Source organism: Frondihabitans sp. GW821-FHT04F02 (genome assembly GCF_059420045.1).
Map to the genome: position 1 here is coordinate 168050 of NZ_JBWKSZ010000004.1, position 224638 is coordinate 392687.

General features: G+C 69.9%; 227 protein-coding genes, 4 tRNA genes and 1 pseudogene (2 of these 232 cut by a window edge). 165 read left to right on the plus strand and 67 right to left on the minus strand.

Annotation, left to right across the window (positions count from 1 at the left end; translation table 11 throughout):
- Positions 1–841, minus strand: partial view of a uracil-xanthine permease family protein gene (locus tag AC07TY_RS12335; protein ID WP_494785545.1) — the 5' portion only. The gene continues 425 nt to the left of window position 1, outside the view; only the first 841 of its 1266 coding nucleotides appear in the window; the start codon lies at positions 839–841; the stop codon falls past the left edge of the window.
- A 59-nt stretch (positions 842–900) separates the two neighbouring features.
- On the opposite strand from AC07TY_RS12335, the gene AC07TY_RS12340 reads away from it, so the two are divergent.
- Both AC07TY_RS12340 and AC07TY_RS12345 read left to right on the plus strand, forming a co-directional pair.
- Positions 901–2865 carry a M13 family metallopeptidase gene (locus tag AC07TY_RS12340; protein ID WP_494785546.1) on the plus strand — a complete coding sequence of 655 codons (1965 nt, stop codon included), beginning with the start codon at positions 901–903 and terminating at the stop codon, positions 2863–2865.
- Between the two features lie 8 nt (positions 2866–2873).
- A complete protein-coding gene (locus tag AC07TY_RS12345) occupies positions 2874–3818 on the plus strand; it encodes a serine hydrolase (protein WP_488625241.1) in 945 nt (314 codons plus the stop codon).
- A 76-nt stretch (positions 3819–3894) separates the two neighbouring features.
- Here AC07TY_RS12345 and AC07TY_RS12350 read toward each other — a convergent pair whose 3' ends face one another.
- Positions 3895–4545, minus strand: a complete 651-nt coding sequence (locus AC07TY_RS12350; RefSeq protein WP_494785547.1) for a DUF4232 domain-containing protein — start codon at positions 4543–4545, stop codon at positions 3895–3897.
- A 26-nt stretch (positions 4546–4571) separates the two neighbouring features.
- Entirely contained in the window at positions 4572–4970 is a 399-nt protein-coding gene (locus AC07TY_RS12355; RefSeq protein WP_494785548.1) for an NUDIX hydrolase, read from the minus strand.
- Between the two features lie 106 nt (positions 4971–5076).
- On the opposite strand from AC07TY_RS12355, the gene AC07TY_RS12360 reads away from it, so the two are divergent.
- On the plus strand, positions 5077–5730 hold the full coding sequence (locus tag AC07TY_RS12360; protein WP_494785549.1) for a hypothetical protein: 654 nt from the start codon (positions 5077–5079) through the stop codon (positions 5728–5730).
- A 135-nt stretch (positions 5731–5865) separates the two neighbouring features.
- On the opposite strand, the gene AC07TY_RS12365 is transcribed toward AC07TY_RS12360, so the two are convergent.
- On the minus strand, positions 5866–7143 hold the full coding sequence (locus AC07TY_RS12365) for a glutamyl-tRNA reductase (RefSeq protein ID WP_488625244.1): 1278 nt from the start codon (positions 7141–7143) through the stop codon (positions 5866–5868).
- Between the two features lie 80 nt (positions 7144–7223).
- Between AC07TY_RS12365 and AC07TY_RS12370 the strand changes: the two genes are divergently transcribed.
- The 12 genes from AC07TY_RS12370 to hemL all read left to right on the plus strand — a co-directional run bounded on the left by AC07TY_RS12370 (position 7224) and on the right by hemL (position 17403).
- Positions 7224–7745: a GNAT family N-acetyltransferase gene (locus AC07TY_RS12370; protein WP_494785550.1), complete on the plus strand. Its 522-nt coding sequence runs from the start codon at positions 7224–7226 to the stop codon at positions 7743–7745.
- 37 nt (positions 7746–7782) lie between these two features.
- Complete coding sequence (hemE, locus tag AC07TY_RS12375) at positions 7783–8847, plus strand: uroporphyrinogen decarboxylase (RefSeq protein WP_488625246.1); 1065 nt, start codon at positions 7783–7785, stop codon at positions 8845–8847.
- Positions 8844–10157, plus strand: coding sequence for a protoporphyrinogen/coproporphyrinogen oxidase (locus tag AC07TY_RS12380; protein WP_494785551.1), 1314 nt, complete (start codon positions 8844–8846; stop codon positions 10155–10157). The genes hemE and AC07TY_RS12380 overlap by 4 nt, the downstream gene beginning before the upstream one ends.
- A 103-nt stretch (positions 10158–10260) precedes the next feature.
- The gene (locus AC07TY_RS12385; protein WP_123506726.1) at positions 10261–10521 is read left to right on the plus strand and encodes a hypothetical protein; all 261 of its coding nucleotides are present in this window, start codon (positions 10261–10263) and stop codon (positions 10519–10521) included.
- A 46-nt stretch (positions 10522–10567) separates the two neighbouring features.
- Positions 10568–11020: a phage holin family protein gene (locus AC07TY_RS12390; RefSeq protein WP_494785552.1), complete on the plus strand. Its 453-nt coding sequence runs from the start codon at positions 10568–10570 to the stop codon at positions 11018–11020.
- Positions 11020–11247 (plus strand): DUF3618 domain-containing protein, encoded by a 228-nt coding sequence (locus tag AC07TY_RS12395; RefSeq protein ID WP_123506728.1) that lies wholly within the window; start codon positions 11020–11022, stop codon positions 11245–11247. The genes AC07TY_RS12390 and AC07TY_RS12395 overlap by 1 nt, the downstream gene beginning before the upstream one ends.
- Positions 11248–11340: 93 nt before the next feature.
- Positions 11341–12099, plus strand: a complete 759-nt coding sequence (hemQ, locus tag AC07TY_RS12400; RefSeq protein ID WP_494785553.1) for a hydrogen peroxide-dependent heme synthase — start codon at positions 11341–11343, stop codon at positions 12097–12099.
- Positions 12096–13298 carry a ferrochelatase gene (locus AC07TY_RS12405; protein ID WP_494785554.1) on the plus strand — a complete coding sequence of 401 codons (1203 nt, stop codon included), beginning with the start codon at positions 12096–12098 and terminating at the stop codon, positions 13296–13298. The genes hemQ and AC07TY_RS12405 overlap by 4 nt, the downstream gene beginning before the upstream one ends.
- Before the next feature lie 7 nt (positions 13299–13305).
- Positions 13306–14253 carry a hydroxymethylbilane synthase gene (hemC, locus tag AC07TY_RS12410; protein WP_488625250.1) on the plus strand — a complete coding sequence of 316 codons (948 nt, stop codon included), beginning with the start codon at positions 13306–13308 and terminating at the stop codon, positions 14251–14253.
- Complete coding sequence (locus AC07TY_RS12415) at positions 14250–15056, plus strand: uroporphyrinogen-III synthase (RefSeq protein WP_123506732.1); 807 nt, start codon at positions 14250–14252, stop codon at positions 15054–15056. Before hemC ends, AC07TY_RS12415 begins: the two co-directional genes overlap by 4 nt.
- On the plus strand, positions 15056–16069 hold the full coding sequence (gene hemB / locus AC07TY_RS12420; protein WP_494785555.1) for a porphobilinogen synthase: 1014 nt from the start codon (positions 15056–15058) through the stop codon (positions 16067–16069). Before AC07TY_RS12415 ends, hemB begins: the two co-directional genes overlap by 1 nt.
- Positions 16066–17403: a glutamate-1-semialdehyde 2,1-aminomutase gene (hemL, locus tag AC07TY_RS12425; protein ID WP_488625252.1), complete on the plus strand. Its 1338-nt coding sequence runs from the start codon at positions 16066–16068 to the stop codon at positions 17401–17403. The genes hemB and hemL overlap by 4 nt, the downstream gene beginning before the upstream one ends.
- A gap of 123 nt (positions 17404–17526) precedes the next feature.
- On the opposite strand, the gene AC07TY_RS12430 is transcribed toward hemL, so the two are convergent.
- From AC07TY_RS12430 to AC07TY_RS12455, 6 genes are all read right to left on the minus strand, one after another.
- Entirely contained in the window at positions 17527–18384 is an 858-nt protein-coding gene (locus AC07TY_RS12430) for an ABC transporter ATP-binding protein (RefSeq protein ID WP_494785556.1), read from the minus strand.
- Between the two features lie 8 nt (positions 18385–18392).
- On the minus strand, positions 18393–19094 hold the full coding sequence (locus AC07TY_RS12435; RefSeq protein ID WP_488625254.1) for a GntR family transcriptional regulator: 702 nt from the start codon (positions 19092–19094) through the stop codon (positions 18393–18395).
- 54 nt (positions 19095–19148) lie between these two features.
- Positions 19149–19838 (minus strand): GntR family transcriptional regulator, encoded by a 690-nt coding sequence (locus AC07TY_RS12440; RefSeq protein WP_123506736.1) that lies wholly within the window; start codon positions 19836–19838, stop codon positions 19149–19151.
- A 61-nt stretch (positions 19839–19899) separates the two neighbouring features.
- Complete coding sequence (locus AC07TY_RS12445; protein ID WP_494785557.1) at positions 19900–20580, minus strand: GntR family transcriptional regulator; 681 nt, start codon at positions 20578–20580, stop codon at positions 19900–19902.
- Between the two features lie 108 nt (positions 20581–20688).
- Positions 20689–21678: an MDR family oxidoreductase gene (locus tag AC07TY_RS12450; RefSeq protein ID WP_494785558.1), complete on the minus strand. Its 990-nt coding sequence runs from the start codon at positions 21676–21678 to the stop codon at positions 20689–20691.
- A gap of 51 nt (positions 21679–21729) precedes the next feature.
- Positions 21730–22755 (minus strand): 6-phosphofructokinase, encoded by a 1026-nt coding sequence (locus tag AC07TY_RS12455; protein ID WP_123507103.1) that lies wholly within the window; start codon positions 22753–22755, stop codon positions 21730–21732.
- A gap of 102 nt (positions 22756–22857) precedes the next feature.
- Here AC07TY_RS12455 and AC07TY_RS12460 point away from each other — a divergent pair, with 102 nt between their 5' ends.
- Complete coding sequence (locus tag AC07TY_RS12460) at positions 22858–23472, plus strand: hypothetical protein (RefSeq protein WP_494785559.1); 615 nt, start codon at positions 22858–22860, stop codon at positions 23470–23472.
- Here AC07TY_RS12460 and AC07TY_RS12465 read toward each other — a convergent pair.
- Positions 23469–23957, minus strand: coding sequence for a pyridoxamine 5'-phosphate oxidase family protein (locus AC07TY_RS12465; protein ID WP_123506740.1), 489 nt, complete (start codon positions 23955–23957; stop codon positions 23469–23471). The genes AC07TY_RS12460 and AC07TY_RS12465 overlap by 4 nt on opposite strands.
- A 10-nt stretch (positions 23958–23967) precedes the next feature.
- Positions 23968–24843: an oxygen-dependent tRNA uridine(34) hydroxylase TrhO gene (gene trhO, locus AC07TY_RS12470; protein WP_494785560.1), complete on the minus strand. Its 876-nt coding sequence runs from the start codon at positions 24841–24843 to the stop codon at positions 23968–23970.
- Between the two features lie 39 nt (positions 24844–24882).
- Here trhO and AC07TY_RS12475 point away from each other — a divergent pair, with 39 nt between their 5' ends.
- On the plus strand, positions 24883–25860 hold the full coding sequence (locus AC07TY_RS12475) for a DNA-3-methyladenine glycosylase family protein (RefSeq protein ID WP_494785561.1): 978 nt from the start codon (positions 24883–24885) through the stop codon (positions 25858–25860).
- A 6-nt stretch (positions 25861–25866) separates the two neighbouring features.
- Here AC07TY_RS12475 and AC07TY_RS12480 read toward each other — a convergent pair whose 3' ends face one another.
- Positions 25867–26325 carry a MarR family winged helix-turn-helix transcriptional regulator gene (locus AC07TY_RS12480; RefSeq protein ID WP_158614247.1) on the minus strand — a complete coding sequence of 153 codons (459 nt, stop codon included), beginning with the start codon at positions 26323–26325 and terminating at the stop codon, positions 25867–25869.
- Positions 26326–26366: 41 nt separating this feature from the next.
- Between AC07TY_RS12480 and AC07TY_RS12485 the strand changes: the two genes are divergently transcribed.
- Positions 26367–29993 carry a bifunctional proline dehydrogenase/L-glutamate gamma-semialdehyde dehydrogenase gene (locus AC07TY_RS12485; protein WP_494785562.1) on the plus strand — a complete coding sequence of 1209 codons (3627 nt, stop codon included), beginning with the start codon at positions 26367–26369 and terminating at the stop codon, positions 29991–29993.
- Between the two features lie 79 nt (positions 29994–30072).
- Here AC07TY_RS12485 and AC07TY_RS12490 read toward each other — a convergent pair whose 3' ends face one another.
- Complete coding sequence (locus AC07TY_RS12490; RefSeq protein ID WP_123506745.1) at positions 30073–30510, minus strand: Lrp/AsnC family transcriptional regulator; 438 nt, start codon at positions 30508–30510, stop codon at positions 30073–30075.
- Positions 30511–30697: 187 nt separating this feature from the next.
- On the opposite strand from AC07TY_RS12490, the gene ddaH reads away from it, so the two are divergent.
- Complete coding sequence (gene ddaH, locus AC07TY_RS12495; RefSeq protein ID WP_123507104.1) at positions 30698–31489, plus strand: dimethylargininase; 792 nt, start codon at positions 30698–30700, stop codon at positions 31487–31489.
- Positions 31486–32700, plus strand: a complete 1215-nt coding sequence (rocD, locus tag AC07TY_RS12500) for an ornithine--oxo-acid transaminase (protein WP_494785563.1) — start codon at positions 31486–31488, stop codon at positions 32698–32700. The genes ddaH and rocD overlap by 4 nt, the downstream gene beginning before the upstream one ends.
- A gap of 358 nt (positions 32701–33058) precedes the next feature.
- Here rocD and AC07TY_RS12505 read toward each other — a convergent pair.
- The 3 genes from AC07TY_RS12505 to AC07TY_RS12515 form a co-directional block, all read right to left on the minus strand.
- Positions 33059–33134 (minus strand) — tRNA-Phe (locus tag AC07TY_RS12505).
- Position 33135: 1 nt separating this feature from the next.
- Positions 33136–33212, minus strand: a tRNA-Asp gene (locus AC07TY_RS12510).
- A gap of 61 nt (positions 33213–33273) precedes the next feature.
- Positions 33274–33346: transfer RNA gene (locus tag AC07TY_RS12515), tRNA-Glu, on the minus strand.
- Positions 33347–33697: 351 nt separating this feature from the next.
- On the opposite strand from AC07TY_RS12515, the gene AC07TY_RS12520 reads away from it, so the two are divergent.
- Together AC07TY_RS12520 and AC07TY_RS12525 are read left to right on the plus strand one after the other, a co-directional pair.
- Positions 33698–35011 (plus strand): M23 family metallopeptidase, encoded by a 1314-nt coding sequence (locus tag AC07TY_RS12520; RefSeq protein ID WP_123506747.1) that lies wholly within the window; start codon positions 33698–33700, stop codon positions 35009–35011.
- A gap of 58 nt (positions 35012–35069) precedes the next feature.
- Entirely contained in the window at positions 35070–36428 is a 1359-nt protein-coding gene (locus AC07TY_RS12525; protein WP_494785564.1) for a C40 family peptidase, read from the plus strand.
- Positions 36429–36588: 160 nt separating this feature from the next.
- Here AC07TY_RS12525 and AC07TY_RS12530 read toward each other — a convergent pair whose 3' ends face one another.
- Positions 36589–37083: an inorganic diphosphatase gene (locus AC07TY_RS12530; protein WP_123506751.1), complete on the minus strand. Its 495-nt coding sequence runs from the start codon at positions 37081–37083 to the stop codon at positions 36589–36591.
- A 55-nt stretch (positions 37084–37138) separates the two neighbouring features.
- Here AC07TY_RS12530 and tilS point away from each other — a divergent pair, with 55 nt between their 5' ends.
- The 15 genes from tilS to AC07TY_RS12605 all read left to right on the plus strand — a co-directional run bounded on the left by tilS (position 37139) and on the right by AC07TY_RS12605 (position 51820).
- The gene (gene tilS, locus AC07TY_RS12535) at positions 37139–38227 is read left to right on the plus strand and encodes a tRNA lysidine(34) synthetase TilS (protein ID WP_494785565.1); all 1089 of its coding nucleotides are present in this window, start codon (positions 37139–37141) and stop codon (positions 38225–38227) included.
- Positions 38228–38292: 65 nt separating this feature from the next.
- Entirely contained in the window at positions 38293–38844 is a 552-nt protein-coding gene (gene hpt / locus AC07TY_RS12540; protein ID WP_123506753.1) for a hypoxanthine phosphoribosyltransferase, read from the plus strand.
- Positions 38845–38970: 126 nt separating this feature from the next.
- A complete protein-coding gene (gene ftsH, locus AC07TY_RS12545; RefSeq protein ID WP_123506754.1) occupies positions 38971–40977 on the plus strand; it encodes an ATP-dependent zinc metalloprotease FtsH in 2007 nt (668 codons plus the stop codon).
- A 3-nt stretch (positions 40978–40980) separates the two neighbouring features.
- Positions 40981–42612: a dihydropteroate synthase gene (folP, locus tag AC07TY_RS12550; RefSeq protein ID WP_494785566.1), complete on the plus strand. Its 1632-nt coding sequence runs from the start codon at positions 40981–40983 to the stop codon at positions 42610–42612.
- Positions 42605–42967, plus strand: coding sequence for a dihydroneopterin aldolase (gene folB, locus AC07TY_RS12555; RefSeq protein WP_123506755.1), 363 nt, complete (start codon positions 42605–42607; stop codon positions 42965–42967). The genes folP and folB overlap by 8 nt, the downstream gene beginning before the upstream one ends.
- Complete coding sequence (gene folK, locus AC07TY_RS12560) at positions 42964–43515, plus strand: 2-amino-4-hydroxy-6-hydroxymethyldihydropteridine diphosphokinase (RefSeq protein WP_123506756.1); 552 nt, start codon at positions 42964–42966, stop codon at positions 43513–43515. Before folB ends, folK begins: the two co-directional genes overlap by 4 nt.
- Positions 43512–43991, plus strand: coding sequence for a DUF3180 domain-containing protein (locus AC07TY_RS12565; protein WP_123506757.1), 480 nt, complete (start codon positions 43512–43514; stop codon positions 43989–43991). The genes folK and AC07TY_RS12565 overlap by 4 nt, the downstream gene beginning before the upstream one ends.
- Positions 43992–44118: 127 nt before the next feature.
- The gene (locus tag AC07TY_RS12570; protein ID WP_123506758.1) at positions 44119–44316 is read left to right on the plus strand and encodes a hypothetical protein; all 198 of its coding nucleotides are present in this window, start codon (positions 44119–44121) and stop codon (positions 44314–44316) included.
- 124 nt (positions 44317–44440) lie between these two features.
- Complete coding sequence (locus AC07TY_RS12575; RefSeq protein ID WP_123506759.1) at positions 44441–44923, plus strand: PH domain-containing protein; 483 nt, start codon at positions 44441–44443, stop codon at positions 44921–44923.
- Positions 44920–46698 (plus strand): PH domain-containing protein, encoded by a 1779-nt coding sequence (locus AC07TY_RS12580; protein ID WP_494785567.1) that lies wholly within the window; start codon positions 44920–44922, stop codon positions 46696–46698. Before AC07TY_RS12575 ends, AC07TY_RS12580 begins: the two co-directional genes overlap by 4 nt.
- A complete protein-coding gene (locus tag AC07TY_RS12585) occupies positions 46695–47447 on the plus strand; it encodes a Rossmann-like and DUF2520 domain-containing protein (RefSeq protein ID WP_123506761.1) in 753 nt (250 codons plus the stop codon). Before AC07TY_RS12580 ends, AC07TY_RS12585 begins: the two co-directional genes overlap by 4 nt.
- Positions 47448–47462: 15 nt before the next feature.
- A complete protein-coding gene (gene lysS / locus AC07TY_RS12590; RefSeq protein ID WP_123506762.1) occupies positions 47463–48962 on the plus strand; it encodes a lysine--tRNA ligase in 1500 nt (499 codons plus the stop codon).
- 60 nt (positions 48963–49022) lie between these two features.
- On the plus strand, positions 49023–49208 hold the full coding sequence (locus AC07TY_RS12595; RefSeq protein WP_123506763.1) for a hypothetical protein: 186 nt from the start codon (positions 49023–49025) through the stop codon (positions 49206–49208).
- A 435-nt stretch (positions 49209–49643) separates the two neighbouring features.
- Positions 49644–50687 (plus strand): sigma-70 family RNA polymerase sigma factor, encoded by a 1044-nt coding sequence (locus tag AC07TY_RS12600; protein ID WP_123506764.1) that lies wholly within the window; start codon positions 49644–49646, stop codon positions 50685–50687.
- A 290-nt stretch (positions 50688–50977) separates the two neighbouring features.
- Positions 50978–51820, plus strand: a complete 843-nt coding sequence (locus AC07TY_RS12605; protein ID WP_494785568.1) for a serine protein kinase RIO — start codon at positions 50978–50980, stop codon at positions 51818–51820.
- Positions 51821–51869: 49 nt separating this feature from the next.
- On the opposite strand, the gene AC07TY_RS12610 is transcribed toward AC07TY_RS12605, so the two are convergent.
- Complete coding sequence (locus AC07TY_RS12610) at positions 51870–52796, minus strand: NAD(+)/NADH kinase (protein WP_488625271.1); 927 nt, start codon at positions 52794–52796, stop codon at positions 51870–51872.
- Between the two features lie 167 nt (positions 52797–52963).
- Here AC07TY_RS12610 and AC07TY_RS12615 point away from each other — a divergent pair, with 167 nt between their 5' ends.
- From AC07TY_RS12615 to AC07TY_RS12630, 4 genes are all read left to right on the plus strand, one after another.
- Positions 52964–55447, plus strand: coding sequence for an ATP-dependent Clp protease ATP-binding subunit (locus AC07TY_RS12615; RefSeq protein WP_123506767.1), 2484 nt, complete (start codon positions 52964–52966; stop codon positions 55445–55447).
- 62 nt (positions 55448–55509) lie between these two features.
- Positions 55510–56028: an amino-acid N-acetyltransferase gene (locus AC07TY_RS12620; RefSeq protein ID WP_123506768.1), complete on the plus strand. Its 519-nt coding sequence runs from the start codon at positions 55510–55512 to the stop codon at positions 56026–56028.
- Positions 56029–56110: 82 nt separating this feature from the next.
- Complete coding sequence (locus AC07TY_RS12625; protein ID WP_494785569.1) at positions 56111–56815, plus strand: hypothetical protein; 705 nt, start codon at positions 56111–56113, stop codon at positions 56813–56815.
- A 6-nt stretch (positions 56816–56821) separates the two neighbouring features.
- Complete coding sequence (locus AC07TY_RS12630) at positions 56822–57202, plus strand: SseB family protein (protein WP_494785570.1); 381 nt, start codon at positions 56822–56824, stop codon at positions 57200–57202.
- Between the two features lie 405 nt (positions 57203–57607).
- Here the strand turns inward: AC07TY_RS12630 and radA are convergent, their stop codons facing one another.
- Positions 57608–58969, minus strand: a complete 1362-nt coding sequence (radA, locus tag AC07TY_RS12635; protein ID WP_488625275.1) for a DNA repair protein RadA — start codon at positions 58967–58969, stop codon at positions 57608–57610.
- A gap of 222 nt (positions 58970–59191) precedes the next feature.
- The gene (locus AC07TY_RS12640; RefSeq protein WP_494785571.1) at positions 59192–60052 is read right to left on the minus strand and encodes an SGNH/GDSL hydrolase family protein; all 861 of its coding nucleotides are present in this window, start codon (positions 60050–60052) and stop codon (positions 59192–59194) included.
- A 102-nt stretch (positions 60053–60154) separates the two neighbouring features.
- On the opposite strand from AC07TY_RS12640, the gene AC07TY_RS12645 reads away from it, so the two are divergent.
- Positions 60155–60245 (plus strand) — tRNA-Ser (locus AC07TY_RS12645).
- 383 nt (positions 60246–60628) lie between these two features.
- Here the strand turns inward: AC07TY_RS12645 and AC07TY_RS12650 are convergent.
- The 3 genes and pseudogenes from AC07TY_RS12650 to AC07TY_RS12660 form a co-directional block, all read right to left on the minus strand.
- Positions 60629–61237: pseudogene (locus AC07TY_RS12650) on the minus strand (recombinase family protein); the annotation flags it as partial.
- Positions 61238–61472: 235 nt separating this feature from the next.
- A complete protein-coding gene (locus tag AC07TY_RS12655; RefSeq protein ID WP_494785572.1) occupies positions 61473–62657 on the minus strand; it encodes an SNIPE associated domain-containing protein in 1185 nt (394 codons plus the stop codon).
- 194 nt (positions 62658–62851) lie between these two features.
- A complete protein-coding gene (locus tag AC07TY_RS12660; protein WP_494785573.1) occupies positions 62852–64111 on the minus strand; it encodes a hypothetical protein in 1260 nt (419 codons plus the stop codon).
- A gap of 89 nt (positions 64112–64200) precedes the next feature.
- Here AC07TY_RS12660 and AC07TY_RS12665 point away from each other — a divergent pair, with 89 nt between their 5' ends.
- Positions 64201–64704, plus strand: a complete 504-nt coding sequence (locus tag AC07TY_RS12665) for a Rossmann-fold NAD(P)-binding domain-containing protein (protein WP_494785574.1) — start codon at positions 64201–64203, stop codon at positions 64702–64704.
- A 173-nt stretch (positions 64705–64877) separates the two neighbouring features.
- Here the strand turns inward: AC07TY_RS12665 and AC07TY_RS12670 are convergent, their stop codons facing one another.
- The 3 genes from AC07TY_RS12670 to AC07TY_RS12680 form a co-directional block, all read right to left on the minus strand.
- Positions 64878–65315 (minus strand): DUF1810 domain-containing protein, encoded by a 438-nt coding sequence (locus AC07TY_RS12670; RefSeq protein WP_494785575.1) that lies wholly within the window; start codon positions 65313–65315, stop codon positions 64878–64880.
- A 14-nt stretch (positions 65316–65329) separates the two neighbouring features.
- The gene (locus AC07TY_RS12675; protein WP_494785576.1) at positions 65330–65998 is read right to left on the minus strand and encodes an HAD family hydrolase; all 669 of its coding nucleotides are present in this window, start codon (positions 65996–65998) and stop codon (positions 65330–65332) included.
- Between the two features lie 247 nt (positions 65999–66245).
- Positions 66246–67019 (minus strand): SDR family oxidoreductase, encoded by a 774-nt coding sequence (locus AC07TY_RS12680; RefSeq protein ID WP_494785577.1) that lies wholly within the window; start codon positions 67017–67019, stop codon positions 66246–66248.
- A 93-nt stretch (positions 67020–67112) separates the two neighbouring features.
- Here AC07TY_RS12680 and AC07TY_RS12685 point away from each other — a divergent pair, with 93 nt between their 5' ends.
- Entirely contained in the window at positions 67113–67985 is an 873-nt protein-coding gene (locus tag AC07TY_RS12685; protein WP_494785578.1) for a LysR family transcriptional regulator, read from the plus strand.
- A 71-nt stretch (positions 67986–68056) separates the two neighbouring features.
- Here AC07TY_RS12685 and AC07TY_RS12690 read toward each other — a convergent pair whose 3' ends face one another.
- On the minus strand, positions 68057–68332 hold the full coding sequence (locus AC07TY_RS12690) for a GlsB/YeaQ/YmgE family stress response membrane protein (protein WP_123506802.1): 276 nt from the start codon (positions 68330–68332) through the stop codon (positions 68057–68059).
- 117 nt (positions 68333–68449) lie between these two features.
- Here AC07TY_RS12690 and AC07TY_RS12695 point away from each other — a divergent pair, with 117 nt between their 5' ends.
- The 3 genes from AC07TY_RS12695 (at position 68450) to AC07TY_RS12705 (ending at position 70891) form a co-directional block, all read left to right on the plus strand.
- Entirely contained in the window at positions 68450–69121 is a 672-nt protein-coding gene (locus AC07TY_RS12695; protein ID WP_488625299.1) for a response regulator transcription factor, read from the plus strand.
- Positions 69122–69182: 61 nt separating this feature from the next.
- A complete protein-coding gene (locus AC07TY_RS12700) occupies positions 69183–70109 on the plus strand; it encodes a helix-turn-helix transcriptional regulator (RefSeq protein ID WP_494785579.1) in 927 nt (308 codons plus the stop codon).
- 272 nt (positions 70110–70381) lie between these two features.
- The gene (locus AC07TY_RS12705; RefSeq protein ID WP_123506805.1) at positions 70382–70891 is read left to right on the plus strand and encodes a DUF3592 domain-containing protein; all 510 of its coding nucleotides are present in this window, start codon (positions 70382–70384) and stop codon (positions 70889–70891) included.
- Positions 70892–70900: 9 nt separating this feature from the next.
- On the opposite strand, the gene AC07TY_RS12710 is transcribed toward AC07TY_RS12705, so the two are convergent.
- A complete protein-coding gene (locus tag AC07TY_RS12710) occupies positions 70901–71878 on the minus strand; it encodes a zinc-binding dehydrogenase (protein ID WP_494785580.1) in 978 nt (325 codons plus the stop codon).
- A gap of 125 nt (positions 71879–72003) precedes the next feature.
- Here AC07TY_RS12710 and AC07TY_RS12715 point away from each other — a divergent pair, with 125 nt between their 5' ends.
- On the plus strand, positions 72004–73020 hold the full coding sequence (locus tag AC07TY_RS12715; protein WP_494785581.1) for a class I mannose-6-phosphate isomerase: 1017 nt from the start codon (positions 72004–72006) through the stop codon (positions 73018–73020).
- A gap of 69 nt (positions 73021–73089) precedes the next feature.
- On the opposite strand, the gene AC07TY_RS12720 is transcribed toward AC07TY_RS12715, so the two are convergent.
- Genes AC07TY_RS12720 through AC07TY_RS12730 form a run of 3 tightly spaced genes read right to left on the minus strand, consistent with a single transcriptional unit; the run spans position 73090 to position 74258 of the window.
- A complete protein-coding gene (locus AC07TY_RS12720; RefSeq protein WP_488625304.1) occupies positions 73090–73425 on the minus strand; it encodes a YciI family protein in 336 nt (111 codons plus the stop codon).
- A 33-nt stretch (positions 73426–73458) separates the two neighbouring features.
- Positions 73459–73698, minus strand: a complete 240-nt coding sequence (locus AC07TY_RS12725; RefSeq protein ID WP_494785582.1) for a YciI family protein — start codon at positions 73696–73698, stop codon at positions 73459–73461.
- Positions 73695–74258 (minus strand): DUF6596 domain-containing protein, encoded by a 564-nt coding sequence (locus AC07TY_RS12730; RefSeq protein WP_494785583.1) that lies wholly within the window; start codon positions 74256–74258, stop codon positions 73695–73697. The genes AC07TY_RS12725 and AC07TY_RS12730 overlap by 4 nt, the downstream gene beginning before the upstream one ends.
- Positions 74259–74350: 92 nt before the next feature.
- Between AC07TY_RS12730 and AC07TY_RS12735 the strand changes: the two genes are divergently transcribed.
- Complete coding sequence (locus AC07TY_RS12735; RefSeq protein WP_494785584.1) at positions 74351–74848, plus strand: hypothetical protein; 498 nt, start codon at positions 74351–74353, stop codon at positions 74846–74848.
- Here AC07TY_RS12735 and AC07TY_RS12740 read toward each other — a convergent pair.
- The gene (locus tag AC07TY_RS12740; protein WP_494785585.1) at positions 74845–75321 is read right to left on the minus strand and encodes an SRPBCC family protein; all 477 of its coding nucleotides are present in this window, start codon (positions 75319–75321) and stop codon (positions 74845–74847) included. The two genes, AC07TY_RS12735 and AC07TY_RS12740, sit on opposite strands and share 4 nt — an antisense overlap.
- Positions 75322–75402: 81 nt before the next feature.
- Here AC07TY_RS12740 and AC07TY_RS12745 point away from each other — a divergent pair, with 81 nt between their 5' ends.
- The 3 genes from AC07TY_RS12745 to AC07TY_RS12755 all read left to right on the plus strand — a co-directional run bounded on the left by AC07TY_RS12745 (position 75403) and on the right by AC07TY_RS12755 (position 77797).
- Complete coding sequence (locus tag AC07TY_RS12745; RefSeq protein WP_123506810.1) at positions 75403–75588, plus strand: PspC domain-containing protein; 186 nt, start codon at positions 75403–75405, stop codon at positions 75586–75588.
- Between the two features lie 33 nt (positions 75589–75621).
- Positions 75622–76485, plus strand: coding sequence for a GH25 family lysozyme (locus AC07TY_RS12750; RefSeq protein ID WP_494785586.1), 864 nt, complete (start codon positions 75622–75624; stop codon positions 76483–76485).
- 94 nt (positions 76486–76579) lie between these two features.
- Positions 76580–77797, plus strand: coding sequence for a GAF domain-containing protein (locus AC07TY_RS12755; protein ID WP_494785587.1), 1218 nt, complete (start codon positions 76580–76582; stop codon positions 77795–77797).
- Here the strand turns inward: AC07TY_RS12755 and AC07TY_RS12760 are convergent.
- Positions 77794–78822: an MBL fold metallo-hydrolase gene (locus AC07TY_RS12760; protein WP_494785588.1), complete on the minus strand. Its 1029-nt coding sequence runs from the start codon at positions 78820–78822 to the stop codon at positions 77794–77796. The two genes, AC07TY_RS12755 and AC07TY_RS12760, sit on opposite strands and share 4 nt — an antisense overlap.
- A 60-nt stretch (positions 78823–78882) precedes the next feature.
- Here AC07TY_RS12760 and AC07TY_RS12765 point away from each other — a divergent pair, with 60 nt between their 5' ends.
- Positions 78883–79965: an alkene reductase gene (locus AC07TY_RS12765; protein ID WP_123506812.1), complete on the plus strand. Its 1083-nt coding sequence runs from the start codon at positions 78883–78885 to the stop codon at positions 79963–79965.
- 20 nt (positions 79966–79985) lie between these two features.
- Here AC07TY_RS12765 and AC07TY_RS12770 read toward each other — a convergent pair whose 3' ends face one another.
- Complete coding sequence (locus AC07TY_RS12770; protein WP_494785589.1) at positions 79986–81080, minus strand: glycerate kinase; 1095 nt, start codon at positions 81078–81080, stop codon at positions 79986–79988.
- A 186-nt stretch (positions 81081–81266) separates the two neighbouring features.
- On the opposite strand from AC07TY_RS12770, the gene AC07TY_RS12775 reads away from it, so the two are divergent.
- Positions 81267–81974: a ScbR family autoregulator-binding transcription factor gene (locus tag AC07TY_RS12775; protein ID WP_494785590.1), complete on the plus strand. Its 708-nt coding sequence runs from the start codon at positions 81267–81269 to the stop codon at positions 81972–81974.
- Between the two features lie 251 nt (positions 81975–82225).
- On the plus strand, positions 82226–82831 hold the full coding sequence (locus AC07TY_RS12780) for a GNAT family N-acetyltransferase (protein ID WP_123506815.1): 606 nt from the start codon (positions 82226–82228) through the stop codon (positions 82829–82831).
- A gap of 62 nt (positions 82832–82893) precedes the next feature.
- Here AC07TY_RS12780 and AC07TY_RS12785 read toward each other — a convergent pair whose 3' ends face one another.
- Together AC07TY_RS12785 and AC07TY_RS12790 are read right to left on the minus strand one after the other, a co-directional pair.
- The gene (locus AC07TY_RS12785; protein WP_370454108.1) at positions 82894–83211 is read right to left on the minus strand and encodes a DUF6504 family protein; all 318 of its coding nucleotides are present in this window, start codon (positions 83209–83211) and stop codon (positions 82894–82896) included.
- Between the two features lie 95 nt (positions 83212–83306).
- Positions 83307–84335 (minus strand): glycosyl hydrolase family 18 protein, encoded by a 1029-nt coding sequence (locus AC07TY_RS12790; protein WP_494785591.1) that lies wholly within the window; start codon positions 84333–84335, stop codon positions 83307–83309.
- An 836-nt stretch (positions 84336–85171) separates the two neighbouring features.
- Here AC07TY_RS12790 and AC07TY_RS12795 point away from each other — a divergent pair.
- The 12 genes from AC07TY_RS12795 to AC07TY_RS12850 all read left to right on the plus strand — a co-directional run bounded on the left by AC07TY_RS12795 (position 85172) and on the right by AC07TY_RS12850 (position 97908).
- Entirely contained in the window at positions 85172–86017 is an 846-nt protein-coding gene (locus AC07TY_RS12795; protein ID WP_123506817.1) for a glycosyltransferase family 2 protein, read from the plus strand.
- On the plus strand, positions 86014–86991 hold the full coding sequence (locus AC07TY_RS12800; RefSeq protein ID WP_123506818.1) for a glycosyltransferase family 2 protein: 978 nt from the start codon (positions 86014–86016) through the stop codon (positions 86989–86991). Before AC07TY_RS12795 ends, AC07TY_RS12800 begins: the two co-directional genes overlap by 4 nt.
- Positions 86992–87014: 23 nt before the next feature.
- Complete coding sequence (locus AC07TY_RS12805; protein WP_494785592.1) at positions 87015–88349, plus strand: glycosyltransferase family 2 protein; 1335 nt, start codon at positions 87015–87017, stop codon at positions 88347–88349.
- Between the two features lie 122 nt (positions 88350–88471).
- Positions 88472–89314 (plus strand): helix-turn-helix transcriptional regulator, encoded by an 843-nt coding sequence (locus AC07TY_RS12810; protein ID WP_494785737.1) that lies wholly within the window; start codon positions 88472–88474, stop codon positions 89312–89314.
- Positions 89315–89494: 180 nt separating this feature from the next.
- Positions 89495–90559, plus strand: coding sequence for a DUF2510 domain-containing protein (locus tag AC07TY_RS12815; RefSeq protein ID WP_494785593.1), 1065 nt, complete (start codon positions 89495–89497; stop codon positions 90557–90559).
- A gap of 70 nt (positions 90560–90629) precedes the next feature.
- Positions 90630–90953, plus strand: coding sequence for a hypothetical protein (locus AC07TY_RS12820; protein ID WP_123506820.1), 324 nt, complete (start codon positions 90630–90632; stop codon positions 90951–90953).
- A 121-nt stretch (positions 90954–91074) separates the two neighbouring features.
- Positions 91075–91470, plus strand: coding sequence for a DUF1304 domain-containing protein (locus AC07TY_RS12825; protein ID WP_494785594.1), 396 nt, complete (start codon positions 91075–91077; stop codon positions 91468–91470).
- A gap of 96 nt (positions 91471–91566) precedes the next feature.
- Positions 91567–91857, plus strand: a complete 291-nt coding sequence (locus AC07TY_RS12830; RefSeq protein ID WP_123506822.1) for a TnpV protein — start codon at positions 91567–91569, stop codon at positions 91855–91857.
- 21 nt (positions 91858–91878) lie between these two features.
- Positions 91879–92763, plus strand: a complete 885-nt coding sequence (locus tag AC07TY_RS12835; RefSeq protein ID WP_494785595.1) for a hypothetical protein — start codon at positions 91879–91881, stop codon at positions 92761–92763.
- Positions 92764–93128: 365 nt separating this feature from the next.
- Complete coding sequence (locus AC07TY_RS12840) at positions 93129–95096, plus strand: glycosyltransferase family 2 protein (protein ID WP_494785596.1); 1968 nt, start codon at positions 93129–93131, stop codon at positions 95094–95096.
- Positions 95093–95824 (plus strand): HlyD family secretion protein, encoded by a 732-nt coding sequence (locus AC07TY_RS12845; protein ID WP_494785597.1) that lies wholly within the window; start codon positions 95093–95095, stop codon positions 95822–95824. The genes AC07TY_RS12840 and AC07TY_RS12845 overlap by 4 nt, the downstream gene beginning before the upstream one ends.
- A gap of 65 nt (positions 95825–95889) precedes the next feature.
- Positions 95890–97908, plus strand: coding sequence for a glycosyl hydrolase (locus AC07TY_RS12850; RefSeq protein WP_494785598.1), 2019 nt, complete (start codon positions 95890–95892; stop codon positions 97906–97908).
- A 218-nt stretch (positions 97909–98126) separates the two neighbouring features.
- Here the strand turns inward: AC07TY_RS12850 and AC07TY_RS12855 are convergent, their stop codons facing one another.
- The 3 genes from AC07TY_RS12855 to AC07TY_RS12865 form a co-directional block, all read right to left on the minus strand.
- Positions 98127–98810, minus strand: coding sequence for a peroxiredoxin-like family protein (locus AC07TY_RS12855; protein WP_494785599.1), 684 nt, complete (start codon positions 98808–98810; stop codon positions 98127–98129).
- 206 nt (positions 98811–99016) lie between these two features.
- Complete coding sequence (locus tag AC07TY_RS12860) at positions 99017–99793, minus strand: Fpg/Nei family DNA glycosylase (protein ID WP_123506827.1); 777 nt, start codon at positions 99791–99793, stop codon at positions 99017–99019.
- A gap of 9 nt (positions 99794–99802) precedes the next feature.
- Complete coding sequence (locus tag AC07TY_RS12865) at positions 99803–104458, minus strand: ATP-dependent helicase (protein WP_494785600.1); 4656 nt, start codon at positions 104456–104458, stop codon at positions 99803–99805.
- A gap of 94 nt (positions 104459–104552) precedes the next feature.
- Here AC07TY_RS12865 and AC07TY_RS12870 point away from each other — a divergent pair, with 94 nt between their 5' ends.
- From AC07TY_RS12870 to AC07TY_RS12895, 6 genes are all read left to right on the plus strand, one after another.
- Positions 104553–105197 carry an FMN-dependent NADH-azoreductase gene (locus tag AC07TY_RS12870; protein ID WP_494785601.1) on the plus strand — a complete coding sequence of 215 codons (645 nt, stop codon included), beginning with the start codon at positions 104553–104555 and terminating at the stop codon, positions 105195–105197.
- A gap of 50 nt (positions 105198–105247) precedes the next feature.
- Positions 105248–106231, plus strand: coding sequence for an aldo/keto reductase (locus tag AC07TY_RS12875; RefSeq protein ID WP_494785602.1), 984 nt, complete (start codon positions 105248–105250; stop codon positions 106229–106231).
- A gap of 38 nt (positions 106232–106269) precedes the next feature.
- Positions 106270–107406, plus strand: a complete 1137-nt coding sequence (locus AC07TY_RS12880) for a helix-turn-helix domain-containing protein (protein WP_123506831.1) — start codon at positions 106270–106272, stop codon at positions 107404–107406.
- A 9-nt stretch (positions 107407–107415) separates the two neighbouring features.
- Positions 107416–107955: a hypothetical protein gene (locus AC07TY_RS12885; RefSeq protein WP_488625331.1), complete on the plus strand. Its 540-nt coding sequence runs from the start codon at positions 107416–107418 to the stop codon at positions 107953–107955.
- 61 nt (positions 107956–108016) lie between these two features.
- Positions 108017–109243: an MFS transporter gene (locus AC07TY_RS12890; RefSeq protein ID WP_123506833.1), complete on the plus strand. Its 1227-nt coding sequence runs from the start codon at positions 108017–108019 to the stop codon at positions 109241–109243.
- Positions 109244–109345: 102 nt separating this feature from the next.
- Positions 109346–110239 (plus strand): SDR family oxidoreductase, encoded by an 894-nt coding sequence (locus tag AC07TY_RS12895; protein WP_488625333.1) that lies wholly within the window; start codon positions 109346–109348, stop codon positions 110237–110239.
- 60 nt (positions 110240–110299) lie between these two features.
- Here AC07TY_RS12895 and AC07TY_RS12900 read toward each other — a convergent pair whose 3' ends face one another.
- Positions 110300–111025 carry a FadR/GntR family transcriptional regulator gene (locus AC07TY_RS12900; RefSeq protein WP_494785603.1) on the minus strand — a complete coding sequence of 242 codons (726 nt, stop codon included), beginning with the start codon at positions 111023–111025 and terminating at the stop codon, positions 110300–110302.
- Positions 111026–111178: 153 nt separating this feature from the next.
- Here AC07TY_RS12900 and AC07TY_RS12905 point away from each other — a divergent pair, with 153 nt between their 5' ends.
- The 3 genes from AC07TY_RS12905 to AC07TY_RS12915 are packed head-to-tail and all read left to right on the plus strand — an operon-like array spanning position 111179 to position 114086.
- Positions 111179–112576 (plus strand): GntP family permease, encoded by a 1398-nt coding sequence (locus AC07TY_RS12905; RefSeq protein WP_494785604.1) that lies wholly within the window; start codon positions 111179–111181, stop codon positions 112574–112576.
- A gap of 1 nt (position 112577) precedes the next feature.
- Positions 112578–113108: a gluconokinase gene (locus AC07TY_RS12910; protein WP_494785605.1), complete on the plus strand. Its 531-nt coding sequence runs from the start codon at positions 112578–112580 to the stop codon at positions 113106–113108.
- A gap of 42 nt (positions 113109–113150) precedes the next feature.
- Positions 113151–114086: an NADP-dependent oxidoreductase gene (locus tag AC07TY_RS12915; RefSeq protein ID WP_494785606.1), complete on the plus strand. Its 936-nt coding sequence runs from the start codon at positions 113151–113153 to the stop codon at positions 114084–114086.
- A gap of 93 nt (positions 114087–114179) precedes the next feature.
- On the opposite strand, the gene AC07TY_RS12920 is transcribed toward AC07TY_RS12915, so the two are convergent.
- Positions 114180–114839 (minus strand): SIMPL domain-containing protein, encoded by a 660-nt coding sequence (locus AC07TY_RS12920; protein ID WP_494785607.1) that lies wholly within the window; start codon positions 114837–114839, stop codon positions 114180–114182.
- A gap of 43 nt (positions 114840–114882) precedes the next feature.
- Positions 114883–115521, minus strand: a complete 639-nt coding sequence (locus AC07TY_RS12925; RefSeq protein ID WP_494785608.1) for an alpha/beta hydrolase — start codon at positions 115519–115521, stop codon at positions 114883–114885.
- Between the two features lie 64 nt (positions 115522–115585).
- On the opposite strand from AC07TY_RS12925, the gene AC07TY_RS12930 reads away from it, so the two are divergent.
- The 3 genes from AC07TY_RS12930 to AC07TY_RS12940 all read left to right on the plus strand — a co-directional run bounded on the left by AC07TY_RS12930 (position 115586) and on the right by AC07TY_RS12940 (position 119128).
- The gene (locus tag AC07TY_RS12930; RefSeq protein ID WP_123506841.1) at positions 115586–116128 is read left to right on the plus strand and encodes an NUDIX hydrolase family protein; all 543 of its coding nucleotides are present in this window, start codon (positions 115586–115588) and stop codon (positions 116126–116128) included.
- Positions 116129–116207: 79 nt separating this feature from the next.
- Positions 116208–117587 carry an alpha/beta hydrolase gene (locus tag AC07TY_RS12935; protein ID WP_494785609.1) on the plus strand — a complete coding sequence of 460 codons (1380 nt, stop codon included), beginning with the start codon at positions 116208–116210 and terminating at the stop codon, positions 117585–117587.
- Positions 117584–119128, plus strand: coding sequence for a GMC family oxidoreductase (locus tag AC07TY_RS12940; RefSeq protein WP_494785610.1), 1545 nt, complete (start codon positions 117584–117586; stop codon positions 119126–119128). Before AC07TY_RS12935 ends, AC07TY_RS12940 begins: the two co-directional genes overlap by 4 nt.
- Positions 119129–119392: 264 nt before the next feature.
- On the opposite strand, the gene AC07TY_RS12945 is transcribed toward AC07TY_RS12940, so the two are convergent.
- The 5 genes from AC07TY_RS12945 to AC07TY_RS12965 all read right to left on the minus strand — a co-directional run bounded on the left by AC07TY_RS12945 (position 119393) and on the right by AC07TY_RS12965 (position 124230).
- On the minus strand, positions 119393–120403 hold the full coding sequence (locus AC07TY_RS12945; RefSeq protein WP_494785611.1) for an adenosine deaminase: 1011 nt from the start codon (positions 120401–120403) through the stop codon (positions 119393–119395).
- Positions 120404–120412: 9 nt separating this feature from the next.
- Entirely contained in the window at positions 120413–121681 is a 1269-nt protein-coding gene (locus AC07TY_RS12950; protein WP_494785612.1) for a Fic family protein, read from the minus strand.
- A 91-nt stretch (positions 121682–121772) separates the two neighbouring features.
- Entirely contained in the window at positions 121773–122498 is a 726-nt protein-coding gene (locus AC07TY_RS12955; protein ID WP_233580058.1) for an amino acid ABC transporter ATP-binding protein, read from the minus strand.
- A gap of 59 nt (positions 122499–122557) precedes the next feature.
- Complete coding sequence (locus AC07TY_RS12960) at positions 122558–123412, minus strand: amino acid ABC transporter permease (RefSeq protein WP_488625343.1); 855 nt, start codon at positions 123410–123412, stop codon at positions 122558–122560.
- The gene (locus AC07TY_RS12965; RefSeq protein ID WP_494785613.1) at positions 123409–124230 is read right to left on the minus strand and encodes an ABC transporter substrate-binding protein; all 822 of its coding nucleotides are present in this window, start codon (positions 124228–124230) and stop codon (positions 123409–123411) included. Before AC07TY_RS12965 ends, AC07TY_RS12960 begins: the two co-directional genes overlap by 4 nt.
- 118 nt (positions 124231–124348) lie before the next feature.
- Between AC07TY_RS12965 and AC07TY_RS12970 the strand changes: the two genes are divergently transcribed.
- The 6 genes from AC07TY_RS12970 (at position 124349) to AC07TY_RS12995 (ending at position 131513) form a co-directional block, all read left to right on the plus strand.
- On the plus strand, positions 124349–125935 hold the full coding sequence (locus AC07TY_RS12970; protein WP_494785614.1) for an adenosylhomocysteinase: 1587 nt from the start codon (positions 124349–124351) through the stop codon (positions 125933–125935).
- Positions 125932–127272 carry an amidohydrolase family protein gene (locus AC07TY_RS12975; protein ID WP_494785615.1) on the plus strand — a complete coding sequence of 447 codons (1341 nt, stop codon included), beginning with the start codon at positions 125932–125934 and terminating at the stop codon, positions 127270–127272. Before AC07TY_RS12970 ends, AC07TY_RS12975 begins: the two co-directional genes overlap by 4 nt.
- Complete coding sequence (locus tag AC07TY_RS12980) at positions 127265–127741, plus strand: cupin domain-containing protein (RefSeq protein ID WP_488625347.1); 477 nt, start codon at positions 127265–127267, stop codon at positions 127739–127741. The genes AC07TY_RS12975 and AC07TY_RS12980 overlap by 8 nt, the downstream gene beginning before the upstream one ends.
- Positions 127742–127767: 26 nt before the next feature.
- Complete coding sequence (locus AC07TY_RS12985; RefSeq protein ID WP_494785616.1) at positions 127768–129213, plus strand: MFS transporter; 1446 nt, start codon at positions 127768–127770, stop codon at positions 129211–129213.
- Between the two features lie 52 nt (positions 129214–129265).
- Positions 129266–130726, plus strand: a complete 1461-nt coding sequence (locus AC07TY_RS12990; RefSeq protein ID WP_494785617.1) for an AAA family ATPase — start codon at positions 129266–129268, stop codon at positions 130724–130726.
- A gap of 127 nt (positions 130727–130853) precedes the next feature.
- A complete protein-coding gene (locus AC07TY_RS12995) occupies positions 130854–131513 on the plus strand; it encodes a TetR/AcrR family transcriptional regulator (RefSeq protein ID WP_494785618.1) in 660 nt (219 codons plus the stop codon).
- A 94-nt stretch (positions 131514–131607) separates the two neighbouring features.
- On the opposite strand, the gene AC07TY_RS13000 is transcribed toward AC07TY_RS12995, so the two are convergent.
- Entirely contained in the window at positions 131608–132093 is a 486-nt protein-coding gene (locus AC07TY_RS13000; protein ID WP_123506855.1) for a glutathione peroxidase, read from the minus strand.
- A gap of 341 nt (positions 132094–132434) precedes the next feature.
- Positions 132435–133187, minus strand: a complete 753-nt coding sequence (locus tag AC07TY_RS13005; protein ID WP_494785619.1) for a carbohydrate ABC transporter permease — start codon at positions 133185–133187, stop codon at positions 132435–132437.
- Between the two features lie 160 nt (positions 133188–133347).
- Here AC07TY_RS13005 and AC07TY_RS13010 point away from each other — a divergent pair, with 160 nt between their 5' ends.
- Positions 133348–134061: a GDSL-type esterase/lipase family protein gene (locus AC07TY_RS13010; RefSeq protein WP_494785620.1), complete on the plus strand. Its 714-nt coding sequence runs from the start codon at positions 133348–133350 to the stop codon at positions 134059–134061.
- A 6-nt stretch (positions 134062–134067) separates the two neighbouring features.
- Here AC07TY_RS13010 and AC07TY_RS13015 read toward each other — a convergent pair whose 3' ends face one another.
- Both AC07TY_RS13015 and AC07TY_RS13020 read right to left on the minus strand, forming a co-directional pair.
- Positions 134068–135054 carry an SDR family oxidoreductase gene (locus AC07TY_RS13015; protein WP_494785621.1) on the minus strand — a complete coding sequence of 329 codons (987 nt, stop codon included), beginning with the start codon at positions 135052–135054 and terminating at the stop codon, positions 134068–134070.
- A 43-nt stretch (positions 135055–135097) separates the two neighbouring features.
- On the minus strand, positions 135098–136333 hold the full coding sequence (locus tag AC07TY_RS13020) for an MFS transporter (RefSeq protein WP_494785622.1): 1236 nt from the start codon (positions 136331–136333) through the stop codon (positions 135098–135100).
- A 56-nt stretch (positions 136334–136389) separates the two neighbouring features.
- On the opposite strand from AC07TY_RS13020, the gene AC07TY_RS13025 reads away from it, so the two are divergent.
- Positions 136390–137343 (plus strand): ArsR/SmtB family transcription factor, encoded by a 954-nt coding sequence (locus AC07TY_RS13025; RefSeq protein WP_123506862.1) that lies wholly within the window; start codon positions 136390–136392, stop codon positions 137341–137343.
- A gap of 10 nt (positions 137344–137353) precedes the next feature.
- Here the strand turns inward: AC07TY_RS13025 and AC07TY_RS13030 are convergent, their stop codons facing one another.
- Together AC07TY_RS13030 and AC07TY_RS13035 are read right to left on the minus strand one after the other, a co-directional pair.
- Positions 137354–138241, minus strand: coding sequence for an alpha/beta fold hydrolase (locus tag AC07TY_RS13030; protein ID WP_158614258.1), 888 nt, complete (start codon positions 138239–138241; stop codon positions 137354–137356).
- Positions 138242–138421: 180 nt separating this feature from the next.
- Positions 138422–140221 carry a DEAD/DEAH box helicase gene (locus AC07TY_RS13035; protein WP_494785623.1) on the minus strand — a complete coding sequence of 600 codons (1800 nt, stop codon included), beginning with the start codon at positions 140219–140221 and terminating at the stop codon, positions 138422–138424.
- A 617-nt stretch (positions 140222–140838) separates the two neighbouring features.
- Here AC07TY_RS13035 and AC07TY_RS13040 point away from each other — a divergent pair.
- The gene (locus AC07TY_RS13040; protein WP_494785624.1) at positions 140839–141381 is read left to right on the plus strand and encodes a hypothetical protein; all 543 of its coding nucleotides are present in this window, start codon (positions 140839–140841) and stop codon (positions 141379–141381) included.
- A gap of 72 nt (positions 141382–141453) precedes the next feature.
- On the opposite strand, the gene AC07TY_RS13045 is transcribed toward AC07TY_RS13040, so the two are convergent.
- On the minus strand, positions 141454–142083 hold the full coding sequence (locus AC07TY_RS13045) for a DUF1684 domain-containing protein (RefSeq protein ID WP_494785625.1): 630 nt from the start codon (positions 142081–142083) through the stop codon (positions 141454–141456).
- A 109-nt stretch (positions 142084–142192) separates the two neighbouring features.
- Positions 142193–142678: a hypothetical protein gene (locus AC07TY_RS13050; protein ID WP_123506867.1), complete on the minus strand. Its 486-nt coding sequence runs from the start codon at positions 142676–142678 to the stop codon at positions 142193–142195.
- Between the two features lie 85 nt (positions 142679–142763).
- On the opposite strand from AC07TY_RS13050, the gene AC07TY_RS13055 reads away from it, so the two are divergent.
- Both AC07TY_RS13055 and AC07TY_RS13060 read left to right on the plus strand, forming a co-directional pair.
- Positions 142764–143303, plus strand: coding sequence for a 2-phosphosulfolactate phosphatase (locus AC07TY_RS13055; protein WP_494785626.1), 540 nt, complete (start codon positions 142764–142766; stop codon positions 143301–143303).
- A gap of 21 nt (positions 143304–143324) precedes the next feature.
- Positions 143325–143627, plus strand: a complete 303-nt coding sequence (locus AC07TY_RS13060) for a DUF427 domain-containing protein (RefSeq protein ID WP_494785627.1) — start codon at positions 143325–143327, stop codon at positions 143625–143627.
- Positions 143628–143702: 75 nt separating this feature from the next.
- Here the strand turns inward: AC07TY_RS13060 and AC07TY_RS13065 are convergent, their stop codons facing one another.
- From AC07TY_RS13065 to AC07TY_RS13095, 7 genes are all read right to left on the minus strand, one after another.
- Positions 143703–144359, minus strand: coding sequence for a CGNR zinc finger domain-containing protein (locus AC07TY_RS13065; RefSeq protein WP_488625361.1), 657 nt, complete (start codon positions 144357–144359; stop codon positions 143703–143705).
- Positions 144360–144454: 95 nt separating this feature from the next.
- A complete protein-coding gene (locus tag AC07TY_RS13070) occupies positions 144455–144907 on the minus strand; it encodes a SprT-like domain-containing protein (protein WP_123506871.1) in 453 nt (150 codons plus the stop codon).
- Positions 144908–144912: 5 nt separating this feature from the next.
- Complete coding sequence (locus tag AC07TY_RS13075) at positions 144913–146067, minus strand: tetratricopeptide repeat protein (protein WP_494785628.1); 1155 nt, start codon at positions 146065–146067, stop codon at positions 144913–144915.
- Between the two features lie 102 nt (positions 146068–146169).
- Entirely contained in the window at positions 146170–146625 is a 456-nt protein-coding gene (locus tag AC07TY_RS13080) for a flagellar assembly protein FliW (protein ID WP_123506873.1), read from the minus strand.
- Positions 146622–147551 (minus strand): flagellar hook-associated protein FlgL, encoded by a 930-nt coding sequence (gene flgL / locus AC07TY_RS13085; protein ID WP_494785629.1) that lies wholly within the window; start codon positions 147549–147551, stop codon positions 146622–146624. The genes AC07TY_RS13080 and flgL overlap by 4 nt, the downstream gene beginning before the upstream one ends.
- Positions 147551–148972 carry a flagellar hook-associated protein FlgK gene (flgK, locus tag AC07TY_RS13090; RefSeq protein WP_494785630.1) on the minus strand — a complete coding sequence of 474 codons (1422 nt, stop codon included), beginning with the start codon at positions 148970–148972 and terminating at the stop codon, positions 147551–147553. Before flgK ends, flgL begins: the two co-directional genes overlap by 1 nt.
- A 2-nt stretch (positions 148973–148974) precedes the next feature.
- Positions 148975–149463, minus strand: a complete 489-nt coding sequence (locus AC07TY_RS13095; RefSeq protein ID WP_494785631.1) for a flagellar protein FlgN — start codon at positions 149461–149463, stop codon at positions 148975–148977.
- 454 nt (positions 149464–149917) lie between these two features.
- Between AC07TY_RS13095 and AC07TY_RS13100 the strand changes: the two genes are divergently transcribed.
- The 5 genes from AC07TY_RS13100 to AC07TY_RS13120 all read left to right on the plus strand — a co-directional run bounded on the left by AC07TY_RS13100 (position 149918) and on the right by AC07TY_RS13120 (position 154294).
- Positions 149918–150739: a sigma-70 family RNA polymerase sigma factor gene (locus AC07TY_RS13100; RefSeq protein WP_494785632.1), complete on the plus strand. Its 822-nt coding sequence runs from the start codon at positions 149918–149920 to the stop codon at positions 150737–150739.
- 112 nt (positions 150740–150851) lie between these two features.
- Positions 150852–152006, plus strand: a complete 1155-nt coding sequence (locus tag AC07TY_RS13105; RefSeq protein WP_494785633.1) for a flagellin N-terminal helical domain-containing protein — start codon at positions 150852–150854, stop codon at positions 152004–152006.
- A 146-nt stretch (positions 152007–152152) separates the two neighbouring features.
- Positions 152153–153553, plus strand: a complete 1401-nt coding sequence (fliD, locus tag AC07TY_RS13110) for a flagellar filament capping protein FliD (protein WP_494785634.1) — start codon at positions 152153–152155, stop codon at positions 153551–153553.
- Between the two features lie 2 nt (positions 153554–153555).
- Entirely contained in the window at positions 153556–154002 is a 447-nt protein-coding gene (gene fliS, locus AC07TY_RS13115; RefSeq protein WP_494785635.1) for a flagellar export chaperone FliS, read from the plus strand.
- The gene (locus AC07TY_RS13120) at positions 153995–154294 is read left to right on the plus strand and encodes a hypothetical protein (RefSeq protein ID WP_148061220.1); all 300 of its coding nucleotides are present in this window, start codon (positions 153995–153997) and stop codon (positions 154292–154294) included. The genes fliS and AC07TY_RS13120 overlap by 8 nt, the downstream gene beginning before the upstream one ends.
- 151 nt (positions 154295–154445) lie before the next feature.
- Here AC07TY_RS13120 and AC07TY_RS13125 read toward each other — a convergent pair whose 3' ends face one another.
- Complete coding sequence (locus tag AC07TY_RS13125; RefSeq protein ID WP_494785636.1) at positions 154446–154832, minus strand: DoxX family protein; 387 nt, start codon at positions 154830–154832, stop codon at positions 154446–154448.
- 158 nt (positions 154833–154990) lie between these two features.
- Between AC07TY_RS13125 and AC07TY_RS13130 the strand changes: the two genes are divergently transcribed.
- The 25 genes from AC07TY_RS13130 (at position 154991) to AC07TY_RS13250 (ending at position 176599) form a co-directional block, all read left to right on the plus strand.
- On the plus strand, positions 154991–155332 hold the full coding sequence (locus tag AC07TY_RS13130) for a flagellar basal body rod protein FlgB (protein WP_123506883.1): 342 nt from the start codon (positions 154991–154993) through the stop codon (positions 155330–155332).
- Positions 155332–155727 (plus strand): flagellar basal body rod protein FlgC, encoded by a 396-nt coding sequence (locus AC07TY_RS13135; RefSeq protein WP_494785637.1) that lies wholly within the window; start codon positions 155332–155334, stop codon positions 155725–155727. Before AC07TY_RS13130 ends, AC07TY_RS13135 begins: the two co-directional genes overlap by 1 nt.
- Positions 155727–156065, plus strand: a complete 339-nt coding sequence (gene fliE / locus AC07TY_RS13140; protein ID WP_123506885.1) for a flagellar hook-basal body complex protein FliE — start codon at positions 155727–155729, stop codon at positions 156063–156065. Before AC07TY_RS13135 ends, fliE begins: the two co-directional genes overlap by 1 nt.
- The gene (fliF, locus tag AC07TY_RS13145) at positions 156065–157747 is read left to right on the plus strand and encodes a flagellar basal-body MS-ring/collar protein FliF (RefSeq protein WP_494785638.1); all 1683 of its coding nucleotides are present in this window, start codon (positions 156065–156067) and stop codon (positions 157745–157747) included. The genes fliE and fliF overlap by 1 nt, the downstream gene beginning before the upstream one ends.
- On the plus strand, positions 157744–158769 hold the full coding sequence (gene fliG / locus AC07TY_RS13150; RefSeq protein WP_123506887.1) for a flagellar motor switch protein FliG: 1026 nt from the start codon (positions 157744–157746) through the stop codon (positions 158767–158769). The genes fliF and fliG overlap by 4 nt, the downstream gene beginning before the upstream one ends.
- Entirely contained in the window at positions 158762–159379 is a 618-nt protein-coding gene (locus AC07TY_RS13155) for a FliH/SctL family protein (RefSeq protein WP_123506888.1), read from the plus strand. The genes fliG and AC07TY_RS13155 overlap by 8 nt, the downstream gene beginning before the upstream one ends.
- A gap of 2 nt (positions 159380–159381) precedes the next feature.
- Complete coding sequence (locus tag AC07TY_RS13160) at positions 159382–160728, plus strand: FliI/YscN family ATPase (protein ID WP_494785738.1); 1347 nt, start codon at positions 159382–159384, stop codon at positions 160726–160728.
- Complete coding sequence (locus AC07TY_RS13165; protein WP_494785639.1) at positions 160725–161165, plus strand: flagellar FliJ family protein; 441 nt, start codon at positions 160725–160727, stop codon at positions 161163–161165. The genes AC07TY_RS13160 and AC07TY_RS13165 overlap by 4 nt, the downstream gene beginning before the upstream one ends.
- Positions 161162–161875, plus strand: a complete 714-nt coding sequence (locus AC07TY_RS13170; RefSeq protein ID WP_123506891.1) for a C40 family peptidase — start codon at positions 161162–161164, stop codon at positions 161873–161875. The genes AC07TY_RS13165 and AC07TY_RS13170 overlap by 4 nt, the downstream gene beginning before the upstream one ends.
- On the plus strand, positions 161872–163677 hold the full coding sequence (locus tag AC07TY_RS13175; protein WP_494785640.1) for a flagellar hook-length control protein FliK: 1806 nt from the start codon (positions 161872–161874) through the stop codon (positions 163675–163677). The genes AC07TY_RS13170 and AC07TY_RS13175 overlap by 4 nt, the downstream gene beginning before the upstream one ends.
- A gap of 12 nt (positions 163678–163689) precedes the next feature.
- Complete coding sequence (locus tag AC07TY_RS13180; RefSeq protein WP_123506893.1) at positions 163690–164139, plus strand: flagellar hook assembly protein FlgD; 450 nt, start codon at positions 163690–163692, stop codon at positions 164137–164139.
- 113 nt (positions 164140–164252) lie between these two features.
- Complete coding sequence (locus tag AC07TY_RS13185) at positions 164253–165425, plus strand: flagellar hook protein FlgE (RefSeq protein WP_494785641.1); 1173 nt, start codon at positions 164253–164255, stop codon at positions 165423–165425.
- A 201-nt stretch (positions 165426–165626) separates the two neighbouring features.
- Positions 165627–165896: a flagellar FlbD family protein gene (locus AC07TY_RS13190; protein WP_123506895.1), complete on the plus strand. Its 270-nt coding sequence runs from the start codon at positions 165627–165629 to the stop codon at positions 165894–165896.
- On the plus strand, positions 165896–166708 hold the full coding sequence (locus tag AC07TY_RS13195; RefSeq protein WP_488625371.1) for a motility protein A: 813 nt from the start codon (positions 165896–165898) through the stop codon (positions 166706–166708). The genes AC07TY_RS13190 and AC07TY_RS13195 overlap by 1 nt, the downstream gene beginning before the upstream one ends.
- Positions 166709–166761: 53 nt before the next feature.
- Positions 166762–167664, plus strand: a complete 903-nt coding sequence (locus tag AC07TY_RS13200) for an OmpA/MotB family protein (RefSeq protein ID WP_123507114.1) — start codon at positions 166762–166764, stop codon at positions 167662–167664.
- 71 nt (positions 167665–167735) lie between these two features.
- On the plus strand, positions 167736–168647 hold the full coding sequence (locus AC07TY_RS13205; RefSeq protein WP_123506897.1) for a flagellar motor switch protein FliM: 912 nt from the start codon (positions 167736–167738) through the stop codon (positions 168645–168647).
- Positions 168644–169324, plus strand: a complete 681-nt coding sequence (fliN, locus tag AC07TY_RS13210; RefSeq protein WP_123506898.1) for a flagellar motor switch protein FliN — start codon at positions 168644–168646, stop codon at positions 169322–169324. Before AC07TY_RS13205 ends, fliN begins: the two co-directional genes overlap by 4 nt.
- 2 nt (positions 169325–169326) lie before the next feature.
- Positions 169327–169818 carry a FliO/MopB family protein gene (locus AC07TY_RS13215; protein WP_494785642.1) on the plus strand — a complete coding sequence of 164 codons (492 nt, stop codon included), beginning with the start codon at positions 169327–169329 and terminating at the stop codon, positions 169816–169818.
- A 287-nt stretch (positions 169819–170105) separates the two neighbouring features.
- A complete protein-coding gene (gene fliP, locus AC07TY_RS13220; RefSeq protein ID WP_370454120.1) occupies positions 170106–170933 on the plus strand; it encodes a flagellar type III secretion system pore protein FliP in 828 nt (275 codons plus the stop codon).
- On the plus strand, positions 170933–171208 hold the full coding sequence (gene fliQ, locus AC07TY_RS13225) for a flagellar biosynthesis protein FliQ (protein WP_123506901.1): 276 nt from the start codon (positions 170933–170935) through the stop codon (positions 171206–171208). Before fliP ends, fliQ begins: the two co-directional genes overlap by 1 nt.
- Positions 171208–171969 (plus strand): flagellar biosynthetic protein FliR, encoded by a 762-nt coding sequence (locus tag AC07TY_RS13230; protein WP_488625374.1) that lies wholly within the window; start codon positions 171208–171210, stop codon positions 171967–171969. The genes fliQ and AC07TY_RS13230 overlap by 1 nt, the downstream gene beginning before the upstream one ends.
- Positions 171969–173120: an EscU/YscU/HrcU family type III secretion system export apparatus switch protein gene (locus AC07TY_RS13235; RefSeq protein WP_494785643.1), complete on the plus strand. Its 1152-nt coding sequence runs from the start codon at positions 171969–171971 to the stop codon at positions 173118–173120. Before AC07TY_RS13230 ends, AC07TY_RS13235 begins: the two co-directional genes overlap by 1 nt.
- Entirely contained in the window at positions 173117–175180 is a 2064-nt protein-coding gene (locus AC07TY_RS13240; protein WP_123506904.1) for a flagellar biosynthesis protein FlhA, read from the plus strand. Before AC07TY_RS13235 ends, AC07TY_RS13240 begins: the two co-directional genes overlap by 4 nt.
- Positions 175181–175195: 15 nt before the next feature.
- Positions 175196–176197, plus strand: a complete 1002-nt coding sequence (locus AC07TY_RS13245; protein WP_494785644.1) for a hypothetical protein — start codon at positions 175196–175198, stop codon at positions 176195–176197.
- A gap of 147 nt (positions 176198–176344) precedes the next feature.
- Entirely contained in the window at positions 176345–176599 is a 255-nt protein-coding gene (locus tag AC07TY_RS13250; RefSeq protein ID WP_494785645.1) for a carbon storage regulator, read from the plus strand.
- A 156-nt stretch (positions 176600–176755) separates the two neighbouring features.
- On the opposite strand, the gene AC07TY_RS13255 is transcribed toward AC07TY_RS13250, so the two are convergent.
- A complete protein-coding gene (locus AC07TY_RS13255) occupies positions 176756–177607 on the minus strand; it encodes a spermidine synthase (protein ID WP_488625379.1) in 852 nt (283 codons plus the stop codon).
- A gap of 120 nt (positions 177608–177727) precedes the next feature.
- Between AC07TY_RS13255 and AC07TY_RS13260 the strand changes: the two genes are divergently transcribed.
- The 6 genes from AC07TY_RS13260 to AC07TY_RS13285 all read left to right on the plus strand — a co-directional run bounded on the left by AC07TY_RS13260 (position 177728) and on the right by AC07TY_RS13285 (position 184210).
- Positions 177728–178228, plus strand: a complete 501-nt coding sequence (locus tag AC07TY_RS13260; protein WP_488625380.1) for a hypothetical protein — start codon at positions 177728–177730, stop codon at positions 178226–178228.
- A gap of 8 nt (positions 178229–178236) precedes the next feature.
- Positions 178237–179409, plus strand: a complete 1173-nt coding sequence (locus tag AC07TY_RS13265) for a sensor histidine kinase (RefSeq protein ID WP_494785646.1) — start codon at positions 178237–178239, stop codon at positions 179407–179409.
- Positions 179406–180065 (plus strand): response regulator transcription factor, encoded by a 660-nt coding sequence (locus AC07TY_RS13270; RefSeq protein ID WP_494785647.1) that lies wholly within the window; start codon positions 179406–179408, stop codon positions 180063–180065. Before AC07TY_RS13265 ends, AC07TY_RS13270 begins: the two co-directional genes overlap by 4 nt.
- A gap of 201 nt (positions 180066–180266) precedes the next feature.
- Positions 180267–182006, plus strand: coding sequence for an Ig-like domain-containing protein (locus tag AC07TY_RS13275; protein WP_494785648.1), 1740 nt, complete (start codon positions 180267–180269; stop codon positions 182004–182006).
- Positions 182007–182165: 159 nt separating this feature from the next.
- Positions 182166–183416 carry a sensor histidine kinase gene (locus AC07TY_RS13280; RefSeq protein WP_123506912.1) on the plus strand — a complete coding sequence of 417 codons (1251 nt, stop codon included), beginning with the start codon at positions 182166–182168 and terminating at the stop codon, positions 183414–183416.
- Positions 183417–183439: 23 nt separating this feature from the next.
- Positions 183440–184210 (plus strand): SDR family NAD(P)-dependent oxidoreductase, encoded by a 771-nt coding sequence (locus AC07TY_RS13285; protein WP_488625384.1) that lies wholly within the window; start codon positions 183440–183442, stop codon positions 184208–184210.
- On the opposite strand, the gene AC07TY_RS13290 is transcribed toward AC07TY_RS13285, so the two are convergent.
- On the minus strand, positions 184197–185078 hold the full coding sequence (locus AC07TY_RS13290) for a LysR family transcriptional regulator ArgP (protein ID WP_494785649.1): 882 nt from the start codon (positions 185076–185078) through the stop codon (positions 184197–184199). The genes AC07TY_RS13285 and AC07TY_RS13290 overlap by 14 nt on opposite strands.
- A gap of 68 nt (positions 185079–185146) precedes the next feature.
- On the opposite strand from AC07TY_RS13290, the gene AC07TY_RS13295 reads away from it, so the two are divergent.
- A complete protein-coding gene (locus AC07TY_RS13295) occupies positions 185147–185770 on the plus strand; it encodes a LysE/ArgO family amino acid transporter (protein WP_494785650.1) in 624 nt (207 codons plus the stop codon).
- Between the two features lie 146 nt (positions 185771–185916).
- Here AC07TY_RS13295 and AC07TY_RS13300 read toward each other — a convergent pair whose 3' ends face one another.
- Positions 185917–186660 (minus strand): endonuclease domain-containing protein, encoded by a 744-nt coding sequence (locus AC07TY_RS13300; RefSeq protein WP_494785651.1) that lies wholly within the window; start codon positions 186658–186660, stop codon positions 185917–185919.
- Positions 186661–187297: 637 nt separating this feature from the next.
- Here AC07TY_RS13300 and rpoB point away from each other — a divergent pair.
- The 38 genes from rpoB to rpsH form a co-directional block, all read left to right on the plus strand.
- Positions 187298–190789, plus strand: coding sequence for a DNA-directed RNA polymerase subunit beta (gene rpoB, locus AC07TY_RS13305; protein ID WP_123506917.1), 3492 nt, complete (start codon positions 187298–187300; stop codon positions 190787–190789).
- A 45-nt stretch (positions 190790–190834) separates the two neighbouring features.
- A complete protein-coding gene (locus tag AC07TY_RS13310) occupies positions 190835–194716 on the plus strand; it encodes a DNA-directed RNA polymerase subunit beta' (protein ID WP_494785652.1) in 3882 nt (1293 codons plus the stop codon).
- Positions 194717–195415: 699 nt separating this feature from the next.
- Complete coding sequence (locus tag AC07TY_RS13315; protein WP_123506921.1) at positions 195416–197080, plus strand: GspE/PulE family protein; 1665 nt, start codon at positions 195416–195418, stop codon at positions 197078–197080.
- Between the two features lie 48 nt (positions 197081–197128).
- Entirely contained in the window at positions 197129–198757 is a 1629-nt protein-coding gene (locus AC07TY_RS13320) for a type IV pilus twitching motility protein PilT (RefSeq protein WP_488625391.1), read from the plus strand.
- Positions 198757–199983, plus strand: coding sequence for a type II secretion system F family protein (locus tag AC07TY_RS13325; RefSeq protein ID WP_494785653.1), 1227 nt, complete (start codon positions 198757–198759; stop codon positions 199981–199983). Before AC07TY_RS13320 ends, AC07TY_RS13325 begins: the two co-directional genes overlap by 1 nt.
- 29 nt (positions 199984–200012) lie before the next feature.
- Positions 200013–200489: a type II secretion system protein gene (locus AC07TY_RS13330; protein ID WP_488625393.1), complete on the plus strand. Its 477-nt coding sequence runs from the start codon at positions 200013–200015 to the stop codon at positions 200487–200489.
- 171 nt (positions 200490–200660) lie between these two features.
- A complete protein-coding gene (locus tag AC07TY_RS13335) occupies positions 200661–201125 on the plus strand; it encodes a type II secretion system protein (RefSeq protein ID WP_488625394.1) in 465 nt (154 codons plus the stop codon).
- Between the two features lie 222 nt (positions 201126–201347).
- Positions 201348–201809: a type II secretion system protein gene (locus tag AC07TY_RS13340; protein WP_488625395.1), complete on the plus strand. Its 462-nt coding sequence runs from the start codon at positions 201348–201350 to the stop codon at positions 201807–201809.
- 108 nt (positions 201810–201917) lie between these two features.
- Complete coding sequence (locus tag AC07TY_RS13345; RefSeq protein ID WP_488625396.1) at positions 201918–203291, plus strand: type IV pilus modification PilV family protein; 1374 nt, start codon at positions 201918–201920, stop codon at positions 203289–203291.
- Positions 203288–203998, plus strand: coding sequence for a PulJ/GspJ family protein (locus AC07TY_RS13350; protein ID WP_488625397.1), 711 nt, complete (start codon positions 203288–203290; stop codon positions 203996–203998). Before AC07TY_RS13345 ends, AC07TY_RS13350 begins: the two co-directional genes overlap by 4 nt.
- Entirely contained in the window at positions 203998–205788 is a 1791-nt protein-coding gene (locus AC07TY_RS13355) for a hypothetical protein (protein WP_494785654.1), read from the plus strand. Before AC07TY_RS13350 ends, AC07TY_RS13355 begins: the two co-directional genes overlap by 1 nt.
- Positions 205785–206612, plus strand: coding sequence for a prepilin peptidase (locus AC07TY_RS13360; RefSeq protein WP_488625399.1), 828 nt, complete (start codon positions 205785–205787; stop codon positions 206610–206612). The genes AC07TY_RS13355 and AC07TY_RS13360 overlap by 4 nt, the downstream gene beginning before the upstream one ends.
- Before the next feature lie 34 nt (positions 206613–206646).
- On the plus strand, positions 206647–207696 hold the full coding sequence (gene pilM, locus AC07TY_RS13365) for a type IV pilus assembly protein PilM (RefSeq protein ID WP_494785655.1): 1050 nt from the start codon (positions 206647–206649) through the stop codon (positions 207694–207696).
- A complete protein-coding gene (locus AC07TY_RS13370; RefSeq protein ID WP_494785656.1) occupies positions 207693–208664 on the plus strand; it encodes a hypothetical protein in 972 nt (323 codons plus the stop codon). Before pilM ends, AC07TY_RS13370 begins: the two co-directional genes overlap by 4 nt.
- On the plus strand, positions 208661–209473 hold the full coding sequence (locus tag AC07TY_RS13375) for a hypothetical protein (RefSeq protein ID WP_494785657.1): 813 nt from the start codon (positions 208661–208663) through the stop codon (positions 209471–209473). The genes AC07TY_RS13370 and AC07TY_RS13375 overlap by 4 nt, the downstream gene beginning before the upstream one ends.
- Positions 209474–209644: 171 nt before the next feature.
- Positions 209645–210085, plus strand: coding sequence for a DUF6121 family protein (locus AC07TY_RS13380; protein WP_123506931.1), 441 nt, complete (start codon positions 209645–209647; stop codon positions 210083–210085).
- A gap of 311 nt (positions 210086–210396) precedes the next feature.
- Positions 210397–210771 carry a 30S ribosomal protein S12 gene (gene rpsL, locus AC07TY_RS13385; protein WP_055964941.1) on the plus strand — a complete coding sequence of 125 codons (375 nt, stop codon included), beginning with the start codon at positions 210397–210399 and terminating at the stop codon, positions 210769–210771.
- Entirely contained in the window at positions 210771–211241 is a 471-nt protein-coding gene (gene rpsG / locus AC07TY_RS13390) for a 30S ribosomal protein S7 (RefSeq protein ID WP_123506932.1), read from the plus strand. The genes rpsL and rpsG overlap by 1 nt, the downstream gene beginning before the upstream one ends.
- A gap of 90 nt (positions 211242–211331) precedes the next feature.
- Positions 211332–213446 (plus strand): elongation factor G, encoded by a 2115-nt coding sequence (fusA, locus tag AC07TY_RS13395; RefSeq protein ID WP_123506933.1) that lies wholly within the window; start codon positions 211332–211334, stop codon positions 213444–213446.
- A 184-nt stretch (positions 213447–213630) separates the two neighbouring features.
- Positions 213631–214821, plus strand: coding sequence for an elongation factor Tu (gene tuf, locus AC07TY_RS13400; protein WP_123506934.1), 1191 nt, complete (start codon positions 213631–213633; stop codon positions 214819–214821).
- Between the two features lie 159 nt (positions 214822–214980).
- Positions 214981–215241, plus strand: coding sequence for an antitoxin (locus AC07TY_RS13405; RefSeq protein WP_123506935.1), 261 nt, complete (start codon positions 214981–214983; stop codon positions 215239–215241).
- Positions 215242–215329: 88 nt separating this feature from the next.
- Complete coding sequence (locus AC07TY_RS13410) at positions 215330–216313, plus strand: DNA topoisomerase IB (RefSeq protein WP_494785658.1); 984 nt, start codon at positions 215330–215332, stop codon at positions 216311–216313.
- Positions 216314–216373: 60 nt separating this feature from the next.
- Positions 216374–217165, plus strand: coding sequence for a DarT ssDNA thymidine ADP-ribosyltransferase family protein (locus AC07TY_RS13415; protein WP_494785659.1), 792 nt, complete (start codon positions 216374–216376; stop codon positions 217163–217165).
- A gap of 416 nt (positions 217166–217581) precedes the next feature.
- Complete coding sequence (gene rpsJ, locus AC07TY_RS13420; protein ID WP_055964962.1) at positions 217582–217890, plus strand: 30S ribosomal protein S10; 309 nt, start codon at positions 217582–217584, stop codon at positions 217888–217890.
- A gap of 14 nt (positions 217891–217904) precedes the next feature.
- The gene (rplC, locus tag AC07TY_RS13425; RefSeq protein ID WP_123506938.1) at positions 217905–218558 is read left to right on the plus strand and encodes a 50S ribosomal protein L3; all 654 of its coding nucleotides are present in this window, start codon (positions 217905–217907) and stop codon (positions 218556–218558) included.
- Between the two features lie 3 nt (positions 218559–218561).
- On the plus strand, positions 218562–219224 hold the full coding sequence (rplD, locus tag AC07TY_RS13430) for a 50S ribosomal protein L4 (protein ID WP_123506939.1): 663 nt from the start codon (positions 218562–218564) through the stop codon (positions 219222–219224).
- Positions 219221–219520, plus strand: coding sequence for a 50S ribosomal protein L23 (rplW, locus tag AC07TY_RS13435; protein ID WP_123506940.1), 300 nt, complete (start codon positions 219221–219223; stop codon positions 219518–219520). Before rplD ends, rplW begins: the two co-directional genes overlap by 4 nt.
- A 19-nt stretch (positions 219521–219539) precedes the next feature.
- Positions 219540–220379, plus strand: a complete 840-nt coding sequence (rplB, locus tag AC07TY_RS13440) for a 50S ribosomal protein L2 (protein WP_123506941.1) — start codon at positions 219540–219542, stop codon at positions 220377–220379.
- Between the two features lie 12 nt (positions 220380–220391).
- Positions 220392–220673, plus strand: a complete 282-nt coding sequence (rpsS, locus tag AC07TY_RS13445) for a 30S ribosomal protein S19 (RefSeq protein ID WP_123506942.1) — start codon at positions 220392–220394, stop codon at positions 220671–220673.
- Between the two features lie 25 nt (positions 220674–220698).
- A complete protein-coding gene (rplV, locus tag AC07TY_RS13450; RefSeq protein WP_123506943.1) occupies positions 220699–221091 on the plus strand; it encodes a 50S ribosomal protein L22 in 393 nt (130 codons plus the stop codon).
- Entirely contained in the window at positions 221091–221876 is a 786-nt protein-coding gene (gene rpsC / locus AC07TY_RS13455) for a 30S ribosomal protein S3 (RefSeq protein ID WP_123506944.1), read from the plus strand. The genes rplV and rpsC overlap by 1 nt, the downstream gene beginning before the upstream one ends.
- A 2-nt stretch (positions 221877–221878) precedes the next feature.
- The gene (gene rplP, locus AC07TY_RS13460) at positions 221879–222298 is read left to right on the plus strand and encodes a 50S ribosomal protein L16 (protein ID WP_123506945.1); all 420 of its coding nucleotides are present in this window, start codon (positions 221879–221881) and stop codon (positions 222296–222298) included.
- Entirely contained in the window at positions 222298–222642 is a 345-nt protein-coding gene (rpmC, locus tag AC07TY_RS13465; protein ID WP_123506946.1) for a 50S ribosomal protein L29, read from the plus strand. Before rplP ends, rpmC begins: the two co-directional genes overlap by 1 nt.
- Complete coding sequence (rpsQ, locus tag AC07TY_RS13470; RefSeq protein WP_123506947.1) at positions 222642–222953, plus strand: 30S ribosomal protein S17; 312 nt, start codon at positions 222642–222644, stop codon at positions 222951–222953. Before rpmC ends, rpsQ begins: the two co-directional genes overlap by 1 nt.
- Positions 222954–222981: 28 nt before the next feature.
- Positions 222982–223350: a 50S ribosomal protein L14 gene (rplN, locus tag AC07TY_RS13475; RefSeq protein ID WP_055964996.1), complete on the plus strand. Its 369-nt coding sequence runs from the start codon at positions 222982–222984 to the stop codon at positions 223348–223350.
- A 3-nt stretch (positions 223351–223353) separates the two neighbouring features.
- Positions 223354–223713: a 50S ribosomal protein L24 gene (rplX, locus tag AC07TY_RS13480; protein ID WP_123506948.1), complete on the plus strand. Its 360-nt coding sequence runs from the start codon at positions 223354–223356 to the stop codon at positions 223711–223713.
- Positions 223713–224300 (plus strand): 50S ribosomal protein L5, encoded by a 588-nt coding sequence (gene rplE / locus AC07TY_RS13485; protein ID WP_494785660.1) that lies wholly within the window; start codon positions 223713–223715, stop codon positions 224298–224300. The genes rplX and rplE overlap by 1 nt, the downstream gene beginning before the upstream one ends.
- Before the next feature lie 140 nt (positions 224301–224440).
- On the plus strand, positions 224441–224638 hold the beginning of the coding sequence (rpsH, locus tag AC07TY_RS13490) for a 30S ribosomal protein S8 (RefSeq protein ID WP_123507117.1). 201 nt of this gene lie beyond the right edge of the window; the window shows 198 of its 399 coding nt (coding positions 1–198); its start codon is at positions 224441–224443; its stop codon lies beyond the right edge, outside the window.

Genomic DNA, 224638 nt, shown 5'->3' on the forward strand with positions numbered 1-224638 from the left:
TCACGGTGCTGAGGCCGTCGGCGAAGAGCGCTCGGCCGGTGAGGTCGTCGAGGTTGCGGCCGGTGAGCTGGCCGACCCCCTTCACATGGCCGACGTTCTCGGCGACGAGGGCGAGCACGACCGGCAGGAAGCCCACGTAGACGGCGATGTGCGTCGCCTCGAACGACGGCACCGTGAACTGGGGGAGGCCGAGCCACGCCGCGTCGTCGACCTTGCTGAAGTCGACGGCCCCGCTGATGACGGCGGCGACATAGCCCACGACGACGCCGACGACGATCGAGAGCCGCCCGAGGATGCCGCGGAACACGACCGCCGCGAGGACGACCGCGGCCAGGGTGATGACGGCGATCACCGGCGCCTTCTGGAAGTTCGCCCCCGCCGTCGGGGCCAGGTTGAAGCCGATGAGGGCGACGATCGAGCCCGACACGACGGGCGGCAGCAGCGCGTCGATCCACTTCGTGCCGAGCACGTGGACGATGAGGCCGACGATCGCCAGCAGCGCGCCGACGACGATGATGCCGCTGAGCGCGAGCGGGATCCCGCCGATCTTGGTGGCGGCGCCGATCGGGGCGATGAAGGCGAACGACGAGCCGAGGTAGCTGGGCAGGCGGTTCTTCGTGATGACCAGGAAGAGCAAGGTGCCGATGCCCGAGAAGAGGAGCGTCGTGGTGGGCGGGAAGCCGGTGATGATGGGAACCAGGAACGTGGCGCCGAACATGGCGACCACGTGCTGTGCGCCCAGCCCCACCGTGCGCGGCCACGACAGCCGCTCCTCCGGGAGCACGATCGCGGTCTGGTCGACCGCCTTGCCGTCGGCGTGGAGCTTCCAGGGGAGGGCCATGCAGTGACTGTACTGGGAGCCGATCGCGGCTGTCGGACCACACGCCTAGGCTTGCCCCCATGACCGATGTCTCCTCGAAGTCCGGAATCGCCACCGACGCCCTCGACCCCGCCACCCGGCCCCAAGACGACCTCTTCCGCCACGTCAACGGCACCTGGATCCGCGAGACCGAGATCCCCGAAGACAAGGCTCGCTGGGGCTCGTTCTACCTGCTGGCCGAGGCCGCCGAGCAGGCCGTGCGCGACATCATCGACGAGTCGCAGGAGGCCGAGCCGGGCAGCGAGGCCCGCAAGGTCGGCGACCTGTTCGCGAGCTTCCTCGACGAAGACCGCGCCGAAGAGCTCGGCGCGACGCCGATCCAGCCGCTGCTGGCGACCGTCGACGACGTGACGGACGTCGCCGCGCTGCTGCAGGCCGTCGGCCGGTTCGAGCTGCAGGGCGTCTCGGGCTTCGCGCAGCTCTTCGTCGACAACGACCCGGGCAACCCGGAGCGCTACATGGTGTTCCTCGAGCAGGCCGGCCTCGGCCTCCCCGACGAGTCCTACTACCGCGACGACAAGTTCGCGGCGATCCGCACCGCCTACGAGGCGTTCGTCGCCTCGCAGCTCGAGCGCGCCGGCTTCGACCAGGCGGCCGAGCGCGCCGCTCGCGTCGTCGCGCTCGAGACCGCCATCGCCTCGCACCACTGGGACAACGTGGCGACCCGCGAGTCCGAGAAGACCTACAACCTCCTGCCGTGGTCCGATGCGGCGGCGCTCGCCGAGGGCGTCGACCTCTCGATCTGGCGCGACGCGGTCGGCGCTCCCGCCGGCGTCTTCGACGAGATCGTCGTGCGCCAGCCCTCGTTCGTCACCGGCCTCGCCACGCTGCTCGTCGACGACCAGCTCGACGCGTGGCGCGACTGGCTGCGCTGGCAGATCGTCCGCTCGTTCGCCGCGTACCTCTCGAGCGGCTTCGTGAAGGCGAACTTCGAGTTCTACGGCAAGACCCTCACCGGCACCCCCGTGCAGCGCGCCCGCTGGAAGCGCGGCGTCTCGCTGGTCGAGGGCGCCATGGGCGAGGCCGTCGGCCGCATCTACGTCGAGCGGAACTTCCAGCCCGAGGCGAAGGTCGCGATGGACGTCCTGGTCGCGAACCTCGTCGAGGCCTACCGCCAGAGCATCACGGGCCTCGCGTGGATGACCGACGAGACGCGCACCCGCGCCCTCGACAAGCTCGACAAGTTCACGCCCAAGATCGGCTTCCCGGTGAAGTGGCGCGACTACTCGAAGCTCGAGATCGATGCGACCGACCTCGTCGGCAACATCCGCGCCACCGCCGTCTTCGGCTTCGACCGCGAGCTCGGCAAGATCGGCAAGCCGATCGACCGCGACGAGTGGTTCATGACCCCGCAGACGATCAACGCGTACTACAACCCGGGCTTCAACGAGATCGTGTTCCCGGCGGCGATCCTGCAGTTCCCGTTCTTCGACGAGAACCGCGACGCGGCCGCCAACTACGGTGCGATCGGAGCGGTGATCGGCCACGAGATCGGCCACGGCTTCGACGACCAGGGCTCGAAGTACGACGGCGATGGCAAGCTCACCGACTGGTGGACCCCGGCCGACCGCGAGGCGTTCGAGAAGCTCACCTCATCGCTCATCGCCCAGTACGACGCGCTCGAGCCGGCGCAGACCCCCGGTCACCATGTCAACGGCGCGCTCACCATCGGCGAGAACATCGGCGACCTCGGCGGCCTCTCGATCGCGTGGAAGGCGTACCTGATCTCGCTCGACGGCCAGGAGCCGCCGGTGATCGACGGACTGACCGGCGCGCAGCGCTTCTTCCTGAGCTGGGCGCAGGCCTGGCAGATGAAGATCCGCGACGAGGAGGCCATCCGTCTCATGTCGATCGACCCGCACTCGCCCAACGAGTTCCGGTGCAACCAGATCGTCCGCAACATCGACGAGTTCTACGTCGCCTTCGCGGTGTCCGACGCCGACGCGCTCTGGCTGCCGGAAGATGAGCGCGTCACGATCTGGTAGCCGCTCCGATGGCTGACCCCGGTATCGACAGTCGACGCGGCCGCCGGTCGCGCGACGTGCCGCGCGATCCGGGCCGGCACCGCGGCGAGCGGGCGGCCGAGCCGTTCGAGCGCAGCTTCACGGCGCTCGGCACCCTGGCTTTCGCCGAGGCACGGGTGTCGGCGTCGGCCGCCGATCTCGACACCGGCGAGGTCGTGCTGGCGATCGACGAGAAGATCGCCCTGCCGACCGCCGAGGTCGGCGGGCTGCTGCTGCTCGTCGAGGTCGCCGCGCGCCTTGCGGACGGTCGTCTGGGGCCGGTCGACGAGGTGTCGCGCGAGTCGGCCACGGGTGACGGCGCGGGCGAGACGCGCGTCGACGACCCCCGTGTCGGCGGGCTCTGGTCGTCGATGCTGGTGCCGTCGCTTCGGGTGCTCGATGCCGCGACCCTCGTGGGGGCCTTCCGCGACCCTGTCGCCACGAACGCCCTGATCCGGCTCGTCGGCCTCGATGCCGTCCATGCCCGCGCCGAAGAGCTCGGCCTCAACCGCACGGCGCTGCTCGACTACGCCCGGGCCACCCGCGGGCCCGACGACGCACCGCAGTTCTCGATCGGATCAGCCCTCGAGCTGCAGGGCCTCTTCGGCGACCTCGTCGGCGGCCGCTGCGTCGACACCGCCGTCAGCAACCGCGTGCTGGGCTGGCTCTCCACCGGCAGCGACCTGAGCATGGTCGCCGCCGCCTTCGGGCTCGACCCCGTCGCCCATCGGGCGCGCGACCACGGCCTCCAGCTCGTGAACCTCACCGGGGCCGACCAGGGTGTTCGCTCTGAAGCCGGGGCGCTGCGCGGTCGCCGCCGGGGCGTCTCGTACGCGGCCACCGTGGCGTTCGACGATGCCGACCTGCCGACGCGGCTGCGGGTGCTCGACGTGCTCCGGACCGTCGGGCTGGATCTGCTCGAGTACGTGAGCTAGTTCCTGCGCCCGGTGAGTGCCGCTGGCCTGCGCCCGGTGCGTGCCGCTGGCCTGTGCTCGACGCGTGCGCCGCGGGCTACTGCAACGCGCCGACGGTGAGCAGCTGCACCGACGTCGACTTGCAGCCGGTCACGCCCTTGTAGGCGGCGAAGACCGAGGCCTTCTGCCCGGGAGGGTAGACGCGGAACCCGTCGGTCGCGGTCGGCTTGCACTTGGCCCTGTCGAAGTTGCCGGCCTGCAGGTAGCGGAGGTCGGCCTTCGCGGTCGAGCCCGACGCGAGAGTGACTGTGCCGTGGGGGGTCGTGCGATCGAACTTCGCCGCGGCGCCGATCTGCGTGCCGGTGCCACCGCCCACGAGCGAGACGCCGGGCCAGCCCTGCAGGGTGCACGAGGCCGACCCCTTGTTGGTGAGCACGAGGGTGATCCCGATCGTGCCGGCGGCGCCTCCGTCGCCCTCGGCGATGCTCGCGGCGAGGTTCGACGAGGTGCACGAGGAGACCGTCGTGCCGCCGCCGCCGCTGCCGCCCGCCGGCGTCGTCTTCGTCGGCGTGGCGGAGACGGATTCGCTCGGCGTCGGAGTCGTCGCCGGGGTGGTCGGCTCGGCCGTCGTCGTCACCGTCTCGGTCGCGGTGGGCTCGGCGGCGTCGTTCGACGAGGAGCACCCGGCGAGACCGGCGACCGTGAGGGCGCTGAGGGCGAGGACGGTGAGAGTGGTTCTGGTGCGCATGGCTCCACTGTGCCACGCAGACCGGGTCAGTCGATCAGTCCGAGGGATGACAATCGCCGGAGCGTCTCCCGTCCTGCAGGCGGACACCGCCAGGCATCGGCCGTCGTGGTCCAGGTGATCGCGCCGACCTCGGCTGAGGGGACGGGCTCGTCGGGCGTGTCGGCTGTGAAGAGGGTCATCTCGACCAGGCGGCCGTCGGGCTCGCCGTGAGCCTGCTCGCTCACGGTGAAGAGCTCCACGATCGATGCCGGATCGAGGGCCAGCGACACTTCTTCGAGCGACTCGCGCACGACGGCCTCCGAGCCGGACTCACCCGGCTCGACCTTGCCGCCCGGCAGGTAGAGCACGTCGCGGCCCCGGGCGGTGACCATGAGCAGCCTCCGCTCGCGGACGAGGGCCAGCGCGGAGACGACGATCGGGTGCATGGGAGACATTCTCCCGAGTTCCTGCGCCCTCTGCTATTGACGAGCGGATATAACTGTGAAATATTGCATTCATCACCCGTTCACCCCGATGAGATCAGGACCCCCCATGACCGCAGGGACCACCGCCACCGCTACCGCCCTTCTGCCCGCCATCGTCATCGACCCCGTCGACTACCTGCTCGTCGACATCGCCACCGGGCGGCACCTTCCCGGCGACGGCGTCCACGTCGAGCAGCTCGCCCATGAGCACGGACTGTCGCTGGCCGAGGCCGGCGCCGCGCTCGACGAGGCCTGGTGCCTCGGGCTTGTCTCGCGTCGGGCGACGACGACGGGCGGCATCGTCTGCTGGACCCCGGAGGCCACTCAGGTGATGCTGCACCGGCTCGCTCGGGCCATGGTCTCTGCGGTGACCGCCGGCCCTCGGTGTGACGCGAAGCGCGGACTCATCGACGGCGACGCGCGGCGGTTCACCGTCGTCGAGCTGTTCGGGCTGACGGCGCCCTGCGACGTCGCGCTCTTCCTCGAGGTAGCCCGCGCGCTGCTCGGCGCGTGGGCGCCCGATCTCCTCGACGAGCTGATCATGCCCATCGCCGTGCTGTTCTCGCAGTCGGCCCAGCGCGTGCACGGCTTCGAGCCTGCGGCCGAGGCCGACGTGCGCTGCGAGATGGTGCGCGAGCTGGTGTCGAGCCTCATCGACGGCCGCACCGCCGACTTCGAGTCGACCGTGGCCGACTACGTGCTGGCGCTCTCGACGCACTGAGTCCTGCCGTCGGGCGTCGTGCCCGCCGTTTCGGTTCGAGCCCTCCACCTTTGGGGAGGGACCGTGCCGGCTCGGCGGGATCGTGCCGTCCGGTGCGTCCGGTGCGGGCCGGGCCCGACGGCTACGGTCGCAGGATCAGCCCGCCGCCGCCTCGCCAGCCGAGCGGGGCAGCGCCGAGAGCGTCGCGGCCCGCGTCTCCGTCAGCCCGAAGAGCGCTTCGAGTCCGTCGCGGAACTCCTCGCCGCGACCCTCGCGGGCAAGCTCGCGAGCGCGGACCGACGGCGTGTGGAGCAGGACTCCGGCGAGGTGCCGCAGCGCCTGCTCGGTGCGCTCGCTGGAATCGCCGCGCGAGCGAGCGCGCTCGATCTCGCCGTCGAGGAGGTCGAAGACGTGCTTGCGGAGGGCTACCACGGCGGGCGACAGAGACTGCTCGGCGGCCACGGCCTGGAACTCGGCGGCGGCCGTGGACACGAGCGCGCGGGCATCGTCGGCGGCGGTCAGCTCGGCGAGCGGGGCGTGGAGGCTGATGGTCTCGAGGTCGAGCATCTCGACGCCCTCGACTCGGGCGACCAGCGGGTCGACGTTGCGGGGAAGGCCGAGGTCGATGACGAGGCGGCGCGGGCCCGCCTCGACGACGTCGGGCGTGACGAGCGGGGTGGCCGTCGACGTGCAGGTGATGAGGATGTCGCTCCAGGCGATCGCCTCGGCGAGGTCGGCGTGCGCCGCGACCTCGTGCTTCGCGGCGAACCACGGGGCGCGGCCGGAGGCGGAGTAGACGCCGATGTCGCCGGCACCGCGGTCGCGCAGGGCGGCGACGGTTGTCGCGGCGTACTGGCCGGTGCCGACGAGGAGGATGCGCGCCTGGGCCCAGTCGGTGACCCGGCTCGACGCGAGCTCGAGGGCCAGGCGGACGAGCGAGCGGCCGGCGCCGCCCACGTTGGTGCGGTTCTTGACGCCGCGCGAGGTGTGCGAGGCCTGCTGGAAGAGTCGCTCCAGATCGGACGACGTCGTGCCGTCCTGCCGGGCCCGCTCGAGCGCGCGGCGCACCTGGCCGGAGATCTCGTCTTCGCCGACGACGACCGACTCGAGGCCGGAGCTGACGGCGAAGAGGTGCTCGACGACCCCGTCGCCGGTGATGACGTCGACGCTGGTGCGGAGCGCGACGGGGTCGACGCCCGAGGCCTCGCTCATCGTCTGGATGGTGGCCTCGACGGCCACGGCGCTCGCCGCGGTGAGGGGCTCGTCGACGTCGAGGTACGCCTCGAAGCGGTTGCACGTCGCGAGCACGACGGCGCCCGAGACGAAATCGCTCGATTCGACCAGGGTGCCCGCCGCCAGGGGTGCGCCGACGCTCAACTTCTCGAGGAGGTCGAAGCTGGCGTTCTGATGAGACGCCGTCAGGCAGATGAGCACGACAGATATGGTAACTCTCCCGTTTCACCTGTGCATGGGCTGAACTCGGCGTCGAGTGATCCCCTCGGTAGGGTCGGGGCGTGATCCTCTTCCGTACCGCGACCCCCGTCGACTCCGCGGCGATCGTCGAGCTCGTCACGTCGGCCTACCGGGGCGACGCCAGCCGCGCCGGCTGGACGACCGAGGCCGACCTGCTCGAGGGGCCGCGTATCGACGCCGACATCCTCGCGGTCGACCTCGCGAACCCGGAAGGCCGAGTGATCGTCGCCGTCGAGGACGACCGGATCGTGGCGTGCTGCAACGTCGTGCGCCGGCCGGACGGCATCGGCTACTTCGGCATGTTCGCGGTCACGCCGCCCGGGCAGGGCGGCGGCCTGGGATCACGGGTGCTGGCCGAGGCCGAGCGCATCGCGCGCGACGAGTGGCACCTGACCGAGATCGAGATGACGGTCATCGAGCAGCGCGCCGAGCTCATCGCCTTCTACGAGCGTCGGGCCTTCGTGCGCACGGGCGGGTTCGTCCCCTTCCCCTACGGCGACGAGCGCTTCGGGGTGCCGCTCCGCGACGACCTCCGCATGGCGGTTCTGCGCAAGGCGCTCTGAGCCCGACCGCCCAGCGCGGGATGCGACAATTCACGACGTGATCACGACCGCCCTCCCCGCCACGCACCCGCTCGCCTCCGGCCTGACCGCGGGGTCGAGCCTGGTGCGCGCCCTCCGCGGCGACCGCCCCGAGACGCTCCCCGTGTGGTTCATGCGGCAGGCCGGCCGGTCGCTGCCCGAGTACCGCGAGCTGCGCGTGGGCACGAAGATGCTCGACGCCTGCCTCGACCCCGAGCTCTCGAGCGAGATCACCCTGCAGCCGGTCCGTCGCCACGGCGTCGACGCCGGCATCTTCTTCAGCGACATCGTCGTGCCGGTCAAGCTCGCGGGCGTCGGCGTCGAGATCGTCCCCGGTCGCGGCCCCGTCCTCGACGAGCCGATCCGCACCGCCGCCGACGTGGCGAAGCTGCGCCCGATCGACCCCGACTCGCTGGCGCCGGTCGCCGAGGGCGTCGCGCGCACGGTCGCCGAGCTCGGCGCGACCCCGCTGATCGGCTTCGCCGGGGCGCCCTTCACCCTGGCGGCGTACCTCGTCGAGGGCGGGCCGTCGAAAGACCACATCCGCGCACGGACGCTGATGCACGCGGAGCCCGAGACGTGGCGCGCCCTGATGGAGTGGGCCGCGGACACGACGGGCGAGTTCCTGCGCGCGCAGATCATGGCCGGGGCGAGCGCCGGTCAGCTGTTCGACTCGTGGGTGGGCTCGCTGTCGCTGGCCGACTACGTCGAGCACGTCGCGCCCTGGTCGGCCCGCGCGCTGTCGCACATCGACGACCTCGGGGTGCCCCGCATCCACTTCGGCGTCGGCTCGGGCGAGCTGCTCGCGGCGATGCGCGACGTGGGCACCGACGCGGTGGGAGTCGACTGGCGGATCCCGCTCGACGAGGCCTCGCGTCGTCTCGGCGGGCGCACCGTCGTGCAGGGCAACATCAACCCCGCGCTGCTGCAGGCGCCGTGGCCGGTGCTGGAGGCGCACGTCCGCGATGTGGTCGAGCGCGGCAGGGCGGCGCCGGCGCACGTGCTGAACCTGGGGCACGGCGTGAGCCCCGACACCGACCCGGCGGTCCTGACCCGGATCGTCGAGCTGGCCCACGAACTGTGAGCGGATCTCTGGACGCGATCGTCGTCGGCGGCGGCATCGCCGGCCTCGTCGTCGCGCGCGACCTGGGCAAGGCCGGTCGCCGCGTCGTGCTCCTGGAGGCCTCCGAGCGGCTGGGCGGCGAGGTGATGCGCCACACGGTCGCGGGGATCGACCTCGATGCCGGAGCCGAGAGCTTCGCGACGAAGACCGACTCCGTCGCGACCCTGGCGACGCAGATCGGCCTGGGCAGTGAGATCGTGGCGCCCGACCCGCGCGGCGCCTGGATCATCCAGGCCGACGGCGCGCCCTTCCCGTTGCCGAAGACGGGACTGCTGGGCATCCCGGGCACGGCCATGGCGAAAGACGTGATCGACGTGATCGGCACGGGCGCGGCTCTCCGCGCCGAGCTCGACTCGCTCCTGCCCGGCCCGATCGGGGCGAAGGAGCAGAAGCTCGGACCCCTCGTGCGCCGCCGCATGGGCCGCGCAGTGCTCGACAAGCTGGTGACGCCCGTGGTCATGGGCGTGCACTCGGCGCACCCCGACACCCTCGACGTCGACCGGGTCGCCCCCGGTCTGCGGGCGGCGCTGCTGCACCAGAACTCGCTCGCCCGTGCCGTGCGCGAGCTGCGGGAGTCGTCGGCCGCGGGGTCAGCCGTCGGCGGCATCCGCGGCGGAGTCGTCCGCCTCGTCGACGAGCTCGTCGCCGACCTCGAGACGTACGGGGTCGAGGTCCGGCTCGGCGCGTCCGTCCGCTCCGTCGACGGCACCGGCGTCGTCCTCGACGGCGGCGAGGCCCTGTCGGCGAGGGTCGTCGTCGTCGCGCTGGGCGGCCGCGACAGCGCCCTCCTCTCGGGCGGACGGGCCGACACGGGCGTCATCACGCTCGCGACCCTCGTGATCCGGGCGCAGGAACTCGACACCGCGCCCCGCGGCACAGGCGTCCTGGTCACACCCGGCGCCCCCGGCATCCGCGCGAAGGCCCTCACGCACGCCAGCATCAAGTGGGCGTGGGTGGCCGAGCGCGCCGAGGGCCGGCACGTGCTGCGCCTCAGCTACGACTCGCCCGTGGTGGACCCCGCGACGACCGACGCCGATCTGAGGCAGGTCGCGCTCGCCGACGCGTCGGCGATCCTCGGCGCGGGGCTCGACCCGGCCGCCGTCGACGGCTTCGCCCGAGTCGAGTGGGCGTCGCCCGTGCGGGGCGCCGCACCTGCCGACGGGAGCGGGGTCGTCCGCGTCGGGGGTGCCGTGGCAGGCCGTGGCCTCGCCGGAGTGATCGCCGACGCCCGGGCCAAGGCCGCCGGCCTGCTCGAGGGCGCGCTGCGCTGAGCACGTCGCTCACCGCCCCTGTCGGACGGCACCCGCGAGACCGGACTAACCTAAGAACGTGCTGCGGCCGCGGGGCCGCACAGCAGAGACTTCTGGAGGCTTCATGCGAGGCAAGCTGATCTTCGTCGCGGGAGCGGCCATCGGGTACGTGCTCGGTTCACGTGCGGGCCATCAGCGCTACGAGCAGATCGCGGCCGGTGCATCGAAGGTGTGGAGCAGCGCTCCCGTCCAGAAGCAGGTCGTCAAGGCCGAGCGCGCCGCCGGTGCCGTGCTTCCCGCGATCGTGACCGGTCTCTTCCACGCGGCCGTCTGGGCCGTGAAGAAGGTCCTCGGGATCCAGTCGAAGCCCGCAGCCACCCGCTGACGGCTCCATTGCTCCGCCCAGCACCCACCGTCCTGAGAGGCACTCCATGACCGAGTCGACGCGCGCCGACAGCATCCACCACGCGAAGAAGAACCGCTCGCTGTTCGGGCTCCTGAGCGACATCCCCACGCTCGTCACCGACCTCGTCAAGGGCGAGATCGCCCTGCTGAAGGCCGAGCTCATCGCCAAGGCGAAGGTGTTCGGAATCGGCGCGGGCCTCGTCGTGGGCGCTCTGCTCTTCCTCTTCCTGATGCTGCTGTGCCTCATCGGCGCCGGCATCGCCGCCCTGTCGCTCGTCATGCCGCTCTGGCTGGCCGCGCTGCTGGTTGCGGCTCTGTTCCTGGTGATTGCGGCCATCCTCGGGTTCCTGGGCTACAGGCAGATTAAGAAGGGCCTGCCACCGCTGCCGAAGAAGACGATCGACAGCGTCAAGAGCGACATCAAGGCAGTGAAGGGCGTCGGGCGCATCCCGCGCTCCGACGTGGGAGGACGTTTCTGATGAGTGGCACCGAAGACATCCAGGCGGCCATCGACCGCACCCGCGCCGACCTGGCCGCGACGCTGAACGAGCTCGAAGAGAAGCTCAACGTGCCGAAGCAGCTCGGCATCAAGGCGCACCAGGCGAAGGTGTCGTTCTCGAAAGACCCCAAGCCGTTCCTGGCTGCTGCGGCTGCCGTGGCCGCCGCAGTCGGCGGTCTCACGCTGATCGCCCTGCGTCGTCGCTGACGCTTTCCCTCGCCCCATCGCGGGCCACTGAGGGTCTCTCGATCCTGAGCCAGACGGTTCGCCGTTCCCAGAATGACAAGGGATGATGGACGCATGAATTCCAGCGCCGACGCGCACTCGCAGCACGCACCCTCGCCTGAATCCGACGCGGCGGCGACCGACGCACCCGTCGAGGTCCTCGGCTACACGCTGTGGGCAGTCCTTCGCCGAGACACGCTCCGGCCCTACGTGGCCGAGGGCGAGCGCACCTCGATCGGCGACGACATCGCCGAGCTCGACGCGGCTGTCGCCCGTCTCGCCGAGAACGGCGTCGTCGTCCGGGGCTTCTACGACGTCAGCGCCGTGAAGGCCGACAGCGACGTGATGATCTGGCTGCACGGCCCGATCCCGGAAGACATCCAGGCCGGCTACCGCGACCTGCTCCGCACGCACCTGCTCAAGAACCTCCTGCCGACGTGGAACGCGCTCGGCATGCACCGCGAAGCCGAGTTCGCGAAAGACCACAGCCCCGCGTTCATGCGCGGCAAGGAGCCCGAGACCTGGCTCACGGTCTACCCGTTCGTCCGCAGCTACGAGTGGTACCTCCTGCCTGACGCCGAGCGCAACCAGATGCTCCGCGATCACGGCATGAAGGGCTCGGCGCACCGCTCCGTCCTGACCAACACCGTCGCCAGCTTCAGCCTGGGCGACTACGAGTGGATCCTGGCGCTCGAGGCCCCCGAGCTGGTCCAGCTCGTCGACCTCATGCGCGAGCTCCGCTACACCGAGGCGCGCATGCACGTGCGCGAAGAGGTGCCCTTCTACACGGGTCGGCGCATCCCGACCACCGCGATCCCCGAGGTTCTCTCTTGACCAACATCACCAACGGCCAGCTCGTCCCCAACGCCACCGACGCGGCGGCGGAGGGTCCGGAGTGGGTCACGCAGGGCACGGACTACGACGCGATCCTCCTGGCCGGCTTCGGCGGGCCCGAGGGGCAGGACGACGTGATCCCGTTCCTGCGCAACGTCACCCGCGGCCGCGGGATCCCCGAGGAGCGCCTCGAGGAGGTCGCGCACCACTACCGCCACTTCGGCGGCATCAGCCCGATCAACCAGCACAACCGCGAGCTCAAGGCCGCACTCGAGGCCGAGCTCGCGCGCCGCGAGATCGACCTGCCCGTGCTGTGGGGCAACCGCAACTGGGAGCCCTACATGGCCGACGCCGTCCGCGAGGCGGCTGACCAGGGCTACACGAAGCTGATCGCCATCGCGACCAGCGCCTACAGCTCGTACTCGTCGTGCCGGCAGTACCGCGAGGACTTCGCGATGGCCCTCGACGACACCGAGCTGCGCGACCGCGTGCAGATCGACAAGGTGCGTCAGTTCTTCGACCACCCCGGCTTCGTGCAGCCGTTCATCGACGGTGTCCGCGACGCGCTCGTGAAGGCTCGCGCCGAGATCGACGGCATCGACCTCACGACCGAGGTGCAGGTGCTGTTCTCGACCCACTCGATCCCGTCGACCGACGCCGCCAAGAGCGGTCCCGAGGCGCGCGGCTTCGACGCCGACGGCGCCTACGCCGCTCAGCACAGGGCCGTCGCCGAGGTCGTCATGGCCGCAGCGGAGGCCGCTCTCGAGCTCGGCTCGGACGCGACCGTGCCGTGGCAGCTCGTCTTCCAGTCGCGCTCCGGCCCTCCGTCGATGCCCTGGCTCGAGCCCGACATCAACGACGCGATCCACGCCCTGAAGGGCGGCCCGACCAAGGCCGTCGTCATCGTGCCGCTCGGCTTCGTCAGCGACCACATGGAGGTCATGTGGGACCTCGACAACGAGGCGCTCGAGTCGTGCGAGGAGGAGGGCTTCTGGGCCGTCCGCACGCCGACCCCCGGCATCGACTCGAACTACGTCACCGGCCTCGTCGACCTGGTGCTGGAGCGCCGCGACGGCGTCGCCGCGGCCGACCGCCCGCACCTGACCGACCTCGGGCCCTGGTACGACGTCTGCCGTCCGGGATGCTGCGAGAACGTCCGCCTCGGCTTCAAGCCGATCGTCGCCGGCCTGGTTCCGTAGGGCACCCGTGACAGCACTTCGAATCGGAACCCGGGCGTCGACCCTCGCCGTCGCCCAGTCCACTCTCATGCGCGACCGCCTCGCCAAGACGACCGGCCGCGAGGTCGAGCTCGTCGAGATCACGAGCCACGGCGACACGACGTCCGAGTCCCTCGCCTCACTCGGCGGCACCGGCGTCTTCGCGACGGCACTGCGCGACTCCCTGCTCGCCGGCAAGTGCGACCTCCTGGTCCACTCGCTGAAAGACCTCCCCACCGACCCGTTCCCGGGTCTCACGATCGGCGCGACCCCGGCCCGCGCCGATGCGCGCGACGCCCTGTGCGCGCGCGACGGGCTCACGCTCGACGCCCTGCCCGAGGGCGCTCGAGTCGGCACCGGCTCGCCCCGCCGGGTCGCCCAGCTGCTCGCCCGCCGGCCCGACCTCGAGGTCGTCGACATCCGCGGCAACGTAGACACGCGACTCTCGCGCGTCGGCGACGACCTCGACGCCGTCCTCCTCTCGGCGGCCGGCCTCGGCCGCATCGGCCGGCTCGCCGAGGCGACCGATCTCCTGTCGCTGGGCTTCTGGCCGAGCGCGCCCGGTCAGGGCGCCCTCGCGATCGAGGTCCGCGACACCGAGCTCGAGCCCGACCTGCAGAAGGGCCTCCGCGCTCTCGACCACCGCGAGACGCGCCTGACGGTCACGGCAGAGCGCTCGGTCCTCGCCGGTCTCGAGGCCGGCTGCGCGGCTCCCATCGGTGCGACTGCCGTCATCGACGCCGGGCTGCTCCTCCTGAGCGCGACGGTCTACAAGCCCGACGGCTCGCAACGGCTGACCGCGTCCCACGGCGTGACGCTCGAACCGGGCTCGCTCGCGACGCAGCTGATCGAGGTCGACGACGCCGCCGGGCGCACCGTCGCCGAGCTGCTCGACAACGGCGCGGCCGACCTGGCGCCGCTGGGCTCCGCATCATGAGCGAGCGGGGCTCCGCCGAGAAGCCGCTGCGCGGCGTCCGCGTGCTGGTGCCTCGCGGGGGCAAGTGGGGCGACAATGTCTCTGCGCGGCTGCGCGGCTTCGGGGCGTCCCCGGTGATCGCTCCGCTCATCAACTTCGCACCGACCGAGAACCGCCACGAGCTGATGGTGGCCCTGCTGCGGCTCGAGGCCGGCGACTACGACTGGCTCGTCGTCACGAGCGCCACGACCGTCGACGTGCTCATGGGCAACAGCATCCGCCCGGCGCCGACGACCCGGGTGGCCGCCGTGGGCGAGACGACGGCCGCCGCGCTGAGCCTCGCCGGCATCCGCGTCGACTTCATCCCCGAGGGCGACAACTCGGCCCGGGGCCTCGTCAAGGAATGGCCGTCGGCCCACATCAGCGGCCGGGTGCTGGTGCCGCAGTCCGAGATCGCCGAGCCGACCCTGGTCAAGGGGCTGGCCGAACGCGGACTCGAGCCCGAGTTCGTGGCCGCGTACCGGACGGTCGGAGTTCCTGCGACCCCCGAGGTCAAGGCCGCGGTCGCCGACGGCAGCATCTCGGTGATCCTCGTCACCTCGGGCAGCGTCGCCCGTCAGATCCACGAGCAGTTCGTCCCGCTGCCCGCCGGCACCCTCGTCGCCTGCATCGGCCCGCGCACCGCCTTCGACGCCCGCGCCGCCGGACTCCCGGTGCACCTCATCGCCGAGACCCGCTCCGCCGACTCGCTCGTCGAAGCCGTCGTCGACAACGCCCTGGCCGGCTGGCCGGAGCACCCCGATCCGCACACTGAGAGCAACTGATGTCGTCCTTCCCCGCCGTTCGCGGCCGCCGCCTCCGCACCACCCCGGCGCTCCGTCGCCTGGTCGCCGAGACCCGCCTCCACCCCGCCGATCTGGTGCTGCCCGTGTTCGTTCGGGAGGGCATCTCGGACGAGGCGCCGATCGCCTCGATGCCGGGCGTCTCGCACCACTCGCTCGAGAGCCTCAAGCCCGCCCTGGTCCGTGCAGCCGAGGCCGGCATCGGCGGCGTCATGCTGTTCGGGGTGCCGCTCGACGAGAAGAAAGACGGCGCAGGAACGAGCGCCACCGACCCCGAGGGCATCCTCAATGCCGCAACACGGGCTGCTGTCGCCGAGGTCGGCGACGCGCTCGTCGTGCAGACCGACCTGTGCCTCGACGAGTTCACCGACCACGGCCACTGCGGCGTGCTCGGCGCAGGCGGCGAGGTCGACAACGACGCCACCCTCGAGCGCTACCGCGACATGGCCGTCGTGCAGGCCGAGGCGGGCTCGCAGCTCATCGCGCCCAGCGGCATGATGGACGGCCAGGTCGCCGCCATCCGCGACGCCCTCGACTCGCACGGGTTCGCCGACCGCGCCATCCTCGCCTACGCCGCCAAGTACGCCAGCGCCTTTTACGGGCCGTTCCGCGAGGCCGTCCAGTCGTCGCTCTCGGGCGACCGCCGCACGTACCAGATGGACAACGGCAACCGACGCGAGGGCCTTCGCGAGGTCGGGCTCGACCTCGAGGAGGGCGCCGACATCGTCATGGTGAAGCCGGCGATGAGCTACCTCGACGTGCTCGCCGACGTCGCCGCGACGAGCGACGTGCCGGTGTGGGCCTACCAGATCTCGGGGGAGTACTCGATGATGCAGGCCGCCGCCGCGAACGGCTGGATCGACCTCGACGCCGCCAGCTACGAAAGCGTGCTCGGCATCAAGCGCGCCGGCGCGGACGCGATCCTGACCTACTGGGCCGTCGACCTGGCCGAGCGCCTGACCGGCCGCAGCGCTCCCGAGCGGAGCATCCGATGACCGCCAACGAGCAGGCCTTCGCGCGCGCTCGCGCGTCCATCCCCGGCGGCGTGAACTCGCCGGTCCGGGCGTACGGCTCGGTCGGGGGCACCCCGCGCTTCCTCGTCAAGGCGCAGGGCGCGTACGTCACCGACGCCGACGGCCGCGAGTACGTCGACCTCGTCGCGTCGTGGGGGCCCGCCATCCTCGGGCACGCCCACCCCGCCGTGGTCGACGCCGTCCAGTCGGCGGCGGCCCGCGGCCTCTCCTTCGGCGCATCGACGCCGGGCGAGACCGAGCTGGCCGAGATCGTGCGCGAGCGCGTCAGCGTCGGCGAGCAGCGGCCCATCGGCAAGATCCGCATGGTGTCCACCGGCACCGAGGCCACCATGACGGCCATCCGCCTGGCGCGCGGCTACACCGGCCGCGACCTGCTGGTGAAGTTCGCCGGCCACTACCACGGCCACTCCGACTCGCTGCTGGCCGAGGCCGGCTCCGGCGTCGCCACGCTAGCCCTGCCCGGATCGGCCGGCATCACGGCCGAGACAGCGGCGCAGACGCTCGTGCTGCCGTACAACGACCTCGACGCCGTGCGCCGGGCGTTCGACGAGCACTCGGAGCGCATCGCCGCTGTGATCGTCGAGGCAGCCGCCGCCAACATGGGCGTCCTGGCGCCCGACCGCGGCTTCAACCGGTCGCTCTCGGAGATCACGCGGCGCCACGGCGCGCTGCTGATCGTCGACGAGGTGCTGACCGGGTTCCGCGTCGGCCGCGCCGGCTGGTGGGGGCTCGAGGCCTCGCGCGTCGTGCCCGACGGAGCCGGCTGGGAGCCCGACCTCATCACGTTCGGCAAGGTCATCGGCGGAGGCATGCCGCTCGCCGCGCTCGGCGGCCGCGCCGAGATCATGGACTTCCTCGCGCCCCTCGGGCCGGTGTACCAGGCCGGAACCCTCAGCGGCAATCCCGTCGCCGTCGCCGCCGGAATCACGACCCTCCGCCTCGCCGACGCCGACGTGTACCGTGCGATCGACTCGGCTGCCGATGTGGTCGCCCGCGAGACCTCGGCCGCTCTCTCGCGCGAGGGCGTCGAGCACACCGTGCAGCGCGCCGGCAACCTGTTCTCGTTCGCGTTCACCGCGACCCCGCCGCGCAACTACGACGACGTGCGGGCTCAGCAGGCATTCCGCTACCCGCCGTTCTTCCATGCGATGCTCGACGCCGGAGTCAACCTGCCCCCATCGGTGTTCGAGGCGTGGTTCCTGACGGCTGCGCACGACGATGCGGCGCTCGGGCGGATCGTCGACGCGCTGCCCGCGGCGGCGAGGGCTGCGGCCGCGGCGGTCGAGCCGCGCTAGCGGTGGTGGGCGGGCTGCGTCGGGCTGGCGGCGTCGAACCCGCCGATTCGGCTCGGCCCCGCCGGGGTTCGCGCGGGGGTGCGCCGATCCGGCGGGCCTAGCCCGCGCGTCGGGACGGCGGGGTCACGCGCCGACGACACCAGCGCGCCGTGCCGCCCACCGCCCAGCCGTCCGCGTGATCTCGAGCGGAAAGTCGAACGCCGCCGACACCAGCTCGCTCGTCAGGACGTCGTCGGCCGGCCCGCTGGCGGCGATGCGCCCGTCGCGAAGGAGCATGGCATGCGTGGTCGACGCCGGAAGGTCTTCGAGGTGGTGCGTCACGGTGACGCTCGCGATCGACGGGTGGGCCTCGCGCAGGGCGTCCACGGTCTCGAGCAGCTGCTCGCGGGCGGCGACGTCGAGGCCCGTGGCGGGCTCATCGAGAAGGAGGAGCGCCGGAACCGCGATGAGAGCCCGCGCGATGAGGGCGCGTCCGCGTTCGCCCTGCGAGAGGGTGCTCCAGCGGGCGTCGAGGCGGCGGGCGAGGCCGACGCCGGTGGCGAGTTCCTGCGCCCGGAGAAGGTCGGCCGGCTCGGCCTCCCACCGCGGGACCGGGTCGCTCGAACCGGTGAGGCCGGTCAGGACGACCTCGGTCACGGAGTTGTCGCCGAGCATGCGGTGCCTCGGGTCGACGTGGCCGATGTGGGTGCGGAGCTCGCGGAGCTCGACTCTGCCGAGGCGCCTGCCGAGCACGGTGACCGTGCCCGAGGAGGGATGGCCGAGGGCGCCGCACATCGTCAGCATCGTCGTCTTGCCGGCGCCGTTCGGGCCGATCAGGGCCCAGTGCTCTCCGGCGCGGACCTCGAGGTCGATGTGCTCGACGAGGTTGCGCCCGGCGCGGGTGACCCGGACGTCGTCGAGTGCCAGGACGACGGGCGCGGTGTCGGCCGCAACGTCACCCACCGGGCCGGCGAGCCCGCCGGCGTCGTCGCCGCCACCCACCGTGCCGCTCAGCGGACCGGCGCGGCCTCGGGGAACACGCCCGCGGCCGACGTGGCTCCGACGTAGTCGCCCAGGCCGTCGAACGCCGTCTCGAACGCCGCCGCCGCTGCCACGCCGTCGCGCTTCTCGACGCCCGAGCGGAGACGGGCGAGGAGGTCGCCCGAGATGTGGAACTCCACGGAGCGGCTGACGATGCTGAGGAGGAGGGCGGCGCGGTCCCCGACGGTCTCGAGGAGTCGGAACAGGCTCTTGCTCTGCGCGGCCGTCGCGATGATCTCGATGGCGCGGGCGAAGCTCGGGAGGCTCTCGGCTGCCAGCTTGCCCTTCGCGTCGCGGCCGACCGACGCGAGGAGGCTCACGACCTCGCGCGCCTCGGCGTCGCTCAGCTTCGGGACGCCGCGCCGGACGACGATCGCCCAGACGGCGAAGGCGGTCTCGGTGGTGTCGGCGAAGTCGGCCATGGTCGGCGAGATGACGCGCGTGTAGCGGTTCGCCTCGATGTCGACGAGGCCGTAGTCGGCCAGCTTGGCGATGGCCTCGCGCACCGGCGTGCGAGAGACTCCGAGCCAGCGGACCAGCTCGTCGTCGTTCAGTCGCTCGCCGAGCTCGAGGGTGCCGTCGCCGATGGCGGCGAGCATCTTGTCGAAGACGACGTCGCGCAGGAGGCGGCGGGGTGCGGGGGCTTCTGTGTTCGGAACGGGAACAGGCATGCGTATGCGGCTTTCGGGTTCGGGTGCGTATCGGGTGGGCGCCGGAGCGCGGGGTCAGGCGGGGTAGATGCCGCTCTCGCGCACGGCGGCGTAGTAGTCGCCGAAGCGGTCGGGCTGGCCCGAGACGAGGTCGTGGGCCGTACGAGCATCGGAGGCCTCGACGGCGTCGCGGAGTCGGCGGCTCATCTCGATCGAGGCGTCCCACGGGAAGTGCCCCTGGGCGGCGGCGCGGCGGATGAGCAGGACGGTCATCGGCGCCGTCACGGAGTACAGGCGCGCCAGCATGGGGCTCTTCGCCGCCTCGAGCACCGTGACCGTGAATGCGTCGAGGTCGATGACGCTCTCGGCGGAGTGGGCCTCGAATGCCTTCACGCGCGCATCGAGGGCGGCCACGACGGACTTGCGGCTCGCGGCGTCCAGCTCGCCGACGCCGCGCAGCATGATGAGGGCCCAGACGTCGTAGCAGGCGCGCAGCGTGTCGACGAACTCGGCGAAGGTCGGAGCGATGACGCGCGTGTAGCGGTTGGCCTCGATGTCGACGAGGCCCTGCTCGGCCAGCTTGGCGATGGCCTCGCGCACCGGCGTGCGGGAGACGCCGAGCCAGCGGACCAGCTCCTCGTCGTTGAGGCGCTCGCCGAGCTCGAGGGTTCCGTCGAGGATGGCGAAGAACATCTTGTCGTAGACGACGTCGCGCAGCAGGCGGCGCGGCTCCTGGTTCTCGGGGGTGGGGACGGGGACTGGCACTGGGACTCCCTGAGGTCGTGCGGATGGGGGGTTGTACTGGCGGGTTGGTGCGAGGGCGGGCTCAGACCGGGATCGCACCCGATCGCTGGACCGCCTGGAGGTGCGCCGTCGTGAGCTGCTGGTAGGTCTCGAAGGCGGCGATGACGGCCTCTCTGTCACGGGCCGTCGCGGCCGCGCGCAGCTGCTCGACGTAGTCGGCCGTGGCCTCCCACTGGAACTCGTCGAGGGCCGCCTGGATCATGAAGACGACGCGGGCGTTCAGCGTGGCCTCGAGCTGCGGCAGCAGAGGGTTGCCCGTGCGCGCGAGCGTGAAGCTCGTCATCGCGCCGATCCGGCTGACGGCCTCCGTGTCGTGCGCCGCCAGGTACGCGAGCGTCTGGTCGCACATCGCCGAGAACTCGCGGACGTCGTCGTCGGTGAACCGCGGGAACGCCCAGCGGGCGCTGAGCTCGTGGAAGCCGCCGAGCATCTGCACCGCGTGCTCGTACATCTCGAAGGTGGGGCGCACGATCCGCGTGTAGCGGTTCGCCTCCATCTCGACGAGGCCGTAGTCGACGAGCTTCGCGATCGCCTCGCGGATCGGCGTGCGCGAGACGCCGAGCCAGGAGACCAGCTCGTCGTCGTTGAGCCGCTCGCCCGCCTGAAGGGTGCCGTCCTGGATCGCCGCGATCATCTTCTCGAAGACGACGTCTCGGAGCAGACGCCGGGGCGCCGGGTTGTCGGGTCCGTTCGGGACAGGCATTCCTCACCTTCCATGCGGCTGAATGTATCGAGTATCTCAGACTCTAGGATACGCCGTACGGATTTGTCGAGCGGTCGGCGGCCTGGTCGATGACGTATCAGCGACCCGTCAGCGTCGCACGTCGACGACGGTCCGCCCGCGGACCCGTCCGCGCAGGATCTCGCCCGCCAGGCCCGGCACCTCGCCCAGAGCGACCTCGTCGGTCAGCGAGTCGAGCAGGTCGAGGTCGAGGTCGACCGCGAGGCGCTCCCAGGCGGTCCGTCGGAGCGCCGCGGGTGCATCGACCGAGTTGATGCCGTGCAGGGAGACCCCGCGGAGGATGAACGGCAGCACCGTCGTCGGCAGGTCGCTGCCCTGGGCCAGGCCGCACGCGGTGACAGCGCCGCCCCACTTCGTCTGCGCGAGAGCGTTCGCCAGAGTCGCGCTGCCGACGGAGTCGACGGCCCCGGCCCAGCGCGGCTTCTGCAGGGGCTTGCCGGCGTCCGAGAGCTCGGCGCGGTCGATCACGTCGGCGGCGCCGAGCGACCGGAGGAAGTCCGCCTGCTCGGGGCGCCCGGTCGAGGCGACGACGCGGTACCCGAGGCGGGCGAGGAGTGCGATGGACACGGATCCGACGCCGCCCGCGGATCCGGTGACGAGCACGTCGCCGTCGTCGGGCGCGACGTCGCGCTCGAGGCGCAGCACGCTGAGCATGGCGGTGAAGCCGGCCGTGCCGATGGCGGCGGCCCGGCGCGGGGTGATGTCCTCGGGCAGCTCGACCAGCGAGGCCGCGCTCACGTACGCCGTCTCGGCGTAGCCGCCGTGCCGGGTCTCGCCGAGACCCGCGCCGTTCACGACCACGCTGTCGCCGGGGGAGAACCGCCCGGCCGCGTCGCCCTCGGCGACTGTCCCGACCACGTCGATCCCCGGCACGAGCGGCAGCCGTCGGGCCACGCCGCGATCGCCTGTGAGCGCCATCCCGTCTTTGAAGTTGAGGCTCGACCACTCGACGTCGACGGTCACCCCGTCGGCGTCCGGGGATCCAGGGCGCAGGAACTCGGAGCCGACGTCCTGCACGGACGCCGACGCGGACTCGGTCACGACGACAGCTCGGGTCATGCCGCCACCGTACGCCCGGCCCCGTGGCGCTCCCCGGAGCGACCGCCCGCGCTACCCGAAGAGGATCGCCGCTTCGTCGTACCGGTTCTGCGGCACGACCTTGAGGGTGCCGAGCGCCTCCTCGAACGACACGTGCACGATGTCGGTGCCGCGGAGGGCCACCATCCGGCCCCACCGGCCCTCGACGACCGAGTCGCTGGCGGCCATGCCGAGGCGCGTCGCGAGCACGCGGTCGTAGGCGGACGGCGTGCCGCCGCGCTGGATGTGGCCCAGCGTCGTGGCGCGGGTCTCGATGCCGGTGAGCTCCTCGATGAGCGGAGCGAGGCGCTCGCCGATGCCGCCGAGGCGGGGTCGCCCGAAGGCGTCGAGGCCGCGCTCGGAGTGCGCGTCGTCGGACTCGTCGGGGACGAACCCCTCGGCCACCACGACGAGCGGCGCGCGGCCGCGATCGTAGGCGGACCGGACCCATTCGGCGAGCTGCTCGACGCTCGTCTTCTGCTCGGGGATGAGGATCGCGTGCGCGCCGGCGGCCATGCCCGAGTGAAGGGCGATCCAGCCGACGTGGCGGCCCATGACCTCGGCGACCATGCAGCGGCTGTGCGACTCGCCGGTCGTGCGGAGGCGGTCCATCGCGTCGACGGCGATCTGGACGGCGGTGTCGAAGCCGAAGGTGTAGTCGGTGGCGCCGAGGTCGTTGTCGACCGTCTTGGGCACGCCGACGATCTTGAGGCCGGCGTCGGTGAGGCGCTTGGCGGCGGCCAGGGTGCCCTCGCCGCCGATCGCGATCACGGCGTCGATGCCGCGGCGCTCGAGGTTCTCGGTGATGCGGTCGACGCCGCCGTTGCCCTCGAAGGGGTTCGTGCGGCTGGTGCCGAGGATCGTGCCGCCCTGCTTGGCGATGCCCTGGATCTCCTTGCGGCCGAGCGGGACCATGTCGCCCTCGACGACGCCGCGCCAGCCGTCGCGGAAGCCCACGAACTCCTGGCCGTGGATCTGCATGCCCTTGAGGACGGCGCCGCGGATGACCGCGTTCAGGCCGGGGCAGTCGCCGCCGCTCGTGAGGATTCCGATTCGCATCATTGCTCTCCGTGCTCGCGCGGTCGGGAGTGGGGGCCGCGGTGGCTCCATCATGGCGCACACACGCTCATCGTGGAGCCGGGGCGTATTAGGGTCGAGTCGATGTCAACTCCCAGTGGCGACGACCCGCGGTACGCGCGCTTCCGGCGCGGCGCGAGCACCCCGTCGGCGTCCGCCGCGCCCCCTCCCGCCCCGCCGCAGTACGCCGGGCCCGAGGCCGGGTCGCCGTACGCGCCGCCGCCGCTCGCGAAGCCCGACGCGGCCGCGGGAGCGGCGGGTGCCCCGGCGACGCTGTGGGGGCCTCCCGGCGAGCCGGAGACGACGGTGGCCGGCCGAGTTCCTGCGCCCGATCAGCTCTTCGCCGCCGAATTCGGCGGCGCGCAGGCCCAGCCCCTCTACGAGACGCCGTCGTACGACTGGCTCCCGGTCGACGCCGATCCCGGCCGCGGCTCGGGCATCGCGTCGATCGCCGTGGGCATCTTCGTCGGCATCGTCGGGCTCTTCATCGGCATCCACTCGCTGCGCAAGTCGCGCTCCGTCGGCCTCGCCGGCACGGTCGGCATCGTCGGGATCGTGGTCTCGTCGCTGAGCATGATCCTGTTCGGGGCCTACGTCGGCTCGTGGATCAAATACGAGGCCGACCTCGCGTCGCAGTGCGCGCAGGTCGGCCCCGGTCAGTACTTCACGTCGTCGGGCGACGTCGTCACCTGCAGCTAGAGCTGGATGGTGGCGTTCTCGCCGACGTTCTCGGGGTGGCCGCCGGTCGCCGCCGCCTTCGCGTACTTCAGCAGCGTGATCGCCTTGGGCTCGGTGCTGGTCCACGACTCGACCGTGTGGGCCTCGACCTCGAGCAGGGCGACCTGAGGGTCATCGCGGCCCTGGTCGAACCAGGCCTCAGCGCCGGTGTTCCAGAGCTCGTCGATCTTCGCGGCGTCGGTGGTGAGCGACGCCGTACCCGAGATCGACAGCCAGCCCTTCGAGGTGTCGACGCCGACGTTGACCTGCGGGTTCGACTCGATGTCGTGGACCTTGTGGCTGTCCTTCTGCACGAAGAACCAGACGGAGCCGGCGAAGTCCTGGTCGACGAGCGCCAGCGGGCGGCAGACGAGGTGGCCCGCCTCGTCGACGGTGGTCAGCAGGCCGATCCGCGCCTTGTCGAGCACATCGGCGACGGTCTTGATCTCTTCAGCTGTAGCAGTCATGGATCGCACGCTACGCCGCGGACGCGTGCTCCTCGCACAGGGGATTCCGAGGCGTGCACGCGTCGCAGGCGACCAGCCGCTGCCGGCACGACGGGACGGCGCAGTTCTGCAGGTGCGACGTCGTCTCGCCGCAGACGGCGCAGGTGCTCAGGATCGCCGTGTGGTCAGAGAACCGCACCTCTTCGCGGCCGTCGAAGACGTACAGCGGCCCCTCCCACAGTCCGTCGTCGCCGAAGCGCTCGCCGTAGCGGACGATGCCTCCGTCGAGCTGGTACACCTCCTGGAAGCCGCGGTCGACCATCAGCGAGGAGAGGACCTCGCAGCGGACGCCGCCGGTGCAGTAGGTGACGACGGGCTTGTCTTTGAGGTGGTCGTAGCGGCCCGACTCGAGCTCGGCGACGAACTCGCGGGTGTTCTGCACGTCGGGCACGACCGCGCCCTTGAAGCGGCCGATCCTCGCCTCGAACTCGTTGCGGCCGTCGAAGAACGTCACGTCTCTGCGCGCCACCAGCTCGTGCAGCGCCTCGGGGTCGAGACGCGTGCCGCCGCCGACGACCCCGTGCTCGTCGACCCGGAGCTCGCCGGGCGCGCCGAAGCTGACGATCTCGTCGCGCACCTTGACGCTGAGCTTCGGGAAGTCGGAGCCTCGGCCCTCGCTCCACTTGACGTCCATGTCGCGGAAGGCCGGGTACTCGCGGGTCGTGCGGAGGTAGCGCTTCACATCGGGCAGGTCGCCGCCGACGGTGCCGTTGAGGCCGTCCTTCGAGATGACGATGCGGCCGGTCAGCCCCAGCGACTCGCAGAGGTCGCGCTGCCACAGCCGGATCGCGTCGGGGTCGGGCAGCGGCGTGAACACGTAGTAGAGCAGGATCTTGGGGGTCGCCACCCGAGCATGGTAGTCGGTGGCTGCGGTTAGCCTTCTGGCATGTCGATCGCAGCTCAGCCCGCCTCCTCGGACGCAGCGGTGCCGCTGACGTCTGTGGCGGCCGGCCCGGCGATCTCGACCGTGTACCGTCCCCAGTCGGTCGTGTCGGTGCTGCCGACTCTGCGCCCGCTGATGCGCGGCATCGGCGACCCGGCGTTCCGCGTCGTGGGCGATTCCGTGTGGAGGGGCGTCCGCACCCCCGTGGGCCCCGCCACCGTGTGCCTGTCGGGCGGCCGAGACGGCGTGCGCGCGACGGCCTGGGGGCCGGGCGCCGAGTGGGCGATCGACGGCATCCCCGAGCTGATGGGCCGCGGCGACGACTGGTCGGGCCTCGACGTGTCGGGCACCGAGCTGCTGCGCGAGGCGCGGAGGCGCAACCCCGGGCTGAGGCTCACCCGCACCAACCAGGTCGTGCAGATGCTCGTGCCCGCCGTGCTCGAGCAGAAGGTGACGAGCCGCGAGGCGTGGCGCGCCTGGCGCACACTGGTCCGCGCCCACGGGACGACCGCACCCGGTCCGGCGCCCGAGGGGCTCGTCGTGCCGCCCGACGCCGCCACCTGGGCGCGCATCCCGAGCTGGGAGTGGCACCGGGCCGGCGTCGGGCCGCAGCGGTCGGCCACCGTCATGCGCGTGTGCGCCGTGGCGGCCGGCCTCGAGCGCACCCTCGCGCTCGGCCGGGGCGGCGACGAGATCCAGCGCCGCCTGCGCTCGGTCGTCGGGGTCGGCGTGTGGACCGCCGCCGAGACCAGCCAGCGCGCGCACGGCGACGCCGACTCGCCCAGCGTGGGCGACTACCACCTGCCGGCGCTCGTCGGCTGGGCCCTGATCGGCAAGCCCGTCGACGACGACGGGATGCTCGAGCTGCTGGAGCAGTGGCGCGGCAATCGGGAGCGCGTCATGCGCCTGATCGGTGTCAGCGGCTTCAGCAAGCCGAAGTTCGGACCCAGAATGACGATCCAGGACCACCGAGACCACTGACGCGCGTCAGGGGCGGGCGTCTTCGCCGATCGCCTCGACGACGCGCTTCGAGAACTCCTGCAGCAGCGGCGCCGAGTCGCCGAGCACGTCGACGAAGTACGTCCGGATCGCCTCGTTGTGCCCGCGGCTCGCCTCGAGCATCGCGCGCCGGCCGTCCGGCGTCAGCTCCACCCAGGTGCCGCGGCCGTCCTGATCGCAGTCGCTGCGGCGCACGAGGCCGCGCTTCTCCATGCGCGTCACCTGGTGGCTGACGCGACTCTTCTCCCAGCCGATCTGCTCGGCGATGTCGCGCACGCGGAGACGTCGATCGCTCGATCGGCCGAGCCCCGCGAGGATCTCGTACTCCGGCGCCGACACGCCCGAGCCCTCGTGCAGACGGAGCTCGAGGGCGCGGTCGAGCCGTCGGCGCATCACGTAGAAGGCATCCCAGACGGCCCAGTCGTCTTCCGTCAGCTCGTCGGCCATTCGCCCAGTGTAGGGAGGGGTGCGCGGCATATCCTCGAAGCATGTCCGACCCCCTCCCCGCAGACCTCGCCACCGAGACTGTCGAGACGGTGCGCCGGTGGCTCGACGAGTCGGCCGGGGCCAAGGTCTCGCCGGCGGCGGCCCGCCTGGCCGGGGTCCTGCGCGACCCCGAGGGCCTCGCCTTCACGCTCGGCTTCGTCGACCGCGTGGTGCGGCCGGAGGACATCCGGGTGGCGGGGCGCAGCCTGGAGGAGCTCAGTCACGGGATCCCCAAGTTCCTGCCCTGGTATCTGCGATCGGCCATCGCGGCGGGCGGGAGCCTCGCGCCGGGAGCGCCGTGGCCGACGGTGCCGATGGCGCGCCGGGCGCTGCGCCGCATGGTCGAGCACCTGATCGTCGACGCGACCCCCGCCAAGCTCGGCGCGAGCCTGGCGAAGCTGCGGGCCGACGGGTCGCGCCTCAACCTGAACCTGCTCGGGGAGGCGGTGCTGGGCGACGCCGAGTCGGATCGCCGTCTCGCCGGCACCCGCGAGCTGCTGTCGCGCGACGACGTCGACTACGTGTCGATCAAGGTCAGCGCCGTGGCCAGCCAGCTCTCGCTCTGGGGCTTCGAGGAGACGAGCGACCGTCTGGTCGAGCGCCTGCGTCCGCTGTACGAGCTGGCGGCGTCGAGCGCCGGGACGAAGTTCATCAACCTCGACATGGAGGAGTACCACGACCTCGATCTGACCATCGACGTGTTCACGAGGATCCTCGACGACCCCGAGATGCTCGAGCTCGAGGCGGGGATCGTGCTGCAGGCCTACCTGCCCGACTCGATGGGGGCGCTCCAGCTGCTGACCGAGTGGTCGCGGGCGCGAGTGCTGCGCGGTGGTGCGCCGATCAAGATCCGCATCGTCAAGGGCGCCAACCTCGCGATGGAACGCGTCGACGCCGCCCTGCACGGCTGGCCGCTGGCGACCTGGGGGTCGAAGGTCGAGACCGACACGAACTACAAGCGGCTGCTGGGCTGGGCGCTGACGCCCGACAACGCCTCCGTCGTCAAGATCGGCATCGCCGGCCACAACCTCTTCGACGTCGCCTACGCGTGGAACCTCGCGAAGCGACGCATGATCACCAACCGCGTCGACTTCGAGATGCTGCTCGGCATGGCCACCGCGCAGGCGGCCGTCGTGCGCGCCGACGTCGGCCAGCTCCTGCTCTACACGCCTGTCGTGCACCCCCGCGAGTTCGACTCCGCGATCAGCTACCTCGTGCGCCGTCTCGAGGAGAACTCGTCGAGCGAGAACTTCCTGTCGGGCGCCTTCGAGCTCGCCGACGACCCCGAGGTGTTCGACCGCGAGAAGGAGCGGTTCCTCGCCTCGGTCGCCGCGCTCGACGACCGCACGCCGCGGCCCAACCGCCGGCAGGACAGATCGCGCCGCCTGTCGTCGGCCCCGGTCACCAGCGACTTCGGCAACGAGCCCGACACCGACCCGGCCATCGAGGCCAACCGGGCGTGGGGCCGCAAGATCCTGACGCGCGCCGCGACCAGCCATCTCGGCGTCGAGACGATCGATGAGGCCCTCGTCGACGATGCCGGTGCCCTCGAGGGCACCGTGGCCGCCGTCGTCCAGGCGGGCGTGAAGTGGGGCCGCGAGGACCCCGCCACCCGCGCCGAGCTTCTCGACCTCGTCGGCATCGCGCTCGCCGTGCACCGCGGCGAGCTGATCGAGGTGATGGCGTCCGAGACCGGCAAGACCATCGCCGAGGGCGACCCCGAGGTCAGCGAGGCGATCGACTTCGCCCACTACTACGCCGACCAGGCGCGCGAGCTGGCCCGCGTGGAGGGCGCCGAGCCGGTGCCCCCGCGCCTGACGGTCGTCGCCCCGCCGTGGAACTTCCCCGTCTCCATCCCCGTCGGGGGAGTGCTCGGCGCGCTCGCGGCGGGCAGCGGCGTCATCCTGAAGCCGGCGCCCCAGGCACGCCGCACGGCTGCGGTCGTCGCCGAGATCCTCTGGAAGGCGGGTGTGCCGAAGTCGCTGCTCGCCCTCGTCGACCTCGACGAGCAGCACCTCGGCCGGTCGCTCATCGCCCACCCGGCCGTCGACCGCGTCGTGCTGACCGGCGCGTTCGAGACGGCCCGGGCCTTCCGCTCCTGGCGCCCCGACCTCCCGCTCTTCGCCGAGACGAGCGGCAAGAACGCCATCGTCGTCACGCCGAGCGCCGACCTCGACCTGGCCGTCGCCGACGTCGTCGCCAGCGCCTTCGGGCATGCCGGGCAGAAGTGCTCGGCGGCGTCGCTCGTCATCGCCGTCGGCTCGGTGGGCGAGAGCGAGCGGTTCACGCGCCAGCTCGTCGACGCCGCGGCCAGCATGAAGGTCGGCTACCCCGACGTGCCGACGACGCGCATGGGCCCGCTCATCGACCCGCCCGGGGGCAGGCTCGAGCGCGGCCTCCGCTCGCTGGGCGACGGCGAGAGCTGGCTGCTGAAGCCCGAGCCGGCCGACGACACCGACGTTCTCTGGAAGCCCGGCATCCGCGCGGGCGTGCAGCCCGGCTCCGAGTTCCACCTCACCGAGTACTTCGGCCCGGTGCTCGGCATCATGCACGCCGAGACGCTCGAGCAGGCCATCGAGTGGCAGAACGCGGTCGACTACGGCCTGACGGCCGGCCTCCACTCGCTCGACCCCGACGAGATCGCCCTGTGGTCGTCGCGGGTCGAGGCCGGCAACCTCTACGTGAACCGCACGACGACGGGTGCGGTCGTGCGGCGCCAGCCGTTCGGCGGCTGGAAGCGCTCGACCGTCGGCACCGGCACCAAGGCCGGCGGCCCGAACTACGTCACGGCGCTCTCGGGCTGGCGCCGCTCCACCCGCGAGCCCGTCGCGTCGCTCAGCCTCGAAGGGGTTCCCGAGGTCGGGGTCCGCCTGATCGAGGCGACCCGAGGCGTGCTGTCGTTCGAGGAGTTCGACTTCGTCCGTGCCGGCAGCGCCTCCGATCTGCGCGCCTGGCTCGACCTCTACGCGCGGTCGACCGACGTCTCGGGCCTCGGAGTCGAGCGCAACGAGTTCCGCTACCTGCCCGTGCCGGTGATCCTGCGCCTGTCGACCGACGGCCGCATGGCCGACCTGATCCGCCTGATCTGCGCCGCGGCCCTGGCCGGCGCCCCGCTCTCGATCAGCTCGGCCGCACCCCTGCCGTCGACCCTGGTGCAGCTCCTCCGTGCCGAGGGCGCGCCCGTCCGGGTCGACGACATCACCGTCGAGAACGAGGGGCTCTGGCTGGCCCGCGCCGCTGCGGGTCTTCTCCAGGGAGCGCAGGAACTCCCCGTCGTCGACGACCTCGCCCTCATCGAGCGAGCGACCCAAGACACGAGCCACCTCCAGCTCGGTCTGCAGAACACCGTCGCGCTCGACCGTGCCGCCCTGCTCCTGGCGGATCCCACGACCCGTCTCGACGGCCCCGGCCCCGAGACGTACCGGGCTCTGCGGATTCGAACGGTCGGCGGCGACCCCGTCGCGCTCGCCCGAGCCGTCGGAGGCAGCCCCGACGTGGCGATCCACGCCCGCGAGGTCACCGAGTCGGGGCGCTTGGAGCTCCTGCCCTTCTTGAAGGAGCAGGCCGTCTCCCTCACCGCCCACCGATTCGGCAACCCGGTGCCGGAGCTCGCGCGGCTGCGGTTCTGAGCCGCTGCTCGGGCGGGTCGTGGTCGGCTCGGGCGCGTCTCCCGGGACGCGCCCGAACCGACCATCGCCCGCCGATCGGCTAGGCCGGCTGGCGGTTGATCAGCTTGCTGAGCACGATCGCGCTTCGCGTGTGATCGACGTTGGGCGCGTTGCGGACGCGCTCCAGCGCGCCCTCGAGGCTCGGGATGTCGCGCGAGCGCATGTGCACGATCGCGTCGGCGCTTCCCGTGACGGTCCCGGCGTCGACGACCTCGGGCACCGTGCTCAGGATGCGCTGGAGCTCGGCGGGCGAGACTGTTCCCCTGCAGAAGAGCTCGACGTATGCCTCGGTCGCAAGACCGTCGACTGCGGGGTCGACCTGCACCGTGAATCCGCGGATGACTCCTTCGCCGACCATCCTGTCGACGCGCCGCTTCACGGCGGAGGCGCTCAGGCCGACGACGGCGCCGATGTCGCCGTAGCCTGCGCGGGCGTTCTGGCGGAGGAGGTCGATGATGCTGAAGTCGAGGTTGTCCACGCCAGGCACTGTAGCGGTCTTTTCTTGCGCCGTTTTTCGCAGAGTGCAAGAAAAGAGCGTGCAATGCCTGCCCAATGCGCGATCGTCGTGTGAAACTGGCTCCGTGAGCATCGCTGAGTCGTCAAACGACACCGACCCCAACCAGGCCTCCTTCCCCACGCGCGTCGCGTCCCACCGCACGATCCTCATGTGCCGGCCGTCGCACTTCACGGTCAGCTACCGGATCAACCCGTGGATGCACCCCGAGGACCCCACCGACACCTCGAAGGCCGTCGCCCAGTGGCAGACGCTCTACGACACCTACGTCGGCCTCGGCTTCGACGTGCAGCTCATCGACCCGATCGACGGACTGCCCGACATGGTGTACTCGGCCAACGGCGGCTTCGTGCTCGACGGCAAGGCCTACGGCGCGAGCTTCACCTACCCCGAGCGCCAGCCCGAGGGGCCCGCCTACATGGACTGGTTCGCCGACAACGGCTTCGACGTGAAGGTGCCCGAGCAGATCAACGAGGGCGAGGGCGACTTCCTCCTCGTCGGCGACGTGATCCTCGCCGGCACCGGCTTCCGCAGCGACTCCACCTCGCACGAGGAGATCGCCGGCATCTTCGGCCGCGAGGTCATCACCCTCAAGCTCATCAACCCGAGCTTCTACCACCTCGACACCGCCATCGCCGTGCTCGACCCGGTGCCGGTCGACGGCCACAGCAACATCGCCTACCTCGAGAGCGCCTTCGATGAGCCCTCGCTGGAGATCCTGCGCGCGCGCTACCCCGACGCGATCATCGTGTCGGAGGAGGACGCCGCCATCCTCGGCCTCAACTCGTACAGCGACGGCTACAACGTCGTCATCGCCGCTCGCGCCACCGGCTTCGAGAAGCAGCTGCGCGAGCGCGGCTACAACCCCATCGGCGTCGATCTCTCCGAGCTCCTGCTCGGCGGCGGCGGCGTGAAGTGCTGCACGCTCGAGCTGCGACGATGACCACGACCTCGGCGACCACGGCCGCGATCGCCGTCGAGGAGCACGCGCTCGCCCACAACTACCACCCGCTGTCCGTCGTGGTCGCGACCGCCGAGGGCGCCTGGGTCACCGACGTCGACGGCAAGCGCTACCTCGACTGCCTCGCCGCCTACTCGGCGGTCAACTTCGGCCACTCGAACCCGCGCCTGATCGCTGCCGCCAAGGCGCAGCTCGACCGGGTCACCCTGACCAGCCGCGCGTTCCACAACGACCAGCTCGGTCCGTTCGCCGACGCCCTGGCGACCCTGCTCGGCAAGGAGATGGTCCTCCCGATGAACACCGGGGCCGAGGCCGTCGAGTCGGCCATCAAGGTGGCCCGCGCCTGGGGCTACCGCGTCAAGGGCGTGCCGGAGGGCCGTGCGAAGATCATCGTGATGGACGGCAACTTCCACGGCCGGACGACGACGATCATCAGCTTCTCGAACGACCCCGAGGCACGGGCCGACTTCGGCCCCTACACGCCCGGCTTCACGTCGGTGCCCTACGGCGACATCGACGCCGTCGCAGCAGCGATCGACGACGACACGGTCGCCGTGCTCGTCGAGCCCATCCAGGGCGAGGCCGGAGTCGTCGTGCCGCCGGCCGAGTTCCTGCCCGCTCTCCGTGCGCTCGCGACGGACCGCGGCGTGCTCATGATCGCCGACGAGATCCAGTCGGGGCTGGGGCGGACCGGGTCGACGGTCAGCTGCGATCTGGTGGGCGTAGTTCCTGATCTCTATCTTCTGGGCAAGGCGCTCGGCGGCGGCATCGTGCCCGTCAGCGCCGTGGTCGGCGACGCCTCGGTGCTCGGCGTGCTGCGCCCCGGCGAGCACGGCTCGACGTTCGGCGGCAACCCGCTCGCCGCGGCTGTGGGCCTCGAGGTCGTCTCGATGCTGTCGACGGGGGAGTTCCAGGAGCGCGCGTCGGTGCTCGGGGCGCACCTGCGGTCGTCGCTCGAGGCCCTGATCGGGTCGGGCGTCGTCGAGGTGCGCGGCGCGGGGCTGTGGGCCGGCATCGACATCGACCCCGCTCTCGCGTCGGGTCGCGCCGTGTGCGAGGCGCTCATGGAGCGCGGCGTGCTGGGCAAGGACACCCACGGGTCGACGATCCGTCTGGCGCCGCCGCTCGTCGTCACGGCCGAAGAGCTCGACTGGGCTGTCGAGCAGCTGCGGGCGGTGCTCGCCTCGTTCTGAGGCGCGTGTCGTGCGCGGCCTTCGGGTGCGGCCGTAGAGCGTGGCTTCGTGTCTGAGAAGCGAGGGGCCAGCCGTACCCAGCCCCTCGCTCTGACATACAGCATACACACCTGAGGCATGAACGCCTCATCTGCACGCGCTCTGCGTGTCCTTGTGAAATCTGCGTGTCCTTGTGGAAGGAGGCGGCGTCGCCTCGCAAGGACAAGCGACACGACGTGCGCGCGCGACAAGGAACCCGGGTCCGATTGCGTCCTCTGCGAAGGACGCGTCGCCGAAAGCTCCTTGCGAATCTCACCGCAGACGCGAAAAAGGGCCCCACCTCGCGGTGGGGCCCTTCTCACGTTGGCTGAATGTGTTCTGGTGGCTGGACGCGGCATCGATCCGCGGACCTTTCGATTTTCAGTCGAACGCTCTACCAACTGAGCTACCCAGCCATGGCGACCCTGACCGGACTTGAACCGGCGACCTCCGCCGTGACAGGGCGGCGCGCTAACCAACTGCGCTACAGGGCCAAACTTTTTACTTGTTGTGCCATCTTACTTGCCTTGCGACTGTCGTGAGACAAACACAGGGTGACCCCAACGGGATTCGAACCCGTGCTGCCGCCGTGAAAGGGCGGTGTCCTAGGCCACTAAACGATGGGGCCGTGAAAAGCGTGAAGGCGTTCCAGCAACCGAGGGACAAGCATACGGATGACCGGGCGGATTGCAAAATCGGCGCCGTGGGGCTGAGAAAACGCCCTCTTCCTCTCCCCAGTTGAGGGGTCACCACGTTATCCCCAGATCCGCCACTCCGCCTCGGTGAATCCCCGGAAACCCTTGTCATTATTACGTTCAAGCTGTTCTTGAGGCTTTTCGACGGGAAGCCTCTGGCCGGACTGTCACGCCGCCGAGGGTTTCTCGACCCTTGGGGGCGAGGCGGCGCGTTGCTACTGTTACTCGTGTTAACGGTGTGACCAAGCCATCCGGCCGCAACCGTGACGACGATTCGGGATCTCATGCACCTCTTTTTCCGCTCCGGCAGCGCCGCGCCCTCGACCAGGGCCGCAGGCGCCCCTCGGTCGCGCGCCCGCGCACTCCGTCGCTCCCGGGTGGCCGTCGCGATGACCCTGGCCGGCGCCGTGATGACGGCGGGGGTCGTCCTCGGCACCCCGCTCGAGGCCAGCGCCGCGTCGAAGTACCCGACCTGGCACGACGTCCAGGTCGCCGCGAACAACCAGACCGTGAAGGCCCGTGAGGTCACGGCGATCCAGAAGCTGCTCGTCTCGCTCGAGGCCGACGTCAAGTCGAAGAACGAGATCGCCGCGAAGAAGGGCACCGAGCTGCAGGAGGCCCAGCTCGCCTACGACAAGCAGGAGAACGAGAAGGCCAAGCTCCAGGCCAAGGCCGACCAGGCCGACCGTGTCGCCAAGGCGAGCGAGACCCGCGCCGGCCAGCTCGCCGCGCAGCTCGGCCGCTCGGGATCGAACAACATCTCCTCCGACCTGATCGCGAACCCGGGGTCGGCGAGCAACCTGCTCTACAAGCTCGGCGCGATGAGCAAGCTGACCGAGCAGGCGAACGGCATCTACGCCCAGGCAGTCCAAGACCGAAACGCCGCGCAGGGCCTCACCGATCAGGCGGCCGTCGCCGCCAAGGCGCTGAACGCCCTGAAGGTGAAAGCCGCGTCCGCCCTCGAGGACGCCACGTCGGCCGCCGCCGCAGCGCAGGCGGCCCAGCAGGAGCAGGCCGGCAACGCCACTCGTCTCCAGGCGCAGCTCACGGCCATCAAGGCCAAGCGCGTGCTCACCCAGGCGAAGTACAACAAGGGCGAGAAGATCCGCAAGGAGCGCGCCGCAGCCGCGTTGCGCCGCCAGCAGGAGGCCGCCGCCAAGGCGAGCGGCGCCACGGGAGTCGCCAACAACCAGGGCTGGACCAGGCCCGCCGGCGGCTACATCACCAGCGGCTTCGGCATGCGCGTCGACCCGGTCACCGGCGTCTACACGCTGCACGCCGGCACCGACCTCGGCGCCGCCTGCGGCTCCAACATCTACGCCGCGCACTCGGGCACCGTCGTCTACGCCGGCCCCTACGGCGGCTACGGCAACTTCGTCCTGATCGACAACGGCTCCGGCATCTCGACCGGCTACGGCCACATCGTCGACGGCGGCATCCACGTGGCTGTCGGCCAGACGGTCACCGTCGGCCAGATCGTCGCGCAGGTCGGCTCGACCGGCTGGTCGACCGGCTGCCACCTCCACTTCGAGACGCGCGTCGGCGGCGTCGCGCAAGACGCAGTCCCCTTCATGTCGGCACGAGGAGTGACCCTGTAATGAGTACCCGCACACCCCAGGTCTCCGCTCTGTGACGCCCCGGCGCCGCACACTGGGTGTGCTTCTCGTTCTCTGCGTCTCCACGGGCGTGATCGCGTCGTCCGCGATCGGTCTCGCCGCGCCCGCCTCAGCCTCCCCGTACCCGTCGTGGTCAGAGGTGCAGGCCGCCAAGAAGAACCAGGCGAAGGCCGCCAAGGCCATCTCCGAGCTCGACGACGCGATCACCACGTTGCAGCAGCGCGCAGGATCAGCCAACGACAGCGCGTCCGGCGCAGGCGAGCGCTATCAGGTCGCCGTGCTCGCCGAGCAGGACGCCCAGTCGACGCTCGCCGGCCTCCAGAAGAAGAAGGCCAAGGCGGCGGCCAGCGCCGAGAAGTCGCGCCAGGAGGTCGGCCAGCTCGTCGCGGAGCTCTCCCACACCGGCGGCGGCCAGCTCACGGTGACGATGCTCACCGAGTCCGACAAGGCGTCCGACCTGCTCTACCAGCTCGGCACGATGTCGAACCTGACGTCGCGCACCAGCGGCCTGCTCGATCAGGCCCGCCAGGACGAGAAGGTCGCGTCGTCGCTCGCCGACCAGGCGTCGGCCGCCAAGAAGGCGCTCGCGGCGAAGACCAAGGCCGCGTCCGACGCGCTGGCCACGGCGAACGACCTCGCGGCCACAGCCGCGGCGGCCGTGGCGACGCAGCAGAAGAGCCAAGACCAGCTGATCAAGCAGGTCGCGTACCTCAAGGGCACGACCGCCGCCGTCGAGAAGAAGTACTACGAGGGGCAGGCCGTCGGAACGATCGCTGACATCTCGCCGTCGGCACCGGCGGCCAGCACTGGTTCGGGCAGCACCGGTTCGGGCGCTACGGGTTCAGGCAGCGGCGGCTCGTCGTCGGGCGGCTCCTCGAGCCCCGCCCCGTCGCCGTCGAAGTCGACCAGCCCGGCGCCCGCCCCCTCGCCGAGCAGATCGACCGCGCCGGCACCCGCCCCGAGCAAGTCGCCGACTCCGGCGCCTGCTCCCGCGCCGGCCCCGGCCCCCTCGACCGGAACCCCGGCGGCCGTCACGACGGCGATGAACTTCGCCAAGGCGCAGCTCGGCAAGACCTACGTGTGGGGCGGTGCCGGCCCGAACGTGTGGGACTGCTCGGGCCTGATGATGGGCTCCTACAACGCGGCCGGCGTCTACATCGGCGGCCACTCGGTGCGCTGGCAGTACGACTACCTGAACGGCCAGGGTCGGCTCGTGTCGATCTCGTCGATGAAGCTCGGCGACATCCTCTTCTACTACAACGGCACCGACGGGATGTACCACGACGCCATGTACGTCGGCAACGGCCAGATGCTCGAGGCGCCGAACCCGAACGCCAAGGTCAGGATCGTCGCGGTGCGCTACTTCCAGCTGTACGCCGTGGGCCGCCCCGTCGGCTGAGCCCCCTGGTCGCGATGCCCGTCCTGGCACCGGGCATTCGTACGAGCCTCGGCCGCCCGCCAGTGCGACGGCGATCGCGAGATCCTGCCCCGAAGACAGCTCTGGCGGTGCGGCCCCGAGGGGTGCACCGCCAGAGCGGGTGGCATCTCAGCCAGGAGGGTCAGTGCCCGCCCTCTTCGTCGAACTTCACGAAGCCGGCCTGCACGATGGCCTCGGCCTCGGCAGCGTCGCCCCAGCCGTCGGCCTTGACCCACTTGTTGGGCTCGAGGTCTTTGTAGCGCTCGAAGAAGTGGCCGATCTCGGCCTTGGTCTGGTCGTCGACGTCGTCGATGTCCTGGATGTGCGCCCAGCGCGGGTCTTTCGCCGGCACGACGAGGACCTTGGCGTCCGAGCCCGCCTCGTCGCTCATGTTGAAGACGCCGACCGGGCGCACCGAGACGCCGACGCCCGGGTAGACGGGGTACTCGAGCAGCACGAGAGCGTCGACGGGGTCGCCGTCGAGGCCGAGCGTGTTCTCGAAGTAGCCGTAGTCGGTCGGGTAGACGAACGAGGTGAAGAGCACGCGGTCGAGGTACACGCGGCCGGTCTCGTGGTCGACCTCGTACTTGTTGCGGCTTCCTTTGGGGATTTCTACGACGACGTCATACGAGGCCATGTGTGCTCCTTGGTAAGTGTGAAAGGCGAAGGCACGCCTTCGATAACGTTACAAGGTGCCGCCGAGACCTCGCCTGACCCCCGCCATCGCCGACGTGCGCCGTGCCGTCCGCGACGTCCTCGCCTCCCTCGAGATCACTGCGGCGCCGGAACTGCGGTCCCCCGCCGAAGCCGACGTCCTCGTCGCGCTCAGCGGCGGCCCCGACTCCCTCGCCCTGGCCGCGGCGACCGCGTTCGAGGCTCCCCGCGTCGGGTCGTCGAGCCGGGAGCGCGGCGCGGCCGGCAGCGACTTCGACCTCGGCGGAGGCCTCCGGGCCGGCGCGGTCGTCGTCGACCACGGCCTGCAGCCGGGGTCGGCCGACGTCGCCGCTGCCGCCGCCGCACAGGCCGAGGCGCTGGGTCTGGCACCGGTGATCGTGGTCCGCGTCGAGGTCGGCACCGAGGGCGGCCCCGAGGCGGCTGCCCGAGCAGCTCGCTACGCGGCACTGGAGCAAGCCGCCCGTGACACCGGTGCTCGCGGCGTGCTGCTCGGCCACACCCTCGACGACCAGGCCGAGACCGTCCTGCTCGGCCTCGCCCGCGGATCCGGCCCGTCGAGCCTCTCCGGCATGGAGTCCCGCAGCGGACTCTGGCTGCGCCCCCTCCTCGGCCTGCGCCGCAGCGCCACCGAGGGGTTCTGCGCCGACTCGGGCCTCGCACCGTGGCACGACCCGCAGAACGACGACCCGGCCTTCACCCGGGTGCGCGTGCGCCGCACCCTCCTCCCGCTTCTCGAGCAGGAACTCGGCCCCGGCGTCGTCGAGGCCCTCGGCCGCACGGCCGACCAGCTCCGTGAGGACTCCGCCGCCCTCGACCACTTCGCCGAGGAGCAGGCCGAAGACCTCGCCGACCACGCCGAGGCCGGTATCTCGCTCATCGTCTCGGGGCTCGCCGCGAACCCGCCCGCCCTGCGCCAGCGGCTCATCCGGCTCGCCGTCGAGGGGGAGTTCGCGATCTCGCTCAGCCGCTCGCAGACGCTCGAGGTGGCCCGCCTCGTGACCGATTGGCACGGGCAGGGCGCCGTCCACCTGCCGGGCGTTACAGTGGTGAGGCGCGGCGGGGTCCTCCATTTCGAGGCCGCTGCGGGCGGCGCCACAAGCGACTGACCGACCCGCACCCGCGCTTTTCGACCGTCTGACCCCCCACGACGAAAGCACGACGAGAACACGCCATGGACACCAGCGACATCGAGGGCGACCTCTCCTCCATCCTCCTCACCGAGGAGCAGATCCACGCCAAGATCGCGGAGGTGGCGAGACAGGTCGAGATCGACTACGCCGGCCGCGAGCCCCTGCTGGTCGGCGTGCTGAAGGGAGCGGTCATGGTCATGGCCGACTTCGCGCGCGAGCTGCGCATCGCCGCCCCCATGGACTGGATGGCCGTCTCGTCGTACGGGTCGGGCACCAAGTCGTCGGGCGTCGTCCGCATCCTCAAAGACCTCGACGCCGATCTGCACGGGCGCGACGTGATCATCGTCGAGGACATCATCGACTCGGGTCTGACCCTCTCCTGGCTCCTCGCCAACCTCCGCGGCCGCGGTGCCGCGTCGGTCGAGATCTTCGCGCTGCTCCGCAAGCCGGAGGCCGCCGCCGTCGAGGTCGACGTCAAGTACGCGGGCTTCGACATCCCGAACGAGTTCGTCGTCGGCTACGGCCTCGACTACGCCGAGAAGTACCGCAACCTGAGGGCCATCGGGATCCTCGCACCGCACGTCTACTCGTAGCGGCGGGGGTCGGCAAGACCCCGAGTGCGCGCACGGCGAACACCCATACGCCTGCAAGGTGAGGCGATGTAACCTTCAACTCACGTTCTTTCCTGCAGAAAGGTGTCGGGCGCCGCCCGGATCTCTATGGACTTCAAGCGCTTGCTCCGCGGCCCTTACCTCTACGTGCTCCTCGCACTCATCGGTATCGCTGTCGCCTGGAGCCTCATCAACGCATCCGGCACGACCAAGATCACCACTCAGCAGGGGCTCGAAGACCTCTCTAGCGGCAAGGTGGCGGCCGCCCAGATCTACAGCAACGAGCAGCGCGTCGACCTCACGCTGAACGACAAGTCGACGGCGCAGTTCTACTACGCCACAGACCGAGGCGACGCCGTGGTGTCCGCAGTCACGGATGCCAAGCTCGCCTCGGGCGACAACGGCGGCTACAACGACGTCGTCACGCAGTCGAACTTCTTCGTCTCGCTCCTCGGCGTGCTCCTGCCCTTCCTCATCATCGGAGCGCTGTTCTGGTTCCTGCTGTCGAGCATGCAGGGCGGCGGCAGCAAGGTCATGCAGTTCGGCAAGTCCCGCGCGAAGCTGAACAACAAGGAGACCCCGCAGGTCTCGTTCAGCGACGTCGCCGGTGCCGACGAGGCCATCGAGGAGCTCGAAGAGATCAAGGACTTCCTCAAGGAGCCCGCCAAGTTCCAGGCCGTCGGCGCCCGCATCCCGAAGGGCGTGCTGCTGTACGGCCCTCCTGGCACCGGCAAGACCCTGCTGGCCCGCGCCGTCGCTGGCGAGGCCGGAGTGCCCTTCTTCTCGATCTCGGGTTCCGACTTCGTCGAGATGTTCGTCGGCGTGGGCGCGAGCCGCGTCCGCGACCTCTTCGAGCAGGCCAAGCAGAACAGCCCGGCCATCATCTTCATCGACGAGATCGATGCCGTCGGCCGCCACCGCGGCGCCGGCATCGGCGGCGGCAACGACGAGCGCGAGCAGACCCTCAACCAGCTCCTGGTCGAGATGGACGGCTTCGACGTCAAGACCAACGTCATCCTCATCGCGGCGACCAACCGCCCCGACGTGCTCGACCCCGCACTCCTGCGTCCCGGTCGCTTCGACCGTCAGATCGGCGTCGACGCTCCCGGTCTCGAGGGCCGCAAGCAGATCCTCGAGGTGCACGGCAAGGGCAAGCCGCTCTCGGCCAACGTCAACCTCGAGGTCCTCGCCCGCAAGACGCCTGGCTTCACCGGTGCCGACCTGGCGAACGTCCTCAACGAGGCCGCGCTCCTCACGGCCCGCAGCAACGCGCAGCTCATCGACAACCGCGCTCTCGACGAGGCGGTGGACCGCGTCATGGCCGGTCCGCAGCGTCGCAGCCGCGTGATGAACGACTCCGAGAAGCTCATCACCGCCTACCACGAGGGCGGCCACGCCCTGGCCGCGGCCGCTATGCGCCACACCGATCCGGTCACCAAGATCACGATCCTCCCGCGCGGTCGCGCTCTCGGCTACACGATGGTGCTTCCTCTCGAAGACAAGTACTCGGTCACCCGCAACGAGCTTCTCGACCAGCTCTCGTACGCCATGGGTGGCCGCGTCGCCGAGGAGATCGTGTTCCACGACCCGACCACCGGCGCCTCGAACGACATCGAGAAGGCCACGGCGACCGCTCGCAAGATGGTCACCGAGTACGGCATGAGCACCAAGGTCGGCTCGGTCAAGCTCGGCACCGTCGGCGGCGAGATGATGATGGGCCGCGACGGCGGAGATCGCGACTACTCAGAGAAGATCGCCGAGACGGTCGATGCCGAGGTGCGGATCCTGCTCGAGCAGGCGCACGACGAGGCGTGGGCGGTCATCAACGACAACCGCGACATCCTCGACAGGCTCGCCACGCTGCTCCTCGAGAAAGAGACCCTCGACCACGACGAGCTCGCCGAGATCTTCAAGGACGTCAAGAAGCTCCCGGAGCGCCCCGAGTGGCTCTCGAGCTCGAAGCGCCCCTCGTCGAATCTCCCCGCGGTCAAGATCCCTTCGCGCATCCCCGTCGACGCCGGCGCCGTCGACGGCGGAGTCGACTCCGAGCCCACCTCGAAGCCTTCGCTCCGCAAGCGTCCTCCGCGTACCACTCCCGGCATCGCTCCCGCCTAGGCCGTGAGCGACCTCACTCCCAGGGAGGCCGCTCGAGCTGCGCATCGCGCGCCCGCAGAGCCCGACCAGGCGTCAGCCACGTCGCTCGACCTCGATCCCGAGGTCGAGCAGACGTGGCTGCGCCCGCGTGGGCGCGACCGGTACCCCGGTGCGACCCCCTGGACCCCGTCGCCTCCCCCCGGCTCAGGCGATCCCGCTGATGCCACCGACACGGCGACCCGCGTGGAGCCCGTCGCGTCGCCCCGCGCGGCGTCGTCGGCGGTGTCTCGCCGGTCGTCCGAGCCCTTCGCTCCCGACGCGCCCCGCTCCCGTGGTCGTCGCGCCAGCCCGAACCTCGACCCCGAGGCTCTAGCCGCAGAGCGCCTCGCCTCCGATCGCGCCACCGTCGCGGCCCAGGGCGAGGCGCTTCGCCGCGTCGCCCAGTCGCGGATAGAGCAGCACCGGGCGGCGCACACGGCCAGTGCGCCGAGCCCCGCTGCGTCTGCCGCGCCGAGCCCCGAGTCGGAGGCAGTGCGCCCGCGGGCCTCGTTCAACGGCGAGGTGCAGCACGTGCCGCAGCCCACGGCACACGGAGAGCCGGTGGCCGAGTCGGCCACGACCACTGCCGCCCGAGCGGCTGCGGCCCCCGAGCGGCGGCTGATCGCGGGCGGCGTGTACTCCGAGCCGCTTCGGGCGCCCGAGGCGGCGGCCGGTCTCGCCGGGGGAGTCGGGGTGCGGATCGAGCCCGGAGTTCCTGCGCCCGAGAGCGACTCGTCGTACATCGATGTCGCCACCCGCGCCATCACCGTGGTCCGCGAGGCCGCGCCGACGCCGACCCCCGCGGCGCCTGCCCGCACGCTGATCATGGGGATCCTCAACGTCACGCTCGACTCGTTCAGCGACGGCGGCCGGTACGCCCGCTTCGACGACGCCATCGCCCACGCGCGCTCGCTGGTCGCCGACGGAGCCGACATCATCGACGTCGGCGGCGAGTCGACCCGGCCCGGCGCACCTCGCGTGGATGTCCACGAGGAGCAGCGTCGCGTCGTCCCGGTGATCCGCGAGCTGGTAGCGCTCGGCTACCGCGTCAGTGTCGACACGATGAACGCCGCCACCGCCTTCGCTGCTGCCTCGGCCGGAGCCGACATCATCAACGACGTCTCGGGCGGGCTCGCCGACCCCAACATGGCGCAGGTCGTCGCCGACACCGACCGCACCTACGTAGCCATGCACTGGCGCGGGCACTCCGACGTGATGAACTCCCGCGCCACCTACTCGAACGCGGTCGCCGAGGTGAAGGCCGAGCTGTTCCAGCGCGTCGCCGAGCTCGTCGTGCAGGGCGTGGAGCCCGACCGCCTCGTCATCGACCCGGGCCTCGGCTTCGCCAAGCTCGCGGAGCACAACTGGCAGCTGCTCGGGCACCTGCACGAGCTCTCCGAGATCGGACTCCCGATCCTCGTCGCCGCGTCGCGCAAGCGCTTCCTCGGCGGGCTGCTGCCCGAAGAGGCCGGCGTTCGCGAGCGCGACCCCGCGACCGCCGTCATCTCGGCCCTCAGCGCCCAGGCCGGCGCCTGGGGCGTTCGAGTGCACGACGTCGCATCCACCCGCGCCTCCCTCGACGTCTGGGAAGCGTGGCAGAAAGGCAGCCGTGGTTGACCAGCTCACATTGACCGGCGTGAAGGCGACGGGCCATCACGGAGTCTTCGACTTCGAGCGCGAGAACGGCCAGGAGTTCGTGGTCGACGTGATCGTCGACATTGACGCCGTGCGTTCCGCGACCTCGGGGGATCTCGACGCGACCGTGCACTACGGCGTGCTCGCCGAAGAGATCGTCCGCGACATCGAGACCGACCCGGTCGACCTCATCGAGACGCTCGCCGAGCGCATCGCGGCCACCGTGCTGTCGCACCCGGCGGCCCTCCGCACCAGCGTCACGGTCCACAAGCCGCAGGCGCCGATCACCGTGCCGTTCACCGACGTGTCGATCACGATCGACCGGGGTCGCTCGTGACCCGGGCCGTGATCGCGCTCGGCTCGAACCTCGGGCACAGCGACGCGATCCTGCGTGCCGCCGTCAAGGAGATCGGCTTCGTCGACGGCACCCGGGTCGTCGCGGCCTCGGCCCCGGTCGAGTCCGTGGCGCTGACGATCGACGGGCTTGACGAGTCGAAGCCCCTCTATCTGAACGGCGCCGCGATCGTCGAGACGTCGCTCGAGCCCCTCGCGCTGCTCGACGAGCTCAACCGGATCGAAGACGAGCTCGGGCGAGTCCGCCTCGAGCGCTGGGGCGACCGCACCCTCGATCTCGACCTCGTCGTCTTCGGCGACGTGGAGCTCGACACCCCGCGGCTGACTCTGCCGCATCCGCGCGCTCACGAGAGGTCGTTCGTGCTGGAGCCCTGGGCGCAGATCCAGCCCGACGCCGTGCTTCCGGGTCACGGTCCGATCGCGTCGCTGCTGGCGCGGCTCGAGGATGCAGTCGCGCACGTCGACGGCGCCACCGTGCTGACGGCGCCGCCAGCCCCTGTCGCGCTCTCCTCGCACGGGGGCACAGCATGAAGCGCACCCGCGTCTCGACCATCGTGTCGTTCCTCGTCGTCGCGGTCGTGGCAGGCTTCGCGTTCGACGCGGCCCTTGCCGCGACGCTGCACCCCGTCGCCGTGCCGTCGATCACACTCGGTCTGGCGCTGCTCGCCATCGCCGCCATCGTCATCTCGCTCGCCGTGCCGGTCTTCCGCGTCGCCCGTGGCCGCACGCACGAGCCGATCGACGCCTACTACGCGACCCGGGTCGTACTGATCGCGAAGGCGTCGAGCCTGGCCGGCGCCCTGTTCGGCGGATTCGTCGGCGGCATGCTCGTCTACATGCTCACTCGCGGCGTCAGCGTCGCCGCCGGCTCGCTGGTGCCCATGGTGGTCTCGGTCGTGGGCGGCGTCGTGCTTCTGGCGGCGGGACTGGTCGGGGAGTACATGTGCACTGTCCCGCCCGACGATGACGACAAGAACCGCGGCGGCGGTCTGCAGCAGCGCATCTGACCCTCTGCGCGCCAGCTGCGGGTCCAGACGCGGTTGCCAGACGCCCGGGAGGAGACACTCACCTGCCCCTACACTGGATGTTCTCGCGCTCCAAGGGGTGTGGGCGACGGTGAAGGGGTAGAGCGCCATGAACACGAAGACGCGCACTTCGCGCCGGGCCTACGGCGTTCTCGCGGTGGCCGTGCTGGCCGGGCTCATCCTGCTCGTCGTGGGGGTGGCGACCGACGCCGCTTTCACGAGAACGCTCGGCTACCTGCTCGCCGTCTGCTCGGCTGGCACCGGGGTCTTCACCTTCCTCCGCGAGCGACGTCGGCCTCGAGGCTGAGCGTCGGGAACGGGTTGCGCGGCACCCCGTCAGGCGACCCGAAGGGGACGATCACCCGGCGACGGTCGGCGGCAGGCGGTAGCGTTCCGAGGTGAACCGCCGTCCGACCAGCTCAGGAGCCCCCGTGACCGACCGCCTCGACCTCGACGGTGCCTCGTGGACCGGCATCAGCCCCAAGTACAAGTGGCCCGAGATGGTCAGCTACGCGCTGAGCGGCCTCGTCGTCGCCGCGCTCAGCGCTCTCACCTGGCTCGCGGGCGAGTGGTGGGGCTACGCCCTGACCGCCGTGATCGTCGTCGTCACGATCCTCGTCGTCGCGTTCACGCCCCGCCGCGTCCGCGCCATCGGCTACCAGCTGCGCGACGACGACCTCCTGGTGCGCCGCGGCATCCTCTTCTTGCGCTTCGTCGCCGTCCCGTACGGCCGCATGCAGCTCATCGACGTCAACCGCGGCCCGGTCGTCCGCGCTCTGGGCCTGAGCGACCTCAAGTTCGTCACGGCGGCAGCCGCGTCGGCGGTCACGATCCCGGGTGTCCCGGCCGACGATGCCGAGCGCCTCCGCGACCGCCTGGTCGAGCTGGCCGAATCGCGGCGGGCCGGCCTGTGAGCTGGACTCCCGGCGGCGACTTCACGCCCCCCAAAGACTTCCGCGCGCAGGAACCCGCCCCGCCGTCGTCGACCGACTTCACCGACGGCGAGTGGCACCGACTCCACCCCGCCACCCCGCTGCTCAAGGGCGGCATCGTCTTCGTGGTGATCCTGGGCATCTTCATCAACAACGCCCGCGAGCAGCTGATCGGCTTCTTCATCCCGGGCCCCGACGGCAACCGCGGAGGCCGGGGCGATGACGGCGACCCCGTGGGCTACGCCGTCGGCCACGGCCTGATCGGGTTCGTGGTGCTCGGCATCGTCGCCCTGCTGGTGATCATCATCGCCATCTTCTACGTCTCCTGGCGGGTCAACACCTTCCGCGTCACCGCCGACACGGTCGAGGTGCGCAGCGGCATCCTGTTCCGCACGAACCGCCGCGCCCGCCTCGACCGGATCCAGGGCATCAACATCGAACGCCGGCTGCTGGCGCGGATCTTCGGCGCCGCGAAGCTCGAGATCAGCCAGGCCGGTCACGATGCGAACGTGCCGCTGGCCTATCTCCGCTCGGCATCGGCCGACGCCGTGCGGTCCGAGATCCTGCGCCGGGCAAGCGGAACGCGCGAGGCCGAGAAGGGCGAGCCCGGCCAGCACCAGGGCACCGGCGTCATCGAGAAGCGGCTCAACGAGTTCCTCGCCGAGCCGCTGGGGGAGGGGCAGACCGAGCCGCAGTCCGTCGTCAAGATGCATCCTGGGCGTCTCGTCGGGTCGGCGATCCTGAGCCCGTTCACGCTCTTCCTCGCCGCCGTGATCGCGGCCGTGATCATCAGCATCGCGACGACCGGCCAATACGTGCTGCTGGTCGTGTTCTTCCCGACGATCCTCGGCTCGTTCAGCTACTACTCGCGCCGCGTCGTGAAGTCGCTCCGCTACTCGATCGCCTCGACTCGCGACGGCATCCGCATCGGCTGGGGCCTCCTGTCGACGAGCAACGAGACTCTGCCACCGGGCCGGATCCACTCCATCCGCCTCAGTCAGCCGCTCGCCTGGCGGCCCTTCGGCTGGTGGGAGGTCAAGATCAACGTCGCCTCGCACTCGTCGGCCAAGGGCGCCGACAACCAGGCGAACACGACGATCCTGCCGGTCGGCTCGGCTGACGACGTGACGCGCGTGCTCGGGCTCGTGCTGCCGGAGCTCGTCGGGCTCACCGCCGCCGACGTGGCCGCTGAGGACGCCCTCGCTCGCGGCGAGACCACGGCCGACGAGGTCGCCGCCGGGTCGCCGCAGCGGGCCGTCGAGGAGAGCACGCGCACCCTGTCGCTGATCGAGGCCGGCATGACGTCGTCGGGCACGGAGGGCGGCTTCACCGTGTCGCCCCGGCGCGCGGCCGTGCTGCGCTGGTTCTCCTGGCGGCGCAACGGCTTCCGTGAAGCACCGGGAGCCGTCCTGCTGCGCAAGGGCGCGATCTGGAGGGAGCTGATCGTGGTGCCCCTGCCCCGACTGCAGAGCGTCGGCGTGCGTCAGGGGCCGATCCTGCGTCGCCTTCGCCTCGCCTCGCTCGAGTTCCACACCGTCCAGGGCCCCATCACGGCGAACGTCGGAGCGCTCGACCAAGGCGACGCACGCGACTTCTTCAGCAAGGCCGCCGCCGATGCCGTCTCGGCCGCCAAGGCCGACCGCACGCACCGGTGGCTCGAGACGCAGGTGGCGCCGGGTGCCGGTGAGCCGCAGGCGGACGACGCGACGGCGTTCCCTGCTCCTGACGCCTCGACGCGCCTCGGAGACGGCCGATGAGCCCCGCCCAGCGGCCCAGCGGCCGCCTCGGCGTCGGGATCATCGGCGCCGGTCACGTGGGGCCCGTCCTGGGCGCGGCCCTCGCCGCGGCGGGCCACGCCGTCGTGGGCATCTCGGCGGTCTCGGAGCGCAGCCGCGACCGCGCCGACGCGATCCTGCCGGGCGTTCCGATCCTGCCGGTGCACGAGATCGTCGAGCGCAGCGAGCTCGTCCTGATCGCCGTGCCCGACGACCAGCTCGAGGGCCTCGTCACCGGGCTCGCCTCGACGAACGCCTGGCAGGCCGGCCAGCTCGTCGTGCACACCTCGCCGGTGCACGGCCTGTCGGTGCTCGATCCTGCCCGGGCTGCCGGCGCGATCCCGCTGGCGATCCACCCCGCGCTGCAGTTCACCGGCACCACGATCGACCTGGTGCGCCTCCGCGACGCCTACTGCGCCGTCACCGCGCCCGGCCCCGTGCTGCCCATCGGCCAGGCCCTCGTCGTCGAGATGGGCGCCGAGCCCGTCGTGATCGACGACGCCGACCGCCCGCGGTACGCCGAGGCCGTCGAGACCGCGACGACCTTCTCGGCCGCCATCGTGTCGCAGTCCGTCGGCATCCTGAAAGAGCTCGGCCTCGAAGAGCCCGGCCGCGTCATCGCGCCCCTCGTCCGCTCGGCGATGGACCGCGCCCTGGGGACGGCAGACGCCACCGTCGGCCCCGGTACCATCGAGATGCCGTCGTTCGACGACGACGACCCCCTCGCCTGACACCTGGAGCACCAATTGACTGACGCCCCCATCGAGCCCGAGCTGACCGACGAAGAGGTCTTCGAGCAGAAGGCGGTCCGCCTCGAGAAGCGACTGCGGCTCATCGAGTCGGGCGACGAGGCGTACCCGGTCGGCGTCCCGATCACCACGACGATCGCCGCGACCCGCGAGAGGTACGAGTCGATCGAGACCGACACCGCGACCGGCGACGTCGTCGGCCTCGCCGGACGCGTCGTGCACTTCCGCATCGGCGGCAAGCTCTGCTTCGCCGCGCTCCAGTCGGGCGACGGCTCGCGCATCCAGGTGATGGTCTCGCTGGCCGAGGTCGGCGACGAGTCGCTGGCGCGCTGGAAGTCGATGGTCGACCTGGGCGACCACGTGTTCGTGTCGGGCGAGGTCATCTCGTCGCGCCGCGGGGAGCTCTCGATCCTCGTGAAGGAGTGGAAGATCGCGGCCAAGGCGATCCTGCCCCTGCCTAACCTCCACTCCGAGCTGAGCGAAGAGACCCGGGTGCGCAGCCGCTACCTCGACCTGATCGTGCGCGAGCAGGCCCGCACGACGGTGCGCACGCGCGCGGCCGTCATGAAGTCGCTGCGATCGACGTTCGACGGCCACGAGTTCCTCGAGGTCGAGACCCCGATGCTCCAGACGATGCACGGCGGCGCGTCGGCCCGACCGTTCGAGACGCACTCCAACGCCTTCGACACCGAGCTCTACCTGCGCATCGCGCCCGAGCTGTACCTCAAGCGCGCGGCCGTCGGCGGCATCGAGCGGGTGTTCGAGATCAACAGGAACTTCCGGAACGAGGGTGCCGACTCGACTCACTCGCCGGAGTTCGCCATGGTCGAGGCCTACCAGGCCTACGGCGACTACAACCAGATCGCCGACCTGACGCAGGAGCTCATCCAGAACGCCGCGCTCGCCGTCGCCGGGTCGCACGTCGTGACCTGGGCCGACGGCACCGAGTTCGATCTCGGCGGCGACTGGGATCGCATCTCGATGTACGAGTCTCTCAGCGAGGCTGCCGGTACGCGGATCACCGTCGACACCCCGTTCGGCGAGCTGCAGGCCATGGCCTCCGACCTCGGCATCACTGTCGCGCAGGAGACCCACGGGAAGCTCGTCGAAGAGCTCTGGGAGCACTTCGTCAAGGGCGGCCTCGACAGGCCGACGTTCGTGATGGACTTCCCGCTCGACACGTCGCCGCTCGTCCGCGCGCACCGCAGCAAGCCGGGCGTCGTTGAGAAGTGGGACCTCTACGTCCGCGGCTTCGAGCTGGCCACGGGCTACTCGGAGCTCGTCGACCCGGTCGTGCAGCGCGAGCGGTTCGTCGAGCAGGCCAAGCTGGCCGCGCTCGGCGACGTCGAGGCCATGCGCCTCGACGAGGACTTCCTGAAGGCGCTCGAGCACGGGATGCCGCCGACCGGTGGCATGGGCATGGGCGTCGACCGCCTGCTCATGGCGATCACGGGCCTGGGCATCCGCGAGACCATCCTGTTCCCCCTCGTCAAGTAGGCCTCGCGCTCGTCGAGCGATGCCAGCTCGCGGGCGTCACGAGTGACGTACCCTTGGAGGGTGCCTCACTCTCTGATCGGCGGGATCGTCTTCTCCGTCACCCCGACCATCCTCGTCGGGCTGATCTTCTGGTTCGCCATGCGCGCGATCTTCCGTGCCGACAAGTCGGAGCGTGCCGTGTACTCCGAGATCGAGGCCGAGGAGCGCGCACGCGCCGAAGCCGAAGAGGCTGCCGGCCGCGCCTGATCCGCTGACTCTCGAACGCCCCCGCCCTCGTGCGGGGGCGTTTTCGCATCTGTTCGTCCCCCGTGGTGAGGTCCGTCGTACGCGTCTCGGAAACGGTTCGTTAAGACTGGACGTACCCCGTTACGTGAAATCGGGGTGCAGAAACCCTCAATGATCAAGGGATCTGCTGGTAGAACCGTACCCCGGGCTAGAGTCGCGCCGCCTACACCCGCCGATGCTCCTCTGTCAAAAGATCGGCCCCCGCGTACCCCGTAACGCCCTTTTTCCTGTGAGCGCACTCCGAGGTTACTTGGGAAGACCCTGAACGGTTTCTCTCAGGACGTACCCGATCGGAAGACTCGTAGTGCGGCGAAAGACCTCCGAGAACGTGGGGCTTCACCGTCGGATCGACTCCTGAACAACAGGACCGACCTCGCTAGGGATGGAGAAGAAGACATGTCGACTGCAATTGATCACGTCCGCGAGAACAGCGCCACCAGCACCCGCGCCACGAGCGCCAGCACCACGACCACCGCTCCGGACGACGACGTCGAAGTCGAAGTCCTCGGTCAGGTTCGCGGTGCGTCCACCGACCAGGTCGGCGACTACCTCCGCCACATCGGCCGCATGCCCCTCCTCGACGCCCAGGAGGAGACCGAGATCGCCCGCCGCATCGAGGTCGGCCTCTTCGCCGAGGAGAAGCTCGCCGAGATGCAGGCCGCCGGCAAGGTCAGCGCCTCCGACCGCAGCGACTACCGCTGGCTCATCCACGACGGCGAGCGTGCGAAGGACCGCATGATCACCGCCAACCTCCGCCTGGTCGTCTCGATCGCCAAGCGCTACACGCAGCGCGGCCTTCCCTTCATGGACGTCATCCAGGAGGGCAACCTCGGCCTCGTGCGTGCCGTCGAGAAGTTCGACTACACGCAGGGCTACAAGTTCTCGACCTACGCCACCTGGTGGATCCGCCAGGCGATCGCCCGCGGCCTTGCCGACAAGGCGCGCGCCATCCGCATCCCGGTGCACACCGTCGAGCGCATCAACCGCATCTCGCGCGCCGAGCGCGACCTCACCGTCGACCTGGGCCGTGCGCCCACCGTCGACGAGGTGGCCGCCGAGGTCGCCATGGAGGTCGCCGACCTGGTCGACCTGAAGTCGCGCTCGCACGAGCCCGTCTCCATCCACACCGTCGTCGGCGATGCCGAAGACAGCGAGCTCGGCGACTTCATCGAAGACGAAGAGACGCCGTCTCCCGGCGAGGCCACCGAGACGAGCATGCTCAACCGCGACATCCACTCGCTCGTCGAGGCGCTGCCCGAAGACGAGGCCCGTGTGATCCGCATGCGCTTCGGCCTCGACGACGACCAGCCGATGACGCTCGACGAGATCTCCAAGCGCGTGCACTCGAGCCGCCAGGCGGTCTCGCGTGTCGAGTCGCGTGCCCGTCTGCGCATGTTCGCCAAGGCCGTCTCGCAGGACCTCCAGCTCTACCTGCAGTAAGCACCCTCCCGAAAGCCCGCCTCCCATTCCGGGAGGCGGGCTTTCGTCGTCTGGTGCCGAGTGCGTGGACTCCGCGGCCCGAGGCATCCCGGTCGATGCCGGGGCGGATCTCTCGACACCCGGCCGTCAGGGCGCTACGGTGAAGTCCCGACAGCGAGACCAGGCCATTCGAGGATCGAGAAGAGGTGAAGACCATGACTGCATCGATGACGCGCGCCATGAACCCCTTCATCCCCGAGGTCGCCGTCCGCTAGCAACGCTGCTGGTGACCTCTCTTCTGGAGATCACCAGTGACCTTTTCCGACGATTTCGTCGTTCCCACCTTCTCCGTCGCCGAGATCGGCGACGAGCAGCGCTGGTCCACGTGGCCGGCCACCCAGCCGCTCGAACGCGGCCCGCAGCCCCGGCCCGACTGGCTCGTCACGAGCGCGGCGGCCATCGACACCGAGCTCGGCATCGTCAAGACGGGCAAGGAGGCCGACGTGTTCCTGCTGGAGCGCGCGGTTCCTGACGACGTGACGCTCGCCGACGGCAGCTCGCGCACCAGCGTGCTCGCCGCGAAGCGCTACCGGAGCGCCGAGAACAGCGACTTCCACCGCGGTGCCCAGTACCGCGAGGGGCGCCGCACCCGCAACACCCGCGACGGCCGGGCGATGGCGCGGGGCTCCTCGCACGGCCGGGCCGTCCAGGCCGGGCTGTGGGCCTGGGCCGAGTTCGAGGCGCTCTCGCGCATGTTCGAGCGGGGCGTGCCGGTTCCGTACCCGGTGCAGATCTCGGGCACGGAGATCCTGATGGAGTTCATCGGAGACGGCCGCACGGCCGCGCCCCGGCTCGCTCAGGTGAAGGAGGACGGCGCCGCGCTCTGGCCGCTGTTCGAGCAGGTGAGCGAGATCCTGCTCGGGTTTGCCCGGGCCGGCTTCGCCCACGGAGACCTGTCGCCGTACAACCTGCTGGTCCACGACGGACGAGTGGTCGTGATCGACGTGCCGCAGCTCGTCGACGTGGTCAGCAACCCGAACGGCGTGGCCCTGCTCGAGCGCGACTGCCGCAACGTCGCCGACTGGTTCGCACGACGCGGCTTCGAGCGCGATCCCGAGCAGATCTTCGCCGAGTGCCTGGGCGAGGTGTTCTGAGTCGCAGCACGATCGCGGCAGGAACTGGCACGCCGCCGCCGCGCCCCGACTAGTGCTGCCGTGCGAACCGCGCGCGCACCTCCGGGGGCACCAGCTCGAGCAGCTGGTCCGGCCGCAGCGGGAGGTCCATCAGGCTGAGCTTGAGGCGCCCCTTGCGGCCGTGCCGCCCGGCATCGACGCGGGCCACCACGCCGGCGTCCTCGCGGAGCTTCACCTTGATGATGGCGCCCTCGCCGACGTCCGAGACCACGCGGCCGTCGAGCTCGAGCGCCGCCGAGCGGGTGCCGGCCCCGATCGTGAACTTGAGGAGCTCCTTGGGGCCGAGCACGACGGTCCGGTCGATGCCGGCCATCGGGGCGACGGGGGTGACCACGACGGCGGCGACGGCGGGGCTGACGACCGGGCCGCCGGCGGCGTAGTTGTAGGCGGTCGAGCCGGCAGGAGTGGAGACGACGATCGAGTCGGCCTTGAAGTAGCCGTACGGGGTGCCCTCGACCGCGAGGTCTGCGGTGACCACGCCCTGGCCGGGCCGACGCGTGACGGAGAGGTCGTTGAAGGCGAGGAAGGACGCCTCGAACCCCGTCGACGAGACGGTGACCTCGACGGCGTGGTGCGGCTCGAGGGAGAAGTCGCCCGATCGGAGGGACTCGAGGGCGTCGGCGAGTTCCTGCGGCTCAGTCTCGACCAGGAAGCCGACGTTGCCGTAGTTGACGCCCAGCACCGGGACCGGACGGGGCGCGACGAGCCGCATCGCACCGAGCATGGTGCCGTCCCCGCCCAGCGAGACGACCGCGTCGACCCGCTCGACGAAGGTCGGCTCGTCGACCAGCTCGATGTCGGCGCCGACCCGTGCGGCGTCGTCGTGGAGGGCGATCAGGTGCGCTTCGTCCGAGCCCTGCCACGTGCGCAGGACGTCGATCGACGCGGTGACCGACTTCGTGGGGTGGGGGATCAAGCCGACCGTGTAGTTCGCCATATGCCGAACCTACCGACCGAGCATGGGAGGACCTCCGTCACGCCGCCAGCGAACAGGGGCAGACGGAGGGCATCGCGCTGGCTACTCTCGACGTATTGGACGCCCACCCCCTGCGGGGCGTCCGTCATATGGGTGGCGTCCCAGCCCGTCACCAAGGGAGTTAGAAGATGTTCGAGAGATTCACCGACCGTGCCCGTCGCGTTGTCGTCCTCGCTCAAGAAGAAGCGAAGATGCTCAACCACAACTACATCGGCACCGAGCACATCCTGCTCGGCCTCATCCACGAGGGCGAGGGCGTCGCCGCCAAGGCGCTCGAGTCGCTGGGAATCTCGCTCGACGCCGTGCGCGAGCAGGTCCAGGACATCATCGGCCAGGGTCAGCAGCAGCCGACCGGCCACATCCCCTTCACGCCTCGCGCGAAGAAGGTCCTCGAGCTGTCCCTGCGCGAAGCGCTCCAGCTCGGACACAACTACATCGGCACCGAGCACATCCTCCTCGGCCTCATTCGCGAAGGCGAAGGTGTGGCCGCCCAGGTCCTCGTCAAGCTCGGCGCTGACCTCAACCGAGTGCGCCAGCAGGTCATCCAGCTGCTCTCGGGTTACCAGGGCAAGGAGGCAGTGGCAGTGGGCGGAGAAACGCAGGCTGGCCCGCAGGGTGGATCTCAGGTGCTCGACCAGTTCGGTCGCAACCTGACCCAGGCTGCGCGCGACAACAAGCTCGACCCGGTGATCGGGCGCGAGAAGGAGATGGAGCGGGTCATGCAGATCCTCTCCCGTCGCTCCAAGAACAACCCCGTGCTGATCGGCGAGCCGGGCGTCGGCAAGACGGCCGTCGTCGAGGGCCTCGCCCAGGCGATCGTCAAGGGCGACGTCCCCGAGACGCTGAAAGACAAGCAGCTCTACTCGCTCGACCTCGGCTCGCTCATCGCCGGCAGCCGCTACCGCGGTGACTTCGAAGAGCGCCTCAAGAAGGTCACCAAGGAGATCCGCACGCGCGGCGACATCATCGTCTTCATCGACGAGATCCACACCCTCGTCGGTGCGGGTGCCGCCGAGGGCGCGATCGACGCGGCCTCGATCCTCAAGCCGCTCCTCGCTCGCGGCGAGCTTCAGACCATCGGCGCCACGACGCTCGACGAGTACCGCAAGCACTTCGAGAAGGACGCCGCTCTCGAGCGCCGCTTCCAGCCCGTCCAGGTGCACGAGCCCTCGTTGCCCCACGCGATCAACATCCTCAAGGGTCTCCGCGACAAGTACGAGGCCTTCCACAAGGTGTCCATCACCGACGGCGCGATCGTCGCGGCGGCCAACCTGGCCGACCGCTACGTCGCCGACCGCTTCCTCCCCGACAAGGCGATCGACCTGATCGACGAGGCCGGCGCCCGCTTGCGCCTTTCGATCCTGTCCGCCCCGCCGGAGCTCCGCGAGTTCGACGAGAAGATCGCCGTGGTCCGCGGACAGAAGGAGGCCGCGATCGAAGACCAGGACTTCGAGAAGGCCGCCAGCCTCCGTGACGAGGAGAAGAAGCTGCTCGGCGAGCGTCTCCGCCTCGAGAAGCAGTGGCGCTCGGGCGACGTCGGAGCCTCCGGCACCGTCGACGAGGGCGTCATCGCCGAGGTCCTGGCCCAGGCGACCGGCATCCCGGTCTTCAAGCTCACCGAAGAGGAGACCTCGCGTCTCGTCTTCATGGAGAAGGCGCTGCACCAGCGCGTCATCGGCCAGGAGCAGGCGATCGCCGCACTGTCGAAGACCATCCGCCGCACGCGTGCCGGCCTCAAAGACCCGAAGCGTCCGTCGGGCTCGTTCATCTTCGCCGGCCCCACGGGCGTCGGAAAGACCGAGCTCGCCAAGGCGCTCGCCGAGTTCCTGTTCGATGATGAGAACGCTCTGATCAGCCTCGACATGTCCGAGTACGGCGAGAAGCACACCGTCTCGCGCCTGTTCGGTGCCCCTCCCGGGTTCGTCGGCTTCGAAGAGGGCGGCCAGCTGACCGAGAAGGTCCGCCGCAAGCCGTTCTCGGTGGTGCTGTTCGACGAGATCGAGAAGGCTCACCCCGACATCTTCAACTCGCTGCTGCAGGTGCTCGAAGAGGGCCGCCTGACGGACGGTCAGGGTCGGGTCGTCGACTTCAAGAACACGGTCATCATCATGACGACCAACCTCGGCACGAAAGACATCACGGGCGGCCCCGTCGGCTTCCAGATCGAGGGCGACACCGCCACCTCCTACGAGCGCATGCGCTCCAAGGTGTCGGAGGAGCTCAAGAAGCACTTCAAGCCCGAGTTCCTGAACCGCGTCGACGAGACCATCGTGTTCCCGCAGCTCACGCAGCCGGAGCTCCTGCAGATCGTCGACCTGTTCGTCAAGCGCCTGTCGGACCGCCTGCTCGACCGCGACATGACCGCCGAGCTCTCGCTCGCGGCCAAGGAGCAGCTCATCAAGGTCGGCTTCGACCCGTCGCTCGGTGCTCGTCCGCTGCGTCGTGCGATCCAGCACGAGGTCGAGGACCAGCTGTCAGAGCACATCCTCCAGGGTGAGCTCAACGCCGGCGACCACGTGAAGGTCGACTACGTCGACGGCAAGTTCACGTTCGAGACCGGGCGTCAGCCGGGCCGCGAAGACGTGCTGGTGCTCGACAAGGGCGAAGCGTAAGAATCGCGTCACCGCAAGGGCGGCTCTCCTCCGGGAGGGCCGCCCTTCGCTACGCTGGGGGAATGTCCACTGGCGAGATCACCGTCCGCAAAGCCCTCGCCTCCGACGTCCCGCACATCCAGCGCCTGATCGAGCCGTACGTCGCCCGCCGCATCCTGCTCGGCAAAGACAACGTCACCCTGTACGGCAGCATCCAGCAGTTCCAGATCGCCCTCGGCCCCGATGGCGTGCCGATCGGCTGCGGCGCCCTCAACGTCTTCTGGGACGACCTCGCCGAAGTCCGGACCCTCGCGCTCGATCCCGACTGGATTCGCCACGGAGTGGGCCACAAGCTCCTCGACGGGCTCGAGGGCGACGCACGCGCTCTCGGCGTCGGGCGCATCTTCTGCCTCACGTTCGAGGTCGACTTCTTCGTCAAGCACGGATACCTCGAGATCGGCGAGTCGGTCGTGTCGCCCGAGGTCTACGCCGAGCTCGTCCGCTCGTCTGACGAGGGCGTCGCCGAGTTCCTCGACCTCGCGCGCGTGAAGCCCAACACGCTCGGCAACACGCGGATGCTCAAGGTGCTGCCGGCGGCGTAGCGCCCGCGCGCGGCGGTGGTCTGCGGTGGGGCGGGGCGACGTTCCTGCGCATTTGCCGTGGTGACTGCAACGCGCCGACTGCATGCCCGACGAGGCACGCAACGACACCTACCCTGTGCGCATGTCGTCGTTCAAGCATCCGGTCGGCTCGAAGCCGCCGTCGGTGTACTGGCGGCGCCGCGCGCTCGTGCTGGGTGCTCTCGTGGTGCTGCTGCTCGTCATCGTGCTCATCGCGGTGAGACCGGGCGCAGGAACGTCGGCCTCCCCGACGCCCAGCCCCAGTGCGTCGGCCGCGGCCTCCCCCCGGGCGTCCTCCGCCCCGGCCGCGTCGTCGAAGCCGTCGGCCGCCGCCGCCCCCAAGCCGTCGGCCACCGCCGCCGCCTCAGGAACCTGCGACACCGCCCAGATCAGCCTCAAGCCGATCGCCGACGCCAGCTCGTACTCGTCGCTCGAGCAGCCCAAGATCTCGATGAGCATTACCAACACGTCGACGACGGCCTGCACGCTGGATCTCGGCTCGGCCGAGCAGGTGCTCAGCATCACCTCCGGAGCCGAGACGTACTGGTCGTCGAAGGACTGCCAGGTCGCCGGAACCCACCAGAAGATCACGATCACTGCGGGCCAGACGCTGAAGACGCCAGCGATCACCTGGGACCGCACCCGCTCGTCGACGAAGACATGCGACTCGTCGCGCAGCTCGGTTCCGGCCGAAGGCGCGAGCTACCACCTGTCCGTCTCGGTGGGGGCGATCGACTCGTCGACCACTGCGCTCATGATCCTGAACTGAGTACCCATGGCCCAGCCCGAATTCCGCTCCGCCCAGCTCGAAGAGGCGCTCGCCGCGCAGGATGTCGCCGCCGTCGCGTTCGCGCTGCGCAACGACGTCGTCGTGGTGCCCAAGCTGGCGACGGGCAAGAAGGGCGACGACCGGGTGCGCGTCTTCGGGCGCGAGAACACCGACAAGCGGATCCTGCTGCTGTTCTCGTCGGCCGAGACGTACAAGGCGATGGTGCCCAACGAGAAGATCCGCCTGGTGATGCTCTACGACGCCGCGAAGCTGCGCGACTTCATCGAGGCGCACCTCGACGTGCTGGAACAGGTCTTCTTCGACATCGCGGGGCCGCACACGATGGCGGCGAACCCGGAGGATCTGCTGAAGGCGCTGCGGGCGTGAGGTCTGTGGGCGTCCTTCGGTAAGGACTTCTGGGGTAGCTGTCCTTGTGGGCGGTGCACGCGGGCGGGGTTTTCCTTGTGGGGCGTGCGCTGCGGCGCGGCCTTCCTTGTGGGCGCGCGCGTCGTCCTTGTGGAAGGACGGCGGCGGAGCAGCAGCAGCAGGGGGCGCGGGTCGGCTCCGCGATGCGTGGTGCTCGACGTGGGGCTCGGTTCGTTGCGCGATCGCTTTCGCTAGGCAAGGACTTCTGGGGTAGGCGTCCTTGTGGGCGGTGCACGCAGGCGGGGTTTTCCTTGTGAGACGTGCGCTGCGGCGCGGTCTTCCTTGTGGGCGCGCGCGGCATCCTCAGGTAAGGACGGCGGCTTGGGCGGCACGCGGTTCGGAGCAGGGCGGTACTCGCCCTCGACGTCAGAACGCGGCGTCGAGCTCCCGCTCGCGATCGCTGGACGCGGCGGAGAACGCGCGGCGCAGCGCCTCGCGCAGGTGCTCGGACGACGAGTCGACGATCTCCGTGAAGCCGAGACGGCGGGCCTCGGACGCGCGCTGCTTCGAGGACGACACGGGTCGGATCTCGCCGGCGAGGCTGATCTCGCCGACGGCTGCGAGCGTGTGCGGGAACGACTTCTCGCGACTGGCTGAGGCGAGGGCCAGGGCGATGGCGAGGTCGGCGCCGGGCTCGGTGATCTTGATGCCGCCGACGGTGGAGACGTAGACGTCGGCGTCGCTGAGGCGGATTCCGGCGCGGCGTTCGAGCACCGCCAGCAGCATCGCCACGCGCGACGAGTCGACGCCGTTGACGACGCGGCGGGGCTGCGGCGCCGTGCTCGCTACGATCAGCGCCTGGATCTCGACGGGCAGTGCGCGGCGGCCCTCCATGGCGATGGTGATGCAGGTGCCGCTGACCGGAGTGCTGGTGCGCGACATGAACAGCCCGGAGGGATCGGCGACCTCGGCGATGCCGTCGCCCGTCATCTCGAAGCAGCCGACCTCGTCGGTGGGGCCGAAGCGGTTCTTGTGGGCACGGACGAACCGCAACGAGGTCTGTCGGTCGCCCTCGAACTGGCAGACGACGTCGACGAGGTGCTCAAGCAGTCGTGGCCCGGCGATCGAGCCGTCTTTCGTGACGTGGCCGACGAGGAGGATCGGCACGTTGCGGTCTTTCGAGACGCGCACGAGCGTCGACGCGACCTCGCGCACCTGCGACGGGCCGCCGGCCATGCCCTCGCTGGCCGACGACGACACCGTCTGCACGGAGTCGACGATCACGAGCGACGGGTTGACCTGCTCGATCTGGCCGAGGATGACGCCGAGGTCGACCTCGGCGGCGAGGTACAGGTTGGGGTTGAGGGCGCCGGTGCGGGCGGCACGAAGGCGAACCTGCTGCGCGGACTCCTCGGCGGTGACGTACAGGACCCGGGCACCCTGCTGGGCGGCGCGCGACGCGACCTCGAGCAGCAGCGTCGACTTGCCGACCCCTGGTTCACCCGACAGCAGGATCGCGGCGCCGGGCACGATCCCGCCCCCGAGCACGCGGTCGAACTCGTCGATCCCGCTCGGCCAGTGCGAGACGCGGTCGGCCGCCACCTCGGTGATCGGCCGGGCGACGCGGTCGGCGGGGACAGCGACAGCCGCGACGCCGCGGGTGGAGGCGACTGCGGCGGTGGCGTCGACGACGGTGCCCCACGACTGGCATTCGGCGCAGCGGCCGACCCACTTGATGCTCGACCAGCCGCACTCGGTGCAGCGGAAGGTCGACGTGGGGCGAGGCATGCGGCAACTCTAGGCGGAGCCTCCGACAAAGGGCGGGAGGCGTCCACAGGCCCCGCTCCGGCTCCGCAATTTCAAGGAGTTTTTTTTGCGCCAGCGGGCCGAGATCGGCACGAGCAGGCCCACGCCGGCGAGTTTCTCCTTGAACTTCTGGGTGGGGGCGGGAGGCGTCGGCGCGGGGCCTCTCGCGAGCGTGGGGGAGGGCGGCGGCCGGGAGTTCCTGCGCTAGGGAGCCGGGGTGGAGGAGGCGGCTGAGGCGCCCTGCGCCCGCTCGGCGACGGCGGCCGCGACGGAGGTCACACGGCGTGAGGCGGTCACGTCGGCGGCGGCGCGCTCCGCCGCGATGCGGGCCAGCCGGGCGTCGATGGCCGGGTAGAACGCCGACGCCCACACGCGGTAGCCGTCGTCGTTGGGGTGGAAGAGGTCGGCGGCCGAGTTGCGGAGCGTGCGCACGTAGCCCTGCTTGCGCGTCGTCGCGTACAGGGGAGCGACGGCGAGGCCGAGCTCGTCGGCGACCCGGCGGACGATGACGTTGGCCTCGGCGACCTTGCGCTCGAGGTCGGGCAGCACCATGAAGGGCATGTCGGCGACGATCGCGTGCGACGGGAGCGCACCGTAGATCGCGCGGATGTTCTTCTCGAACTTCTTGGGGGTGAAGTCGGCGATGTCGTTCGCTCCGATCGAGACGGTCACGACGTCGGCGGGCAGGTCGACCAGCCGCGGCAGCTGGTTCAGCCTGCACAGGTGCGTGGTCGCTCCGGCGACGCTGAGGTTCTTGACTCCGACGGTGCCGTGCGTGGTGCGGCGCATGTGCGCGGCGATCCGCCCGACGTAGCTGCGCCACGGCTTCGACGCCCCGATGCCCTGCGCCGCGGAGTCGCCCAGCGCCACGTAGTTCAGGGCCCCCTCGCGGGCGAACCGCTCGCGCCACCACTTGGAGTTGACGGGCAGCGTGCTGTTCAGGACGTCGGCGGCGCCCTGCCGGCGCTTCATGAAGCGGCGGTACGCGTATGTTCCTGCAGCCGTCGCGGCGGCGCTCCCGCCGACGGCCCCGAGCACCCGAACCACCACAGCAGACTTGGTCATGACGGCACGATACGCCCGAACCCCAGCGATCAGATGCGCAGGAACTCCCCGCCCCACCCAGCCGATTCGGCCCGGCTTCGAAAATGTACTAAACTCTCTCCCGGTACCGTGTCCGAGCGGCCGAAGGATCATGTCTCGAAAACATGTGTGGGGGTTAACTCCACCGTGGGTTCAAATCCCACCGGTACCGCCACAGAAAACCCTCGTTCAGGCGGGGGTTTTCTTCTTTTTGCAGATGGTTCTGGTGCACTGATGTTGCTGATTCCGAGCCGCAGCGATCGCACCCCCTGCGAGAGACGCCTTCGCGCTGACGCAGATACTGAGTTTCGAAGGCCGAGACATAGCCCGTCAGGCGTTTGAGCCCAGAGCCAACAGCACGACCCCTCGCCGCCGGTCAGCGCTGAACCTTCGAGGCGGGCGGCTGGTGTCTGAAGCCGGGGTTCGGATGCTTGTCACGCAACCCATCGGTTCTAATCCATCCCACCGACCGACATTCCGACCGCGCTACATCAGGGCCTACCGTGTCCCGCGAGCATGCGCCGAAAGCAATCGCCCGAATCTCGTCGCGGTCGACGGTTATGAGACTGTCGATTCGGCCGTGCTCGCGTTCCGAGCGGCGTGCCTGGCTTGGTGCCGATAGAGGGTCGGCCGACTCCAGCCGACAAGGCTGGCAGCCTTCTCGGCGGTCTTTCCCTCCGCTCGAGCTGCGGCCACGATCGCCAGCTTTTCCGCAATGACGGCCGGATCGCCCTTGGGCCGGCCAAACTGCGTGCCGGCCTCCTGGGCGACGGCCACGCCTGCTCGGACTCGTTCGACGATGAGCTCGCGTTCGTACTCGGCAAGGGTTGCGAGCATGTTCAGCATCAACCGTCCCGTGGTGGTGGCCGGGTCGATCCCGTCCGAGATTGACCGCACCTAGATACCTCGTTCACGGAGCCCCGAGACGGTGTTGAGGACATCGAGCAGCGATTGGCCAAGGCGGTCGATGCGCCAGACAACGAAAGTGTCGCCGTCAGTGGCGTGCTCGACAAGCTTTTGCATTCCGGGGCGGTCGGCCGCGTTCTTCCGACCGGACGTGACATCGGAAAAGATGTCCCGTTTCTCGACCCCTATGGAGAGGAGCGAGTCGATCTGGAGTTGCGAGTCCTCGTTGGTGGTGCTGAGGCGGGTGTAGCCGAGAAGCCTCGTCTAGCCATCACGTCTCAGAAAACCATAGAAGCGGCTCGACACGACTAAATGCCGCGAGACAACATTCCGAGACAACAGCGTGGTTGGACGAGTCTGGTCATATGCGGTGGAGTGGCGTCAATCGTCGTTGATCATCGATGGGCTGGTGAGACGTCTCGTAAATCTTTAGTTTTTCAAGACATCGGATCTGCGTGGGTGGGTCCGGCCGGCCTGCTGGTGAGTGGAGGGTTGTTTACGAAGTCGCGCGCTGCGGACCTGCCGGCCACAGGTTGACCGATTGGTAGTACTCGGTGGCATCGGCTGTCTCGGTGAATTCGAGGAGATTGCCGACCTTGCTCGCGAGGACTTCACGTACTTCGGCTGGTGTGGCGAAGAAAAACTCCTTGCGTGAGTTGGCCTGGTTTAGAGCTCGCGTTGAGAAGTGTCGGTGGAGTTCGGTTTCGAGGGTGACGGCGTCTTCGGAGAAGTAGATCGTGTGAATGTCAAAGCGGAAGGGGACGGAAGCGCCGCCGAGTTCATTGACTCGGTCCGTTGGTTCGAGTCTGCGGGTTAGCCCAATTTTGACGACGCCTTCACCAAAGGCGCCGCGGTTGGAGATGACGTAGACGTAGCCGGCACGAATATTCGCGGCCCGGTAATCGTTGTCGGTGATGGCCTGGTCAATGTCGGCGAGTCGCCGTATCAAGTCGGGATCAGTGGTGCCGGCACCCTCCAATGTCTGGAGTGTTTGCAGCAGCAGGGAGCGTTCTTTGTCGAGTTGAGCGCGCTGTTCGGCGAGTTCCTTTTCTACGCGGCGTTCTTCGCGCAGTCGGGCGCGTTCTTCCCGTTCTCGTTCTTTCTCTTCCTGTTTCATCATCAGCCAGTCCGCGGTCAGTTCGATCTCTTCGAGGCGGAGCGCGTGGTAGCTGTCGCTGATGCGCATTTGCATCATCGTGCCAAGGCGGGCGATGGCTTCTCGGGATGATTCGAGGCGTCGCTTCGCGGTCTGGACGTTGCCGACTTTGAGGGTGCGAATGCTGTTTTCGGATTCAGCGTTGTAGGCCCGGAGCATAAGTTTTGAGAGGTCGTCGCTCATTTTCCGGCCGCGGGCAAGGGAATTGTCGAAGGAGAACATGTTCGACTTTTCGATCGCGTGCCCATCCCGCACGAGCGCAGCGGCCCGGGCTTCGACGTCTCGTAGCCGGGGCAAGTATGCGGCCGCGTTCTCGAGGGGGTGGTGGTAACGGTAGATGCCGACTTCCTGCAGAACCACCTGGTCGTTTAACTGGACGAGCTCGGGTGGGGTGCTAGCGCGCTCTTGGAGTTGCTGGCGAAGAATCGCGTTCTCCGCCTCCAACTCTGCGATCCTTCCGTCCGGGATGGGTGCCGGTCGTGGCGCGATTCGGGGCGGGCGGGTCAAGTCAATGGGTTTGTTCATCCGGGGAGGGTCCACCGTCGGAACGGGCGAAGGCTCAACCGGACTGGTTATGTTTTCGGGCTGGGTATCGATCCATAGCTGCCAACCTGCGGGTGGCTCAGCCCAATCGGCAGGCGGCGTCCACCCCGCAGGGGGTTTCCATCCTGCCGGGACAGGGGGCCAACCGGGTGGTGGGTTGAAGCGCCGGTTGTCCGTCACGAGCGGCGAATACCTGACGTGTCGACGGTTGTGAGAGCTGAAGGGTTCTTTGAGACAGCAGCTCCGAGATGTTGCAGCGTCGCTGACGGGACCACGCCGGCGAGGTCGAAACTCATGAAGAGATCCCGAGGAGCCGTGACCGCGACGAGGGGCAGAAATGTGTCTCGGCCGGTAGCGGGGTCCTTTGTTCGGGGACCCACTTGGAGGGAGATGGCTTGAATGATTCCGCGGCGGTCCGCTTCGAAAATCTCGTGCATCGATCGAAGCGCCACCTGGTGCAGGGCGCTGGAGTACCGGTTATTAGCGTCCGTCTTTGACAACGCCGTTTCCGCGATTTCATCGCTGGCTTTGACGTACCGGTAGGTCTTGACCGTGGCGAGAGCATCGGGCGCCGGCACGATAACCGTGAGTTTCAGCTCTGCCGTCTCCGGTTCGAACTCCGCCTCGTGGACTACCTCGAAACTCGGTGGGTAGACCGAGTTCGCCAGGACAATACCTACATACTCCTGGACGGCGTCGACAACTCCGTAGCCCAGCCCAGCGATGAGTGTGTCGATCGCGGAATTGTGCTCGACGGCCTCTTGCTCCCGAAGGCGGCATTCAGCGTCGTACTGCGCCGTCGCCGCTTCAAGCATGTCGAGCCTTGTTCGCTCGAGAGCGGCGTGCTGATTTGCGAGCTGCTCTTGACGTCCTGGCACGGACGCTTTGAACGCTTCCCACTGCTGCAAGGCTTCCTGGTATTCATTCCACGCCTGCTGGCGCACTTCTTCATGCTTTTTCTTCTTACCGAACAGCCCCTTGGGGACCTCGGGTTCCGTGAATACCGGAGGTTCCGAGATGTTGATCGGTTCGGGCTGAGGCCGAGGGGTCTGTAGTTCCGGCCGCGGAAATGGCGGATGCGACACCTGCTTCTTCAGCGCCTCTAAATCGACGAAGTCGTCGACGGCGAGGGTGGCTTTCAGTAGCCCGTCGATTTCCTCGTACTGGTAGGCAAGCTCATCGTTCAGTTCCTGAACCTCGGCCTGCCGAGATTCGACATATGCAGCCTGAGCTTCTTTCTCCGCCCGCTTGCGCTCCGCCTCGGACGTGCGAATGGCCGCGGCCGTCGCGCGGGCTTGCGATGCTTGCGCGCGCTGAGCTTGCGCGCGAGCCGCAGCCTGCGCGCGTACTGCTTGATTAGCCCGCGTCTGCGCCAACCGCTGCTGATGTTGAAACTCTGCCAGGAACCCCCGCCGGTGAGCCATTCCTACCTCCATGTAGAACCCAAGTGATCTAAGCTCACTGTACCGACCACCAGTCGGCCGCATCGATTTGGAGCCTCAAGCTGGGCAAACGTGCGAAAGTCATGCAGCAGGCCGCGGCCAGCGAGATCCTCGGATTGTTCGCGGGTTCCTGGGTTCCGACCCGGTGGCTGAAGACCATCAGGATCCCGTTTCTGCCGCTGTCACCGCGCTTCGTCGCGCAGGTCGTGCACGCGTCGGATCTCGCGGACGCGTTCTGGCGTGCGATCGACCGTCGCGCCGGCGGCGCGTTCAACATCGCGACGGAGCCCGTCGTCACACCGAACCTTGTCGCGTCCGTGCTGGGCACGCGGGCAGTCCCCTTCCCGTATCGGGTGATCCGTGCCGCCGTGACGGTCGCGTGGCGGCTGCGGATTCTGCCGGTGGATGCCGGCTGGGTCGACATCGCCGCAAAGGTCCCGGTCATGAATACCGACCGAGCCCGCACCGTTCTGGGGTGGGAACCGAAAGTGTCAGCCGATACGGCGCTTGCCGCTCTCATTACAGGTCTTGCCGAGAGGTCCAACGTGCCCGCATCCGACCCCCTTCGAGGCCGGCCCTCCCGCTGAGACCACAACACTGCAGACCATGATCACTCCTTCGAGATCCGATGCGCTGAGACTGGCCGCCGGATCGCCCATGTCCACGAGAAGAACGGCGACCCCGTCGATGACATTGAGATGTCATTCAAAACATTCTCGCGTCGGGCACAGCCAATCCGGGCCCGCTTGGGCACCGACCGTCAGCTCCTCCGGAGAAGTGTGACTGTCGCTTCGTCCGGCACGCCGTGGAACCATCGATCGAGCACCTGGGTAAAGACGGCGTCGTCGGTGGCCGCCGCGAATAAGGTCATCGACGATCGCAGCTTGACCGCATCGGTGCCACCCAAGACGGCGTCCGCCGAAGCGCCGGGGGCGGTGAGCATGGTCTTCGCGCTCTCTCGCAGCCGAGCTCCGAGGACAGGATGCGCGGCGTATGCGCGCGCCTCTTCAAGGGAGCGGATCGCGAAACGTCGCGCGGTGGCGCTGCGGCCAAGCCCAGCGACCTGCGGGAAGACGAACCACATCCAGTGGGAGACCTTCCGGCCCCGGGAGATCTCTCCGAGCGCGACCGAGTAGGTCTGCCCATCGTTTTGAGCGTCGACGAACCGAGCAAGGTCGAACGGGTCAGCATCGGCCACGGAACTGTTCGCTGTCATTCGGGGGCGTCGTCGTGCCAGAGCGTGGCCAGGATGCTGGTCTCCAGTGCGGCGAGTAGCGACGCGGCGTCATCGAACACCTCGATGGCCCCGGCCTGCCGCAAGAGGGCTTCGCCAGTGCCCCCGGACAGGAGGCCGACACCGCGGACGCCCGCCTTGGTGGCAGACCTCATGTCCCAGACGGAGTCGCCGACCATGATCGCGCCTGCCGCCTCCACCCCGCCCTTCTGCAGCGCCACCGAGATGATGTCCGGTTCCGGCTTGGCCTTCTCGACGTCCTCGGACGAGGCGACGGCGTACGTGTTCTCCTCGATATGGAGGATGTCCAAGATCCGGTCGAGCTCGTTCTGCGGGGCTGAGGTCGCCAGCACCACCCGGGTGCCGTGCGCGGCAATCGCCGCGACCAACGCCTCCGACTGATCAAGGACCTGCAACCTCGGAGCAAGCTCTCCGAGCCGTTCATCGTGAAGCTTCTTCGCCGCGTCCTGCACGGCTTCCGGCGCAGTCCCCGCCAGGGTATCCATCAAGACGCTGGAGTCCGCACCGATGACCTGTTGGATCCGCCAGGACGGCACGGTCAGCCCCGTCGATGTGAACGCATGGTCCCACGCCTCGACGTGGAGGAAGTTGGAGTCGACGAGGGTGCCGTCGAGATCGAATAGCACTGCAGTAGGACGAGTCACGACGGGACACCAATCAGAGACAGGAACACGGCAAGGGCTGGCACACGCCACCCTCGGGGATCCGTCCATGAAACGCCCCTTGGCATTTTCCGGCCGGGATGCAACAGGGGTTCTGCGCCGGTGTCCGGCACATCACCAGCGCCGCGAGAATCTGGTCCCAGATAAGAAATGCCTCACGGTGTCGAGCCGCTTGGTCGTTCTTCAGGGAACGCCAGCCGCGAGCTCGCCGTCACCAGGGGACGACGCCCTCGTCATCGAAGAAGCCGCCGCGGGGTCCGTCGTCGGGCAGGGTCGCGAGACGGATCGCTGTCGCTGCACCCTGCTCGGGCGTGCGGTCGCCGGCGAAGCCGTTGAAATCGGTGGCGACGAGGCCCGGGCACGCGGCGTTGATGATGATCGGCGTCTCCGCGAAAGCGCGGGCGTACTGCACGGTGATCCCGTTGAGGAACGTCTTCGACGGCGAGTACGCCGCCATGATCGGGCCCGGCTGTCGCCCGAGCGAGCCCATGCTGCTCGAGGCGTTCACGATGCGCGGCGATGCCGCCTTCTCGAGCAGGGGGAGCAGCGCGTTCGTGACCCGGATGACCCCGTACACGTTCACGTCGACGACGGAGCGGACCGTGTCGAGATCGAGGGTCGTGGGATCCTGCGCCCAGGTGACCGGGTCGAACGGGCCGGAGACGCCCGCGTTGTTCACCAGAACGTCGAGCGTGCCGAAGCGCTCCGCGAGGTCGGCGGCTGCGGCCGCGACGCTCTCGTCGCTGGTCACATCGAGCTCCACGCCCTCGGCGTCGATGCCCTCCGCGCGCAGAGTGGCGACTGCCTCGTCGAGCGACTGCGCGTTCCGGGCGCCCAGGATCACGCGGAGCCCCTTCTCGCCGAGGCCCTTCGCGATGGCATAGCCGATGCCCTTGTTCGCCCCGGTGACCAGGGCGGTCGTCTTCGTGGCTGCGGTGTCGTGAGCTGTCGTGTCGGGGGCTGTCTGTGCGTGGGTGTCGGTCATGTCGTCCATCGTCGGTCGTCCGGGCTGTCGGCGTCCAAGGCCGATCCGGCACCCTGTGATGCCGCACGGGCATCACAGACGTAGACTCGCGGCGTGGACGACCTCGAGACCCGTGAACTGCGCTACTTCGTGGCGGTCGCGGAGCGCCTGCACTTCGGGCGAGCCGCCTCCGATCTCGGGATCGCGCAACCGGCCCTGTCGCGGGCGATCCAGCAGATCGAGCAGCGGGTCGGGGTGCCGCTTCTCGATCGCGATCGACGCGGTGTCCGTCTGACCGCTGCGGGAGAGATACTCCTGCGGGAGGCGCGGACCGCGCTCGACGGGGTGTCGGCAGCCGTGCGGCGGGCACGTCGGGCCGGGGCTCCGGTCCGAAAGGTGGTGCTGGCGACGAAGGCCGGGTCGTCGCACGAGTTCCTGCAGGCGCTGCTCGATGCGAACGCGGCCGACAAGAGCGCCGCGCCGATCGAGGTGATGCTCTGCGAGATCGGCGAGCAGCAGGGGCTTCTGCTCGACGGAAGCGCCGACGCCGCGATCCTGCACCGGCCGTTCGACGACTTCGCCGGGATCGAGGGCGACGACCTCGACACCGAGGCGCAGGTCGCCATCGTGCCGGCGTCGCACCCGCTCGCTTCGCGGCTGTCGCTGACCATGGCCGAGGTGACGCATGTTCCCGGGCTGCCGATGGCGCGGTGGCCGCTGGTCGGCGGCGGCTACGCGGACGGACCAGGCCCCGAGGTGCACTCGCAATCCCAGCTGGCGCAGCTCGTGGCCCTCGGGCAGACGCTGCTCGTGATTCCCCGCTCGAGCCGCGCATGGCAGTGGCCTGAGCACGTCGCCGTCCCCGTGCTCGACGCGCCGCTCGCCACGACGGTGTTCGGCTGGCCGACCGGCCGTCTGACACCGGACGTCGCGCGGCTGCGGGCGACCGCCCTGCGAGTGCACGAGTCGGCGGCTCTGACGGCGTAGGCGCGGCAGCCAGCCGACGCGAAAAGCCTCCGGAGGGCTCCGGAGGCTTTTTCGTTTCTGGCGGCGCTGGGTCAGCGGGCGACGCTGCGACCCACGACACGGGTGTAGATGAACAGGACGATGATGGCGCCGATGATCGAGCCGATGATGCCGGCGGGCTGGAAGAAGCCGTCCATCGGGTCGTGCTGGAAGATCAGGAAGCCGAGGAATCCGCCGACGAACGAGCCGATGATGCCCAGGATGATGGTCTTCAGGATTCCGAGGCTCTGACGGCCGGGGATGACGGCGCGGGCGATGAAGCCGGCGATGAGGCCGACGATGATGAGGCTGATGAGGAGGCCGATCATGAGATTCTCGATTCTCTTGTGCGGGTCGGAATCGACCCGTCTGGCCTTTCGGCGTGGACTCAATCAACCACCCCTCGGGGTGTGCCGACACACCCCTGGGGGTGGAATAGTGAAGTCATGCCAGCCCAGGTAGCAACCCGACCCATCACCGTCGCTCTCATCGACGACTACGACGTGGTGCTCAAGGGCCTGGCCCACTTCTTCGACGACTTCCGGGATCGGGTGATCGTGGCGGAGATCGACGCGAACGCCTCCCTCTCTGACACGATCGACATCGTCCTCTACGACTCGTTCGCCCAGCCGGAGTCCGATCAGGTCGAGATCCGCGCCCTGCTGGCCAACCCGAGGGCGCACCGGGTGGTCGTCTACACCTGGAACTTCCAGCCCGAGCTCATCGAGACGGCACAGCAGCTCGGCGTCCACGGGTACCTGTCGAAGACCATGACGCCCGCCCAGCTCGTGGAGGCCCTCGAGGCCGTCCACGCGGGCGAGACGGTGATCAGCCCGCCCACGAGGCGTGCGCCGAGCGCGCCGGGCCTCGACTGGCCGGGCCGCCTCCAGGGCATCACCGATCGGGAGTCCGAGATCCTGGCCCTGATCACCCAGGGCAAGAGCAATGCCGAGGTGGCGCAGCTCACCTACCTCAGCCCGAACACCGTCAAGTCGTACATCCGCTCGGCCTACCGGAAGATCGGCGCGACGACGCGGACCCAGGCGGTGCTCTACGGGGTGGCGAACGGCTTCGCTCCCGATCACCACCGCATCGACCACTGGCTGGGTGGCCCGTGAGTCGGTACCGCTGAGAGCCGAAGGGCTATTCTGGCGCTGAGTCGGGAGATCGGAGGTCGCCGTGCTCATCGATGCCGGACATCAGACCGACGACATCTCGGAGGCGGAGGACGCGGTCAATCGCGTGTACCGGAAGGCCCAGCTGCGGTCGCCTCAGGCGCCGTTCCTGTTTCGCCAGCGGGTGGTCGGAGACGAGCGGGCCACGATCGCGAAGTTCGTCGTGAACGCGCCCTCCGATTTCACTGTCGACATCGAAGGCGTCCTCGCCGTGGGCATGTGCGCCGGGGGCGACTACCGGGCGACGACGAACGGCAGGCCTGTCGATGTCGCGCGGCCGTTCGTCCTGGAGCCGGGTGTCGCGCGGTCGTCGTCGGAGTACCACCGACTGGCCATGGTGAATCTCGATGCCGCGGCTCTGGCGGCCTACGCCGGGGGAGAGGCCGGGGCGGCTCTCCGGGTCGGATCTCCGAGGCCCTTGACTGCAGACAGCGGCCTTCATTGGAAGCGCCTGGTGGCGCACACTCTCGACGTGTTCGCGAGTCCGGAGCTCCTCGGCAGCGACCTCGTCCGCCGTGCCTCCGTCGATCTGCTCTTCGCATCGGCCATCACCACCTTCGGCATCACCGTCGCTGATGCGGCACCGGGATCGCGGGAGCACTCGACTCGACCGAGCGCCGTCGACCGTGCGATGCGCTACATGGACGACAACACGGCCGCCGCCATCGGGGTGCAGGAGATCGCCGAGCACGCCCGCATGAGCGTTCGGGGCCTTCAGGCCGCGTTCCGGCGCACAGCGGGCATCACGCCGCTGGAGTACCTGCGAGGCGTGCGACTCGCCGAGGCGCACCGGGAACTTCTCGCCTCGGACCCGCGCGACGCGACGGTCACGCAGATCGCGCAGCGCTGGGGCTTCACGAACATCAGCCGGTTCAGCAGCCTTCACACGCGAACGTACGACGAGTCTCCCCGCGAAGCTCTGACTCGCTGAGCCCGTCGGTCGAGACTCGCGCCCGCACAGGGAGTGGACGCGAGACGATGCCGCTGGACACCAGACGCACATCTTCGTCGCCCTTGCCGACTAAGGGGGGGCGTGCGGGCGCGAGGAGGCGTCGCCGATCGCCATGATGAGAGTCCCCCGGCTCTTCGAATCAGGGATCCGGGAAGAGGGGCGAGGGACTCACCAGCCCTCGCCCCTGTCTCGCGCAGTATCCACGCGGCGCAATGGCGGACCCCGACCGATGCGTCCGGCAGACTGATCCCGTGGGGAACAACAGCACGAAGAAGCGACGCGGCAAGGTCGCCGGCAGCAGCCCGTCGGCGAGCATCATCTTCTTGTCGGCGGTGATGCTCTTCGTGAGCCTGATCGGCGTCGCGTCGCAGGGTCCGGCCTACTTCCACGATCGCGACGTGCGCTCCGAGGGGGCCGGCGCCACGGGTGTCGTCACGGAGGTCGTGCACTACACGACGCACTCGCGGCACGGCACCCACGAGCACTACTACCCGGTCATCGCGACGACGATCCGAGGCGTCGACGCGACGACGAGGACGAAGGCGTACAACGTCAGCAACTCGTCGGAGTTCTTCGTCGGCCAACGCCTCGACGTCGTCTACGACACCCGCGACCCATCGAGGGTCGTACCCGACTGGCCGGGCGCCAAGCGCGACATCGTCGTCAGCTTCTGGTTGCTCTCAGGGCTCGGGATCGCCGCCGTCCTGGCGATCGCCGTGACGCTCGTGGTCCGCCGCGTCCGGCGGACCACGAAGCGGTAGCCGCCGGGGTCAGGGGCGCAGCAGGATCTTGCCCGCGCGCCCCGGCTCGAAGTTGGCCGCGCTGGCGGCGCGGGCCTCGTCGAACGAGTAGGTGGCCTCGACGGGCAGGGTGATGGTGGAGTCCTGGATCCTGCGCACCAGTTCGCCGAGGAGCTCGCCGCGCTTGGCGGGGGCCATGCTCGAGCTGACGGTGCTGCCCCAGAAGCCCTTGACGGTGGCCTGCTTGAAGATGACGTCGCCCGACGAGATCTCCATGACGGGCGACTGCATCGCGCCGAAGACGACGAGGGTGCCGTTCACGCTGAGGAGCGAGAGCACCTCGCCGCTGGCTGGGCCGCCGACGGAGTCGACTCCGGCGAGCACGGGAGCGCCGCCGACGATGGCCGCCACCCGGTCGCGCCAGCCGTCCGAGTCGGTGGCGACGACGTTGCCGATGCCCTGCGCCTCGAGCTCGTCGACGCCCGCTGCTCGGCGGACGAGACCCACGACGTTGATGCCGCGCGCCACCGCCAGCTGGGCGACCATGCGCCCGACGGCGCCGTTGGCGGCGTTCTGCACGAGCCAGTCGCCCTCGGCGAGATCGAGCGAGTCGAGCAGGGTGATCGCACTGAAGGGCATCGAGACGAGCTGCGATGCGACCTCGTCGGCGATGCCGTCGGGCACCGGGATGAGCGCTGCTGCCTTGGCCACGAAGAACTCGGCCCAGACGCCGAACGTCCCGCCCGTCGCGACGCGCTGGCCGACCTCGACGCCGGTGACGCCGTCGCCGAGCGCTTCGATGGTGCCGACGGCCTCGGTACCGGCGCGGGCGGGCAGGTCGGGCTTGAAGCCGTAGGTGCCCCGGATGGTCCAGAGGTCGTGGTTGTGGATCGGCGACAGGACCGTGCGCACGAGCACCTCGCCCGGGCCGGGGGTCGGCGTCTCGACATCGTCGACGGTGAGGACTTCGGACGGCTCTCCGAAACGGGTGTGCACGACTGCGCGCATGGTGATCTCGACTCTCTGTTCGGTGTTCGGCCTCGAGTCTGTCACCGCAGGCTGGGGCGCAAGCTGAAGGTGCGGGGCCCCGCGCTAGGGTGGCGCTGACGACGACGTTCCAGGAGGCAGCACCCGTGATCGGTCCCATCCGCCTCGCCCCGAACCAGCCGGCCGCCCGGCCGTACAAGGGCGGCGCCGGGATCCTCGCCCTCCGCGGAACGGGCTCGACCGACGACCACGCCCCGGAGGACTTCGTCGCGTCGGTCACGACGACGCACGGCAGCGACACGGTGGGCCTGACCGTGCTCGACGACGGCCGCACCCTGCGCGACGCGATCGCCGCCGATCCGGTGGCCTACCTCGGCCGGGAGCACGTCGACGCGCACAGCGCCGACACCGGCCTGCTGGTCAAGCTGCTGAGCACGGGCGAGCGGCTCTTCAACCACGTCCACCCCGGCGGCGCGTTCGCGGCGGAGCACCTCGGCTCGCCGCGGGGCAAGACGGAGGCCTGGTTCATCGTCGACGCGGGCCCGACCGGCGAGGCGACCGTGTGGCTCGGGTTCAGGAATCGCGTCGACCCCGCCCAGGTGCGGCGGTGGGTCGACGCACAAGACGGTGCAGCCCTCCTGAGCCAGCTGCACGAGATCACCGTCCGGCCCGGCGATTGGCTCTACGTGCCCGCCGGGATGCCGCACTCGATCGGCCCCGGGGTCACCCTCGTCGAGCTTCAGGAGCCGAGCGACCTGTCGATCATCCTCGAGTACGCCCCGTACCCGCTGCTCGATCCGGCGGACGCCTTCCTCGGCCTCGACGTCGACACGGCGCTGCAGGCCGTCGACCTCGAGCCGCTGCCGGCCGACCGGCTCGGCGACGTGCACGGCCGGCCCGACGACGGCGCACGGTCGCGCCTCTTCCCGCCGGCGGCCGACGCCTACTTCCGTGCCGAGATCATCGCGCCGACGGAGCCCGTCGCGGTCGATCCGGGCTTCGCGGTGCTGGTCGTGCTCGACGGAGACGGCCGACTCGACTTCGGCGACGCCGACACGATGCCGCTGACCCGCGGCGACGTGCTGCTCGTGCCGCACTCCGCCCGGGTCACGACGATCGACGGGGGCGTGCGGGTCGTGCGCTGCTCGCCGGCGGCAGCCTAGGGGCAGCGGGCGCAGGAACGGGCGGCCCGCCGACGGGCCGCGAGTTCCTGCGCCCTCAGGCCCCGGCGCTCACCCCTCGAACGGCCACACCGCGCGCACCTCGACCCGCCCGAACCGCGCCATCGGGTGCCGGGCCGCCACGTCGAGGGCCTCTGCGAGCGAGCCGCACTCGAGCAGGTCGAAGCCGGCGATCGTCTCGCGGGTCTCGGCGAAGGGTCCGTCGGTGATGAGTGTCTCGTCGCCGCGGACCCGGACGGTCTTCGCGTCGGCCGGCGGGCGGAGCCGGTTGCCGGTGATGGTGCGGCCGTTCGCGTCGTTATCGGCGACCCAGTCGCCGATGGTGTCCTGGGCCGGGTCGTACGTCTCGGCCTCGGGGTCGTCGCAGATCAGGAGGAGGTACTGCATGGGTGAGTCCTTTCGGTGGGGATGGCTGGGGAGTCAGTGCAGGAGCTGCCGCACCTCGACCGGGCTGTAGCGGGCCTCGGCCAGGCGGGCGGCGATGGCCGTCGCACGATCCAGGTCGGCGACGTCGAGCTCGTTCGTGTCGATGAACTCGCCCGACGCCATCAGGTCCCCGATCAGCGCGCCGTGGGCGGCTGTGTATGCCGCCTCGCGCTCGGGCGGGAGCCCGGCCACGAGTTCGGCGTGATCGTTGTGGATGAGGAGGAGGAACTTCATCGGGACTCCTGATTCTGTGCGGGATCCACGGGTTTACGACCTGTGGATAACCCTGTGGGGGAATGTGTGGAACTCGCCGCAGCGCCTGTGGAAAGGCCTGTGGAAGGGCCTGTGGACAACTCGGTGGACAACTCGTCGGCGAGGCGACGGAGCGTCTCGCGCTCGCGGTCATTCCTCGTCAGCTCGGCGGCGATCCCATAGGAGGCGACCGCGGTGGTATGGACCTCGGCGATGGCGGCCTGGAGGGCGATCGTGCCGCGGCCACGGCGGAGGGCATCCGAGCGGGCGAGCGCGGTGGCCCCCTCGGTGATGAGTCGGTGATCCCAGAGTGCGCGGTCCTGATCGTCGAGCAGGATCGCGTCACCTCCCGCCGACACTCGGGCCGCGAACCGCGACGTCTGGAACGCCATCAGAGCGACCAGGCCGTGGACCTCCGGCTCGCGCGTGAACCGCACCAGCGCACCGACCACCCGGGCCGACTCGGCGCGCCACACGTCGACCACCGCTGCCCTCGCGTCCTCGCCCATGTCGGCCTCCCGTCGTCGAGCGGCGGTGCTCACACCGAACCGTCTCACGAAGGCGTCGAACGACATGGTCGCAGATCGACACCGTCGGCGAAATGGTGCGTCACGCGCCCGCCTAGGCTTGACGAGTGACCGACACGACTGCCGAAGACCGCGCCGAGAGCCTCAAAGAGCGCATCTACGTCACCTTCACGAGCCTCGCCGTCGTCGTGGCGCTCCAGTCGCACGCCGACGAGACCTCGCCGGGCACCGCGGCGACGACCCTCCTGATCGCCGTCGTCGGCACGCTGCTCGCCGTGTTCGTCGCCGACCTCATCAGCCACATCACCGTGCACGCGCTCATGCCGACGGCCTCAGAGCTCCGTCACATGGTGTCGGTCAGCATCGGTTCCATCGGCGTCGTCGTCCTGCCGCTGATCTTCCTCGGGCTGGCGGCGCTCGGCGTCCTGAGCACGCCGACCGCGCTGACGGCGGCCATGGTCGTGCTCATCGCGACCCTGGCCCTGGTCGGGTTCCTGGCCGTGCGGCGCGTGCGCCTGCCCGCGTGGCAGAAGCTGATCGTGCTGCTCGCGGAGGTCGTGCTCGGTGTCGTCGTGGTCGGGCTGGAGCTGCTGGCGCACGGCTAGCGGCGCCGCTCGACCTCCGCCACGATCCCGCGCAGCACGGTCCGCATGTACGGCGCCCAGAAGAACCGCACGATGCCGCGCAGCATGAGGCCCGCGCCGGGCTTCGCGAAGAACGTGTACGTCCAGTCGATGCGCGTGCCGCCGCCGTCGGGCGTGTAGAACCACTCGGCCCGAGCGCCCGACACGAGGTGCCCGAACAGCTTCTGGAACTCGCTCAGCTCGTACACGAACGCGCTCGGCCGGTCGACGCGCACGGTCGTCTCGACGACGCTGCCGCCGTCCGACAGCATCAGCTGCCGCGTCTGCCCGACGCCGTCCCACGGCCCGGTCTGATCGCGGACCTCGACCACCGCGGGCAGAGGCCCCGACTTCGGGTAGAAGCCGACGGGGGTCAGTGGCGTCGCGACTCCCCAGGTGTGCTCGAGGGGCGCGGCGGCCGTGGCATGTGCGCTCGCGGTGGCGGATGTGGACATGCAGGGGGTTCGGAGCCGATGCACAGACCGGCAGGCGAGCCGTTCCGGGCGACGGTCAGCCGATGCGTGCAGACTCGATGCATGAGCGCGACCCTCGTCCGACCGAAGCGCGGCACCGTCATCGCCGGTGTGTGCGCCGCCATCGCCGACCGGTTCCGGTGGAGTCGCTTCCTGGTCCGGCTTCTCTTCGTCGTCTCGATCATCCTGCCGGGGCCGCAGTTCCTGCTCTACATCGTCCTGTGGATCCTGATCCCGAAGGCCAAGTGATCGGTGCGAGGTCGTGTCGCCGTCGCGCTGAGCGTGGCGATCGTTCTGGGCGCGACCGGGTCCACCCAGTTCCTGCCCCCTTCTCCCTCCGCGCCGCCCTCGAGAGCCGCGGGCGCAGGAACTGATCCCTCCGCCGCCGGCCCCACCGTCCCGGGCCTCGACGTCAGCGCCTACCAGCACGGCGTCGACTTCGAGGAGGCCTACGCCAAGGGGGCCCGCTTCGCCTACATCAAGGCCACCGAGGGCGTGCACTACACCAGCGCCCGGTTCGCGACGCAGTACACGAAGGCGAAGAAGGCGGGCGTGATCCGCGGGGCGTTCCACTTCGCGAAGCCGAACGTGTCGACCGCGGTCGCGCAGGCGGAGTACTTCGTCGCCGCGCTCGACGGCCTCGGCGGCGGTCGCGTCGACGGCGACACCACCCTGCCGCCGCTGCTCGACCTCGAGTACAACCCGTACGCGGCGGCCGACGGCACGGACTCCTGCTGGGGGCTGAGCCCGAAGCAGATGGTGCTGTGGGTGCGGCAGTTCACCGACACGGTGACGGGGCTGACGGGCCGTGTGCCGCTCCTCTACACGACGACCGACTGGTGGAAGCGCTGCACGGCCGACAGCGGGGTCTTCGACGGCACGCAGCTCTTCCTCGCCCGGTACGTCTCCGACGTCGCGGGCGGCGCCGGCGACCTGCCCGCGAGCTGGCCGTCGTGGACCATCTGGCAGTACACCAGCACCGGCAGCCGGTACGCCGGGATCACGACCGGCAAGAAGGACGACACCCCCGCCTCGGACGAGGACCTCTTCGCGGGCACCCTCGACGAGCTCCGCGCGCTCGCCCGCCTGCAGTTCGACACCACTTCGGGGCTGGTGCCCGGGCCGGGTCCGCTCACCCACGGGTGAAACGACTCTTTCACCCCCGGCACGGGGGTGTTGTGCTCGCCTCGCCCGCGGGTGATAGTCGAGGAGTCGTATTCCACTCAGATCGGACCCCGTCGTGCTGTCTCTGCTCCACTCTCTCGCTCTCCCCTTCTTCCGGGGGCGTTTCGCGGGTGTGGGGGGCCGGCTCACGCTGCCGCGCCCGGACGACGCCCCGTGGGCGCACGCGCCCGGCGTCGACCCCGACCGCATCCTGATCTTCGGCAACGGTGCAGCCGTCGGCTGGGGAGTCCGCAGCCACGACCTCGCTCTTCCGGGTCAGCTCGCGCGCCAGGTCTCGAACCTCACCGGCCGCGGCAGCGACGTCGACCTCGTCGCCGATCCGACGATGATCACGGCGACCGCCACCCGTGCGGTGCCCGTGGCGCGCCTCGTGTCGTACGACGCGATGGTCGTCGCCCTCGGCCTGAGCGATGCGCTCCGCATGACCTCGCCGGCCCGGTACGAGAGGGACCTCCGCGGACTCCTCTCTCTCCTGATCGCGCACCGCCACGAGGGAGCCGAGATCGCCCTGGTCGCGATCCACCGCCCCTCGTCGCTCGGCCTGTTCTCGCTCAAGAAGGGCAGCGCTCTCGACCGCCACGCCGATCGTCTCAACGCGATCGGCGCGTCCGTCTGCGAGAGCCTCCCCGGCGTCCGCTTCGTCACGATGTCCGATCACGCCGGCGACGCGACCGGAGACGCCCTTCGCAGCACCAGCGCCACCGACCTCTTCCGCGGCATGGCCTCGACCCTCGCGGCCCACCTCGTCGAGCCGCTCGACGCGCAGTTCCAGACGGGTCGCGAGGCCTGTCCCCTTCGCACGTCGCCGCAGAGCGACGAGGACCGCCTGCGCGCCATCCACCGCCTCGGGATCCTCGACTCGCCGGCCGAGAAGCGCTTCGACGACATCGTCGAGCGCGCCCGCATCCTCCTGGCCGCCTCGGGCGCCGCATTCTCGGTGGTCGACGACGACCGGGTGTGGAACAAGTCGATCTCGGGCGACGGCGTCGTCGAGTTCCCGCTCCGCGGTGCCATGTGCGCCGAGACCATCCGAGGGACCGGCCCGTTCATCGTGCCCGACGTCTGGTCGGACGACCGCTTCGTCACGCACCCGTCCGTGCGCTTCTACGCCGGCTACCCGATCGAGGGCCCTGGCGGGCTCCGCATCGGCGCTCTCTGCGTCACCGATCCCCAGCCTCGCCTCGCCGACAGCGTCGACCTGGTGCTCCTCCGCGAGCTGGCCCTGGCAGTGCAGCGGGAGCTGGCGCAGAGCGTGGTCCCCCTCCACGCCTAGCCGCTCGCCTCCCCAGACGCATCGAGCCCGGCCGCGACGTAGTCGCGATGCATCTCGGCCTGCTGCAGCGCCGACCACAGCGTGAACCCGTCGAGGCTCGCGAAGCCGCCGGTCCAGGTGAGACGCGATGCGAGCTCCCAGGTGCTGAGGCCCGGCGACGCGGCCTCGAGCCCGGCGACCTCGCGCGTACGGCGGAGGTGGTGCTCGGCGCAGGCCCGGGCACGCGGGCCCAGGCCCGTGAAGCGGTAGCCGTGGCCGGGGAGGGCCTCGAGTTCCTGCGCCGCCTGCTCATCGAGCGACTCCACCCGGTCGATGCTCGCGAGGAAGTCGGCGAGCGGGTTCGTGCTCGAGGGCCCGCCGAGCCCCAGGCCCGAGACGGTGATCGGCAGCACGTGGTCGCCGGTGAGCACGAGGCGGCGGTCGGGCTCGTAGAGGCAGAGGTGTCCGGGAGTGTGCCCCGGCGTGTGGACCACCCGCAGGTCGAACCCGGCGATCTCGAGGCGGTCTCCGTCGGCGAGCAGCCGGTCGACCTCCGGAGCGACGACTGCGGGCGCGGCTTCGGCCACCGCTTCGAGCGCAGGAACTCGCGCCTCCGGCACGCCCCACCCCGCCGCCCGCGACCGCGCGTCCGCCGGGGTCGGCCTCCCGTCGGCGAGCCTGCGCACCGCGGCCGCCTCGGCCCCGTGCAGCTGCACCGCCGCTCCCGTCTCGGCTCGGAGGCGCTCGGCCATGCCGAGGTGGTCGGCGTGCAGGTGCGTCGCGGTCACCGTGGCCACGTCGGCGGGAACGGCGCCGATCCGCGTCAGCGCGTCGACGAAGCGGACCCAGTTGTCGTCGGTGCCGGTACCCGGGTCGATCACGTGGAGTCCGCGCTGCGCATCGCGGACGATGTAGAGGAGGGAGGCGGGGAGGCGCTCGCCGGGCATCGGCTGGCCGAGGGCCCAGACGTCGTCGCGGACGGCCTCCAGCTCGGGGGCGCCGCCGCGCTCGAAGGCGTCGAACTGCGCGGTACTGGTGGGCTGCACGTCGCCAGAGTACGAGCACGCGGACGACAGGTGTCAGGAGCCTCGCCTAAACTCGGCGGAATGGACTTGTTCACGCCCGCCGCCTTCGGCGATCTTCAGCTCGCAAACCGCGTCGTCATGGCTCCGCTCACGCGTCTCCGCTCCAGCGAGAGCGGCGTTCCCGGCCCCCTGGTCGTCGAGTACTACGCGCAGCGCGCCGGCTTCGGCCTCATCGTGAGCGAGGGCGTCTGGCCCGTGCAGGAGGGCAAGGCCTACCCGGGCCAGCCCGGCATCGAGACCGACGAGCAGGTCGAGGCCTGGCAGCTCGTCACCGCCGCCGTCCACGCGCGGGGCGGGCAGATCGTGCTCCAGCTGATGCACGGCGGTCGCGTCTCGCACACCGAGATCACCGGCACGGACCGCATCGTCGGCCCGAGCGCCGTCGCCATCGACGGCGAGGCGCACACACCCGTCGGCAAGAAGGCGTTCCCGGTTCCGCACGCGCTCTCGACCGACGAGCTGTCGGAGGTCCGCGACCAGCTCGTGCTGGCCGCCCGCAACGCCATCCGCGCCGGCTTCGACGGCGTCGAGGTGCACTCGGCCAACGGCTACCTGCTGCACGAGTTCCTGTCGCCGGTGTCGAACGCGCGCGACGACCAGTACGGCGGCAGCCCCGAGAACCGCGCCCGGTTCGTCATCGAGGTGACGAAGGCGATCCGCGAGGCGATCGGCGCGGGCCGCACCGGCATCCGCATCTCGCCGGCGCACAACATCCAGGGCATCGCGGAGGTCGACGAGGCCGACGTGCACGCCACCTACGGCGTCCTCATGGACGCCCTCGAGCCGCTCGGCCTCGCCTACGTGTCGATCCTGCGCGCCGACCTCGACAGCGAGCTCGTCCGCGACCTGCACGAGCGCTTCGGCGGTGCGTACATCGTGAACTCCGGCTTCTCCGAGATCACGACGCGCGACGAGGCGATCCACCTCGTCGAGGCGACGCACGCCGACGCAGTCGCGATCGGCCGGCTCGCGATCGCCAACCCCGACCTCGTCGAGCGCTGGGAGTCCGAGGCCGAGGTCAACGAGCCCAACCCCGCGACGTTCTACGGCGCGGGCGCCGAGGGCTACACCGACTACCCCGTGCTGGAGTCGTCGCGCGCGTAGTGCGATAGGACGCAGGAAGGTCAGGCGGCCCCGTCGAACCCCGCCGCCAGGGCTGCGCCCGCGCGCTCGAGCGCGGCCTCGCCGTGCGCGATCGCGGCCTCGACGGATCCCTCGAGCTCGGCGAGGGCCACCGCGGCGACGAACTCGTCCGTCCGCGCGTCGATCGATCCGGCGACCAGGGCTACGGGCACCCCTCGCGCGTGCGCGAGCCCGGCCACGTGCGAGGGCAGCTTTCCCTGTGCCGACTGGGCGTCGTACCTGCCCTCGCCCGTGATGATCAGGTCGGCGCCGTCGAGGGCGGCCTCGAGGCCGACGGCGTCGGCCACGACGCCCGCGCCCGGCTCGAGCGTCGCCCCCCACGCGAGCAGGCCGAACGACGTGCCGCCCGCCGCGCCCGCACCGGCCGCCTCCGCCGACGCCGGGAGCAGCCCCGCGTAGTGGGCGAGCCCCGCGTCCATCGCCTCGACGTCGTCGGCCGTCGCTCCCTTCTGCGGTCCGAACACCGCTGCAGCGCCGTCCGGCCCGAGCAGCGGGTTCGCGACGTCCGACACCACGATCGCACCCCGCGTCGGCACCGCCAGCATCGCGGTCAGATCGACGGACGCGAGGTCGGCGAGCCCTCGCGCGCCCGGTCGGATCGGGTTCCCGTGGGCGTCGTCGAGCCGGGCGCCGAGCGCCTGCAGGGCTCCGGCACCGCCGTCGGTCGAGCAGCTGGAGCCCACGGCGAGCAGGAGGCGGCTTGCGCCGGCGGCCAGCGCGTCGGCGATGGCCTCGCCGAAGCCGCGTCCCGTGGCGTCGAGGGGGAGGAGGCCGCCCTCGCTGAGCAGGGTGATGCCGCTCGTCGTCGCCAGCTCGACGACGGCCGTCCCGTCGGGGAGCATCAGCCACGATGCGTCGACGGGGGCTCCGTCGGGACCGGTCACGGTCACTCGGTGCCGGATGCTCCCGGCGACGGACGACTCGAATGCGGCGAGCGTTCCCTCGCCGCCGTCCGCGAGCGGGAGCAGCACGAGCTCGTCATCGCGGCGGCTCCGCCAGCCGCGCGCGATCGCCTCGGCGACCTCTCGCGCCGTCGCGCTGCCCTTGAACGAGTCCGGAGCCACGACGATCTTCATGGTTCGACACTGCCCTATCCGAAGGCTCCACGGTCTCGTGTTCAGCACGGACATCCGTTTGCGCCCGTTCGGACACTCGACCAGGCAGAAACGGCGGCGTACAGGTTCGTCCGCGGTTAACATGAAAAGCGCGCAGCCGAGCCTGCGGGCGGGGGCTGCTGCAAGAGAAAGACGACGGCGATCACCGTGCCGAAAGACTCCACCCCCTCTCCAGAGACGCCGGCCGAGCGCGAGCTCCTCACGTCGCCGCCGCCCCTCGAGAAGCCTCGCCAGGAGCGCGCCCAGGCCACGCAGGCGGCCATCGTCCTGGCCGCGGCGACGATCTTCGCCGAGCGCGGGTACGCCCGCACGACTCTCGACGTCGTCGCGGTCGAGGCCGGCGTGACGAAGGGGGCCCTGTACTTCCACTTCGCGTCGAAGCGCGACCTGGCCAACGCCGTCATCGCCGAAGAGCTCCGGATGACGACAGAGAGCGCCAGGGAGATCCTCGACGCAGGAGCTCCGCCCGTCGAGACGCTCATCCGCCTCAACCGCAACCTGGTGCAGCAGATCGTGAGCGATGTGGTCGTCGCGGCCGGGGTCAAGCTCACGACCGAGGAGCTCGTGGCGCAGCTCGAGATCCAGGCGCCGTACGCGACCTGGACCGACCTCTACGTCCACCTCTTCCAGCGCGCGATCGACGACGGCGAGCTGAGGGCCGACCTCGACGCCCTCAAGCTGGCGCGCTTCGTCGTCGGCGCCTTCACCGGCGTGCAGCTCGTCTCGAACTCGCTGAACGGGCGAGTCGACCTGTTCGACCGCGTGCGCGAGATGTGGGAGCTCCTGCTACCGGGCATCTCGTCGCCGGACTGCCTCGAGGAGTGCGCAGCGCTGCCCGCACTCATCCGGCACTGACCCCATCTGACCCCGAGCCCATCCGGCGAGCCCCCCGAACGGGTGTCCTCCATTCGGCGGTCTGGAAAAGTACCAGACGGTATGGTTTGATCGTTGAATCGGCACGGAGGGGCCGGCTGGTGTCGGCTCGCGAGGTCGATACCGTGGGGATCAGGCTGCACCGGCTGCGAAGTCGGTGCAGGCCTGGCTCGCGGCGGCGAACTCGCTCTCTCCCCACTGCGGGTCGGCGCGTCGTCCTCTAGGGTCGTCGCATGGACTTCACGGCCCGCCCCACTCTGACCGGCGACCTGGTCACCCTCGCGCCGCTGTCGCCGGAGCACGCCGCGGATCTGGCCGAAGCGGTGGCCGCGGGCGAGCTCTGGACGACCTGGTACGCCACGCACATCGCCGCTCCCGAGACCATGGCAGACGACATCGACGCTCGGCTGGCCCTCCACGCCGCCGGACAGTCGGTGCCGTGGGCGATCGTCGACAACCGCACCGGCCATGCTGTCGGCATCACGACGGTGCTGAACCTCGAGCCGGCCAATCGCCGCCTCGAGATCGGCTCCACCTGGATCGGGCGCGAGTTCCAGCGCACCGGGATCAACACGGAGGCGAAGCTGCTGCTGCTGCGGCACGCGTTCGAATCGCTCGGCTGCATCGCCGTTGAATTTCGGGTGCACTGGCACAACCAGCAGTCGCGGGCCGCGGTCGCCCGCCTCGGCGCCAAGCAGGACGGCGTCCTCCGCAACCACAAGGTCTGGCCCGACGGCACGATCCGCGACACGGTCGTCTTCTCGATCATCGACGGCGAGTGGCCCACCGTCCGGCAGTCGCTGATCCAGCGCTTGGCCGCCGCCCGCTCGCCCCGCTGACTCTCCGCCCGAGGTCGCCGCCGGCCAGCCGAGGCGGCCGGAACCGGACGCTGAAATGCGGTTCAGAGGTAGGTGCGGAGCAGGCGCCAGCGCGCGGCATAGCGATCCAGGGCCACGTCGAACACGAGGCTCTCGCCGGTCTCGGCCGTGGCCTGGAATCGCCACGACTCGCGGGGCTCGGGCGGGTGCGTGATCGCGGGGTCGAATGCGGCCTCGTTCTGCCAGCCGGCCTCGCCGTGCCAGCCGGGCTGCGTCGGGGCCAGCCGAGTGGGGGTGTCGCTCACGCGGAATCGGCGCGCTCGCCACACGATCCGCTCGGGAAGGCCGGTGTCAGAGACCCACACCGTCACCGGTTCGTCGACCCGCGTCATGACGTCCACCCTGCTCCTCTCGTCGAGAAAATCGAACGTATGTTCGATAGGAGGAGAGCGTACGTCGAATTGGTGCGACGCGCCAAACGGGTTTCGAGACGGCGTCAGGAGGCCCGCGTGATCCGGTCGCCGGTCGAGATCTGCCAGAGGGCGACCCCGTGCAGGCCGATCGACTTCGCGTAGTTGGCCCGTGTCGTGAGCGACCGTCCGTCCGACCACCACAGCACGGTCCCGTCGGCGAGCTTGGCGGTCCACTCGCCCTGCGCCGCCACCCAGCTGGCGCGGGTGCCGGCCTTTGATCGCGCCTGCGCCGGCGTGACGACTCCGCCCGATCCGCTCGTCTTCCAGGTGTAGCCGTAGCCGGCGACGCCGAGGTCGACCTTCTTCGCCGGCACCAGGCTCGTGAGCGCGGCGACCGCCTCCTTCATCCAGGGGAGCCCGCCGACGGGGCCGGCCTCGCTGAAACCCGAGCCGTGCTCGTCGTAGGCCATCAGCACGAAGCGGTCGACGTCGGCCGTGAGCGACGGCAGGTCGTAACCCGCCGCTGCATAGGCGTCCGGCGACGTGGACGCCATGAGCGCCATCGAGATGGTCGCCTTCGCCGGCAGGGCGGCGCGCAGCTCGGACACGAACGACACCAGGTCGTCCGAGTTCGCCGCCGACAGGTACTCGAGGTCGAGCTGGACGCCGTCGTAGCCGCCGTGCTCGACCTCGCCTGCGAGGCCCGAGATGACGAACTCGCGGTTCGCCTCGCTCGACAGCATCTTCGTCGCGATCTCGGCGCTGAAGTCGCCCTTGGCCTGGTCGATGTTGTTCATCAGCAGCTCGGCCTTCTTGCCGTCGGCGTGCGCCTTCTTCAGGATCGCCAGCGCCTCCTCGGACGACGCGGCGACCCCGCCCCCCTCCGCGGTGAGGCTGACGCCCGAGATGCCCACGGTGTCGATCGCGGCCGTGTCGCGCGCGAGCGCCTTCAACGTCGCCGCGCTCGCCGTGCCGTAGCCCTCGACGGCCAGGCCGGCCGGGATGCTGGCGGCGTGCGAGTCGGCCGAGCTGCTCGAGCAGCCCGCCGTTAGGAGCAGGGCCACTGCCGCCACCCCGGCGAGCACGACCCTGGAACGCGAGCGATGGTTCATGCGACGAGGGTACTGGCACTACCTCGCGAGCCGCCCCCAGAGCGTCCAGAGCCTCCGAGCCGCCTGCCACTACCCCCAGTTCGGGTGACCGAGGGGGGCGAGAGGGGGCGCAGGAACTCGGGGCGGCCGCCCCCGATTCGGGGTCAGACGCCGTGGATCGACGGACGCCGCCCGCAGTTCCTGCGCTTCGGCTATCCACAGGGCCAGGGGTACACAGCGCGTTTCAGTCGGCAGAAAGGAGGACACGACGGGGGACCGTGTCCGCACTGCGGGAGACCGCGCCTACCGCGCCGGCCGGTAGCGCTTGCAGTCGCACAGGCTGCAGTCGGAGCCTCGCCGATAGTGCTCGTGGGCTTCTCCGACGTGCCCGCACAGGCAGACGGGCGGGTGGCTCGAGTCGGCGGTCGGCATTGATCCTGATTTCGATGATGAGGGCGGGCGGGGCACGGTGATCTCCTCGCTCGTCGAGTGTGCCGGAAAACCGCGTTCGACACCACGGGCGGCCGAGATGTGCCCGGGGTACAGCTGTGTCCTCCATGGGGACCACCGGTGTCCTCCCTGTTGCCCACGAACCGGGTGACAAACGGGGGACCGAAACGGCCCGCAGATGGCGAGAACCCTGTGAAGGACCCCCCGTACGCGGGGGTTCTCGCTTCGATCCGGACGAGGCTAGTTTGGCAACACCCGAAGACGAACGGAGCCTCCCGAAAGGCTTCGCCCGTCACAGGGGCGGTCGACCCGAAAGGCCGCCCCGACATCTGCCGGTCGAATCACCCAGACTCCTCACCGGCGGATGAGTCACCCCCCTGATCCGCCTACCCGAATGGCAGTTCCCCATGATCGTCCGCACGCCCCTGCGCCCCGCAAACCCGACCATCTCGATCATCGTTCCGACTCGCAACGAGGCGAAGAACCTCGAGGTGATCCTCCCCCAGCTCCCCGACGTGCACGAGGTCATCCTGGTCGACGGCAACTCGGTCGACGGCACCGTGGAGGCGGCCCGGCGCGTGCTGCCCGGCATCAAGATCGTCCAGCAGACCCGCACGGGCAAGGGCAACGCCCTGGCCTGCGGCTTCGAGGCGGCCACCGGCGACATCATCGTCATGTTCGACGCCGACGGCTCCGCCGACCCGGCCGAGATCCCCGCGTTCGTCGAGACCCTGGTCAGGGGCGCCGACGTCGCCAAGGGCTCGCGCTTCCGCAGGGGCGGCGGCTCGGAAGACCTGACGCTCTTCCGCTCCGGCGGAAACCTCGGCCTCAACCTGATCTGCAACATCCTGCTCGGAACCAAGTACTCCGACCTCTGCTACGGCTACAACGCGTTCTGGCGCGACGTGCTCCCCGCGATCGACCTGCTCGACTCGTCGCTGCCGGCGCCCGTGGGCGGCGGCATGCTGTGGGGCGACGGCTTCGAGATCGAGACCATCCTGACCTGCCGCTTCGCCCAGGCGGAGCTCCGCGTCGTCGAGGTGCCCTCGTTCGAGAAGAACCGCATCCACGGCGAGTCGAACCTCAACGCCATCAGCGACGGCATCCGCGTGCTCAAGACCATCTTCGACGAGAAGCGCCGCGACAACTCCGCCTACGCCGCCGCGACCGCGTCGGCCTCCGCCCCCGAGCGCGAGCTCATCGGCGCCGTCACCGCTCCGATCCGCATCCAGTCCGACCGCGAACTCGCGTGAGCGCCCCCCTCACCGTCACCGTCGTCGTCTGCGCCTACACTCAGCGCCGCTGGCACGATCTCCAGGACTCCGTCGAGTCGGCCCGCCTGCAGAGCGGCACGACCGAGGTCGTCGTCGTCATCGACCACGAGCCCGAGCTGCTCCGCATGGCGCAGGACCGCTGGCCGACCCTGACCGTCCTCGAGAACACCGAGGCCCGGGGTCTCTCGGGCGCTCGCAACACCGGCGTCCGTGCCGCGACCGGCGAGGTCGTCGCGTTCCTCGACGACGATGCCATCGCCGACGCCGACTGGCTCACCTGGCTGATGGACGCCTTCGACGACGTTCACGTCGTCGGCGTCGGCGGCCACGCGCAGCCCGTGTGGCCCGACGAGCGCGGTCCGAGGCTCTACCCGGACGAGCTTCTCTGGATCGTCGGCTGCAGCTACACCGGCCTCCCCACCGAGACGGCCGACGTCCGCAACGTGATCGGCTGCTCCATGGCGTTCCGCCGTGCGGCGATCCTCACCGCCGGCGGCTTCTCGTCGGCCGTCGGCCGGGTCGGCAACGTCCCGCTCGGCGGCGAGGAGACCGAGCTGTGCATCAGGATCCGCCAGGCGGATCCTGCTGCCCGGGTCGTCTACGAACCCATGTCGCTCGTGCACCACCGCGTGTCGGCCGACCGGGGCACCTGGCGCTATCTGCGTCGCCGCTCGTTCTACGAGGGAGTCTCGAAGGCCGTGCTCAGCCGGTCGCTCGGACGGACCGATTCCCTCTCGAGCGAGTCGGCGTACCTGACGCGCGTGCTGCCCAAGGCGTTCTTCCGAGAGCTCGGCGAGTTCCGCGACGGGGGCATCCGGCGCGCCGCGGCCATCGCGCTGACCGTCTCGGCGACGATCGCCGGCTACGCCGTCGGCGTGGTCTCGGGTGCCACGGCAGCGGACTCCCCCTCCCTCTCGAAGCAGATCCGGCGGCACGCGGTCGTCGCACGATGATCGCGCTGCGCTTGGAGCGCCCGATGGACAGCCCGATCGCCCCCGACTGGTCGGGGGCGATCTGGATCGGCGCAGTCGACGTGGCCTCTCTCGAGGGCGTGCACGGCGACACCGTCGTGCTCGGCGACAGCACCGGCTACAGGCGGGCGCGGCTCCTGATTCGCCGCGGACGCGCCGTGCTGGGCTTCGTCGAGCTCCCCGTGGTCGACCTCCCGCAGATCGGCGGAAGCGTCTCGTTCGACGACCTCGTGTCGAAGATCGCGAAGCTCGGCCCCGTCGCGGGCTCGATCGATCCGATCCACCTCCCGACGGTCACCGTCATCGTCTGCACGCGCGACCGCGCCGACCAGCTCCGCGGCGCGCTCACCTCGGTTCTGGCGCTCGACTACCCGGCCTTCGACGTCATCGTGGTCGACAACGCTCCGGCGACCGACGCCACGCGCGTGCTCGTCGAGACCGAGTTCGCCGACCCGCGCGTCCGCCTCATCCGCGAGCCCGTCGCCGGCCTCTCGCGAGCCCGCAACACCGGTCTCATCGCCTCGACAGGCGAGTTCGTCGCCTTCACAGACGACGACGTCGTGGTCGACAGCCACTGGCTGCGCGCCCTCGTCGCCGGCTTCGCCCGCGGCGCCGACGTCGACTGCGTCACCGGCCTCGTGCCGAGCGGCGAGCTGCGCACCCCCGTGCAGCGCTTCTTCGACGACCGCGTGAGCTGGTCGGGCAACCTGGTGCCTCGCGAGTTCCGGCTCTCGGCGCCTCCGGCCGACCTGCCCATGTTCCCGTTCTCGGTCGGCGAGTTCGGCACCGGCGCCAACTTCGCGCTGCGCCGCACCCGCGCCATCGAGCTCGGCGGCTTCGACACCGCGTTCGGAGTCGGCACCCGCACCGGCGGCGGCGAGGACCTCGACATCTTCACCCGCGTCCTGTTCGCAGGATCGGCCCTCGTGGTCGAGCCCTCGGCCCTCGTCTGGCACCGCCACCGCGCCGACCTCGGCGCGCTCCGGTCTCAGGCGGTGGGCTACGGCACCGGGCTCGGCGCCTGGCTGACCAAGGTCGCGCTCGACCCGACCATGATGAAGGTCGCCGTCCGCCGCGCCCCGTCGGCCCTGCGCCGCCTCGCGGCCAAGGGCGGCGGAACCCTCGAGAGCGGCGAGCCGGTCTCGGACGAGTCGGCTCGACTCGGCGTCACCGCGGCTCCGGCCGAGGGCGGCACCGACTGGGCCAAGGCCGTGTCGAAGGTCGGCTGGACCGAGCTGGTGTCGGTCGCCAAGGGGCCGGGCCGCTACCTGCGGCAGCGCTGGAACGGCACGGGACTGATTGATCCTCAGATCCGGACGGCGGCACTCGCGCGTCGATGACCGCCCCTGCCCGACAGCCGCGACTGTCGCCACGAATCTCCTCGAGATTGCGGGGCGGGGCGGGCGGGGAGCGGCGGTCCCTGGCTCGCCGGCGGCGCCGGGCGGAGGATGGACGCATGGACATGGACCGCGCCCAGCTCGCCGACTTCCTGCGGCGCCGCCGCGAGGCGCTGACCCCGGCCGACGTCGGACTCGCCGCCGGCAGCCGCCGTCGCACCCCGGGCCTGCGCCGCGAGGAGGTCGCCCTGCTCGCCGGCATGAGCGTCGACTACGTCGGCCGTCTCGAGCAGCAGCGCGCCACGCAGCCGTCCGAGCAGATGCTCGGCGCCATCACGCGGGCCCTGCGCCTGACGCTCGACGAGCGAGACCACCTCTTCCGCCTCGCCGGCCACAACCCGCCGCAGCGGCTCGGGTCGGGCGACCACGTGAACGCGACGATCCTGCGGATCCTCGACCGCCTGCACGACACCCCGGCGCAGGTCGTCGACGACCTCGGGCGCACGCTCGTGCAGAACCCCCTCGCCGTCGCGCTCATGGGAGACGACGAACGGTTCAGCGGACTCGACCGCAGCCTCGTGCACCGCTGGTTCACGCGGCCCGACGGGCGCGACGTCTACCCGGAGCAGGACCACGCCTTCCAGTCGCGCTTCCAGGTCGCCGAGCTCCGGGCCGCCGTCGGCCGCTACGGCGCGAACGATCCCCGGGTCGCGCCGATCCTCGCCAGCCTCCTGGCCGGCAGCGCCGAGTTCGTCGAGCTCTGGAAGAGGCACGAGGTCGCCTCGCGGGTCAGCAACGAGAAGCGGATCTGGCACGCAGAGCTCGGCGTCATCGAGGTGCGGTGCGAGATCCTCACCGTCAGCGACGCGTCTCAGCGCCTGCTCGTGTTCACGGCCGAGCCCGGCAGCGAGTCGGCGGCGAAGCTCGACCTGCTCGGCGTGGTGGGGCGGCAGACCTTCGCCGAGTGAGGCTCTTCGCGTGAGATGGCCCTCCCGGTCGCCCCGGGGCGGGTTGGATGACGTCGAGGGCCATCTCGCGACGTTCCCTGGTCTCTGCAAGGAAGCCGGACCTAGGCTGGGCGTGCACGAACCCCGAGAACGTCCGCGGGCGCAGGAACTGCGCCCGGCGTCTAGAACGAATGGAACTCCGTGAGCGACTCGACCGGCGCATCGCCGCAGCCCGGCTGGTACCCCAACCCGTCCGGAGACCCCGGCTACCGCTGGTGGGACGGCCGCGCCTGGACGGAGCACGTGCGCGCACCGGAGCCGCAGGCTCCGCTGCACCAGCACGACGCGGCGCCCGCCGCCCCCGCTCCGGCGGCCCCGGCGGCGGCCGTGGGAGTTCCTGCGCCCTCGTCGGCCGTCGAGCCCGAGGCGGCCGCACCCGCGCTCGACCTCGGCAAGCGCGATGACGACAAGCCCGCGTACGGCGAGCGGATCCCGGGCTACCAGACGCCGGGCTCGGCCCGGCCCGAGCAGCAGCAGCCGGCCCAGCCGTACGGCCAGCAGAGCGGCTACGGCCAGCAGACCGGCTACGGCCAGCAGCAGACCGGCTACGGCCAGCAGAGCGGCTACGGGCAGCAGCAGCCGCACGGCCAGCAGTCGCCTTACGGCACGCAGCAGGGCTACGGCCAGCAGCAGCCGGTCGGGACGCAGCCCTACGGCGCTCAGCAGCAGCCCTACGGCGGCTACGGCGGCCAGCAGTACGGCTACGGCCAGCCGATCCCGAAGGCGCCCGAGGGTGCCAAGGTCACGAACATCTTCATCTGGCTGATCGTGCTCCTGCCGATCATCTCGCTGATCTTCAGCCTGGCCTCGATCGCCAGCCTCCAAGGGGTCGTCGAAGACGTCATCAAGTCGGCGCAGACCGACCCGACGGGGTCGACCGTGCCCACGACGCCAACCACACCGCTCGAGATCGTCGGCAACGTGGTGGGCATCCTGATCGCGGCGGCCACCATCGTCCTCGCCTACTTCGACTGGAAGGCGCTCAAGGCCGCCGGGGTCGTGCGCCCCTTCCACTGGGCCTTCGCGTTCTTCGCTCTGATCACGCCGCTCGTCTACATCATCGGCCGCAGCGTCGTCGTGCGCCGCCGGTCGGGTCGTGGTCTCCTGCCCCTCTGGGTATCCATCGCGATCGCCGTGATCGGACTCGTCCTCGGCATCACCGCGTTCGTCGGGATCATCTCGGGCGTGATGGGCTCGATCAACTAGTCCGCTCTCTCGCACCGCGCCCTGGGCGTTGCCTCCGCAACCCGGGTCGCGGCGGCGTACCGTGCAGGCCATGGACGGGTTGACCGAAAGCGAGGCGGCGTCTCTGGCGCTCGCCCTCGTCGCGGTGGCGACGGCCTCCGTCGACGGCGGGGAAGACGCCATGCGCGCCAGCGACCACGGACTCGTCGAGCTCGTCGACGGCCTCTCGGACGTGCCCCTCACCGACCGCCAGGCCGAAGTCGTCGAGATGATCGGGTCGGCCAGCGCGGCCATTACCGCCGGCATCAGCAGCGCGCTCGCCGAGCAGCGAGACCTCGACGTGCACGTCGTGCTCCGCCTCGCGGCCCGCGCAGTGGTCGAGCACTCGCACGGCGCCGGCGGCCGCGCGGCCTGAGTCCGCGACCAGAGCCGCGGGCGGCGCGACACGCCTTCGCCTCCGCGGTTCCGGTCCGTCGCTGGACCATGCTGAGAGCAGGGCGCAACCGGCCCGCCGTCGCACTGACAGGGGTTCGCGCATGCTCATCGCCGCAATGGTGGTCGCGGGGCTCGCCGCCCTCCTCCACATCGTGTTCTTCGTGCTCGAGAGCGTGCTCTGGAGGCGGCCCGCCGTGTTCGGCCGGTTCGGCATCGCCACGCAGGCGGAGGCCGACACCATCCGGCCGATGGCGTACAACCAGGGGTTCTACAACCTCGCCCTCGCGATCGGCGTCATCGTCGGCATCGTCCTGCTGGGAGGCGCCGACGGCGCGTTCGTCGCGGGCAAGACGCTGGTGATCTTCGGCACGGCCTGCATGGCCGTCGCCGGCATCGTGCTCTCCACCACGGGTCGTGCCTACTTCCGGCCGGCGCTCATCCAGTTCGTGCCCGCTGTGGTGGCACTCATATTGACCGCAATGGCACCTGCGTCCTGATTCGAAGGGCTGAGGATCAGTCTCGGGATGGATGCACTGCAGGCGTCCGTGCTGTGGAGTGGAACCCACGGACCAAGGGTGGGGGCGGGAGCTGACGTGAACGCGTACGGAGAACTGGCACAGGACCTGTGGAGGGCCGCCGACGAGCGGCGCTTCGCGCAGATGCAGCACCGTGACGACTTCTTCGCCGAGCTCGGATCGCGCGTCGCCCGTCGCGTCGACGAGCTCGTGCCGGTGTTCGCCGGCGATGCCCCGACCCGCGAGCCTGGTCGCCTCCGCGACCTCCGGCTCCGCAAGGCGAAGAAGCAGGCCGAGGAGGTCGCCTTCCAGGAGCTCATCTTCTCGCAGACGGTGGCGCCCCCGGCTGAGGTGTTCGCCGACGCCTGAGCCTGCTGGGAGGATTGAGGCGTGACCTCGACGCCTCCCGCCCTCGGCCTCCTCCTCGACGTGGACGGCCCCATCGCCAGCCCGATCACCCGCAGCATCAACCTGCCCGAGATCACCCGCGACCTCGTCGGCCTCGCGCACGCGGGCGTCCCGCTCGTCTTCAACACCGGCCGATCCGACGCGTTCATCCGCGAGGAGGTCGTGAGGCCGCTGCTCGCCGCGGGGCTCCGCGCTGACAGCCGCGTGCACGGCATCTGCGAGAAGGGCGCCGTCTGGTTCTCGATCGGCCCGCAGTACGGCCCTGCCGGCACGAGCGAGATCCACGTCGACGAGTCCCTAGCGATGCCGATCGACTTCGCCGCCGAGATGGACGAGCTCGTGCAGGCGCGCTTCGCCGACAGCGTCTTCTTCGACCACACCAAGCGCGCGATGGTGTCGGTCGAGCAGCTCACGTCGATCGATACCGAGGCCTACCTGGCGATCCAGCCCGTCTTCGATGACCTGGCCATGGCCTCGCTCCAGCGGCGCGGCTTCGGCGTGCGGCGGGTGGACGACGAGCGCCCCGACGCCGACGGCGCTGTGCAGTGGCGCATCGACCCGACCATCATCTCGACCGACATCGAGTCGGTCGTCCTCGGCAAAGACCTGGGTGCGAAGCGGGCTCTCGAGCTGCTCGCCCTCGACGGCGCTCTGCCCCTCTCGTGGCGCACGGTCGGCGACTCGCGGAGCGACTACGCCATGGCCGACTGGCTGGACGCCGAAGGCTACGAGGTCGAGCACGTCGACGTGCGGCCGTCCGACGGGGTGCCCGAGAAGGGGTATCCGATCCGGGTGAGCGCCAGCGGGGCCATCCACGACGAGGCGGGGGCCGAGTTCCTGCGCTCGTGGCTGGAGCAGGTGGCCTGACGGCTTCGCGCGCCTGAGAAACCCCTGGCAGCTATGGCGTCATCGACACGGCACCCGCCGGGTGGGTAAGCGTTGTCATCGGGTGGTCTGTGCGGGTGAGAGGCCCGTTATGCGGGGGACAAAGGCACAAGTGCCCCCCTTTTGCACCCCAAACGGGGGTCGGTCAAAAGAGGGACCTCAGGATAATCTGACCAGACCAACTCGGACGGCCGCCCAACCGTCTGCAGAGCACGATGGCAACTCCGTTCATCCCAGTCCATTCGTCGTCGCCGTAGCCGACACCCCGCCTTCGCGAGGGCTCGCCCACCCAGCTGCGCCCTCCTGTCGGCATCTCCCCTGACCCGAATCCAGGAGACCTGTCCCGCATGTCCCGAACCATGCCCGGCGAGCGCACGTCCGCCCGCAGATCCACCCACGTGAGCCGCGCTGAGACGCGCCTCGAAGCCGAGCGGATGCGCCTCGAGGAGGCCGCTGCCGTCAAGAAGGCCGTCCGAGCTCCTAAGGTCCACACGACCGCGCACATCACGGCGGGCGGTCGTCCCGAGGGGCGCACGCACTCGCCGGTGATGGTGCTGCTCGTGCTCGTCGCGACCCTCGGCATCCTGCTGTACGGCCAGTTCCTGCTCAACCCTGCGAACCGTGGCGACCTGCTGCCGTACTGCATGGTGATCGTGGCGGAGGCCGTGGTCGTCGTCCAGGCGCTGCTGTCGATGTGGACGATCCTCTCGGGCGGCGCCGACCCCCGCGACTTCGACTTCCACCAGACGCAGGAGACGCTGTACGACGAGGACGAGATCGAGCGTCTCGGCCTCGCCGACCAGCCGCACCTGTGGCCCATGTACATCAACGGCAAGCGTCAGCTGATCGACGTGTTCATCACGGTCTACGGCGAGGACGTCGCTAAGATCGAGGCCACGCTCGTCGCTGCCCTCGCCCTGCAGGGCGAGCACCGCACCTGGATCCTCGACGACGGCAAGAGCGACGAGGTCCGCGACCTGGCCGCGCGCCATGCCGCCCGCTATGTGCGTCGACTGACGAACCACGGCGCGAAGGCCGGCAACGTCAACCACGCGCTCTCGCTCGCCAAGGGCGAGTACTACGCCATCTTCGACGCCGACTTCGTGCCGAAGCCCGAGTTCCTCTTCGAGACCGTGCCGTTCTTCGTCGACGACAAGGTCGCCTTCGTGCAGACCCCGCAGGCGTACGGCAACCTGTCGTCGCTCGTGTCGCGTGGCGCCGGCTACATGCAGGCCGTCTTCTACAAGTTCATCCAGCCGGGCCGCAACCGCTTCAACGCGGCGTTCTGCGTCGGCACGAACGTGATCTTCCGTCGCGCCGCGATCGACTCGATCGGCGGAATGGACACCGCGTCGAAGTCGGAGGACGTCTGGACCTCGCTGCACCTCCACGAAGCCGGCTGGCGCTCGATCTACATCCCGCTGACGCTCGCCGTCGGCGACGCCCCCGAGACCATCGAGGCGTACTCGAAGCAGCAGCTCCGCTGGGCCTCGGGCGGATTCGAGATCCTGATGCAGCACAACCCGATGTCGCCGAAGCGCACGCTGACGATGGACCAGAAGCTGCAGTACATGGTCACCGCGACCAACTACCTGACCGGCATCGCGCCGCTCCTCCTGCTCCTGGTGCCGCCGCTCGAGATCTTCTTCGACCTGCGCCCCATGAACCTGACCATCTCGCTCTGGCAGTGGATCCTCTACTACTGCAGCTTCTACCTGATGCAGATCCTGCTGGCGTTCTACACGCTGGGGTCGTTCCGGTACGAGGTGCTGATGCTGGCGACCGTGTCGTTCCCGATCTACGTCAAGGCGCTCTGGAACGTCATCACCGGCAAGGACGAGGGCTGGCACGTCACCGGAGCGAAGAACCTGCAGAAGTCGCCGTTCAACTTCATCATCCCGCAGGTGCTGTTCTTCGTCTTCCTGGCGCTGACCAGCTGCGTGGCCATCTACCGCGACATGCAGAACGGCGTCGCGACGCTCGCCACCTTCTGGAACCTGCTGAACACCTTCATCCTGCTGTCGTTCATCATCGTCGCCTTCCGCGAGGCCAAGCAGATCCGCAAGGCCAACAAGGCCACCCTGCGCGGCGAGGTCGTGACCGACGTCTACGAGCCGGTCGCTGCCGCCGCCAAGGCCACCCGCACGCGGATCTCCCGACCCGCGCCTCGCAGCCCCGAGGAGATCGCTCTTCTCGAGACGTCGATCGAGGACACCCTGCCTCGTTCGCGCCGAATCCAGCCGCCGGTCGTCACCCCGCCCGCGTCGCTCACCACCAGTCCTTCTTCCGCCACCGACCAGAGGGTTGCTTCATGACCTGGGCCAGCCGTTTCAAGCTCTTCGCGGGCATCGTCGTCGTGATCATCCTCGTCGCCGCATTCACCGTGATCTTCACCAAGAGGCAGTCGCAGGTCATCTCGACCAGCGCCAGCATCCAGGCCGAGGAGTACAAGATCGGCACCGACTACTCGGGCTCGATCACCAAGCAGTACGTCGTCGACGGCGACACGGTCACGAAGGGCGACCCGCTCTTCACGATCAAGAGCCTGTCGGTGCTGCAGGACGTCTCGTCGAACCTCCTCAGCTACAACAGCGCCGCGTACTCGGTCACGGCCGACGGGACCATGACCTTCAAGGCCACGGTCACCGGCACGGTCACCGACATCGCGACCAAGGAGGGCGGCTTCGTCCAGGCCGGCGCCGACCTCGCCACCATCGATGCGGCCGACAGCCTCTTCGTGATGGGCGACTACAACCTGACGCCGCGCGACTACGAGCGCATCCAGTCCGGCGGCACCGTCGACCTGACCCTGCCGAACCAGACCGTGCTCGCCGGCACCGTCAAGAAGGTCTCCGTGCAGACGACCGACGGCAACGCCCAGACGTCCGTCCAGGTCTCCAGCAAGTACCTGGTGCAGGGCTCGGCCTCCGGGCTCGTCGCGCCGGGCACCCCGGTGACGGCGACGCTGCACCTTCGTCAGGACGGCATGTTCGCCGGCGTCCAGGACGCCATGCTCGCCTTCGTCCAGAAGATCGGCCTGTAGTCATCGGTGTATTACTCCGCGGCCGCCTGGCCGCCGCCGCCCTCGTGGCGGCCTCGGCGCTCCTGTTGAGCGCCTGCACCTCGGAGGGAAGCCAGACGACCCAGACGCCGTCGCGGCCGAGCACCGCCTCGACCGTGCTCGGCGACTCGACGGTCGCTCCGCTCGTCAAGGCACTGCCGCAGAAGTCCATCGCTCCGGCGACGACGACGAAGCTGGCGAAGGGCCTCATCCCGCCGACCAACAAGTGGTACTCCGGGCTGGCCTTCGGCGCCGAGTCGTTCGCGGTGTTCCCCTTCCCGATCTCGTTCCAGGAGACCGCGACCGGCTTCTCGGCAGGGCTCCCGCCCGTCACGGCGACCGAGAACACGCTGTTCGGTGAGAACGTTCCGCAGGTCACCCTCGACGTGGGCGCCTCGACTGCGGTCGTCAGCCGCTACGACGACGTCTCTGTCACCGTCGAGCACCGCAAGGGCTCGACCGTGATCGGCCACACCACCATCGCCGAGGGCTCGCCCCTCGTCTCGTACGTCGCCGCGAGCTCGCAGACGACCACTCTCGACGGCCAGGTCGCGTCGACCGGCGACGGCCGCGGGACCCTCATCGTCTCGGGCCAGGAGTGGGCTGTCGTCACGACCGGGGGGTCGATCGACGGCGCCTCCGTGAAGCTCGACAAGGGCGGCAGCGTCGTGCTGTTCCCCGTGCCGTCGGGCGCCTCCTCATCCCAGCTGACGAAGCTCATGACCGCCGCAAAGGCTCCGCTGACCGGTGTCACGACGGCCTACAAGTCGGTCTCGAAGGGCGAGCAGACGTCGCTCGGGTACACGACCGCGTCCGGTTCGAAGGCGCAGTCGACGATCGTCGTCCCTCTACCGCACCAGGGCTCCGACGCCGCCAGCACGGGCTGCACCGGCCTCACCTACACGACCATCTACGGCACGGTGCCGGTCTGCATCTCGTCGGGGCTGACCTTCACGACCGCCGCGGTCGAGGCCACCGGCGAGCTCGACCTGTCGAAGCTCTCGTCGTCGCAGAAGGCCACCCTGAAGTCGCAGCTCGAAGTCGACGTGTCGTCGCTCCCGACCTTCAACACCGACACCTACTACGGCGGCAAGTCGCTGTACCGCGCCGCGATGCTCCTGCAGATCGCGCGGCAGCTCGGCGACTCGGCATCCGAGAAGACGCTCACGACGAAGCTCACCACCGAGATCTCCCTGTGGATGGAGCCCGACGGCTGCACCACACGCGGCCAGGAGTGCTTCGTCTACGACCCGAAGCTCAAGACGATCGTCGGCCTCGTGAACTCGTTCGGCTCCGAGCTCGCCAACGACCACCACTTCCACTACGGGTACTTCCTCTATGCGGCGGGCGTCGTCGCGCAGAACGACCCCGCGCTGGCGAAGAAGTGGGCGCCGGTGATGAACCTGCTGGCCGCCGACATCGCGACCAACACGGGCGACCAGTCGGGCACGTACTTCCCCGACACGCGCGCGTACGACCCGTACTTCTCGCACGCCTGGGCCTCGGGCTACTCGGAGTTCAACGACGGCAACAACCAGGAGTCGTCGTCCGAGGCCGTGAACGCCTGGAACGGACTCGCCCTCTGGGCCAAGGCCTCCGGCGACTCGGGGCTCGAGGCCGAGGCGAACTGGATGCTCAGCGGCGAGACCGCGTCGGCGCTGGCCTACTACGTCAACCCCGACCTCACGGGCTCGGAGTTCGACGGCTTCTCGCACGAGCTCGTCTCGCTCAACTGGGGCGGCAAGCGCGACTACGCCACCTGGTTCTCGGCGGCGCCGAGTGCCATCATCGGCATCCAGCTGATCCCGATGAGCCCCGTGTCGACCTATCTCGGCACCGAGGCGGGCGGCGGTTCGAAGCACATCATCTCGCTCGTCGACACGGCGCTCTCGGCGGGGACCAACGTCACGCTCGCCGACTACGTGCTCATGTACGAGTCGCTTGCCGGCACCTCATCGGCTGACGCGGCGCTGGCGGCGGCGAAGAAGTTCCCGAGCGCCTCCATCGACAACGGCAACTCGCGCACCTACATGCTCGCGTTCATCATGGCGCAGCAGACGAAGTAGGGCCCACTGCCGGCGGGGCCGGCGTCGCGCTCCCGCGGGGGCCCGGCGGCGGCCGGCCCCCGTCGAGTCGGCGGGGTCGGCGGCCGCCGGGAGTTCCTGCGCCCGGGCCTTGCCCCGAATTTCAAGGAGATTTTCGGGCCGACTGTGGCCCGATCCGCCTCACTTTCGTGCTGGCGCGGAAATCTCCTTGAAATTGCGGCGGCGCAGGCAGGCGGCGGCTAGCTCGGAAGCAGCGCCAGCGCCTCGACGATCGTCGGGACCTCGGTGCGGGTCGTGTAGTCGACGTGGACGTCGGCGAAGACGACAGTGCCGTCGCCCGCGACTACGAGCACCGTCGGGAACGGGATGTCGCCCGTCGCGTCGGCATTGCTGTCGGCGACGTCGAAGCCCAGGTCGGTGTGGGCGGCGCGGGCGTCGGACGTCGGCTCGGTCAGGATGCCGAGGGAGCGGACCAGCGTGTTGCCCGGGTCGGAGAGCACGGTGAACTCGAGCGATCCGTTCGTGATGGCGAGCTCGGAGGCCTCCGGGGTCTGGGGGCTGATCGCCAGGAGCTCGATGCCGCGCTCGCGCAGCTGGGGGAGGAGCGCCTCCTGGTAGTGCTTGAGCGTGAGGTTGCAGTAGGGGCACCACGAGCCCCGGTAGAAGACGACGACCGTGCCGTCGGCGCCAAGGGCGTCGGCCAGCCGCACGGGTTCGCCGGTGGTGCTGACGAGCTCGGCGTCCGGCAGCGCGTCGCCCGCCTCGACCGCCCCGTCGGGCGTGCCCGACGCGGTCAACGCCGCCTGCTCGTCGTCGAAGACCGCCGTGAGGCGCGGGCCGATCTGGGCGGTGAAGCCCTCGTTGAAGGTGGCTACCTGATCGGCGATGGTCGTGGTCTCGGCGGGTCGGGTGTCGCTGGGCATGGTGCTCCTCGGGTGGGGTCGGGATGGTTGGCTCAGGGTATGCGTCCGGGCGTCGCCGGGGCTGGGCTGCGTAACACGCGGTCACAGCCCGGCCTGGTGCCGGGGCCAATGACGGGGATTCTCGCGACCCGGCCCGTTTCGCCGCCTCATTTCTCGCCGCTGCGGCAGATCTCCGTCGTTGTCGACGGCGGCCCGCGCCGGCGGGGTCAGCTCTGGCAGCGCGGGCACCAGTAGGTGTCGCGCAGCTCCAGCTCGGACTCGCCCAGCATGCCGCGCTCGATCTTCGTGCCGCAGCGCAGGCAGGGCCGCCCGGCACGGCCGTACACCCAGTCGGTGTCGCCGCGGAGGCGCCCGGTCGTGGTGCGGTCGACCCGGTCTTTGTTGGCGTCGATGAGGCGGTGCGCCAGCTCGATGACCTTCGCGCGCTGAGGCACCTCGCCGACGGGCCGCGTGGGGAGGACGCCGCGCAGGAAGCAGAGCTCGTTGCGGTAGACGTTGCCGACTCCGGCGAGCACGCGCTGGTCGAGCAGCGCGAGGCCGATCGGCCGCTCGGGGTCGCGCTCGAGGTTGGCGAGAGCGACGTCGGGGTTCCAGTCCGGGCCGAGCAGGTCGGGGCCGAGGTGGCCCACGACCGAGTCGTCGTCGTCGCGCGGGACCAGCTCGACGATTCCGAGGTCGAAGCCGACGGCGACCCAGTCGGCCGTCTCGAGCACGACGCGCGCCTGGTAGGCGGGCCGCTTCCATTTCGTGCCGTGGCGGTAGAGGTGCCACGACCCCTCCATCTTGAGATGCGTGTGCAGCGTCACGTCGCCGAGGTGATGGAGCAGGTGCTTGCCGCGGCTGACGACATCGTCGATGACGGTGCCCGCCAGATCGACGGTGGCGAACTCGGGCACGCGGAAGTCGCTCTTCGTCAGCACCGCGCCGTGGAGCACCGCGTCGAGGTTCTTGGCGGCGCGGTAGACGGTATCGCCCTCAGGCATGGGCCGGCCTCACCCGCGCAGCCGCAGGCCGCTGGGCGTCGTCGCGAAGCCGGCCTCGCGGAGCGCCTCGCCAAGGGTCGTGCTCAGCACGAACTCGCCGTCGACGCGCTCGACCGAGAGGCGGCCGAGCCGCGTGCGCACCACGGTGGCGAGGGAGGTCGCGGCTGCGACGAGGTCGTCCGGGCCGGGGGCGCCGAACGTCAGCAGCGTCTTGCCGCCCCGTTCGACGTAGACGACCAGTCGGCCGTCGACGAGCACGACGAGCGAGCCCGCCTTGCGCCCGGGGCGGTGTCCGCGTGGCGCGGCAGAGCCGTCGGCGGGCTCGGGCAGTGCCGGCCACGGCAGGGCGGCGCCGTAGGGATTGGCAGGGTCGGTCGCCGCCAGGGTGACGACGGGCGCGGGCGAGGTGTCTCCGTCGTCGCGCAGGAACGAGCGGAGCCGGTCGACGGTCGGCCCCGTGGCGAACTGGGCGGCGCCGAGCCCTTCCACGAAGTAGCCGCGGCGGGCGCGTCCGGTCTCTTCGAAGCCCGAGAGCACCTTGTAGACGGTCGAGAAGCCGCCGCGGACGCCCTCGTTGGCGACGGCGCCGCGCGTCACGATGCCGTGCCGCTCGAGCAGCATCTCGGCCTGCGCGGCGGCGCGGATCGTCGAGTCGCCTTCGGCGAGCGGCAGCAGCGACCAGCGGCCGCCGACGGTCGGCGGACCGGCCTGGCGCACGCGGTCGGCGCGGGGGACGCGGCCGCGGTACGACGAGCGCATGCGCGTCGGAGCCCGGGGGCGAGGCGGCTTGCCTCCGACCTGGGTGCGCAACGGGGCGAAGGTGTCGTTGGTGATCTGGCCCTGCCAGACGAGGTCCCAGATCGCGGTGGCCAGCGACTCGTCGTCTTTCGAGCCGACCGCGTCGGAGAGCTGCCGGAAGAAGTACGCGCCGCCGCCGGCGAGGGCGGCCAGCACCTCGCGCTGCAGCTCGGTCGTCTCGTCGCCCGATGGCTCGGAGAGCGTGACGCCGGCTCCGTCGGCCAGATGCAGGCTCACCCAGCCGTCATTGCCCTGCAGGGTGCCCGAGCCCGACCAGATGACCTCGCCGGTCGCGGTCAGCTCGTCGAGCATGGCGGGGGAGTAGTCGGTGACGCGGGCGGGGAGGATCAGGGTCTCCCACGCACTGGCGGGCAGGGCCACGCCGCTGAGCTGGTCGATCACCTGCACGACGCCGTCGATGCCCCGCAGGCCCGAGCCCTTGGCGCCGGTCGCGACGTGCTGCCACGCGGGCAGGAACCGGCCGAGCGTCTCGTGCGAGACCGGCTCGACCTCGTGGCGGAGTGCCGCCAGCGAGCGGCTGCGCAGTCGTCGCAGGACCTCGGCGTCGCACCACTCCGACCCCTGGCGATCGGGCCGGAACTCGCCCTCCACCACGCGGCGATCGGTAGCGAGGCGCCGCAGCGTGTCGTGCACCACCGCCGTGCCCAGGCCGAGGCGCTGGGCGACCTCGGCGGGGGCGAACGGACCGTGCGTGCGGGCGTAGCGGCCGACGAGGTCGCCGAGCGGATCGTCGACGGGCTCGATGAACGCCGACGGGACGCCGATGGGCAGGTTCACTCCGAGCGCATCGCGGAGGCGGGAGGCGTCTTCGATGCCGGCCCAGCGCTCCGTGCCGGAATGGGTGAAGCGAAGGACGCGCGCCGCCCGGACCAGCTCGTCGAGGGCACCCTCGAGCTGGGTGGCGGCGTCGTCGGTGTCGGCCAGCCAGCTGCGCTCGACGATCTCGGACGTCGTCAGCGGGCCCAGGAGGCGGAGCAGGTCGACGACTCCCTCGATGTCGCGGGCGCGCCGCTCGGGCGTGAGCTTCTGCAGCTCGCGCTCGTGCAGGTCGATGACGTCGGCGTCGAGGAGCTCGCGCAGCTCGGCACGGCCGAGCAGCTCGGCGAGCAGCGACGAGTCGAGCGACAGCGCGGCGGCCCGGCGCTCGGCGAGGGGGGAGTCGCCCTCGTAGAGGAAGGCCGCGACGTAGCCGAACAGGAGCGACCGCGCGAACGGCGAGGGCTGGGCCGTCTCGGTCTCGACGACTCGCACCTCGCGGCGGGCGAGAGCGTCGGTCAGCTCCATCAGGGCCGGCAGGTCGTAGACGTCTTGAAGCACCTCGCGGACCGCCTCGAGCACGATCGGGAACTGCGGGTACTTGCGGGCGACGTCGAGCAGCTGGGACGCTCGCTGTCGCTGCTGCCAGAGCGGCGACCGCTTGCCGGGGTTGTAGCGGGGCAGGAGCAGGGCCCGCGCCGCGCACTCGCGGAAGCGCGACGAGAACAGCGCCGAGCCGCCGACCTCCTCGGTCACGATGGCGTCGAGCTCGTCGCGCTCGAACGTGAACAGGTCGGCGCCGGGCGGCTCGGCGTCGGTGTCGGGGATGCGGACGACGATGCCGTCGTCGGCGGCCATCGCCGAGCCGTCGATGCCGAGCCGGTCGCGGATGCGCCCGGAGACGGCCAGCGCCCAGGGAGCGTGCACGCGCATGCCGTAGGGCGAGTGGAGGATCAGGCGCCAGTCGCCGAGCTCGTCGCGGAACCGCTCGACGACGAGCGTCTGGTCGGTCGGCACGTGGCCGGCGACCTCCCGCTGCTCGGCGATGAAGGCGAGGAGGTTGCGCGCGGCCCGCTCGTCGAGGCCGCCCGCGGCCACTCGGGCGACGGCCTCGGCCTCGCTCGACGTGGCGAGCTCGCGCGTGTAGGCGCCGATGGCGCGGCCGAGCTCGGCGGGGCGGCCGATGCCGTCGCCCTTCCAGAACGGCACGCGTCCGGGCTGCCCGTAGGCGGGCGAGACCAGCACGCGGTCGTGGGTGATGTCTTCGATGCGCCAGCTCGTCGCGCCGAGGGCGAAGACGTCGCCGACGCGGGACTCGTAGACCATCTCCTCGTCGAGCTCGCCGACGCGAGCCGCCTTCTCGCCGACCATGAACACGCCGAAGAGGCCGCGGTCGGGGATGGTGCCGCCGCTCGTGACGGCCAGGCGCTGGGCGCCGGGACGGCCGGCGAGGGTGCCGTGCACGCGGTCCCACACGATTCGCGGCCGCAGCTCGGCGAACTCGTCAGACGGGTACTTGCCGCTCAGCAGGTCGAGCGTGGCGTCGTAGGCGCTCCGCGGCAGGGTCGCGAACGGGGCGCTGCGGCGCACCAGGTCGTACCACTCGTCGACATTGATCTCATCGAGCGCGACGGCCGCGACGGTCTGCTGCGCGAGCACGTCGAGCGGGTTGGCCGGCACCTGCAGCTGCTCGATCAGGCCGGCGACCATGCGCTCGGCTGCGACCGCCGAATGGATCAGGTCGGCCCGGTGCTTCGGGAAGAGCACGCCCCGCGACACCTCGCCGACCTGGTGGCCCGCGCGGCCGACCCGCTGCAGGCCGCTGGCGACCGACGGCGGCGACTCGACCTGCACGACGAGGTCGACCGCGCCCATGTCGATGCCGAGCTCGAGCGAGCTCGTCGCGACGACGCAGCGCAGGCGGCCGCTCTTCAGGTCGTCTTCGATGATCGCGCGCTGGTCTTTGCTCACGGAGCCGTGGTGGGCGCGGGCCAGCAGAGGCTGGGAGCCCTGGGTCTGGCCCGAGCCGCCCATGAGCTGAGCGGGCACCGCCTGAGCGGGCACCGCCTGAGCGGGCACCGCCTGCGCCGGCGGCGAGCCGATCGCGCCGGTGGCTGAGCCGTCGGCCGCGGCGCCGACCAGCGCCTCCTCCGCCGGGACGAACTGCCGCTCCAGGTAGATGTCGTTGAGCCGAGCGGTCAGCCGCTCGGCCAGGCGCCGCGAGTTGGCGAACACGATGGTCGACCGGTGCTCGAGGATCAGGTCGACGATCCCCTCTTCGACGTGCGGCCAGATCGACCCCTGCGGGGCCGCGCCGGCGGCCGAGCCCTCGAGGGGAGCCGCAGTGCCGAGCTCGGTCATGTCGTCGACCGGCACCACGACCCGCAGGTCGAACTTCTTCTCGGACGCGGGCGCCACGATCGTCACCGGCGCCGTGCCGCCGAGGAACCGCGCGACCTCCTCCGGCGGGCGGACGGTCGCCGACAGCCCGATGCGCTGGGCGGGCTTCTCGAGCAGGTCGTCGAGGCGCTCGAGCGACAGCGCGAGGTGGGCGCCGCGCTTCGACGCGGCGACGGCGTGGACCTCGTCGATGATGACGGTCTCGATGCCGCGCAGGTTCTCTCGCGCGGCGGACGTCAGCATCAGGTAGAGCGACTCGGGCGTCGTGATCAGGATGTCGGGCGGCGTGCGGTGCAGCAGCCGACGGTCGGACGACGAGGTGTCGCCCGATCGCACGCCGACGCTGATGTCGGGCGGGGTGGAGCCCAGCCGCCGGGCCGTCTGGGTGATTCCGACGAGCGGCGACCGGAGGTTGCGCTCGACGTCGACGCCCAGCGCCTTGAGCGGCGAGATGTAGAGCACACGAGTGCGGTGCTCCTTGGCCTCGGGAGGAGGCGACGACGCCAGCCGGTCGATCGACCAGAGGAAGGAGGCCAGCGTCTTGCCCGAGCCCGTCGGCGCGATCACGAGTGCGTTGCGGCCGCCCGAGATGGCCTCCCACGCCCCCTCCTGCGCGTGCGTGGGCCGCGCGAAGGCGCCGCGGAACCACTCTGCGGTCGCAGGGGAGAAACGGTCGAGAACGTCGGTCATCGTCAGGCCATCCTGCCCGCAGCCACTGACATTCGACCGGGACGGCATTCGACCGGGCCGATCGCCGCCGCGGTCCTCCGGATAGCGTGGAGCCATGCCCACTCTGCTGCACCTCGACTCCTCCGCCGACCTCGACGGCTCCCGCTCGCGCGCCGTCACGAAGACCTTCGCCGACGCCTGGGCCGCCCAGGGCGACGACCACGTCGTCGTCTACCGCGACCTCCATGTCGACGCGCTCCCGCACCTGAGCGACGCGTCGCTGCACTTCCCGCCCCTCCTGCGCCCGGCCGGTGCCGCGCCGAGCCCCGAGCAGGAGGCGCTGCAGGCCGAGATCATCGCTCAGCTCCTCGCCGCCGACGTGCTGCTGATCGGCGTGCCGCTCTACAACTACTCGATGCCGTCGACGCTCAAGGCCTGGATCGACTACATCCACGTGCCGTCCGTCACGGCCCCGTTCGGCGCGGACACGACGCAGCCCATGGCGGGCCGCCCGGCCGTCCTGGTGTCCACCCGCGGTGGTGTCTACGACGCAGGAACTCCGACAGCCTTCGACGACCACGCGCTTCCGGCGCTCCAGCTCATCCTCGGCACCGCCCTCGGCATGCGCGTCGAGACCATCGTCGCGACGCGGACCCTGACGGAGCGGTTCGGGGGGCCCGCCGACGAGGTGGCGAAGCAGCACGCGGAGCTCGACGGCGCTCACGAGGCAGCGGCGGCGGCGGCGGCCCGCCTGGCGTAGGCCGAGTTCCTGCGCCTGCGAGAGTCGGCGGCGGCCTCTAGGGTGAAGGCATGGAACAACGACGTCTCGGACGCACCTCTCGCGAAGTCTCGGTCATCGGCCTCGGCACCTGGCAGCTCGGCGGCGACTGGGGCGACGTGCCCGAGCGCGACGCCTTCGCCGTGCTCGACGCCTCGGTGCAGGGCGGCGTCACGTTCTTCGACACCGCCGACGTCTACGGCGACGGGCGCAGCGAGCAGCTGATCGGCAAGTGGCGGCGCAGCAACGCGGACGCCTCGCTCACGATCGCGACGAAGATGGGCCGCCGCGAGCCGCAGGAGCTCAAGAACTACACCCGCGCGAACTTCATCGAGTGGATCGACCGGTCGCGCCGCAACCTGCAGATGGACACTCTCGACCTCGTGCAGCTGCACTGCCCGCCGACCTCGGTGTTCCGCAGCGGCGACGTGTACGACGCCCTCGACGAGATGGTCGAGCGGCAGATGATCGCGGCGTACGGCGTGAGCGTCGAGGAGGCCGGGCAGGCGCTGACCGCGATGGAGCGGCCGAATCTCGCGACGGTCCAGATCATCCTCAACGCGTTCCGCATGAAGCCTCTCGACGAGGTGCTCCCCGCGGCGGTGGAGTCGGGCGTCGGCATCATCGCCCGCGTGCCGCTGGCGAGCGGTCTGCTGAGCGGCAAGTACACGGCCGAGACGCAGTTCGCCCCGAACGACCACCGCTCGTTCAACCGCCACGGCGAGGCCTTCGACCAGGGCGAGACGTTCTCGGGCGTCGACTTCGAGACCGGCGTCGAGGCGGCCGTCGCCTTCTCGGAGTACACCCCCGAGGGAGTCTCGACCGCGCAGGCGGCGCTCAAGTGGATCGTCGAGCAGCCGGGCCTGACCACGGTGATCCCCGGCGCCCGCAACCCCGAGCAGGCCCGTGCCAACGCGGAGGCGGGCGACGTCCCGGCACTCGGCGAGGAGTTCCACGACCGCACCGAGCGCCTCTACGACCGGTACTTCCGCCCGGTCGTCCATTCGCGCTGGTGAGGATTGCGATTATCGCAATATTCTGACATCTTAGGTATATGACAGATGAAGTCGCTCCTCGCGTAAAGCAGATTCAGGCCCGGCTCGGCGTATCGCAGGCCGAACTCGCGACGGCGATCGGGATGAACGGTTCGAAGCTCTCGAAGTCGCTTCATGGTTCACGGCGCTTCACGTCTCTCGAACTCGCCCGCATTGCCGATATCGGCGGCACGACTGTGGATTGGCTCCTCACGGGAGCTCCTTCACGATCGCTCGAGTTCGCCGCTCGAGCACTGAGAGCCACATCCGAATCGAGCGCGCGAGGGCAGGAGATCCTGGCCGACCTGGGCCAGTGGCACGACGCTGCGCATGAGCTCGGGCTCATCGCGCCTGCTCCGGCTCTTCCCGTCGGCGGATCCGAGAGGGGGTACGTCGCGCAAGCGAACGCCCTCGCCGCGCAGGCCGTCTCCCGGCTCTCCACACCGCTCGGCGCCACTGACAACGTGTCGCTCATCGGTGCGATCGAAGAGGCGTTCGGCGTCTGCGTGGTCATCGACACTCTCCCCGACGGCTACGACGGTCTCAGCTACCAGGACGACGACTTCCGAGCCATCGTGCTGGCGAAGACCCCACGGGCTGTTCGCCAGCGATACACCCTCGCTCACGAAGTGGGGCATCTTCTCTGGGGTGACGCCAGCGAGGAGATCATCGCAGAGCATCTTCTGCCTCCGCGAGATAGGCGAGACCCCCATCAGGAGAAGCGCGCGAACGTCTTCGCCGCATCGTTCCTGATGCCTGAACGTGAGATTCGAGAGGCTCTGTCCGAACGCACCGGCGTCGAAGCGTTCCCCGATCTCGTCTGGCAGTTCGGTGTCTCCCCCGACTCCATGGCTTGGCGACTGTTCAATCTGCTGATCATCGACGACGCCGAACGCGAGGGCTTGAGCGGCCTGTCATCTCACTCGGTAGCGCGGCAACTGCGCGTATCGACTGAACACGCATCCCGGTGCAGCCTCTCCGACACGTTCCGGCCGGCGCAGCCGCTGGTCGACGCCTTCGTCACTGCTTACGAGCAGGGTGTCGCTACTGCGCGTCCTCTTGCCGCGCTTCTCAAGCGACCCATCGAGGAGGTCGAGGCGTTCTTCGACAGCGATGGTGCAGAGGGCATCTGGGCCGACCCCGAGAACCAGGGCTAGCTCGGGCACATGGCAGTCACGTTCTTTCCCGACACAACAGTCGTTTGCAACTTCGCGGCCGTAGACCGGCTGGACCTGTTCGTCGACTACCTCAACGGTCGCGGCCGCATCGTCGAAGCTGTCGCCTATGAGATCTCTCGGTCGGCGACGATTCTCCGAGCGCTTGCTGCCCTCGATGTCGACTCGGTATTCGGTGCACCGATCGAACTCGACAACGACCCCGCACGCCACGCGATCGAGGTCAGCCGCACGGCCGTCTTCGGCGGCATGCCGTCGCGGCCGCTCGAACATCTGGGGGAGAGTCAGACCCTCTATGTGCTGGGTGCCAGGCCCGAGTTCTCGGACTCGATCTGGATCACCGATGACAAGCAGGCGAACCGCCTCGGCCAGCGGCGCGGGTTCATCACGCGCGACACCGTCCACATGCTCGAAGAACTCGTCGCGAATCGCGAAATCAGCTGCAGCGTCGCCTTCGACCTGACGGAGGAGATGTGGCGACAGGGGCGATCGCTTCTCTCCCGGCCCCTCGCGCCGAGTTTCTTCGGATGACCGAGTCCGATCTTCAGTAGCCTCGATAGATGCTCTCCGTTCAAGCTCCCGGCTCCCGCTGGTGAGCGCGGGCGGCGTCGGCGGGTACCGCGAGCTGCTCGGTCCGGCCGATCGGCGCGCGCTCTTTGCGGTCGGAGTCCTTGCCCGCGTCCCGCTGGCGATCGTCGGCTACAGCGTGCTGTTCTTCGTCCAGGCGACGACCGGGTCGTTCGCGACAGCCGGATTCGCCTCGGGCCTGGCCATCGCGTCGATGGCCGCGGTGAGCCCCGTCTTCGGCCGCATCGCCGACCGCGCCGGCCAGCGCGGCGCGCTCCTCGCGGCGGCGATCGCCCACCCGCTCGCCGTCGCGCTGATGATCGCGGTCGGCTCGCTCGGCGCGCCCCTGCCCGTCGTGGCCGCGGCATCCGTGCTGGTGGGCGCCTCGATCGCGCCGGTCGGGTCGTACATGCGGGCCCGCTGGTCGCAGCGGCTCGGCGACACCCCGATCCTGCAGGTCGCGTTCTCGCTGGAGGCGATCGCCGATGAGCTCGTCTGGGTGTTCGGGCCGGCGCTCGCCGCTCTCGTCGCCGGGACCATCAGCCCCGCCGCCGGCCTCGTGATCTCGGCGGTGATCGGCACGGCCGGGGCGCTCCTGCTGCTGCGCGGGGCACCGACGCGCCCGATCCCGGTGGCCGGCAGCGGGCCGCGGGCGGCGTTCCGGCCCTGGCGGTCGCGGCGGCTCATGGGCCTGCTGATCGCCAACGCCGTCGTCGGCCTCATGTTCGGCATCAACGACGTCAGCGTCGTGGCCTGGACCGCCAGCATCGGGGTTCCGCAGATCGCCGGTCTCGTGCTCACGGCCTACTCGATCGGCAGCGTGTCGGGCGGGTTCCTGATGGGGCTCGTGCCCGGTCGGCTTCCCGCCTACCGGCTCCTGGTCGCGTCGACGCTGCTGTTCGCGATCTTCTGGTTCGCGCTGTCGCAGGCGCCCAACCCGTTCTGGCTCTTTCCGATCGGGGTGTTCGCGGGCATGACGATCACCCCGTTCACGATCTCGACCAACCGCGTCGTGCACGAGGCCGTGCGCCCCGAGGTGTTCACGGAGGCCCTGGCCTGGGTGTCCGCGTTCGTCGTGGGCGCGATGGCGCTGGGCTCGTCTCTCGGCGGGGTCGTCGGCGAGCGGGTCGCGCCCGACGCCGGGTTCACGCTCGTCGGGGTGCTGGCCGTGATCCCGTTCCTGGTCGTGCTGGTGGCGGGGGTGCGGCGGCGCCGGGCCTCCCCCGTCGAGAGCGGCGCGCCTGGGCTCTGAGGCCGGTCCGGGGCCCGACTCGGCCGCTCTCGGCGAGAGCCACGGGCGGCAGGGGGACAAAGCTGTGCCGCCATCCCGCGCCGTCCGCGTAGACCGGGCGGCATGGCAGACACGATCCACACCCCGCAGAACCCGCTCACCCAGTACCCCGGCCCGCCGTTCGAGAAGCAGCAGCAGACCGGCCCCGGCGACATCCACGACATGAAGCCCCGGCCCGACCACGGCGAGGAGAGCTACGTCAGCGGCAAGCGCCTTGCGGGCCGCAAGGCACTCGTCACGGGTGCCGACTCCGGCATCGGCCGCGCCGTCGCCATCGCCTACGCGCGCGAGGGCGCCGATGTGGCGCTCGCCTACCTGCCCGAAGAGCAGCAGCAGGCCGACGAGGTGGCCGCCCTCGTCGAGGCCGCCGGCCAGAAGGCCGTCCTGATTCCGGGCGACCTGCAAGACGAGTCGTACAACACGGCCATGATCGAGAAGACGGTGCAGGAACTCGGCGGCGTCGACATCCTGGCCCTCGTCGCGGGCGTCATGCCGACCGTCGACTCCATCGAGGACTTCGAGACCGAGACCCTCGACCACGTGCTCAAGGCCAACATCTACACGCTGTTCTGGACGACCAAGGCCGCCCTGCCGCACCTGAAGCCGGGCGCGTCGATCATCACGACATCGTCGATCCAGGGCTTCCAGCCGTCGCCGTCGCTCGCGGAGTACGCCGTCTCGAAGGCGGGCATCGCGAACTGGACCCGCGCGATGGCGGGCCAGCTCGCCGAGAAGGGGATCCGAGTCAACGGCGTGGCCCCCGGACCGGTGTGGACGCCGCTGCAGCCGGCGTTCGTCCCGAACGAGAAGATCGAGTCGTTCGGCGAGGAGGCCGTCTTCGGCCGTCCGGGTCAGCCGGCCGAGCTGGCACCGCCGTTCGTCTTCCTGGCCTCGCAGGAGTCGAGCTACATCAGCGGCGAGACGATCGCGGTGACCGGCGGGACGCCGATTCACTAGCGCTGACCGGCGGGTCGCCGATTCACTAGCGCTGACCGGCGGGACGCCGATCCACTAGTGCTACCGGGTGCGCTGGGCTCCCTCGGCGATGAACTCCGCGAGGGTCTCGCCGAGGAGCTCGCGCGCCCAGCGCTCCGCGGCGGCCGGGTCTCGGTCGACCAGTGCGCGGGCGAGCTCGTTGTGACGGTGGGCCGATGACGGCGTGTACTCGGTGATGGTGTGGCGGCGCTCCTCCGTCCGGGTCCGCAGCAGGGCCTCCACCGTCGATGCGAAGTGCGCGATGACGAGGTTGCCCGAGGCAGCGAGGATCGTCGTGTGGAAGGCGACGTCGGCCTCGAGGTACCGGCGGTCGTCGCCGGCGGCGCTGGCGTCGACCATGGCGGCGGCGCACTCCTGCACGCGGTGGGCCTCGGCCGGCGTCATGGCGGTGGCGGCGAGGCGGGCGGCGACGGGCTCGATCCCGAGGCGCATCTCGAGGAGCTCCCGCATCTGCACGAAGTAGTCGGCACCCCGGCCCCGCCACTCGACCACCTGGGGGCTCGAGACGTCCCAGTCGGCGCGGGGGAGCACCTGGGTGCCGACCCGCTGGCGCGGCTCGACCATGCCGAGCGACTGGAGCACGCGCAGAGCCTCGCGAAGCACGGAGCGCGACACGGCGAACTCGTCGCCGAGCTGGTCGACGTTGAGGATCGCGCCCGTGGGCAGCTCGCCGTCGACGATGCGCTGGCCGAGCGTGCCGACGACGCGGGAGTGCAGGCCGCGATCGCCGAGGGGGCTCTTCGCCATTTGACGCTCCTTCGCAGTGGTGGCAGAGTACATGAGTCTTATTAATCTGATTAATCAGACGAAATCACCGACCCAGTCTGGCGCACGACGGCCGCCGACGAGGTCACCCTGACAATGGGGTCGCGCAGGAGCGCCCCGGAAGAGGACGACGACGTGCACTTCTCCCCCCTCGCGCTGGCGAGCACCGAGCTGGTGAAGCCCTCGGGCTCCGACGCCCAGCTGATCATCGCGGCGCTCGCCGGCGTCGCCGCGATCATCGTCATGATCACGTGGCTCAAGGTCCACCCGTTCCTCGCCCTGGCCATCGCGTCCATCGGCGTGGGCATCGGCGCAGGGCTCGCCCCGGCAGACACGGTCGTGAGCTTCGGCAACGGCTTCGGCGCCACGATGACGAGCGTCGGAATCCTCGTCGGCTTCGGCGCGATGTTCGGCAAGATCCTCGTCGACTCGGGCGGGGCCGATCGCATCGTCGACACGCTCGTGAAGCGCTCGTCGCCGCGCACCCTGCCGTGGACCATGGCCCTGATCGGTGCGCTCATCGGCCTGCCGATGTTCTTCGAGGTCGGCGTCGTGCTGCTGATGCCGGTGATCGTGCTCGTCTCGCGCCGCGCCAAGATGCCGCTCATGCGGGTGGCGATCCCGGCGATCGCGGGCCTCAGCGTGATGCACGGCCTCGTGCCGCCGCACCCCGGCCCGCTGGTCGCGGTCACGACGCTGGGCGCGAACCTCGGCTTGACCATCGCGCTGGGCATCGCCGTCGCCATCCCGACGGTGATCATCGCCGGCCCGCTGTTCTCGGTGTTCGCCGCCCGCTGGGTGCCGATCTCGGCTCCGGCCCTGTTCGAGAGCGACGACGAGAAGGCCGAGGCGAGCGACCGGAAGCGCCCCTCGTTCGGCATCGCCGTCGCCGGGATCCTCCTGCCGGTCGTGCTCATGCTGCTCAAGGCGCTGTGGGATGCGTTCGACGAGAACGGCGGCGGGCCCGTCAAGGCGCTGTTCGAGTTTTTGGGAACCCCCATGATCGCGCTCGGCATCGCGGTGCTCTTCGGCATGGTGTTCTTCGCGCGCAGTGCCGGGATGAGCCGCGATCAGGTGCAGACCTCGCTCGGCTCGGGCCTGCCGGCGATCGCGGGGATCCTGCTCATCGTCGGCGCCGGCGGCGGCTTCAAGCAGGTGCTCATCGACACGGGAATCGGCACGCTCATCGCCCACGCCGTGACCGACAGCGGGATCTCGGTGATCCTGGTCGCCTGGTTCGTCGCGGCGCTGGTCCGGGTCGCCACCGGCTCGGCGACCGTCGCGATCGTGACGGCGGCGGGCATCCTCGCCCCGGTGACCGCCCACCTCGCCGGCCCCGAGGTCTCGCTCGTCGTGCTCGCTGTCGGCGCGGGCTCGCTGTTCCTGTCGCACGTGAACGACGCCGGGTTCTGGCTCATCAAGGAGTACCTCGGCACTACCGTGGGGCAGACATTCAAGACGTGGTCCGTGGTGGAGTGCATCATCTCCGTCGTGGGCCTCGGTGGCGCACTCCTCCTGGGACTGGTGATCTGACATGACCGTCGAACCGCACGTGAACGAGCCGATCCTGGTGGTCATGGGGGTGTCGGGCTCCGGCAAGTCGACTGTCGCCGGGATGCTCGCCGACGACCTCGGCTGGGACTTCGCCGAGGGCGACGCCATGCACCCCGAGTCGAACGTGGCGAAGATGGCGGCGGGCACGCCCCTCGACGACGACGACCGGTGGCCGTGGCTCGACCGCATCGCCGCGTGGATCCAGGAGCGCGCCACCGCAGGGCAGCCCGGGATCATCACCTGCTCCGCGCTCAAGAAGTCGTACCGCGACGTGCTCCGCGGCCCGAGCGTCGTCTTCGTGCACGTGCAGGGGTCGACGGCGCTGATCGGCGAGCGGATGTCGCAGCGCTCGGGGCACTTCATGCCGACGTCTCTCCTCGACTCGCAGCTGGCGGCCTTCGAGTCGCTGGAGGCCGACGAGCAGCACATCGTCGTCGACGCGAGCTCGTCGCCGGCCGCCGAGGTGGCCGAGGTCGAGGAGCGCCTGGGCCTCGTCGCCCGGAAGCTGTAGATCGGGCGCAGGAACCAGCCCGCGTCGGCGTTAGATGGGCCCATGACTGAAAACGGCGTCACGCAGCACTGGGTCGCGACCTCCTACGGTTCCCTCGACGGGCTCGAGAAGCAGGGCGCCGACGTACCGCCGCCCGGTCCCGGCGAGGTCACGGTCGACGTCGTGGCCGTCGGCATGAACCCCGCTGACGCGAAGGCCGTGCTGCTGGGCTCCGATGCGTCGAAGCTGCCCCTGGCGATCGGCTACGAGGTCGCCGGGCGCGTGACCGCCGTGGGCGACGACGTCGGCCTGGCGCCGGGCGACGAGGTCGTCGCGTTCCGCGTGTCGGGCGGGTACGCGACGTCGATCACCGTGCCGTCGACCGATGTCTTCCCCAAGCCGCCCGACCTCGGCTGGCCCGAGGCCGCCAACCTGCTGCTCGCGGGCGCCACGGCCGCCGAGATGCTGCACGTGGCCGGTGTCGAGAGCGGCCAGACGATCCTCGTGCACGGCGCCTCGGGAGCGGTCGGGGTCAGCGTCATCCAGCAGGCCCGCCTGCTCGGGGCCACCGTCATCGGGACGGCTTCCGAGCGCACCTTCGGCGTCGTCGAGGGCTTCGGCGCCACCGGCGTGGTCTACGGCGACGGACTCGAGGAGCGCGTCCGCAGCCTCACGCCTCACGGGATCGACGCCGCCCTCGACTGCGTCGGCACCGACGAGGCCGTCGACGTCTCGCTCGCCCTCGTCGCCGACCGCAGCCGGATCGTCAGCATCGCCGCGTTCGGCAGGGCCGAGCGCGACGGCTACCGGGTCGTGGGCGGTGCGATGCCCGAGAGCGCGGCGTTCCGCGACAGCGTGCGGGCCCACCTGCTGGAGCTCGCCGGAGCAGGCCAGCTCGTCGTGCCGATCGCGACGACGTTCGCGTTCGACGATGCGAAGGCCGCGCTCGAGCTCGTGGGGTCGGGGCACGCCGGGGGCAAGGTCGCGCTGCTGGTCTGAGTCGGGTGGGGCGTCGCAGTTCCTGCGCAGTCGACCCCGCGAAGCGGCATTCGCGCACTGCCGCGGCCTGGGGGGAGTGGCGAGACGCCGTGTCTACATCGTGAAGTCGGCGGTGATCGATGCGTCGACCTGGACGTCCTCCGGCTTGAGCTCGAAGACGGCGCCGCCCGAGGTGTCGGACAACCCCAGAGGCACCATCGACTTCGAGTACCCGATGCCCGGGCCGACGCCGACGCCGGGCCGCAGCCCCTCTTCATAGACCCTCTCGAGCTGCGGGCTTCCGAGGCCCAGCCCGGCGGCGTAGTCGTGGGCCTTCGTGATGGCGTCCTGCACGCTGGCGACGCGAACCTCGCGCTGCACCCGAAGGCGCGTCGGCTCGGTGAGCTTCCAGTCGATGCCGTGGAACTCGATGCCGCTCCGCTCGGCCAGGTCGCTCACCCAGTCGACGAGGGCGTCGAAGTCGGTGAAGGTGACCCGCACCTGCGACTGGGCGCGGTACCGGAGGACGGTCGTGTCGCTGTCTTTCACCCACTCGTTGTAGGCGTCGACGGCCACTGAGTCGGCGTACCACCCGGTCGCGGCCTTCGACGCGTCGTGCGACTTCGCGTCGGCCACCACCGCGGCGTGCGCGGTCAGCGCCTGAGTGCGCACGGCCTTCCGGTCGGGTCCGGTGAACGAGACGGTGACGGTGATGGTCGCCCGCTCGGCGGGGTGCAGCGCGGAGGCGTGCCCGGATACGACGAATGTGGTCATGTCGTCATCATGCCGCGCGCCGGGCCTGCGCGACAGGGATCGCTCAGGCGGGGTGGACCCGGGCGAGGAACGCGTTGACGTCGTCGAGCTCCTCTTGGGCGATGCCGTGGGTGAGACCCGGGTAGACGGTGAGCTCGGCGCCCGGCGCGTGCGCGGTCAGCCAGGCCTCGGTGCGCTCCACCGCGGCCGGCGGGATCACGGCATCGGCGTCGCCGCGGCCGTAGAAGACCGCCGGCTCGGAGGCCGTGACGGCGTCGTCGACCTCGTCGGTGCCTCCGGGGACGACGAAGCCGGCGAGCACCACGGCGAAGTCGAAGAAGCCGGGGCGACGGCGCAGCAGCTGGAGCGAGAGAGAGCCGCCCTGCGAGAAGCCGAGCAGGCCGACGGTGGGGTGGGCGTCGCCGAGCGAGGCGACGAAGTCGAGCACCGCGTCGGCGGCCTCGTCGACGGGGGCGTACTCCGGAGCGCCCGGCTGCGACAGCGGGTACCACGAGAAGCCGCCGCCGTAGGAGAGAGGTGCTCGAAGGGACGCGTAGGCGAACTCCGTCGAGAGATGGGGCACCAGGCCGATGAGGTCGCCCTCGTGCGAGCCGACGCCGTGCAACAGGAGCACGAGCGGCTTGCCCGCCCTCTCGGCCTCGGGGAGGGACCACTGGACGGCAGACGGATCGATCGAGACCATGTCGCAAGCGTAGCGAGCGGCCGCGTCGAAACGTGTTCGTCATGAGACCAGGTAAGAATGGCCCATGGCTTCCGTTCAGACTCCCGACCCCAACTCCGGCTGGCTCTCCGAGGAGGAGCTGTTCCAGATCCGGCAGCGCCTCCCGATCCTGTACGTGGAGGCGGTGCCCGTCCGCACCGACGGCCAGGGCCTCGTGACGGAGGTCGGGGTGCTTCTGCGCGCCGACAGCGAGGGCACTATGACGCGCATGCTCGTCTCGGGTCGCGTGATGTACGGGGAGTCGCTGCGCACCGCGCTCTTCCGGCACCTCGAGAAGGACCTCGGGCCGATGGCCTTCCCGCAGCTCCCGCCGTCGCCGGTGCCGTTCTCGGTCGCCGAGTACTTCCCCTTCCCGGGCGCCTCGGTCTACACCGACGAGCGACAGCACGCGGTCTCGCTGGCCTACGTCGTGCCCGTCACCGGCACCTGCGAGCCGCGCCAGGACGCCCTCGAGATCACCTGGATGAGCCCGCTCGTCGCCGCCAGCCCGGAGGTCGCCAGCGAGATGGAGGGCGGCCGCGGTGCCCTGCTCCGCACGGCCCTCGCCTCGGTGGGCGCGCTGAGCTAGCTCCTGTCGCCTCGGGAAGCGGCCGGCGTGTCCCCCGACCGCTGAGGTCGGTCGGAGGCCGGCGCGTACTGTCGAGCCGGTGTCGACTCCTACGATCTTCTGCCTTCACGCGCTGGGCTCCAGCCGTCTGGAATTCGAGCCGCTGGCTGAGCGCCTCGGCGACGACTTCGAGGTGGTCGCCTTCGATCTGCCCGGCTTCGGCGAGGCCAACCGCGCCGAGGGGCTGAGCGTCGACGAGATGGTCGACGGCGTCATCCGCAAGATCCGGCGCCACGGCTCCACCCGCTTCCTTCTGGCCGGCCACAGCATGGGCGGCAAGGTCGCCACCCTCGTCGCCGCGCGGATCCTCGACGGGTCGGCCGGCCTGTTCGGCCTCACCGGCGTCGTGCTCCTCGCCGCGTCGCCGCCGTCCCCCGAGCCCATGAGCGACGAGAGTCGCGCGCAGATGCTCGGCTGGGCCGCGACCGGCCGAATCGACCACGACGCCGCCCGGACGTTCGTCGACGACAACGTCGGCGCGCCGCTCGGGGCTGCGGCCGACGAGCGCGCCCTGGCCGACGTCCAGCGGTCTCGGGCCGAAGCCTGGACCGCCTGGTTCGAGCGCGGCAGCCGCGAAGACCGGTCTGACGAGGTCGGGACGCTCGACGTCCCCGCCGTCATCCTGGCAGGCGGCGCGGACGGGCCCCTCGGCGAAGACGGCCAGCGTCGCCTCAACCTGCCGGTCTACGGCCGGGCCGACGTCGTCGTGCTCGAGGGAGCCGGCCACCTCCTGCCTCTCGAGCGACCCGACGAGGTCGCCGCCGCCGTGCGGACCCTCTGGCGGGAGCACGCCGGCCGTGGACCCGAGGTGCCCGTCGACGTCGGCCGCGTGATCGCGTCGGGCCGCACGAACACCCGCACCCGCCGGATCCTCGCGCGCCGGGCCCTCGCCGACCGCCCGTCGTACGAGCCCCGGGCTCTCACCCCCGCGCAGCTCGAGACCCTCCGGGCGGTCGCGGCGCGCGTCGTCCCGCAGACGGGCGAGCCCATCGACCTCGCCGCGCGGGTCGACTCGCAGCTGCACCGCGGACACAGCGACGGCTGGCGGAATGCCGCTCTGCCGCCCGATCCCGAGGCGTACCGACTCGCGTTGACGGCGCTCGCCGCATTCGGCGACCTGTCCGAGGATGCCCGCGACGAGACGCTCACCGCCATCGTCGACGGCAGCTGGACGCCGCCGGCCGGCACCCTCACCGCCGACCAGATGACCCTGTGGTTCGAGGACTGCCGCGTCGACCTCTCGCGCACCTGGCTGGCCCACCCCGCGACCATGGCCCGCGTCGGCTTCGACGGCTTCGCCAACGGCGGCGACGTGCAGCGGATCCAGGGCTTCCACCTGCTCGCCGCGGACACCCGCGAGGGCTGGGAGCCGCTCCCGCACCCGACTCACGACCACGACACCCAGGAGGCAGCCCGATGAGGCTCGACGGAATGCGCACCTACTCGGACGACGAGATCGTCGACGCGGTCGTCATCGGCACCGGCGCCGGCGGAGCGCCCGTGCTCGCGACCCTCGCCGAGCGCGGTCTGCGCGTGGTCGCGCTGGAGGCGGGCCCGAACTTCGACCCGCACGAGTTCACGCCCGACGAGAACCAGGCCGTCGACATCAACTGGATGGAGGAGCGGCTGACCGACGGGGCGAACCCGACGGCCTTCGGCGCCAACAACTCCGGCCGCGGCGTCGGCGGCTCGACGCTGCACTGGGGCGCCTTCACGCCTCGCCCCGATCCGCGCGACCTGAAGCTGCACTCCGATTCCGGCAAGGGCGTCGACTGGCCCATCGAGCACGCCGAGCTGATCCGCTACATCGAGCGCGTCGAGCACTTCGTCGGCATCGCCGGCCCCGATTTCTACCCGTGGGATCCGTCGCGCAAGTACCTCATGCCGCCGCCGGCGAGGAACGCGTCGTCCGACATGATGATGCGCGGCTGCGAGGCCCTCGGCATCCGAGCCACCGACGCCCCGGCGGCTCTCACCACCGTCGACCGCCACCAGGAGCACGCCGGACTCCGCCCCGCCTGCTCGTCCTGCGGAAGCTGCCACCAGGGCTGCCGCAGCGGTGCCAAGGTCAGCATGGACACCACGTACCTCCCGCTCGCGGTCGCGCACGGCGCCGAGATCCGTCCTGACTCGATGGTGACCGGCATCGAGCTCGACGGCCAGGGCCGTGTCAGCGCGGTCGTCTACCTCCGCGACGGCGTCGAGCACCGCCAGCGGTGCGCCGCGCTCTTCCTCTGCGCCGGCGGCGTCGAGACTCCGCGCCTGCTCCTCCACACGGGGCTGGCCAATTCGAGCGGCCAGGTCGGCAGGAACTACATGGCCCACGGCGCCACGCAGGTGTGGGGCACGTTCGAGACCGAGATGCGCAGCCACCGCGGCTACCCGTCGTCGATCATCACCGAGGACACGCTCCGCCCCGACGACGCCGACTTCGCCGGCGGCTACCTGCTCCAGAGCCTCGGCGTCGTACCGCTCACCCTCGCCACGACCATGGTGCGGGGCGGCGGCCTCTGGGGTCGGGAGCTCGTCGACGCCATGGACGGCTACCGGTATCTTGCCGGGGTCGGCATGAACGGCGAGTGCCTGCCCAGCGACGACAACGTGCTCACGCTCTCGGACGAGAAGGACGCCTACGGCATCCCGAAGGCCCGCGTCGCCTTCAGCTCGGGCGAGAACGAGGAGGCCATGGACCGACACGCGATCCGCACCATGACCGCGATCGTCGAAGCGGCCGGAGCCACGTCGACCCGTGTGCTCGCGCGAACGGCTCACACCATCGGAACCGCCCGCATGGGCGATTCGGCCGACTCGGCCGTCGTCGACGCGGACGGACGGAGCTTCGACGTGCCCAACCTGTGGATCGCCGACAACTCGGTCTTCCCGAGCGCCGTGGTCGCGAACCCGGCGCTGGCGATCATGGCGCTGGGGCTCCGCAGCGCCGAGAAGTTCCTGGCGGCGTAGGCGCCGCGGGGCCTGCTCGCGAGGTGGCCCTGCTTGCGAGGTGGCCCTGCTTGCGAGGTGGCCTGCCTGCGAGGTGGCCCTCGCCGTCGGCCCCGAGGCGGGGGCCCGACGGGCGGGGCCATTTCGCGAGTGGGGGCGCCGCCCGGCGTGCCAGGCCGTTTTCGCGAGGTGGCCCTAGCCGTCGGCCCCGAGGCGGGGGCCCGACGGGCGGGGCCATCTCGCGGGAGGGGCCGGCGCCCGGCGTGCCGGGCACGGGCTCCGCGACTACTGCGGCGCGTCGAGCCAGGCGTCGACCCCGGCGAGCAGCTCGGCCTTGCGGTCGGCGGACGCGAACGCTCCCGTGATCGAGTTGCGCGCCAGCGACGCGAGCGCGGCATCGTCGAGCCCCAGGCTGGTGCGGACCGCGCGGAAGTTGTCGTCGATGTAGCCCCCGAAGTACGCCGGGTCGTCGGAGTTCACGGTGGCGAGGACGCCGAGCTCGAGCATCCGCGGCAGGGGGTGGTCGGCGAGGTCGGGTGTCACGGCGAGCCGCACGTTCGAGAGCGGGCAGACGGTCAGCGTGATGCCGTCGGCGACGAGGCGCTCGACGAGGGCCGGGTCTTCGAGGCTGCGGATGCCGTGGTCGACGCGCTGCACCCGGAGGTCGTCGAGGGCGGACCAGACGTACGAGGGGTCGCCCTCCTCGCCGGCGTGTGCGACGGCGTGGAGGCCGAGTTCCTGCGCCCGCGCATAGACGGCGCCGAAGGGGGCGGCGGGGAAGCCGACCTCGGACGAGTCCATGCCGATCGCCAGCAGGTCGCCGGCGCGGTGGGCCACCGACTCGAGGGTGGCCATCGCGTCGTCGGCGGGGAGGTGGCGCATGACGCAGAGGATCAGGCCGCCGGTGATCCCGTGGTCGGCCTCGGCCTGGCGGAACGCGTCGAGCAGGCCGTCGAGGGCGTCGTCGATCGCGACGCCGCGGGCCGTGTGGGCCTGGGGGTCGAAGAACAGCTCGACGTGGCGGACTCCGTCGTGCGCGGCGCGCTCCAGGTAGGCGGCGGCCAGGTCGCGGAAGTCGTCGCGGGTCACGAGCACGGCAGTGCACGCGTAGTAGAGGTCGAGGAACTCCTGCAGGTTCGAGAAGCTGTAGCGCGAGCGCAGGTCGTCGATGTCGGCGTAGGGGAGCGCGACGCCGTTCTTCGCGGCGAGGGCGAAGACCATCTCGGGCTCGAGGGTTCCCTCGGCGTGGACGTGCAGCTCGGCTTTGGGGAGGGTGCGGGTGTCGCGCTTGGTCATCGCGCCAGGCTAGTGCTGAGGGCGAGCCGGCACCGGCCGATTCGGCTGGACGGAGGCTGTGTCGAGCACGGGCGACGCGAGCCGTCGTTCGAACAAGGCCATCGCCGTGATGATCGATTGCACTTCGAACACTCGATTGCGTGTGCCGACGCTGCGTTGAACGATGATGCCCTTGGCTTCGAGCGCGGCCAGCCCGTCGTTAATGGTCGTGAAGCTGCGGTTCGTGGCGCTCTGGACCGATCGTGCCGTGAGCACGGGCATTCCGGGGAGGAGGTCAAGGAGTTCCCAGACCGCCGAGTCTGAGCGGACTCCGACGAGGGCGGACCTCCAGGTCGCCTGCAATCCGCGTATCTCGGACTCGAAGCGCTCCATCTGGTCCACTACTTCGGACACTGCTGTGCTGAAGAACCGCACGAAGTGTGCTGCGCGCGATGCGGCCAGGGGCGAGGACCCGTCGCCCTGGTAGCGGAAGAGCGTCAATGCCTCGACATAGTCGCGCGAATGCGTGGCGAAACTGAGCGAGATCGGCGGAGCGGCCGCGCTCGTTGCGCCGCGGGATCGAAGGACCATGTGGATCAGGGCTCGGCCTGTCCGGCCGTTGCCGTCGGCGAAGGGATGGATGGTCTCGAACTGCGCGTGGGCGATCGCAGCGATAGCGATGGATGGCAGGTTGCTCCTGTCGACGAACTCGAGCAGATCGAGGAGAAGTCCCTCGACAGCATCGGGGTGCGGAGGCACGAATTCGGCAAGCGCGGGTGTGGCGCCGCCGATCCAGTTCTGCCCCTGCCGCAGCCGCCCTCCGATCTCGGGCGTAGCGGATCTCCGCATGAGCTCGCGATGGGTGGAGAGAATGTCGTCGAGAACGATCTCGTGGCCCGACTGGATTCGCTCGATCACGAGGCGCATGGCATCGATGTTGCCGATCACTTCGCCCGCGGTCGTGTGTCGATGTCCGGCCTCGGTTCGGGCGAGGTGCTCCTCTTCGAGGAGGCGCCGTGGCGACACCTCGAGCCCCTCGATCCGAGACGACGCCACGGCCTCAGCCCGAAGCAGTATTCGCCCGAGAGCCTCTGTTCCGCCGAGGTGGAAGAGTCGGGACTCGGACTCAGCGAGGGCGGCGCCTGCCTCCGCCACCGATCGCCAGGTGTCGGAGTCGAGTTCGAGGAGCCGGTCGCGTAGCGGGTCAGGTTCGTAGCGCAGATAGGAGTAGCCGGTTCGCTCGCTTCGCGTGGCCGCGCCTGGATCTCCGCGATGCCGTACGTGCGTGAAGCGAGCCATGTGTCGATTCTTTCATATTGCGGGTTAATGAGTTAGGCCGCAATAAGGACATCTTTGCTCGTCTTTCGGTCTTCGCGTCGGAGCGTCGAGGCTAGTGGGCCGCGCGCGAGAGGAACTCGATAAGCGCCGGGTGCTGCGGCGCGTCGAGCACCTCGGCCGGCGCGCCCTGCTCGACGACCTCGCCCTTGTGCAGGAAGACGATGCGGTCGGCCACGTTCCGCGCGAAGTGCATCTCGTGCGTCGTCATGAGGATCGTCGAGCCGCCCTCCTTGAGCTCGGTCACGAGGTCGAGCACCTCGCCGACGAGCTGCGGGTCGAGCGCGCTCGTCACCTCGTCGAGCAGCAGCAGTTCGGGGTCGGACGCGATCGCTCGAGCGATGGCGACGCGCTGCTGCTGCCCGCCCGAGAGCCGGTCGGGGTAGGCGCCAGCGAACGTGCCCAGCCCGATGCGGTCGAGCAGGGTCTGCGCTGTCGCCTCGGCCGCGGCGCGGTCGATGCCGTGCACCCGGCGCGACGCGAGGGTCACGTTGTTCAGCACGGTCATGTGCGGGAAGAGGTTGAACTGCTGGAAGACGACGCCGATGCGCGCGCGGGTGGCGTCGACGTCGACCCGCGGATCGGAGATGTCGCTGCCGCGCAGCAGGATCTGGCCGTCGTCGATCCCCTCGAGCAGGTTGACCGTCTTGAGCAGCGTCGACTTGCCTGATCCGGAGGCGCCGATCACGGCGATGACCTCGTGCGTGTGCACGGTCAGGTCGATGCCCCGCAGCACCTCCTGATCGCCGAAGGACTTGCGGAGGCCGCGCAGCTCAAGCACTGCATCGGGGGTCGGCGCGGATTCGGACGTGGGCTGGTCGTCGCGGAAAGCCGGGGCGCTCACACCGCACCCCCGATCTGCTCGCGCCGCTGCTGGCGTCGGGCGATGGCGTCGGTCACACGGATGAGCGGCAGGCTGATGACCACGAACAGCAGGCCGGCGACGACGTACGGCGTGAAGTTGTAGGTCTCCTGCGACGCGATCTGAGCGCTGCGCACGGCATCGATCGCGCCGAGGATCGAGACGAGCCCGACGTCCTTCTGCATGGAGACGAAGTCGTTCATGAGCGCCGGGGTGACCTTGCGGAGCGCCTGCGGCAGCACGACGAGGCGGAGAGTCTTGGCGTGCGAGAGGCCGAGCGACCGCGCGGCGAGGCGCTGCGACGGGTGCACGGCCTCCATGCCGGCGCGGAGCACCTCGGCGATGTACGACGAGTAGGTGAGGATGATCGCGACCGTGCCGAGCACGGCGTAGGGCAGCCGCGGGAAGACGCCGAGCCCGGGGATCCCGAACCCGACGAGGTACAGCACGATGATGAGCGGCAGGCCGCGGAACAGGTCGGTGTAACCGGTCGCGAGCATTCGCAGCGGGAAGAACACCGGGTTCTGCAGCCCGCGGACCACCGCGAGCAGCGTGCCGAACACGGCCACGCCGATGGCCGCGAAGAACAGGATCCGCACGTTCAGCCACAGGCCGAGCAGGATCGACGGGAACGAATCGGCCGCCGTCTTCGGGTCGAAGAACGACTGCTGGACGGAGGCCCAGCCGGGGGTGTTGACGACGCCGAAGTAGACGATGGCGACGACCACGACGGTCGACGCGATGCTCGCGATCAGCGAGCGGCGGCCGCGCTGGCGGCGGTAGAGGCGGCGCTCGACCTCCAGCTCGGACGGTGCGCCGACGGCGGCGGTCACTTGAGGACGGGGGCGTCGACCTTGTCGGACAGCCAGGTCTTCGTCAGCTCGGCCAGGGTGCCGTCTTTCTCGAGAGCGGCCAGGGCGGTGTCGACCTTCGAGGTGACCTTCGAGCCCTTCGGGAGCACGAAGGCGAACTGGTCGCCGTCGCCCGTCGATGGGAACTGGCCGATGACCTTGCCGTCGTCGAGCTCGGCCGAGGCGATGTAGAACGCCGTGGGGAGGTCGGTGACGACCGCATCGATCTGGCCCGATTTGAGGGCGAGGATCGCGTCGTCGTTCGAGTTGAACACCTGCGGCGTGACTCCGACGTCTTTCTGGACGGTCGCGAGGCTGGTCGTGCCGGTCGCGACGCCGATGCTGTCGCCCTTGAGATCGGCGACGCTGGTGGCGTCCGCGGCCTTCGACTTGCTCGTGGTGACGACGGCCTGGGTGGTCGTGTAGTACGGCGTCGAGAAGTCGACGGCCTTCTTGCGGGCGGTGGTGACGCTGAACTGCTGGATGTTGAGGTCCCAGTCTTTCGCGCCGGGCGCGATGGCGCTGTCGAAGGTGGATCTCGTCCAGACGACGTCGGACTTCGAGTAGCCCATCTCCTTGGCGACGGCGTAGGCCACGGCCGACTCGAAGCCCTCGCCCGACTGCGGCTTGTTGTCATCGACCCACGGCGAGTAGGCGGGCTGCCCGGTCGCGATGGTGAGCTTGCCGTCGGTCACGGTGCCGGAGGCGCTGCTCGACGAGCCGGCGGAGCAGCCGGCGAGAGCGAGCGTCGCGGCGAGGACGGTGGCGGCGACGACAGCAGTGCGGGAGCGGAGACGCATCTCAGGGAGCCTTCGTTCGAGGAGTGGGGAAGTACTGGATATTACAGCGCAACCACCGACACTCGCGCGGTCGGCGTCACGCAACGACTCGCAGGGCGGGCCTTGCCATACTGAGGGCATGCACGAGCAAGCGTGGGCGTCGGCCGCGGTCCGCCGTTTCGCGCGCGAGACGAACCTCCTGATCGCCGGGCGACGGTTCCGCATCGAGGGCGGGGGAGCCCGTGCCGGTGCGCTCCGGAGCTTGCTCCAGGCCCTCGGCGGGCGAGACCTGCCGGCCGGCCCCGTCGATCACCTGTGGCTGGTCGACACGGCGGATCGCGGGCCCGGCGAAGGCGCCCTCGTCATCGACACGAGCGACGACGCGGCCCCGCTCCGCCAGGACGACGCCGACAGCCGCATCGAGTGGGCGGCGCAGCGCATGCCGATCTCGACCGAGATCGTCAGGGGCCTCGACCTGGCGGGCCTGCGGGTCGGCGTGAGCATGGTGCTGGAGCCGAAGACGGCCGTGCTGTCGCTGCTGCTGCGTGACGCCGGCGCGGAGGTGGCCGTGTACGCCCACGCCGACGAGACCGACGACGCCGTGGCCGACGCGCTCCGCACGCGCGGGTTCAGCGTCTACGCCGACAGCGCCGCGACGCTCCGGGAGCAGCGGGGGCTGGCGCTCGAGTTCCTGCGCACGCGACCCGACATCCTGCTCGACGACGGATCGCACCTGATCAGGCTGGCCCACGAAGAGACGCTGGCCCACGAAGAGACGCCGCCTCAGGAGGAGACGCCGCCTCAGGAGGAGACGCCGGCCCGCGAAGAGACGACGCCCCGCGACGACGCCCCCGAGCTCCTCGACGGCATGATCGGAGCCGCCGAGGAGACCACGTCGGGGCTGCGGCCGCTCCGCGTGATGGCCGAGCGCGGCGACCTCCGCGTGCCCGTCATCGCCGTGAACGACGCCCGCACCAAGACCTGGTTCGACAACCGCTACGGCACCGGCCAGTCGTGCGTCTTCGCGATCGTCGACGCGCTCGACGGCGTCGAGGGGCACCGGGTCGCGCCCGGCGGCAGAGCGGTCGTCGCCGGCTTCGGCCCCGTGGGCGAGGGCTGCGCGCAGATGCTGACGGCGCTGGGGCTGAGCGTCACGGTGGCCGAGATCGACCCTGTGCGCGCGCTTCAGGCGGCGTACGCCGGGTACGCGGTGGCGCCGCTCGAGACCGCCGTGGCCACCGCCGACCTCGTCGTCTCGGCGACGGGGGGGCGCGACACCGTGACGTTCGCCGCCCTGAGTTGCTGCGCGCCCGGGTGCGTCATCGCCGTCGCCGGCGGAGTCGACGACGAGGTGGCGCTCGCCGAAGCCCAGGGCGCAGGAACCTCCCGCCTCACCCTGACAGAGCACGTCGAGTCGCTGACGCTGCCGGGTGGCGGCGGCGTGCTTCTGCTGGTGGGAGGCTCCTGCGTCAACATCGCGGCCGGCGAGGGCAACCCGATCGAGATCATGGACCTCTCGTTCGCGGTGCAGCTCGAGGCGGTGCGCACGCTGCTGGCCGGTCGCGGCTCGCTGGCGCCGGGCCTGCACCCGGTCGACCCGGGCGCCGACCACCGCATCGCGACGCTCGCGCTCCGGCGGCTCGGTGTGACGACGCCGCCGTTCGCTGCGAGCCCGGGCGACGCTCCCGTCGACGTCGCCACCACGCGCTTCGGGCCGCGCGCATGACCGGAGCCGGCCCCGGTGGCCCCGGCGGCCCCGTCTCGGTCCACTCGGCCCGCATCGTCGTGCCGATGACCGCCCCGCCCATCCTCGACGGCGCCGTCGCGGTGCAAGACGGCCGCATCCTGCACGTCGGCGAGCACGCCTGGGTCGTCGACCAGCTCGCCGCCCGCGGCCTGGCGTTCACCGAGCACCACTGGCGCGGCGCCCTGCTGCCGGGCCTCGTCAACGCCCACTCGCACCTGCAGTACACCGGCATGGCAGCCGTCGGTCAGGGGCAGTACGACGGATTCGACGACTGGGCGAAGGCATTCGACGTCGAGTACGAGAAGCCGCACGACTGGAGGGCCGAGGCGGCAGCCGGGGCAGCGGCGTCGATCGTCGCCGGCGTGACCAGCATCGCCGACATCGTCACCGACATGGAGGCGGCATCGGTGCTCGGCGACGCCGGGCTCGGCGGCGTCGCGTTCTGGGAGGTCATGAACTGGGAGAATGCGGCCTGGGAGGCGCGCGGCCGCGACCAGGTCGTGGCCGAGCTGGAGCGCATCCCGGCCGTCCCCGGGGTCGGCCTGTCGCCGCACGCGCCCTACTCGCTCGACGTCTCGCCACTGCTCGAGCTGCCCGACATCGTCCGCCAGCGCGGACTCCGCCTTCACCTTCACCTCGGGGAGTCGGCGTTCGAGGGCGAGCGCATACCGACCGACCACGGCGAGCGGCACGAGGACTGGCACTTCGCCGGCGTCCCCTCCTTCCGCGCGCTGCGCGAGCTGGGCTTCGGCGCCAGCGCCACCAGCTTCGTCGACCGCCTCGGGGTGCTCGGGCCCGACTGCCACATCGCGCACGGCGTCTACATGACCGCCGCCGACCGCGCCCTGCTGCGGGCCCGCGGCACGGCCGTCGCGCTCTGCCCGCGCTCCAACGCCGTGATCGGCCTCGACCCGCCGCCGGTCGCCGACTACCTCCGCGAGGGCAGCCCGATCGCGATCGGCACGGACTCGCTGTCGTCGTCGCCCTCGCTCGACCTGATGGCCGACGTCACGGCCCTGCACCGCATCGCCCGTGCCCAGGGCTACGGCGCCCTCGACCTGCACGAGCGGCTGCTCGCCGCGGTCACTCTCGGCGGCGCGAATGCCATCGGCCTGGCCACCGGACCCGACCGCATCGGCCACCTCGCTGTCGGAGCCCGCGCCGACCTCGTCGTGTTCGACGTCGACGCCCGTACCGTCCCCGACGCCTTCGCCGCCCTCGTCGAGGACGGCGCCGGGCGCGCCAGCGCCACCGTCATCCGCGGCGAGATCCGCGCGCAGGATGGCGCCCTCCTCACGAAAGAAGCCCATGACTGACCAGGTAGCCCGCCGAACCGTCGACGGCGAAGTGATCGAGTGGCTCGACGTGCCCGCGCGCGCCGCGGCCCTCGACCTCGAGCCGCACCCCGAGGGCGGCTGGTACCGCCGCACCTGGACGTCGCCGGCCCTGAACGCCACCGGCGACCGGCCCGCGGCGACGCTGATCCACTTCCTGCTCCCGCCCGGCGAGGCGTCGGCCTGGCACAAGGTCGAGTCCGACGAGATCTGGCTCTGGCACGGCCCCGACGAGGTCGTGCTCGAGCTCGGAGGAACGAGTGCAACGCCGGTCGCCGCCGAGCGCCACGTCCTGGGCCCGGGCGCAGGAACGGCCGGCTCCGAGTCCGTCGCCCAAGGGCTCGTGCCCGCAGGCACCTGGCAGCGCACCCTCCCCTCGGCCGGCGAGGCACTCGTCTCGTGCCTGGTCTCGCCCGGGTTCACCTTCGACGACTGGTCGCTCGCCGACTAGCGCGCGAACGGCCTAGCGTGGTGCCAATGACCACCACGTCCGCCGGCGTCGGATTCCGCTCCGACCGCGGCCCGATCCTCATCGCCCTGATGCTGTCGACGGGCCTCGTCGCCATCGACTCGACAATCGTCGCCACCGCCGTCCCCTCGATCGTCCACGACATCGGCGGGTTCTCGTCGTTCCCGTGGGTGTTCTCGATCTACCTCCTGGCCCAGGCCGTCTCCGTGCCGATCTACGCGAAGCTGTCCGACATGGTCGGCCGCAAGCCGCTCATGCTGTTCGGCATCGGGCTGTTCCTGGTCGGCAGCATCCTCTGCGGGTTCGCGTGGAGCATGCCGGCGCTGATCCTGTTCCGCGTCGTCCAGGGCCTCGGCGCCGGCGCCGTGCAGCCCATGGCGATCACCATCGCGGGCGACATCTACACCGTCAAGGAGCGCGCCAAGGCGCAGGGCTATCTGGCGAGCGTCTGGGCCATCGCCTCGGTCGTCGGACCCACCCTCGGCGGCGTGTTCTCGGAGCTCGGCATCTGGCGCGGCATCTTCTTCGTCAACGTGCCGCTGTGCCTCCTGGCAGCCTGGATGATCCTGCGCGCCTTCCACGAGAAGATCGAGCGCACGCGCCACAGCGTCGACTACCTCGGTGCGGCGCTCCTGACGGCGTCGCTCAGCCTCCTGATCCTGGCGCTGCTCGAGGGCGGGCAGGCGTGGGCGTGGAACTCCCCGCAGAGCATCGGCGCGTTCGCGGTCGGGGGGATCCTGCTCGCGATCTTCATCGTGGTCGAGCGCCGCGCGGCCGAGCCGGTGCTGCCGCCGTGGGTGTTCACGCGCCGCCTGCTCCTGACGACGTCGCTCATCTCGTTCGGCGTCGGCGCCATCGTGCTCGGCCTCACGTCGTACGTGCCGACCTACCTCGAGGGGTCGATCCACGTGTCGCCGATCCTCGCCGGCCTGGCGCTCGCGGCACTGACGCTCGGCTGGCCGGTCAGCGCCTCGCAGGCCGGCAAGGTCTACCTGCGGATCGGCTTCCGCGGCACGGTCTTCATCGGCATCGGAGTCGCCCTTCTCGGCGCAGGGGTTCTCGCCGCGACGGCGCACCACCCGAACCTCGTCGTCGTAGCGGCGGCGTGCTTCGTGGTCGGCCTCGGCATGGGATTCGTCGCCACGCCCAGCCTGATCTCGGCGCAGTCGAGCGTCGAGTGGAACGAGCGCGGCGTCGTCACCGGCACCAACCTGTTCGCCCGGTCGATCGGAAGCGCCATCGGCGTCGCGATCTTCGGCGCCGTCGCCAACGCGATCTACGCCCGGACGCCCGACGGCGACACCGTGCCGAGCGCCGTCGTCGACGCGTCGAGCGCGGTGTTCGTCGCGGTGGTCGTGGTCGTGCTCCTGGCCGTCGCGGCCGTGGTGGCCATGCCGCGCGTGCGGGCGCCGCACACGGCGACGGCGCCGGTGCCGGTCGTGCAGCCCGACTAGGCATCGGAACGCGCGCTAGCGTGGGGGCAGGCTACGAGGCGGGGGGACCAGGATGGCGAACGAGCGCGACGACGACGAGGCGAAGTTCCTGCGAACCTTCGCGACCTTCATCGAGCGGGTGGTACGCGAGCACGAGCAGAACGCCGACACCGGGGAGCCGAGCGTCCAGGACCACCTGACGGAGTACTTCGGTGCCGATGTGACCCGGCTCTCGGTCGTCACGGAGGCCATCGCGCCCCACCGGCTGGCCGACGCCGACATCGCTCTGGCGGAGCTCGCCGGCGGAGTCGGACCCGACTCGGTGATCGGCGTGGGCGGCGGTCAGCAGAGGCACCACTCCGACCTCCAGGAGATCCTCTCGAACGCGTACGGCCGTTTCACCGTCGGGCCGGTCGACTTCGCCGAACGAGCCACCGGGCCCGCGTCGACGCGGCAGGTCGTCGCGTTCGGCATCTGGAAGCTGCGTGTCGACGGCAAGCCCGTCGCCGTGCTACAGCGTGACGCCGCTCCGCAGTTCGGCCGGTCGACGGTGTCGCTCGAGCTGATCGCTCTCGACGCCGAGACATCGAAGAGGGCGCTGGAACTCCTCCGGGGACTGATGATCGCGCGGAGCGTCCTCCGCGGCCAGGTCCTCTCGTTCGAGTCGACGGAGTACGGCATGGAGGCCGGTGCGACGTTCGTCGCGCGCCCCGTCGTCCGGGCCGACGAGATCGTTCTCGCGCCCGGTGTGATCGACCAGGTGCGGCAGCACGTCATCGGCATCGGCCGGCACCGCGACGCGCTTCTCGCCGCGGGGCAGCACCTCAAGCGGGGCGTGCTGCTCTACGGACCTCCCGGCACCGGCAAGACGATGACGGTCCGGCATCTGATCAGCGCGACCGAGGGCACCACCGCGATCCTTCTGACCGGCTCGAGCATCGGCTACATCACGATGGCCGCCGAGGTCGCCCGTACCTTCCAGCCGGCCATCGTCGTCCTGGAGGACATCGACCTCGTGGCCAGCGACCGCGACTTCAGCGCCGGCCCTCAGCCGCTCCTCTTCCAGGTGCTCGACGCACTCGACGGCCTCGCCGGCGACGCCGACGTGACCTTCCTGATGACGACGAACCGCGTCGAGATGCTGGAGAGCGCCCTCTCGGAGCGGCCCGGCCGCGTCGACCTCGCCGTCGAGATCCCGTTGCCCGATCTGGCGGCGCGAACGCAGCTGTTCCGTCGATACGCGGGGGCGCTCCCGTTCAGCGACGAGGCGATCGCCTCCGCGGCCGAGCGCGCCGACGGGACGACCGGATCGTTCGCCAAGGAGCTCATGCGGCGGGCGGTGCTCTCCGCCGCGGTCGCGGGCGAGCCCGTGGCAGACGCGCACCTCGAGGCCGCCGTCGACGCTCTCCTCTCCGACCGCGAGGCGCTCACGAGGTCTCTGCTCGGCGGCGGCGGATCGGACGACGACGCCGACGCCGAGGGCGGCTTCGACGTCGTCGTGACGAAGTCGCAGTTCGAGGGCTTCGCGCACTGAGTGGTTCGACAGCACTGAGCTGTTCGACAGCACTGAGCCGTACGACCACTGCACGACCGGGCGACGCCTGTCAGTGCCCAGAACGGGTGGTCGCGAGGGGCATGCAGTTCCTGCCACTGTTGCTGGTGTGACCGACCTGGCAGCAAACCCCTCCTCCCCTGAATTCGCGACGACCGACTCGTTCTCGGCCGACGCTGAGATCCGCAAGGCCATCGTCGACGGCGCGATCGCGATGTTCAGCAAGCACCCGTTCCACGAGGTGACCTTCGCGCACGTCGCTCAGGAGGCCGGAGTCTCGACCGAGATGATCACGCGCCAGTTCGGAACGTTCGACGGTCTCGTGCTCGCCACCGTCGACCGCTGGAACGCCAAGCGGATGAAGCCGCTCAGGCCGATCGCGGAGCGCTACGGCACGGTCGTCTTCCTGCGCGGCATCGTCGAAGCGAACCTCGCCGACCCGGCCCTCATGCGCCTCATCATGGCGCTCCTCAACGTCGCCGCGCTGCCCGATCACCCGATGGGCCAGATGCTGCGCGACGACTGGAAGCAGTTCCACCAGCTCGTGCAGCACCACCTCGCCCGCGACGTGGAGCTCGGCCGCGAGCCCGCCACGATGGATCCGGCGCGCGGCGCCGAGCAGCTCGTCGCCCTCTACGAGGGGCTCACGATCCAGTGGATGGTGCGCCCGCGCATGGACCTCCTCGACTCGTACGACCGGGCCGTCACGCGCCTGCGGACCGGCTGGTCGCGCGCCTACACCGCGCCGGTGTGGGACATCGCCGTCTGACCCGCCCTCAGGCGCCGACAGTGACATCGTTGTCGCCCGGCAGGCCGAGATCGACGAAGATCGTCCTCTCGGCGAACGGGCCCGGCAGGCCGAGCTAGGCCGCGACGAGCGCCTTCTCGATCGCCGACACGATCTCGGGAGCATCGGGCTCGGTCTTGGGCCGGAACCGCAGCACCTCGCCGCCCGGCAGCACCAGGAACTTCTCGAAGTTCCACGTGACGCGCCCGGCCTTGCCCGACGCGTCGGGTGTCTTCGTGAGCTCGGAGTAGAGCGGGTGGGCCGACCGGCCGTTGACCTTGACCTTCTCCATCATCGGGAACGTCACACCCCAGGTGGCCGAGCAGTACTCCTCGATCTTGTCGGAGGTGCCGAGCTCCTGCAGAAACTGGTTGCTCGGGAAGCCGAGCACCGTGAAGCCGCGCTCGCCGTACTGCTTCTGCAGCGCTTCGAGCTTCTCGTACTGGGGAGCGAGGCCGCAGCGCGATGCGACGTTGACGACGAGCACGACCTTGTCGGAGTACGCGCCGAACGTGGTGGCCTGCCCGCGGAGGGTCGTCAGGCCGATGTCATCGAGAGTCATGGCCTGAATCTATGCCCGCGAGCGTGCGAATTGACTGGGCCGGGGCACTCCCGTCCCCACCCGTTCTGGGTGGGGGGAGGGGGCGCAGGAACTGCTACCGTCGTCGCACCACCCGCCCTGAATCGGGCCCCGAGGGTCGCGAGACTCCAGCATTAGCCCCGCTAGAACCGCCGGCGGGGGCCAAAGCTGGAGTCTCGCCGTTGCGCCGGGTCACAATGACGATTCCGTGTAGCCTGCCCGCCCCCAAGACTCAAGAGATTCTGCACAACCGGGCCGGGAGTGAGCGTGCGGCGGCTCCGGCACGCGCAGGATCCTTATGAAATTGCCAGGAGGCGTGGCGGTCAGGTGCCGGCGAGGGCACCCGCGACGCCGCCGACGCTGAAGTGGCGACGGAAGATCAGGAAGACGGCGATCGGCGGCAGCATCATCAGCACCGCGAGGGCCGGCGACCCGCCCGCCGCGCTCAGACCGATGCCGAGCGTGTAGTTCGACGTCGAGCGCAGGAAGATCAGGGCGACGAGGTACTCGTTCCAGGCCAGGAGGAAGGCGAAGACTCCGGCGGAGGCCAGGCCCGGCAGGCAGTTCCTGAGCACGATGCGCACGAAGGCCCCGGCGACGCTGCAGCCGTCCATCCACGCTGCCTCCTCGAGGCTCCGCGGGATCGCGTCGATCGCAGTGGTCAGCATGAAGACGACGGTGGCGACCGTCGTGCCGATGTAGACGAGCGTCAGGCCGGGCAGCGAGTCGACCAGCCCGGCTCGCGCGAACAGCACGAACAGCGGCACCACGGCCAGGAAGACCGGGAACGACTGCAGCGCGAACACCACCAGCGAGTATCCATCGACCAGCCGCGACCGCCCGCGCGAGAGCACGTACGCGGCCGGCGCCGCCACCACCAGGCTCACGATGACGGTCGCTCCCGTGACGGCGAGGCTGTTGCCGAACCAGGCCAGGGCAGGCCCGCGCAGGATCGCGGCGACGCCGCCCGGCCCGAACTCGAACGCGCGCCAGACCACCACCGCCACCGGCACCAGAGCCACGGCAGAAGCGATCAGCAGGATCGCGAACCGCCCCCACATGCCCGCCTTCGTCACGCTCTCACTCTAGGCGGACCTCCCGCGCGCCTCGTCACGGGAGATATCGCCCCCATCGGGGGACAGAAGTGTGTCCTCCTTTCTGCCAGTGTGGAGTCACACCCGCACCACCCGCCCCGCGCCGCACATCCTCGGCGACAACGAGAGACACCCGCCTCCCATGCCCTTCAGCCGATCACTGCTGCGCCGGCTCGTCCGACCCGTTCTGCTCGCCCACTTCGCCATCTACCGCCGAACCATCGCCGCCGGGATCTTTCCGACGGTCGCCGCCGAGCGGGTCGTCGACGGGGAGGATCCGATTCGGATGCTGTTCGTCGGCGACATCGCCGTCAGCGGCTACGGAGTGCTCGACGAGAGCATGGCGGTGCCAGCTCAGGTGGCGGGCTGCGTGGGTGCCCGCACCGGACGCGGAGTCGCGTGGGACGTCGTCACCGACCCCAGTCTCACCATCTCCGAGGCGGCGCAGCATGCTGTCGTCACGCCCGGGACCGATGTCGTGGTGGTGCTCCTCGGGATCCCCGACGTGCTGCTCGGCACCGACGACGAGCGGTGGCGGAGGTCCCTGCGGGCGATCGTCGGCTCCGCGAGGCAGGCCGCCGGAGCGTCGACCCGCGTCGCCATCGCGGGCGTGCCCCCGATGCAGGACTTCCGCCCGATCCAGCCCTCGGGGCGGGCTCTCATCTCGGCGCAGGTCGCCCGGCTGAACGCCGTGAGCGCGGCGGTCGCCGACGAGATGGACGCGGATTTCGTTCCCTTCCCGGACTGGCGGATCACCGAGATGTACATCGAGCACGCGTTCTCGTTCCGCGCCATGCACCGGATGTGGGCGCAGGCGGTCGCGCCGGCGCTCGTGGGTGCGACGGCCGAGGTCTAGGGCCGGCTAGTCCAGCCGCGCCGCCCGCACGAGTCGGTCGAACACCTCGTTGGTGCGCGCGTCCACCACGCGCCGCGACTCGTCTTCATCGAACCAGCGCAGGATCTCGGCCGCCCCGGCGACCCACGGGATCGTCGCGACGTAGTCCGGCACGAACGCCTTCACCTTGCTGTTGTCGAACACGACCGAGTGCGCCTTGTCGCCCAGGATTCCCGGGCCCCACTCGGGCTCGGCCAGCGCGATGGTCTCGCTCGCGACGTGCACGAGCGACGGGTCGTCGACGCCGGCGGCTCGCGCGAGCGTCGTGTAGATCTCGTTCCAGGGCATGGCCTCGTCGGAGGTGATCTGGAACGTCTCGCCGACCGCCGACGGCAGCCCGAGCAGGCCGACGAAGGCCTTGGCGAAGTCGTCGGTGTGGGTGAGCGTCCACAGCGAGGTGCCGTCGCCGGGCACGATCACGTCGAGGCCGCGGCGCATGCGGTCGATGACGGTCCAGCCGCCGGTGACCGGGAGGCCCGTGCGGTCGTAGGTGTGCGAGGGGCGGATGATCGTGATCGGGAAGCCGGTGTCGCGGTAGGCCTTCATCAGCAGGTCTTCGCAGGCGATCTTGTCGCGCGAGTACTGCCAGAACGGGTTGCGCAGCGGCGACGACTCGCGGATCGGGAGCGACGGCACGGGCTTCGCGTACGCCGAGGCGGAGCTGATGAAGACGTACTGCCCGGTGCGCCCCGAGAACAGGTCGATGTCGCCCTGCACCTGCTCCGGCGTGAATGCGACGAAGTCGACGACGACGTCGAACATCCGGTCGCCGATGGCGTTCCGCACGGAGGCCGGGTCGCGGACGTCGCCCGTGACGACCTCGACTCCGCTCGGGACGGGTCTGATCGCCGAGCTTCCGCGATTCAGGAGGGTGACCTCGTGGCCGAGGGAGTGGGCTCGGACGGCCGCGGCCGAGCTGATGATTCCGGTGCCGCCAATGAACAGGATTCGCATGATGCCGTTCTATCAGGTCTGGGGTTGGCACGAGCAAAATGTGTCAGGCCGCCGGAACGGCAGCACGAACCCGCGTGCGCACCACAGCCACCACCCCGCCGGCCGCCACGACGAACACCGCGGCGAGCACCATCCACCCGGCGAACCCGTGCGCCAGTGCCGTGGCCGCGACGATGAGGGGCCCGAACAGCGAGCCGAGCGAGAAGCCCATCGAGAACACGCCCTGGTAGGCGCCGGCGCGGGTCGGGTCGGCGAGCTCGAAGCCGAGGTTCCAGGTGCCGGCCGACGAGAGGATCTCGGCGAACGTGTGGAACAGCATGCCCACCACGAGCAGGCCCGCGGCGACGATCGCGCCGGTCCGGCCCGAGGTGCCGTAGGCCACGCAGGCGCCGAGCATCAGGGCTCCGGCGATGCCGACGGCGCGGCCCGAGCGGGCGATGGTGTCGGTCCGTCGCGCCAGCGGGATCTGCAGCGCGATGACGAGCACCGTGTTCACGATCAGGATCACCGACACGAGAATGACCGGCGCCTCGGTGTCGTGCACGATCCACAGCGGCAGGCCGACCTCGGCGAGAGCGAACTGGATGCCGAACAGGCCGGAGAGCGCGGTGATCGCGAGGTAGGCGGGGTCGCGGAAGGGGGAGCGGCCGCCGGCCGAGTCTGCTGTCGCGATGGCAGGGGAGGCATTCACGCGCACCGGGAGTCGCAGGAGCGGGAGCGAGCTGGCGAGCGTCGCGCAGGCGGCGAGCACGATGGCCGTGCGGAAGGCCGTGCCCGTGCCGATGAGCAGGGGTGCTCCGGCGGCCGCCGATCCGACGGCGATGCCGATGTTGGTGACGGTGCGCAGCAGGGCCCGCGTCGTCACGCGTGCGCGGCCGGTGAACGCCCGGGCGATGACCGCGGACCGCGTGGCATTCGCGGCGGCCTGCACCCCGTTGACGATGCAGGCGACGACCAGCACCGCCCCGAACGACGTCACGAAGGCGTACGAGAGCAGCGCGAGTCCTTGCGCGACGACGAGCGCGAACAGCAGGCGCCGTGCGCTCAGGCGGTCTGACAGGTGGCCGCCGAGCAGCGACGTGCCGACGCCGACGGCGCTCGCCACCGTCAGGATGAGCGCGACCTGCGTCGCCGAGAGCCCGACGATCAGGGTGAAGTACAGCGCCGTCAGCGTGAAGAAGGCTCCGCGACCGAGGGTGGAGACGAGCGTGGCGGTGGCGAGCACGCGGACCACCGGGTCGGCGAACGGTCGGCGGAGTCGGGTGGCGATGCGGGGCACCTGACCTTTCTGCCACCACCCCGAGTTCCTGCGCGATGGATGTAGCGTGATGCTTCATGCTGCGCTACCGCTTCACCGACACCGATCTCGGCGACATCCGGTTCGGGGTGTCGCCGCTGTGCGAGATGGGGCTGTCGCTGCGCACCCTTCGCGAGCCGGCCCGGTACCCGCTGCAGCTGCCGTGGCTGCTGCGCACTCAGGAGGCCCGTGCCTCGCTGGACCTCGAGGTGCTGCTCGCGCTGGTCGACGAGCGGCTGTGGACCCCCGATTTCCTCAACCCGCGCCCCGACTCGCCCCTGACGGTGATCGACGATGAGCTGCAGACCCTCGCCGCGATGTCGCCGAGCCTCTTCGTCGCCCAGATCGAGGCGGTACACGGCGCCCTGCCCGCTCCTTTCGGGCAGACCCCGCGTCGCGCCCTCGCCCGCACCGTCGCCGCGCTCTCGGCCTACTGGAACGCCACCTTCGCGCCGTGGTGGCCGCGCATGCGGAGCATCCTGCAGGCTGACATCGTTCACCGCGGCCGTCGCATCGCCGAGTCGGGTCTCGCCGCGATGCTCGGCGAGATCGCCGAGAACGTGTCGTTCGCCGACAACGTCCTGACGGTCAGGCCGACCGATCCGCGCGACCGCTCCATCGACGTCGCAGGCCGGGGCTTCACCCTCGTGCCGACCATGTTCTCGCGGCGGGTCTCGTCGGCGGTCGACGACGACGAGCCACCCCTGCTGCTCTACGCCGCCCGTGGCCGCGGAGCCCTCTGGGAGACCGAGAAGCCCGCCACCGTCGAAGCCGTCGCCGCCCTGCTCGGCGAGACGCGCGCGGCCCTGCTCGTCGCTCTCGAGTCGCCCGCGTCGTCGACGGAGCTCGGCGTGCGGTTCGACGTCACGACGTCGGCCGTCAACCAGCACCTGCGCGCGCTCCACGCCGGCGGCCTGGTCACGGCGACGCGGTACGGCCGCAGCGTGCTCTACCTCCGCAGCGAGCTGGGTCAGGCGCTCCTGGCGCGCTGACCATCGCGCGTCAGCGCCCCTCGGCCACGTCCTCGCCGATCGCCCCGTGCTGCGGAGCGACGTGCTTCAGGATTCGCGCCCACTCGTCCACGATCGCCAGTCGCCCGGCGCCCTGCACCGAGACGACCGTCGCGTCGGGGATCCGGTCGGCGAACCAGTGCCCGTCCGAGACGTCAGCGGCGGGGTCGGAGTCGCCGTAGACGAGCTGGACCGACGCCGTGATCGACCCCAGGTCGTCGGCCCACGAGCCGTCGGCGAGGCTCAGCAGATCGGTCGCGTACCCGGTCGCGCCCTGAACGGCGGACTCGTCGAGCATGCGACCGAGCCGCGATCTCAGGCCCATCGCGTCGAGCTCGGGAAGCCGCGCCATCGTCGGATCGTCGTCGGCGATGCCCAGCGCCGCGAACGTGGCGAACGGGGTCTGCTCGAGGCCGGCCGCCACCTCGGCGACGCTGGCGTTGGTCTTGACCCGGGCGAATTCGGCGATCTCGGCCGATTTGTCGACCGGCGACCGACGCTTCGGAGCGGCCGTGCCGACGATCGTCACCCGGTCCACGCGATCGGGGTGCCGGGCGGCGAAGGCGAGCGCGGTGGCGCCACCCGAGCCCCAGCCGACCAGGCCCACGGCGCCGAAGTCGACCCGCTGCGTCTCTTCGGCCATCTGCTCCGCCGACGAGACGTACTCGTCGAGATCGTCGGCCCACCGCGCGATCGACGCGTCGGCCGGATCGGTCACGGGCTCCGAGACGCCGTACCCCGGGCGGTCGAGGGTCAGGAGGTGCACGCCCCACGGACCCGTGATCCGCGGATCGGGGTCGAATCCGCCCGCACCCGGCGTCGGGTGGCACAGCAGCACCAGCCGGCGAGCGATCGGATCGCCGGCCGCTGAGGTGCCCACTCGGCGTCCAGAACGGAGAACATACTGTCGATCGGCCATGGGGCCCCTTTCGTCGTCCCCTCCAGGCCACCACGTCTGCGCCGGGGTCGCCCAGATTCGCGGCGGGGGTTGCGCTCGGCCCTCGTTAAACGGAGAACGCCCCCGCCATCTCGAAAGACAGCGAGGGCGCAGGAACTCCGCCTAGCGGCCGCGACCGCCGCCGTTGCGGGGCGCGCTGCCGCGCACGAGCGCCCCCACCTTGAGCGACGCCGGGCGACCGCCGGCCGACGACGCCCGGCGCGAGCCGCCGCCGTTGCCGTCGCGACGCGCGCCGGGCTGGCCGGACTGCTCCGCGGCGAACGCCGCCTGGTCGTTCCGGGTCGAGTTCGTGCGGCTCGAGCCGCCGTCGCTCTGGGCGCGGCGCGGCTGGCGCTCGTCGCGCGCCGGACGCTCGTCGCGGACCGGGGTCGACGACCCGGCGCCGGACTCCGTCGAGTAGAAGGTGGAGCTGCCGGTGCGGGGGGCCTGGCTGCGCCCGCCCTGGCCGCCTCGACCGCCGGCGGCCTGGCCGCGACCGCGACCGGCGCCGCCCTGCTGGCGAGCGCCCCGAGTTCCTTCGGTCGATGCTCCACCGGACTGCGCGGGGCGACCCGAGCGGTCCTTGCGGGCGATCGGCGAGCCGTCGGACGTCTGGCGAGCGGCGCGCTTGCGTTGGGCGTTCGCGCCGGTCGAGCGGCCGCCGCCCTGGTGCTGCTCGGCGCGCTCCGACTTGGGGGCGGGCTTCACGTACGCGGCGACCTCGCCGACGAGGGCCTTGACCTCTTTGGAGTCGGGCTTCACGGCGACGGGGGTCGCGTGGATGTCGGCCTTCTTCATCATCTGCGCGACGTCGCGACGCTGGCTCGGGATGATGAGGGTGACCACGTCGCCTTCGGCCCCGGCACGAGCCGTGCGGCCCGAGCGGTGCAGGTACGCTTTGTGCTCGGTCGGCGGGTCGACGTGGATCACGAGCTCGATGTCGTCGACGTGCACACCGCGGGCGGCGACGTCGGTGGCGACGAGGACGCGGGCCGTTCCGTCCTGGAAGGCAGCCAGGTTGCGGTCGCGCTGCGGCTGCGAGAGGTTGCCGTGCAGGTCGACGGCCGGGATGCCCGACTCGGTCAGCTGCTTGGCGAGCTTCTTGGCGTGGTGCTTCGTGCGCATGAAGAGGATGCGGCGGCCCTGGCCCGAGGCGAGCGTGTTGATCAGGGCCTTCTTGGTCTCGACCGACTCGGTCTCGAACACGTGGTGGGTCATCTTGGCGACGGGCGAGTTCGCCTCGTCGACCGAGTGCAGGACCTCGTTGTGCAGGAACTGCTTGACGAGCTTGTCGACGCCGTTGTCCAGCGTCGCGCTGAACAGGAGGCGCTGTCCGTTCTCGGGCGTGGCCTTCAGGATGCGGGTCACACCGGGCAGGAAGCCCAGGTCGGCCATGTGGTCGGCCTCGTCGAGGACGGTCATCTCGATGGCGTCGAGCTTCACGAAGCCCTGCTTCATGAGGTCTTCGAGGCGTCCGGGGCACGCCACGATGATGTCGACGCCCTGCTTGAGCGCCTGGACCTGGCGGTTCTGCGAGACGCCGCCGAAGATCGTGGTGGTGTTCATGCCGTAGGCGGCAGCCATCGGCGCGAGGACCGCGTCGATCTGGGTGGCGAGCTCGCGGGTCGGAGCGAGCACGAGGCCCAGCGGACGACCCGGACGGCGCTTGCCGCCGGCGAGCGAGCCGCCGAGGCGGGCGGCCATCGGGATGGAGAAGGCGAGGGTCTTGCCGGAGCCGGTCTTTCCGCGGCCGAGGACGTCGCGGCCCGAGAGCGTGTCGGGGAGCGTGTCGACCTGGATCGGGAACGCGGTGGTCTTACCGTCGGCGCTCAGGGCCTTGACGATCGGGGCGGGGACGCCGAGCGACGCGAAGGTCGTGGTGTTCTCGTCCTGCTCGACGGCGGGGGTGAGGGTGTCAGTCAATGGTTGCCTTTCAGGCACAGGTTTTCGAGCCTCCTGGGCGTGCGTCTGTCAACGGCGCAGCTGGACTCGAATGTGGCGACGGAGCGGTTTCGCTCGATCGTTTCGCCGCAGAGTGAGCTTCGCGATTCCGTGACTCGCTGGTAGGTGCGAGGTCGGGATCAGAGGGGCGTACTACGACGCAGGGAGCCGATCGGGTCGACTCGCAAGTGATCCAAGCCTACAGCATGGGCGTTTCAGCGCTAGCGGTCGCTTTCACGGGGTCTTTCACTGCTGAACCCTCGCCCTCGGACCACGGATCGGAGTTCCCGACGGGTCCGGCCGCGGTGCCCAGCCCCACCGAGTGGCCGCCCGGCATCCGGCCCGATCCCGACGACCCGATGGGAGCGATCACCGACGACTCAGCAGTCGAATGGGCTGGCTGGGAGGGCTGCGGCGACAACTGCCCGCCGCCGCCGCGTTAGCCACGCCGACTGGTCGAGTCGTGCAAGCGGGTGAGAATCTCAGCCTGGCGTCCCGCCCGAGTTCGCAGGACGTCCTGGTCGCAGAGCGACCTGCGGACGACGCCTGTCGAACCCGCGGGCGACGCGGGAGCGGCGCGGGCGAGCGACGCTGGAGGCATGACCTCTACCGCGACCCGTGCCGTCACAGACGTCGGCGTGACGCTCGCGGTGCTCGGGGCGTGGGCCGCTCTGGGAGCAGCCGACATCGCGCTCTGGTTTCACGCACGGGCCGACGGGCACTGGATCCCGGCGGCCGTCGTGGCCGCCCTCGCGGTCGTGGCGCTGTCGGCCGCGACGGTCGTCGTGCTGCGGCGGCCGACGCCGCACTGGCCGTGGCCGGGCGCGATCGCCGGGGCGATGCTCGGAACGGTGGCGACCCTGGCGCTGCTCGGAGTCCCGCTGGTGGTCCTCGGACTCGGGACCACGTTCGCGCCCGACGACGGCAGCGGGTTCGGGGGCGAGTTCCTGCCTCAGGCGTGGACGACCGTGGGCGCGGCATTCTTGCCGGTGGTGGCCATGGCCGAGGCGCTCGTGCTGGGCGATGGAGAATCGATGGCGCGGATGACGGTGCGTGCGGCCGCGCGGCGGGTGGTCGTGCTGGTTGCCGGGGCGCACCTGCTGTGGTTCGCGCTCGAGGTGGCGGCCTATCTCGTCAGCTAGTCAGATCGGGCAGAAACGGAGCCGCAGCCGCGTTTCTGCCCGGATCGACTCGGAGAGCGAACGCGAAGCGGCTCAGTGCGCGCCCGAGTACCGCTCGCCGACGGGGATCTCCACGGCCACCGTGTTTCCCGGCTGCGCGAGTGGGCAGGCCCACGCCGGGTCGTAGGCGCAGCTGGGGTTGTAGGCGAAGTTGAAGTCGAGCACGAGGCTGCCCGGCGCCGCCCCGGGGCCCAGGTCGGCGCCCTTGACCGTGTCGATGAGATAGCGGCCGCCGCCGTAGGTGCCTCCGGGCTTGCCGGCGAGGGCGTCTTTCACGGGCACGAAGATGCCGCCGCCATACGAGCCGAGGCGCCAGACGTCGAGGGAGCCGACACCGGGCACGTCGACGAGCCCGACGCGGTCGAAGGGCACGTCGCCGTCGGTGCCGGTGGGGACGACCATGCGGTGGGCGGGTGCCGGGGTGACCTCGACCTCGAACCGCCAGTTCCTGTCGTAGGGCTTGGTGGGGAGGCCGGTGAAGACCGGGCGGTCCTCGAGCAGGAGGGGAGTCGAGGGGTGCGTGGCGAAGAGGTCGTCGCGGGTTCGGCGCCAGAGGTCGTGGGCCGCCTCGAGGTCGGCGGCCTCGCGCACGGAGCGGTAGGTGTCGTGGATGGTGCGGCGCCACGAGGCGATGTCGAGGGCGTACTGCGCGGGCTGATTCACGGTCCCGACGCTACTCGCCGTGGGTGGATGGGCGGGTGGCGGTCGGCTCGGGCGTACCCCCGGAGACGCGCCGAACCCGACGAGCACCCGCCGACGCGGCCACCGACGGCTACGCGCGCGCCGGGGTCGTCCACGTCGGCGCGAGCCGGCGCATGCGGTACCCGCGCCACTGCCACACGAGCCACAGCCCCGGCCAGAGCAGCGGGCCGAGGAGGCCCGCGTCGAACTCGAGGCGGTCGCGGAGGAGGGTCCCGCGCGGCAGGCCGGAGGGGAGCGGAGCGGGCGACACCGCCATCCGATGGCGGATGGACAGGGTGCGGAACGTTCCTGCGACCCCCGTGCCGGTGTCTTCTTGGATGCGCGCACCCTGCACTGTGCGCCAGCTCAGGTCGACGTGCGTGCGACCGAGCGGGAAGACGCCGAGGATGCTGGCGCTCACGAGGTGCGGCTCGGAACTCCAGCGGCGAGGGAAGCGCGAGAGCGAGCGGTACTTCACGAGCGGGCGGGTGACGGCGACCATGACCTCGGGGTTCGCGAGCGCGTCGATCGCGGCGGCCGGAGAGCAGGCGAGGGTGAGCTTGAGCTGCACGTGCATGGGGCCAGTCTGCACCCGCCCGGCCCGGACGACCTGGCTGGCCAGACATCCTGGCTGGCTCGAACAACCTGGCTAGCCTGGAGCCATGCATCAGGAGCGCTACCAGGTCCGGTTCGAGTGGGGCGAGGCCGGTGCCCGGCGCATCGCGGAGGGCGCCCACGTCGTCGTCGTGGCCGACGAGCTGGACGGACACGGGTCGGCGTCGGCCGCCCTGCTCGCCGCCGCGGTGACCGACGCCTGCCCGCCGAACGTCGCCGTGCTCTGCGCCACCGAGACGTCGGCTCAGGACGCCGCCGCGCACGTGCTCGCGCTTCAGGAGCAGCTCGGCGACCGCGCCGTCGTGGCCGTCGTGGGCGCCGGTTCGATCGACGACGACGGATTCCGCACGGCCGTCGAAGACCACCTCGCCGCCGGAGCAGTCGTCGACGCCCTCGCCGCGGTCGGCATCGACTTCTCGTCGCCCGAGGCCGCAGCCGCGTGCGCCGCCTGGCAGGGGCTCCGTCGCGCGACGGCGCATCTGCTCACGGCCTCGACATCGGGGCAGGAACTCGCCGACGTCCGCGACCAGCGGCGAGAGCACGCGGCCGCCGTCGCCACCCTGCGGGAATTCACCTCGCGCGGGTAGCGTTCACCCCGTCAACAACCCTTGGAGGACGAAATGAAGGCAGTACTCGACGGAACCGTGGTGGCAGAGGCCCCCGAAGCCGACCTCATCAAGATCGAGGGCAACTGGTACTTCCCGCCGGCGAGCGTCAACGACGCGCTCCTCGAGAAGACCGACACCCCCTACACCTGCCCCTGGAAGGGCGAGTGCCAGTATTTCTCGGTGAACGGCCTCCAGGACCGCGCCTTCAGCTACCCCACCCCGTACCCGACCGCGTTCGACCGCGTCGGCAAGGACTTCTCGAACTACGTCGCCTTCTGGAAAGAGGTGCAGGTCGTCGAGTAGACGCCTCGCCTGGTCGTTCGACCCCGCCGAGTGGGGGGTCGACGTCGTTAACCCCGGGGCTGCGTCGCCTTCTGCTCAGGCCTGAGGCTTGCTCGCAGGAACTGCGGCCCGCGCCCGATGTGCCCGCACCTTCGCCCGGTTGCCGCACTTCGTCATCGAGCACCACCGGCGTGTTCCGGCGCGCGAGTCGTCGTGGAAGACCAGCCCGCAGTCGTCGGCCGCGCACCGTCGCAGGCGCCGCGCCGGGTCGCCGACGAACCCGACGCCGGCGAGCAGGTGCACGGCGTCGCGCGCGACGGACGCCATCGCCTGGCTCACCCGCAGGCGCACGGCCCCGGCCTGGCGGCCGCCGCCCGGAAGCGACGGCGGCACGTCGGGCACCGCAGCGTAGAGGTTGACCGCGTCGATGTCGCGCGACTGCGGGGCGTGGCCGTCGGCGGCGCTGAGCGCCAGGCGGGCGATCGCATCGCGGAGGGCTCGGGCGTCGGTGAGCTCGCGGTCGGAAGGCGCGGCGCCGAGCGGCCCGAAGCGCTCGGCGAGCCAGTCGCCGAGGTCGGCGGCGACGAGGAGGCCGTCCCACGCGGAGTCGGTTGTCGCACCGGGGAGCCCGGAGGCGGGGCCGAACGCGTCGGGGGCGAAGCCGCCGAGGTACGCGAAGTCGAGGCACGTCGCGCCCGACTCGAAGGCCCAGCGGACGCCGGTGTCGGAGCGGAACCAGGTCGTCTCGGGCATGTAACCACCGTAGCCGGTCTGGTCTCGCACGGTGCACCCCACGGAGCGGCACTGGACCTGGGCCGCGGGGTTGCGCGGGTGCCGGAGCACGGGGTCTAGACCGCGCGCTTCACCCACGTGATGAGGTTGGCGTCGTCGAAGCGCCGCGCGCAGCGCCCGCACGCCAGCGGCCGCGACGGCGCGCGGTACCGGTAGTGCTCGTGGCCGGCCGGGCAGCGGCCCACCCAGGGCGCGAGCTCCGATGCGATCGCGCCGTCGTGGAGCCGGCCGCCGATGTAGCCGAGGTCGGCTGCGGTCGTGGCCCACTTCGGGCCGTGACCGGCGCGGGACCCGGCGATGGCGTGCGCGACCTCGTGCAGGAGCACCTGGTGGATCTCGTCGTCGTCGTACCGCCCGGCGAGGTGGCGCGAGACCGTGATCCGCTTGGAGGCGTAGTTGCAGAGGCCCGCGCGGGTCTTGGCGTTGTCGAAGCCGAACGTCCACGACGGGTCGAGGTGGAGCGCGATCAGGGCCGCAGCCCAGTGCCGAACGCGGGCCAGATCGGCCACGTCGGCTAGGAGCGGTCGCTCGGGCGGTCCGCCTGGGATGCGTCGAACGCGCCCCAGATGCTGCGCGCGGCCTTTCGGGCGCGGGTCACCTCGGCGTCGAAGCCGGTCGCGGCCGGCTCGTCGTCTTCGTTCCGGTCTTCGTCGTCGACGTCGAGTCGGACGGTGCCGGGCGCCGTCGCGTGGGGGACGGCGATGGCCTGCGTCTCGACGCCGATCGACGCGGCGTCGGGGACGGGCTCATCGACGGGCGCGTCGGGATCGAGCCGCGCTGCGGCCGGGTCGAGGCGTGCCGGAGTCTCGGTCGCGGTGTCGGACGGCGTCAGGAACGCCGGCGACCCCGTGGTGCGGAAGAGCGGCGGGGGAGCGGTGTCGCCCTCGATCGCGTCGGCGTCGTCCTGTTCGGCGTCGACGGGCTCGTCGCGGACGACGAACGGCGACGGCTGGACGACGATGGGCGTGACCATCGGCTCGACCTCGGGCTCGACGACCTCGTCGGCGGGCTCCTCGATCGGCTCGACGAGCGGGACGGCCGACCCCTGCAGGATCGCCCGCATGACGCCCTCGATCGCGACGCGGAGGCCGTTCGTGCGCTCGGCCGGGGCGCCGGCCTTCTCGTAGGCGGCCAGGGCGGCGCCGAGCGCCTCGCGGGCCTCCTCGAAGCGGCCGAGGTCGTAGAGCGTGTAGCCCTCGAGCTCGGCGGCGGCGGCCTCGAGAGCGTGCCACTCCTCGGTGGCGGCGCTCAGACGGCTGGTGTGGAGGTCGCTGTAGGCGCGCTCGAGGCGGCCCTGCTCCTTGAACACGTACGCGCGGCGGATGCGCGCGGCGGCGGAGTCGGCGCGGTCGCCGGTGAAGTGGGCGAGGCGGAACGCCTCCTCGCTGATGGCGAGAGCCTCGTCGAGGCGGCCGAGCATGCGCAGCAGGTCGGCGCGCTCGCCCAGGGCGGCCGTGCTGCGGCTGGCGCCGAGCTCGGACAGCCGGTGCTCGAGGGCCGTGACGTCGACGGCGGGCCGCAGCGAGACGGGGTCGAAGTGGGCCGCACCCGAAGCAGCGGACAGGCCCGTGGGGCCCGTCGGCACGATGGGTGCGGTCAGGCTCGCGGGCACGGGGCGGCTGGTGGGGCCACCGTGCGCGTCGTTGTCGGAGTGGTCGTGCTCGGTCATCGATTCGAGGGTAGTCGTTGACGGGGCGTTTGGGCTGTGCGGCGCGCTCGGCGGCGCGGCCGGGCCCGTTTCACCGCCCCCGGTGGTCGATCTCCGGGGAGGTCAGGCGAGGACGGGAGCCTTCGCCCGCGACGCCACGGACGCCGGCGTCGCCGCCGGTCGGGCGGCGGGAGCCGCCGCACGGGCAGGGGCCAGCGGCGCGCGGAGCGGCCACTCCTGCTCGTCGAGGATCAGCTGGGCCGCGGCGCCGGTGGTCACGTTGACGACGATCGGAGCCATCAGGTTCACGGTCGTGCCCTCCGGGGCCGGGTTGGCGACGACCAGCAGGAGCGCGTCGGCCGGGGTGGTGAGGCCGAGGAGGTCGGCCTGCTCGGTCGAGATCTCGGGCGAGTAGTGCCCGAGGTGCACCGACGCGTCGACCACGAACAGGCGCTTTGCCGGCTCGTCGCTCGCGTGCAGCGAGTACAGGCCGGCGGCGCCGCTGATCTCGTCGAGGGTGAAATCGACGAGGGGGTCGAGGCCGGGAGGGGGCGTGACGAAGGAGAGAGAAGCGCTCATCGGAGGAAGTCCATCAGGGTCGGCTGGATCACCTTGGCGGTCACAGCGAGGGCGGCGTTGTAAGAGACTTGCTGGGTCTGGAGGTCGAGGATCACTTTCGACAGGTCGAGGTCCTCGATGCCGGATCGCTGGTTCTCCAGCGATACGGACGACGTCTTCAATGTGTCCTGGGCGCGTTCGAGCTGCGACTGCCGGGTTCCGACGTCGCCCCACGCGCCGCGGACGGCGGTCATGCGGCTGTCGATCTCGTTCAGGCGTGAGCCCACGTTCACCCCGGAGCGGAGGTCGGAGACGATGTCGTCGACGAGCTTGAACACCGAGTCGTCGGCCGATCCGAAGACGGCGGAGCCGTCGGTGTCGACCTTGACCGTGGTGCCGTCGGCAATTCGCCGCTGCACGCTCGAGCCAGCCGTACCGGTGAAGGTGGGCTCGGTCGTCGTGACAACGCCTGTCGCAGGGTCGGTCGTGGTCGTGCCAGGCGTGAAGGCGACACCCGCGTCGGACGAGCCAGCGAACACGGAGCGACCTTGGAACGTGGTGTTCGCGGCTGCGAGCAGGTCGCTCTTGAGGCCGGTCAGCTCGGTGGCGATGGCCTCTTTCGCGGTGGCGTCCATCGAGCCGTCGTTCGCGCCTTGGACCGTGAGGTCGCGGATGCGGTTGAGGATGTTCTGCGTGTTCGACATCGCCGTATCGGTGGTGCTCAGCCAGCCCACTCCGTTGTCAGCGTTGCGGGAGTACTGAGCGTTCGCCGCCTGCTGCCCGCGGACGAGCAGCGACTGACCGGTGGCGGTCGGATCGTCGGAGGGAACCGAGATCGCCTTGAGCGAGGTGGCCTGCCCCTGCAGCTGCTGGAGACGGGCCGCACTCGCCTGCAGCTGACGTTGCGCGGCGAAGGCCTGGGTCTGGTTGGTGACGCGTCCGAGCATCAGAGGCCCACTCGTCCGGTGCGGTTGATGAGGGTGTCGAGCATTTCGTCGACGGCCGTCATGACGCGGGCGGCGCCCTGGTACGCGTGCTGGAAGGTGAGCATGTTCACGTTCTCCTCGTCGAGATCGACACCGGCCGTGGAGGTCTGCTGAGTCTTGGCCGCCGTGGCGGCGACGGTCGCGCGGTCGGACGAGGCGATCTCCGACTTGGCGAGAGCACCGGTCGATGTGACGAATGCGGCCCAGGTTCGGTCGGGGGCGTCGGCCTGGGTACCGATGTTCGCGATCTTGTCGGCGACGGTGCCGTCAAGGGCACCTGCACCGGTGGCGCCCGCCTGGATCTGGTCGGCGGTCGTCGGAACCACCGAGAGGCCCATGGCTGCGGGGCCGGTGGGAGAGATCGCGAAGAAGTTGGCGCCGGTGGCGCCGTTCGGCGAAGTCCCGGTCGAGTAGACCGAGTTGACTGACGACGCGAGCTTCGTCGCGAAAGCGTTGTAGCTGGCGGCTGCCTCGGCGAGGACTCCACCGGTGCCGTTGGCGTCGGCCGGGGCGAGGACGGACAGGGCACCCGCGATCTGCCCGCCGTCGAGGCCGACGGAGGCTCCTGGGCGGTGGGTCCACTCGAGGGTCGCAGGCGAGGAGGCCGCGCCGTCGAGGGTGGTCGAGCCCGTGACCTGCACGCTGCGGGCAGTGATGCCGCTCACGATCGCGTTTCCGCCTATGAGCACGTCGACGGTCCCGTCGGTGTTGGCATGGACGGTGCCTCCGGCGAGGCCGGCGATCTTCTCGGTGAGGAGGTTGCGCTGGTCGACGAGCTCGTTGACGGACCCGCCCGTAGTGAGGCCCTGCTGGATCTGCTTGTTGAGCTCGGCCACCTGCTTCGCCGCGGCGTTGAGGTCGTCGGCCATGCCGGAGACGCTGGTGCGAGCGGCGGACCACTGGCTGCTGACGCTCTGATACCCGGTCTTGATGGTGTCGGCGATTTCCTGCGCTTGCCCGAGCAGTGCGGAGGCAGGGGAGGACGCCCCGGGTTCGTTCGAGACGTCGCCCCAGCCCGACCAGAAGTGGGCGAGCTGCGCGGACAGGCCCGTGTCGCCGGGCTCGTTGAGGGAACCCTCCAGGGTCGACAGCACGCCGGATCGAACCGTGCCGTAGCCGGCGGACGACGAGGTGGCGCGCACCTGCGTGTCGAGTTGCGCGTCGCCGATGCGGGCGTAGCCGTCGATCGAGACGCCCTGACCGATGTTCGTGCCGGTCGAGAAGAGACCGGGCTGCACAGCCGAGATGGAGGAGGTGGTCACCCGCTGGCGCGTATAGCCTTCCGTCCCGGCGTTCGCGATGTTCTGACCGACGACGTCGAGACCTGCGCGCGCCGCGCTCAGCCCGCGGTAGGCCGTATTGAGTCCGGAGAACGTGCTCATGGTCAGAGGGCTCCGTCGAACAGGTGGCTCGTCGAGGCAGCAGCAGCGCGGCCGGCCCCGTGGGAGTCGTAGAGAGAGGGATCGGACGACGCGGTCGCGAGGGTCTCCTGGGTGGAGCGGGCGGCGGCGCGCAGGAACTGCTCGTTCTCGTCGCGCAGCTGCTTGATCTGCCGAGTCAATTCCGTCATCGCGCGGAGGTGGGAGGAGAAGATGTCGGCCCAGGGCCCGTCGGGCGCGTGCTCGACGAGCTCGCGCAGAGGCATCTCGGAGTCGGTCCCCCACTCCTCGGCGACGACGGCGACTTCGACGGTCCGCTCGAGGCCCGCGGAGCGCAGGCGGTCGAGCACCTGCTCGACCTCGCGGGTCGCGTGCTCGATCCACCGGGACTTCCCGGCGGTGAGGAGCAGCTGCTCCTCTTCCAGCTTGAACGTGAGGAGCTCCAGGAGCTCCCTCTCACGCCAGAGCACGGCGGACAATTCGTTCACGCCCACGGTCCCTCCACGTCTTGGCTGCGATCTGTGCCGCAGGTGGCCGTCCGGCTCACAACGACCACTATCGGCAGGGCGGCACAGGGCGTTAGAGGCGATCGAGACTTCGTGCGATATCCGTGCCCCCCGAATGGTCGACACGGGCCTGGCACCCCGGCTCCCGACCGCCCCGTCACAACTCCCCTTACGGGGGTGAATATGCGGGAAAATTGCTGTCTGTCCCCCTAAATGACGACACCCCAAACCCCCGGAGTGGGGCCATTTCGGCCTAGTTTTCGGGGGTTGCGCCCCTCTAGCGTTATGGGTGTCGGAAAGATCACTCCGACACCGCCGGCGGACCGCTAGGGACGAGCCGGACTCCACGAACTCTCCCGCCGCGACCGCGGCACCTTCCACTCGAATCGCTTCGGCGCGCTCTGCCGCCGGGGTTATTCGTCATGCCTACTCAGGGGTCACGATGAACAAGACGGAACGCAACGCGATGGTGGTTCAGAACCTCCCGCTCGTGGGCTACCTCGTCTCCGAGGTGTGCGCCAAGGCGACGCACCTCAGCCGTGACGACCTGGCCTCGGCCGGCGCCCTCGCCCTCGTCCAGGCCGCCGACGCCTTCGACCCCACGCAGGGCGTGCCGTTCGGCGCCTACGCCCGCACCCGCATCATGGGGGCCTTCGCCGACGACATGCGCTCGAGCGACTGGGCCAGCCGCGCCACCCGCAAGCGCATCAAGGAGACCCTCGCGACGCAGGAGACCCTGACCGCCGCCCTCGGACGCACCCCGAACGTCGACGAGATCGCCTCGTCGCTCGGCGTCGACCGCCAGACCGCCGCCGATGCCCTCACCGACGCCTCGCGCACCGTGTCGGCCATCGACGAGACCGTCGCCGACCAGCTGGCCGCCGACATCATCCTCCCCGAGGAGACGCTGCTCGAGCAGGAGCGCACCCGCTACCTCCGCGCCGCTGTCGACGCCCTCCCCGAGAAGATGCGCTTCATCATCGAGAACGTCTACTTCGGCGACCGCAGCGTCACCGAGGTCGCCGAGGAGCTCGGCATCACGCACTCCGCCGTCTCGCAGCAGCGCACCGAGGCGATCCGCCTCCTCCGCGACGGCCTCAACACCCACTATGCGTCCGACGACAACGCCGAGGTCGTCCACGAGTCGCGCACCGCGCCCGCTCGCCGCGCCGCCTACCTCGCCCGTGTCGCCGGGAACGCCGTCGCCGGCATCGGCATCGCGATGCACGACAGTGCCGCGCCGCGCGTTGCAGTCGCCAGCTGAAAAGTTTTTGAGATTTAGCTAACGGACCGGCAGGGGCCGCCGATAGCTACCAGTGTCAGCCCACGGATGGGCGGCAGCACCACCCCAAACAATCACGGAAGAGAGCAACATCATGGGTTTCCAGATCAACACCAACCTCGCGGCGAACAACACCTACCGCAACCTCAGCAGCACGCAGAACTCGCTCAGCTCCTCGCTCGAGAAGTTGTCGTCGGGTCTCCGAATCAACCGCGCCGCTGACGATGCTGCAGGCCTCGCCATCTCCGAGGGGCTCAAGTCGCAGGTCGGTGGCCTCACGGTCGCCGCCCGCAACGCCCAGGACGGCGTCTCCGTCGTCCAGACTGCTGAAGGTGGACTCACCGAGACGCAGTCGATCCTTCAGCGCATGCGCGACCTCGCTGTTCAGGCCGGTAACGACTCGAACAACGACGACTCGCGCAAGGCGATCACCACGGAGGTCTCGGCGCTGACCGACGAGCTCACCCGCATCTCCGGCTCGACCAACTTCAACGGCATCAAGCTCCTCGACGGTTCGTCCAACAGCCTGAACTTCCAGGTCGGTGCGAACGGCGACGCCAACAGCCAGATCCAGGTCGACCTGTCAGGTGCGAACGTCAAGAACATCGCCGCCACGCTGAAGAACGCTGCTGCCTCGACCAACTTCGCCGTCACCTCGGCCGCTGCGGTCGACACCGCCGCGGGCGCCACCTTCACCTCGACCAAGGACGGCGTCGTGACGACGGCGACTCTGGGCGAGCTCAATGGAGGCGTCGCCTTCACCTCGGTCGACGATGTCGCCGCTGCACTGAACAAGGACTCCAACTTCTCCGCCGGCTTCAGCGCCACCGTGACCCGCGATGCCGATGGCGTCGCGACCGGTGTCGCCGTCCAGGCGAAGAACGGTGGCGACGTCACCTCGTCGACCATCACGGGCGTCGGGACCGGCGCTGCCGGAACCGGCACGGGTCTCCAGTTCGACACCGCCGCTCACGCACAGGCCGCGATCACGCTGCTCGACACGCAGATCACCGCGATCTCGACCGCTCGCGCCGGCCTCGGCGCCGTCCAGAACCGCTTCGACCACGCCATCAACGTGACGAACGTCGCCCAGGAGAACCTCACCGCCGCCGAGTCGCGCATCACCGACACCGACATGGCTCAGGAAATGGTCAAGTACACCCGTGCCAACATCCTCTCGCAGGCCGGCACGGCCATGCTCGCCCAGGCGAACCAGAGCACCCAGGGTGTTCTGTCGCTCCTTCGCTAATCGGCATCGGTAGCCGCACAGCAGTAGCAGCACCGCAGTAAGCACCATCGTCCGCGGGGTCGGGCGTCGGGAGAGAGTTCGGGTTCTCTCGACACCCGCCCCGCGGACAACAACTCGTGCCGCCACGACATCGAAGGGAGCAGCGCATGGCATCCACCTCCGGACTCGGAATCGACGGCCTCGTCTCGGGCCTCGACACGACCTCGCTCATCAACTCCCTGATGACCGCCGAGGCTCAGCCTCAGACGCTCCTCAAGACCAAGGTCACCACGACCCAGACCACCATCAGCGCGCTCCAGGGCCTGAATCAGCAGGTCGCCGCTCTCGCGACGACCGCCGCCGGCGCCAAGTCGGCTACATCGCTCGCGCTCTTCACCGCGACCTCATCGTCGCCGTACGCCACTGCGACCGCCTCGACCACCGCTGCTCCCGGCAGCTTCGACATCACCGTCGGTGCCGTCGCCCAGGCCAAGGTCGGCGTCAGCGCCGCGATGACGAAGTGGGCCGCGGATCCTGCCGCCCTCACCATCGTCGGTGCCGACGGCACCAGCACCTCCATCACTCCCAAATCGACGTCGCTCGACGACATCGTGTCGGCCGTCAACTCGTCCAGCGCCGGCGTCAAGGCTCTCAAGGTGGCCGCGGGCACCGACGCCTCGGGCGTCGCGCAGTACCGCATCCAGTTCTCCGCCTCGGCGACGGGCGCGAAGAGCGACTTCCAGATCTATGCGGGCACCTCGTCGGAGGTCGCCGGCGGCACGGCCGCCAACGTCCTGACGCAGTCCGGCGCTGCCGTGATCAAGACGGCGCAGGATGCCCAGGTCACTCTCTACGCGGGAAGCTCGGCCGAGCAGACCATCACCTCCTCGACCAACACGTTCAACAACCTGCTGCCGGGCGTCGCAGTCAGCGTGACCAAAGCCTCCTCGGATCCGCTGACCATCACGATCGCGCAGAACACGACCGCAGCGACCTCCGTCGCCTCCGGCCTCGTCAGCGGCATCAACGGCGTGCTCGCGCTCATCTCGACCAAGAGCTCCGTCGTCAACAGCACCGACTCGTCAGGCAACACGGTGGTCTCCGGCGGTCCCTTCACAGGCGACAGCACGGTTCGGGGCGTCAACCAGGCGATCGTCAGCGCTGCGTCGATGCCCGTCAACGGCAAGTCGCCCTCGTCCATCGGCGTCAGCATCACCAAAGACGGCAACTTCCAGTTCGACGCGGACAAGTTCGCGTCGGCCCTCGCCTCCGACCCCGAGGGCACGCAGTCGATGCTCGCGACCCTCGCCACCCGCGTGGCCGCCGCGGCCACCACGGCATCCGACTCGTACACCGGGCAGATCACCAGCGTCATCAACGGACAGCAGTCCATCGTCACGAACCTCAACAAGCAGGTCGACGAGTGGACCCTTCGCCTGACCGACCGCCGGGCCGCCCTCGAGAAGCAGTATGCGACCCTCGAGACCCAGCTCTCCACACTCAACTCGCAGTCGTCGTCGCTCACGAGCTCGCTCGCAGGCCTGCCGACCGTCTACACCGGGGCCTAGAAATGACCATGACCTTCGGGCACACCGCCCAGCGCAGCGCCTACGAGCGCGAGGCCATCCTCTCGGCGACGCCGACCCGGCTCCTCACCATGCTGTACGACCGCCTCCTCCTCGACCTCGGCCGGGCAGAAGCGGCACAGGGCGCAGGATCCTGGGCCACCGCCTCCGAGAACCTCCTCCACGCCCAGGCCATCGTCTCCGAGCTCACCACGTCGCTCCGCGTCGAGCTCTGGGAGGGCGGCGTCGAGCTCCAGGCCCTGTACACCTACGTGTCGGTCGCCCTCGTCAACGCCAACGTGCGCCGCAACGTCGAGCTGACCCGCGAGGCCATCGGCCTCCTCGAGCCGCTCCGCCAGGCGTGGCACGAGGCCGCCGCCTCGATCCCGGCCGCGGGTGCCGCCACGATCGACACCCCCACCTACCTGGGCGGGAGCCTCGGCGTTGCCTAGGTCGGAAGAGACCCGTCAGGCCTGGCTCGACGCGCTCGCCGAGATGGAGGCCGTCGCCGGCGCCTCGGGCGACAGCGCCTACGCCCCCTCGGCGTGGACCCCCCAGGCCGACCTCGGCCCGCTGCCCGCCGACCTCGTCGAGCGCGCCCGCGAGGTGCAGGACGCCCAGAAGTCCGCGATCCAGCGCGTGCTGGAGGCCCGCCGCACTGTGGTCAAGCACCTGGCCGCACTGAAATCGGTTCCTGCAGCGCGGGATTCCGATCGCGCGGTCTATCTCGACGCCACCGGCTGAATCTTCTTGCCGCGACGCGTGTCGCGGCACCGGACCTCGGACAAGCCTCGGTCGTCCGGCGTCACGGCCCACGCCGCGGCGCCCTTCTTGCCGCGGCGCGGCGAGGTCTCTGGGGAACCCGGCCACCCCGAGTTCCTGCGCCCGGGGCTCGCTACTTGCGGGTCGACCAAAGCGACCACGCGACGAGCAGCGGCTGCCCGAGCAGGCGCAGCGCGCGCTTCTTGTCGGTGTCGAGCCCGAATGCGTCTTCGCGCTTGAGCAGCTGCGACAGGTTGCCGGGGAAGATCGCGGTGAAGAAGGTCGCCGCCAGGCTGCCGACCGCGCGCCGCTGGATGCCCGAGGCGATCGCCGCGCCGAGCGCCATCTCGACGACTCCCGAGGCGAGCACGACCTGGTCGATGGTCAGCGGGGTGTTGTCGGTGATCGACTTCGGCACCTGCGCCTGAAAGGGCTCGCGCGCGAAGGTGAGGTGCGAGGCGCCGGCGAAGACGAGGATGCCGCCGAGCAGGAGGCGTGCGGCGGTACGGGGAACGGACATCCGTCAATGATGCCCCCCGAAGACGGGGGCGGTCGGGAGCGAACCACCCCTAACGCCATCGCCTCACCCGGCCGATAGAGCACAGTGAGCACGGATCGCTCACCTCATCAGGCCACGGATCGGCCGCCCCGCCACTTGCAACCGCGAAGCGAGCCGACGTGCTGGAATCCGTGACCTCCCGAGCTCTGGAGAGCGCCCTCGACGGGCTCTCCCTGCGCCAGAAGGCGATCGCGAACAACATCGCGAACATCAACACCCCCGGCTACACCGCCGAGCGGGTCTCGTTCGAAGACGCCCTCGCGGCCTCCGTCAAGGCGGGCAGCGGTTCGACCACCGCCACCATGGCCCGCTCGCTCGAGCCCACCAACGAGGACGGCAACAACGTCAACCTCGACACCGAGACGCTCAGCAACACGACGACGGTGCTCCAGTACCAGTTCGCCACCCAGGCCGAGAACAACGTGCTCACCAGCGTCCGCTCCGTTCTGAGGAGCAGCTGATGGGCATGTTCGACGCGATCGGGATCGCGAGCACGGGCCTCACCGTCCACCGCAAGTGGATGGACGCCATCTCGGACAACATCGCCAACGTCAACACCGTCAAGCCGATGTCGGAGGCCGCCTTCCAGGCGCGCTATGTCGAGGTGCAGGAGGGTGACGGCGTCTCGGGCGTCTACGTCAAGGGAGCTGCGTTCGGCAGCGCCGCCGGCCGGGTCACGTACTCGCCCGACGACCCCCAGGCCGACAAGAACGGCTACGTCCGGATGCCCGACGTCGACCTCGGCACCCAGATGGCCGACCTGATCATGGCCCAGCGCGGCTACCAGGCGAACGCTGCGGTCGTCGACCGCGCGAAGACAAGCTACGAAGCAGCACTTGAGATCGGACGCAACTGATGCCCATTTACCCCGTCAACGGGACCTTCCCCGTCGGTTCGACCGCCCTCAACTCCGGCGTCTCGAACGTGGGCGCGACTCAGGACGCCTCGCAGATCAACGGCATGGACGCGACGCCGACCACCGGCGCCGGCAGCTTCGGCAACGTCATCGACGGCCTGCAGTCGCTGCAGGGCCAGTCGCAAGACCTGGCGGTCAAGGCCGTCACCGGCGACCTCGACGACGTCCACACCGCCACCATCGCGGCGACCCGCGCGCAGGTCACCCTCGAGCTCGTCTCCGCCGTCCGCAACAAGGGCGTCGACGCGTTCAACGAGATCATGAGGATGCAGGCCTGATGCCCCCCGCACTCCGCTCCATGCTGACCGGCCTGCAGAGCAAGATCCAGGCCTTCACCGTCGCCCAGCGCACTCTCGCCGTCATCGGCGTCGCAGTGCTCGTGCTCGGCGGCATCGCCCTCACCTCGTGGCTCACCAAGCCCTCGTACACGCCGCTCTTCACCGGCCTCGCCGCCACCGACGCGTCGTCGGTCGTCGACCAGCTCACCACCGACGGCGTCCCCTACCAGCTCACCGACGGCGGCTCCACGATCCTGGTGCCGCAGTCGCAGGTGTACGCCGAGCGCCTCAAAGCCGCATCGGCCGGCCTCCCCGCCGACAACTCGGGCGGCTACTCGCTGCTCGACACGATGGGCGTCACCTCGTCGGAGTTCCAGCAGAACGTCACCTACAAGCGCGCGATCGAGGGCGAGCTCGCCAAGACGATCATGGCCATGGACGGCATCCAGGCCGCCAGCGTCCAGCTCGCGATCCCCGCCGAGACCGTCTTCGCCGACGAGAAGACCGACCCCACGGCGTCGGTGTTCGTGCAGCCGAAGTCGGGCGTCACGCTGTCGACCGACCAGGTCGACGCGATCGTCCACCTCACCTCCGCCTCGATCGAGGGCATGAAGCCGACCGACGTCTCCGTCGTCGACGCCTCCGGCAACGTGCTCTCTGCCGTCGGCACCGGCACCACCGGCTCGTCGTCCAAGCAGTCCAGCGACTACGAGAGCCGCGTGCAGTCCAACGTCCAGGCGATGCTCGACAAGGTGCTCGGCGCCGGCAACTCGACCGTCGTCGTCGCCGCCGACATGAACCAGTCGTCGGGCACCAAGGTCACCGAGTCGTACACGGCTCCCACCGGCGGCGCGGCTCCGCTCAGCGAGTCCAGCACCAAGGAGTCCTACGGCAGCGGCGCAGGATCCGGCAGCACCGGCACGACCGGCGTCCTGGGCCCCGACAACATCGCCGTCCCCTCCGGCTCCGCATCCGACCCCTCCGCATCCGACCCCTCCGCGTCGGCCACCGACGGCGGCTACGTCAACGAGTCGGCGACCAAGAACAACGCCGTCGACAAGACCACCGAGACCACGTCGATCCCCGCGGGCCAGCTGACGAAGCAGACCATCTCGGTCGCCATCAACAGCTCGGTCGCCGGCGGCACCAGCCTCACCGCGATCTCGGACCTCGTCTCGAAGGCGGCCGGCGTCGACAAGACCCGCGGCGACTCCGTCAGCGTCCAGTCCGTGAGCTTCAGCACCACCGGTGCCAAGGCCGCCGCCGCCGCTCTCAAGTCGGCGAACGCCCAGGCCGCCGCCGACAGCAAGAACTCGCTGATCAAGACGGCCGCCACCATCGGCGGAATCGCGATCCCGCTGCTCATCGCCCTCTTCCTGCTGACCCGCCGCGGTCGCAAGCAGGAGCGCGAGGACATCGACCTCGGCGAGATCTCGTCGGTCGCGACCACCTGGCCCGGCGACGCCGAGACCAAGCAGATGGCTCTCGACGCCGCCGAGCAGCGCCGCCTCCTCGAGGCCTCGCAGCCCCGCACGGCTGTGACCGCGCAGATCCCGTCGCTCGACCCCGAGGGCGCCTCGATGGAGCGCAAGCGCGCCGAGATCGACGCCCTGGCCGCCTCCGACCCCGACCGCACCGCCGAGCTGCTCCGCGGGCTCCTCGATGACAGGCAGCCGGTATGAGCCCCGTCACCAAGGCGGCCGAGCTGACCGGCGCCCAGAAGGTCGCCGTCATCCTCATGCAGATGGACCAGGTCCGCGCGGCCGCCGTCATGCAGAAGTTCAGCGAGGCCGAGGCCGACGAGATCACGGCCGAGCTGGTCAAGATGCGCCGCGTCGAGTCGTCCGTCGCCGACGAGGCCGTGGGCGAGTTCCACGACCTCACCACGCAGGGTCGTCTGACCCGCCGCGGCGGCCGCGACTTCGCCGTCGGGCTGCTCGAGGCGTCGTTCGGTTCCGAGAAGGCCGCCGGCGTCATGGAGCGCCTCGCGTCGTCCATGGCCGGCCGCTCGTTCGAGTTCCTCGAGGCCGCCGACTCCGGCCAGCTGCTCACCCTCCTCGACGGCGAGCTGCCCCAGACCATCGCCCTCGTGCTCGCGCACCTCGCCGCCGACCAGGCGTCGGCCGTGCTCGTCGGCCTCGACGTGTCGCTCCGCACCGACGTCGCGCAGGCCATCGCCACGATGGGCACCGCCACCCCCGAGGCCGTCGGGATCGTCGCGCAGACCCTCAAGGTCCGCGCCGGCGCCGTCGTCGCCCCGCGCGAGCAGGTCGAGGCCGTCGGAGGCATCCAGCCCCTCGTCGACATCATCAACCGCTCCGACGCGGCCACCGAGCGCATCCTCCTCGAGGGCCTCGAGGCGCGCGACCCGGCGCTCGCCGAAGAGGTTCGCTCGCGCATGCTCACCTTCGTCGACATCGTCAAGCTCGACGCCCGCGACGTGCAGCAGGTGCTGCGCGGCATCGACGCGGCCGTGCTCGCGATCGCCATGAAGGGCGCTCCCGAGGCCGTCACCGAGGTCATCCGCGCGAACGTGTCGGAGCGCAACCGCGAGCTCCTGGACGACGAGATCCGCGCCGCCGGCCCGGTCCGCATGTCGCAGGTCGAAGAGGCCCGCGCCTCGGTCGTCACCGCGATCCGCGAGCTCGAGGCCCAGGGCGCGATCACCGTGCAGCGCGGCGACGAGGAGGCCCTCGTTGAGTAGCTTCGTCCAGGCGGCGTTCCCCGTCCTCCGCAACCCGATCACCGCCGCACGCGAGAACGAGGCGTCCGAGCGCGGTCACGCCGCGGGCTACGCGGCCGGCCTCCGCGCCGCCGCCGCCGAGACGGCCGCCCTCCGCGCGCAGCTCGTCGCCGAGCGCGACGCCGCCGTGGCGCAGGCCGACGCGCGCTCCGCCGCGGCCGCCGCCATCATGGTGGCGTCGGCGCGAGCCATCGACGACCGCCAGACGGCGCTCCGCACCGAAGCGCAGGAGACCCTGCTGGTCACCTCGCTCCAGCTGGCGGCGGCGATCCTCGGCTACGAGGTCGAGACCAATCCGTCGTCGACCGTCATCGCCGCGCTCACGCGGGCCCTGTCGGACGTCGACCCCGCCGACGTGGTCGTCGTGCGCCTGAACCCGTCCGACCTCTCCCTCCTCGACGGCCAGGCCGACTCGCTCGGCGTGAAGCTCGTCGCCGACCCGTCGCTCGGCCGCGGCGACGCCCAGGCCGACCTGCGCGCCGGCTTCATCGACGCCGCGCTCTCGACCGCGCTCGCCCGCGCCGAGCAGGCGCTGACGGGCGCGCAGCCGGCCACCGGGGGAGTCGCGTGAGCATCGCCACCCTCGACATCGCACCCCGTCTGGCGGAGGCGTCGCGCGCTGCGCGACCCCTGCGCATCGGCGTGGTGTCGAGCGTCGTCGGCCTCGGCATCGGCGTGTCCGGACTCGACGTCGCCATCGGCGACCTCGTCTCGGTCGGCGACCCGATCGTCGGACCCGCCGGCCTGCCGGAGGAGCGCATCGCCGAGGTCGTCGCTGCCACCCGCGACGGCGTCCGCATCATGCCCCTCGCGCCGATGACCGGCGTCCGCTCGGGAATGGCGGTCCGCCCCACCGGCCGCCCCATCCTCGTGCCGACCGGCCGCGGCCTGTTCGGGCGCGTGCTCGACGGACTCGGCCGCCCGATCGACGGCAAGGGCCCGCTGCAGTTCGACGAGCTCGTGCCCGTCGACCACGCGACGCCCAACTCGATGCAGCGCGCCCGCATCGACACGCCCCTTCAGCTCGGCGTCCGCGCCCTCGACACGCTCACCACCGCCGGCCGCGGCCAGCGCATGGGCCTGTTCGCGGGCTCCGGCGTCGGGAAGTCGTCGCTGCTGTCGATGATCGCCCGAGGCACGGATGCCGAGGTCAGCGTGATCGCCCTGATCGGCGAGCGCGGACGAGAGGTGCGCGAGTTCCTGGAAGACGATCTCGGCCCGGAGGGCCTCGCGCGCTCGGTCGTCGTCGTCTCGACCTCCGACGAGCCCGCGCTGATGCGCCTGCGTGCCGCCTTCGTGGCGACCCGCATCGCGGAGTCGTTCCGCGACACCGGCTCGGACGTCGTGCTGATGATGGACTCGCTCACCCGCGTGGCCATGGCCCAGCGCGAGATCGGCCTCTCGGTCGGCGAGCCGCCGGCGACCCGGGGCTACCCGCCGTCGACGTTCTCGACGCTCGCCAACCTGCTCGAGCGCGCCGGCACCGACGTGCAGGGCTCGGTCACCGGCCTCTATACCGTGCTCGTGGACGGCGACGACCACAACGAGCCGATCGCCGACGCCGCCCGCAGCATCCTCGACGGCCACGTCGTCCTCGACCGGAAGCTCGCGGTCACCGGCCACTTCCCGTCGATCGACGTACTCGGCTCGATCTCGCGCGTGGCCTCGAAGGTCATCACGAGGGAGCAGACGGCCGCCGCGAAGCACCTCCGCATGGTCATGGCCGCTCGTCGCGCCGCCCAGGACCTCATCGACGTGGGCGCCTACCAGTCGGGATCGAACCCGCTGGTCGACGCGGCCGTCGCGCACCAGGGCGAGATCGACCGCTTCCTGCAGCAGACGATGGACGACCAGACGCCGTCCGAAGCCGCCTGGGCGCAGCTCATCGCGCTCGCCCGCACGCTGGGGGCCGCCCTGTGAAGACGTTCTCGCTCGCCGGCCTCCTCCGAGTCCGGCACGCCCAGCAGCAGAAGGCGCTGGCCGAGCTCTCTCAGGCCAACCAACGCATCCGCGACGTGGCCGAGCGCCGCGCCCGCGCCGAGCGCACCCTCGAGGACGCCGCCGGCAGGAACGCGATCATCACCGACGCCGCCACCCTCACCGCTGTCGCGGCGGCCCGGGCCTCGACCCGCGGCATGATCGCCGAGCTCGACGCCGTCGCCGACGCCCACCGTGTCGCCGCCGCGGAGGCGCAGGTCGAGTTCAACGCCGCCCGCGCCCGCTCCGTCGCCCTCGAGAAGCTCGAGGAGCGCCACCTGCTCGCCGAGCGCGAGAAGGACCTCCGCGACGAGCAGCTCGCTCTCGACGAGATCGCCACCAACCGTTTCCGACCCGCCGACCAGGAGGAGCTGTCATGAGCGTCACCGACGTCCTCTCTCGGATCTCCCAGATCCAGAGCACCATCGCCGAGATCCAGTCCGGCCTGCCGTCGTCCACCTCGTCGACCGCCTCGACCGACGGCGCCTCGACGTTCGCGTCCGCGCTCGCCGCGGCCGGAGCCACGACCGACGCGACCGCGACGACCGCGACCAGCACCGACGCGCTCGACTCGACCGCGGGTACGGCGGCCACGCCGGCGAGCCCGACCGGGGGCCTCGTCGCCAACGGCGTCACCGGCGCCGACGTGGTGGCCGACGCCAAGAAGTACCTCGGCGTGCCCTACGTGTTCGGCGGCACCACGACCAGCGGGATGGACTGCTCCGGCCTCGTCCAGACCGTCTTCAAGGACCTCGGCATCACCATGCCGCGCGTCGTGCCCGACCAGGCGAACATGGGCGTCAAGGTGCCCGACCTCGCCCACGCGAAGGCCGGCGACATCATCACCACCAAGGACGAGGGTCACATCGTGATCTACCTCGGCGACGGCAAGATCCTCCACGCGCCGCGCCCCGGAAAGGACGTCAGGATCATCGACAACTACCTCACGGACGCCGACATCGGAGAGATCCGCCGCATCGTCCCCTCGACCGCCGCCACGACGCAGCCCGTCTCCGGCAGCTCGTCGAAGTCCGATCTCGTCAACGCCGCGCTCCAGCAGCTCATGGCCTCCTCGGGGAGCGCCGCGTGAGCCCGGCGATGCCGTCGGTCGCCGACGCGCTCACCGCGGCGCCCGCGCGTCCTGGCTCGTCGTCGTCCGCCGACTCGCCGGCGTCCGCCGCCTCGTTCGGCGACGCGATGCAGGGTGCAGCGGCTCCGGCGCGCGATGCCGCGGGCAAGGGCGGTCAGGCTGCCGCAGGCTCGCCCGGGGCTGGTTCCGGCGCTGCTGGTTCGGCTTCTGCCGGTCCCGCCGCTGGCCCTTCCGCTTCGGCTTCCGGCCGCGCCGCTTCGGGCGAGGCCGCGAAGGCCGTCACGCCGCGCGACCACGCGCCGCGGGACGCGTCCACGAGCGAAGACGGGAGCCCGGACGCGAAAGACGACGCGGCCCCGATCGCCGTCCCCGCCGGGCTGGCAATTCAGGGTTCGAGCGTCGCACCCGTCGTGCTCGCCGCCCTGGCGTCGGCTGCAGCGAGCACCGCCCCTGAGTTGTCGACGGCGGCAGCGCCCACCAGCACCGCGCCGTCCGGCGGCCCCGTTCCGCTCGCGGCCGCCCCTGCCTCCGCAGGCCTCGCGGCGATTCAGGCTCGAGGCGCGCAGCTCGCCGGCGCCGCCCCGCAGTCCGCCGCCGCCGCGGGCATCGCCCCTGAGTTGTCGACCGGCACCGCGTCGTCGACCGGCACCGCGTCGTCGGTTGTCGCGCCGACGGCCTCCGCCGCGCCGGCCGCCGCCCTAGCCGCCGCGCCGGCCGCCCTAGCCGCCGCGCCGGCCGCTCTCGCCGCCGCCGCCCCGTCGACAACTCAGGGTCGAAGCACGGTCGCCGCCGTCACGAGCCCGGTCGGCGCACCCGTCGCGAGCACCGCCCCTGAGTTCTCGACGGCCGCAGCGCCGAGCGCCATCGCGCCGACCAGCGCAGCATCGATCGGTGCCGCGTCGATCGGCGCCGCTTCGACCGCCGCCGCTTCGATGGCCGCAGCGCCGACTGCCCCGGCCCCGACCGCAGCCCCGCCCGCCGCCACCGCGACGACCGCGGCCGCCACCGCTATGCCCGCGACCGGCTCGGCCGCCGCCGCCGGCCCGACCTCGACGGCCGCTGCCCTCGCCGCCGCGCCGACCACGGCACCCCCGGCCGACGGCCCCGTCGTCCGCACCGCCGACGCGGCCTCCGCTGCCGTCCAGTCCGCCGCCTCCGGCGCCTCCCCCCAGGGCCAGCCCGGCTCGGGCCAGGCCGCACAGGGCCAGTCCGGCTCCGGCCTGCCGGCCGCCGTCGCGCCGGCGGCCCCGGCCGCGCAGGGCACGGCGGCCGTCGCCGTCGACTCCGCCGCCGCGTTCGCACAGGTCCAGCAGACCGCCCCCGCCGCGCCGTCGGCCGCCGCCCCTTCGGGAGCCCCTGCCGCCCCGATGCCCCTGCACACGCAGCTCGCCCGCCCGGTGTTCACGCTCGCTGCCGCCGGAAGCGGCGACCACGTCGTGACCGTGCAGCTCTCGCCGGACGCCCTGGGCCCGATGACGGTCCGCGCGCACGTCAGTGCGCAGGGGATGCACGTCGAGCTGTTCGCGCAGTCGGAGGCCGGCCGCGATGCGGTGCGCGGGATCCTGCCGGATCTCCGTCGCGACCTGCAGTCGGCCGGCCTCCAGTCGAGCGTCGACCTCTCGAGCCAGAACCAGCCGCAGCAGCAGGCCGCGGGCGCGTTCGGCCAGGGCGCCGGCCAGTCGGATCGCTCCGGAGAAGCTACCGAATCCCGCGCGACTGCCGATAGTCAGAGCGAAGACACCTCTGTCGCCGCGCCCCGCGCACTGCACCCCACCTCCTCCTCCATCGACGTGATGGCCTGAAAGGACTACCGAATGGCACTCGACGGCATCACCGGAACGGTCTCCACGTCCGTTCCCGCCACCAGCACCACTTCGACGGCCCGCACGCCGAAGCAGTCGATGGACAGCGAGATGTTCCTGCAGCTGCTCGTCTCGCAGCTGCAGAACCAGGACCCGTCGTCGCCGATGGACACCAACGCCATGATCAGCCAGACCACGCAGCTGGCGATGATGGAGCAGGTCACGAACAACACGACGACCGGCAACGAGAACTTCTCGCTCCAGATGCGGATCTCGGCCGCGAACCTCGTCGGCAAGCAGGTCACGTACGACGACGCGTCGGGTACCTCGGTGACCGGCACGGCCGCGTCGGTGTCGTTCGCCGGCAGCGTGCCGACGGTGAGCGTCGGCGGCAAGGACGTCCCCCTCGACTCCATCTCGGGAATCGTCGATAAGTCGGCGGCGACCAGCACGACCCCCTGACGCACAGCACCACCACAGACCCCGCTCCACCTCGGCTGCCACGGACGGCGACCGGCATCACGGCCACGGAAGGCCGCTTCACACACACTTCCTTCCTTTCGAAAGGCCCTCCCATGCTCCGCTCGCTCTACTCCGGCATCGCCGGCCTCCGCGCCCACCAGACCATGCTCGACGTCACCGGCAACAACATCGCCAACGTCAACACGGTCGGCTTCAAGTCGTCGTCGACGGTGTTCCAGGACACCCTGTCGCAGATCACCCACGGCGCCGGCGGCGCCCAGGAGGGTCTCGGCGGCACGAACCCCGCCCAGGTCGGCCTCGGCGTGCAGGTCGCCGGCATCACCACCAACTTCTCGCAGGGCTCGGCCCAGGCGACCGGCAAGGCGACCGACCTGATGATCTCGGGCGACGGCTTCTTCGTCACCCGCAACGGCAACGAGAGCGTCTACACCCGCGCCGGCTCGTTCGACTTCGACAGCCAGGGCCGCCTCACCACCACCGACGGCAAGATCGTCCAGGGCTACCCCGCGACCGACGGCGTCGTCAACACCAACGGCGGCCTGGCCGACATCATGCTGCCCGTCGGCGCCACCTCGGCCGCCCAGGAGACCACCTCCGCGAAGGTCGGCGGCAACCTCCCGGGCGACGCCGCCACCGGCACCGTCATCACGCGCGACGTCGACGCCTACGACAAGCAGGGCACCAAGCACACGCTGACCCTCGACTTCACGAAGACCGCCGCCGGCTGGGACGTCGCCGGCGACGACGGCCAGGGCAACAAGGGCACCACCTCGCTGGCCTTCGCCAACGGCAAGCAGACCACCTCCGGCTCGCTGACCGTCGGCGACATCACCACCGACATGTCGTCGCTCACCGGCTTCGCCACCCTCTCGACCGTCGCCGTCTCGGACGTCAACGGCCGCCAGGCCGGCACGCTCAACGGCTACACGATCTCGGCCGACGGAACCCTCGTCGGCTCCTTCTCGAACGGCACCACCTCGAAGCTCGGCCAGATCGCGCTCGCCACCTTCACGAACCCGGCCGGCCTCGAGAAGGTCGGCAACTCCGGCTACGTCGTGTCGTCGAACTCGGGCGCGATGGCCCTCGGCGCCCCCGGCCAGCCCGGCCGCGGCGCCCTCGCCGGCGGCACGCTCGAGATGTCGAACGTCGACCTCTCGCAGGAGTTCACGAACCTGATCGTCGCCCAGCGCGGCTTCCAGGCCAACGCCCGCATCATCACGACCTCCGACGAGGTGCTGCAGGAGCTCACGAACCTCAAGCGCTAGACGGGATAGCGCAGGAACTGCAGATGGCCGGCTTCGTCACGAAGCCGGCCATCTGCAGTTCCTGCCCCGTAAAACCACCGGAAAAAGAGGCGCACGAACCTAACGCCCCCTCATCTCCGGCCGATAGTGAGTAGTAGCAGCGCAGGAAGCGCTCTTCGCGGGACACGGATGGACCGCGAGAATCAGACCTAGGACGGGCCCATGATCGTCGTCACACGACTCAATGACAGTCAGTTCGCGATCAACCCCGACTTGATCGAGCGAATCCACGAGAACCCCGACACCACCCTCGTGATGGTGGACGGAGCGAAGTTCATCGTCACCGAGACGATGGCCGAGGTGATCGAGCTGGTAGCGCGCTACCGCTCTCGCATCGTGTCGCTCGCGTACGACGAGAAGCCGGCTTCGCCGCCTCAGCGCACGCTGGGTCTCGTCACGACCGGCTCCTTCGAGAAGAGGGGCGAGCGCTGATGGATCCCGCAATGCTCATCGGCCTGGTGCTCGCCTTCGGCGCACTGGTCGGCATGATGACGATCGAGCACGTCTCGATCATGTCCATCTTCCTTCCGGGGCCGCTGGTGCTGGTCTTCGGCACGACGCTCGGCGTCGGCATCGCCTCGGGTGCCCTGAAAGACACGATCAACTCGTTCAAGTCGATCCTCCCGTCGATCCTGGCGAAGAAGGCCAACCCCACGAAGGCCATCGACGACCTGGTCGCCATCTCGGAGAAGGCGCGGGCCAACGGCCTGCTCGCCCTCGAGCAGGAGGCCGAGGGCGTCGACGACCCGTTCCTGAAGGGCGCGCTGCAGAGCGTCGCCGACGGCACCGACGGCGACGAGCTCCGCGAGCTGCTCGAAGACGAGATCCAGGGCCGCACCGCGCAGTGGCGCCAGGCCGCCCGCTTCTTCATGACGCTGGGCGGGTTCGCCCCCACCGTCGGCATCATCGGCACCGTCGTCTCGCTGACCCACGTGCTCGAGAACCTCTCGTCGCCCGACACCCTCGGCCCCCTCATCGCGTCGGCGTTCATCGCGACCCTGTGGGGTCTCATCAGCTCGAACCTGATCTGGCTGCCGATCGCCGGCCGCATCAAGCGCATGATGGAGCTCGAGGTCACCCGGATGACGCTGCTCATGGAGGGCGTCCTCGCCATCCAGGAGGGCACGCAGCCGCGCCTGCTCGGAGCCCGCCTCCGCGCGATGGTGCCGAAGGTCGACCTCCCCGCCGAGGGCAAGACGGTCAAGTCGACCAAGGTGAGCGACAAAGAGGACGTCGCGGCGTGAGCAAGCGCAAGAAGCACGTCGAGGAGCACGACGAGCACCCCGACGAGCGCTGGATGGCGTCGTACATGGACATGATCACCGTGCTCATGTGCCTCTTCCTCGTGCTGTTCGCGATGTCGAGCGTCGACGCCCAGAAGTTCGCCGCCCTCAAGGAGTCCCTGGCGACCGGCTTCGGCCAGACCAAGTCGTCGCACGTCGACACCGCGTCGGGCACCGTCGTCGACAAGAAGGACGCCACGAAAGAGGGCGCCGGCTACTCGAAGTCCGACACCGACGCCAAGACCGCCGCCGCGGCGAACGGCGTCGCCGCGACCAACAGCGATGCATCGGGCGCCGGAACTGCGAAGGCCGCCGCCACCGCCAAGCAGCAGGCCGCTGCCGCCGCCGCCAAGGCCACCCCCGCCCAGCAGAAGGCGAACACCAAGGCGGCCGCCGCCGAGGTCGACGACCTCACCTCGATCAAGAAGGCCATCGCCGCACGTCTCGCCCAGGAGGGCCTGACGAACGACGTGCAGTTCACCCTCGACTCGCGCGGCCTGACAGTGCGGCTCGTCGGCTCCGAGACGTTCTTCGGATCGAACTCGGCCGACCTGTCGGCCATCGCCGACCAGGTCATGAACGCCATCTCCCCCGTGCTGAAGACAGCGGGCCACAACGTCTCGGTGGAGGGTCACGCCGACTCCCGAGCGTCGACCGCTCCGTATGCGACCAACTGGGAGCTGTCGGCGGCGCGTGCCACCGCGGTGCTCCGCGACCTCGTCGAGCGGGGCGGCATGCCGGCCGACCGGATCCAGTCCGTCGGCTACGGCTCGTCGCGGCCGCTGTCGAAGGGGTCGACCGACGCCGACATGGCCAAGAACCGCCGCGTCGACATCGTCGTGCTCTCGAACCAGAAGGACGACGTCAACGCGCTCATCCCCAAGATCGCCGCCGCGGAGGCCGCCGCGATGAAGTAGACGGCACCAAGTAGTAAACCAATCGAGATAAATCTCTAACGCCTGGTCGGGGTCGGCCGATAACTATTCACGTGACCCTCCTCGACCAGACAGCTCCGAGCACGCAGCGACCTGCGCGCTCGGTCGAGGTCTACGACTTCCGCCGCCCCACGACGCTCGCTCGTGAGCACTCGCGCGTGCTGGAGCTGGGCTTCGAGACCTTCGCGCGCCAGTGGGGGACGCAGCTGACCGCCAAGGTCCGCGTCATCTCGCAGGTGACCTGCGAGCAGGTCGAGATGACCACCTACGACGACTTCGCCGCGTCGCTCCCCGCCACGACCGCCATGGTTCTCTGCCCGCTCGACGGCGTGACGGCGAAGGCCGTCATCCAGTTCCCGTCGGCGGCCGCCCTCGGCTGGGTCACCCACATGCTCGGCGGCACCACCACCGCCGCGACAGTGCTCCCCGAGCGCAAGTTCACCCCGATCGAGCAGGCTCTCGTGCGTCGCCTCATGGACGACGCGCTCGAAGACCTCCGCTACTCGCTCGGCTCGCTCCTGGTCACCCCGATCTCGGTCGGCGGCTTCCAGTACAACTCGCAGTTCGCCCAGGCGGCCGCGAAGAGCGACCTCATGATCGTCGCCTCGTTCGAGATCCGCGTCGGCGAGGCCTCCGCGCCCGCCACGCTCGCGCTTCCCGCCGAGATCCTGCTGCCGCAGCTCGGCGAGACCAACCCGATGGCCACGACGGCGAACGCCCGCGAGCTCGTCGACGCGCAGCTCGCTCAGGTGCCGGTTGACGTCGGGCTGCAGTTCCTGCCCGCTCGGGTTCTGCCCTCGGCCGTGCTCGACCTCGCGGTCGGCGACCTCCTGGCCCTCCCGCACCCCGCGCACCGCCCGCTCGACGTCACCGTCGGCGGCATCCCCGTCGGTCGCGCCGCCGTCGGAGCCAACGGCTCCCGCCTCGCCGGCATCATCGTCACCACCGAAGAGAGACTCGCATGACCACCGCCACCGCTCTGCACTCGGCCGCCGCGTACGCGCTCGCCGACCTCCTGCCGTCGAGCACCCCGCTGTCGGTGCAGCCCACCGCGGCGGCCCCGGTCGGCGTCCTCGCCGACGCCGTCGTCTCGACGTTCGTCGGCGACGTGTCGGCCGACTTCGCGCTCGTCACCGAGCTCTCGGGCAGCGCCGCCGCCGGCCTGCCCGCCGCCGACCTGCTCCGCCCGGCCCTCGAGGCCGCCGCGAACGCACTCGGCGCCGGCGTGCTCGGCGAGGTCGTCGCCTCCGACGCGCAGGCGCTCGCCGCCGACTCCGAGAGCGTCGTCTTCGAGCTCGTCGACGCGGGTCGCCCGGTCGGCTGGTTCGTCGTCCGCATCCGCGAGTTCGGTGCCGTCGCCGGCACCGCACCCGCGTTCGTCGGCTCGGTCGCCGACAAGCTCGGCCGCATCAACAACGTCGAGATGGCGCTCACGGTCGAGATCGGCCGCACGCGCATGTCGGTCCGCGACGTGCTCGGCCTCGAGCCCGGCGCCGTCATCGAGCTCGACCGCTCAGCCGGCGCCCCCGCCGACGTCCTCCTCAACGGGCGCCTCATCGCCCACGGCGAGGTCGTCGTCGTCGACCAGGACTACGCCGTCCGCATCACGCAGATCCTCGACCTCGCGGACGGACAGATCTGACCGTGGACACCCTCTTCCTGGGCCTCCGGGTCGTCGTCTCCCTCGCCGCGGTGCTGGGCCTCCTCTGGTTCATCCAGAAGAAGGTCGCCGCGAAGACAGGGCGCGGCGCCAAGCAGGCCAAGCACGTCACCGTGGTGGCCCGCCAGGGCCTCTCGGGGAAGGCCTCCGTCGCAGTCGTCGACGTCGAGGGCATCCGGTACGTGCTCGGGGTCACCGAGACCCAGGTGAGCGTCCTCGGATCGGGCCAGGCGCCCGCCGACGCCAAGATCACGGCCATCGCGCCGGCCGTCGCCGCCACGACTGCGTCCGCGTTCGCGGACGTGCTCGACCAGACCCCGGCCCCCGCCGTCGAGACCGTCGTGCTCAGCCCCCGCCGCGCGGCCCGCGCTGCCGCCGCGGCTCCGGTCCCGGCTTCGCCGATCGCGGGATCCATCCTCTCCGCGAGCACCTGGAAGCAGGCCGCCGCCGCCATGAGAGCACAGAAGCGAGCATGACGACCACGCCCCTCCGCCGCTCCACGTGGGCCGCGGCTCCCACCAGTGCGCCCATTTTCCTCTTCGGGCCGGATACCTCCCGCGGCACCGGCCCTTCGACAGGCTCCGGTCGTCCGGCGTCACGTCCGGCATCCGGCCGCCTGTTCGGAGGCGAGCGCAGGAACTCGCGCCCCGCCCTCGTCGAGGCACTCCGCCAGGGCGCCGAGCACAGCCTGGCCGCCAAGCTCCTCGGGCTCGGCCCCGCCCCGGTCCTCCTGTCGGCCGCCGAGCGCCAGACCCTGCGCCGCATCCGCCTCGCGCGCCTGCTCCGCATCGCCCTCGTCGTCACCGCCGTGCTCGTCTTCATCGTCGGCTTCGTGCTCGTGACGGCGAACGCCGGCCACGCCGCTCCCGTCGAGCCGACGGCGCCGGTCACCCCGACCGGCCCCACGGCGCCTGCCACCTCGGGCACCGGCGGCGTCTCGGTCAACATCAACGGCCCCGACGGAACCCCCTCGTCGGCCGTGGTCACGCTGCTCGGACTCACGCTCCTCAGCGTCGCGCCGGCCCTGCTGCTGATGATGACCAGCTTCACCAAGATCTTCGTGGTCCTGGCCATGACGCGGAACGCGCTCAGCCTCCAGTCGATCCCGCCGAACCAGGTCATCGCGGGCCTCGCGCTCTTCCTGAGCCTGTTCATCATGGGCCCGGTCCTGATCCACATCAACGACGCCGCCCTGCAGCCCTACCTTGCCGGGAAGATCGACTTCACCCACGCGATCACGCTCGCCGAGCAGCCGCTCCGCACCTTCATGACGGCGCACACCCGCGAGGAGGACATCGCCCTGATGACCCGCGCGGCCAAGAAGGCCAACCCGGCGAACATCGAGTCGGTGCCGATGCTCACCCTCATCCCGTCGTTCATGATCTCGGAGCTCCGCTCGGCGTTCATCATCGGCTTCGTCATCTTCCTGCCGTTCCTGGTCATCGACCTCGTCGTCTCCGCCGCCCTGATGTCGATGGGCATGATGATGCTGCCGCCGGTCATGATCTCGCTGCCCTTCAAGATCCTCCTCTTCGTCCTCGTCGACGGCTGGGGCCTGATCATCAAGAGCCTGATCGAGAGCTACAACTGATGGACAGCACAGCCGTTCTCGACCTCGGCGTCCAGGCCCTCGTGGTGGCCGCGAAGCTCGCCGCCCCGGTGCTCATCACGGCCCTCGTCGTCGGCTTCGCCATCTCGCTTCTGCAGTCGATCACCCAGATCCAGGAGCCCACGCTCGCGTTCGTGCCCAAGGCGATCGCCTGCGCCATCGCGCTGGTCGTCTGCGGCAACTGGATGATCTCGACCATGGTCACCTTCACGACCACCCTGTTCGACCGCATCCCGTCGCTGCTCGGCGGTGCCTGATGGGCCTCTCCTTCTCGATGGGCGCGGTCGAGGCCGTCATGCTCGCCGGCGTCCGCATCGTCGCCTTCCTGATGATCGCGCCGCCGTTCAACCACTCGGCCATCCCCGCCCGCGTCAAGGCCATGCTCAGTGTCGGCCTCGCCCTCGCGGTCGCCCCGGTCGTCGTGCCGGGCTACGTCGAGCAGGCGACCGGCGCCTTCTTCGTGTCGCTGATCCTGTCGCTGGTCACCGGCGCCGTCCTCGGCTTCCTGGTGTGGCTCGCCTTCGCCGCCGTCCAGTCGGCCGGCAGCGCGATCGACCTCTTCGGCGGCTTCCAGCTCGCCATGGGCTACGACCCCGGCTCGCAGGTCAACGGCGCGCAGTTCACGCGCATCTTCCAGATGACCTCGCTGGTGCTCCTGTTCACGTCGGGCGGCTACCTCCTGGTCATCGGCGGCCTGCTCCGCACGTTCGACGCCATCCCGGTCTCGGGCGGCCTCGACCTGGCGCACCCCGCCCAGCTGCTGGTGTCGACGACATCGTCGATGTTCCTGTCGACGCTGCAGATCGCCGGGCCCCTGATCGTCATCCTCTTCCTCGCCGACGCGGGCCTCGGCCTGCTGACGCGCGTCGCGCCGGCACTTAACGCGTTCCAGCTCGGCTATCCGCTCAAGATCATGATCACGCTCGGCCTCGCCGGCATGGTCTTCGTCGCGCTGCCGCAGGTCGTCTCGTCGCTCTCGCGCGAGGCCGTCGACATCATGCTCGGGGCGGTGAGCTGATGGCCGACGAGACCGGCGAGAAGACAGAGGACGCCACCGAGAAGAGGATGAAGGAGGTCCACGGCAAGGGCCAGCTCTCCAAGTCCACCGACCTCAGCGCGTGGGTCGGCGTCGCCGCCGCCGTCATCGCCATCCCCGGTGCCATCGACCGCGCGACGACCGCCGGCCTCCACCAGGTCGTCACCGTCCAGGACGTCATCAAGGACCCGACGCAGGCGCGCGCCACCGCGGCCATGTTCGACGCCTTCTCGTCGATCGGCGGCGTCATGGGCCCGATGCTCGCGATCGTCGGCATCGCCGTACTGGTCACCGCGGTCGTCCAGGGCGGCGTCCACTTCAAGAAGTCGATCATGAAGTTCGAGCACTTCAACCTGCTCGCCGGCATCAAGAACATGTTCGGCATGCAGGCGCTCTGGCAGGGCGCGAAGGTGCTGCTCAAGACCGGCGTCGTCGCGCTCGTGCTGTGGACCGTCATCCAGGGCCTCCTGCCGGTGCTGATGAACGCCGACCTCCCGCTCTCCTCGCTCATGGCCGCCGCCGGAAGCGGCGTCTCGTCGCTCGTCGTCGCGGCCGTCGCCGCCGGCCTCGTGCTGGGCGGCCTCGACGTCCTGGTCGTCATGCGCCGCAACCGCAAGAAGACGCGGATGTCGAAGAAGGAGATCAAGGACGAGAGCAAGTCGTCCGACGGCGACCCGCTGATCAAGCAGCAGCGTCGCGCCCGCGCCATGGCGATGAGCCGCGGTCGCATGATGAGCGCGATCGCCGACGCCGACGTCGTCATGGTCAACCCCACGCACGTCGCCGTCGCGCTCAAGTACGAGCCCGGCCGCTCGGCGCCCCGCGTCGTCGCGAAGGGCGCCGGCGAGGTCGCCCGCGGCATCCGCGAGAAGGCCGAGGCCGAGGGCGTGCCCATGGTCAAGGACATCCCGCTGGCCCGCGCGCTCCACGCCGCGTGCGAGCTGGGCGACGAGATCCCCGTCGAGCTCTACTCGCCGGTCGCTCGCGTCCTCACCTTCGTGATGGCCCTCACGGCGCGCGGCTCGCGCGCCGCCGAGGGCGTGCACACGATGCCCGGCGGTGCCGGCTACACGGCCCCCGCCCCCACCGACTCAGAACCGACCGCCCCCGACCTCGTTGGAGCCCCCGCATGACCGCACCCTCAAAAATGGCCGGCCTCCCCAAGCTCGCCGTCCCCGTCGGGGTAGTCGGCATCGTGCTGCTCCTGGTCGTCCCGGTGCCGTCGTTCCTGCTCGACACCCTGATCATCTGCAACATCCTGCTCGCGCTGGTCATCCTGCTGACGACGATGTTCGTCAAGAAGCCGATGGACTTCTCGGTCTTCCCGTCGCTGCTCCTCATCGCGACGCTCTTCCGCCTCGGCCTGAACGTGGCGTCGACCCGCCTCGTGCTCAGCCAGGGCTTCGCCGGCGACGTCATCCAGGCCTTCGGCCACGTCGCCGTCGGCGGCTCGGTCATCATCGGCGCCGTGATCTTCCTGATCCTCGTCGTCATCCAGTTCGTCGTCGTCACCAAGGGCGCCGAGCGCGTGGCCGAGGTCGGCGCGCGCTTCACCCTCGACGCCATGCCCGGCAAGCAGATGGCGATCGACGCCGACCTGAACGCCGGACTCATCACCGACGAGATCGCCAAGAAGCGCCGCGCCGAGGTGGCCGGCGAGGCCGACTTCTACGGCGCGATGGACGGTGCGTCGAAGTTCGTCAAGGGCGACGCGATCGCCGGCATCCTGATCATCATCATCAACCTGATCGGCGGCATCGCCACCGGGATGGTCTCCGGCGGCCTCGCCATCGGCGACGCGCTCTCGAAGTACGGCATCCTCACCATCGGCGACGGCCTCGTCACCCAGATCCCCGCGCTGCTGATGGCCGTCTCCACCGGCATGATCGTCACCCGCTCCAACGCGGAGTCCGACCTGGGCTCGACGGCGTCCACGCAGCTCACCCAGTCGCGCACCGCGATCATGATCGCCGGCGTCGCCGCGATCGGCATGGGCTTCATCCCTGGCATGCCGATCGTGCCCTTCCTCGTCGTCGGCGTCACCCTCCTGATCATCGGCCAGCGCATCAAGACCCGGAACGCCAAGGAGGCCGCGGCCGCCGAGCTCGCCGCCATCGCCCCGGCCGCCCCCACCACCGAGACCACCGACGACCTGCTCGAGCAGATGCGCGTCCACGCCCTCGAGATTCAGCTCGCGCCCGACCTGGTCGACATGGTCTCCGGCGCCTCCGACGACCTCCTCGGCCGCGTCCGCGCCCTGCGCCGCAAGGTCGCCATGGAGCTCGGCGTCGTCGTGCCCCCGGTCCGCACCCGCGACTCGGTCGAGCTGCCGCCGTCGACCTACGCGATCCGGATCGCCGGCGTCGAGGCCGGCCGCGGCACCGCGCCCGCCGGCAAGGTGCTCGCCCTCGGCGACTACCTCGACGCGCTCCCCGGCGTCTCGACGATCGAGCCCGTGTTCGGCCTCGCCGGCAAGTGGATCCCCTCCGAGATGCGCCACTCGGCCGAGATGACCGGCGCGACCGTCATCGACCGCGTGTCGGTCCTGGTCACCCACCTGTCGTCGATCATCGCCGACAACGCGGCTCGCCTCCTCACCCGCGAAGACGTCCGCGTGCTCGTCGAGGGCGTCAAGACGGTCAACGCCCCGGCCGTCGACGAGCTCATCCCCGGCATGCTCAGCATGGCCGAGCTGCAGCGCGTGCTCCAGGGCCTGCTCCAGGAGCAGATCCCGATCAACGACCTCGGCCGCATCTGCGAGGCGCTCACGCTCCGCGCCAAGGTGTCGACCGACCCCGAGGGCCTCATCGAGTCGGCCCGCGCCGCGCTCGGCCCCGCGCTCGCCGCCCAGTACCTCGACGGCAACGTGCTCCGCGTCATCATGATCGAGCCCGGCCTCGAGCAGTCGCTCCTCGAGGGCCTGCGCCCGTCCGAGAACGGCTCGCAGATCCTCATCGACGCCAACCGCATCGAGATGATCCTGTCGTCGCTGAAGGCGTCGCTGCAGAACGTCGAGGCATCGGGCCTCTCGGCCGTCCTCGTCTGCGCCCCCGCCCTCCGCCCGGCGATCCGCCGCCTCGTGTCCGCCCAGACCGGCGGGCTGCCCGTCCTGAACTACCAGGAGGCCACCGCCGGCAACTCGACCATCGAGACCGTCGGGGTCGTCCGCGGCGTCGACACCCTCGCGGCCTAGTGCGAAACTAGCCGCATGGCACAGCGGATCGTCCTGAAGGGCAAGAGCCTCGACGACATCGCCGCGCGCGTCCGCGAGGAGCACGGCCCGAGAGCCCGCATCGTCGCCGCCGAGCGCGTGACGTCGGGCGGCCTGGGCATCGCCGGCCTGTTCTCCAAGCGCTACGTCGAGGCGACGGTCGAGCTGCCCGAGAAGGGCCGTCGATCCGCCGCGAAGCCCGGGGCGCAGGAAATGCCCGCCCCCGCCGGCCCCGCCGCCGAGCGCGCCTTCGCGCCGACCCCCGCCCAGCGCGTCGGACTCGCCGCCCTGCTGGCCGACGCCGAGGGCGGCGACGAGATGTTCGCAGCCGAGGCGGCGGAGCCCGAGCCGGCGGTGTCCACCCGCTCGAACGCGTTCGCGGAGCTGATGGACGACCTGGCCTTCAACGGGGTGGCTCCCGACGTGGCCGTGCCAGTTCCTGCGCCCGGTGCCTCGGTGCCCGGAGCGGCTCAGCAGCAGGCGTTCCCGACCCGTGCGGCCCGTCGCGCCGCGGCCGCCGCCGCAGCCAGCGCGCCCCGTCCGATCGCGCCGGCCCTTCTCGAGGGCCCGGGCGACCTCGTCGTCATCGTCGGCGAGCGGCCCGACACCGTCGCCGTCGCCCAGGCCATGGCCGACGGCTCGACCCGCACGCGTGCCGCGATCCGGGTCGCGGGCTCGTGCGCCGACGGCCGCTTCGTCGCCATCACCGACCGTCGCGGCGCCCTCGAGGCCCGCGCCTCGGGCGTCGAGATGGACCGCGCGACCATCGTCGCCGTCGGCTGGGACTCCACGGCCGCCGGCGTCGTCGAGGACCTCGCGCCCGACCAGATCTGGTTCGTCGTGGACGCCGGGCGCAAGCCCGCCGACACCGAGCGGTGGATCGCGCAGGCCTCCGCCGTCATCGACGCCGACGGCATCGCCGCCTCGGGCCTCGCGACGACGTCGACGCCCGACACCGTGCGGCAGCTCGGCCTGCCGCTGGGCTGGGTCGACGCGTAGGCCCTAGGGATCGGCACATGTCCTCGGAATCGGCCCGGGCCCGCCGAATCGGCGCAGCCCAGTCGAATCGGCGCCGGCACTGCGCCGCGGCGGGGTGTTTTCGCCGTTTCGACGTGTCAGGCGCGCGCGGCCCGGTAGTCTGGCGGGATGCTGGTGCTTACGCGCAAGGTGGGGGAGAGGATCCTCATCGGTGACGACATCGTCCTCACCATCCTCGACTCCCGCGGTGACGGCATTCGCGTCGGCATCGACGCTCCGCGCGGCATCAAGGTGCAGCGCGAGGAGGTCGTGCGGGCCGTGACCGAGGCCAACGCCGAAGCCGCCTCCGCGCCCGCCGAGGCCGAGGCGACGCTGCGCGACCTGCTCGCCAAGCCCGACGAGGCCGCCCCCGACGCGAGGTAGTCCGCGCCTCACTCTGCCGAGCCTGCCCTTCCCGGCCCGCCAGATTTTCAAGGAGATTCGGCGCTCAGCCGACGTGCCCATGCGGATCCCAGCCCGTCGGCGCAAAAATCTCCTTGAATTTCTGAAGCGGCGGCCGCGCGTCGGGCGGGGCGCAGGTCAGCGCCCGCCGAACACCGACCGCGACGGCTCCGGCGACGGCACGGCGGTCGCGTCGGTGACGACCGGCGCCCCGGCGATGAAGTCGCGCAGCTCGCGCCCGGCCACGACCTTCGCCGGCAGCGGGTCGGCCGAGTACACGCGCGGCATCTGGTCGACGGGCAGCGGCGACCGCGAGCCGATCAGCACGACGTTGCCGAAACGGCGGCCCTTGAGCGTGCCGGGGTCGGCGACGGCGGCGACGTGCTCGAAGACCGTCGCGAGGGTCGACGCCTGGCCGCGGGCGAAGGCGAGCCCGGCTCCGTCGGCGGAGTTCACGACCAGCATCCCGGTCGGCGAGAGGAACGCCGCCGCGGCCTCGTAGAACTCGAGCGACGTGACGTGGGCCGGGATGCGCGACCCGCCGAAGACGTCGACGACGAGGAGGTCGACGGTGCCGCGGAGGCCGCCCGGCAGCTTCTCCATCACCTCGCGGGCGTCGCCGTACCGCATCCGGATCGACGCCCCGCGCGGAAACGGCAGCTGCGCCCGCACCAGCTCGACGAGCGACTGCTCCAGCTCGACGACCTGCTGGCGCGAGCCGGGCCGCGTCGCCTCGACGTAGCGGGGCAGGGTGAGGGCTCCGGCCCCGAGGTGCAGCGCCGTGACCGGGCCGGCGGGCAGCAGGTCGATGGCGTGGCCGATCCGGCGCACGTACTCGAAGACGAGGTGGGTGGGGTCGTCGAGGTCGACATGCGACTGCGGCGTGCCGTCGACGACCAGCGTGTACGAGCCGGGGGAGTACTTGTCGGGCTCGATCCGGGCCTGGCCTGCGCCGATGGTGATCTCGAGGTTCTCGGGTGGGGTGGCCATTGCCCAAGCCTCCCATGCCCGCCCGGTTTCCACCCTGCCGCGACGCCTCTCCACCCTGGGGTGGTGGGGCGCAGGAACTCGCGCGGCGAAGCTGGAACCACCCCAGAGAAAGGCCCGCACATGACCGTCCAGCTCCTCATCAACATCGCCGTCGGCGTCGCACTCGTCGTCTACATCGGCGCCCGTCAGCTCCGCTGGCGCCCCTTCGACCGGGCCCGCGTCTGGCGCATGCCCGCGATCCTCGCGATCGTCGGCCTCATCAGCCTGTCGACGTCGGCCAAGGGCCTCAGCGTCGGTCCGATCGACGTGACGCTCATCGCCGTCGAGCTCGCGTTCGCGGTCGTCCTCGGCCTGATCATGGGCCGCATAACGGTGTTCCGCCGCGCGGCGGCACCCGACGACAAGGGCAACGTCCTCGAGTCGCGCAGCGGCGGCCTCGGCATGACGCTGTGGATCGCGCTGATCGCGGTGCGGATCGGGATCGACGTGGCCGGCTCCGCCCTCGGCGCCCACCTGCTGACGGCGACGGGCGTGATCCTGCTCACCATCGCCGCGAACCGCGCCGCCTCGGCGCTCGTGCTCGACTCCCGGATGCCGCGGGTGGTCACGGCCACGGCATGATGGCTGACGTGACGACTCCCGCCCCGACTCCGTCCCGCACGGGCTTCGGCCCCGCGCTGAACGGCGTCGGGGCCGCCGTCGTCGCGTTCTGGGTGATCGCCGGCACCGGCGGCCCGGACGACCGCGAGCCGCTCGTCATCGGCTGCAGCCTCGTCGTCCTCCTGATCTGGGCGGTGCGGGCCTTCGTCCGCGTCGACCTGCTCCGCGACCTGGCCGCGCTGGTCATGGTCGCCGGCGGCGCGGCCATGGTCGGCCCGACCGACGGCCTCCTGGTCACGCCGGCCATCATCGCCGTGACCGCGGTCACGGCCGAGACGCGGCATTCGCGCTACGCCGGTCCGCTGCTCGCGGCCCTCGGCGCAGTGATCACCGTCATCGGCGGCCTGGCCGAGGTGAGGCCGGCGTCGTTCTTCTTCGGCGTCCTCGGCGGCTACGCGCTCGGCATCGTCGTCGGCCTGAACCGGCGGCAGACCGTCGCCGCAGCCGAGCGGGAGCGCGCGCTCCTGGCCCGCGAGCTCGACCTCGAGCGCGAGCATCAGCGCGCGTCGCTGCTCGCCGACCGTGCGACCGTGGCCCGAGACATCCACGACGTGCTCGCGCACAGCCTCGGCGGCCTCGTCATCCAGCTCGACGCCGTGGAGGCGCTGCTCGAGGCGGGCCGCACCGAGGAGGCCGCGTCCCGCGTCGCCGCCGCCCGCACCCTCGCCGCCGACGGGCTCGGCGAGGCGCGCCGCGCCGTGACCGCCCTCCGCGACCCCGCCGCCGACCCGGCCCCGAGCTCGCTCGACGCCGACGACGCCGTGGCGCACCTGCTGGCGGCGCACCGCGGTCTCGGCGGCAGTGTCGAGGCGTCCGGGGTCGAGGGCGCGTCCTCCCTCGACGCCGGCCACCGCAGGGTGCTCGCGGGGGTGCTGCGCGAGGCGCTCAGCAACGCGCGCCGGCACGCGCCCGGCGCGCCGGTGAGGGTGAGCCTGTCTCGGGAGGTGGGCGGGGAGTTCCTGCGCGCGGTCATCTCGAACCCCGCCGGGCAGGATGGGCCGCTCGGCGACGGCAGCGGACTGCCCGGCATGCGCTCGCGCGTGGCCGAGCTCGACGACCGGTCGACGCTGACCGCGAGGCGCGACGGCGACGGGTTCTCGGTCGTGCTCGAGCTCGACTGCCCCGAGGCAGGCGCGCGATGACCGACACGATCCGGATCCTCGTGGCCGACGACCAGGCGATCGTGCGCGACGGCCTGGTCACCGTGCTGCGGCTGGTCGACGGCTTCGAGGTGGTGGGGGAGGCCGGCGACGGAGTCGAGGCCGTGCGTCTGGCGGCCGAGCTTCTGCCCGATGTGATCCTGATGGACCTCCGCATGCCCGAGCTCTCGGGAGCCGACGCCACCCGCCGGATCATCGCCGAGCACCCCGGCGTCGCCGTGCTCGTGCTCACCACCTACGCCGACGACGAGTCGATCGTCGGCGCCCTCCGCGCCGGAGCCCGCGGCTACCTCACCAAAGACGCGGGGCGCGCCGAGCTCGCCAGCGCCATCCGCGCCACCGCAGCCGGCCAGGCGACGTTCGCGGCCTCGGTCGGCGCGCGTCTCGTCGCCAGTCTCACGGGCGCAGGAACGGAAGCGCCGCCGCCGAGCACCCCCGAGTCCCTTCGCTCGCGCTTCGCCGTGCTCAGCCCCCGCGAGGCCGAGGTGCTCTCGCTGATCGCCGACGGCCTCGCCAACCCCGAGATCGCGGCCCGCCTGTTCGTCAGCGTCGCCACCGTCAAGGCGCACGTCAACGCGATCTTCTCGAAGCTCGGCGTGACCACCCGCGCGCAGGCGATGGCGCTGGCGCTCTCGTGAGGTCTGCGCATTCCGGAAGAGGCTGGTGGTGTACCCCGTTCGGGGGTTAGGTTGGCTTTTATCCGACGGCGCGAAGACGCCCCTTGATCACGTCGGTCACGCACACCCAGGCCAGATCTCCGCGGCCCCAACCGCTGGGAGACGGCGCTGCGTGACGCCCGGGGGCAGGTTCGCGTCGACACCCGATCCCGAAGGTCCTGCATGTCTTCTCTGCGCCTCCCTGTGCCCGCACGCCCTGTCACCCGACTGGCTCGATGGCGCCGAGTCGTCGCCCTGGCGGCCGTGCCGCTGCTGGCGGCGGCCGGCATCGCCCTCGGCGCGACCCCGGCGAGCGCCGCCGTCATCAGCGGCGCGATCACGAACGTGGCCGTCACGCCCACCACGCCGGCTCCCGGCCAGCAGCTGACCACGAGCATCGACTGGCAGGTGCCCGACAACGCCCAGGCCGGCGACACGTTCACGCTGACGCTGAGCTCGGTGCTCCGCAACCTCCCCTCGGACTTCGCGCTCCGTGACCCCGACGGCGGCGCCGTCGTCGCCACTGCGGCGCTCTCGTCGACCTCGCCGGTCGTCATCACGTTCACGCTGACCGACTACGCGTCGACACACCTCGACACGCACGGCACCGCCTTCGTCACCTCCGACTACTCGAGCGTGCAGGTGCCGCCGGGGGCGTCGACCCCGATCACCTCCGTGACCGGCGACGGCGTCTCGTTCACCACCGTCATCACGCGCCCCGGCTCGGTGTCGACGCGCTCGGTGCCGATCAAGTCGCGCGCCTTCACCTCGGCCGATCAGGGCCACACCAACCCCGTCGACTTCCTGGCGTGGTGGCTCGACACCCCGGTCGGACCGTTCGACAGCGCCGTCTCGAGCGACACCGTGCCGACCGGCCAGAACTGGTTCTACGACTGCTCGACCATCCGCTACCAGGACGTCGCCTTCACCCCCGGCACCACCACCATCGCCTCGATCACCACCACAGTGCCCGCCTCGCAGTCGTGCACCGAGGCCGGCTACACCGCGACCTGGCCCGCCGCCGCGGCCGATCACGCCTACCGCGTGAGCATCCGCGTCTCGCTCCGCGAGGCGACGGGCTCCGAGACCGCGGCCCAGACGTTCAGCAACGTCGGCACCGTGGCGACGACGGTCGCCGGAGCGACGCGCACCCAGCGCGGCTTCGCCAGCATCTCGCAGGCCGCCGCGGGCGGCGTGGGCGCCGGCACGAACCCGACGGCTTCCGTCTCGATCGTCAAGGGCGACAGCCTGGGCAACGCGGCCGACACGGCCGCCGACGTGGTCACCCTCGCCACGAACGGGACCGCCTCGCTGGTCTACAAGGTCACGAACACCGGCACCGACCCGCTGCGCGACGTCTCGGTCGTCGACGACGTCGTGGCCAACGGCACGGTGACCGGCCTGAGCTGCGACTTCTCGCCGCTCGGCGGGCCCGCCACCGGCACCACCTGGGCCGGCCGCTTCGCGCCGGGCGCCTCGTTCACCTGCACCGCAGACCTGAGCGGCGTGCGATCGGGCGACATCGACCACCAGGACGTCGGCACCGTGACCGGCACGGGCGTCACGTCGGGCACCGCGGTCACGAGCTCGAACGCGTACTTCGCCCGAGTCAACGCCGTCACGCCCACCGGCCCGAACGGCGGCAACGGCACGACGCCTCCGGCCGGCGGCGGCACCACGCCCGTCACCCCCGGCACGCCCACGACACCCGTCGTCGTCGTCCCGGTCACCCCGGCCGCGGCCGGCCTGACGCCTACCCTCGGCGGCACTGCGACCCCGGTCGCGACCGGCGCCCTGGCTTACACCGGAACCGACGTCCGCACCCCGCTGACCGGCGTCCTCGTGCTGCTCGGCCTCGGCCTCCTGCTCTCCGTCATCGCGCGTCGTCGCCGCTCCGCGGCCGGCCGTCTCGACGAGGAGTAGCACCTCGGTTCCGGGCCGTCCCCCGCGGCCCGGAACCCGTACCCCCAATTAGCGTGTGTTCTCGCGCCCGGCCCTCCACCGGGCCACGCCTGCCGGTTAGTCTTCCCTCGACGTCTCGCCTCGACGTCGCTTCTGACCCGCCCTGATCGAGAACACGTCATGTCCCTCCCGGAGTCGAACGACGCCCCCACCCCGCAGCGGCGCGGACCCTCCAAGCCCGTCACGGGCCTGGCCGTCGAGCGCGTGCTGGAGCGGAGCCTCTCGATCATGTCGCTGGTCTTCGGGGCGCAGGCCGTGCCCATCGCCATGGCCCAGTCGCCGTCGCTGCGGCCGAGCTGGGCGCTGCTCATGCTGGTGCTGGTGTTCGGGTCGTTCCTGGTGCTGGTGGTCGCCGGTTTCGTCGGACGCTTCGTCCCGTACGTCGCCTCCATCACCTGCGTCGTCTTCGTCGTCGCTCTCGCCACCTGGCCGTTCGCGTTCCCCGATCTGACGCAGGTCCAGCCCAGCGGCCCGTGGCTCTGGTACGTCTGCAACATGGTGCTGGCCGCTGCGGTCTTCGCCTTCAGCACGTGGGTGGCGACCGCCTACCTCTTCATCATCCCCGGCCTCTTCTTCTACGTGAGGCAGACGCCTGCCGGCGGCGGGGTCGCACCCGGTCAGGCCGCACTCGACGCCAGCTACGCCATCGTGCTCGGCGCCGCCGTGCTGATCCTCGTCAGCCTCCTGCGGAGGGCCGCGCAGAGCGTCGACATCGCCCAGAGCGCTGCCGTGAGCCGCTACAGCGAGGCCGTGCGCCAGCACGCCACCGAGCTGGAGCGGGTGCAGGTCGACTCGATCGTGCACGACGGCGTCCTCACGGCCTTCATCTCCGCCGGCAAGGCCGACACGCCGAGGGCCCGGTCTCTCGCCGCCGCCATGGCCAAGACCAGCATGGACCGTCTCGGCGAGGCCATGGCCGGGCACGGCGCGGCCGATCTGCCCGTCCCGCTCATCGACGTGCACGAGCGGATCCGCGAGGCGATGGCCCAGCTCGACACGGAGGCCGAGATCAGCGACGCCCGCCTCGTCCCCGCCATGCTCCTGCCCGCCGACATCGCCGAAGCCCTCGGAGACGCGACGATCCAGGCCGTCGTCAACAGCTGCCAGCACGCGGGCGACGGAGCGTCGCGCTACATCCAGGTGCGCGCTGTCGGGGGCGTCGCCGAGATCGTCGTCGCCGACGACGGCGCGGGCTACGACACGTCGGTGAAGTCGGAGCGCCTCGGGGTCCGCGTGTCGATCCTCGAGCGTGTCAACGGAATCGGCGGCGTCGCCGCGATCACGAGCGCGCCCGGACACGGGACCGTCGTCACCCTGCGCTGGGCCAGCGAGTCGGAGCCCGCCGATCGGGCGATGGCGGTGCGGGTCTGACCGCGCCGGTAGCATCGGCCACCATGACCTCTCGCACCGCCCTCATCACCGGGGCCTCCACCGGCATCGGCGCCGAGTTCGCCCGCCGCCTCGGCGCCGACGGCCTCGACCTCGTGCTCGTCGCCCGCTCCGCCGACAAGCTCGAGACGCTCGCCGGCGAGATCCGCGCCGCGTCCGGGGTCGCGGTGACCGTGATGGCGCGCGACCTGGGCGCGCCGAACGCGGCCGCCGAGCTGACGGCCGACGTCGCCGCCGCGGGCCTGCACGTCGACTTCCTCCTGAACAACGCCGGCTTCGGCACGCACGGCCCCGTCGCCGAGGCCGACCCCGACCGTCTCGCCGACCAGATCCGCCTCAACTGCGAGGTGCTCACCGAGCTGTCGCAGCGCTGCCTGCCCGCGATGATCGAGCGCCGCAGCGGCACGATCATCAACGTGGCCAGCAACGCCGCCTTCCAGCCGCTGCCGCTGATGGCCGTCTACGGAGCGACCAAGGCCTACGTGCTGTCGTTCACCGAGGCGCTCTGGCACGAGACCCGGGGCACCGGCGTGCGAGTGCTCGCCCTCTGCCCCGGCCCCACCGAGACGCCGTTCTTCGACGTGGCCGGCGAGGACTTCGCGAGGTCCAAGCGCACGACCGCGCAGCTCATCGACACGACGAAGCGCGCCCTGGCGCGCGACCAGCCGAGCGTCGTCGACGGCGTCTCGAACGCGGTGCTCGCCCGTGTCGGCGTGCGGCTGCTGCCGAAGAAGGTCGCGCTCTGGGCGGCGCAGAAGGTGGTCAGCCCGCGCTGATCCCCGCTGGTGGCCGGAGCGCCGCCGCGGCACCGGCCCGCACGGCGTCCGACACGGCGTCCAGGGTCTCCGACCGCAGGTTCCAGCGCTGCCAGAAGAGCTCCACGTCGAGCGGCTCGTCGGGGGCGAGCTCGATCAGCGAGCCGTCCTCGAGCGGCGAGAGGCACTGCTGCTCGGGGAGCAGGCCCCAGCCGAACCCCAGCGCGACCGCCCGCGCGAAGTCGTCCGACGTCGGGATGTAGTGCCGCGGCGCCGCTCCGACCAGCAGTCCGCGCCGCCTCAGGAACGCCTCCTGCAGGTCGTCGTCCCGGTCGAAGTAGACGACCGGCGCCGACTCGAGGGTGCCCGGCAGCCCGTGCGCCGCGCCGAAGCGCGGGGCGCACACCGCGCGATAGCGCATCACGCCGAGCGGCTCGATCGAGCACCCCTGCACGGCCTCGCGCGTCGACGTCACGGCGGCCATGACCGTGCCCGACCGCAGCAGGCCCACCGTGTGCTCCTGGTCCTCGCGGCGGAGGTCGAGCGTGACGCGGCCGCCGAGCCCCGCCAGGCAGGGGAGGAACCACGTGGCCAGGCTGTCGGCGTTGACGGCGAGGGCGACGGCGGTGGCGCCAGTTCCTGCGCCCAGGGTTCGGAGCGTGTCGGCCTCGAGCAGAGCGACCTGGCGCGCATGGCGGAGCACGACGGCCCCCGACTCGGTGACCTCGACCGGCGACGTGCGGCGCACGAGCACCTGGCCCGCCGCCTGCTCCATGGCCTTCACCCGCTGCGAGACGGCCGACGGCGTCACGTGCAGGCGCCGGGCGGCCGCCTCGAAGGTGCCCTCGTCGATCAGGGCGGCGAGCGTCTCGAGCTGGTCGCGGTGCATTAGCTCAGCTTATGCAGAGTGAGAATCTTTAGCTGTACTGAATCGCTCATGCCCCCTAGCGTCACCTCGTGACCACAACGCTCCTGCCCGCGCTCCTCGGCCTCGCCACCGGCCTCTCGCTCATCATCGCCATCGGAGCGCAGAACGCCTACGTGCTGCGCATCGGCATCGAGGGCCGGCTCCGGATCGTGGCAGCCGTCGTGCTGGTCTGCGCGCTGTCGGACGCCGTGCTGATCCTCGCCGGCGTGCTCGGCATCGGAGCCCTCGTGCAGGCCGCCCCCGTCGCGCTCGTCGCGATCCGCGTCATCGGCTCGGCCTTCCTCGTCGGGTACGGCCTCCTGGCCGCACGCCGCGCCATCCGACCCGCCGCTCTGGCCCCGGGCGCAGGAACTCGCGACCGCCCCCTCCGAGCCGCCGTCGCCACCGCTGTCGCCCTCACCTGGCTCAACCCCCACGTGTACCTCGACACCATCCTCTTCCTCGGCTCGGTCGCCAACCAGCAGGGCCCCGACGAGCGGTGGTGGTGGGCCGGGGGCGCGCTCGCGGCGTCGTGCCTCTGGTTCGCCAGCCTCGGGTTCGGTGCGCGCCTGCTCCGCCCCGTCTTCGCGCGGCCGGGGGCCTGGCGGGTGCTCGACGCCGTCATCGCGTGCGTGATGGTCGGGCTCGGCCTGCGGCTGGCCTTCGGCCTCTGAGCCCTCCCCTCCCCGCCCTCGTCTCGCCTCCGCCCTCGCCTCCGGCCCCCGAAATTCAAGGAGATTATTGCCAGGGCGCCCGGGCCGCCTCTGAGACCGGCCGAGCCGATGGATAATCTCCTTGAATTTTCTGGGGAGCCGGAGGCTTAGAGGGCGTTGGCCAGGTACTCCCGCTCGATGGCCGCTCGAATTGTCGCGATGACCATCGGCCAGTCGTAGAGAACCTGGTCGTACGTGAATTCCAGGACGACATAGCCCTGTCGGACGATCGATGCGATACGTCGGCGATCCTTCGAGTAGTGGGCCGTCCCCGCATGGTGCTCGACGCTGACGCACTCGACTGCGACTCGTCGGCCGACCACGAAGTCGACGCGCTCACCACCGTCGAGTACGACCTGGGGCTCGAATGCGATGCCCGCACAGCGCAGATTCCACATCATGACCGATTCGGTGCCGGACTCGGCCCGGCGGTCCGCAGCGGCGAGCACCGGGTGGCAGCGAACGGGCGCCGACGTAGTCAGCCACGCGAGGTCGTCGGCGTCGAGTCGCCCTGCCCGAAGCGCCGAGTTGAGGATAGCCAGGGCGAACGCAGGAGACTCCAGCTGCACGGTCTGCCGCACGCAGGTCCGCACATCGACGTGGAGTCGGGCGCCGGGTCGGAGTCGTCCGCCATCGTGAAGGACGACGACGTCGTCTCGCATCCGGTCGAGGGCGCGAGTCGCATCGTCAGGATCGCGGAGCCCCATGGCGCCCGGGCGGACGCTCGCAAACAGCCTTTCGTGCGGCGGCTTCCACAGCCCCAGGAACGGCGCGGCCGACGCGGCCGCCAAGACGCCGCCGATCCGGGCGGCGCGAAGGATCGGCTCGGGGAGTCCCGGACGCGCGTACACGCCGTGACGTACTCGCAAGATCTCGCCGGCGGCCCATGCGGGCCCGAAACTGTCGGCTGGTGCGCCTGCCCTCAACAGCTCTGCTCGTCGTGCGAGGCCGTTCAGGCTGCGGAAGGCGATGTCGAGTCCTGGATCCATGGAGTGACTGTGCCCGGATCTGCAAGTCGTTCAGCCCCGGAACGACGTCCCTGTGGACAACGGGGCGCCGCTCAGAAGCTGTGGACAGTCCCCGCCCAGCAATTTCAAGGAGAAACTGCGCGCTATGGCCTGCCGATCCGGGTCAACGCCTTCCCCCCAGGGAAAATCTCCTTGATTTTCGGGAGAGGGGGGAGAGGGGCGAAGGGGGCGGAACGCACGCTGCGCACCGAGGCTTATACCGGGGATCGCGAAAAAGGTCAACGATGCCACTGGACAGGGCGCGTCGGAGCCGCATATAGTTGACCTTTGCGCTCCCCATGCCTTCAGCCGTCATATTGCGGTCGTCTGAGGCTCCTCGAGGCGGCCCTGCGAAGGGCCCGCGATGAGGTGGTGTCTTGTCCGAGGTCTCGGCCTCCTGGCACCTGGTGGGTTCGACGATACACACAACGTACTGTCCGAACAGACGACATAGGACCTCGTGTCCATGGAGGTAGTTTCCTTGGCTGCTGCGCCCAACGCACAAACCAACTCACCCAAGAACGGCCGCGCCGCATCGCGCCTGTCGTTCGCGAAGATCACCGACACGCTGACGGTCCCCGACCTGCTGGCGCTTCAGACGGAGAGCTTCGACTGGCTGGTCGGCAACGACGTGTGGAAGGCGCGTCTCGCCGATGGCCAAGCTGCCGGCCGCACCGACCTCGCCGTGAACTCGGGCCTGGAGGAGATCTTCGAGGAGATCTCCCCGATCGAGGACCTCGGCGAGACCATGCAGCTCTCGTTCACCGCGCCTGAGCTCGAAGAGCCCAAGTACTCCATCGACGAGTGCAAGGAGCGCGGCAAGACCTACGCGGCTCCCCTCTACGTGAACGCCGAGTTCATGAACCACCTCACGGGCGAGATCAAGACCCAGACGGTGTTCATGGGCGACTTCCCGCTCATGACCGAACGCGGAACGTTCATCATCAACGGCACCGAGCGCGTCGTCGTGTCGCAGCTCGTCCGCTCGCCCGGCGTCTACTTCGACCGCACGCCCGAGAAGACCTCCGACAAAGACGTCTACTCCTCGCGCATCATCCCGAGCCGCGGAGCCTGGCTCGAGTTCGAGATCGACAAGCGCGACCAGGTCGGCGTCCGCATCGACCGCAAGCGCAAGCAGAGCGTCACCGTCTTCCTGAAGGCCCTCGGCCTCACCTCCGAAGACATCGCCGAGCAGTTCAAGGGCTTCGCGTCCATCGAGGCCACCCTCGAGAAGGACACCATCCTCACGAAGGAAGAGGCGCTCAAGGACATCTACCGCAAGCTCCGTCCCGGCGAGCAGGTCGCTGCCGAGGCTGCGCGTGCGCTCCTCGACAACTTCTACTTCAACCCGAAGCGCTACGACCTCGCCAAGGTGGGTCGCTACAAGATCAACCGCAAGCTCGGCATGGACGCGCCGCTGACCGACTCGGTCCTGACCGTCGACGACATCGTCGCCACGATCAAGTACCTCGTGTCGCTGCACGCCGAGCAGAAGACGATCGCCGGCACCCGCGACGGCAAGCCCGTCGAGCTGCGCCTCGACATCGACGACATCGACCACTTCGGCAACCGTCGCATCCGCGCGGTCGGCGAGCTGATCCAGAACCAGGTCCGCACCGGTCTCTCCCGCATGGAGCGCGTCGTCCGCGAGCGCATGACCACGCAGGACATCGAGGCGATCACGCCGCAGACCCTGATCAACGTGCGCCCCGTCGTCGCCGCGATCAAGGAGTTCTTCGGAACGAGCCAGCTGTCGCAGTTCATGGACCAGAACAACCCGCTCTCGGGTCTGACCCACAAGCGCCGCCTCTCGGCCCTCGGCCCCGGTGGTCTGAGCCGCGAGCGCGCCGGCGTCGAGGTCCGCGACGTCCACCCGTCGCACTACGGCCGCATGTGCCCCATCGAGACCCCTGAAGGCCCGAACATCGGTCTGATCGGCTCGCTGGCGTCGTTCGCCCGCATCAACTCGTTCGGCTTCATCGAGACCCCATACCGTCGCGTCGTTGACGGCGTGGTCACGGCGAACATCGACTACCTGACGGCGTCCGAGGAGGACGACTTCATCGTCGCCCAGGCCAACGCGCCCCTCACCGGCGACTTCCACTTCGCCGACGACAAGGTCCTGGTCCGCCGCAAGGGCGGAGAGGTCGAGCTCGTCGCAAAGGCCGAGGTCGACTACATGGACGTCTCGCCGCGCCAGATGGTCTCCGTCGCGACGTCGCTCATCCCGTTCCTCGAGCACGACGACGCGAACCGCGCCCTCATGGGTGCGAACATGCAGCGCCAGGCCGTCCCGCTGGTCCGCAGCGAGTCGCCGCTCGTCGGAACCGGCATGGAGGGCTACACGGCCATCGACGCCGGTGACGTGGTCACCGCCGACAAGGCCGGCGTGGTCCTCGAGGTCTCCGCCGACGTCGTCACCGTGCAGCTCGACGAGGGCGGCACGCAGGACTACTACCTGCGCAAGTTCGACCGCTCGAACCAGGGTGCGTCGTACAACCACCGCGTGATCGTCGACGCCGGTCAGCGCGTCGAGGCCGGCGAGGTCCTGGCCGACGGTCCTGCGACCGAGAACGGCGAGCTCGCGCTCGGCAAGAACCTCCTCGTGGCGTTCATGCCGTGGGAGGGCTACAACTACGAAGACGCCATGATCCTGAGCCAGAACCTGGTGAAGGACGACACCCTCTCGTCGATCCACATCGAGGAGTACGAGGTCGACGCCCGCGACACGAAGCTCGGCAAGGAGGAGATCACCCGTGACCTCCCCAACGTCAGCCCGGACCTGCTGGCCGACCTCGACGAGCGCGGCATCATCCGCATCGGCGCCGAGGTCCGCCCCGGCGACATCCTCGTGGGCAAGGTCACGCCGAAGGGCGAGACCGAGCTCAGTGCCGAGGAGCGCCTGCTCCGCGCGATCTTCAACGAGAAGAGCCGCGAGGTCCGCGACACGTCCCTGAAAGTGCCTCACGGCGAGCAGGGCACGATCATCGGCGTCAAGGTGTTCGACTCGCAGGACGGCGACGACGAGCTCGGCTCGGGCGTCAACCAGCGCGTGGTCGTGTTCATCGCCCAGAAGCGCAAGATCACCGCGGGCGACAAGCTCGCCGGTCGTCACGGCAACAAGGGCGTCATCTCGACCATCCTCCCGGTCGAGGACATGCCGTTCCTCGCCGACGGAACCCCCGTCGACATCGTCCTCAACCCGCTGGGCGTGCCCGGTCGAATGAACTTCGGCCAGGTGCTCGAGATCCACCTCGGGTGGATCGCCAAGCAGGGCTGGAACGTCGACGGAATCCAGGAGTGGGCGAACAACCTGCCCGATCACGCCCGTCAGGCCGAGCCCGGCACGAAGGTCGCGACCCCGGTCTTCGACGGTGCGTCGGAGGACGAGATCGCCGGCCTGCTCGACTCGACCCTGGTCAACCGCGACGGCGAGCGCCTCATCGGCTCGTCCGGCAAGGCGCGCCTGTTCGACGGTCGTTCGGGAGAGCCGTTCCCGGAGCCCGTCTCGGTCGGCTACATGTACATCCTGAAGCTGCACCACCTGGTCGACGACAAGATCCACGCCCGTTCGACCGGTCCGTACTCGATGATCACGCAGCAGCCGCTGGGTGGTAAGGCGCAGTTCGGTGGCCAGCGCTTCGGTGAGATGGAGGTCTGGGCCCTCGAGGCCTACGGAGCCGCGTACGCGCTCCAGGAGCTCCTGACCATCAAGTCCGACGACATCCTCGGCCGCGTGAAGGTCTACGAGGCGATCGTCAAGGGTGAGAACATCCAGGAGCCCGGTATCCCCGAGAGCTTCAAGGTGCTCATCAAGGAGATGCAGTCGCTCTGCCTGAACGTCGAGGTGCTGTCTGCCGACGGCCAGACGGTCAGCCTGCGCGACAACGACGACGAGGTGTTCCGCGCTGCGGAAGAGCTCGGCATCAACATCTCCTCCCGCTTCGAGTCGTCGAACATCGACGAGATCTAAGCCCACCCCCGACAACGTCGACACTTTTCTAAAAAGGGATACACATTGCTCGAAGCAACAACTTTCGATGAGCTGCGGATCGGTCTCGCCACTGCCGAGAACATCCGCGCCTGGTCGCACGGTGAGGTCAAGAAGCCGGAGACCATCAACTACCGCACGCTGAAGCCCGAGAAGGACGGCCTCTTCGGAGAGCAGATCTTCGGACCCAGCCGCGACTGGGAGTGCGCCTGCGGCAAGTACAAGCGAGTCCGATTCAAAGGCATCGTCTGCGAGCGCTGCGGCGTGGAGGTCACCAAGTCCTCCGTCCGTCGTGAGCGCATGGGCCACATCGAGCTCGCCGCCCCCGTCACGCACATCTGGTACTTCAAGGGTGTTCCGTCGCGTCTGGGCTACCTGCTCGACATGGCGCCGAAGGACCTCGAGAAGGTCATCTACTTCGCCGCCTACATGGTCATCTCGATCGACGACGAGGGTCGTCACGCCGACATGCCGGGCCTTGAGAACGAGCTCCGCCTCGAGATCAAGCAGCTCGAGTCGCAGCGCGACAGCCGCATCGCCGACCGCCTAAAGAAGCTCGAGGACGACCTCGCGGCTCTCGAGGCCGAGGGCGCCAAGAGCGACCAGAAGCGTCGTGCCAAGGACGGCGCCGAGAAGGAGATGTCGCAGACGCGCAAGGCGTTCGACGAGGACATCAACCGTCTCGAGCGCGTGTGGGAGGACTTCCGCACGCTCAAGGTCGGCGACCTCAAGCCCGAAGACGCCGTCTTCCACGAGCTGCAGGACCGCTTCGGCATCTACTTCGAGGCCCACATGGGCGCCGAGGCGATCCAGAAGCGCCTCCAGTCGTTCGACCTCGAGGCCGAGGCCGAGATCCTCCACGACCAGATCGCGAACGGCAAGGGTCAGAAGAAGATCCGCGCCATCAAGCGCCTGCGCGTGGTGAGCTCCTTCCTGTCGACCGGCAACTCGCCGGCCGCCATGGTGCTCGAGGTCGTCCCGGTCATCCCGCCGGAGCTGCGCCCGATGGTGCAGCTCGACGGTGGTCGCTTCGCGACCTCCGACCTCAACGACCTCTACCGTCGTGTGATCAACCGCAACAACCGTCTTCGTCGTCTGCTCGACCTCGGCGCCCCCGAGATCATCGTCAACAACGAGAAGCGCATGCTGCAGGAGGCCGTCGACGCGCTGTTCGACAACGGCCGCCGCGGCCGCCCCGTCACGGGTACCGGCAACCGCGCCCTGAAGTCCCTGAGCGACATGCTCAAGGGAAAGCAGGGTCGTTTCCGCCAGAACCTGCTCGGAAAGCGCGTCGACTACTCGGGCCGATCGGTCATCATCGTGGGGCCGACCCTGAAGCTGCACCAGTGCGGTCTGCCCAAGCAGATGGCTCTCGAGCTCTTCAAGCCGTTCGTCATCAAGCGCCTGATCGACCTGTCGCACGCTCAGAACATCAAGAGCGCCAAGCGCATGGTCGAGCGTTCGCGCCCGCAGGTGTGGGACGTCCTCGAGGAGATCATCCGCGAGCGCCCCGTGCTGCTGAACCGCGCGCCGACGCTGCACCGTCTGGGCATCCAGGCGTTCGAGCCGCTCCTCGTCGAGGGCAAGGCCATCCAGCTCCACCCGCTCGTCTGCGCCGCCTTCAACGCGGACTTCGACGGCGATCAGATGGCCGTGCACCTCCCGCTGAGCGTCGAGGCGCAGGCCGAGGCCCGCATCCTGATGCTGGCGTCGAACAACATCCTCAAGCCGTCAGACGGCCGTCCGGTGACCCTGCCCGCACAGGACATGATCATCGGCCTGCACCACCTGACGACCGTCACCGAGGGTGCGACCGGTGAAGGCCGTGCGTTCTCGTCCGTGTCCGAGGCGATCCTCGCCAAGGACCAGGGCTCGCTCGACCTCAACGCCGTCGTCAAGATCCGCATCCCGGGTCTGACGTTCGCCGCAGGCGAGGCTCCCGCGGGCTACGTCGAGGGTGACACCACCCTCGTCGAGACCACGCTGGGCCGTGCCATCTTCAACGAGGCCCTCCCCGAGGACTACCCGTTCGTCCAGGAGGTTACCGACAAGGGCGTCCTCTCGACGATCGTCAACGACCTCGCCGAGCGGTACCCGAAGGTGGCTGTCGCCGCGGCCCTCGACAACATCAAGGACGCCGGCTTCTACTGGGCCTCGCGTTCCGGTGTGACCGTGGCGCTCTCGGACATCCTCACGCCTCCGCGCAAGCCGGAGATCGTGGCGGGCTACGAGAAGCAGGCCGCAGCGGTCCAGGGCGAGTTCGACAAGGGCCTGATCTCGGACGCCGAGCGTCGCGCCGACCTGATCAAGATCTGGACGGAGGCGACCAACGAGGTCGCCGCCGCGATGCGCGAGAACTTCCCGAAGGACAACACCATCAACCGCATGGTGACGTCGGGTGCTCGTGGTAACTGGCTGCAGGTCCGCAACATCGCGGGTATGCGTGGTCTGGTGAACAACCCGAAGGGTGACATCATCCCTCGTCCGATCATCTCCTCGTACCGCGAGGGTCTGTCGGTCGCCGAGTACTTCATCGCCACGCACGGTGCACGCAAGGGCCTGGCCGACACCGCTCTCCGTACGGCCGACTCGGGCTACCTCACGCGTCGTCTGGTCGACGTGTCGCAGGACGTCATCATCCGCGAAGACGACTGCGGCACCACGCGCGGTCTCGAGATGCCGATCGCGGCTCCAGGCGCCGACGGCGTCCTGGTCCGTGACGCGACGGTCGAGAACACGGTCTACGCCCGTACCCTCGCTGCCGATGCTGTCGACCCCAAGGGCACTGTCGTGGCCGAGGCGGGCGCTGACGTCGGAGACGTCCTGATCGACGAGCTCGTCGCGGCCGGTGTCGAGACCATCAAGGTCCGCTCCGTCCTGACCTGCGAGTCGGCAGTCGGCGTCTGCGCGAAGTGCTACGGCCGTTCGCTCGCGACCGGCAACCTCGTCGACATCGGAGAGGCCGTCGGCATCATCGCGGCCCAGTCGATCGGCGAGCCCGGCACGCAGCTGACCATGCGCACCTTCCACACCGGTGGTTCGGCTTCGGCGGACGACATCACGCAGGGTCTTCCCCGCGTGACGGAGCTCTTCGAGGCTCGTACCCCCAAGGGTGCGTCGCCCATCGCCGACAGCGCCGGCCGTGTCGTGATCGAAGACACCGACCGTTCGCGTCGCGTCATCCTCACGCCCGACAACGGCGACGAGCCGGTGATCTACCCGGTGCTCAAGCGCTCGACCCTCCTCATCGAGGACGGCCAGCACGTCGAGCTCGGCCAGCAGATCATCGCCGGTGCGGTCGACCCCAAGGAGGTCCTGCGAGTCAAGGGCGTCCGTGCGGTCCAGCAGCACCTCGTCGGCGGCGTCCAGGACGTCTACCGTTCGCAGGGCGTGCCGATCCACGACAAGCACATCGAGGTCATCGTCCGTCAGATGCTCCGCAAGGTCACCGTCGTCGACCACGCCGACACCGACCTGCTGCCGGGTGAGCTCGTCGACCGCATGCGGTACAACGAGATCAACCGCGCCGCTCTCACCGAGGGCAAGAAGACGGCTTCGGCTCGCCAGGAGGTCCTCGGCATCACGAAGGCCTCGCTCGCGACCGAGTCGTGGCTGTCGGCCGCTTCGTTCCAGGAGACCACGCGTGTTCTCACGCAGGCCGCCATGGAGGGCAAGAGCGACCCGCTGATGGGCCTCAAGGAGAACGTCATCATCGGAAAGCTGATCCCGGCCGGCACCGGCCTCAGCCGCTACCGCGACGTGGCCGTCGAGGCCACCGAAGAGGCGAAGGCCGAGCGCTACCCGAACCGTGTCTTCACCGACGACGCGTCGTTCAACGAGGCTGACCTCAGCTTCGTCGACTTCGACTCGTTCTCGTCTGACGACTTCACGCCGGGCAGCTACAGCTAGTCAGCACCACCGCTCCACAGGGAGGGCCCCGTCACGCACTGCGTGGCGGGGCCTTCCTGCGTCTGCCCGAGCGCATCCGTCACACTCGCAGGAACTCCCTCCGGTCACCTGGCGCCGCATGCGCCGCTCCGAAGCCGCCGGGCTCGTCGACCACCCGGACTTCGTGTTCACGCTCGAGGAGTTCGACCCGGAGTGCGACACCGTCGCGGCGAGGGCATCGGCACGGCGCTGCTGCGCGGGCAGGTGGGGCGCGCGAAGGAGCAGTTCGCAACGAGCGAGCGGACCCTGCCCGGCTGGGCCCTCACCCACGCTGATGCGCGTGCCAGGTGGATCCTGGACCTCTTCGAGCGTCACGACTTCGGGAAGCGACGGTGGTGGCTCGAGCTGAGCAGGGACCTCGCAGGTGGCGTCGAGGAGGTCGCCCTCGTTCCTGCGCTCAGGATTCAGGCGTCCGGCCCGGACTGGTCGGAGCGGACCCGTCAGGCGCGACCGGCCTCTACGAGGGGCTGGGCTTCACGCCGATCGGCCGTCGGTCTCGCAGCAGAGTCCGCCGAAAGGCCCACCCCCGCACTGGTGCCACTCCCTTTGGGACGTGTACCCCGTGTCGCTACCGGGTGACACTTACGAAGCCCGCTCCACGAGCAGGCATCGCCGTGTTGCTCGGGACAGCGCTCGGCACACCTGTCCAAGGAGGTCCCCATGGCGTCGATGACCGAGATCCTGATTCTGCACGGTCTCCTGCCGATCGAGCAGCTCGACCTGATGGCCAACCCGTCTGACGAGGAGGCCAGTGTCCGCGACCTGCTCGCGCGCGGCGTCGTGTCGGAGCTGCAGATCGCGAAGGCGCGAGCGCAGGCCGCGAACATGTCGTTCGTCGAGCTCGTCGACTACCCCGTCGACCGCAACGCCGTCACCATGGTCTCGTCGGCCGTCTGCCGCCGGCACAGCGCCCTCCCCATCGCCATCAAGGACGGCCTGCTCCTGGTCGCCGTCTCGGACGCCGGCAACGTCTTCGCCCTGGACGACGTCCGTGCCGCCAGCCGCATGCCGATCGAGTGGGTCATGGCCGAGAAGGGCGACCTCCGGAGCGCCATCGACCGCTACATCCGCGCCGACGACGAGCTCAACGACCTGACCTCCACCCTCGAGGAGGAGAACAAGCAGGACGCCGCTTCGATGGACATCGCGTCGGGTCCCGACGACGACGTCCCGATCGTCCGCTTCGTGAACCTGCTGGTCTCGCAGGCCATCACGGACAAGGCCTCCGACATCCACATCGAGCCTGGCGAGAACGAGGTGCGGGTCCGCTACCGCATCGACGGCGTCCTGCACGAGATGCAGCCGGCCCCCAAGAGCATCCAGAACGGCGTGATCTCGCGCCTCAAGATCATGTCCGAGATCGACATCGCCGAGCGCCGCCGCCCTCAGGACGGCCGCATGTCGGTGCGCCACGGCAACCGGCAGATCGACCTCCGCGTCGCGACCCTCCCCACGGTGTGGGGCGAGAAGGTCGTCATGCGAATCCTCGACAACTCGAACACGTCGCTCTCGCTTCGCGATCTGAACCTCCTCGAGCGCAACTTCGACGTGTACGCCGAGTCGTACTCGAAGCCCTACGGCATGATCCTGGTCACCGGCCCGACCGGTTCAGGAAAGTCCACGACGCTCTACACGACGCTCAACGCCGTCGCCCGCCCCGAGATCAACGTCATCACGGTCGAAGATCCGGTCGAGTACCGCATGCAGGGCATCAACCAGGTGCAGGTGAACCCGAAGGCGGGCCTCACGTTCGCCAGCGCCCTCCGCAGCATCCTGCGCTCCGACCCCGACGTCGTGCTCCTGGGTGAGATCCGCGACCACGAGACCGCGCAGATCGCCATCGAGGCGTCGCTCACCGGCCACCTCGTGCTCTCGACGCTGCACACCAACGACGCGCCGTCGGCGATCGTCCGCCTCACCGAGATGGACATCGAGCCGTTCCTCGTCGGCTCGGCGCTCGACTGCGTGGTCGCCCAGCGGCTCGCCCGCCGCCTCTGCGACCGCTGCAAGCGCCCCGCCGAGTACACGCCCATGCACCTGAACGCGCTCAAGTTCCACATCGACCCCGACCAGGCTCCGCCGCAGATCTTCGAGCCGGCCGGCTGCCAGTCGTGCTCCAACACGGGCTACCGCGGCCGCGTGGCGCTGCACGAGGTCATGAGCGTCTCCGAAGAGATCGAACGCCTCGCCGTCAAGCGCGCCTCCAGCGCCGAGATCGGACGCCTCGCCCAGGAGCAGGGCATGCTCACGCTCCGTCAGGACGGCTGGGAGAAGGCCAAGCAGGGCCTCACCAGCGTCGAAGAGATCCTCCGTGTCGTGGCCTAGGCCCCGCCACTCCCCAACGATCACACACCCCCGCAAAGGACAAGACCGATGAGTGAACCGCTCTACGATCAGCCGACCTACGACGACGGCACACCGCGCCCCGTCTACTCGCTCGACGACGCCTCCGATGCCGAGCCGGCCGGCGGCTGGACCCCGGCGCCCGTGGGCAGCCGACGCTGGTACCGCGAGCAGGAGCCGACATCTCCGCTCACCCCCGGTGTCGCCGCGTTCCACGAGGTGATCGTGCCCGAGTCGGCAGCCGCATTGGAGACGCAGGAACTCGGCCGCGCCCCCGAGAGCCCCCGTGTCTTCGACCTGCCCGCGCCGTCCGCGGCGCCGGCGTGGCCCGCGTCGTCGTTCCCGTCGGCCCCTGCCCCCGCGCCCGAGAGCGCCGCCCCCGCGTTCGCCGCCCCTGCACCCTCCGATGCCCCCGCCTGGGTCGGTACCCCCTCCGCCCTGCCCGCGCCCGCGGAGTCGAGCTTCGACCCCGCCGGCGCCGCCGCCCAGACGAACCTGAGCCACCACGCGCGGCACGACGCCGACAAGGACCTCATCGAGGCTCTCTGCCAGGTCGTCTTCCAGGGGGCGTCCGACCTCCACATCACGGTCGACGCCGCTCCGACGATCCGCGTCGACGGCCACCTCCAGCCTGCGATCTCGCCCACCCCGTGGGACCGCACCAAGGTCCAGACGGCGCTGGCGAGCCTGCTCACCGCCGACCGCCAGGACCAGTTCGACACCGAGCTCGAGCTCGACTTCGCCTACACGCTCTCACCCGAGTCCCGCTTCCGCGTGAACTTCTACCAGCAGCGGGGTGTCCTAGGCGCTGTCTTCCGTCTCATCCCCACTGAGATCAAGACGCTCGACCAGCTCGGCATGGACCCGGTCATCGGCAAGTTCGCGGGCCTGCCCCGCGGACTCGTCCTGGTGACCGGGCCGACCGGTTCGGGCAAGTCGACTACTCTCGCCGCCCTCATCGACCTCGTCAACGAGACTCGGGCCGACCACATCGTGACGGTCGAGGACCCGATCGAGTTCATGCACAAGCACAAGAAGGCGCTGGTCAACCAGCGCGAGGTCGGGGCCGACACCCACAGCTTCGCCAACGCGCTCAAGCACGTGCTGCGCCAGGACCCCGACGTCATCCTGATCGGCGAGCTCCGCGACCTCGAGACCATCTCCGTCGCGCTGACCGCCGCCGAGACCGGCCACCTCGTCTTCGCGACCCTGCACACGCAGGACGCCGCCCAGACGATCGACCGCGTCATCGACGTGTTCCCGCCGCACCAGCAGGACCAGGTGCGCACGCAGCTCGCCTCGACGCTCCAGGGCGTCGTCTGCCAGACCCTCGTGCCCCGCGCCACCGGCCGCGGTCGCATCGTCGCCACGGAGATCATGATGATGACGCCTGCCGTCGGCAACCTGATCCGCGAGGGCAAGACCTACCAGATCTCCTCGTCGATGCAGGCGGGTCGCGATCTGGGTATGCACACGATGGACCAGGACCTCGCCGACCTGGTCAACTCCGGCAAGATCACCCTCAAGGCCGCCATGGAGAAGGTGCACGACGAGGAGGGCTTCCATCGCCTCGTCACGCGCACCGACACCGGTGCCGCTGCGGGCATGAACGCCGGCGGCATCGACTTCGGCGACTCCTTCTCGAGGAACGAGCACTGATGGCCGCCGCACTCACCTTCGCCTACCGCGGCCGCGACGCCGCCGGCAAGGTCGTCAAGGGAAAGGTCGAGGCCTCCAGCGAGGGCGCCGTCGTCACCCGCCTCCGCACGATGGGCGTCTCGCCCATCGCCATCTCGGAGTCGAGCGCGACCGGCCTTCAGCGCGAGATCTCGATTCCGGGCTTCTCGAAGGGCGTCAAGCTCAAGGACCTCGCCATCATGGCGCGCCAGATGTCGACGATGATCTCGTCGGGCCTGTCGCTGCTCAAAGCGCTGTCGATCCTCGCCGAGCAGACCGAGAACGAGAAGCTCGCCAAGATCCTGACCGAGGTGCGTGAGGACGTCGAGACCGGTGTGTCGTTCTCGGACGCGATCGGCAAGCACTCGCAGCACCTCCCCCCGATCATGATCAACATGGTGCGCGCCGGTGAGACCGGCGGCTTCCTCGACGGCGCCCTGGACTCTCTCGCCGAGAACTTCGAGAAGGAGGTCAAGCTGATGAACACGATCAAGTCGGCCATGACCTACCCGGTCGTCGTGCTCGTGATGTCGCTCGTCGCCGTCATCGTCATGCTGACCTTCATCGTGCCGATCTTCTCGAGCATGTTCTCCAGTCTCGGAGGCAAGCTGCCGCTGCCGACGCAGCTTCTCGTCTATGCCTCGCACGCGATGGTCTACGTCATTCCTATCCTCGCCGTAGTCGCTATCGCGTTCTCCGCATGGTGGAGGACGAACAAGAATTCGGAACGCGTCCGCTCTGTCGTGGACCCACTCAAGCTCCGGCTGCCCGTCTTCGGGCCCCTGATTCGCAAGATCGCGATCGCGCGCTTCAGTCGTAACTTCTCGAACATGATCGGCGCCGGCGTGCCGATCCTGACCGCACTCCGAATCGTGGGCGAGGTCTCCGGCAACTACGTTCTGCAGAAAGCCCTGGTGGATGTCGCCGAATCGGTTCGTCAAGGCGAGTCCATCGCGGTCCCGCTGAACGAAGCCGACGTGTTTCCCGCCATGGTCACGCAGATGATCTCAGTCGGTGAGGACGCTGGATCGCTGGAGACCATGCTCGAGAAGATCGCACTCTTCTACGACGACGAAGTCCAGGCCACGACCGAGGCTCTGACCTCGCTCATCGAGCCGCTTCTCATCGCCTTCCTCGGCGTCGTGGTCGGCGGCATGATCGTGGCTCTCTACCTGCCCATCTTCCAGATCACGTCCCTCATTCACTGAGCCCCTCACACCCGAACGGACCGCATAGCTTGTCATCTCTTCCCTGCGCCCTGAAGCGCCACCAGGATCGTCGCTCGGAGGATGGCGACCGCGGATTCACCCTGATCGAGCTCCTCGTGGTCGTGATCATCATCGGCATCCTCGCCGCGATCGCCATCCCGGTCTATCTCGGCGTCCAGAACAATGCCAAGGACTCCGCTGTCCAGTCCGACCTGACCAACCTGAAGACAGCTGTCGTGAGCCTCCAGGTCTCCGGATCGGGACCCACTGCCAAGACGTCGATCACTGCGGCTTCTCAGATAGACACGGCCACGGCAAGCGCTGGAGCGACGTTCGGCAGCAGCACGTCGAACCTCACGTTCTATCCCAGCAGCACCGGATTCTGTGTGCTCGGGATATCCAAGACAGGGAAGAGCTTCGTCGCGACCGACCAGCTCGGAGTAGCGAAGGGGTCGTGCACGACGGCCGGTGTCGCCTCGGCGGCCAACGTCACGACGGCCCCCTAGCAACACCCTCGTGATCGGGGGTTATGTCACCCCGGACTGGGGCCACGGTTTGCTGGAAAACCCCCCGGACGCGGGATTCTCAGGCCGCGGGGCGCAGCCATAGCGTCTATCTCGGCAGGCAGAGCTTGCCTCCGCCACACTCACTTCACCTCGAATCCGACAGGACGAAACATGTACGCACAGCTCATGGGCAAGCTCAACGCTCGCCGCAAGAACCTCACTCAGGACACCGACAAGGGCTTCACCCTGATCGAGCTCCTGGTCGTCGTGATCATCATCGGCATCCTCGCCGCGATCGCGATCCCGGTCTACCTCGGCGTCCAGAACAACGCCAAGAGCTCCGCCACGCAGTCCGACCTGACGAACGTCAAGACGGCTCTCGTCAGTCTTCAGACCTCGGGCACCGCCTACACGGCCGGCACCTACACCGCGGCCAACGACCTGCCTTCGACCTACACGGCCGCAGGTGCGACTCGCGGAAGCAACACGACGACCATCAAGGTCACCATCAACTCCGGAGCAACCGCGTTCTGCGTCCAGGGCGACTCGACCTCCGGCGTCTCGTTCGCAGCCACCGACTCGCTCGGTGTCGCCAAGGGCACGTGCGGCGCGACTGGCGCATTCGTCGCCCCGTGACTCTGATCTGATCCTCGGAGAGGGCGGTCCCGCATGAGCGGGGCCGCCCTTTCTGTGTGCCCCGATCAGGTGACGAGGCCGCCCCGGACTGGGGACATGAAAAGGGTCAAGACCCCCCGGACGCGGGATTCTGTACCCCTTTGCATCCCCATAGCGTCATACGTGGCAGGCAGAGCTTGCCGCCGCATCCTCGCAAATCCACCACTCCAGAACGGAACTCGCATGTACGCGCAGCTCATGGGCAAGCTCAACGCTCGCCGCAAGAACCTCACTCAGGACACCGACAAGGGCTTCACCCTGATCGAGCTCCTGGTCGTCGTGATCATCATCGGCATCCTCGCCGCGATCGCGATCCCGGTCTACCTCGGCGTCCAGAACAACGCCAAGGACTCCGCTGTCCAGTCCGACCTGACCAACGCCAAGACGGCCGTCGTGTCGATCCAGACGACCAGCGGCACTGTGCCCGCCTCGACGACCAACCTCAGCACCGTCACCGGCATCGGTGCCGCCGGCGCCACCTTCGGCACCAACCTCAAGGGCAACGTCACGCTGAACACGACCGGCACCGCATTCTGCCTCGCTGCCAAGAGCCAGACCGACAACGTCTTCTACACGACCGACCAGCTCGGCGTCACGAAGGTCACCTCGACCTCGGCTCTCCCCTCCACCTGCACCGCCCCGTAGTCGCTGTGCGCGGGGCGGGTGCTACTGATGCACCCGCCCCGCTCCCGGCCACACAGCTCCCGCCGCGCCGCCCGCTCCGCCCATCGACCAGAAGGAGGTGAGATAACCATGAAGGCTCTTAGTCGCCGTCTCCGCGCCGTGATCGACCGCGACCCCGAAGCCGGCCTCGGCCTCGTCGAGGTCATCGTCGCCATGCTGGTCTTCTCGGTCATCTCCCTCGGCGTCGCCGCCTCCATCACCAACTCGCTGGTCCTGACCCGCGACGCACGGGCTCGCACCGCGGCGGTCAACCTGATCTCCCAGGACCTCGACCTGCAGCGCGCCATCACCGATGTGTTCTCGGTGCAGAGCAAGACGTGGGACACGACGGTGCAGGGTACGAAGTTCCACCTCGAACGCGAAGTCGCCTGGAACAGCTCGACGACCGGGACCACCGCCTGCGGATCCGGCACCGGAACGCTCCAGTACAAGTCCATCCGCGACACCGCCACCTGGGATGGCCAGAGGGGTTCGGGCTCGGTCTCGTCCTCCACCGTCCTGGCCCCCAACAGCCGGATCAACGACCCCGCCCTCGGCACGATCATCGTGGCCGTCACCGGGGCGTCCGGCGCAGGCGTCTCGGGCGTGAGCGTCGCGATCACGCCGACGTCCGCCAACCCCAACGGCGCCACCGCGATCGCCACCCCGGCCGCCACGGACGCGAACGGATGCACCTACGCGCTGAAGGTAACGCCGGGCAACTACAAGGTCGCGATCACCAAGACGAACGGCATCGACGTGAACCAGGTGGCGTCGCCGTCGAACTCGCCCGTGGCTGTCATCGCGGGTACGTCGTCGACGATCCCCTTCACCTACGACACGAACGCGCTCTTCACCGTGAAGTACGCCACCAACTACACCGGCAACGCGACAGTCAACCTCCCCACGAACCTGGACACGACGTTCAACAGCACCACGGGCGGCGTCGACACGATGAAGCTCGGCTCGACCAACCCGGTCGCGCTCTTCCCGTTCACCGGCGGATACACCTACGAGACAGGGGCCTACGTCGCGCCGGCGACGTCGCCCGCCGGCGTCGCCCTTCCGTACTGCGTCAGTCCGGATCCCGGAGCGTGGACCACCGCCAACTCGGCGAAGAAGGTCGGAACCTCGTTCACGACTCCCGGCGCACTGCCCGGCGGGAGCGCCACGGTGAACATCCCCATGGGCGTCGTCACGCTGCCCGCGCTCTCCGGCCTCACCGGCGTCATCGCGACCAGCGTCAACACGACCGCCAACGGCGATCCCGGCTGCCAGATCATCACCCAGTACAGCTTCAACGCCGTCTCCGGATCGCCCACCATCGCGCTTCCCTTCGGCACGTGGAAGTTCCAGACCCTGGGCGGGCTTCTCTCGATCACCCCGGGTTCCGACGCCGTCAAGACGGGCGGCACCGTGAGTGGCAGCACCGTCACGCTCGACCCGCGGGGGGTGACTCCGTGATCCGCTGCCTGCGCACCCGCCTCGGCGTCCTGACGACTCCCGACAACCGCGAGCGCGGTCTCTCGCTGGTCGAGCTGCTCGTCTCCATGGTCATCTTCGGCTTCCTCCTGGCCATGACCGCGGGCTTCATGGTGAATGCCACCCGGGCCACCCAGACCAACCGCACCATCGACTCGACAAACCGCATCGCCGAGATCGGCATGGATGAGATGACCCGGACGCTCCGAGGCGCGGCAACCAACGCCGTAGCTAATCAGACGCTGCCCGATCCCGCCTTCGTGCAGGCGACCGACACTGCAATCACTGTCACGACCTTCGTCAACCTCAACTCCTCCGCGGCCAAGCCCGTCCGGGTGCAGTTCTTCGTCAGCGGTACCAACCTCGTGTCGTGGACCTGGCAGTCGACTCTCGTGGGCGGCTACTTCACTTTCCCGCCGGTCGGCTCCTGCGCGACATCCTGCACGAGCCGGGTCGTCGCCCAGCCCGTCGTCCTCCCCGCCGCGGGCGGCCCGACCATGTTCACCTACCTCGACGGCACGGGAGCGGTCATCGCCACTGCGGCCGGAACTGTTCCGACCGCGCAGATTGCAAACATCGCAGCGGTCAAGGTCTCGCTGCAGATCGGAGCGACCTCGGCGAGCAACCAGTCCACGCTGCTGACGAACGCTGTCGGCCTTCCCAACCTGAACGTCTCGAGGACGAACTGATGTTGAAGATCCTGAGTGCGCGGATCGCCCGTCGTTTCCTCCGCGTCGTGGGTGCCCGCGACGACGAGCGCGGCATGGCCCTCGCCATGGTCATCGTGCTCGGCACGGTGCTGATGCTGCTCAGCAGCGCCATCGTGACGGTCTCGGTCTCCGGGGCGACGAAGTCGGTTACCGACGCGAACTGGAACGCCGCAGGTCAAGCCGCCTACGCGGGTGTCGAGGACTACCAGTCGAAGCTCGCCAACGACAACTCCTACAGCCAGTACGGCGCGGTGGGCAGCGCGTTCAGTGCGAGCAGCACCTTCAACGGCACGAACAACAATCCCGCTTTCGGCCTGGGCACGACCGGCACCTGGGCCACCGTCGATCCGTCGGTCGACCCCAGCGTCGCCTCCGGTGGCGGGTCCTACCGATACCAGGTCGACAACTCGAAGTACTCCTCCACCGGCGTCCTCCGTCTCCAGTCCACAGGCCGGGTCGGCAACATCACTCGCACGGTCGTCGCCGACATGAAGCAGTCCGGGTTCCTCGACTTCCTCTACTTCACGGATTACGAGATCAGCGACCCCATCACGACACCCGGGTGCACCGCGGCGTACGCATGGGCGGTCAACAGCCGACCCAACTGCTCCACGATTCAATTCGGTGCCGCTGACGTCATCAACGGCCCGGCGCACTCCAATGACTCGATGTACATCTGCGGCACGACGTTCAAGGGCAAGGTCACGACGGCCAACCCGAACACCCCCCGGTATGTCACTCCGTCGGGATGCTCCGCGCCGACCTTCGCCGTCACGGGCAGCCCCTCGTACTCGCCCGTCGTCCAGATGCCGGCGACCATCGGGTCGCTCATCCAGGAGACGCGCTCCGACCTGACCGGTTCGACGGTTCCTCGTCCCGGCTGCCTCTACACGGGCCCGACGACGATCACGTTCAACGACGACGGCACGATGACCGTCTACTCGCCCTACACGAAGAAGACGAACATCGCCGGCAGCCCCGCGTCGAGCGGCTCCGTCAACCCCAACTGCGGCACTCCGCTCAATGCGACGGTGGGCAACACGCTCGGCAGCCCGGGCGGCCAGACGATGCCCGTCATCGACAGCAACCTCATCTACGTGCAGAACGTGCCGACGACCTCTACCGACCCGAACTACTGGGGTACCGCGAAGCCGGCGAAGTTCTCCTGCACGGGCGCCGACGGCACCACCGTCGGCAACGGCGTGGGCTATCCCGCCGTCGGCGAGACGGCACCTGCGAGCACGTCCTACAGCTGCACCAACGGAGACGCGTTCGTTCAGGGGACCCTCCGCGGCAATGTGACGATCGCGGCGAACAACTACCTCTACGTCGTCGACGACATCCTCTACGACGACCCGACCTCCGACATGCTCGGCCTCATCGGCGAGAACAACGTCGTCGTCTACAACCCGGTCACGACTGTGAACGGCTCGTTGCGCCTGCTCGACCGCACGAAGTCGAACCGGACGATCGACGCCGCCGTGATGAGCGTCCTGCACTCCTTCGGAGTCCAGAACTACAACCAGGACACCAACTACCCGAAGGGCACCCTGACCGTCATGGGCGCCATCGCCCAGAAGTTCCGCGGCACCGTGGCCACCACCTCGAACAACAAGATCGTGTCCGGGTACACGAAGAACTACACCTACGACCCCCGTATGGCGTACGAGGCTCCGCCCAAGTTCCTGTCGCCGGTGTCGACCACGTACGGAATCACGCAGATCGTCGAGTCGAAGACGGCCATCTCGTCGACGGGAGCGAGTCTGTGATCGCCGTCGCCCCCGTTCTCGCTGCTGTGCTCGGTCTCGTCATCGGCTCGTTTCTGAACGTCGTCGTCTACCGGGTACCCGCTGGCATGTCCGTGTCGCATCCCGCCAGCGCCTGCCCGAAGTGCAAGTCCGAGATTCGTGCATTCGACAACGTGCCTGTGCTGAGCTGGCTGGTGCTCCGCGGCAAGTGCCGCGACTGCCAGACGCCTATCTCGTCGCGTTACCCGCTGGTGGAGTTCGTCACCGGCGTCTTCTTCGTCGTCGTAGCGATCCGGTTCTGGCCCGCCGCCGTCGACACGATGGACGGTGCGCAGCTCGCCGGCCGGATCCTGCTCATCGCCGCTTTTCTCTACCTCTCGGCGATCAGCATGGCTCTCGGCATCATCGACGCTGAGCACCACCGGCTCCCGGACCGCATCGTGTACCCGTCGTACGGGGTGGCCGCCGTTCTTCTGACGGCTTCCACCGCCCTCGGCGGCGCGTGGGGCGATCTGGCACGGGCTGGGCTGGGGATGGCGGTCCTGGGCGCGTTCTACTTCATCGCCGCCTTCATCTACCCCGCTGGCATGGGCTTGGGAGACGTCAAGCTCGCCGGTCTGCTCGGTCTCTACCTGGGATACCTCGGGTGGGGCCCCCTCATCGTGGGAGGCTTCGCGGCCTTCTTCATCGGTGGAGTGTTCTCCATCGTGCTGCTCGCCCTCAAGCGAATCGGGAGGAAGGGCGGGATCCCCTTCGGTCCTTGGATGCTCGTGGGCGCATGGGTCGGCGTCTTCGCCGGCCAGGCCGTCTGGAACGGCTACCTGTCACTGCTCGGTCTGGCCTAGGCCCGACCCCCGCCCCGAATTCCTTGGAGTACCAATGAGCAAGTCCATCGTCGGCATCGACATCGGCGCAGCCTCGCTGCGCGCGGTGGAGATCGCCAACCCCTCCTCGGCGAAGCCCACGCTCGTGCGCTTCGGCGAGGTGCCCCTCCCGTCCGGCTCGGTCAGCCGAGGCGAGGTCCTCGAGCCTCAGACCGTCGCTCAGAGCCTCAAGACCCTGTGGTCGCAGGCCGGATTCAAGAGCAAGCAGGTGGTCCTCGGCATGGGCAATCAGCGCGTTCTCGCCCGCGATCTGACCGTGGCCAAGGCGTCGAAGGCCCGCATCCGCGAATCGCTGCCGTTCCAGGTGCAGGACATGCTGCCCATTCCCGTGGCAGACGCCCTCCTCGACTTCTACCCCGTGTCCGAGGGCATCGGCGAGCACGGACCGATCATCAACGGTCTCCTCATCGCCGCGGTCAAGGACGCCGTCCTCGGCAACGTGCGTGCGTCGAAGCTCGCTGGTCTCCACGCGGTCGGAGTCGACCTCATCCCGTTCGCGGTGTCGCGGCTGCTCGTCAACCGGCACGGCACCGGGGGCACCGTGGCTCTCATCGACATCGGAGCCGCGACGACCTCGGTCGTCCTCGTGTCCGACGGCGTCCCGCAGTTCGTTCGACTCATTCCCTCAGGCGGTGACGACGTCACGTCCGACTTGGCGTCCCGCCTCGAGATCCCTCGCGAGCTCGCTGAGGGAGCCAAGCGCACCCTGGGTCTCGTAGCCTCCTCGGCGACGAAGGAAGACAAGACCGCCTCCGCCGTGATCTTCGAGACCACCAACGAGCTGCTCGGCAGCCTCCGGAACACGGTGAGCTACTACGCCAACACCCGTCCGACCGAGACGGTCAGCCACATCGTCCTCAGCGGTGGCGGCGCTCAGCTGCGTGGTCTGCCCGAGGCGCTCGCCGAGGTCACACGCATCCCCGTCGTGGCCGCCGACCCCCTCCGGGGCGTCGCGTTCTCGCGGTCGGTCTCTGAGTCGGCTGTCCGCTCGAGCGCCTCCTCGCTGACCGTCGCGCTCGGCCTGGCCATGGGGAGCGCAGCATGAAGTTCTACCTGACCAAGGCCGCGCAGTTGGCCGCCGAGGGAAAGTCCCCTGCCAACGGCAAGGCGCCCGCCGCACAGTCGGAGAAGCAGCCGCGTGCGCGCCGCTCCGCCGCGGTGGTGCCCTCGGGTGGCCCCGTCCTGATGGACGCACCCTCCAGCGCGAGTACCGCGACCCCGTCCGCTCCGATATCCCCGACCGCACCTGCGGCCGGGATGGTCTCCGCATCAGCAGAGGCTCCCGTCGCAGCCGGGCCCAAGAAGCGCGACGGGAAGCGGAAGCCGAGCGATTCGTCGACCGTCGCCCCTGCCCGGCAGCCCAAGCCGGCGAAGGGCGTGATCGCGATCGGCGGCCTCCCTCGCGTGGACCTGCTCCCGCCCGAGGTGCGCGCAGAGCGCCACGCTGCCGTCAACGTGCGTCGTGCGTGGACCGCTGTCGCGGGCCTGGTCATCATCGTCGGCGTAGCCGGCGGGACCGCGGCCGTGTATGCGACGGCGTCCAAGTCGACCCTGGCTGCATCTCAGAAGGAGACCTCGAGCCTGACGGCTCAGTCCGCGGGCTTCGCCGAGGTCAACAAGGTGCAGAACCAGATCGATCTGATCGACGCGGCTCGAAAGGTGGGTGGCTCGACCGATATCGATTGGCCGTCGTATCTCGCCAAGGTCCAGGCCACCCTGCCCAGAGGCATGGAGCTCGCCACAGTGACGATCGATTCCGCGTCGCCCGTCGTCGCCTACGCCCAGGCGACGACTCCGCTCGAGGGCCAGCGCGTCGCGACGTTGACCTTCTCGTCGACGAGCACCTCGCTGCCCGACGTGCCGACCTGGCTGACGAGCCTGCAGAAGCTCCCGGGCTACACCGATGCGTCGGCCGGAACGGTCGCGCTCTCGTCTGGCGTCTACACCTCGAACGTGGTCGTGCACATCGACACCGATGCGTTCTCCCACGTCTACTCGAAGAAAGGCAAGTGACCATGGATCGCAACCGCTTCATGATGATCGGAGCCGTCCTCGCCGCGGTCATCGTCCTCGCGGGGGGCTTCCTCCTCGGGGTCCAGCCTCAGCTCAAGGCAGCCGCCGACGCGCACGCCCAGGAGTCCACCGTGACCGCGCAGAACGAGAGCCTCGCAACGAGTCTCGCGCTGCTCCGCAAGCAGTACGACAAGATGAGTGACAAGAAGTCCGAGCTCTCCGACCTCGAGAGCACGGTTCCGGCCGGTGTCGAGAGCGGTGCCATGATCACCGAGCTGAACGGGATCGCCAAGGCCTCGAACGTGACCCTGAGCAACATCCAGTTCGGGACGGCTGCGGCCTACGTGCCGCCGGTCTCGACGGCTCCGGCCGCGACCGCCACTGCGTCTGCCTCGGCGTCGCCCTCCGCATCAGCGACCGCCTCTCCCTCGGCGTCCGCCTCCACCCCGGCCGCCCCGGCGGTGACGACCGACTCCCTCATCACGGCCGCGAACTTCACGAGCATCCCCCTGACCGTGCAGATCAAGGGATCGTATGCTGACGCCCTGACGTTCCTGCAAGGGGTCCGCGACGGCGACCGGCTGTTCATGATCAACTCGATCACCAGCGCTGCGGCCACAGCGGACTCGGGTGACTCCTCGACGACCTCGGCGAACTCGACCGACACCATCAACTGGACGTTCGGCGGGCTGGTCTACGCCCTGACCGACGCGCAGTCGGCTCAGAAGCAGCAGCAGACCACCACCAACTCCTCCACCGCGTCCAGCGCGACCGACGGCTCGTCGACCGACACCGCGGCCGGCAAGTAGGGGAGCACAAGCCGCCACGGGTCGGTCGAAGGTCCCGATCGACCGACTCGTGGCTTCCATCCGCCGATCAGCGTCGCCGCTGAGAGGCAGTCGACCTGCCGGGATGGCAGGAGTGGATGTGCCGACGAGCGCCAACCAGCGCTCGCCGGCACTTCTCGTTAAGGTGGGGCAATGTCGCACGGCCTCCTCACGTTCATGGCGACCGTCACGCACCTCGCTCTGTCGGTGCTGACGGCGGGAGTCCTCTTCTACGTCACCGGCTCCGATCCGATCGGTGAGTCCGACGCGAGCTTCCTGCTGGGCCCGGCCATGGTCCTGGCGTCGATGGCGTGCGTCTTCTTCGCTCTCGCGCGGCGCTTCGGGGTCGAGGCCCGCGACGGAGAATCCCCAGGGCGCAGGAACTCCCCGCCCGCACTGGCCGCCGCAGTCGCCAGCTACCTCGCGATGCTCCTCGTCGGCGGAGGGCTCTACGCTCTCGGCCGCCACGACGCTCTCTGGCTGGTCCTCTTCGCCGGGCGCTACGTCGCGAGCGGCTTCGTGCTGCTCACCTCCCTGTGGGCAGGTGCCGTGGTCGCCGCAACTCTGCTCCTGGCCCGCACCGGAGACGCGTGACCCGGGAGTCCGGAGCGGCGTTCGCTCCCGGCACAGGCGAGCGCGTTTGATCTTGCCCTAGCATCCGGCTATTCTTGCTCGGGTGTGCGCTTAGCGGCGCGCCCGATTTTCGGTCGAAGTTCGAAGGCCGAAACAACCGTCTCTTCGGGGTGACGAACTTCTCGTTCCCCGCGCAGGCCGCGGACACTCTCCGCGGGATGACGCCTGACCACAACCTCCAGCAAGTCGAGTGTTGCTGTCGTGCTCCAGAGATGAGGAAGCCGTCCGACCGGGGCGGCCAGAACCGAGAAGTACGAATCCAAGGAGAACCAGTGCCAACTATTCAGCAGCTGGTCCGCAAGGGTCGCACGCCGAAGGTCGTCAAGACCAAGGCTCCCGCCCTGAAGGCCAACCCCCAGCAGCGTGGCGTGTGCACCCGTGTGTACACCACCACCCCCAAGAAGCCGAACTCTGCCCTGCGCAAGGTCGCTCGCGTCAAGCTGAGCAACGGCACCGAGGTCACCGCGTACATTCCCGGCGAAGGTCACAACCTTCAGGAGCACTCGATGGTCCTCGTCCGCGGCGGTCGTGTGAAAGACCTCCCCGGTGTCCGCTACAAGATCGTTCGCGGCGCTCTCGACACCCAGGCTGTCAAGAACCGCAAGCAGGCTCGCAGCCGCTACGGCGCGAAGATGGAGAAGAAGTAATGCCTCGCAAGGGTCCCGCTCCTAAGCGTCCCGTCGTCGCAGACCCCGTCTACGGCGCCCCGATCGTCAGCCAGCTCGTCAACAAGATCCTCCTCGACGGCAAGAAGGGTCTCGCCGAGCGCATCGTCTACGGCGCCCTCGCCGGTGTCTCGGCCAAGAACGGCCAGGACGCCGTCGTCACGCTGAAGAAGGCTCTCGACAACGTCCGTCCGACCCTCGAGGTCCGATCGCGTCGCGTCGGCGGTTCGACCTACCAGGTCCCCGTCGAGGTCAAGCCTCACCGTGCGAACACCCTGGCTCTCCGCTGGCTCACCAGCTACGCCAAGGCTCGTCGCGAGAAGACGATGACCGAGCGTCTCATGAACGAGATCCTCGACGCGTCGAACGGTCTCGGCGCCGCTGTCAAGCGTCGTGAAGACACGCACAAGATGGCCGAGTCGAACAAGGCCTTCGCGCACTACCGCTGGTAAGCACCACCGCCCGCAAGGGCACCGCCGGGCGGCTGCAACCGCTGCCGCCCGGCGACAACACTCTCTCTAACCCCCCAATCGGAGGAACCCGTGGCACAGGACGTGCTCACCGACCTGAACAAGGTCCGCAACATCGGCATCATGGCGCACATCGATGCCGGCAAGACGACGACCACCGAGCGCATCCTGTTCTACACGGGCATCACCCACAAGATCGGTGAGGTCCACGACGGTGCGGCCACGATGGACTGGATGGCCCAGGAGCAGGAGCGTGGCATCACGATCACGTCCGCTGCGACCACCTGCTTCTGGAACAAGAACCAGATCAACATCATCGACACCCCCGGTCACGTCGACTTCACGGTCGAGGTGGAGCGCTCGCTCCGCGTGCTCGACGGTGCCGTCGCCGTCTTCGACGGCAAGGAGGGCGTCGAGCCCCAGTCCGAGACCGTCTGGCGTCAGGCCGACAAGTACGACGTCCCGCGCATCTGCTTCGTCAACAAGATGGACAAACTGGGCGCCGACTTCTACTTCACGGTCGACACCATCATCAACCGCCTCGGCGCCAAGCCGCTGGTCATGCAGCTCCCGATCGGTGCGGAGTCCTCGTTCGAGGGCGTCGTCGACCTGGTCGAGATGCGCGCGCTGACCTGGCGCGGCGACGCAAAGGGCGACGTCGAGATGGGCGCCAAGTACGAGATCGAGGAGATCCCGGCCGACCTCAAGGAGAAGGCCGACGAGTACCGCGCCAAGCTCCTCGAGGTCGTCGCCGAGACCGACGACGCGCTTCTCGAGAAGTTCTTCGCCGGCGAAGAGCTGACGGTCGCCGAGATCAAGGGCGCCGTCCGCAAGCTGACGGTCAACTCCGAGATCTACCCGGTGTTCTGCGGCTCCGCGTTCAAGAACCGCGGCGTGCAGCCGATGCTCGACGCAGTCATCGACTACCTGCCCTCGCCGCTCGACGTGCCTCCCATGGAGGGCCACGACGTCCGCGACGCCGAGAAGATCATCATCCGCAAGCCCGAGTCGACCGAGCCGTTCTCGGCTCTCGCCTTCAAGGTCGCGGTGCACCCCTTCTTCGGTCGCCTCACCTACGTCCGCGTCTACTCGGGTCACATCGAGTCCGGCGCGCAGGTCATCAACTCGACCAAAGACAAGAAGGAGCGCATCGGCAAGATCTTCCAGATGCACTCCAACAAGGAGAACCCCGTCGACGGCGTCACCGCCGGCCACATCTACGCGGTGATCGGTCTCAAGTTCACGACCACGGGTGACACCCTGTGCGACCCGAACGAGCAGATCGTCCTCGAGTCGATGACCTTCCCGGAGCCCGTCATCGAGGTCGCCATCGAGCCGAAGACGAAGCAAGACCAGGAGAAGCTCTCCATCGCGATCCAGAAGCTCGCCGAGGAAGACCCGACGTTCCGCGTCGAGCTCAACGCCGAGACGGGCCAGACGGTCATCAAGGGCATGGGCGAGCTTCACCTCGACATCCTCGTCGACCGCATGAAGCGCGAGTTCAACGTCGAAGCGAACGTGGGCAAGCCCCAGGTCGCCTACCGCGAGACGCTCAAGAAGGGCATCGAGCGCTACGACTACACCCACAAGAAGCAGACGGGTGGTTCGGGCCAGTTCGCGAAGGTCCAGATCGCTCTCGAGCCCTTCGAGGTCACTGCCGAGTCGACGTACGAGTTCGTCAACAAGGTCACCGGCGGCCGCGTCCCGCGCGAGTACATCCCGTCGGTCGACGCCGGTATCCAGGACGCCATGCAGGTCGGCGTTCTCGCCGGGTACCCGACCGTGGGTGTCCGTGCACTGCTTCTCGACGGTGCGGCGCACGACGTCGACTCGTCCGAGATGGCGTTCAAGATCGCAGGATCGATCGCCTACAAGGAGGCTGCCCGCAAGGCCACCCCCGTGCTTCTCGAGCCGATCATGGCCGTCGAGGTGCGTACGCCCGAGGAGTACATGGGCGACGTCATCGGCGACCTGAACTCCCGTCGTGGCCAGATCGCCTCGATGGAGGACGCCAGCGGCGTGAAGGTCGTCCGGGCCAGCGTTCCGCTGTCCGAGATGTTCGGCTACGTCGGCGACCTGCGGTCGAAGACCTCGGGTCGCGCCGTCTACTCGATGACGTTCGAGTCGTACGCGGAGGTCCCCAAGGCTGTTGCCGAGGAGATCATCGCGAAGAACAAGGGCGAGTAGCCCACCCCCGGGTCGGTCGGCCTGCAGAGAGTGGCTTCCACAGCACTTATCCACAGGTCGACCGGCTCGAAATGCGTGGTCGAGCCTCGACCGCGTAGCATGTGAACACACCAAATCGCAGATGTTCCGACTGGCCGCACGGCTGGGCGGAGAGACTGCACCCGAGTCCTGAGGAGGACCCACAGTGGCGAAGGCCAAGTTCGAGCGGACCAAGCCGCACGTAAACATCGGAACCATCGGTCACGTTGACCACGGCAAGACGACGCTTACCGCGGCGATCACCAAGGTTCTGCACGACAAGTACCCCGACCTCAACACGGCGTCCGCGTTCGACCAGATCGACAACGCGCCCGAAGAGAAGGCTCGTGGTATCACGATCAACATCTCGCACGTCGAGTACCAGACGGAGAAGCGTCACTACGCTCACGTCGACGCTCCCGGCCACGCCGACTACGTGAAGAACATGATCACCGGTGCGGCTCAGATGGACGGCGCGATCCTCGTGGTCGCCGCCACCGACGGCCCCATGCCCCAGACGCGTGAGCACGTGCTGCTCGCTCGCCAGGTCGGCGTGCCCTACATCGTCGTGGCGCTCAACAAGTCCGACATGGTCGACGACGAAGAGATCCTGGAGCTCGTCGAGCTCGAGGTCCGCGAGCTGCTCTCGAGCCAGGACTTCGACGGCGACAACGCTCCCGTCGTTCAGGTCTCGGCTCTTCAGGCGCTCGAGGGCGACGAGAAGTGGGCCAAGACGGTTGCCGACCTCATGGAGGCCGTGGACGAGAACGTCCCCGACCCGATCCGTGCGCTCGACCAGCCCTTCCTCATGCCGATCGAGGACGTCTTCACGATCACCGGTCGTGGCACCGTCGTCACCGGCCGTGTCGAGCGTGGCCAGCTGAACGTCAACGAAGAGGTCGAGATCGTCGGCATCCGCCCGACGGTCAAGACCACCGTCACCGGCATCGAGATGTTCCGCAAGCTGCTCGACCAGGCTGTGGCCGGCGACAACACCGGTCTTCTTCTTCGTGGCACCAAGCGCGAAGACGTCGAGCGCGGCCAGGTCATCGTCAAGCCGGGTTCGGTCACGCCGCACACGGGCTTCGACGCCAACGTCTACATCCTCTCCAAGGATGAGGGTGGCCGTCACAACCCGTTCTACGCGAACTACCGTCCGCAGTTCTACTTCCGCACCACGGACGTCACCGGCGTCATCACGCTGCCCGAGGGCACCGAGATGGTCATGCCTGGTGACACCACCGAGATCAGCGTCGAGCTGATCCAGCCGATCGCCATGGAGGAGGGCCTCCGCTTCGCTATCCGCGAGGGTGGCCGCACCGTCGGCGCCGGCACCGTCACGAAGATCAACAAGTAAGACGATCTCCTGACGCGGTGATCAGCACTGCAGGGAGAGCGGGTCGGACCTTCGGGTCCGGCCCGCTTTTTCGTGCCCGCGTCATTGAATTGCCAGGCGGGCGCGGGCACTATGGGCGCACGAACCGGATCGGCCGGTTCCCCGCGAGAGGATCAGAAGATGGCTGGGTTCGACAACATCGCCAAGAAGGCTCAGGGGCTCTTCGAAGACGGCAAGGAGAAGGCCGCCGCCGCGTTCGAGGACGGCAAGGAGAAGTTCGACGAGGTCCGCACCAGCGAGAAGGCCGAGCAGGTGAGCGACAACATTCTCGGCGGCCTTGCCAACGCCGCCAACAAGGTGACCGGCGGCAAGTACGCCGACAAGATCGAGAACGCCCGCGACGCCGCAGACAAGAAGATCGGCCCCGACTCCGTCGAGTAGGGCTCGCACCGAAGCCCCCGGGCACTGCCCGGGGCTCGGTCGTACCCCGGTCACGTCGCGCGCAGGGCGGGGGAGTTTCCTGGTCGGCATGCCCCGCCTGCGCCGCTCCGATTCGTCCCACGCCGGGATCACGCGGCTGCGGTCGGGGCGGGGCTTCACCTATCGCGACTCGACGGGAGCGACGGTGTCCGATCCTGCGCTCCGCGAACGTCTCGAGCACCTGGCGATCCCCCCGGCCTGGACGGACGTGTGGATCGCGCCGTACCCGAACGGCCACATCCAGGCGACAGGCCTCGACGGCGTGGGTCGACGGCAGTACATCTACCATCCCACCTGGCGCGAGCAGAAAGACCGGATCAAGTTCGACCGCGCTCTCTCGCTGGCCGAGGCGCTGCCGGTGGCTCGTCGCCAGGTCACGCTCGACCTGCGCCGTGACGTTCCCGATCGCGAGCGCGCGCTGGCCACGGCGTTCAGGATGCTCGACACCGGCTCGCTCCGCGTGGGCTCGGAGCAGTACGCCGAGCTGCACGGGAGCCACGGCCTGTCCACGCTCCTGTGCTCGCACGTGACCGTCCACGACGACTCGGTCATCCTTCGTTTTCCCGGCAAGAGCGGCCAGGAGTGGGAGAGCACCATCCGCGACGCCGACCTCGCCCACGTGATCCGCGGGCTGAAGTCGCGGGGTGGTCGGGCGCGACTCCTGGCGTTCCGGCCCGAGGCGGGCTCTCCCTGGCGTCCGCTTCACGCTGTCGACATCAACGAGTACGTCCATGAGCGCACCGGGGGCGAATTCACGGCCAAGGACTTCCGAACCCTCCATGGCACGGTCGCCGCTGCGGTCAGCCTCGCGAAGGCCGGCCCTCAGGCCAGCGAGTCGAAGCGCAGGAGGGCGCTGGCCCAGGCCATGCGCGATGCCTCCGACGTGCTCGGAAACACCCCCGCCATCGCCCGCAAGAGCTACGTCGACCCCCGTCTGGTCGACGCTTTCGGGTCTGGCGAGACGATCGATCCATCGCGTCTGGCCTCCGCGGAGTCCGAAGTGCGCGCCCTGCTTTACCGTCAGGTCACCTGAGTCCCGTAACGTTGACCCTCGGGCCCGTTTCTGTGGGCCCCGCGAGAGGAAACCCCAGCTGTGATCGAGTGCATCCACGGTCTTGACATCAAACTGTGCGACATCTGCACCCCGAGAAAGCGCGACGAGGCGCAGGAACTCCCGGCCCCCGCCCGCCGCAGCCCCGTCTCGACGGCCCGCGCAGTCCGCGCGCCGTCCACCCTCCGCACGCCGAAGGTGAAGGCGCCGTCCGACCCCGCCCTGCCCGACGTCGATCTGGCCGCCATGCGCGTCCACCACTGGACGCACCTCACCAACCTGCCGGCGATCGTCGCCGATGGAGCCCTCCGCGCCGTCGCGGAGCCCGAGCTCGACGTGCTCTCGCCCGAGGCGCGCACCCGCCGCTCCGAGGTCACCGTCCCCTCCGGCGCCTCCGTCTCCGCGCACGTGCCGTTCGCCCTGACGCCCGACGCGGCCAGCTGGGACGCCGTGCGGCACGGCGCCGCAGGCGCGGAGTGGTCGGCAGCCGCCCGCGCCACGCGGGCCACCGACTTCGTCGTCCTCGTCGCCCCGGTGAAGTCCGTCGGCGACGGGTTCGTGTTCGCGGACGGGGATGCGGCCGCGCCGCTGACCCGCTTCGCGGAGGGCCTCGAGGAGGGGGCGAAGCTGGCGAGGCGCGCCTCGCTGGCCGACCCCGAGCTCGCGCAGGCCGAGTTCCTGATTCCCGACGCCTTCGACCTGGCGGGCGTGACGCTCATCGGCGTGCCGAACGACCGCGCGCGCGACGAGGTCAAGGCCCTGCTCCGCGAGTACTCGGGGAAGGCGCCTCGCGTGGCCGTCTACCCGCCGTGGTTCAAGCCGTCCGACGAGTGACCGCCGTGCGTCGAAACCCTTGATTCCTCAGGGTTCCGAGGCGCGACACGCCCGGGTTGCAGCAAATGCCCGGGTGTGGCAAGATTATCTGGTTCAACATTTCCGCCTACGGGCGTGAATCACTGCCATGTTGTGAACAGTCTCACGAGGCTGGGCCGCGGGTAGAAGGACACCTCTTCAATCGAATCCGGAGAAGAGCTGACCTCCCCAGGGCGGTCATCCGGAGCGGGTTCGATTGCCACGCCGGCTTCGGTCAGAAGTTCTGCGGCGTGCGCGCGAAGAGGCACGACACCGAGTGTTTCGACACGACCGTGTCTTGACACGACAACAGTGCCAGCCTGAACGACTCCGGTCGTGAGGGCGCGTCAGGCGGCCCCGTGAAGGTGCGCGACGTATACATCGAGAGAGAGTCACACATGGCGGGACAGAAGATCCGCATCCGGCTGAAGTCGTACGACCACGAGGTCATCGACACGTCAGCTCGCAAGATCGTCGACACGGTGACCCGTGCCGGCGCGACCGTGGTCGGCCCCGTGCCGCTCCCCACGGAGAAGAACGTGATCGCAGTCATCCGTTCGCCCCACAAGTACAAGGACAGCCGCGAGCACTTCGAGAAGCGCACGCACAAGCGCCTCATCGACATCATCGACCCGACGCCGAAGGCCGTCGACTCGCTCATGCGTCTCGACCTCCCCGCCGACGTCAACATCGAGATCAAGCTGTAGGGGGCGACTGACTAATGGCTATCACCACCAAGAACGTCAAGGGCCTGCTCGGCAAGAAGCTCGGCATGACCCAGGTCTGGGACGAGAACAACAAGCTCATCCCCGTCACCGTCGTCGAGATCTCGCCGAACGTCGTGACCCAGATCCGCACCGAAGAGGTCGACGGCTACGTCGCCGTCCAGATCGCTGCCGGCGCCATCGACCCGCGCAAGGCCAACAAGCCTTCGACCGGTCACTTCGACAAGGCCGGCGTGACGCCGCGCCGCACCCTCACCGAGGTCCGCACCGCTGACGCCGCCGAGTACGCACTCGGCCAGGAGCTCACGGTCGAGACCTTCGAAGCCGGCCAGAAGGTCGACGTCGTCGGCACTTCCAAGGGCAAGGGCTTCGCCGGTGTCATGAAGCGTCACAACTTCAAGGGCGTCTCCGCCTCCCACGGTTCGCACCGCAACCACCGCAAGCCCGGCTCGATCGGTGCTTCGTCGACCCCGAGCCGTGTCTTCAAGGGCATGCGCATGGCCGGTCGCATGGGTGGCGAGCGCGTCACCGTCCTCAACCTCACGGTTCACGCCGTCGACGCCGAGAAGGGTCTGCTGCTCGTCAAGGGCGCCGTCCCCGGCGCTCGTGGCCGTACCGTCTTCGTCCGCACCGCCGTGAAGGGGAACTAGCGCATGGCTACCACCACTGCACCCGTCAGCACCGTCGACGTCCTCGACGCCAAGGGCGCCAAGGCCGGCACCGTCGAGCTCCCCTCGGAGATCTTCGACGTCGTCGCCAACGTCCCGCTCATCCACCAGGTCGTCGTCGCGCAGCTCGCTGCCGCACGCCAGGGCACGCACAAGGTCAAGAGCCGCGGCGAGGTCTCCGGAGCCGGCCGCAAGCCGTTCAAGCAGAAGGGAACCGGTCGCGCTCGCCAGGGCTCGATCCGCGCCCCCCAGATGACCGGCGGTGGCATCGTCCACGGACCGACGCCCCGCTCCTACGCGCAGCGCACCCCCAAGAAGATGATCGCCGCCGCTCTGCTCGGCGCTCTCTCGGACCGCGCCCGCGGCGCCCGCGTCCACGTCGTGGAGTCCTTCGTGGCCGACGTCGTCTCGACCAAGACCGCTCTCGAGCTGCTCGCCGGCATCTCGACGAGCAAGCACGTCCTGATCGTCATCGAGCGCGAAGACACGCTGACGCAGAAGAGCGTCCGCAACGTCGACGAGGTCCACGTCATCACGTGGGACCAGCTCAACGCCTACGACGTCCTCGTCTCTGACGACATCGTCTTCACCAAGAGCGCTTTCGAGGCCTTCGTGGCCAAGAAGACCCAGAAGGAGGCCACCGCATGAGCGGCATCCACAAAGACCCCCGTGACATCGTGATCTCGCCGGTCGTCTCCGAGAAGAGCTACTCCCTGATCGACCAGGGCAAGTACACCTTCCTGGTCGACCCCCGCTCGAACAAGACCGAGATCAAGCTCGCTATCGAGAAGATCTTCGACGTCAAGGTCGACAGCATCAACACGCTCAACCGCCCGGGTAAGACCCGTCGCACCAAGTTCGGGATCGGCAAGCGCAAGAGCACCAAGCGCGCCATCGTGACGCTCAAGTCGGGCACCATCGACATCTTCACGGCTGTCGGCTAGGGCTCGGAGGGATAACAAAATGGCTATTCGCAAATACAAGCCCACGACTCCGGGTCGCCGCGGCTCGTCCGTCGCCGACTTCGCCGAGATCACGCGCTCGACTCCCGAGAAGTCGCTGCTGCGCCCCCTGTCGAAGACCGGTGGCCGCAACAACGCCGGACGCATCACGACCCGTCACATCGGCGGTGGCCACAAGCGCCAGTACCGCGTCATCGACTTCCGTCGTAACGACAAGGACGGCGTGAACGCCAAGGTCGCTCACATCGAGTACGACCCCAACCGCACCGCGCGCATCGCGCTGCTCCACTTCGTGGACGGCACCAAGCGCTACATCATCGCCCCGAACAAGCTGAACCAGGGCGACATCATCGAGTCGGGTCCCGCGGCCGACATCAAGCCGGGCAACAACCTGCCGCTGAAGAACATCCCGGTCGGTACCGTCATCCACGCCATCGAGCTCAAGCCCGGTGGGGGTGCCAAGATGGCCCGCTCCGCCGGCGCCTCTGTCCGCCTCGTCGCGAAGGACGGCCCCTACGCCCAGCTGCGTCTCCCCTCGGGCGAGGTCCGCAACGTCGATGCGCGCTGCCGCGCGACCATCGGCGAGGTCGGCAACGCCGAGCAGTCGAACATCAACTGGGGCAAGGCCGGCCGCATGCGCTGGAAGGGCGTCCGCCCGACCGTCCGCGGTGTCGCCATGAACCCCGTCGACCACCCGCACGGTGGTGGTGAGGGCAAGACCTCCGGTGGACGCCACCCGGTCTCGCCGTGGGGCCAGAAAGAGGGCCGCACGCGTCACCCCAACAAGGAGAGCGACAAGCTCATCGTCCGCCGCCGCAACGCTGGTAACAAGCGCAAGTAGGAGTTGTAGAAGATGCCACGCAGTCTGAAGAAGGGCCCCTTCGTCGACGACCACCTGCTTCGCAAGGTGATCGTGCAGAACGAGGCCAGCACCAAGAACGTGATCCGTACGTGGTCGCGCCGCTCGATGATCATCCCGAACATGCTCGGCCACACCATCGCCGTGCATGACGGACGCAAGCACATCCCCGTGTTCGTGACCGAGTCGATGATCGGACACAAGCTCGGCGAGTTCGCGCCCACCCGCACCTTCCGCGGCCATGTGAAGGACGACAAGAAGGGTCGTCGCCGCTAACGCGGCGGCGAGAAGGAGGAGAGAAATGGTGGAGTCGATCGCACGCGTGCGTCACATCCGCGTCACCCCCATGAAGGCCCGTCGCGTCGTCAACCTGATCCGCGGCAAGCAGGCCATCGAGGCCCTGGCGATCCTGAAGTTCGCCCCCCAGGGTGCTTCGGAGCCCGTCTACAAGCTCGTCGCGTCGGCCATGGCCAACGCCCGTGTCAAGGCAGATGCCTCGAACAGCTACCTCAACGACGAAGACCTCTACATCTCGAAGGCGTTCGTCGACGAGGGCGCGACCCTCAAGCGGTTCCAGCCGCGCGCTCAGGGCCGTGCGTTCCAGATCCTGAAGCGCACGAGCCACATCACGGTCGTCCTCGCGACGCCCGAAGAGGCCGAAGCGGCCGCAACGTCGAAGAAGGCGAGCAAGTAATGGGCCAGAAAGTAAACCCGTACGGCTTCCGTCTCGGTATCACCACCGACCACGTGTCGCGTTGGTTCTCCGACAGCACGAAGGCCGGGCAGCGGTACAGCGACTACGTCGCCGAGGACATCAAGATCCGCAACCTGCTCAAGACCTCGCTCGACCGCGCCGGCGTGGCCAAGATCGAGATCGAGCGCACCCGCGACCGCGTTCGCGTCGACATTCACACCGCCCGTCCGGGCATCGTGATCGGTCGTCGTGGCGCCGAGGCCGAGCGCATCCGCGCCGACCTCGAGAAGCTCACGGGCAAGCAGATCCAGCTCAACATCCTCGAGGTGAAGAACCCCGAGGCCGAGGCTCAGCTCGTCGCGCAGGGCATCGCCGAGCAGCTCGCTGCTCGCGTGGCGTTCCGCCGTGCGATGCGCAAGGGCCTGCAGGGTGCTCAGCGTGCCGGCGCCAAGGGCGTCCGGATCCAGGTCTCGGGTCGCCTCGGCGGCGCCGAGATGAGCCGCTCGGAGTTCTACCGCGAGGGCCGCGTGCCCCTGCACACGCTCCGAGCCAACATCGACTACGGCTTCTACGAGGCCAAGACCACGTTCGGTCGCATCGGTGTGAAGGTCTGGATCTACAAGGGCGACATCACGAACAAGGAGCTCGCGCGCGAGCAGGCGAACCAGAAGTCGTCGCGCCCCGAGCGTCGTAACGACCGTAACGACCGCGGCGACCGCGGCGGACGTGGCGGAAGCCGCGCCCCCCAGCAGGACGCGCCGGTCACCGCAGGAGCTGAGGCATAACCATGTTGATTCCCCGTCGTGTCAAGCACCGCAAGCAGCACCACCCCGGCCGTTCCGGCCAGGCCACTGGTGGCACGCGTGTGAGCTTCGGTGAGTACGGTATCCAGGCCCTCACGCCTGCCTACGTCACCAACCGTCAGATCGAGTCCGCTCGTATCGCCATGACCCGTCACATCAAGCGCGGTGGAAAGGTGTGGATCAACATCTACCCCGACCGCCCGCTGACCAAGAAGCCTGCCGAGACCCGCATGGGTTCCGGTAAGGGTTCGCCCGAGTGGTGGGTCGCCAACGTCAAGCCGGGTCGCGTGCTCTTCGAGCTCAGCGGCGTCAGCGAGGAGATCGCCAAGGAGGCGCTCACTCGTGCAATCCACAAGCTGCCCCTGAAGGCACGCATCATCAAGCGCGAGGAGGGCGACGCATAATGGCGATCGGATCCAAGGAGTTCGCTTCGGCTGAGCTCGACACCCTTGAAGACGAGCGTCTCGTCGACGCACTGAAGAAGTCGAAGGAAGAGCTCTTCAACCTTCGCTTTCAGTCCGCGACCGGTCAGCTCGAGAACCACGGCCGCGTGCGCGCCGTGAAGCGCGACATCGCTCGCATCTACACGGTCCTGCGCGAGCGCGAGCTCGGCATCCGTGCCACCCCCGCCCCGGCTGCTGCCGCCCCCAAGGCCGCTGCCAAGAAGTCGACCAAGAAGGCCGCTGAGAAGCCGGCCGACGAGGCTCCGGCTGCCGAGGCCGCCGACACCGCCGAGGAGACCAAGTAATGGCTACCGAGAAGAAGACTGCGGCTGCCCCGACCGAGGCCGCCGCGACGGAGACCCTCGTCCGCGGTTACCGCAAGACGCGTCGTGGTTACGTCACCAGCGACAAGATGGAGAAGACCATCGTCGTCGAGGTCGAGGACCGCGTGAAGCACCCCCTGTACGGCAAGGTCATCCGCCGCACCTCCAAGGTCAAGGTCCACGATGAGGCGAACTCCGCCGGCATCGGCGACCTGGTCGTCATCAGCGAGACCCGTCCGCTCAGCGCCTCCAAGCGCTGGCGCCTGGTCGAGATCCTCGAGAAGGCGAAGTAGGCCTCGGCCTGCTCGATAGGAGACAGAAGTGATTCAGCAGGAATCCCGCCTCAAGGTCGCCGACAACACCGGCGCCAAGGAGATCCTCACCATCCGCGTTCTCGGCGGCTCCGGCCGTCGCTACGCCGGTCTCGGTGACGTCATCGTCGCCACGGTGAAGGACGCCATCCCCGGCGGCAACGTGAAGAAGGGTGACGTCGTCAAGGCGGTCATCGTTCGCACCAAGAAGGAGACCCGTCGTAACGACGGCTCCTACATCAAGTTCGACGAGAACGCCGCAGTGATCCTGAAGGCTGACGGAGACCCCCGCGGTACCCGCATCTTCGGACCGGTCGGTCGCGAGCTCCGCGACAAGAAGTTCATGAAGATCATCTCGCTGGCGCCGGAGGTTATCTAAGTCATGGCAAACATCAAGAAGGGTGACCTGGTTCAGGTCATCACCGGGCCCTCGCAGGCCCGCGGCGGAGACCGCGGCAAGCAGGGCAAGGTCATCGAGGTGCTGAAGAACGCCGACCGCGTCGTCGTGGAAGGTGTCAATTTCGTCACCAAGCACGTGCGCGTCGGTCAGACGCAGCGCGGCACGAAGACCGGCGGCATCGAGACCCACGAGGCCCCGATCCACGTGTCGAACGTGCAGCTCGTCGACCCCAAGACCAAGAAGCCGACCCGCGTCGGCTTCCGCGAAGAGACGGTCACCAAGGACGGCGTGTCCAAGACCGTTCGCGTCCGCTACGCCAAGAAGTCGGGAGAGGACCTCTGATGAGCGACACCGCTACCGCTGAAGTCAAGGCTCAGCCGCGCCTCAAGGCCAAGTACCAGGCCGAGATCCTGCCGGCGCTCAAGAACGACTTCGGCTTCTTGAACGTGCACCAGGTGCCCGGTCTCGTAAAGATCGTCGTCAACACGGGTGTCGGCGAGGCCGCGCGCGACTCGAAGGTCATGGATGGTGCGGTCAAGGACCTCACTGCCATCACCGGACAGAAGCCGCAGGTCACGAAGGCCCGCAAGTCGATCGCGCAGTTCAAGCTGCGCGAGGGGCAGCCCATCGGCGCTCACGTCACGCTCCGTGGCGACCGTGCCTGGGAGTTCCTGGACCGCCTGCTGTCGCTTGCGCTCCCGCGCATCCGCGACTTCCGCGGCCTCAGCGACCGTCAGTTCGACGGCAACGGCAACTACACCTTCGGTCTCAACGAGCAGAGCATGTTCCACGAGATCGACCAGGACCGTATCGACCGGGTCCGTGGCTTCGACATCACTGTCGTGACCACGGCCAAGAACGACGACGAGGGCCGGGCTCTGCTCAAGGCTCTCGGCTTCCCGTTCCGCACGGCCGACCAGGCCAACTAAGATCGTTCGGTCGGGCATTCGCTTCTGGCGGGTGCCCGGCCGCACTTCCGTGTTCGGGGATCCGCTCCGAACCACCCGATCGCGTAGGTCGGCTCCCGGTGTACCGGAAGTCGAAACCGCACGAGAAAGAGATCATTCGCATGACGATGACAGATCCGGTCGCAGACCTGCTGACCAGACTGCGCAACGCGAACTCGGCGCACCACGACTCCGTGTCGCTGCCGAGCTCCAAGCTCAAGTCCCACATCGCTGAGATCCTCAAGAAAGAGGGCTTCATCGACTCATGGAAGGTCGAAGACGCTCGCGTCGGCCAGACCCTCACCATCGACCTCAAGTAC

Excerpts from the sequence above, each read along its gene's own strand:
- AC07TY_RS12565 (WP_123506757.1), top strand. The coding sequence starts at position 43,512 with ATGAAGCGCACCCGCGTCTCGACCATCGTGTCGTTCCTCGTCGTCGCG.
- AC07TY_RS12910 (WP_494785605.1), top strand. The coding sequence starts at position 112,578 with ATGACCGTCGAACCGCACGTGAACGAGCCGATCCTGGTGGTCATGGGG.
- AC07TY_RS12885 (WP_488625331.1), top strand. The coding sequence starts at position 107,416 with ATGGCAGTCACGTTCTTTCCCGACACAACAGTCGTTTGCAACTTCGCG.
- AC07TY_RS12965 (WP_494785613.1), bottom strand. The coding sequence starts at position 124,230 with ATGCGTCTCCGCTCCCGCACTGCTGTCGTCGCCGCCACCGTCCTCGCC.
- rplD (WP_123506939.1), top strand. The coding sequence starts at position 218,562 with ATGGCTACCACCACTGCACCCGTCAGCACCGTCGACGTCCTCGACGCC.
- rpsG (WP_123506932.1), top strand. The coding sequence starts at position 210,771 with ATGCCTCGCAAGGGTCCCGCTCCTAAGCGTCCCGTCGTCGCAGACCCC.
- AC07TY_RS13285 (WP_488625384.1), top strand. The coding sequence starts at position 183,440 with ATGACCTCTCGCACCGCCCTCATCACCGGGGCCTCCACCGGCATCGGC.
- rplB (WP_123506941.1), top strand. The coding sequence starts at position 219,540 with ATGGCTATTCGCAAATACAAGCCCACGACTCCGGGTCGCCGCGGCTCG.
- AC07TY_RS13190 (WP_123506895.1), top strand. The coding sequence starts at position 165,627 with ATGATCGTCGTCACACGACTCAATGACAGTCAGTTCGCGATCAACCCC.
- AC07TY_RS13010 (WP_494785620.1), top strand. The coding sequence starts at position 133,348 with ATGCCCTTCAGCCGATCACTGCTGCGCCGGCTCGTCCGACCCGTTCTG.
- AC07TY_RS12620 (WP_123506768.1), top strand. The coding sequence starts at position 55,510 with ATGTCCACTGGCGAGATCACCGTCCGCAAAGCCCTCGCCTCCGACGTC.
- AC07TY_RS12615 (WP_123506767.1), top strand. The coding sequence starts at position 52,964 with ATGTTCGAGAGATTCACCGACCGTGCCCGTCGCGTTGTCGTCCTCGCT.
- rpmC (WP_123506946.1), top strand. The coding sequence starts at position 222,298 with ATGGCGATCGGATCCAAGGAGTTCGCTTCGGCTGAGCTCGACACCCTT.
- AC07TY_RS13125 (WP_494785636.1), bottom strand. The coding sequence starts at position 154,832 with ATGTCCGTTCCCCGTACCGCCGCACGCCTCCTGCTCGGCGGCATCCTC.
- pilM (WP_494785655.1), top strand. The coding sequence starts at position 206,647 with ATGAGCAAGTCCATCGTCGGCATCGACATCGGCGCAGCCTCGCTGCGC.
- AC07TY_RS13195 (WP_488625371.1), top strand. The coding sequence starts at position 165,896 with ATGGATCCCGCAATGCTCATCGGCCTGGTGCTCGCCTTCGGCGCACTG.
- AC07TY_RS12895 (WP_488625333.1), top strand. The coding sequence starts at position 109,346 with ATGGCAGACACGATCCACACCCCGCAGAACCCGCTCACCCAGTACCCC.
- fliQ (WP_123506901.1), top strand. The coding sequence starts at position 170,933 with ATGGACAGCACAGCCGTTCTCGACCTCGGCGTCCAGGCCCTCGTGGTG.
- fliS (WP_494785635.1), top strand. The coding sequence starts at position 153,556 with ATGACCATGACCTTCGGGCACACCGCCCAGCGCAGCGCCTACGAGCGC.
- AC07TY_RS12710 (WP_494785580.1), bottom strand. The coding sequence starts at position 71,878 with ATGCGCGCAGTCGTGCACACCCGTTTCGGAGAGCCGTCCGAAGTCCTC.
- AC07TY_RS13170 (WP_123506891.1), top strand. The coding sequence starts at position 161,162 with ATGAGCGTCACCGACGTCCTCTCTCGGATCTCCCAGATCCAGAGCACC.
- AC07TY_RS13080 (WP_123506873.1), bottom strand. The coding sequence starts at position 146,625 with ATGAGCGCTTCTCTCTCCTTCGTCACGCCCCCTCCCGGCCTCGACCCC.
- AC07TY_RS12655 (WP_494785572.1), bottom strand. The coding sequence starts at position 62,657 with ATGAACAAACCCATTGACTTGACCCGCCCGCCCCGAATCGCGCCACGA.
- AC07TY_RS13405 (WP_123506935.1), top strand. The coding sequence starts at position 214,981 with ATGGCTGGGTTCGACAACATCGCCAAGAAGGCTCAGGGGCTCTTCGAA.
- ddaH (WP_123507104.1), top strand. The coding sequence starts at position 30,698 with ATGTGCCGGCCGTCGCACTTCACGGTCAGCTACCGGATCAACCCGTGG.
- hpt (WP_123506753.1), top strand. The coding sequence starts at position 38,293 with ATGGACACCAGCGACATCGAGGGCGACCTCTCCTCCATCCTCCTCACC.
- AC07TY_RS12855 (WP_494785599.1), bottom strand. The coding sequence starts at position 98,810 with ATGCCCAGCGACACCCGACCCGCCGAGACCACGACCATCGCCGATCAG.
- AC07TY_RS12660 (WP_494785573.1), bottom strand. The coding sequence starts at position 64,111 with ATGGAGGTAGGAATGGCTCACCGGCGGGGGTTCCTGGCAGAGTTTCAA.
- AC07TY_RS12665 (WP_494785574.1), top strand. The coding sequence starts at position 64,201 with ATGCAGCAGGCCGCGGCCAGCGAGATCCTCGGATTGTTCGCGGGTTCC.
- AC07TY_RS13250 (WP_494785645.1), top strand. The coding sequence starts at position 176,345 with ATGCTGGTGCTTACGCGCAAGGTGGGGGAGAGGATCCTCATCGGTGAC.
- AC07TY_RS12795 (WP_123506817.1), top strand. The coding sequence starts at position 85,172 with ATGATCGTCCGCACGCCCCTGCGCCCCGCAAACCCGACCATCTCGATC.
- AC07TY_RS13255 (WP_488625379.1), bottom strand. The coding sequence starts at position 177,607 with ATGGCCACCCCACCCGAGAACCTCGAGATCACCATCGGCGCAGGCCAG.
- AC07TY_RS12445 (WP_494785557.1), bottom strand. The coding sequence starts at position 20,580 with ATGCCTGTCCCGAACGGACCCGACAACCCGGCGCCCCGGCGTCTGCTC.
- AC07TY_RS13315 (WP_123506921.1), top strand. The coding sequence starts at position 195,416 with ATGGCGTCGATGACCGAGATCCTGATTCTGCACGGTCTCCTGCCGATC.
- AC07TY_RS12930 (WP_123506841.1), top strand. The coding sequence starts at position 115,586 with ATGGCTTCCGTTCAGACTCCCGACCCCAACTCCGGCTGGCTCTCCGAG.
- AC07TY_RS12840 (WP_494785596.1), top strand. The coding sequence starts at position 93,129 with ATGTCCCGAACCATGCCCGGCGAGCGCACGTCCGCCCGCAGATCCACC.
- AC07TY_RS12450 (WP_494785558.1), bottom strand. The coding sequence starts at position 21,678 with ATGACCCGAGCTGTCGTCGTGACCGAGTCCGCGTCGGCGTCCGTGCAG.
- AC07TY_RS12870 (WP_494785601.1), top strand. The coding sequence starts at position 104,553 with ATGCCCACTCTGCTGCACCTCGACTCCTCCGCCGACCTCGACGGCTCC.
- AC07TY_RS12340 (WP_494785546.1), top strand. The coding sequence starts at position 901 with ATGACCGATGTCTCCTCGAAGTCCGGAATCGCCACCGACGCCCTCGAC.
- AC07TY_RS13380 (WP_123506931.1), top strand. The coding sequence starts at position 209,645 with ATGTCGCACGGCCTCCTCACGTTCATGGCGACCGTCACGCACCTCGCT.
- AC07TY_RS13200 (WP_123507114.1), top strand. The coding sequence starts at position 166,762 with ATGGCGTCGTACATGGACATGATCACCGTGCTCATGTGCCTCTTCCTC.
- AC07TY_RS12630 (WP_494785570.1), top strand. The coding sequence starts at position 56,822 with ATGGCCCAGCCCGAATTCCGCTCCGCCCAGCTCGAAGAGGCGCTCGCC.
- AC07TY_RS12945 (WP_494785611.1), bottom strand. The coding sequence starts at position 120,403 with ATGACCAAGCGCGACACCCGCACCCTCCCCAAAGCCGAGCTGCACGTC.
- AC07TY_RS12780 (WP_123506815.1), top strand. The coding sequence starts at position 82,226 with ATGGACTTCACGGCCCGCCCCACTCTGACCGGCGACCTGGTCACCCTC.
- rpsS (WP_123506942.1), top strand. The coding sequence starts at position 220,392 with ATGCCACGCAGTCTGAAGAAGGGCCCCTTCGTCGACGACCACCTGCTT.
- AC07TY_RS12805 (WP_494785592.1), top strand. The coding sequence starts at position 87,015 with ATGGACAGCCCGATCGCCCCCGACTGGTCGGGGGCGATCTGGATCGGC.
- AC07TY_RS12610 (WP_488625271.1), bottom strand. The coding sequence starts at position 52,796 with ATGGCGAACTACACGGTCGGCTTGATCCCCCACCCCACGAAGTCGGTC.
- AC07TY_RS13355 (WP_494785654.1), top strand. The coding sequence starts at position 203,998 with ATGTTGAAGATCCTGAGTGCGCGGATCGCCCGTCGTTTCCTCCGCGTC.
- AC07TY_RS12585 (WP_123506761.1), top strand. The coding sequence starts at position 46,695 with ATGAGCCCCGCCCAGCGGCCCAGCGGCCGCCTCGGCGTCGGGATCATC.
- AC07TY_RS12720 (WP_488625304.1), bottom strand. The coding sequence starts at position 73,425 with ATGCAGTACCTCCTCCTGATCTGCGACGACCCCGAGGCCGAGACGTAC.
- AC07TY_RS12530 (WP_123506751.1), bottom strand. The coding sequence starts at position 37,083 with ATGGCCTCGTATGACGTCGTCGTAGAAATCCCCAAAGGAAGCCGCAAC.
- AC07TY_RS13335 (WP_488625394.1), top strand. The coding sequence starts at position 200,661 with ATGTACGCACAGCTCATGGGCAAGCTCAACGCTCGCCGCAAGAACCTC.
- AC07TY_RS12810 (WP_494785737.1), top strand. The coding sequence starts at position 88,472 with ATGGACCGCGCCCAGCTCGCCGACTTCCTGCGGCGCCGCCGCGAGGCG.
- AC07TY_RS12345 (WP_488625241.1), top strand. The coding sequence starts at position 2,874 with ATGGCTGACCCCGGTATCGACAGTCGACGCGGCCGCCGGTCGCGCGAC.
- AC07TY_RS12485 (WP_494785562.1), top strand. The coding sequence starts at position 26,367 with ATGTCCGACCCCCTCCCCGCAGACCTCGCCACCGAGACTGTCGAGACG.
- AC07TY_RS12570 (WP_123506758.1), top strand. The coding sequence starts at position 44,119 with ATGAACACGAAGACGCGCACTTCGCGCCGGGCCTACGGCGTTCTCGCG.
- AC07TY_RS13000 (WP_123506855.1), bottom strand. The coding sequence starts at position 132,093 with ATGACTCTCGATGACATCGGCCTGACGACCCTCCGCGGGCAGGCCACC.
- AC07TY_RS12475 (WP_494785561.1), top strand. The coding sequence starts at position 24,883 with ATGTCGATCGCAGCTCAGCCCGCCTCCTCGGACGCAGCGGTGCCGCTG.
- fliN (WP_123506898.1), top strand. The coding sequence starts at position 168,644 with ATGACCACCGCCACCGCTCTGCACTCGGCCGCCGCGTACGCGCTCGCC.
- AC07TY_RS12360 (WP_494785549.1), top strand. The coding sequence starts at position 5,077 with ATGACCGCAGGGACCACCGCCACCGCTACCGCCCTTCTGCCCGCCATC.
- AC07TY_RS13025 (WP_123506862.1), top strand. The coding sequence starts at position 136,390 with ATGCTGCGCTACCGCTTCACCGACACCGATCTCGGCGACATCCGGTTC.
- ftsH (WP_123506754.1), top strand. The coding sequence starts at position 38,971 with ATGGACTTCAAGCGCTTGCTCCGCGGCCCTTACCTCTACGTGCTCCTC.
- AC07TY_RS12900 (WP_494785603.1), bottom strand. The coding sequence starts at position 111,025 with ATGGCGAAGAGCCCCCTCGGCGATCGCGGCCTGCACTCCCGCGTCGTC.
- AC07TY_RS12985 (WP_494785616.1), top strand. The coding sequence starts at position 127,768 with ATGACCACCACGTCCGCCGGCGTCGGATTCCGCTCCGACCGCGGCCCG.
- flgK (WP_494785630.1), bottom strand. The coding sequence starts at position 148,972 with ATGAGCACGTTCTCCGGACTCAATACGGCCTACCGCGGGCTGAGCGCG.
- rpsJ (WP_055964962.1), top strand. The coding sequence starts at position 217,582 with ATGGCGGGACAGAAGATCCGCATCCGGCTGAAGTCGTACGACCACGAG.
- AC07TY_RS13235 (WP_494785643.1), top strand. The coding sequence starts at position 171,969 with ATGGCCGACGAGACCGGCGAGAAGACAGAGGACGCCACCGAGAAGAGG.
- AC07TY_RS13100 (WP_494785632.1), top strand. The coding sequence starts at position 149,918 with ATGAACAAGACGGAACGCAACGCGATGGTGGTTCAGAACCTCCCGCTC.
- AC07TY_RS13135 (WP_494785637.1), top strand. The coding sequence starts at position 155,332 with ATGGGCATGTTCGACGCGATCGGGATCGCGAGCACGGGCCTCACCGTC.
- hemB (WP_494785555.1), top strand. The coding sequence starts at position 15,056 with ATGTCGTCCTTCCCCGCCGTTCGCGGCCGCCGCCTCCGCACCACCCCG.
- AC07TY_RS12880 (WP_123506831.1), top strand. The coding sequence starts at position 106,270 with ATGACAGATGAAGTCGCTCCTCGCGTAAAGCAGATTCAGGCCCGGCTC.
- AC07TY_RS13340 (WP_488625395.1), top strand. The coding sequence starts at position 201,348 with ATGTACGCGCAGCTCATGGGCAAGCTCAACGCTCGCCGCAAGAACCTC.
- AC07TY_RS12745 (WP_123506810.1), top strand. The coding sequence starts at position 75,403 with ATGAGCGCGACCCTCGTCCGACCGAAGCGCGGCACCGTCATCGCCGGT.
- AC07TY_RS12725 (WP_494785582.1), bottom strand. The coding sequence starts at position 73,698 with ATGAAGTTCCTCCTCCTCATCCACAACGATCACGCCGAACTCGTGGCC.
- AC07TY_RS12860 (WP_123506827.1), bottom strand. The coding sequence starts at position 99,793 with ATGCCTGAGGGCGATACCGTCTACCGCGCCGCCAAGAACCTCGACGCG.
- AC07TY_RS13105 (WP_494785633.1), top strand. The coding sequence starts at position 150,852 with ATGGGTTTCCAGATCAACACCAACCTCGCGGCGAACAACACCTACCGC.
- flgL (WP_494785629.1), bottom strand. The coding sequence starts at position 147,551 with ATGCTCGGACGCGTCACCAACCAGACCCAGGCCTTCGCCGCGCAACGT.
- AC07TY_RS12455 (WP_123507103.1), bottom strand. The coding sequence starts at position 22,755 with ATGCGAATCGGAATCCTCACGAGCGGCGGCGACTGCCCCGGCCTGAAC.
- AC07TY_RS13230 (WP_488625374.1), top strand. The coding sequence starts at position 171,208 with ATGGGCCTCTCCTTCTCGATGGGCGCGGTCGAGGCCGTCATGCTCGCC.
- AC07TY_RS13015 (WP_494785621.1), bottom strand. The coding sequence starts at position 135,054 with ATGCGAATCCTGTTCATTGGCGGCACCGGAATCATCAGCTCGGCCGCG.
- AC07TY_RS12865 (WP_494785600.1), bottom strand. The coding sequence starts at position 104,458 with ATGACCGACGTTCTCGACCGTTTCTCCCCTGCGACCGCAGAGTGGTTC.
- AC07TY_RS13410 (WP_494785658.1), top strand. The coding sequence starts at position 215,330 with ATGCCCCGCCTGCGCCGCTCCGATTCGTCCCACGCCGGGATCACGCGG.
- AC07TY_RS12770 (WP_494785589.1), bottom strand. The coding sequence starts at position 81,080 with ATGAAGATCGTCGTGGCTCCGGACTCGTTCAAGGGCAGCGCGACGGCG.
- AC07TY_RS12415 (WP_123506732.1), top strand. The coding sequence starts at position 14,250 with ATGAGCGAGCGGGGCTCCGCCGAGAAGCCGCTGCGCGGCGTCCGCGTG.
- AC07TY_RS13055 (WP_494785626.1), top strand. The coding sequence starts at position 142,764 with ATGCATCAGGAGCGCTACCAGGTCCGGTTCGAGTGGGGCGAGGCCGGT.
- fliD (WP_494785634.1), top strand. The coding sequence starts at position 152,153 with ATGGCATCCACCTCCGGACTCGGAATCGACGGCCTCGTCTCGGGCCTC.
- AC07TY_RS12625 (WP_494785569.1), top strand. The coding sequence starts at position 56,111 with ATGCCCGACGAGGCACGCAACGACACCTACCCTGTGCGCATGTCGTCG.
- AC07TY_RS13065 (WP_488625361.1), bottom strand. The coding sequence starts at position 144,359 with ATGCCCGAGACGACCTGGTTCCGCTCCGACACCGGCGTCCGCTGGGCC.
- AC07TY_RS13280 (WP_123506912.1), top strand. The coding sequence starts at position 182,166 with ATGTCCCTCCCGGAGTCGAACGACGCCCCCACCCCGCAGCGGCGCGGA.
- rplW (WP_123506940.1), top strand. The coding sequence starts at position 219,221 with ATGAGCGGCATCCACAAAGACCCCCGTGACATCGTGATCTCGCCGGTC.
- rpsQ (WP_123506947.1), top strand. The coding sequence starts at position 222,642 with ATGGCTACCGAGAAGAAGACTGCGGCTGCCCCGACCGAGGCCGCCGCG.
- AC07TY_RS12600 (WP_123506764.1), top strand. The coding sequence starts at position 49,644 with ATGTCGACTGCAATTGATCACGTCCGCGAGAACAGCGCCACCAGCACC.
- AC07TY_RS12825 (WP_494785594.1), top strand. The coding sequence starts at position 91,075 with ATGCTCATCGCCGCAATGGTGGTCGCGGGGCTCGCCGCCCTCCTCCAC.
- rpsC (WP_123506944.1), top strand. The coding sequence starts at position 221,091 with ATGGGCCAGAAAGTAAACCCGTACGGCTTCCGTCTCGGTATCACCACC.
- AC07TY_RS12385 (WP_123506726.1), top strand. The coding sequence starts at position 10,261 with ATGCGAGGCAAGCTGATCTTCGTCGCGGGAGCGGCCATCGGGTACGTG.
- AC07TY_RS12790 (WP_494785591.1), bottom strand. The coding sequence starts at position 84,335 with ATGAACCATCGCTCGCGTTCCAGGGTCGTGCTCGCCGGGGTGGCGGCA.
- fliE (WP_123506885.1), top strand. The coding sequence starts at position 155,727 with ATGCCCATTTACCCCGTCAACGGGACCTTCCCCGTCGGTTCGACCGCC.
- AC07TY_RS12845 (WP_494785597.1), top strand. The coding sequence starts at position 95,093 with ATGACCTGGGCCAGCCGTTTCAAGCTCTTCGCGGGCATCGTCGTCGTG.
- AC07TY_RS12435 (WP_488625254.1), bottom strand. The coding sequence starts at position 19,094 with ATGCCTGTTCCCGTTCCGAACACAGAAGCCCCCGCACCCCGCCGCCTC.
- AC07TY_RS12820 (WP_123506820.1), top strand. The coding sequence starts at position 90,630 with ATGGACGGGTTGACCGAAAGCGAGGCGGCGTCTCTGGCGCTCGCCCTC.
- AC07TY_RS12975 (WP_494785615.1), top strand. The coding sequence starts at position 125,932 with ATGACCGGAGCCGGCCCCGGTGGCCCCGGCGGCCCCGTCTCGGTCCAC.
- AC07TY_RS12465 (WP_123506740.1), bottom strand. The coding sequence starts at position 23,957 with ATGACTGCTACAGCTGAAGAGATCAAGACCGTCGCCGATGTGCTCGAC.
- AC07TY_RS13275 (WP_494785648.1), top strand. The coding sequence starts at position 180,267 with ATGTCTTCTCTGCGCCTCCCTGTGCCCGCACGCCCTGTCACCCGACTG.
- AC07TY_RS13345 (WP_488625396.1), top strand. The coding sequence starts at position 201,918 with ATGAAGGCTCTTAGTCGCCGTCTCCGCGCCGTGATCGACCGCGACCCC.
- AC07TY_RS12765 (WP_123506812.1), top strand. The coding sequence starts at position 78,883 with ATGGACTTGTTCACGCCCGCCGCCTTCGGCGATCTTCAGCTCGCAAAC.
- rplX (WP_123506948.1), top strand. The coding sequence starts at position 223,354 with ATGGCAAACATCAAGAAGGGTGACCTGGTTCAGGTCATCACCGGGCCC.
- AC07TY_RS13185 (WP_494785641.1), top strand. The coding sequence starts at position 164,253 with ATGCTCCGCTCGCTCTACTCCGGCATCGCCGGCCTCCGCGCCCACCAG.
- AC07TY_RS12940 (WP_494785610.1), top strand. The coding sequence starts at position 117,584 with ATGAGGCTCGACGGAATGCGCACCTACTCGGACGACGAGATCGTCGAC.
- AC07TY_RS13290 (WP_494785649.1), bottom strand. The coding sequence starts at position 185,078 with ATGCACCGCGACCAGCTCGAGACGCTCGCCGCCCTGATCGACGAGGGC.
- hemL (WP_488625252.1), top strand. The coding sequence starts at position 16,066 with ATGACCGCCAACGAGCAGGCCTTCGCGCGCGCTCGCGCGTCCATCCCC.
- AC07TY_RS12970 (WP_494785614.1), top strand. The coding sequence starts at position 124,349 with ATGCACGAGCAAGCGTGGGCGTCGGCCGCGGTCCGCCGTTTCGCGCGC.
- rplE (WP_494785660.1), top strand. The coding sequence starts at position 223,713 with ATGAGCGACACCGCTACCGCTGAAGTCAAGGCTCAGCCGCGCCTCAAG.
- AC07TY_RS13240 (WP_123506904.1), top strand. The coding sequence starts at position 173,117 with ATGACCGCACCCTCAAAAATGGCCGGCCTCCCCAAGCTCGCCGTCCCC.
- rplV (WP_123506943.1), top strand. The coding sequence starts at position 220,699 with ATGGTGGAGTCGATCGCACGCGTGCGTCACATCCGCGTCACCCCCATG.
- AC07TY_RS12640 (WP_494785571.1), bottom strand. The coding sequence starts at position 60,052 with ATGACCAAGTCTGCTGTGGTGGTTCGGGTGCTCGGGGCCGTCGGCGGG.
- AC07TY_RS13075 (WP_494785628.1), bottom strand. The coding sequence starts at position 146,067 with ATGACCGAGCACGACCACTCCGACAACGACGCGCACGGTGGCCCCACC.
- AC07TY_RS12480 (WP_158614247.1), bottom strand. The coding sequence starts at position 26,325 with ATGGCCGACGAGCTGACGGAAGACGACTGGGCCGTCTGGGATGCCTTC.
- AC07TY_RS13325 (WP_494785653.1), top strand. The coding sequence starts at position 198,757 with ATGGCCGCCGCACTCACCTTCGCCTACCGCGGCCGCGACGCCGCCGGC.
- hemQ (WP_494785553.1), top strand. The coding sequence starts at position 11,341 with ATGAATTCCAGCGCCGACGCGCACTCGCAGCACGCACCCTCGCCTGAA.
- rocD (WP_494785563.1), top strand. The coding sequence starts at position 31,486 with ATGACCACGACCTCGGCGACCACGGCCGCGATCGCCGTCGAGGAGCAC.
- AC07TY_RS12875 (WP_494785602.1), top strand. The coding sequence starts at position 105,248 with ATGGAACAACGACGTCTCGGACGCACCTCTCGCGAAGTCTCGGTCATC.
- AC07TY_RS12740 (WP_494785585.1), bottom strand. The coding sequence starts at position 75,321 with ATGTCCACATCCGCCACCGCGAGCGCACATGCCACGGCCGCCGCGCCC.
- AC07TY_RS13320 (WP_488625391.1), top strand. The coding sequence starts at position 197,129 with ATGAGTGAACCGCTCTACGATCAGCCGACCTACGACGACGGCACACCG.
- AC07TY_RS12950 (WP_494785612.1), bottom strand. The coding sequence starts at position 121,681 with ATGGCTCGCTTCACGCACGTACGGCATCGCGGAGATCCAGGCGCGGCC.
- AC07TY_RS12915 (WP_494785606.1), top strand. The coding sequence starts at position 113,151 with ATGACTGAAAACGGCGTCACGCAGCACTGGGTCGCGACCTCCTACGGT.
- AC07TY_RS12680 (WP_494785577.1), bottom strand. The coding sequence starts at position 67,019 with ATGACCGACACCCACGCACAGACAGCCCCCGACACGACAGCTCACGAC.
- AC07TY_RS12350 (WP_494785547.1), bottom strand. The coding sequence starts at position 4,545 with ATGCGCACCAGAACCACTCTCACCGTCCTCGCCCTCAGCGCCCTCACG.
- AC07TY_RS13040 (WP_494785624.1), top strand. The coding sequence starts at position 140,839 with ATGACCTCTACCGCGACCCGTGCCGTCACAGACGTCGGCGTGACGCTC.
- AC07TY_RS13180 (WP_123506893.1), top strand. The coding sequence starts at position 163,690 with ATGGCACTCGACGGCATCACCGGAACGGTCTCCACGTCCGTTCCCGCC.
- AC07TY_RS12990 (WP_494785617.1), top strand. The coding sequence starts at position 129,266 with ATGGCGAACGAGCGCGACGACGACGAGGCGAAGTTCCTGCGAACCTTC.
- rplP (WP_123506945.1), top strand. The coding sequence starts at position 221,879 with ATGTTGATTCCCCGTCGTGTCAAGCACCGCAAGCAGCACCACCCCGGC.
- AC07TY_RS12690 (WP_123506802.1), bottom strand. The coding sequence starts at position 68,332 with ATGATCGGCCTCCTCATCAGCCTCATCATCGTCGGCCTCATCGCCGGC.
- fliF (WP_494785638.1), top strand. The coding sequence starts at position 156,065 with ATGCCCCCCGCACTCCGCTCCATGCTGACCGGCCTGCAGAGCAAGATC.
- AC07TY_RS13370 (WP_494785656.1), top strand. The coding sequence starts at position 207,693 with ATGAAGTTCTACCTGACCAAGGCCGCGCAGTTGGCCGCCGAGGGAAAG.
- fliG (WP_123506887.1), top strand. The coding sequence starts at position 157,744 with ATGAGCCCCGTCACCAAGGCGGCCGAGCTGACCGGCGCCCAGAAGGTC.
- AC07TY_RS12925 (WP_494785608.1), bottom strand. The coding sequence starts at position 115,521 with ATGGTCTCGATCGATCCGTCTGCCGTCCAGTGGTCCCTCCCCGAGGCC.
- AC07TY_RS12695 (WP_488625299.1), top strand. The coding sequence starts at position 68,450 with ATGCCAGCCCAGGTAGCAACCCGACCCATCACCGTCGCTCTCATCGAC.
- AC07TY_RS13270 (WP_494785647.1), top strand. The coding sequence starts at position 179,406 with ATGACCGACACGATCCGGATCCTCGTGGCCGACGACCAGGCGATCGTG.
- AC07TY_RS12920 (WP_494785607.1), bottom strand. The coding sequence starts at position 114,839 with ATGACCACATTCGTCGTATCCGGGCACGCCTCCGCGCTGCACCCCGCC.
- AC07TY_RS12460 (WP_494785559.1), top strand. The coding sequence starts at position 22,858 with ATGTCAACTCCCAGTGGCGACGACCCGCGGTACGCGCGCTTCCGGCGC.
- AC07TY_RS13050 (WP_123506867.1), bottom strand. The coding sequence starts at position 142,678 with ATGCACGTGCAGCTCAAGCTCACCCTCGCCTGCTCTCCGGCCGCCGCG.
- AC07TY_RS13260 (WP_488625380.1), top strand. The coding sequence starts at position 177,728 with ATGACCGTCCAGCTCCTCATCAACATCGCCGTCGGCGTCGCACTCGTC.
- radA (WP_488625275.1), bottom strand. The coding sequence starts at position 58,969 with ATGCCTCGCCCCACGTCGACCTTCCGCTGCACCGAGTGCGGCTGGTCG.
- AC07TY_RS13245 (WP_494785644.1), top strand. The coding sequence starts at position 175,196 with ATGGCACAGCGGATCGTCCTGAAGGGCAAGAGCCTCGACGACATCGCC.
- AC07TY_RS12355 (WP_494785548.1), bottom strand. The coding sequence starts at position 4,970 with ATGCACCCGATCGTCGTCTCCGCGCTGGCCCTCGTCCGCGAGCGGAGG.
- AC07TY_RS12520 (WP_123506747.1), top strand. The coding sequence starts at position 33,698 with ATGCACCTCTTTTTCCGCTCCGGCAGCGCCGCGCCCTCGACCAGGGCC.
- AC07TY_RS12390 (WP_494785552.1), top strand. The coding sequence starts at position 10,568 with ATGACCGAGTCGACGCGCGCCGACAGCATCCACCACGCGAAGAAGAAC.
- rplC (WP_123506938.1), top strand. The coding sequence starts at position 217,905 with ATGGCTATCACCACCAAGAACGTCAAGGGCCTGCTCGGCAAGAAGCTC.
- AC07TY_RS12980 (WP_488625347.1), top strand. The coding sequence starts at position 127,265 with ATGACTGACCAGGTAGCCCGCCGAACCGTCGACGGCGAAGTGATCGAG.
- AC07TY_RS12395 (WP_123506728.1), top strand. The coding sequence starts at position 11,020 with ATGAGTGGCACCGAAGACATCCAGGCGGCCATCGACCGCACCCGCGCC.